206 protein-coding genes and 1 tRNA gene (2 of these 207 cut by a window edge) are annotated in these 230,686 nt (G+C 34.7%); 129 read left to right on the top strand and 78 right to left on the bottom strand.

Going from position 1 to position 230,686, the window contains the following annotated elements; genetic code table 11:
* Positions 1–417: the 3' portion of a sugar-binding protein gene (locus LNP19_RS09415; protein ID WP_230061681.1), read on the top strand. The gene continues 234 nt to the left of window position 1, outside the view; the window shows 417 of its 651 coding nt (coding positions 235–651); its start codon lies off the left edge, out of view; its stop codon occupies positions 415–417.
* A gap of 1 nt (position 418) precedes the next feature.
* On the opposite strand, the gene LNP19_RS09410 is transcribed toward LNP19_RS09415, so the two are convergent.
* Positions 419–1,459 carry a LacI family DNA-binding transcriptional regulator gene (locus LNP19_RS09410; protein ID WP_230061680.1) on the bottom strand — a complete coding sequence of 347 codons (1,041 nt, stop codon included), beginning with the start codon at positions 1,457–1,459 and terminating at the stop codon, positions 419–421.
* 404 nt (positions 1,460–1,863) lie between these two features.
* Here LNP19_RS09410 and LNP19_RS09405 point away from each other — a divergent pair, with 404 nt between their 5' ends.
* The 4 genes from LNP19_RS09405 to nagB all read left to right on the top strand — a co-directional run bounded on the left by LNP19_RS09405 (position 1,864) and on the right by nagB (position 7,368).
* Positions 1,864–2,940, top strand: a complete 1,077-nt coding sequence (locus LNP19_RS09405) for a GHMP family kinase ATP-binding protein (protein WP_230061679.1) — start codon at positions 1,864–1,866, stop codon at positions 2,938–2,940.
* 29 nt (positions 2,941–2,969) lie between these two features.
* On the top strand, positions 2,970–3,845 hold the full coding sequence (locus tag LNP19_RS09400) for a sugar phosphate nucleotidyltransferase (protein WP_230061678.1): 876 nt from the start codon (positions 2,970–2,972) through the stop codon (positions 3,843–3,845).
* A gap of 172 nt (positions 3,846–4,017) precedes the next feature.
* Positions 4,018–5,400 (top strand): sugar MFS transporter, encoded by a 1,383-nt coding sequence (locus LNP19_RS09395; RefSeq protein ID WP_230061677.1) that lies wholly within the window; start codon positions 4,018–4,020, stop codon positions 5,398–5,400.
* A 39-nt stretch (positions 5,401–5,439) separates the two neighbouring features.
* Entirely contained in the window at positions 5,440–7,368 is a 1,929-nt protein-coding gene (nagB, locus tag LNP19_RS09390) for a glucosamine-6-phosphate deaminase (protein WP_230061676.1), read from the top strand.
* Between the two features lie 152 nt (positions 7,369–7,520).
* On the opposite strand, the gene LNP19_RS09385 is transcribed toward nagB, so the two are convergent.
* The 15 genes from LNP19_RS09385 to LNP19_RS09315 form a co-directional block, all read right to left on the bottom strand.
* Complete coding sequence (locus tag LNP19_RS09385) at positions 7,521–8,195, bottom strand: copper homeostasis protein CutC (RefSeq protein WP_230061675.1); 675 nt, start codon at positions 8,193–8,195, stop codon at positions 7,521–7,523.
* 7 nt (positions 8,196–8,202) lie between these two features.
* Positions 8,203–9,198 carry an isoaspartyl peptidase/L-asparaginase family protein gene (locus LNP19_RS09380; protein WP_230061674.1) on the bottom strand — a complete coding sequence of 332 codons (996 nt, stop codon included), beginning with the start codon at positions 9,196–9,198 and terminating at the stop codon, positions 8,203–8,205.
* A gap of 20 nt (positions 9,199–9,218) precedes the next feature.
* Positions 9,219–10,163 carry an ROK family protein gene (locus LNP19_RS09375; RefSeq protein ID WP_230061673.1) on the bottom strand — a complete coding sequence of 315 codons (945 nt, stop codon included), beginning with the start codon at positions 10,161–10,163 and terminating at the stop codon, positions 9,219–9,221.
* 138 nt (positions 10,164–10,301) lie between these two features.
* Entirely contained in the window at positions 10,302–12,611 is a 2,310-nt protein-coding gene (locus LNP19_RS09370; RefSeq protein ID WP_230061672.1) for a glycoside hydrolase family 20 protein, read from the bottom strand.
* A 41-nt stretch (positions 12,612–12,652) separates the two neighbouring features.
* Positions 12,653–13,540: a glycoside hydrolase family 16 protein gene (locus LNP19_RS09365; protein WP_230061671.1), complete on the bottom strand. Its 888-nt coding sequence runs from the start codon at positions 13,538–13,540 to the stop codon at positions 12,653–12,655.
* Positions 13,541–13,604: 64 nt separating this feature from the next.
* Positions 13,605–15,065, bottom strand: a complete 1,461-nt coding sequence (locus LNP19_RS09360) for a glycoside hydrolase family 125 protein (protein ID WP_230061670.1) — start codon at positions 15,063–15,065, stop codon at positions 13,605–13,607.
* A gap of 6 nt (positions 15,066–15,071) precedes the next feature.
* Complete coding sequence (locus LNP19_RS09355; protein WP_230061669.1) at positions 15,072–17,360, bottom strand: GH92 family glycosyl hydrolase; 2,289 nt, start codon at positions 17,358–17,360, stop codon at positions 15,072–15,074.
* Positions 17,361–17,449: 89 nt separating this feature from the next.
* Positions 17,450–18,307 (bottom strand): endonuclease/exonuclease/phosphatase family protein, encoded by an 858-nt coding sequence (locus LNP19_RS09350; protein ID WP_230061668.1) that lies wholly within the window; start codon positions 18,305–18,307, stop codon positions 17,450–17,452.
* A gap of 29 nt (positions 18,308–18,336) precedes the next feature.
* Entirely contained in the window at positions 18,337–20,616 is a 2,280-nt protein-coding gene (locus LNP19_RS09345; RefSeq protein ID WP_230061667.1) for a GH92 family glycosyl hydrolase, read from the bottom strand.
* Between the two features lie 151 nt (positions 20,617–20,767).
* Positions 20,768–22,765, bottom strand: coding sequence for a beta-mannosidase (locus LNP19_RS09340; RefSeq protein WP_230061666.1), 1,998 nt, complete (start codon positions 22,763–22,765; stop codon positions 20,768–20,770).
* A 347-nt stretch (positions 22,766–23,112) separates the two neighbouring features.
* Complete coding sequence (locus tag LNP19_RS09335; protein ID WP_230061665.1) at positions 23,113–25,023, bottom strand: SusD/RagB family nutrient-binding outer membrane lipoprotein; 1,911 nt, start codon at positions 25,021–25,023, stop codon at positions 23,113–23,115.
* A 22-nt stretch (positions 25,024–25,045) separates the two neighbouring features.
* Positions 25,046–28,162 carry a SusC/RagA family TonB-linked outer membrane protein gene (locus LNP19_RS09330; RefSeq protein WP_230061664.1) on the bottom strand — a complete coding sequence of 1,039 codons (3,117 nt, stop codon included), beginning with the start codon at positions 28,160–28,162 and terminating at the stop codon, positions 25,046–25,048.
* Positions 28,163–28,482: 320 nt separating this feature from the next.
* The gene (locus LNP19_RS09325; RefSeq protein ID WP_230061663.1) at positions 28,483–29,493 is read right to left on the bottom strand and encodes a LacI family DNA-binding transcriptional regulator; all 1,011 of its coding nucleotides are present in this window, start codon (positions 29,491–29,493) and stop codon (positions 28,483–28,485) included.
* A 220-nt stretch (positions 29,494–29,713) separates the two neighbouring features.
* Positions 29,714–30,682 carry a type I phosphomannose isomerase catalytic subunit gene (locus LNP19_RS09320; RefSeq protein ID WP_230061662.1) on the bottom strand — a complete coding sequence of 323 codons (969 nt, stop codon included), beginning with the start codon at positions 30,680–30,682 and terminating at the stop codon, positions 29,714–29,716.
* A gap of 195 nt (positions 30,683–30,877) precedes the next feature.
* Complete coding sequence (locus LNP19_RS09315) at positions 30,878–32,041, bottom strand: acyl-CoA dehydrogenase family protein (RefSeq protein ID WP_230061661.1); 1,164 nt, start codon at positions 32,039–32,041, stop codon at positions 30,878–30,880.
* A gap of 291 nt (positions 32,042–32,332) precedes the next feature.
* On the opposite strand from LNP19_RS09315, the gene LNP19_RS09310 reads away from it, so the two are divergent.
* Positions 32,333–33,115, top strand: coding sequence for an RMD1 family protein (locus LNP19_RS09310; protein ID WP_230061660.1), 783 nt, complete (start codon positions 32,333–32,335; stop codon positions 33,113–33,115).
* Positions 33,116–33,151: 36 nt separating this feature from the next.
* Here the strand turns inward: LNP19_RS09310 and LNP19_RS09305 are convergent, their stop codons facing one another.
* Together LNP19_RS09305 and LNP19_RS09300 are read right to left on the bottom strand one after the other, a co-directional pair.
* A complete protein-coding gene (locus LNP19_RS09305) occupies positions 33,152–33,721 on the bottom strand; it encodes a DNA polymerase ligase N-terminal domain-containing protein (RefSeq protein WP_230061659.1) in 570 nt (189 codons plus the stop codon).
* 89 nt (positions 33,722–33,810) lie between these two features.
* The gene (locus LNP19_RS09300) at positions 33,811–34,155 is read right to left on the bottom strand and encodes a hypothetical protein (protein ID WP_230061658.1); all 345 of its coding nucleotides are present in this window, start codon (positions 34,153–34,155) and stop codon (positions 33,811–33,813) included.
* A 239-nt stretch (positions 34,156–34,394) separates the two neighbouring features.
* Here LNP19_RS09300 and LNP19_RS09295 point away from each other — a divergent pair, with 239 nt between their 5' ends.
* The 6 genes from LNP19_RS09295 to LNP19_RS09270 all read left to right on the top strand — a co-directional run bounded on the left by LNP19_RS09295 (position 34,395) and on the right by LNP19_RS09270 (position 37,973).
* Positions 34,395–34,640 (top strand): heavy-metal-associated domain-containing protein, encoded by a 246-nt coding sequence (locus LNP19_RS09295; RefSeq protein ID WP_230061657.1) that lies wholly within the window; start codon positions 34,395–34,397, stop codon positions 34,638–34,640.
* Positions 34,641–34,737: 97 nt separating this feature from the next.
* On the top strand, positions 34,738–35,070 hold the full coding sequence (locus tag LNP19_RS09290) for an ArsR/SmtB family transcription factor (protein WP_230061656.1): 333 nt from the start codon (positions 34,738–34,740) through the stop codon (positions 35,068–35,070).
* A gap of 19 nt (positions 35,071–35,089) precedes the next feature.
* Entirely contained in the window at positions 35,090–35,560 is a 471-nt protein-coding gene (locus LNP19_RS09285) for a DUF6428 family protein (protein WP_230061655.1), read from the top strand.
* 19 nt (positions 35,561–35,579) lie between these two features.
* Positions 35,580–36,212: an arsenate-mycothiol transferase ArsC gene (locus tag LNP19_RS09280; RefSeq protein WP_230061654.1), complete on the top strand. Its 633-nt coding sequence runs from the start codon at positions 35,580–35,582 to the stop codon at positions 36,210–36,212.
* A gap of 43 nt (positions 36,213–36,255) precedes the next feature.
* On the top strand, positions 36,256–37,320 hold the full coding sequence (arsB, locus tag LNP19_RS09275) for an ACR3 family arsenite efflux transporter (RefSeq protein ID WP_230061653.1): 1,065 nt from the start codon (positions 36,256–36,258) through the stop codon (positions 37,318–37,320).
* Positions 37,321–37,421: 101 nt separating this feature from the next.
* On the top strand, positions 37,422–37,973 hold the full coding sequence (locus LNP19_RS09270; RefSeq protein WP_230061652.1) for a DUF1697 domain-containing protein: 552 nt from the start codon (positions 37,422–37,424) through the stop codon (positions 37,971–37,973).
* 76 nt (positions 37,974–38,049) lie between these two features.
* On the opposite strand, the gene LNP19_RS09265 is transcribed toward LNP19_RS09270, so the two are convergent.
* A complete protein-coding gene (locus LNP19_RS09265; RefSeq protein ID WP_230061651.1) occupies positions 38,050–39,042 on the bottom strand; it encodes an arginase in 993 nt (330 codons plus the stop codon).
* A complete protein-coding gene (rocD, locus tag LNP19_RS09260) occupies positions 39,026–40,279 on the bottom strand; it encodes an ornithine--oxo-acid transaminase (protein WP_230061650.1) in 1,254 nt (417 codons plus the stop codon). The genes LNP19_RS09265 and rocD overlap by 17 nt, the downstream gene beginning before the upstream one ends.
* Positions 40,280–40,483: 204 nt before the next feature.
* On the opposite strand from rocD, the gene LNP19_RS09255 reads away from it, so the two are divergent.
* The 4 genes from LNP19_RS09255 (at position 40,484) to LNP19_RS09240 (ending at position 43,849) form a co-directional block, all read left to right on the top strand.
* Entirely contained in the window at positions 40,484–40,936 is a 453-nt protein-coding gene (locus LNP19_RS09255; RefSeq protein WP_230061649.1) for an Lrp/AsnC family transcriptional regulator, read from the top strand.
* A gap of 112 nt (positions 40,937–41,048) precedes the next feature.
* Positions 41,049–41,822, top strand: coding sequence for a dienelactone hydrolase family protein (locus LNP19_RS09250; RefSeq protein WP_230061648.1), 774 nt, complete (start codon positions 41,049–41,051; stop codon positions 41,820–41,822).
* Positions 41,823–41,855: 33 nt separating this feature from the next.
* Positions 41,856–42,815 carry a DUF3667 domain-containing protein gene (locus tag LNP19_RS09245; protein WP_230061647.1) on the top strand — a complete coding sequence of 320 codons (960 nt, stop codon included), beginning with the start codon at positions 41,856–41,858 and terminating at the stop codon, positions 42,813–42,815.
* Between the two features lie 8 nt (positions 42,816–42,823).
* Positions 42,824–43,849 carry a M28 family metallopeptidase gene (locus tag LNP19_RS09240; protein ID WP_230061646.1) on the top strand — a complete coding sequence of 342 codons (1,026 nt, stop codon included), beginning with the start codon at positions 42,824–42,826 and terminating at the stop codon, positions 43,847–43,849.
* Positions 43,850–43,990: 141 nt separating this feature from the next.
* Here the strand turns inward: LNP19_RS09240 and LNP19_RS09235 are convergent.
* The 4 genes from LNP19_RS09235 to LNP19_RS09220 form a co-directional block, all read right to left on the bottom strand.
* Positions 43,991–44,066: transfer RNA gene (locus LNP19_RS09235), tRNA-His, on the bottom strand.
* A gap of 75 nt (positions 44,067–44,141) precedes the next feature.
* A complete protein-coding gene (gene bshB1, locus LNP19_RS09230; protein WP_230061645.1) occupies positions 44,142–44,858 on the bottom strand; it encodes a bacillithiol biosynthesis deacetylase BshB1 in 717 nt (238 codons plus the stop codon).
* 40 nt (positions 44,859–44,898) lie between these two features.
* Positions 44,899–45,963, bottom strand: a complete 1,065-nt coding sequence (locus LNP19_RS09225; protein ID WP_230061644.1) for an isochorismate synthase — start codon at positions 45,961–45,963, stop codon at positions 44,899–44,901.
* A 38-nt stretch (positions 45,964–46,001) separates the two neighbouring features.
* A complete protein-coding gene (locus LNP19_RS09220) occupies positions 46,002–46,439 on the bottom strand; it encodes a PaaI family thioesterase (RefSeq protein ID WP_230061643.1) in 438 nt (145 codons plus the stop codon).
* 138 nt (positions 46,440–46,577) lie between these two features.
* Between LNP19_RS09220 and LNP19_RS09215 the strand changes: the two genes are divergently transcribed.
* The 8 genes from LNP19_RS09215 to LNP19_RS09180 all read left to right on the top strand — a co-directional run bounded on the left by LNP19_RS09215 (position 46,578) and on the right by LNP19_RS09180 (position 60,617).
* Positions 46,578–48,092 carry a hypothetical protein gene (locus LNP19_RS09215; protein WP_230061642.1) on the top strand — a complete coding sequence of 505 codons (1,515 nt, stop codon included), beginning with the start codon at positions 46,578–46,580 and terminating at the stop codon, positions 48,090–48,092.
* 180 nt (positions 48,093–48,272) lie between these two features.
* Positions 48,273–51,926, top strand: coding sequence for a phosphoribosylformylglycinamidine synthase (gene purL / locus LNP19_RS09210; protein WP_230061641.1), 3,654 nt, complete (start codon positions 48,273–48,275; stop codon positions 51,924–51,926).
* Between the two features lie 361 nt (positions 51,927–52,287).
* The gene (locus tag LNP19_RS09205; RefSeq protein WP_230061640.1) at positions 52,288–54,063 is read left to right on the top strand and encodes an AMP-dependent synthetase/ligase; all 1,776 of its coding nucleotides are present in this window, start codon (positions 52,288–52,290) and stop codon (positions 54,061–54,063) included.
* A 191-nt stretch (positions 54,064–54,254) separates the two neighbouring features.
* Positions 54,255–54,713 carry a MarR family winged helix-turn-helix transcriptional regulator gene (locus LNP19_RS09200; RefSeq protein WP_230061639.1) on the top strand — a complete coding sequence of 153 codons (459 nt, stop codon included), beginning with the start codon at positions 54,255–54,257 and terminating at the stop codon, positions 54,711–54,713.
* Positions 54,706–57,096 carry a 3-hydroxyacyl-CoA dehydrogenase/enoyl-CoA hydratase family protein gene (locus tag LNP19_RS09195; protein WP_230061638.1) on the top strand — a complete coding sequence of 797 codons (2,391 nt, stop codon included), beginning with the start codon at positions 54,706–54,708 and terminating at the stop codon, positions 57,094–57,096. The genes LNP19_RS09200 and LNP19_RS09195 overlap by 8 nt, the downstream gene beginning before the upstream one ends.
* Before the next feature lie 97 nt (positions 57,097–57,193).
* Positions 57,194–58,375, top strand: a complete 1,182-nt coding sequence (locus LNP19_RS09190; protein ID WP_230061637.1) for an acetyl-CoA C-acyltransferase — start codon at positions 57,194–57,196, stop codon at positions 58,373–58,375.
* 53 nt (positions 58,376–58,428) lie between these two features.
* Positions 58,429–58,794 carry a four helix bundle protein gene (locus LNP19_RS09185; protein ID WP_230061636.1) on the top strand — a complete coding sequence of 122 codons (366 nt, stop codon included), beginning with the start codon at positions 58,429–58,431 and terminating at the stop codon, positions 58,792–58,794.
* Positions 58,795–58,826: 32 nt separating this feature from the next.
* Positions 58,827–60,617, top strand: a complete 1,791-nt coding sequence (locus LNP19_RS09180; RefSeq protein WP_230061635.1) for an acyl-CoA dehydrogenase family protein — start codon at positions 58,827–58,829, stop codon at positions 60,615–60,617.
* An 87-nt stretch (positions 60,618–60,704) separates the two neighbouring features.
* On the opposite strand, the gene LNP19_RS09175 is transcribed toward LNP19_RS09180, so the two are convergent.
* The 3 genes from LNP19_RS09175 to LNP19_RS09165 form a co-directional block, all read right to left on the bottom strand.
* Positions 60,705–61,082, bottom strand: a complete 378-nt coding sequence (locus LNP19_RS09175) for a copper resistance protein NlpE (RefSeq protein WP_230061634.1) — start codon at positions 61,080–61,082, stop codon at positions 60,705–60,707.
* 103 nt (positions 61,083–61,185) lie between these two features.
* A complete protein-coding gene (locus tag LNP19_RS09170; protein WP_230061633.1) occupies positions 61,186–61,707 on the bottom strand; it encodes a DUF4251 domain-containing protein in 522 nt (173 codons plus the stop codon).
* Between the two features lie 75 nt (positions 61,708–61,782).
* Complete coding sequence (locus tag LNP19_RS09165; protein ID WP_230061632.1) at positions 61,783–62,214, bottom strand: META domain-containing protein; 432 nt, start codon at positions 62,212–62,214, stop codon at positions 61,783–61,785.
* Positions 62,215–62,410: 196 nt separating this feature from the next.
* Here LNP19_RS09165 and LNP19_RS09160 point away from each other — a divergent pair, with 196 nt between their 5' ends.
* Both LNP19_RS09160 and LNP19_RS09155 read left to right on the top strand, forming a co-directional pair.
* Positions 62,411–62,938, top strand: a complete 528-nt coding sequence (locus LNP19_RS09160) for a superoxide dismutase family protein (protein WP_230061631.1) — start codon at positions 62,411–62,413, stop codon at positions 62,936–62,938.
* Positions 62,939–63,040: 102 nt separating this feature from the next.
* Positions 63,041–64,243, top strand: coding sequence for an LETM1-related biofilm-associated protein (locus LNP19_RS09155; RefSeq protein ID WP_230061630.1), 1,203 nt, complete (start codon positions 63,041–63,043; stop codon positions 64,241–64,243).
* A gap of 30 nt (positions 64,244–64,273) precedes the next feature.
* On the opposite strand, the gene can is transcribed toward LNP19_RS09155, so the two are convergent.
* The 4 genes from can to LNP19_RS09135 form a co-directional block, all read right to left on the bottom strand.
* A complete protein-coding gene (gene can, locus LNP19_RS09150; protein WP_230061629.1) occupies positions 64,274–64,909 on the bottom strand; it encodes a carbonate dehydratase in 636 nt (211 codons plus the stop codon).
* 91 nt (positions 64,910–65,000) lie between these two features.
* Complete coding sequence (locus LNP19_RS09145) at positions 65,001–66,656, bottom strand: SulP family inorganic anion transporter (protein ID WP_230061628.1); 1,656 nt, start codon at positions 66,654–66,656, stop codon at positions 65,001–65,003.
* 82 nt (positions 66,657–66,738) lie between these two features.
* The gene (locus LNP19_RS09140; protein WP_230061627.1) at positions 66,739–67,029 is read right to left on the bottom strand and encodes a hypothetical protein; all 291 of its coding nucleotides are present in this window, start codon (positions 67,027–67,029) and stop codon (positions 66,739–66,741) included.
* A 133-nt stretch (positions 67,030–67,162) separates the two neighbouring features.
* The gene (locus LNP19_RS09135) at positions 67,163–67,642 is read right to left on the bottom strand and encodes a Dps family protein (RefSeq protein ID WP_230061626.1); all 480 of its coding nucleotides are present in this window, start codon (positions 67,640–67,642) and stop codon (positions 67,163–67,165) included.
* A gap of 95 nt (positions 67,643–67,737) precedes the next feature.
* Between LNP19_RS09135 and LNP19_RS09130 the strand changes: the two genes are divergently transcribed.
* Entirely contained in the window at positions 67,738–68,679 is a 942-nt protein-coding gene (locus LNP19_RS09130) for a LysR substrate-binding domain-containing protein (RefSeq protein ID WP_230061625.1), read from the top strand.
* A 37-nt stretch (positions 68,680–68,716) separates the two neighbouring features.
* On the opposite strand, the gene LNP19_RS09125 is transcribed toward LNP19_RS09130, so the two are convergent.
* The gene (locus LNP19_RS09125) at positions 68,717–68,914 is read right to left on the bottom strand and encodes a hypothetical protein (RefSeq protein ID WP_230061624.1); all 198 of its coding nucleotides are present in this window, start codon (positions 68,912–68,914) and stop codon (positions 68,717–68,719) included.
* A gap of 158 nt (positions 68,915–69,072) precedes the next feature.
* A complete protein-coding gene (gene mnmC2 / locus LNP19_RS09120; protein ID WP_230061623.1) occupies positions 69,073–69,738 on the bottom strand; it encodes a tRNA (5-methylaminomethyl-2-thiouridine)(34)-methyltransferase MnmC2 in 666 nt (221 codons plus the stop codon).
* A 299-nt stretch (positions 69,739–70,037) separates the two neighbouring features.
* Here mnmC2 and LNP19_RS09115 point away from each other — a divergent pair, with 299 nt between their 5' ends.
* Positions 70,038–71,105 (top strand): branched-chain amino acid aminotransferase, encoded by a 1,068-nt coding sequence (locus LNP19_RS09115; protein WP_230061622.1) that lies wholly within the window; start codon positions 70,038–70,040, stop codon positions 71,103–71,105.
* A gap of 70 nt (positions 71,106–71,175) precedes the next feature.
* Here the strand turns inward: LNP19_RS09115 and LNP19_RS09110 are convergent, their stop codons facing one another.
* The gene (locus tag LNP19_RS09110) at positions 71,176–71,562 is read right to left on the bottom strand and encodes a nucleoside triphosphate pyrophosphohydrolase family protein (protein WP_230061621.1); all 387 of its coding nucleotides are present in this window, start codon (positions 71,560–71,562) and stop codon (positions 71,176–71,178) included.
* 597 nt (positions 71,563–72,159) lie between these two features.
* On the opposite strand from LNP19_RS09110, the gene LNP19_RS09100 reads away from it, so the two are divergent.
* The 4 genes from LNP19_RS09100 (at position 72,160) to LNP19_RS09085 (ending at position 74,927) form a co-directional block, all read left to right on the top strand.
* Positions 72,160–73,359 (top strand): SRPBCC family protein, encoded by a 1,200-nt coding sequence (locus LNP19_RS09100; RefSeq protein ID WP_230061619.1) that lies wholly within the window; start codon positions 72,160–72,162, stop codon positions 73,357–73,359.
* Between the two features lie 63 nt (positions 73,360–73,422).
* Positions 73,423–73,962: an RNA polymerase sigma factor gene (locus LNP19_RS09095; RefSeq protein WP_230064223.1), complete on the top strand. Its 540-nt coding sequence runs from the start codon at positions 73,423–73,425 to the stop codon at positions 73,960–73,962.
* 33 nt (positions 73,963–73,995) lie between these two features.
* A complete protein-coding gene (locus LNP19_RS09090) occupies positions 73,996–74,409 on the top strand; it encodes a hypothetical protein (protein WP_230061618.1) in 414 nt (137 codons plus the stop codon).
* Positions 74,410–74,465: 56 nt separating this feature from the next.
* Positions 74,466–74,927: a sensor of ECF-type sigma factor gene (locus LNP19_RS09085; protein ID WP_230061617.1), complete on the top strand. Its 462-nt coding sequence runs from the start codon at positions 74,466–74,468 to the stop codon at positions 74,925–74,927.
* Positions 74,928–74,982: 55 nt separating this feature from the next.
* Here LNP19_RS09085 and LNP19_RS09080 read toward each other — a convergent pair whose 3' ends face one another.
* Positions 74,983–76,047 (bottom strand): WD40/YVTN/BNR-like repeat-containing protein, encoded by a 1,065-nt coding sequence (locus tag LNP19_RS09080; protein ID WP_230061616.1) that lies wholly within the window; start codon positions 76,045–76,047, stop codon positions 74,983–74,985.
* A 116-nt stretch (positions 76,048–76,163) separates the two neighbouring features.
* Here LNP19_RS09080 and LNP19_RS09075 point away from each other — a divergent pair, with 116 nt between their 5' ends.
* From LNP19_RS09075 to LNP19_RS09065, 3 genes are all read left to right on the top strand, one after another.
* Positions 76,164–77,369 carry a hypothetical protein gene (locus LNP19_RS09075; protein ID WP_230061615.1) on the top strand — a complete coding sequence of 402 codons (1,206 nt, stop codon included), beginning with the start codon at positions 76,164–76,166 and terminating at the stop codon, positions 77,367–77,369.
* Positions 77,370–77,498: 129 nt separating this feature from the next.
* Positions 77,499–79,460 (top strand): KUP/HAK/KT family potassium transporter, encoded by a 1,962-nt coding sequence (locus tag LNP19_RS09070; protein ID WP_230061614.1) that lies wholly within the window; start codon positions 77,499–77,501, stop codon positions 79,458–79,460.
* Positions 79,461–79,589: 129 nt separating this feature from the next.
* Positions 79,590–80,834, top strand: a complete 1,245-nt coding sequence (locus LNP19_RS09065) for an RsmB/NOP family class I SAM-dependent RNA methyltransferase (protein WP_230061613.1) — start codon at positions 79,590–79,592, stop codon at positions 80,832–80,834.
* Between the two features lie 66 nt (positions 80,835–80,900).
* On the opposite strand, the gene rho is transcribed toward LNP19_RS09065, so the two are convergent.
* Positions 80,901–82,706, bottom strand: coding sequence for a transcription termination factor Rho (gene rho / locus LNP19_RS09060; protein WP_230061612.1), 1,806 nt, complete (start codon positions 82,704–82,706; stop codon positions 80,901–80,903).
* Positions 82,707–82,886: 180 nt separating this feature from the next.
* Here rho and LNP19_RS09055 point away from each other — a divergent pair, with 180 nt between their 5' ends.
* The 3 genes from LNP19_RS09055 to LNP19_RS09045 all read left to right on the top strand — a co-directional run bounded on the left by LNP19_RS09055 (position 82,887) and on the right by LNP19_RS09045 (position 85,896).
* Positions 82,887–83,300 carry a DUF4293 domain-containing protein gene (locus LNP19_RS09055; protein WP_230061611.1) on the top strand — a complete coding sequence of 138 codons (414 nt, stop codon included), beginning with the start codon at positions 82,887–82,889 and terminating at the stop codon, positions 83,298–83,300.
* A gap of 158 nt (positions 83,301–83,458) precedes the next feature.
* Positions 83,459–84,121, top strand: coding sequence for a response regulator (locus LNP19_RS09050; protein WP_230061610.1), 663 nt, complete (start codon positions 83,459–83,461; stop codon positions 84,119–84,121).
* 71 nt (positions 84,122–84,192) lie between these two features.
* Entirely contained in the window at positions 84,193–85,896 is a 1,704-nt protein-coding gene (locus LNP19_RS09045; RefSeq protein WP_230061609.1) for a tetratricopeptide repeat-containing sensor histidine kinase, read from the top strand.
* On the opposite strand, the gene LNP19_RS09040 is transcribed toward LNP19_RS09045, so the two are convergent.
* Positions 85,893–86,393 carry a metallophosphoesterase family protein gene (locus LNP19_RS09040; protein WP_230061608.1) on the bottom strand — a complete coding sequence of 167 codons (501 nt, stop codon included), beginning with the start codon at positions 86,391–86,393 and terminating at the stop codon, positions 85,893–85,895. The genes LNP19_RS09045 and LNP19_RS09040 overlap by 4 nt on opposite strands.
* 227 nt (positions 86,394–86,620) lie before the next feature.
* On the opposite strand from LNP19_RS09040, the gene truA reads away from it, so the two are divergent.
* The 11 genes from truA to uraH all read left to right on the top strand — a co-directional run bounded on the left by truA (position 86,621) and on the right by uraH (position 103,170).
* Entirely contained in the window at positions 86,621–87,376 is a 756-nt protein-coding gene (truA, locus tag LNP19_RS09035) for a tRNA pseudouridine(38-40) synthase TruA (protein ID WP_230061607.1), read from the top strand.
* A gap of 109 nt (positions 87,377–87,485) precedes the next feature.
* Positions 87,486–89,240 carry an ABC transporter ATP-binding protein gene (locus LNP19_RS09030; RefSeq protein WP_230061606.1) on the top strand — a complete coding sequence of 585 codons (1,755 nt, stop codon included), beginning with the start codon at positions 87,486–87,488 and terminating at the stop codon, positions 89,238–89,240.
* Positions 89,241–89,313: 73 nt separating this feature from the next.
* Positions 89,314–90,885, top strand: a complete 1,572-nt coding sequence (locus tag LNP19_RS09025; RefSeq protein WP_230061605.1) for a sensor histidine kinase — start codon at positions 89,314–89,316, stop codon at positions 90,883–90,885.
* Between the two features lie 86 nt (positions 90,886–90,971).
* Positions 90,972–93,578, top strand: a complete 2,607-nt coding sequence (locus LNP19_RS09020) for a zinc-dependent metalloprotease (protein ID WP_230061604.1) — start codon at positions 90,972–90,974, stop codon at positions 93,576–93,578.
* A 9-nt stretch (positions 93,579–93,587) separates the two neighbouring features.
* On the top strand, positions 93,588–96,926 hold the full coding sequence (locus LNP19_RS09015; protein ID WP_230061603.1) for a SusC/RagA family TonB-linked outer membrane protein: 3,339 nt from the start codon (positions 93,588–93,590) through the stop codon (positions 96,924–96,926).
* 11 nt (positions 96,927–96,937) lie between these two features.
* Complete coding sequence (locus tag LNP19_RS09010) at positions 96,938–98,257, top strand: RagB/SusD family nutrient uptake outer membrane protein (RefSeq protein WP_230061602.1); 1,320 nt, start codon at positions 96,938–96,940, stop codon at positions 98,255–98,257.
* 61 nt (positions 98,258–98,318) lie between these two features.
* A complete protein-coding gene (locus LNP19_RS09005; protein WP_230061601.1) occupies positions 98,319–99,083 on the top strand; it encodes a LytR/AlgR family response regulator transcription factor in 765 nt (254 codons plus the stop codon).
* Between the two features lie 178 nt (positions 99,084–99,261).
* Complete coding sequence (gene lpdA / locus LNP19_RS09000; protein ID WP_230061600.1) at positions 99,262–100,650, top strand: dihydrolipoyl dehydrogenase; 1,389 nt, start codon at positions 99,262–99,264, stop codon at positions 100,648–100,650.
* Between the two features lie 271 nt (positions 100,651–100,921).
* Complete coding sequence (locus LNP19_RS08995) at positions 100,922–102,001, top strand: acyltransferase family protein (protein WP_230061599.1); 1,080 nt, start codon at positions 100,922–100,924, stop codon at positions 101,999–102,001.
* Positions 102,002–102,214: 213 nt separating this feature from the next.
* Entirely contained in the window at positions 102,215–102,739 is a 525-nt protein-coding gene (locus LNP19_RS08990) for a heme-binding protein (protein WP_230061598.1), read from the top strand.
* A gap of 23 nt (positions 102,740–102,762) precedes the next feature.
* Positions 102,763–103,170: a hydroxyisourate hydrolase gene (uraH, locus tag LNP19_RS08985; RefSeq protein WP_230061597.1), complete on the top strand. Its 408-nt coding sequence runs from the start codon at positions 102,763–102,765 to the stop codon at positions 103,168–103,170.
* Positions 103,171–103,275: 105 nt separating this feature from the next.
* Here the strand turns inward: uraH and LNP19_RS08980 are convergent, their stop codons facing one another.
* The 4 genes from LNP19_RS08980 to LNP19_RS08965 form a co-directional block, all read right to left on the bottom strand.
* The gene (locus LNP19_RS08980; RefSeq protein ID WP_230061596.1) at positions 103,276–103,482 is read right to left on the bottom strand and encodes a hypothetical protein; all 207 of its coding nucleotides are present in this window, start codon (positions 103,480–103,482) and stop codon (positions 103,276–103,278) included.
* A gap of 755 nt (positions 103,483–104,237) precedes the next feature.
* Positions 104,238–104,954 (bottom strand): hypothetical protein, encoded by a 717-nt coding sequence (locus LNP19_RS08975; protein ID WP_230061595.1) that lies wholly within the window; start codon positions 104,952–104,954, stop codon positions 104,238–104,240.
* Positions 104,955–105,080: 126 nt separating this feature from the next.
* Positions 105,081–106,661, bottom strand: coding sequence for an NADP-dependent glyceraldehyde-3-phosphate dehydrogenase (locus LNP19_RS08970; RefSeq protein ID WP_230061594.1), 1,581 nt, complete (start codon positions 106,659–106,661; stop codon positions 105,081–105,083).
* Positions 106,662–106,727: 66 nt separating this feature from the next.
* Positions 106,728–107,039 (bottom strand): rhodanese-like domain-containing protein, encoded by a 312-nt coding sequence (locus tag LNP19_RS08965; RefSeq protein WP_230061593.1) that lies wholly within the window; start codon positions 107,037–107,039, stop codon positions 106,728–106,730.
* A 300-nt stretch (positions 107,040–107,339) separates the two neighbouring features.
* Between LNP19_RS08965 and LNP19_RS08960 the strand changes: the two genes are divergently transcribed.
* From LNP19_RS08960 to trpA, 22 genes are all read left to right on the top strand, one after another.
* Positions 107,340–107,966: a Crp/Fnr family transcriptional regulator gene (locus tag LNP19_RS08960; protein WP_230061592.1), complete on the top strand. Its 627-nt coding sequence runs from the start codon at positions 107,340–107,342 to the stop codon at positions 107,964–107,966.
* Positions 107,967–108,038: 72 nt separating this feature from the next.
* Positions 108,039–108,824, top strand: coding sequence for a sulfite exporter TauE/SafE family protein (locus tag LNP19_RS08955; RefSeq protein ID WP_230061591.1), 786 nt, complete (start codon positions 108,039–108,041; stop codon positions 108,822–108,824).
* An 84-nt stretch (positions 108,825–108,908) separates the two neighbouring features.
* The gene (locus LNP19_RS08950; RefSeq protein WP_230061590.1) at positions 108,909–110,321 is read left to right on the top strand and encodes an MBL fold metallo-hydrolase; all 1,413 of its coding nucleotides are present in this window, start codon (positions 108,909–108,911) and stop codon (positions 110,319–110,321) included.
* A gap of 108 nt (positions 110,322–110,429) precedes the next feature.
* Positions 110,430–110,633 carry a YgaP family membrane protein gene (locus tag LNP19_RS08945; RefSeq protein ID WP_230061589.1) on the top strand — a complete coding sequence of 68 codons (204 nt, stop codon included), beginning with the start codon at positions 110,430–110,432 and terminating at the stop codon, positions 110,631–110,633.
* 5 nt (positions 110,634–110,638) lie between these two features.
* Positions 110,639–111,469 carry a methyltransferase domain-containing protein gene (locus LNP19_RS08940; protein ID WP_230061588.1) on the top strand — a complete coding sequence of 277 codons (831 nt, stop codon included), beginning with the start codon at positions 110,639–110,641 and terminating at the stop codon, positions 111,467–111,469.
* A gap of 3 nt (positions 111,470–111,472) precedes the next feature.
* Positions 111,473–111,664, top strand: coding sequence for a hypothetical protein (locus tag LNP19_RS08935; RefSeq protein WP_230061587.1), 192 nt, complete (start codon positions 111,473–111,475; stop codon positions 111,662–111,664).
* 275 nt (positions 111,665–111,939) lie between these two features.
* On the top strand, positions 111,940–112,245 hold the full coding sequence (gene trxA / locus LNP19_RS08930) for a thioredoxin (protein WP_230061586.1): 306 nt from the start codon (positions 111,940–111,942) through the stop codon (positions 112,243–112,245).
* The gene (locus LNP19_RS08925; RefSeq protein WP_230061585.1) at positions 112,242–112,436 is read left to right on the top strand and encodes a DUF6132 family protein; all 195 of its coding nucleotides are present in this window, start codon (positions 112,242–112,244) and stop codon (positions 112,434–112,436) included. Before trxA ends, LNP19_RS08925 begins: the two co-directional genes overlap by 4 nt.
* A 251-nt stretch (positions 112,437–112,687) precedes the next feature.
* A complete protein-coding gene (locus LNP19_RS08920; RefSeq protein WP_230061584.1) occupies positions 112,688–113,140 on the top strand; it encodes a MarR family winged helix-turn-helix transcriptional regulator in 453 nt (150 codons plus the stop codon).
* 12 nt (positions 113,141–113,152) lie between these two features.
* Positions 113,153–113,785, top strand: a complete 633-nt coding sequence (locus tag LNP19_RS08915) for an NAD(P)H-dependent oxidoreductase (RefSeq protein WP_230061583.1) — start codon at positions 113,153–113,155, stop codon at positions 113,783–113,785.
* Between the two features lie 29 nt (positions 113,786–113,814).
* A complete protein-coding gene (locus LNP19_RS08910) occupies positions 113,815–114,381 on the top strand; it encodes a YceI family protein (RefSeq protein WP_230061582.1) in 567 nt (188 codons plus the stop codon).
* Positions 114,382–114,600: 219 nt separating this feature from the next.
* Entirely contained in the window at positions 114,601–115,167 is a 567-nt protein-coding gene (locus LNP19_RS08905; protein ID WP_230061581.1) for a YceI family protein, read from the top strand.
* A gap of 285 nt (positions 115,168–115,452) precedes the next feature.
* The gene (locus LNP19_RS08900; RefSeq protein WP_230061580.1) at positions 115,453–116,733 is read left to right on the top strand and encodes a hypothetical protein; all 1,281 of its coding nucleotides are present in this window, start codon (positions 115,453–115,455) and stop codon (positions 116,731–116,733) included.
* A gap of 321 nt (positions 116,734–117,054) precedes the next feature.
* On the top strand, positions 117,055–118,455 hold the full coding sequence (locus LNP19_RS08895) for an anthranilate synthase component I family protein (RefSeq protein WP_230061579.1): 1,401 nt from the start codon (positions 117,055–117,057) through the stop codon (positions 118,453–118,455).
* Between the two features lie 20 nt (positions 118,456–118,475).
* Positions 118,476–118,931, top strand: a complete 456-nt coding sequence (locus LNP19_RS08890; protein ID WP_230061578.1) for a hypothetical protein — start codon at positions 118,476–118,478, stop codon at positions 118,929–118,931.
* A 10-nt stretch (positions 118,932–118,941) separates the two neighbouring features.
* Entirely contained in the window at positions 118,942–119,508 is a 567-nt protein-coding gene (locus LNP19_RS08885; RefSeq protein WP_230061577.1) for an anthranilate synthase component II, read from the top strand.
* A gap of 102 nt (positions 119,509–119,610) precedes the next feature.
* Positions 119,611–120,603, top strand: coding sequence for an anthranilate phosphoribosyltransferase (trpD, locus tag LNP19_RS08880; RefSeq protein ID WP_230061576.1), 993 nt, complete (start codon positions 119,611–119,613; stop codon positions 120,601–120,603).
* Between the two features lie 88 nt (positions 120,604–120,691).
* A complete protein-coding gene (trpC, locus tag LNP19_RS08875) occupies positions 120,692–121,474 on the top strand; it encodes an indole-3-glycerol phosphate synthase TrpC (protein ID WP_230061575.1) in 783 nt (260 codons plus the stop codon).
* Between the two features lie 64 nt (positions 121,475–121,538).
* The gene (locus tag LNP19_RS08870; protein WP_230061574.1) at positions 121,539–122,186 is read left to right on the top strand and encodes a phosphoribosylanthranilate isomerase; all 648 of its coding nucleotides are present in this window, start codon (positions 121,539–121,541) and stop codon (positions 122,184–122,186) included.
* 13 nt (positions 122,187–122,199) lie between these two features.
* Positions 122,200–123,381: a tryptophan synthase subunit beta gene (gene trpB, locus LNP19_RS08865; RefSeq protein ID WP_230061573.1), complete on the top strand. Its 1,182-nt coding sequence runs from the start codon at positions 122,200–122,202 to the stop codon at positions 123,379–123,381.
* Between the two features lie 129 nt (positions 123,382–123,510).
* Positions 123,511–123,828 (top strand): gamma-glutamylcyclotransferase family protein, encoded by a 318-nt coding sequence (locus tag LNP19_RS08860; RefSeq protein ID WP_230061572.1) that lies wholly within the window; start codon positions 123,511–123,513, stop codon positions 123,826–123,828.
* 222 nt (positions 123,829–124,050) lie between these two features.
* Positions 124,051–124,812: a tryptophan synthase subunit alpha gene (gene trpA, locus LNP19_RS08855; protein ID WP_230061571.1), complete on the top strand. Its 762-nt coding sequence runs from the start codon at positions 124,051–124,053 to the stop codon at positions 124,810–124,812.
* Positions 124,813–124,923: 111 nt separating this feature from the next.
* Here the strand turns inward: trpA and LNP19_RS08850 are convergent, their stop codons facing one another.
* On the bottom strand, positions 124,924–125,475 hold the full coding sequence (locus LNP19_RS08850) for a DUF4494 domain-containing protein (RefSeq protein WP_230061570.1): 552 nt from the start codon (positions 125,473–125,475) through the stop codon (positions 124,924–124,926).
* Between the two features lie 237 nt (positions 125,476–125,712).
* Here LNP19_RS08850 and LNP19_RS08845 point away from each other — a divergent pair, with 237 nt between their 5' ends.
* Complete coding sequence (locus tag LNP19_RS08845) at positions 125,713–126,684, top strand: bile acid:sodium symporter family protein (protein ID WP_230061569.1); 972 nt, start codon at positions 125,713–125,715, stop codon at positions 126,682–126,684.
* 79 nt (positions 126,685–126,763) lie between these two features.
* Here LNP19_RS08845 and LNP19_RS08840 read toward each other — a convergent pair whose 3' ends face one another.
* Both LNP19_RS08840 and LNP19_RS08835 read right to left on the bottom strand, forming a co-directional pair.
* Positions 126,764–127,396: a nitroreductase family protein gene (locus tag LNP19_RS08840; protein ID WP_230061568.1), complete on the bottom strand. Its 633-nt coding sequence runs from the start codon at positions 127,394–127,396 to the stop codon at positions 126,764–126,766.
* 40 nt (positions 127,397–127,436) lie between these two features.
* Positions 127,437–128,015: a TetR/AcrR family transcriptional regulator gene (locus LNP19_RS08835; protein WP_230061567.1), complete on the bottom strand. Its 579-nt coding sequence runs from the start codon at positions 128,013–128,015 to the stop codon at positions 127,437–127,439.
* A 376-nt stretch (positions 128,016–128,391) separates the two neighbouring features.
* On the opposite strand from LNP19_RS08835, the gene LNP19_RS08830 reads away from it, so the two are divergent.
* The 4 genes from LNP19_RS08830 (at position 128,392) to LNP19_RS08815 (ending at position 133,120) form a co-directional block, all read left to right on the top strand.
* Positions 128,392–129,024 (top strand): TetR/AcrR family transcriptional regulator, encoded by a 633-nt coding sequence (locus LNP19_RS08830; protein ID WP_428979053.1) that lies wholly within the window; start codon positions 128,392–128,394, stop codon positions 129,022–129,024.
* Positions 129,014–130,339 carry a TolC family protein gene (locus LNP19_RS08825; RefSeq protein WP_230061565.1) on the top strand — a complete coding sequence of 442 codons (1,326 nt, stop codon included), beginning with the start codon at positions 129,014–129,016 and terminating at the stop codon, positions 130,337–130,339. The genes LNP19_RS08830 and LNP19_RS08825 overlap by 11 nt, the downstream gene beginning before the upstream one ends.
* Positions 130,340–130,351: 12 nt before the next feature.
* Positions 130,352–131,431, top strand: coding sequence for an HlyD family secretion protein (locus tag LNP19_RS08820; RefSeq protein ID WP_230061564.1), 1,080 nt, complete (start codon positions 130,352–130,354; stop codon positions 131,429–131,431).
* Positions 131,432–131,533: 102 nt separating this feature from the next.
* The gene (locus LNP19_RS08815) at positions 131,534–133,120 is read left to right on the top strand and encodes an MDR family MFS transporter (protein WP_230061563.1); all 1,587 of its coding nucleotides are present in this window, start codon (positions 131,534–131,536) and stop codon (positions 133,118–133,120) included.
* A gap of 88 nt (positions 133,121–133,208) precedes the next feature.
* Here the strand turns inward: LNP19_RS08815 and yaaA are convergent, their stop codons facing one another.
* Positions 133,209–133,967: a peroxide stress protein YaaA gene (yaaA, locus tag LNP19_RS08810; RefSeq protein ID WP_230061562.1), complete on the bottom strand. Its 759-nt coding sequence runs from the start codon at positions 133,965–133,967 to the stop codon at positions 133,209–133,211.
* 423 nt (positions 133,968–134,390) lie between these two features.
* On the opposite strand from yaaA, the gene nhaA reads away from it, so the two are divergent.
* The 3 genes from nhaA (at position 134,391) to LNP19_RS08795 (ending at position 137,848) form a co-directional block, all read left to right on the top strand.
* The gene (nhaA, locus tag LNP19_RS08805; protein ID WP_230061561.1) at positions 134,391–135,569 is read left to right on the top strand and encodes a Na+/H+ antiporter NhaA; all 1,179 of its coding nucleotides are present in this window, start codon (positions 134,391–134,393) and stop codon (positions 135,567–135,569) included.
* Entirely contained in the window at positions 135,550–136,857 is a 1,308-nt protein-coding gene (locus tag LNP19_RS08800) for a TIGR00341 family protein (RefSeq protein ID WP_230061560.1), read from the top strand. The genes nhaA and LNP19_RS08800 overlap by 20 nt, the downstream gene beginning before the upstream one ends.
* A 196-nt stretch (positions 136,858–137,053) precedes the next feature.
* Positions 137,054–137,848, top strand: a complete 795-nt coding sequence (locus tag LNP19_RS08795; protein WP_230061559.1) for a transglutaminase domain-containing protein — start codon at positions 137,054–137,056, stop codon at positions 137,846–137,848.
* Positions 137,849–137,933: 85 nt separating this feature from the next.
* On the opposite strand, the gene LNP19_RS08790 is transcribed toward LNP19_RS08795, so the two are convergent.
* Positions 137,934–140,405: a zinc-dependent metalloprotease gene (locus LNP19_RS08790; protein WP_230061558.1), complete on the bottom strand. Its 2,472-nt coding sequence runs from the start codon at positions 140,403–140,405 to the stop codon at positions 137,934–137,936.
* A gap of 233 nt (positions 140,406–140,638) precedes the next feature.
* On the opposite strand from LNP19_RS08790, the gene mgrA reads away from it, so the two are divergent.
* From mgrA to LNP19_RS08775, 3 genes are all read left to right on the top strand, one after another.
* Positions 140,639–141,592: an L-glyceraldehyde 3-phosphate reductase gene (gene mgrA / locus LNP19_RS08785; RefSeq protein ID WP_305070141.1), complete on the top strand. Its 954-nt coding sequence runs from the start codon at positions 140,639–140,641 to the stop codon at positions 141,590–141,592.
* Between the two features lie 498 nt (positions 141,593–142,090).
* Positions 142,091–145,954 (top strand): TIM-barrel domain-containing protein, encoded by a 3,864-nt coding sequence (locus LNP19_RS08780; RefSeq protein ID WP_230061556.1) that lies wholly within the window; start codon positions 142,091–142,093, stop codon positions 145,952–145,954.
* Between the two features lie 224 nt (positions 145,955–146,178).
* A complete protein-coding gene (locus LNP19_RS08775; protein ID WP_230061555.1) occupies positions 146,179–146,766 on the top strand; it encodes a hypothetical protein in 588 nt (195 codons plus the stop codon).
* Positions 146,767–146,913: 147 nt separating this feature from the next.
* Here LNP19_RS08775 and LNP19_RS08770 read toward each other — a convergent pair whose 3' ends face one another.
* On the bottom strand, positions 146,914–147,957 hold the full coding sequence (locus tag LNP19_RS08770) for an RluA family pseudouridine synthase (protein ID WP_230061554.1): 1,044 nt from the start codon (positions 147,955–147,957) through the stop codon (positions 146,914–146,916).
* A complete protein-coding gene (locus tag LNP19_RS08765) occupies positions 147,947–148,564 on the bottom strand; it encodes a PASTA domain-containing protein (protein ID WP_230061553.1) in 618 nt (205 codons plus the stop codon). The genes LNP19_RS08770 and LNP19_RS08765 overlap by 11 nt, the downstream gene beginning before the upstream one ends.
* 283 nt (positions 148,565–148,847) lie before the next feature.
* Between LNP19_RS08765 and LNP19_RS08760 the strand changes: the two genes are divergently transcribed.
* From LNP19_RS08760 to LNP19_RS08750, 3 genes are all read left to right on the top strand, one after another.
* Entirely contained in the window at positions 148,848–149,819 is a 972-nt protein-coding gene (locus tag LNP19_RS08760) for a D-alanine--D-alanine ligase (protein WP_230061552.1), read from the top strand.
* An 11-nt stretch (positions 149,820–149,830) separates the two neighbouring features.
* Complete coding sequence (gene coaD, locus LNP19_RS08755) at positions 149,831–150,286, top strand: pantetheine-phosphate adenylyltransferase (protein ID WP_230061551.1); 456 nt, start codon at positions 149,831–149,833, stop codon at positions 150,284–150,286.
* A 147-nt stretch (positions 150,287–150,433) separates the two neighbouring features.
* Complete coding sequence (locus LNP19_RS08750; protein ID WP_230061550.1) at positions 150,434–151,012, top strand: PhnA domain-containing protein; 579 nt, start codon at positions 150,434–150,436, stop codon at positions 151,010–151,012.
* Positions 151,013–151,169: 157 nt separating this feature from the next.
* On the opposite strand, the gene LNP19_RS08745 is transcribed toward LNP19_RS08750, so the two are convergent.
* Positions 151,170–152,516 (bottom strand): DEAD/DEAH box helicase, encoded by a 1,347-nt coding sequence (locus LNP19_RS08745; RefSeq protein WP_230061549.1) that lies wholly within the window; start codon positions 152,514–152,516, stop codon positions 151,170–151,172.
* A gap of 147 nt (positions 152,517–152,663) precedes the next feature.
* On the opposite strand from LNP19_RS08745, the gene LNP19_RS08740 reads away from it, so the two are divergent.
* Positions 152,664–154,394, top strand: coding sequence for a M14 family metallopeptidase (locus LNP19_RS08740; protein WP_230061548.1), 1,731 nt, complete (start codon positions 152,664–152,666; stop codon positions 154,392–154,394).
* A gap of 11 nt (positions 154,395–154,405) precedes the next feature.
* Here the strand turns inward: LNP19_RS08740 and LNP19_RS08735 are convergent, their stop codons facing one another.
* Entirely contained in the window at positions 154,406–155,008 is a 603-nt protein-coding gene (locus LNP19_RS08735) for an NUDIX hydrolase (protein WP_230061547.1), read from the bottom strand.
* A gap of 7 nt (positions 155,009–155,015) precedes the next feature.
* On the opposite strand from LNP19_RS08735, the gene pyrE reads away from it, so the two are divergent.
* Both pyrE and LNP19_RS08725 read left to right on the top strand, forming a co-directional pair.
* Positions 155,016–155,660: an orotate phosphoribosyltransferase gene (gene pyrE, locus LNP19_RS08730; protein ID WP_230061546.1), complete on the top strand. Its 645-nt coding sequence runs from the start codon at positions 155,016–155,018 to the stop codon at positions 155,658–155,660.
* A gap of 18 nt (positions 155,661–155,678) precedes the next feature.
* A complete protein-coding gene (locus LNP19_RS08725) occupies positions 155,679–156,071 on the top strand; it encodes an SRPBCC family protein (protein WP_230061545.1) in 393 nt (130 codons plus the stop codon).
* Positions 156,072–156,200: 129 nt separating this feature from the next.
* Here LNP19_RS08725 and LNP19_RS08720 read toward each other — a convergent pair whose 3' ends face one another.
* Entirely contained in the window at positions 156,201–156,929 is a 729-nt protein-coding gene (locus LNP19_RS08720) for a biotin--[acetyl-CoA-carboxylase] ligase (protein ID WP_230061544.1), read from the bottom strand.
* A 95-nt stretch (positions 156,930–157,024) separates the two neighbouring features.
* Here LNP19_RS08720 and rsfS point away from each other — a divergent pair, with 95 nt between their 5' ends.
* From rsfS to LNP19_RS08665, 11 genes are all read left to right on the top strand, one after another.
* Positions 157,025–157,396, top strand: a complete 372-nt coding sequence (gene rsfS / locus LNP19_RS08715; protein WP_072941576.1) for a ribosome silencing factor — start codon at positions 157,025–157,027, stop codon at positions 157,394–157,396.
* Positions 157,397–157,411: 15 nt separating this feature from the next.
* Entirely contained in the window at positions 157,412–159,337 is a 1,926-nt protein-coding gene (gene ftsH / locus LNP19_RS08710) for an ATP-dependent zinc metalloprotease FtsH (protein ID WP_230061543.1), read from the top strand.
* Positions 159,338–159,450: 113 nt separating this feature from the next.
* Positions 159,451–160,053, top strand: coding sequence for a lactate utilization protein (locus LNP19_RS08705; protein ID WP_230061542.1), 603 nt, complete (start codon positions 159,451–159,453; stop codon positions 160,051–160,053).
* A 1-nt stretch (position 160,054) separates the two neighbouring features.
* A complete protein-coding gene (locus tag LNP19_RS08700; protein ID WP_230061541.1) occupies positions 160,055–160,945 on the top strand; it encodes a phosphatidate cytidylyltransferase in 891 nt (296 codons plus the stop codon).
* Positions 160,935–161,588 carry a phosphatidylserine decarboxylase family protein gene (locus LNP19_RS08695; RefSeq protein WP_230061540.1) on the top strand — a complete coding sequence of 218 codons (654 nt, stop codon included), beginning with the start codon at positions 160,935–160,937 and terminating at the stop codon, positions 161,586–161,588. Before LNP19_RS08700 ends, LNP19_RS08695 begins: the two co-directional genes overlap by 11 nt.
* Positions 161,588–161,860 (top strand): acyl-CoA-binding protein, encoded by a 273-nt coding sequence (locus tag LNP19_RS08690; RefSeq protein ID WP_230061539.1) that lies wholly within the window; start codon positions 161,588–161,590, stop codon positions 161,858–161,860. The genes LNP19_RS08695 and LNP19_RS08690 overlap by 1 nt, the downstream gene beginning before the upstream one ends.
* 4 nt (positions 161,861–161,864) lie before the next feature.
* On the top strand, positions 161,865–162,641 hold the full coding sequence (locus LNP19_RS08685; protein ID WP_230061538.1) for a superoxide dismutase: 777 nt from the start codon (positions 161,865–161,867) through the stop codon (positions 162,639–162,641).
* Between the two features lie 235 nt (positions 162,642–162,876).
* On the top strand, positions 162,877–164,508 hold the full coding sequence (locus tag LNP19_RS08680; protein WP_230061537.1) for an OstA-like protein: 1,632 nt from the start codon (positions 162,877–162,879) through the stop codon (positions 164,506–164,508).
* Between the two features lie 89 nt (positions 164,509–164,597).
* Positions 164,598–165,794 (top strand): aspartate aminotransferase family protein, encoded by a 1,197-nt coding sequence (locus LNP19_RS08675; RefSeq protein WP_230061536.1) that lies wholly within the window; start codon positions 164,598–164,600, stop codon positions 165,792–165,794.
* A 128-nt stretch (positions 165,795–165,922) separates the two neighbouring features.
* The gene (locus LNP19_RS08670; protein ID WP_230061535.1) at positions 165,923–167,320 is read left to right on the top strand and encodes a tetratricopeptide repeat protein; all 1,398 of its coding nucleotides are present in this window, start codon (positions 165,923–165,925) and stop codon (positions 167,318–167,320) included.
* Positions 167,320–168,069, top strand: coding sequence for a shikimate dehydrogenase family protein (locus LNP19_RS08665; RefSeq protein WP_230061534.1), 750 nt, complete (start codon positions 167,320–167,322; stop codon positions 168,067–168,069). Before LNP19_RS08670 ends, LNP19_RS08665 begins: the two co-directional genes overlap by 1 nt.
* 145 nt (positions 168,070–168,214) lie before the next feature.
* On the opposite strand, the gene LNP19_RS08660 is transcribed toward LNP19_RS08665, so the two are convergent.
* On the bottom strand, positions 168,215–168,649 hold the full coding sequence (locus tag LNP19_RS08660; RefSeq protein WP_230061533.1) for a WxcM-like domain-containing protein: 435 nt from the start codon (positions 168,647–168,649) through the stop codon (positions 168,215–168,217).
* A 456-nt stretch (positions 168,650–169,105) separates the two neighbouring features.
* On the opposite strand from LNP19_RS08660, the gene LNP19_RS08655 reads away from it, so the two are divergent.
* Together LNP19_RS08655 and hemN are read left to right on the top strand one after the other, a co-directional pair.
* Positions 169,106–171,118 (top strand): DUF349 domain-containing protein, encoded by a 2,013-nt coding sequence (locus LNP19_RS08655; protein ID WP_230061532.1) that lies wholly within the window; start codon positions 169,106–169,108, stop codon positions 171,116–171,118.
* A gap of 136 nt (positions 171,119–171,254) precedes the next feature.
* On the top strand, positions 171,255–172,622 hold the full coding sequence (gene hemN / locus LNP19_RS08650; protein ID WP_230061531.1) for an oxygen-independent coproporphyrinogen III oxidase: 1,368 nt from the start codon (positions 171,255–171,257) through the stop codon (positions 172,620–172,622).
* A gap of 134 nt (positions 172,623–172,756) precedes the next feature.
* Here hemN and LNP19_RS08645 read toward each other — a convergent pair whose 3' ends face one another.
* From LNP19_RS08645 to LNP19_RS08605, 9 genes are all read right to left on the bottom strand, one after another.
* A complete protein-coding gene (locus LNP19_RS08645) occupies positions 172,757–172,990 on the bottom strand; it encodes an HP1242/YdcH family protein (protein ID WP_230061530.1) in 234 nt (77 codons plus the stop codon).
* 38 nt (positions 172,991–173,028) lie between these two features.
* Complete coding sequence (locus LNP19_RS08640; protein ID WP_230061529.1) at positions 173,029–173,730, bottom strand: sulfite exporter TauE/SafE family protein; 702 nt, start codon at positions 173,728–173,730, stop codon at positions 173,029–173,031.
* A gap of 97 nt (positions 173,731–173,827) precedes the next feature.
* Positions 173,828–174,277 carry a FixH family protein gene (locus LNP19_RS08635; protein ID WP_230061528.1) on the bottom strand — a complete coding sequence of 150 codons (450 nt, stop codon included), beginning with the start codon at positions 174,275–174,277 and terminating at the stop codon, positions 173,828–173,830.
* Positions 174,278–174,415: 138 nt separating this feature from the next.
* Positions 174,416–175,834 carry a cytochrome c oxidase accessory protein CcoG gene (gene ccoG, locus LNP19_RS08630; RefSeq protein ID WP_230061527.1) on the bottom strand — a complete coding sequence of 473 codons (1,419 nt, stop codon included), beginning with the start codon at positions 175,832–175,834 and terminating at the stop codon, positions 174,416–174,418.
* A gap of 38 nt (positions 175,835–175,872) precedes the next feature.
* Positions 175,873–176,757 carry a cbb3-type cytochrome c oxidase N-terminal domain-containing protein gene (locus LNP19_RS08625; RefSeq protein WP_230061526.1) on the bottom strand — a complete coding sequence of 295 codons (885 nt, stop codon included), beginning with the start codon at positions 176,755–176,757 and terminating at the stop codon, positions 175,873–175,875.
* A gap of 25 nt (positions 176,758–176,782) precedes the next feature.
* Positions 176,783–176,953, bottom strand: coding sequence for a CcoQ/FixQ family Cbb3-type cytochrome c oxidase assembly chaperone (locus tag LNP19_RS08620; protein WP_230061525.1), 171 nt, complete (start codon positions 176,951–176,953; stop codon positions 176,783–176,785).
* Between the two features lie 12 nt (positions 176,954–176,965).
* Entirely contained in the window at positions 176,966–179,149 is a 2,184-nt protein-coding gene (gene ccoN / locus LNP19_RS08615) for a cytochrome-c oxidase, cbb3-type subunit I (protein ID WP_230061524.1), read from the bottom strand.
* Positions 179,150–179,151: 2 nt separating this feature from the next.
* Positions 179,152–179,343 carry a cbb3-type cytochrome oxidase assembly protein CcoS gene (ccoS, locus tag LNP19_RS08610; RefSeq protein ID WP_230061523.1) on the bottom strand — a complete coding sequence of 64 codons (192 nt, stop codon included), beginning with the start codon at positions 179,341–179,343 and terminating at the stop codon, positions 179,152–179,154.
* 109 nt (positions 179,344–179,452) lie between these two features.
* Positions 179,453–181,840 carry a heavy metal translocating P-type ATPase gene (locus LNP19_RS08605; RefSeq protein WP_230061522.1) on the bottom strand — a complete coding sequence of 796 codons (2,388 nt, stop codon included), beginning with the start codon at positions 181,838–181,840 and terminating at the stop codon, positions 179,453–179,455.
* Between the two features lie 111 nt (positions 181,841–181,951).
* Here LNP19_RS08605 and LNP19_RS08600 point away from each other — a divergent pair, with 111 nt between their 5' ends.
* Complete coding sequence (locus LNP19_RS08600; protein ID WP_230061521.1) at positions 181,952–182,632, top strand: Crp/Fnr family transcriptional regulator; 681 nt, start codon at positions 181,952–181,954, stop codon at positions 182,630–182,632.
* A 1-nt stretch (position 182,633) separates the two neighbouring features.
* On the opposite strand, the gene LNP19_RS08595 is transcribed toward LNP19_RS08600, so the two are convergent.
* The 4 genes from LNP19_RS08595 to def all read right to left on the bottom strand — a co-directional run bounded on the left by LNP19_RS08595 (position 182,634) and on the right by def (position 186,177).
* Complete coding sequence (locus LNP19_RS08595) at positions 182,634–184,082, bottom strand: APC family permease (RefSeq protein ID WP_230061520.1); 1,449 nt, start codon at positions 184,080–184,082, stop codon at positions 182,634–182,636.
* Between the two features lie 77 nt (positions 184,083–184,159).
* Complete coding sequence (gene mazG / locus LNP19_RS08590; RefSeq protein ID WP_230061519.1) at positions 184,160–184,933, bottom strand: nucleoside triphosphate pyrophosphohydrolase; 774 nt, start codon at positions 184,931–184,933, stop codon at positions 184,160–184,162.
* Positions 184,934–185,015: 82 nt separating this feature from the next.
* A complete protein-coding gene (locus LNP19_RS08585) occupies positions 185,016–185,501 on the bottom strand; it encodes a DUF5606 family protein (protein ID WP_230061518.1) in 486 nt (161 codons plus the stop codon).
* Positions 185,502–185,589: 88 nt separating this feature from the next.
* Positions 185,590–186,177, bottom strand: coding sequence for a peptide deformylase (def, locus tag LNP19_RS08580; RefSeq protein ID WP_230061517.1), 588 nt, complete (start codon positions 186,175–186,177; stop codon positions 185,590–185,592).
* A 201-nt stretch (positions 186,178–186,378) separates the two neighbouring features.
* Here def and LNP19_RS08575 point away from each other — a divergent pair, with 201 nt between their 5' ends.
* On the top strand, positions 186,379–188,592 hold the full coding sequence (locus LNP19_RS08575) for an FUSC family protein (RefSeq protein ID WP_230061516.1): 2,214 nt from the start codon (positions 186,379–186,381) through the stop codon (positions 188,590–188,592).
* A 50-nt stretch (positions 188,593–188,642) separates the two neighbouring features.
* Here LNP19_RS08575 and LNP19_RS08570 read toward each other — a convergent pair whose 3' ends face one another.
* Complete coding sequence (locus tag LNP19_RS08570) at positions 188,643–190,139, bottom strand: malate:quinone oxidoreductase (protein WP_230061515.1); 1,497 nt, start codon at positions 190,137–190,139, stop codon at positions 188,643–188,645.
* 120 nt (positions 190,140–190,259) lie between these two features.
* Positions 190,260–190,676 carry a Holliday junction resolvase RuvX gene (gene ruvX, locus LNP19_RS08565; protein WP_230061514.1) on the bottom strand — a complete coding sequence of 139 codons (417 nt, stop codon included), beginning with the start codon at positions 190,674–190,676 and terminating at the stop codon, positions 190,260–190,262.
* A 168-nt stretch (positions 190,677–190,844) separates the two neighbouring features.
* Here ruvX and LNP19_RS08560 point away from each other — a divergent pair, with 168 nt between their 5' ends.
* The 3 genes from LNP19_RS08560 to LNP19_RS08550 are packed head-to-tail and all read left to right on the top strand — an operon-like array spanning position 190,845 to position 194,730.
* Entirely contained in the window at positions 190,845–192,752 is a 1,908-nt protein-coding gene (locus LNP19_RS08560; RefSeq protein ID WP_230061513.1) for an acyltransferase family protein, read from the top strand.
* A 20-nt stretch (positions 192,753–192,772) separates the two neighbouring features.
* The gene (locus LNP19_RS08555) at positions 192,773–193,588 is read left to right on the top strand and encodes a 2,3,4,5-tetrahydropyridine-2,6-dicarboxylate N-succinyltransferase (protein ID WP_230061512.1); all 816 of its coding nucleotides are present in this window, start codon (positions 192,773–192,775) and stop codon (positions 193,586–193,588) included.
* Positions 193,589–193,608: 20 nt separating this feature from the next.
* A complete protein-coding gene (locus LNP19_RS08550) occupies positions 193,609–194,730 on the top strand; it encodes a glycosyltransferase family 4 protein (RefSeq protein ID WP_230061511.1) in 1,122 nt (373 codons plus the stop codon).
* Here the strand turns inward: LNP19_RS08550 and LNP19_RS08545 are convergent.
* The gene (locus LNP19_RS08545; RefSeq protein WP_230061510.1) at positions 194,725–195,483 is read right to left on the bottom strand and encodes a glycosyltransferase family 2 protein; all 759 of its coding nucleotides are present in this window, start codon (positions 195,481–195,483) and stop codon (positions 194,725–194,727) included. The genes LNP19_RS08550 and LNP19_RS08545 overlap by 6 nt on opposite strands.
* 110 nt (positions 195,484–195,593) lie before the next feature.
* Entirely contained in the window at positions 195,594–196,358 is a 765-nt protein-coding gene (locus LNP19_RS08540; RefSeq protein WP_230061509.1) for a glycosyltransferase family 2 protein, read from the bottom strand.
* 121 nt (positions 196,359–196,479) lie between these two features.
* Here LNP19_RS08540 and LNP19_RS08535 point away from each other — a divergent pair, with 121 nt between their 5' ends.
* From LNP19_RS08535 to LNP19_RS08485, 11 genes are all read left to right on the top strand, one after another.
* Positions 196,480–197,478, top strand: a complete 999-nt coding sequence (locus tag LNP19_RS08535; protein ID WP_230061508.1) for a WaaS/CpsH family glycosyltransferase — start codon at positions 196,480–196,482, stop codon at positions 197,476–197,478.
* Positions 197,475–198,728 (top strand): glycosyltransferase family 4 protein, encoded by a 1,254-nt coding sequence (locus LNP19_RS08530; protein WP_230061507.1) that lies wholly within the window; start codon positions 197,475–197,477, stop codon positions 198,726–198,728. The genes LNP19_RS08535 and LNP19_RS08530 overlap by 4 nt, the downstream gene beginning before the upstream one ends.
* Positions 198,729–198,961: 233 nt before the next feature.
* A complete protein-coding gene (locus LNP19_RS08525) occupies positions 198,962–199,780 on the top strand; it encodes a glycosyltransferase family 2 protein (RefSeq protein WP_230061506.1) in 819 nt (272 codons plus the stop codon).
* 121 nt (positions 199,781–199,901) lie between these two features.
* A complete protein-coding gene (locus tag LNP19_RS08520) occupies positions 199,902–201,080 on the top strand; it encodes a hypothetical protein (RefSeq protein WP_230061505.1) in 1,179 nt (392 codons plus the stop codon).
* Entirely contained in the window at positions 201,077–202,150 is a 1,074-nt protein-coding gene (locus tag LNP19_RS08515; RefSeq protein WP_230061504.1) for a DegT/DnrJ/EryC1/StrS family aminotransferase, read from the top strand. The genes LNP19_RS08520 and LNP19_RS08515 overlap by 4 nt, the downstream gene beginning before the upstream one ends.
* Positions 202,147–202,782 carry an acetyltransferase gene (locus LNP19_RS08510; RefSeq protein ID WP_230061503.1) on the top strand — a complete coding sequence of 212 codons (636 nt, stop codon included), beginning with the start codon at positions 202,147–202,149 and terminating at the stop codon, positions 202,780–202,782. Before LNP19_RS08515 ends, LNP19_RS08510 begins: the two co-directional genes overlap by 4 nt.
* A gap of 9 nt (positions 202,783–202,791) precedes the next feature.
* The gene (locus LNP19_RS08505) at positions 202,792–203,364 is read left to right on the top strand and encodes an L-threonylcarbamoyladenylate synthase (protein ID WP_230061502.1); all 573 of its coding nucleotides are present in this window, start codon (positions 202,792–202,794) and stop codon (positions 203,362–203,364) included.
* A gap of 30 nt (positions 203,365–203,394) precedes the next feature.
* Positions 203,395–203,778: a GxxExxY protein gene (locus LNP19_RS08500; RefSeq protein WP_230061501.1), complete on the top strand. Its 384-nt coding sequence runs from the start codon at positions 203,395–203,397 to the stop codon at positions 203,776–203,778.
* Between the two features lie 24 nt (positions 203,779–203,802).
* On the top strand, positions 203,803–205,224 hold the full coding sequence (locus tag LNP19_RS08495; protein ID WP_230061500.1) for a CCA tRNA nucleotidyltransferase: 1,422 nt from the start codon (positions 203,803–203,805) through the stop codon (positions 205,222–205,224).
* A 50-nt stretch (positions 205,225–205,274) separates the two neighbouring features.
* Positions 205,275–206,297, top strand: coding sequence for a COX15/CtaA family protein (locus LNP19_RS08490; RefSeq protein ID WP_230061499.1), 1,023 nt, complete (start codon positions 205,275–205,277; stop codon positions 206,295–206,297).
* A gap of 59 nt (positions 206,298–206,356) precedes the next feature.
* Positions 206,357–207,130, top strand: coding sequence for a CDP-alcohol phosphatidyltransferase family protein (locus LNP19_RS08485; protein WP_230061498.1), 774 nt, complete (start codon positions 206,357–206,359; stop codon positions 207,128–207,130).
* 33 nt (positions 207,131–207,163) lie between these two features.
* Here LNP19_RS08485 and LNP19_RS08480 read toward each other — a convergent pair whose 3' ends face one another.
* From LNP19_RS08480 to LNP19_RS08455, 6 genes are all read right to left on the bottom strand, one after another.
* Positions 207,164–207,919 carry a LytR/AlgR family response regulator transcription factor gene (locus LNP19_RS08480; protein ID WP_230061497.1) on the bottom strand — a complete coding sequence of 252 codons (756 nt, stop codon included), beginning with the start codon at positions 207,917–207,919 and terminating at the stop codon, positions 207,164–207,166.
* 54 nt (positions 207,920–207,973) lie between these two features.
* The gene (locus tag LNP19_RS08475) at positions 207,974–208,327 is read right to left on the bottom strand and encodes a 2TM domain-containing protein (RefSeq protein ID WP_230061496.1); all 354 of its coding nucleotides are present in this window, start codon (positions 208,325–208,327) and stop codon (positions 207,974–207,976) included.
* Between the two features lie 16 nt (positions 208,328–208,343).
* Positions 208,344–208,652: a 2TM domain-containing protein gene (locus LNP19_RS08470; RefSeq protein WP_230061495.1), complete on the bottom strand. Its 309-nt coding sequence runs from the start codon at positions 208,650–208,652 to the stop codon at positions 208,344–208,346.
* Between the two features lie 2 nt (positions 208,653–208,654).
* Positions 208,655–209,989, bottom strand: a complete 1,335-nt coding sequence (locus LNP19_RS08465; RefSeq protein WP_230061494.1) for a histidine kinase — start codon at positions 209,987–209,989, stop codon at positions 208,655–208,657.
* Between the two features lie 67 nt (positions 209,990–210,056).
* Positions 210,057–210,677 (bottom strand): hypothetical protein, encoded by a 621-nt coding sequence (locus LNP19_RS08460; RefSeq protein ID WP_230061493.1) that lies wholly within the window; start codon positions 210,675–210,677, stop codon positions 210,057–210,059.
* Between the two features lie 164 nt (positions 210,678–210,841).
* Positions 210,842–213,001, bottom strand: a complete 2,160-nt coding sequence (locus LNP19_RS08455; protein WP_230061492.1) for a TonB-dependent receptor — start codon at positions 212,999–213,001, stop codon at positions 210,842–210,844.
* Positions 213,002–213,182: 181 nt separating this feature from the next.
* Between LNP19_RS08455 and LNP19_RS08450 the strand changes: the two genes are divergently transcribed.
* The 10 genes from LNP19_RS08450 to LNP19_RS08405 all read left to right on the top strand — a co-directional run bounded on the left by LNP19_RS08450 (position 213,183) and on the right by LNP19_RS08405 (position 221,835).
* Complete coding sequence (locus LNP19_RS08450; RefSeq protein ID WP_230061491.1) at positions 213,183–213,641, top strand: YciI family protein; 459 nt, start codon at positions 213,183–213,185, stop codon at positions 213,639–213,641.
* Between the two features lie 51 nt (positions 213,642–213,692).
* Positions 213,693–214,250, top strand: a complete 558-nt coding sequence (locus tag LNP19_RS08445; protein WP_230061490.1) for a sugar O-acetyltransferase — start codon at positions 213,693–213,695, stop codon at positions 214,248–214,250.
* Between the two features lie 3 nt (positions 214,251–214,253).
* Positions 214,254–214,514 carry a hypothetical protein gene (locus LNP19_RS08440; protein WP_230061489.1) on the top strand — a complete coding sequence of 87 codons (261 nt, stop codon included), beginning with the start codon at positions 214,254–214,256 and terminating at the stop codon, positions 214,512–214,514.
* A 2-nt stretch (positions 214,515–214,516) separates the two neighbouring features.
* A complete protein-coding gene (gene gloA2 / locus LNP19_RS08435; RefSeq protein ID WP_230061488.1) occupies positions 214,517–214,906 on the top strand; it encodes an SMU1112c/YaeR family gloxylase I-like metalloprotein in 390 nt (129 codons plus the stop codon).
* 185 nt (positions 214,907–215,091) lie between these two features.
* Positions 215,092–216,372: a chloride channel protein gene (locus LNP19_RS08430; RefSeq protein ID WP_230061487.1), complete on the top strand. Its 1,281-nt coding sequence runs from the start codon at positions 215,092–215,094 to the stop codon at positions 216,370–216,372.
* Positions 216,373–216,377: 5 nt separating this feature from the next.
* Positions 216,378–216,977 carry an HPP family protein gene (locus LNP19_RS08425; protein WP_230061486.1) on the top strand — a complete coding sequence of 200 codons (600 nt, stop codon included), beginning with the start codon at positions 216,378–216,380 and terminating at the stop codon, positions 216,975–216,977.
* Between the two features lie 215 nt (positions 216,978–217,192).
* Positions 217,193–217,732, top strand: a complete 540-nt coding sequence (locus LNP19_RS08420; protein ID WP_072941435.1) for an IS1096 element passenger TnpR family protein — start codon at positions 217,193–217,195, stop codon at positions 217,730–217,732.
* 88 nt (positions 217,733–217,820) lie between these two features.
* Entirely contained in the window at positions 217,821–218,879 is a 1,059-nt protein-coding gene (locus LNP19_RS08415) for a nucleoid-associated protein (RefSeq protein ID WP_072941432.1), read from the top strand.
* A gap of 203 nt (positions 218,880–219,082) precedes the next feature.
* The gene (locus LNP19_RS08410) at positions 219,083–219,325 is read left to right on the top strand and encodes a DUF1660 family phage protein (RefSeq protein ID WP_230061485.1); all 243 of its coding nucleotides are present in this window, start codon (positions 219,083–219,085) and stop codon (positions 219,323–219,325) included.
* Positions 219,326–219,468: 143 nt separating this feature from the next.
* A complete protein-coding gene (locus tag LNP19_RS08405) occupies positions 219,469–221,835 on the top strand; it encodes a GAF domain-containing protein (protein ID WP_230061484.1) in 2,367 nt (788 codons plus the stop codon).
* Here the strand turns inward: LNP19_RS08405 and LNP19_RS08400 are convergent.
* Entirely contained in the window at positions 221,832–223,004 is a 1,173-nt protein-coding gene (locus tag LNP19_RS08400) for a Pycsar system effector family protein (protein ID WP_230061483.1), read from the bottom strand. The genes LNP19_RS08405 and LNP19_RS08400 overlap by 4 nt on opposite strands.
* Positions 223,005–223,029: 25 nt before the next feature.
* On the opposite strand from LNP19_RS08400, the gene LNP19_RS08395 reads away from it, so the two are divergent.
* On the top strand, positions 223,030–226,761 hold the full coding sequence (locus LNP19_RS08395; protein WP_230061482.1) for a metallophosphoesterase: 3,732 nt from the start codon (positions 223,030–223,032) through the stop codon (positions 226,759–226,761).
* Here LNP19_RS08395 and LNP19_RS08390 read toward each other — a convergent pair.
* Positions 226,744–227,619, bottom strand: a complete 876-nt coding sequence (locus LNP19_RS08390; RefSeq protein WP_230061481.1) for an SdiA-regulated/phytase-like domain-containing protein — start codon at positions 227,617–227,619, stop codon at positions 226,744–226,746. The two genes, LNP19_RS08395 and LNP19_RS08390, sit on opposite strands and share 18 nt — an antisense overlap.
* A 36-nt stretch (positions 227,620–227,655) precedes the next feature.
* Positions 227,656–228,705 (bottom strand): hypothetical protein, encoded by a 1,050-nt coding sequence (locus tag LNP19_RS08385; protein WP_230061480.1) that lies wholly within the window; start codon positions 228,703–228,705, stop codon positions 227,656–227,658.
* A gap of 333 nt (positions 228,706–229,038) precedes the next feature.
* Here LNP19_RS08385 and LNP19_RS08380 point away from each other — a divergent pair, with 333 nt between their 5' ends.
* Positions 229,039–230,686 carry the 5' portion of a PAS domain-containing sensor histidine kinase gene (locus LNP19_RS08380; RefSeq protein ID WP_230061479.1) on the top strand. 182 nt of this gene lie beyond the right edge of the window, so 1,648 of the gene's 1,830 nt are visible here — the first part of the coding sequence; its start codon is at positions 229,039–229,041; its stop codon lies off the right edge, out of view.

Genomic DNA, 230,686 nt, shown 5'->3' with positions numbered 1-230,686 from the left:
AATAGTGTCTATAGCATTGGTAATTCTGACCGAGTAGAACTTTTCTTTAGACCTGACCAAACTTTAAATCCTTATTACTGTCTTGAGATTGATACTCAAGCAAGAATAATGGACTTCATTGCTTACCCAAATAAAAAATTTAACTATAATTGGAATTGGCCAGAAAATGATATTGAAGTAAAAGCATCCAAAGACGAAAATAGCTTCACTGTAGAAGGAGCTATTAGTATCGCTTCGTTAAAAAAGTTTCATTTAATTAAAGAAGATAAAATAGAGACTGGAATTTTTAGAGCAAAGTATAATGCTATTGATAGCAATAACTTCGAGCCTACTTGGATTACCTGGATCAATCCTAAAACCGAAACCCCAAATTTTCATACGCCAACCTCTTTTGGAATATTGCATTTAATGCCTTAAACTATTCCATATAAAAACTGGCATTTTCAGAGTTCACAATATCAATAGGCAAAAGGGTTGTTTTAGGAATTTCTTTGCTAAAAATAAAATGATCCACTAGGCAGGTTATCCCCAGATAAGCTTGCCTTTTTGGATTTTGATGTATCAAAAAATCAATAGTACCTTGTTTCAAATAAGCTACATTTTCATCAATTAAATCATATCCTATTATAGCGACTTTTTTATGTTGGTTTTCCGCAATAATATTTGCTATTTGATAGGCTTTGGATGTGGTAATAAAAACCCCGTTAACCCTAGGATTCGCAGCAAGAAAATCAATCAAATTTGCTTCTATACCAGGATTTTTCAGTTTAAGGGTAATTATACTCGAATCTTGAATCCCATTATCACTAAAAAACTTCCTGAAACCTCTTTCTTTTTCCTGCATGTGTACCGCATTCTTATAACTTTCGTTGATATGGATAATAGCAAATTGTCCCTCAGTCGAAAGCAAATCCAATAGTCGTGCTGCCACTCGCCCACTTTGATACAAATCCTGCCCCACAAAGTTTTTAATATCTTCTGATTGCACCTGATTATTAAAAGTATTAACAATTATACCTTGTTCATGGTACTTTTGAACAACACCCAAAGCTTCTTTATAAAATAAAGGTGCTAACAAAACAGCGTCTGGAGCCAAGGCTAAAACCGTTTCATTTATACTTTTAAAAGATTTTGTACTCTCAGGATTGAAATAATGCTTTTTAATTGACAAATTAAAAGCCTTAAATTCTTTAACCGCCTCTTCTATTCCCTTTACACAAGGAAGCCAATAAGAATCAAATGAGGGATCCGGAATAACGACACTAATCGAATAGACCTTATTATTCTTTAAATTTCTCGCAATCAGATTGGGTTCGTAATCAATCTCATTCAAAATTGCGCTCACACTATCAAAAGCCTTCTTAGAAACCTTTCCTCTCTTATGCAATACTCTATCCACCGTTCCTTTGGAAACTCCGGCCAACTGAGCAATATCTTTAATTGTAAGTTTTTTATCCATGACCGACAAATATATAAAAACTTTGGAATAAATCATTTTGAATTAAAAAATCTCTAATATCTTAACAAAATTTTCTTTTTTATTCCTAAACAATAACTTAACAACCTATTAAAATGCTTTAAAAAACTAATAATTAACAATAAACATCTTAAAACAAACCATTTTAAGCTATTGAACAGTTAAAAACCGGTAGGCACTGGTATTGTTACATTAAAATCTATACTATTTTTGATTTTTTTATGAACATGCGTAAATAAATGTGTTCGAACACATTTTTTATGCTTTTACTTGTTTTATTGATATTATATCTATAGTTTCGTGTTCTCAAACTCAATAAAAAATAAAAATAACAACAAAGATTAACAGCATAAAAAGCTATTTAGTAATATTTTAACACATCTAAAGTGAAGGAAATCATATCATTGGCACCAGGCAGAACCTGTCTTTTTGGAGATCATCAAGATTATCTAGGGCTACCTGTTATCGCCTGTGCAATAAGTAGAAACATCAAATTAACAGCAGTACAAAACAACACTGGTGAATTTAGAATAAACATGGTCGATATTGACCAAATTAGAGTTATAGACATCAATGCAACTTTTACAAAATTAGAACCGCGTGATTACTTTGCCTCTTCTTTAAGAGTTCTCAGAAGACAGGGTTGTATTCCAAATGTTGGCTATGACATCACAGTAAACGGAAATATCCCAATCAATTCAGGAACCTCAAGCTCTTCGGCTTTGTTGTTGGCTTGGATTAATTTTTTGGTGACTGCTTATGGCGTGAATGAAGAAATTACACCTGAATTCATTTCCAGGATGGGCTATTTATCTGAAGTGGTAGAGCATGGAGAACCTGGAGGAATGATGGATCATTACAGCATTGGTGTTGGTAATATTGTACACATTGATACCCGTGATCCTTTTTCATTTACTATTATTGGCACTGAGTTAGGCGGTCTTATCACAGGAGTTTCGGGTGTTCCTAAAGAAACAATCGGTTTGATTGGCGATTTAAAAGGAAATGCCTTGTTAGCAATAGGTACTATCAAACAAAGTTTTCCAAATTTTAATTTACAGCAAACTGAAATAGAAGACCTTGACAAATACCGTAATTATCTACCGGATCGTTTAATTCCTTTCTTCGAAGCAGCCATCAAAAATCATCATTATACCCGAATGGCTTTAATTGAATTTCAAAAACCATCTCTTGATTTAAAAAAGATTGGAGCATTGATGAACCAACATCACGCTGTATTAAGAGATTTATTAAAAATAACTGTTCCAAGGATAGATGCCATGATTAATGCCGCATTAAAAGCCGGTGCTTATGGAGCTAAAATTGTTGGATCAGGAGGCGGTGGAAGCATTGTAGTCATGGCCGAGCCAGGAAATGAAGCTCCTGTTGTCGAAGCTTTACTAGCTGCGGGTGCAGTTGAAGCTTATGCCGTAACTGTTGATCCGGGATCAAGAATACTTTAAAATTACATTAAATCTATAAAGAACTAATTATGCATAATAATTTAATCATTTTAGCCGGTGGCGCTTCTTCAAGAATGAAAAAGCAGGTTGTATTAGACAATTTAAGCGAAGAAGAAATTGCACAAGCTAACGAAAGAAGTAAAGGGCTTATTGGTGTTGGCCCAAATGGCAGACCGTTATTAGACTATCTTTTATTAAATGCTAAAAGAGCTGGGTATAAAAACATTTACATCATCATAGGCGAGCAAGGAGATTTATTCAAAGAATTTTATGGAAGTGAAAACACGAATAATGATTTTCATGGTCTAAACATCTCTTTTGCTACCCAATATATCCCGGAAGGAAGAGTAAAACCATTTGGTACCGCAGATGCTTTACTTCAAGCGGTAGAACAATATCCTGAACTAAATTCTCAATATTATTCGGTTTGTAATAGTGACAATCTGTATTCAACTGCTGCCCTATTAGCACTTAGAGAAACAGAGAGTCCTAATGCATTTATAAGTTATGACAGAGACGCAATGGAATTCCCATTGGAACGAATTTCTCGTTTTGCTATTGCAAAACTTAATGAAAACAACTGTCTTGTGGATATTCTTGAGAAACCTTCAGCTGATGTTTTAGAAGAATACAAAGATTCTGAAGGAAAATTAAGAGTAAGTATGAATGCTTTTAAATTCAAAGGAAAAGTACTATATCCTTATCTAAAAAATTGTCCTGTACACCCAGAAAGAGACGAGAAAGAACTTCCTACCGTACTATTGAATTCATTAAAAGAAGCTGGCAATATTGCTTTGGGAATTCCATTTTCGGAGCATGTTCCTGACTTAACAGCAAAAGAAGATATTGCCGAAGTAAAAGAATATTTAAAAACACACTATCCACAATTAGATTGGAATGTGTAAAAAAAGGAATAAAAAAAAACACTTTTAAAAAAAATACCTCCGAAAAAATAAACAAAAGATAATTCTAAACTGTTTTTCATCTAGTAACTAAACCATATTAGATTTTTAAGGTATTTTTGATTTTTAATACATAAAATAGGCTTATTTAACTACTACTTTAAAACAAATATAGATGTCAAAAATTGAAAGTACAATTAACAAGAATCAGGGCAGTGCGTTGATTCCGATGGTTATTTTAACCGCATTATTTTTTATTTTAGGTTTTGTAACCTGGTTAAACGGACCACTGATCCCGTTTTTTGAATTAGCTTGTGAATTGACTGAATCTCAAGCTTATTTTGTTGCTTTTGCTTTTTACATCGCCTATTTTGTTATGGCAATTCCTTCTTCTTGGGTCATTGAAAAAGTAGGTTATAAAAATGGGGTTTCACTTGGCTTAATTGTCATTGCGCTTGGTGCATTTATGTTTTATCCCGCTGCTGAGAGCCGAACTTTTGTTTTATTTCTAATCGCCTTGTTTGTAATGGGAACTGGTTTGGCTATTTTGCAAACTGCTGCTAATCCTTATGTTGTTGTAATTGGCCCTAGAGAAAGTGCAGCAGCGAGAATTAGTGTATTGGGAATCGCTAATAAATTAGCCGGATTCATCGCTCCTCTAGTATTGACCGCTTTAGTCTTGTCAAATATGCAGGATTATACTGCCGATAAAATTGCAGCTCTTGACAGTGTTGCCCGATCTGCAGCATTAGATACCTTAGCTTTACAACTGCAAACTCCCTATATATACATGGGACTAGTGATCCTAGTTTTGGCTTTATTCGTTAAATTGTCACCTTTGCCTGAAATTGACCTAGATGAAGATGGAAATGTGGCTCACATGAGTATTTTTAAACAAATAAAAAATGCGTTCCAATATCCGCAATTAGTTTTAGGTGTGATCACCTTAATGTTATACCTTGCCGCCGAAGTTTTGGCTGGAGATTCTATAGGTAGTTTTGGTAAGCAATTAGGGGTTTACGGTGAAAATGGTAATTTTTATTTAAAACTAACTTCCTTTACCATGACAGCCATGGTAGTAGGTTATATCTTAGGAATTACATTAATTCCAAAATATGTTTCTCAAGTTCAAGCCTTAAAAGCTTCTGGTATTTTAGGTTTTATTTTAGTAATTTTAATTGTAACTATTTCTCCAAATATTATGGTTCAATTGCCAGGAATTCCTTCTTTACCATTAGTTATTCTATTAGTAGCACTTCTAGGACTTGCAAACGCTCTTTGCTGGCCAGCTATTTGGCCAATGGCTTTACAGGACTTAGGAGGATATACAAAAATAGCCAGTGCTATCTTGATCATGGGAATCATAGGAGGAGCCGTTTTTCCATTAGTTTATGGCTCTTTGGTAGAAACAATCAATTCAGCTAACCAAATAAATGGTGTTGCTGAAACAGCAAAAAGTGGAAATCAAATCGCTTATTCAATGCTATTACCGGCTTATATGATGATCATATTCTTTGCGTTCAAAGGACATAAATACAGAACTTGGTCAAAAAAATAATACCTAATACTAAATACCACAACATAAAATAAACTGACGATGTTAAAAAGTAATATAGACAAAGCGACAGGTTTTGAAAAGAGATTCGAAAATACCGATACGGTAGTTTTTGAAAACTCAACAGCGGCTTCCAAAGCCGTAGCCCAAGAAATTGCGGCCCTTATTAAGTCAAAACAAGAAAATAATGAATCCTGTGTGTTAGGATTAGCAACAGGTTCTTCGCCAAAGGGATTGTATGCCGAGCTAGTGCGTCTGCACAAAGAGGAAGGACTTAGTTTCAAAAATGTAATTACATTCAACTTAGATGAATATTATCCGATGGAACCCGATTCCATAAATAGCTACGTGCGATTTATGAAAGAATTGTTGTTAGACCATGTGGATATTTTACCTGAGAATTACAATATTCCTGATGGAACCTTATCCAAAGAAGAAATTGCTAATTATTGTACCACTTATGAAGAAAAAATCGAAGCCCTGGGTGGTATCGATTTACAAATATTAGGAATTGGAGGAAATGGACACATTGGATTCAATGAGTCGGGTTCTTTGCAAAACTCTAAAACAAGATTAGTAGCATTAGACCACATCACCAGAGTAGCAGCAAGTAAAGATTTCTCAGGTTTAAGCAATACTCCTAGAACAGCAATCACACTAGGGGTAAAGAAAATAATGGAAGCCAAACGAGTTATTTTGATGGCTTGGGGAGAAGGAAAATCGGCCATTATTAAAAAGTCAGTTGAAGGTCAGGTGACCAACCAAATTCCAGCTTCATTTTTGCAAGAGCATAATAATGCCGTTTTTGTTTTAGACAAAGAGGCTTCTTCAAAACTGACTAGAATCAATACTCCTTGGCTAGTTGAAAAAATCGTTTGGACAGACAAATTAACTAGAAAAGCCGTTTTAGGTTTGGCACTTGATTTGAAAAAACCAATCTTGATGCTTACCGATGCCGATTATATTGAGAACGGGATGAGCGATTTATTGGCTGATTCGGGTCCGGCTTACGACATTAACATCAAAATATTCAATAAATTACAAAACACCATCACGGGATGGCCTGGAGGTAAACCGAATGCGGATGATACTAACAGACCAGAAAGAGCAGAGCCTGCAAGAAAAAAAGTATTGATCTTCAGTCCGCATCCAGATGATGACATTATCAGTATGGGTGGTACTTTTATGAGATTGCAACAGCAAGGACACGAAGTTCATGTTGCCTATCAAACTTCAGGGAATATTGCCGTTGCTGATGATGAGGCCATACGATTTGCTCGATTTGTATTGGATTACAACGATAAATTTGGAATAAAAAGCCCAGAAGCAGAAAACATCTATAAAAAATCGATCGAATTCCTTAAAAACAAAAAAAATAGCGAAATAGATATTCCTGAAGTTCGCTATTTGAAAGGCTTAATTCGAAAAGGAGAAGCACGTGCTACGAGCCATTTTGTGGGTCTTCCTGACGAGCAAATTCATTTTATGGAACTTCCTTTCTATGAAACTGGAGCTATCGAGAAAAAGCCTTTAGGTACAGCAGATATCGAATTGACCATGGAACTTATCGAAAAAATAAAACCGCATCAAATCTATGCAGCCGGAGATTTAGCCGATCCACATGGAACGCATAAAGTATGTTTGGATGCTATTTTTGAAGCCGTTAAAAATCTAAAATCGAAAGATTTCATGAATGATTGCTGGGTTTGGTTGTACAGAGGGGCTTGGCAAGAATGGGGAATTGACGAAATCGAAATGGCTGTTCCAATGAGTCCAGACCAAGTATTGGCAAAAAGACATGGAATCTTCAAGCACCAATCTCAAAAAGACGGTGTGGTATTCCAAGGATCTGATGCTAGAGAATTTTGGCAAAGAGCCGAAGATAGAAACAGAGAAACGGCAGTATTGTACGATCAATTAGGAATGTCCTCTTATGCAGCAATGGAAGCTTTTGTAAGATGGGAATTCTAACAAAAAGCCGATAGAGTACTAACATTATTTCAATAAAAAATTCGTCCTAAAAATCTACTTCATTCAAACGAAGTTGATTTTTACGGACGATTTTTTATTTTCGAAGAATCACATTAAAATCGGCTCTTCTATTTTCATTATCACACAAGAGCCTAAAATTGTTCCAAACTCGTTTTCAAAGCCTTTACTTCCTCTCCGTTAGCAGTTTCACCTGGATCAACAATAGCCGAAGAATGGTAAAAAATAGCGTTCGTTTTTTCTTTTAACAAACCAATATTCGACGAGCGCAATCCGCCGCCAGGCATAATAACAATTCGATTATTGGCTTTTCTAACTAATTCTGTCAATACATCAATTCCTTCAAGCACATTTTTTTCTTGTCCAGAGGTCAATATCGTTTTAAAACCGCATTCTATTATTGATTCAAGCGATTCATACACCGTATTTAACACATCAAAAGCACGATGAAAAGTACAAGGAATCGGATTGGCCAAAGCTACTAATTCATTATTTTGCTTTATATTAACGTTACCGTTTTTATCTAAAATCCCAAAAACAAAACCATCGACATTCAGTTTTTTGAACTGTATAATTTCAGATTTCATTTGTTCATATTCGGCTTCCGAATAAACAAAATCTCCACCACGAGGACGAATCATTACATTCAATTTAATCGATAATTTTTTTCGGGCTTGTTCGGTAATTTTAAAATCAGGAGTGGTTCCGCCTTCTTTCATATTGGCACATAATTCGACACAATCTGCTCCGTTTTCTTGGGCTATAATGGCCGATTCTAGATTAAAACACGCAATTTCTAATTTATTCATTTTAAATTTATTTTAAAAAATAATCGGCATCAATCAAACGGTTTCCAGTATCGTCATGAACGGCATAATTAAAACCTCCCTGAATACAATAAGATCCATATTCTCCTTGCTTGTTCAAGGCTATAAAACCTACCTGAATGTCTTTTAATTCCTTGTTTCTGTTCTTGGTTAATTTTATGATTCGGGCAACAGCCTCTTCACATGCTTTTTGTGGCGATTTGCCTTGACGCATCAATTCAACAACCAGATGGCAACCCGAAATTCGAACCACTTCCTCTCCATGACCAGTGGCGGTTGCGGCTCCAATTTCGTTATCGACATACAAACCCGCACCGATAATAGGAGAATCCCCTACTCGTCCATGCATTTTGTATGCCATTCCGCTGGTAGTACAGGCTCCGGAAAGATTTCCACTAGCATCCAAAGCAATCATCCCGATGGTATCGTGATTTTCGATATTAGCAATAGGTTTATATTGGCTTGTTTTCAACCATTCTTTCCATTCTTTTTCAGACTGTTCAACTAATAAGTTTTCTTTTTTAAAACCCTGTGAAAGGGCAAATTGCAATGCTCCATCACCTACTAACATCACATGTGGAGTTTTTTCCATAACTCCTCTCGCCACCGAAATAGGATGTTTAATAAACTCCAAACATGCCACCGAACCAATATTGGCTTGCTCATCCATAATACATGCGTCTAAGGTTACACGTCCGTCCCTGTCCGGTCTTCCACCGTAACCCACACTACGTTCTTTAGGATCACCTTCAGGAATTTTTACACCTGCTTCAACTGCATCCAATGCGCGTCCGTTGCTTTTAAGTACTTCCCAAGCGGCTTCATTGGCTTGAAGTCCAAAATTCCAAGTAGAAAGCACAATAGGTTTTCGTCCTTTTCTTGGCAATTTATCCTCTTCTTCTTCAGGCTTGCTGCCAAAAGAATTCAATGCCACCGCTACAGAAGCAACAGCCGCCGTTTTAATAAAATTCCTACGATTATTCATCTTATTTCTATTTATTGACTCTACTTCTTTAGATCACTAAAAGCAGATTCATCTTGATTAAAATAGTTTTTATATAGTAAACTTGTTGCACCTAATAAGGCTGCTATTTCATTATCGGAAGAAATTAAAATAGGAATATTACAGTCTTCTTCTTTTAATTTTTCTTCAAAAGCGGGCAAGAAAAAGCTACTTGCGTTTGCAATCTTTCCTCCTATGATAAAACATTCCGCTTCAAAAGTTTTTAACCAAGGGGCAACAATTGCAGCTAAATCTTCGCCAAAATTACGAAAAGCTTGCGCTGCAATTTCATCTCCGGCCGTTGCCAAATTAAAAATTTCCAGTCCTGAGCTCCTTTTGGTACCACTTAATTTATAGTAGGACGCAATCAATCCGCGAGCAGAAACATAATCCTCGGCTATGCTGTCTTTGTAAAGAGTATTATACAATTCACCATCTGTTGGCACCTGATTGCCGGCGGTAATCGCTTCTGCTTTGTCTATAAAGCAAGCTCCAAGCCCGGTCCCAAGTGTTACAGCCATCACTTTTTTAGAACGATTCTCAGTGTTTTTAAAAACTTCTCCTTTTCCAAAACAATCGGCATCATTTTCAAAAAGAACAGGAAAATCATCCGACAAATTCAATCTTTCCTGGATTAATTTCCGAACATCCAAACCGTAAAAATGTTCATACTTAGTTTGCCCCTTTATCCAACAAATACCTTTTTTATAATCAAATGGACCAGGCATGCATGCTGAAATACCTTGGAATTCCTCGACTCCGGAATTTTTCCATGAAGTACGGATTACTCTTTCCCAAATATCCATAACTTGATCAGCCTGAAGATTAGAATCAAATGATTCTTTGTACAAGGAGACTTCGATCAATTTCATTTCATTTACAGCAATAACTCCAGCTGTAATGTGACTCCCACCTATATCTAATCCAATAGCGAATATATTTTTCATTTATCTTAATTAATTGTACATGCTCCATTTAAAAACTCAATACCTCGTTTAAGTATTCAATCATCATGGTCACATAACTATTTCTTTATTCAACTTCTTGCTCAAAAGTAAAAGCTATTCTGTTTTTCATACTTTTTTTTACTCTACAATAATCTCATCTACAAACAACCAAGAAGCTTGATTTTCTCCCGCATGTCCAGGAGGACATTTGCCTAAGTTTTTGGCAGTAACACGAACTGCTTTCACTTTTTGACTAGCAAATTGGCTAGAAAAATCCATGATTTGTGTATCTCTTGCATCAACAGGAACTGTATTCATGACCGTCTTTATTTCTTTGAAATTGATCCCGTCTGCCGATATTTCAAATTTTACCCATTGTGGAAAAAACACCCATTGTCCCCAATTTTGAATACAACCTAAGGAAATACTGCTAGCTGTCACAGCAGTGCCAAAATCAATTGTAGCCACCATATCGCTGCCGTTGAAAGCATGCCATTGTTTTCCAATGTCTTTAGTTCCTCTAAAACCGTCTGTCAGCGTATTAGCACCATTAGCTGGATAATAACGACTGTTAGCCGTATCGTATTTTACCGTTTTTCCGGTAGCTTTGTTAAATGTAAATGATTGCTCTGCTGGTTTTAGGTTCATCACTTTACCGTTCAAAGCCATAACCGCTTTTACCGTCATAGAAGTTGTAACCTCAAAAGGTTTCTCATATTTCATACTAGCAATTGTAGGTATACTACCATCAGTTGTGTAATAGATCACTCCGTCAGCATTCTCGGTTTCCAAAGCTATAGAAAGTGAATTGTTAGCTACAATTGGCTTGATATCTACTTTATAATTCCCTTTGGAATAATGAAGTCCTCTTTGTTCATAACCCACCAAATGCGGTTGTAAACGTTGGTTGAAATTTGTCCAATTGCGACTTTCTTTTGAAGACCACAACACTTCTGCTAATGCGGGCATACGAGGTAAGATCATATACTCTACGTGTTCGTAAGTGGGTACGTATTCCGTCCATAGATTCGCTTGAGACCCTAGCACTCTTTTTCCTTCTTCGGCAGTCAATTCTACTGGAATTGGTTCGTAATTATATACTTTTTTCAAGGTATTAAAACCTCCAATTGCCAAAGGCTCTGTTTCTGGATCACCTTGATAATGGTCAAAATAAAGCGGATAGCCCGGCGTCATGATCACATCATGTCCCATTTTAGCTGCTTCAATTCCGCCTGCTTCTCCTTGCCAGCTCATAACGGTAGCTTCAGGAGCTAATCCTCCTTCTAGGATTTCGTCCCAACCAATCATTTTTCTATTCTTCGAAACGATGAATTTTTCCATTCGACGAATGAAATAACTTTGTAATTCCTTTTCATCTTTCAAGTTCTCTTTTTTCATTCTGGCCTGGCATTTAGGACAGTTTTTCCAGCTTTTTTTGTCAACCTCATCACCTCCAACATGAATATATTTCGATGGGAAAATAGCCATAACCTCAACTAAAATATCCTGTAAAAAGTCAAAGGCTTGATCATTTCCTGCGCAATAATTACTTTCTACTTTAGAAGCATAGAAATTTCCTGTTTGAGCAAATGTATTTTTAGGATTACAAGAAAGCTCTGGATAAGCAGCCATTGCAGCCTCAGAGTGACCCGGCATCTCGATTTCTGGAACTACGGTAATATTTCTTGCTTTGGCGTAAGCCACAATATCCTTAGCTTGCTCCTGCGTATAATAACCTCCGTAAGTAGATTGACTTCTGTCGGCGTTAAACTGTACCTCAGCCCAGTTCCAAGATTTCCCCCAATCATCAACACGCCAAGCGGCTTGTTGGGTCAATTTTGGATATTTTTTAATTTCTAAACGCCATCCGGCGCCATCAACTAAATGCCAATGAAAGACATTCATTTTATAGGTTGCCAACAAATCAATGAATTCTTTTACCAAATCAGTCGAAAAGAAGTGACGGCTCACATCCAGCATCATTCCTCTCCATCCAAAACGAGGATAATCCTTGATTTCCATAGATGGAATTTGCACTAAATCATTGGTTCTGATCAAAGGTAAGGTTTGTAGTAAGGACTGAACTCCATAAAACAAGCCTTTAGAAGTATTAGCTTTAACTGAAATTTCATTGGGATTTACTGAAATCAAATAGCCTTCCTCTCCTATTTCTTTATTTTTTTCGATACTAAAAGCTATGGTCTTTCCTTTTCCCGTATTGGTTTTCAATTCGAAACCGCTAACTTTTTTCACATATTCAGTAAAGAAATGAACCACATCAGCGGTGGCTTTATCATTTTTAGGAATCTTTACCGATGTTTTGTTATCAATTATAAAGCTGCCTTCTTTCATTTCCAGACTCAATGGCTGCGGAATGATAGGAACGGCTTGTTGTGCCTGTAGCAACACAGAGAATAGTAAAGCGGTTAATAGAATGGTTTTTCTCATTATCTTCTTATTAAATTGGGGTATATTTTGTACTATCTAAATTATTTTTTCTGGTAAACTCTCACATAATCAACTAAAAATTGTTGTGGCAAGATGGTATCGTCAATCGGACCTGGCCAGTTGGCTCCCATAGCCAGATTCAACAATAAATAAAACGGTTTTCGAAACGGATTATCTACTCCCTCACCCGCAGTATCAATTGAAAAACTATGGTATTTGTTGTCATTAAAATAAATATCAATCGTTTGTTCGTTCCATTCGATGGCATAAACATGAAAATCACTATCGAGATTTTCTGCAATAATCTTATTCCCGTTTGATTTATTTCCTTTAGCAATAGGATCAGGATAATGAATGGTTCCGTAAATATTTTTTGGCTGATTGCCGATAAACTCCATGACATCAATTTCGCCACATTTTGGCCAACCAACTTCTGTTCTATTGGTTCCCATCATCCAAATTGCCGGCCAAATTCCTCCGCCATGAGGAAGCTTGGCTTTGACCTCGATTCTGCCGTATTTCCTCCCGATAGCTATCGGGACCGCTTTACCAAGTGTATTGATACTTGCCGATGTATATTGTGCTGTTGAATCTTTGGTTTTCCAGTCCTCACTTCCTTTTTTAAAGGATTCGTTCGGATAAATTTCTTTTCTACCTGTTATGGAAAGAACTCCATTACTTACCCAGACATTCTCTTTTCGGGCATTGGTATAATATTGTTGTTCGTTATTGCGAATGTGCCCCACTTCATAACCCCATTTTTTAGGATTTGGAAGTCCGGTATAATTGAACTCTTCTTTCCAAACTAATTTCCATTTCTCCTTTTTCTGCGCGTTTAAAGAATTAACAGAAATCAACAGTAGCACAAAAAACAAGTTCGAAATAAGAAAATTTCCTTTGTTGTTCCCAGAATTGCTTTTTTGGTTCATTTTTTACTTTTTATAGTTATAATTTCTCTTTTTAAAGTGCAAAAAAAGAAGTTCTATTTCAAAATTATATGTCCCTATTACTCAAAATTTGAGGATGATTGATACTTGTGTTTACAATCAATTCGCCAAATAATGTATTTGCCCAAGCAAACCATTTGCGGGTAAACTGCATCGCATCATCTTTATGGAAGGATTCGTGCATAAAACCCGTATTGGCATGAGTTTTTATCAAAGTACTGATACAATTTTTTATCTCATTTTCATCTACACTCGTAATGGCTCTGAGAATAATACTCATTGGCCAAATAGTATCGGCTCCAGTATGCGGTCCTCCAATTCCCTCTCCTGCTTTTCCTTTGTAGAAAAACGGATTATTTTCTGAAAGCACCAGTTTTCTGGTATTTAAGTACAATTGATCATCAGCAGCAATAGCTCCCAAATAAGGAAGGGATAATATCGAAGGGACATTGGCATCATCCATCATGTGAAAACTTCCGTAGCCGTTTACTTCAAAAGCAATGATTTTTCCAAATTTTGGATGCTCAATAATCCCTTGCTCTTGCAGTCCTTTTTCTACTTGTTTTCTTAATTCACTGGCTTTACGCACCATTTCAGCATCCTTTAATTTTGCTGAGGAGAACATCTCTTCTAAATAACCCAAAACTTCTATGGCAAACATATTACTCGGAATCAAATAGCCAAATAAGGTACTGTCATCACTTGGTCTAAAAGTTGAAACAATCAATCCGCAAGGTTTTACCGGATAGCCATAACCACTTAATGGAACGCCATCAGTAGCCCAAGCTGTGGTGCGCTGAAAGGTATAAGGTCCTTTGTTTTCCCAACGTTGTTGCTCTTTGAATGTTTGCAAAACCAGTTCCATAGACTTTTTCCAATCGGCATCAAACATGCTGATGTCTCCGGTATTTTTCCAATATTCATGCGCCAATCGAATAGGATAACACAGGCTGTCAATCTCCCATTTTCGCTCGTGAATTCCCGGTTGCATCTTAGTCATGTCATCCTTCCACTCGCTTATATGACTGAAATCTTTATAAAAAGCATTGGCATAAGGATCCAATAAAATACATTTTGTCTGGCGGTTAATTACTCCTTTTATGAGTTCTCTAAGTTTAGGATCTTCTTTAACAAATGGAAGATAAGGCCAAATTTGAGCCGTACTGTCGCGCAACCACATTGCATCAATATCACCCGTAATCACGTAGGTATCCGGTTTTCCGTCGATGATTTCAAAATCGACCGTGGTGTCCAAAGTATTTGGAAAACAATTTTCAAACAACCAAGCCAATTCAGGATTGGCTATTTGTTTTTTGATTCTAACGATAGCCGCTTCGATTGCCTTACTGGTAAATTTTCTCTCGGCCAATGGAGGACGTTTGCTGACAAAATCTTTCATTGGAAAATTAAAAATAGTGGATTCTGAAGCAAAGACTTGTGATTGTAATGCCAATAATCCTGCTGATAAAATTCCCGTGTTTTTTATAAATTTTCTTCTTGATTGCATAGTGTTTTATTTTTTGTGTACTGAATAAGAATAAGGAAAACTCGTCTCCGAAGTTCCTCTTTTTTGGTTAGCTATATCGATCATTTTAAAATTTAAAGTGCCTCCTTTGAGTAAATCAAAATGATTGAGATAATTCTTGTCATAAGTGGTATTGTTCCACTTCAATTCTTCGACATATTTATTTGTGTCAGAATTATTTTCAGCCTTTATGATGAGTTGCTTACCATTTTCTAAATTTAAAGTCACTTTCTTGAACAAAGGCGCACCCAAAACATATTCATCCGTTGCGGGACAAACCGGATAAAAACCCATAGCCGAGAAAACATACCAAGCCGAAGTTTGTCCGTTATCTTCATCACCACAATAGCCATCGGCCTCCGGTTTATACAAACGATTCATTACTTCTCTGGCCCAATACTGCGTTTTCCAAGGTTGGCCTGCATAATTGTATAAATAAATCATGTGCTGAATCGGTTGATTTCCGTGGGCATATTGTCCCATGTTCATAATTTGCATTTCACGAATTTCATGAATAACCGATCCATAATAACTTTCGTCAAAAATGGGTGGCATGCTAAATACCGAATCTAATTTGTCAGTGAATTTGCTTGCACCGCCCATTAAATCGATCAATCCCTGAACATCGTGAAAAACGCTCCAACTGTAATGCCAGCTATTCCCTTCGGTAAAAGCATCTCCCCATTTGAATGGATTGAAATTAGCGGGGAAACTTCCATCTTTATTTCTTCCGCTCATAAGTCCGATTTTTGGATCAAAAACATTCTTATAATTCATCATTCGTTTTTCGAACAAATTGATTTCTTTCTTCGGACGTTTTAGGGCTTTCGCTAATTTCCAAATGGCAAAATCATCGTAAGCGTATTCCAAAGTTCGAGCCGCGTTTTCATTGATTTTTACATCATAAGGCACATAGCCCAAAGTATTGTAATAGCCCACTCCTTTTCGGCCTACGGCATCCATTGGCCCTTCATTATTGGCTCCGTGTAACAAAGCTTGATACAAGGTATTAATGTCATAGCCACGTAAGCCTTTCATATAAGCATCAGAAACTACCGATGCCGAATTGTTCCCCACCATTACATTTCTAAAACCCGGACTGGACCATTCCGGTAAAAAACCGCCTTCCTTATAATCGTTAATCAAAGCTTCCTGCATTTCTTTATTAATCGAAGGATAAACTAAATTTAACAATGGATACAAAGCACGAAAAGTATCCCAAAAACCGGTTCCAGCATACATATAACCCGGTAACACTTGGCCATTATAAGGGCTGTAATGCATTATTTTTCCGCTAGCATCTATTTCATAATGTTTCTGAGGAAAACAAACCGTACGGTACAAGCAGGAATAGAAGGTTTTTAATTGTTCATCTGTCCCGCCCTCAACGCTAACTTTTTCAAGCACTTTGTTCCATTCTTTTTTAGAGTCTGCAACGGTTTCTTCAAAAGAAGCCTTCCCTAGTTCAGAAGCTAAATTCAGTTCCGCTTGTTCAAAACTAATAAAGGAAGAAGCCACTCGCACATTCACTTTTTCTCCTTTTCTGGTTTTAAAACTAACTACCGCGCCTACATGATTATCTGTCAATTCTAACTTATTATTCTCTAAAACCTTGTCATGCCAAGTATAATTCGATGCAAATGGTTTATCGAATACCAACACAAAATAGTTTTTGAAATTAGATGGAACCCCGCCGCTATTTCTGGTAGTATAACCCATAATTTTATTTTCGGATGGGATTATTTTTATGTAAGATCCTTTGTCAAAAGCATCAATAACCACAGAAGATTGCTCATTTTCAGGAAAAGTAATCTGAAAATGTGCTGCACGTTCCGTAGCTGTTATCTCAGTGGTCACATCATAATCGGCCAGATAAACGCTGTAATAATGAGGTTTTACGATCTCTGATTTATGACTGAACCAACTTGCTCTTTCGTCTTCGGTAAAAACTATTTTTCCTGTTACCGGCATGATCGAAAACTGTCCGTAATCGTTCATCCATGGCGATGGTTGGTGGGTTTGTTTAAATCCGCGAATTTTTTCGGCTGTATAGGTATAAATCCAACCGTCTCCCATTTTACCGGTTTGTGGCGTCCAGAAATTCATTCCCCAAGGTCGGGCAATGGCAGGATAGGTATTCCCGTTAGAAAGACTGTGAACCGATTGGGTTCCCATCAAAGGATTTACATATCCAACTGGATCGAAAGTTTTATTTTGTGCCTTGGAGACCAAACATAAAAATACTAATCCGAAAAAAAATAAATTCTTTTTTCTCATTATTATCATTTTAATGGAGTGTTATAAATTAAACTCTTCTAATTATTCTTTAAATTTCAGTTTTCTAAAAAACGAATCCGCATCTCTTCTTACAGAGAAACTTTAACCAATACGGGCGTATGATCTGATAAAAAATACTCATTTACCGTTTCGGCCAATACACCATATTTAAGTACTTTTATATTTTTACTTATAAAGATATAATCGATTAAAGGTCTTTCTGCAAAAGGGATTCTTCCAAAATCATGAAAAGACCAATCTGGACCATAAACTAATGAAGCTCTTTTTTTAGAGTCAAAAAGGGCAATCAAATTTGTAGGACGAATTATTCCTTGAACCACACTTGATTCGGGATTAGCATTAAAATCTCCCATTACAATTTGTGGCAAGCCTTCACTTAATTCGGCCGTTTTGCGTTGTATCAATTTGACGCTTTCTTCTCTTGCAACTGTACCAATATGATCAAAATGCGTATTGAGCACAAAAAACTTCATCCCTGTGGCTTTGTCTCTCAACTGTGCCCAAGTTGCAATACGCTCACAGGCGGCATCCCAGCCTTTTGAAGGTTTTTCCGGAGTTTCACTCAACCAAAAATAACCCGACTTAATCAGTGCGAACTTATCCTTTTTGTACAAAATTGGACTGTATTCTCCTTTTTCTTTCCCATCTTCACGCCCTACGCCAATAGCAACATATTCCTGTAATTGAGTAGACATATCTTTTAATTGATTCGAAAGCACTTCCTGTGCTCCCAGTACATCAACTTCCTGAAAACGAATTAATTTTATTGCGCTTTCTTTCCTAAATTTCCAATTATTTAAACCATCATCTGGATTGTCATAACGAATATTGAAAGTCATTATATTCAAATCCGTATGAGTTTTAGTTTGTGCAACTGCTGTTACAAAACCGAAAAGCAAACCCGTAATAATCACTATTTTTCTCATACCTTATAAAATCGTCAGCTTTCTTAAATCTACAATGGTCTGTCTTCTTTTTTTACACCCCAAGTTGTTGAAGGGGTACTTCCCATATACAATTTCAACTCTCCTCCTTTTACAATCATTTCTTGAGTGATATACGATTTTGTGTATGGTTTTCCTTTGTATTCCGCTTTTTGAATGTAGATGTTTTCTTTGTTATAATTAATCGCAGTCATTTTGAAAGACAATCCATTTTTATGGTTGATAGTCGCGGTTTCAACCAAGGGACTTCCCAAAACATAAATACCATTGGCCGGATTAACCGAATAGAATCCCATGGAAGAAAGAATGTACCAAGCCGACATTTGTCCCAAATCTTCGTTTCCACAAAGACCGTCCGGTTTTGAGGTATAAAATTTATCGGCAATTTCGTGTATTAATTTGGCCGTTTTCCAAGGTTGACCCACATAAGCATACAAATACGGAATATGATGATTCGGTTCATTTCCTTGTGCATATTGCCCTATAAAACCGCTAATATCCGGTGAAGCATTATCGCCTACCACTCCTTCTTGTTGGGTAAACAAAGAATCCAGTTTTTTAGTAAATTTTTCTTCGCTACCAAATAATTTTATCAAACCATATGGATCTTGGGGAACTAACCAAGTGTATTGCCAGGCATTTCCTTCAACATAATCATCCTCACGATGCGAAGACGCTAGCGGATTGAACGGCTCGCGCCATTGTCCGTTTTTTAATTTCCCTCTCATGAACTCAGTTTTCGAGTCGAAGTAAAGTTCATATAATTTAGCTCTTTTGGAAAAATACTCATAATCGTCTTGCTTGTTCATGGCCTTTGCCATTTGAGCAACGCACCAATCGTCAATAGCATATTCCAAAGCATTACCAACGCTCTCAAGTTCTACATCAGCAGGAATATATTCCAATTTTTGAGCATAATTCATACCGGCGCGGGTTTGCATCGAGGTTTTTTTGATCGCTTCATAAGCAAGATTAACATCATAATCTCTAAATCCTTTCATATAGGCATCTACAATAACGGCTATCGAATGGTTTCCATTCATGGTATTGGTTTCGTTCCCCATCAAATGCCAAACTGGCAATCTGCCTTGTTGCTGATAAATAGCCAAAAAAGATTTTACAATATCATTGATTTTATCCGGCTGTGTTATCGTGTATAATGGATGCAAAGCGCGGTAGGTATCCCAAAGTGAAAAAGTGGTGTAATTTGTAAAACCTGCTTTTTCATATACTTTTTTATCCGTTCCTCTGTAATCGCCATTGACATCGTTAAAAATTGATGGCGCAAACATCGTATGGTACAAGCCTGTGTAAAAAACCTTCTTTGTTTCTTCGTCAGCCTTAATCTGAATCTTGTTTAATTCTGCATTCCATTTTGTTTTGGCTTGTTGGACCGTTTTTGCAAAATCCCAATGTGGAATTTCGGTTTTTATATTGGCTAAAGCATTTTCATAACTTACCGGAGAAATTCCTACTTTAACCAGAATGGTTTTTCCTTTTTTTAAATTAAAATCGAGAACCGCTTTCATTCGAACGGCTTCACCTTCATTGCCTTTTACACTCGAAATACTGTCATATAAAGCCATATTTACAATAGGTTCTGAAAATTCGATTGCAAAAAACACTCTTTGATCATCGGCCCATCCTTTTGAAAGGCGATATCCTACTAAGCTATTTTTTCCCGTTTTTTTGATAAATGTTTTCATTGGTTTATCCCAACCAAGACCATCGGCCAGATCCAGTAAAATATGAGAATCATCCGCTGAGTCGAAAGAATATTTATGGAATCCCACTCTTTCAGATGCGGTTAATTCGGCTTTAATTTTATATTTATCCAACAAAACACTGTAATAACCCGCTTTGCTTATTTCGTTTTTATGCGAAAAGTAAGAACCGTAACCCTGTTCCATGTTTTCTTTGGTTCCCTTGGTAAGTGGTACTTTTCCTGTAACCGGCAACAAAAGAATATCATTTAAATCACCAATTCCAGTCCCGCTCAAATGCGTATGGGTAAAACCCAATATAGTATTACTGGCATAATTATAACCGCTACACCAATCCCAACCTTCAAAAACGTTGGCTGGTCCTAGTTGAACCGCACCAAAAGGTACATTGGCACCAACAAAAACATGGCCGTGTCCGGCTGAACCAATTAAGGGATCAACATATTGACTGTAATCTAAAGTAGCTTGTTTTTTGATTTTCGCTTGCGCAAATACCGGTTGGGTAAACAATAGGCCAAGCACGGCAATTCCCGAGTAAGCTATCTTGCTGTATTTTGTAAACATCATTTTTTATTTTATTATTAATAGCATTTTGAATTTACTGAAAAGATCTTCTTTGAAAATATACCTACAAGGTTCAAAAAAAACCTTGCAGAAATAAAAACCGCTTTTTAATTTGGAGCTGTTCTCACTGAAAACTGACCACTGACCACTCCCTCTATTTGCATCTGTTGAGGACTTCGTACAAAGACATAACGGTAATAAGTGGTTTGTTTATTTTGCCTTCAAATGAAATTTTCACTTCTTTTCCGGCCTTCAAATCCATATAATTATCACTCAATTTCCCTGAATAACCTTCAATTTCTACATAGACGTATTTGGCATCTTTGGTAGCTGTTAGGATAATCTCATTTCCTTTTACTTTCCAGCTAATTTTCGGATCCTCTAAGTTCATATTAATTGGACGACTAAAGTCAACCACTGGTCTCACATCGTCTCTGTATGCTTCTTTCACGGCATACCAAGCGGCTTTGGGCTGACGATTGTAATAATCTGTAATACTCCAGCTGGCTACTGGCCAACAATCATTCAATTGCCACAACAAGGTTCCCATATTATAAGGTTCCTTTGAGCGGTGAACTCCAATGATATTCTTGAACGAATAATGCTGTAAACACTGTGTCAAATAAGTATAATCTTTCACTGACCAAGTCTTTACATTTGTAGTGTCTTTAAAATAACGATGCAAATAGGAATTCAACTTAGTAAATCCATTTCCTGCTTTTTGATGCGCTTTCAATACATCCGAATACAAATGACGGTCTTCTTCTAAGGTAATTTTCTTTGTCGTTGAATAATTTGGCATGGCTTGCATACCATATTCGCTGACAAAACGGCCGGTTTTATTTTGAACAACTTCAATATCTTCTAATCCCCACCAGGTTCCCCAATAATGGCTGTCTCCTTCGGTTATACTTTGTTTTCGACCCCATCCAAATAAAGGAGAGCTACTTGTATAAGGTCTTGTAGGATCTACTTCCTTTACCCATTTCGGAATACTATCTTGGAACAAACGAACATAGTCTTTCCACAAACGAGTGGAATCTTGTTTGGACATTTTCATCGATTTTTGCCAACCCCAATTTTTGAATGCCTCATCTATTTCATTATTACCACACCATAAAACAATACTCTTGTGATGGCGTAAACGTTTTACCTGGTATTTAACTTCTTCCCTAACATTGTCAAAAAAGGCTTTGTCCCCTGGAACCATTGCTCCAGCAAACATAAAATCCTGCCAAACATTGATTCCGTATTTATCGCATAAATCATAAAAATAGTCGTCTTCATAAATCCCGCCTCCCCAAATACGAAGCATGTTCATATTGGCATCCTTAGCCATTTTTATCACTTTCTCGTATTCTTTTTTGGTCATGCGCGAAAGCAGTGCATCCGATGGGATATAATTAGCCCCTTTCATATAAACCGGCTTACCATCTATTTTAAAATAAAAGGATTTCCCGATGCTATCCGGTTGCTGTACCAATTCTATTTTGCGGCTTGGAACATATTCTTTCTCCTTGGCCTTTTGATTATAGGTTTCCAATCTTATTTCTTTCCAAACGCCGCAAGTGGTTAATTTTGGTCCCCAATCCCAACCAAAATGATATTGTGCTTTGCGTACATAAGCGCGAGGATTATCCGGTATTACAAATGGCAGGTCTTTCTTAGCCAATGAATCAACAACATTTTGTGCTGATTGAAATACAATTCTTAATTGATTATCCCCCGAACGCAAAATTGATTTTACATCCGCTTTCCATTGGCGAAACATATTATCGGCTTTCAGTATCAATTTGCCATTAAGATAAACACTTGCGTAAGTATCCAGTCCGTCAAAAACCAATTCTGCGTGCTTTTGCTTTAGGCTTGCCTGACTTACTGAAAAAGAAGTTTCATATTCCCAATTTTCTTTTTCAATCCATTGCAGTTTTTTCTCGTTGTCACGGTAATACGGATCCGGAATTAATTTGTTATTCAACAAATCAGTATGAACCTCCCCAGGTACCGTCGCAGCATTCCATTTTGTGGTTCCCAGCTGGCGAAATTGCCAACCGTTTTTTAAAACGACCGTATTATTTTGGGCATTAACCACCAAAGACAAATTTGTCAAGCAAATGACAATTAACCAATAAAAGCCTTTTTTACATTTCATTATTATGGCATTTTAATATTCATATATAATCTCAAGCTGTCTTTTTCTCCAAATTTACTAAAGACAAGCTTAGATAAGTATAAAAGCATTCGTAAATAAACCTAAATGGCTTTTTCGGTTTGTTATTTAAAAGCGACTCGCTTAAAAATTCTATTTTGTTTGCAGGAAACATTTTTAGTTTTTATGCAAAAAGAAGAGAATTAAAAACATTTTCTATCACTTTTTGAATAACCAGACCTATATCAGCCCTTCAATCATCGAAATACTACTTTTATTATTAAAAATAAGCCGGGCAGATTTACTACCCGACTCATTTTATAACTAACTCAAAATTTTAAACTAAATCATTAGTGCTTAGCCCACCAAAGTGGTGTAAATACACTATCATCACCTCCTAAAAATTCAACAGCTTGGGTATAACCTTTCGGGTTTGAATTTTTCAATCCTGAAATATATCTCAATCTTTGTGGAAAAAAACTAACTTGATTACCCATGTAATTACTTTGAGTCAGAGCTGGTAAATTAGGCAAAGGCAATTCTACAGCAGGGTTCTCAAAGAAAGGTAGCCCTAATCTTCTATGATCGTTCCATCCTTCCAAAGGTAACCAAGGAGTTTGCGCTATGAATTTTTGAGTTATAATTTTAGTCAATAAATCATTTTTAACAGCGCCATTTTTATACAAATCATTTTTAGGATAAAGAATTGTAGCCACTCCAGGCGTATTTGTATATCCGTCAACAAAATTCATAGTGTGACTTGCAGCAGGTTCAGTAGTATGGTTCCAACTTACAGAAGTACCCGCTCTATTGTAATCCTCAGAAGCTAAATAAGTACTTAGATGAGAAGAAACTCCCCAATAAGCAAAATTCGCTTTAATACCTTCTTCATAAGCTTCTTTCCCGCTCATTGGTACGGCCCAACCTTTAACAGCTGCTTCAGCCAACAAGAAATAAGTTTCCCATGAGGCAAAGAAGATACGTTGACTACCACTCCCTCTAAAAACTTGAGACAAACGAGGCATAGTACCATTGAAAGCTCTTACCTGATTTTTACTCCCCATGGCTCCCCAATTCCCTACAGCAAATGCATTCCAAGTATTTTTTGCTTCAATTGTTTTAATCACAGCACCATTATTATCTAATAAGTCTGCAGTTGTTGTTTCTGCACTATTATCCCAAGAAGGATAACCCGAAAAAATAGGACTATTAAAGTCTCCCGGAATATTAAATGTTTTGTAAGCACGAGGGTCTATCCTGTTTGGCAAACCATCCAACCAATAGCCCGCAGCTGGTTCATTCGTCTTCATGGTAAAATGATCTGCAAATTTTTGACCAATATAATCTGCTGGTTTAACACTAGCATGAAAAGAAGGAGCCAATTGGTCTGTAGATTTTATACCACCTAAACCAATGTAAAGATTATTCAATGTTACAGACATTATCTGAGCATTCCATTCACGACTCATTACACCTGTCAAATCATCCCAACCCGGTTTTTCTTGTACCTGAAAATTATCTCCGGCATCTGTAATCAAATTACCGTTGGCAGCAGCTTCAAATTCAGATTTAGCCTTAGCTGGATCCACTTCAGACAAACGCATTGCCAAACGAAGACGCATTGAATTAGCATATTTTCTCCACTTAACATAATCGTAACCATAAGCAGGATCTTTCTCTTTTAATTTATCATTACTGCTATTAGATACTGAAATATCTATTTTCTCTGAAGCATCTTTAAGTTCAGCCAGCATGAAATAATAAACATCTTTCACGTTGTTAAACTCCGGGTTTTTTGCCTGAAAAGCCTCAATAGCTATCGGACCAAAATTATCTGCCAGTTCACTCATCAAATAGGCTCTCCAAATTCTTGCTATTTGTTTTAGATTTCCTGAATACGGCTTCACAATCCCTTTAGCTTCTTTTTCATCAGCTATCTGAATAGCAGTGTTTATGGAATTTAACCAACCTGCAGAACTATTGTAATAAGCTGTTGACCAACCATCATCATAACTACCGCCTGAAATACCCGTGCTTAGCATTTGATGCCCTGCTGTTTTCCAATAGAGTACAAAAGATCTTTCGGCAACATCTGGATTCATTTGGGCCCCAATTATAGAGCTATTTATAAAATATTCTACCTGTACCTGCTCTGCATTAGCGGCAGTAGGATCAATATTAATTTCTTCAAAATTATCACAAGAGGCTAGTGTAGCTATCATTGCTAAAACTAAACCTGATTTTTTTACTATATTTTTCATCCTATAAATTTTATTATTGATATTAGAAGCTTAAAGCCAAGTTCACCAAAAAGGTACGAGTCGTTGGTCCTGAACCATTTTCAAATCCAGTGGCATTAGTACCAGTAGCAAAAACAGACTCAGGATCAAGTCCATTCATGTGACTTTTAATCATCCATACATTATTACAAGAAAGCCCAACGCTTAATTTTTGTAATGCCGTTTTTGTCAAGAACTTAGTAGGGAAATCATAATTCAATTGTACATTTCTTAAACGAACATTCGTTGCATCATATATATTAGCTTCGGTTATACCTAAGTTTCCAGAGCCTGCTACTCTAGCCCAATACGTTTCAGGATTAACTGCTATTGTATTTTTGTCGTAAGCTCCACCATTGTCAATAACACCATTAGCTACAATATTTTCTCTTAATCCATTCACAACTGTTACGGAGGAAGCGCCACTTGCCTGCATATCTGCCAAAGTTCCTGAGAATATTTCTCCTCCAATTCTAGCATCAATTAAGAAAGACAAAGACACACCATTATAAGCGAAGGTATTTGTCAAACCAAGCATGGCTTTTGCTTGTTGATTTCCTAAACTTACTAATGCCCCTTGAGTTGCTTGAGGCAATCCTTGAGCGTCAAGTAATAGCTCCCCAAATGATGGACTTGCTGGATCAGTAACTCTTAAAAATGCAGTACCATATATTTCGCCATAAGCCTTTCCAACCTCTGCTACGACAGATACATTATCAAATGAACGTATAGGGTAAATACTAATATCCTCATAAAGGGACACTATCTTACTTTTATTAGTAGAGAAATTGGCAGAAACATTCCATAATAATGAATTTGGATTAGATAATATTTTTCCATCAACTACTAACTCAACCCCTTTATTTTGAATATTACCAGCATTGATTTTTTTCCATTTATAGCCACTTAATGGATCCATTGGAAGATCTAATAACTGATTAGTAGCATTGGATTTGTAAACCGATACATCAATACCAAATCTACTTTTGAAAAAACGCATTTCTGCACCAAATTCAGTTGACTTAATTAGTTCACTTTTCACGTTTGGATCTAACAAAACATCATTTCTCGAAGCTGTCGTATGACCATTAGGATCCTTACCTATTTTATAAGAATTTATTAACTTATAAGGATCCAGATCATTACCTACTGAAGCATAACTCGCTCTTAATTTACCATAAGAAAACCAATCTGGTAACTCCTTATTCATAGCTGTAAACATATCAGTGAATACATAAGAGAGACTTACTGAAGGATAAAAGAATGAACGATTTTCTTTGCTTAGTGTTGAAGACCAATCGTTTCTAAAAGTAGCATCCAAGTATAAATAGCCATCATAACTCAACTGAGCAGATCCAAAAAGAGAATTTATTGATTTATTACTAAACGACTCATCAATTCTTGGGTTGCCTATCGCATTATTTATCGAAAACAAATTAGGTACTTCCAGTAGGCTAGCATTTGCTCCTAAAAAAGATGATTTACGTGACATCAAGTTGCCCCCAAGGGTTGCCATCCCTCCAAATTTACCAAAAAGGTCATCTTTTTTAGCAACTAATAAAGCTTGATAATTTGTTTCAGTAAACGTGCTTTTTCCAACAGTATAACTACCTGTAGTTGCCAAAGGACTTCCAGCATATGTTTTTGCATTAGAGTTGTTAGTATACATATCAGCACCAGCCTTAATCTCAGCATTCAACCAATCAGTAACTTCATATTTTAACGAGGCATTCATCATAAAACGATCTCTAATATCTTCATTAAGATTGTTTTTATTAGCCCAATAAGGATTAATCCCGCTTCCACTTCCATACCAAAGCATATTTCCATCAGCATTTGTAGCACCTTTGAATTGTGTTATATCAAGTGATCTTGGGAAATTGTTCAACAAGAAAAAAGCATTAGATCCATTAGGCCCTCCAACTGACCTGTTATTTGCTTTCGCATTGGTATACTGAACCTTAGTATCTATTGTCCAACGATCTCTTTCTCCAAACTTAGAAACAGCTCTTGCTAATAAATTTGTTCTACCCAATTTAGCACCAGGAATCATACTCTGATCCTCCATACGACTAAAAGAGGTATAAATAGATGTTTTTTGAATTGATTGCTGAAACGAAATACTATTGTTTTTAGTTATTCCGCTTTTGTTAAAATAGTTACCCACATTATCATAGGACGCTAAATTTTCGTTTTTCCCATCCCAATTCACAATACTTTGTCCTTCTATTTTAGGTCCCCAACTAGAACCTGAAAGAGGACCGAATGATCCACCTTCGCCTTGTCCAAAATCATTCTGCTGTTTCGGTTTGGTGAAAATAGTTTCAAACCCAATAGAAGAAGTAACCGTAATTCCCAATCCTTTTTGTTTTCTACCTGTTTTGGTCGTAATTAAAATTACTCCATTCCCAGCTCTCGAACCATAAAGAGCAGCCGCTGAAGGTCCTTTTAAGACTGAAAGACTTTCTATATCTTCAGGATTAATATCGGCAATACCATTACCCATGTCAAGGCTCGGATTCCAATAGTCGTTAATAGAGGCTCCAGTAAAGTTGTCCATTGGCACTCCATCCACAACGATAAGTGGCTGGTTATCTCCTGTCAATGAGTTAAAACCTCTTAAAACTAATTTTGAAGAACCTCCAGGACCTGTACTAGAACGAACCACTTGCAATCCTGCTACTTTTCCCGTTAAGGCATTAGCCAAATTAGGTTCTCTGGCTTCTACAAGACTTGTTCCTTTGATTTCCTGAACTGCGTAACCTAGTGATTTTTTTTGCTTTTTGATCCCTAAAGCAGTAACTACCACTTCGCCCAACTCCTGCGTACTTTCAGCTAAAACGATAGTAATGTTGTTTTCATTTGCAGCAACATCAACTGATTTTGAAATAAAACCTATAGATGACACTGCCAAAGTAGCTTTACCTGAGGGGACACTCACGGTAAATTTCCCGTCAAAATCTGTTACCGTACTAATGGATATTCCTTTTACCTTTATGGTAGCGGAAACAATACCCTTGTTATCCGCATCTGCGACTACGCCTGTTATAGATCTATTTTGCGCCACTGCACCAAGGCAGCTAAACACAACTAATCCTAACACTGCTAAAATTCGTTTCATAAGCATTTGTTTTTTTTGGTTTTGGTTTGTAAAAAATATTAATAAGTAAAATTTAATTTTAATCTATATTTATTGCTTTGTGCATGTTTAAAATCACACAATATTTACTCAAAACTTACATTGAATCGATTTAATAATCTGAAAAAGAAAAAAACATAAGCTATTCTCCTCTTAAATTCATGATTTGTGTTTTAAAATCATCAAAAAATGCAATCTTACTGATCAAATTCAGAATTCATTAAATTCCACTAAATCGATTTAGTAAAAAACTAAAAAAAAGCAAATTCTTTATAGCAAAGACTCTAAATAGCAAATTCCACTCATACCGATTCCCTAACCACAAGCGCTCCCTTTAGCAGCACTTTTTCTACAACAAAATCCTCTTCATGAAGCATTTGATCCATAAGTAAGCCAACAGCTTTCGTCCCAATTGCACCTAATGGCTGTTCAACAACAGAAATGGATGGAGAATGCAATCTAAAACTATAATGATCATCAAAACTGATAACAGCCAGTTCTTCCGGTATTTTCAAACCAATTTCACGAATAGCCTGAAGTCCAGCAAGTCCCAAATAGTTTGCTAAAAAAAATGTTCCGTCTATGGCTTTATTTTTTCGAAAGAAACGGATCATCTCTTCAATTTTACGCTCTTCACTACTGTGATAATCTAAATGTAAAATCAGTTCTTCATTATAAATACCTGCTTTTTTCATAGCATCAACATAACCTTTTTCTCTCAATTGCATTTGAATCATCGCCGAATTATTATTGATTAAAGCAATATTATGACGGCCTTTATCAATCAAAAATTCAGTTGCTGCATAGGCTCCTTCGTAATTGTCCATCACCACATGACTAACTTCTTGTCCTGGAAAATACCTGTCAATTAACACTACAGGCTTTTTCATTTTGAGAAGCTGATCAATACTCTTATCCAATTTTTCTGTGGGAGTAACAATAAAGCCATCTACATTTGCCTGAAGCAGACTTTGAACCAACTCAGCCGACCTCTCATCATCATTACCGGTACTGCAATAAAAAACTCTATATCCTAACTTCTTTGCCTCTTCTTCTATTACTCGGGCGAGAACAGAAAAAAATTGATTCGAAATATTCTCAACTATAAGCCCTATGGACCGAGTCTTTCCTGTTCTAAGACTTGTCGCAATCATATTTGGTCTGTACTGTAGCCTTTCAGCAACGTCTTGCACTCTCTTTATGACCGCCTTACTTATACCCATTTTCTCACCTTTATCATTAAGTACAAAAGATACTGTAGAAATAGAAACCTGTGCTTCTAAGGCAATATCTTTAATGGTGATTTTTTTCATCTAAGGGTTTATTTTTTCTTAATGTTATCACAAATATATATAAAAACATTTACAAAAACGTTTTAGCAAAACTTTTTTTTAAAATAAGTGTTTTTTTATTGTTAATAAAATATCATAATCTCTAAAATATCTCGCTTTCACAATAGTATCACTAAAGCAAAATTATTACTAAGTCGAGAAAAACCATGTTTTAAATATGAGTATTTTACTATAAAAAAAATTACGAAATAACTACTTCCAAAATTGAAGCCTTACCTTTGAGTAGGTAATTATCCATTGCTGCAGCTAACAAAACAGTATCTCCTTTCTTATATTGATATTTAGAACCTTTATATTCAATTTCAAAATCACCTTCTATACACATGAGAACCGTAAATGTTTTCCCTTCTTTTTTTACCTCAATTTCACCATCTAATGGAACAAAATTTGTAGTGAAATACGGGCAATCTACGATAGAGTTGGATTGATTTACTACTTTAGTGTATTCCTTAAAAGTATCTACTTTACTGTAATTAATAGCATCCAAAGCTAAGTCAACATGCAATTCTCTTGTATTTCCTTGAGCATCTTTCCTGTCAAAATCATACAGACGGTAGGTAATATCCGAAGTTTGCTGAATCTCAGCCACAACCATGCCAGCTCCAATAGCATGAACTGTTCCTGTTTCCAGAAAGAAAACATCACCTGCTTTTACTTTTACATCATCCAACAAAGTCAACAGGGTTTTATTTTCTAAACTTTCTACATATTCTTTTGCATTCGAATTTTCTTTGAAGCCTACAATTATTCGAGCGTCCTCGTCTGCTTGCATGATATACCACATTTCAGTTTTACCAAAAGAATTGTGGCGTTTTTTAGCCAATTCATCATTTGGATGCACCTGTATCGATAAGTCTTCCCGAGCATCTAAAAACTTAAAAAGTAGAGGAAATTGCTTTCCAAATCTCGCATAAACTTCTGTACCTAGAACCTCATTAGGCCATTGTTCGATAATTTCCGTTAATGATTTTCCTTTCAAGTCTCCATTTGCAATGATACTCACATCTCCTTCCACGGTTGATATTTCCCAACTCTCACCAGTGATTTTTGATTCAATGGGCTTATTGAGAACCGTTTTTAATTTTTCACCGCCCCAAATTCTCTCTTTCAAAATTGGATAAAATTGTAAAGGATAAAATTCCGCTTTCATACTGTTTCTATTTTTAATGGTTACTGACTTTTGCGAATCTAACTAATTATCTAAAAAATAAGGATTTTATTTTTTACTAAATCGTTTTAGCAAATGTAATAAAAAATTACTATCCTTAAAACATAATATACTACTCAAAATTCGAGATTGAGATTAGAAACGAAGACCAAAACCATTGCTCTAAAACTACTCTATTCAATCTTTAAGTAGTCTTCGGGAAATGAGCAATTTCATAATCTCATTTGTCCCAGCATATATCCGAGCGACACGATTATCGGCATACATTCGGGCAATTGGATAATCCCACATATAACCATAACCTCCAAATAATTGCAAACATTCATCGACAACAGTACAGCACATATCCGTTGCTGAATACTTGATGATTGAAGCGCTTTCTGAGGATAATTTATGATCCACTAACAACTCTATGCAACGATCTAAAAAAGCTTGGTGAATTTGTAATTGAGAAGCACATTCTGCTAACTTAAATTGGGTATTTTGAAATCCGGCAATTGGAGTTTTAAAAGCGCTTCTTTCCTTTGTATATTTGATTGTGTTTTCAATGGCTCCTTCAGCACAACCTACCGCATTAATAGCCACGGTGAGCCTTTCTCGAGCCAGCTCTTCCATCATGATTTTGAATCCCATCTTTTCATCACCAAGTCGATTTTCTTTAGGAACTTTTACATTATCAAAAAATAATTCGGCGGTATCTTGGGACTTCATCCCAATTTTTTTTAACGGATTCCCTTTGGTAAAACCTTCCATTTCCGCTTCAAGAATAAGCAAAGTAATACCTTCATCTTCGGTTTTGACCTTCGTTTTTACAGCAACAATTACCATGTCACACATATAACCATTAGTAATAAAAGTTTTTTGTCCGTTTACTAAATAGTGATCACCTTTATCATCGGCAGTTGTTAGAATAGCCTGCAAATCACTGCCACAATTAGGCTCAGTCATCCCTATAGCTGTAATAATAGTTCCTTTGGACATTTGCGGTAAATATTTCTCTTTTTGCAATTCCGTTCCATATTTTAATAAATAAGGAGCAACAATATCCGAATGCAAAGAAAATCCAGGTCCATTAATTCCTTTTTTTCCCAATTCTTCAATTAGCAACGCATTGAAACTGAAATCCAATCCAGCACCACCATATTTTTCAGGCATATCCAAGCACAATAATCCCAACTCTCCCGCTCTTTTCCAAATTCCTCGGCTTACCATTCCATTTTTCTCCCATTCCTCAATATGATCCAAAACTTCATTGACAATGAACTCTTGAATCATTTTTTGCATCATCTTATGTTCTTCAGATGCATATATTTTTCGTTCAACTAAAATATCTTGTAACATAAAATTTGGCTTTTATAGTTTTCAAAAGAATAAAATAAAAAAAGTTCTTCTAATCTAAAAATCTATTTTTCTTTCATTCTATTTTGTAATGACAGTATATGGTAAAATCATCCGCAATTTACAAGATTTTCCGTATTAAACTACTATTCAACACCTTAACATTGCTTTAACTTTATCTATTACATTGCATCTTTTTTTTACAGAATAGACTTTTATCAAATTCTAAAAACAAAATATAACTCAGAATGTATTAACGAAATTTTTCCGTAATTTTATATAAATCATTTGATTATGGAAATTCAAATCGAAGCAATCCAAATTGCAGAATCCTTCAATATCAAAAAATTTCGCGCTGAATTTCGCACTGAAATCCATTCAGGTTCGACTTCTGAAGTCTTTTATGCCATTGAAGACAAACAACGTTATTTGTATATTTTTGATTATGGCGTAGTCGTATTTGCCAATTATGATGCCGTTGCCAAAAGCGAGTTTATGCTTTTCATTAAACAGTATGCCACTAATTTTGTAGACCTGGATTTGAGTGAAGAATACAGAATTGAAATAGACGAAAAATTACATAAAATTACGGTCAAAAACAATTTCACCACTCTTCCTGCAATAGATTCTTCTATTTTACGAATCGTGATGCTCAATATTGGTCAGTCGGTGGCATTAGAATACTATGAAGCATTGACTGATGAGCTCATTTCTTCCTCTAAAATATACATTCAACAACTGGAATTAGACGGAAAAATAAGCATTTCAAAAACAAATTTACTCAAATACATCGGAAAGGTACTGAATATAAAAAACAGCATTGTCGACAATTTATATATTCTCGATGATCCAAATTTAGTTTGGGACAACGAAGAACTTAATGTACTAAATCGTCGTTTAAAGACTAATTTTGACATCAACACTCGTTTCAAAGATTTGGACTATCGACTGCAAATTGTAGAGAATAATCTGACCCTTTTTACTGATGTTTTAAATGTACGGGAAAGCTCTCGACTGGAATGGATTATCATTATTTTGATTGCCTTAGAAATCATAATGGCTATTTTTTATCATTAAAAAAAAAGTCCGATTTGAAAACACTCTAATTCATATCTAAAAACCTTCCAAAGTAACATTAGAAATCACAGATTTATCTTCTGCCAAAATATCTTTTTCAATAGCAAATTGATCTTCTTTTTTGATCAAAAGCCAAGCATTTTTCTGTTTAATCTTTAGCTTTACTAGTGCAAATTCCCCTTTTAATTTTTTGCCATTTAAAATAAAACTAAGATGCCCCTTGTCTAAATTAAATTTAAAAATAGACACAACTGCCTCTTTTTCTAGATTCTCATCCGTTAAGGTATATATTCCTTGATCCCAAACAATTACTTTACCAGCACCATAATTCCCTTTAGGAATAATTCCCTCGAAATCTTTGTAACTATAGGGATGGTCCTCAACCATAATTGCCAGCCTTTTATCCTCAGGATTCATAGACGGACCTTTAGGTATGACCCAACTTTTTAAAACTCCACTCATTTCTAATCTAAAATCATAATGCAAATTAGAGGCGGCGTGTTTTTGGACTACAAAAATAAGTTCGCTTTTAGGTTTTTCAATTTTACCTTCAGGCTCGTTTGTAGAACTAAAATTACGCTTTTTATTGTATTTATCTAATGACATAATGAAACAGAATTAGAAGCAAATTAGACACTACAAATGAGTGCTTTACATCATAGTCCTAAATTTAAAAATCGGTATTTTCAAAAAAATTAAATTTTTTCTCCATCGTTCTCTTCTAAATCGTTGTGATTATCCCCACCAATGCTATAATGATTATTTTCCTCATCCTCACTACCCACCTGCTCTTGTTCATCATCTAATTCTGAACCAGGCACATCCAAATCATCTCCGGAAACATCTTCTTCAAAATCCTTTTCATTCCATTTCGTTTTATTGTTTATTTCAACCGGAACTTTCTTTTTACTTATATCTTCTGGGTTGATATCACTTTCTTTGTGAAACTTATTGTAAATATCTTCACTCGGCGGATACAATAACGAATCTGGCACTTTGTTTTCATCGCTTTTTTTTGAATTATCGTCTTTCTTTTCCATTTTAAACAAGCTTTAAATTACTGTATTACATCACACTAAGTTAATCATTTTTAAGCAAAAAGCCATTTATTCGTCAATTCAATAGTTTAAAACGACATTTGTCATTCCAATCTGCATGAAAAACCATGCTAGCTAAATTAAGCAAAAAAAATTCACTCTACTCTCTTCAATTTCACCCTAAACAACTAACTTTAAGACAATTAAATAAAACCAATTCTATAATCTTAAAAAATAAAATCATGAGCTTATTATCAAAAAATGTAATCCCAGGAAATCATGGCCGAATTTTTGGGACAAATGCCAAGGAAAACCAAGACTTATTAGACATTAAAAACAAACTGCTAGAATTAGACGGTATCAAAGATGTCGTTCTAGACACCGCAATTTTCCCCCGAGAATTTACGGTATATACGACGAAAATACTTTCCATTGATACTATTGAAAAGATGGTAAAATCAGTTGGCTTTCATGCTATTCCAAAGTAGAATTCAAAAAGAATATGTAAATTAAATTTAAAAAAAAATAAAGACATGTGTCATTTTACATATTTATATCGTAATATTGCAATATAAATATATCACAATGGGAATTACTAAAACAGCATATTTCACAGAACAACAAAATGAATTGGCCATTCTAGCCAAAGCCATTGGTCATCCGGCACGAATTGCCATAATTGAACACCTAATAAAAGTGGACAGTTGTATTTGTGGAGACATTGTAAATGAACTGCCTCTTGCACAACCTACTGTTTCACAACATTTGAAAGAACTTAAAAATGCAGGATTAATTAAAGGAAATATTGAAGGAAATGCTATTTGTTATTGCCTGAACGAAGAAGGTTTTAATAAAATAAGCTCTTTTTTTCAACAATTAAACTACTATTTTGAAAACCAAAAAAACCAATGTTGCTAATTTTTAAAATATATAAAAAATGAAACTATCAGAAATTAAAAAACAGCTCCTCACAGTAGAAAATGTCGCTTTTATTTTACCAAACGGAAGCCCTGTTCCGGAACACTTTCATGTAACCGAAGTAGGTTTGATTACCAAGAACTTTATCGATTGTGGAGGAACAGTGAGAAAAGAAACCGTTGTGAACTTCCAATTATGGGATGCCAATGATTTTGAACACCGCCTAAAACCACAAAAACTATTAAATATCATCGCACTTTCTGAAAAAGTACTTGGAATTGAAGATTATGAAATTGAAGTAGAATATCAGGCCGAAACCATCGGGAAATATGATTTAAACTTCAACGGCAAAGAGTTTCTCCTACTAAACAAACAAACAGCTTGTTTAGCTGAAGACCAATGTGGCATTCCTGCAGAAAAACAAAAAGTAAAATTATCCGAAATTACATCCGCCGCCAACAGCTGCACTCCTGGAGGCGGTTGTTGCTAAATATAAAGTTTCTCTAACTATGATTTCAAACAAAACCATTCTTTTCAAAACAATCGAAAACCAAATCAGTGCTTTTGAATTAATAAATATAACTCCAGAGCGCAAAATCATCTTACAACCGCTGATTGATTTTATACAAGAAAAACTAAGCCATCAGCAGCAAATAAGACTTAATTTTATTTGTACCCACAATTCTCGAAGAAGCCATTTGTCCCAAATTTGGGCACAAACTGCGGCGGCTTATTTTAACATAGAAAATGTGTTTTGCTATTCGGGCGGCACAGAAGCCACTGATCTATTTCCAATGGTTGCCAAAACCATAGAACAAAACGGATTTCAAATAAAAAGGCTTTCAACAGAAAGCAACTCAGTTTATGCTATAAAATACAGCGATAATGAACATCCTATTATTGGTTTTTCTAAAACTTTTGATGATGATTTTAATCCCAAATCCGGATTTGCAGCAATTTTAACTTGTTCGCAAGCCGATGGAGACTGTCCGTTTATAGCCGGTGCCGAAAAACGCATTCCGATTCCTTTTGAAGATCCCAAAGTATTTGACAATACAGCCCAACAAACTGAAAAATACCTGGAACGCAGTATTGAAATTGCAACTGAACTATTTTATGTTTTTTCTCAAATAAAAAAATAAATAAAATTTTGACCATTAAGAAATAAATAGCAAAAATTAAATTATGTCAGTAACTAATTGTACGCCAGTAGCAGAAAGAAAAAAATTAAGCTTTCTGGATCGGAATCTAACCCTTTGGATATTTCTCGCTATGGCAATTGGGGTCAGCATTGGACACTTCATTCCTTCCACCGGCGATTTCATTAACTCTTTTTCGAGCGGAACCACTAATATTCCTTTGGCCATTGGATTAATTCTGATGATGTATCCGCCTTTGGCAAAAGTAAAATACGAACAAATGGGCGAAGTATTCAAAAACACCAAAGTACTGGCCGCTTCTCTATTCCTAAACTGGATCATCGGCCCTATACTGATGTTTTTCTTAGCCTTATTTTTTTTAAATGGCTATCCTGAATACATGATTGGCGTTATCCTGATTGGTCTGGCGCGTTGCATTGCTATGGTCGTTGTTTGGAATGATCTCGCCGATGGAAACCGAGAATATGCTGCAGGACTTATTGCTCTCAACAGTATTTTTCAGGTATTGCTATACAGCGTTTATGCTTATATTTTCATTACCGTACTTCCTCCTTATTTTGGTTATACTGGATTCAACGTCAACATCAGTATCGGTCAAATTGCGGAAAGTGTGGGAATCTATCTAGGAATTCCTTTTGCACTAGGAATTATCAGTCGTTATGGCTTAATCCATTTAAAAGGAACCGAATGGTTTGAAACCAAATATATTCCATTTATTTCGCCCATAACCTTGATAGCTTTACTATTTACAATTGTGCTTATGTTCAGTTTAAAAGGCGAATTAATCGTACAAATCCCAATGGATGTCGTACGAATTGCCATTCCGCTAGTGATTTATTTTACACTGATGTTCATTATCAGTTTTTTTACCGGAAAATATTTTGGCGCCGATTATTCTAAAAGTACCGCCATTGCTTTTACAGCTACCGGAAACAACTTTGAACTGGCCATTGCCGTTGCCATAGGTGTATTTGGCATCAACAGCGGACAAGCTTTTGCCGGTGTCATAGGTCCTCTGGTAGAAGTTCCGGCATTAATCGCTTTAGTGAATGTTGCTTTTTGGTTTCGAAAAAAATACTTTTCCAATTAAAATCCAATTTCCGCAAAAGCAAAATATTCCCAAATGTTTCTTCGCTATATTTGCCCAGACAAATTAGGTAGCTGCACATCTCACAAAAGCATTCTAAATATATGAAAACACATCTTGCCCTTCTTCGCGGCATCAACGTTTCAGGACACAATATGATCAAAATGGATGCTTTGCAAAAAGCATTAGAAAAAAGCGGTTATCAGGACGTCAGAACTTACATTCAAAGCGGAAATGTATTTGTAAACACCGCCGAAGAAAATCCCGCGGCAGTAGGTTTTCACATTAAGCAGGAAATTTTCAAAGTTTTTGGGCATGATGTTCCCGTAGTGGTCATTGCCAAAGAAGATTTGTTAGCCTGTTTTCAAAACAATCCTTTTTTGAAAGAATCTGAAGTCGATACTAAAAAACTCTATGTCGCTTTTATCTCGACTATTTTAAATAATCAAAGCATTCATGATCTCAAGATGAGTTCCGTAAAACCCGATGAAGTTCATATTGACTCCAGTCGAATTTTTATAAAATATGCCGTTTCTGCTGGAAAAACCAGATTAGATCAAAAATACATTGAAAAAAAACTCAATGTTACCGCTACAATACGAAATTGGAATACTGTGACTAATTTATTGAAAATGTACGAGGAAACGGAACAATAACAATCGATATCTAAAACATAAAAAACCAAAATCTGTTGTCAGATTTTGGTTTTTTTTATTGGAATAACAGCAATAATTATAACTCTTCTCTAGGTAATATTATTGAAGGTGTTATTTGTTCTAGAACCTCAAATGCGGTTTCGGCCATCTTATTTCCTTTGGTATCCAAAAGAGGATTTATTTCAACAAATTCAATACAAACCACCTTTTTACTTGCAATAATCTGGTTGATGATCTCAATTATCTCATATTGATCAAATCCTTTTGGAACCGGTGTTCCCGTTCCATAAGAAATCATGTCACAATCCATGGAATCCACATCAAACGAAATGTAAATCATATCGCACTTTGATAATCTTGCCAAAGCCTCCTCAACACAGGTTTTAAGACCGCGATAACGCACCTCCTCTACCTTATAGTTTTTGATTTTAAACTTTTCAATTTGCTTATTTTCTGCCTCTTCGGTATCACGGACTCCAAAATAGATTAAATCCTCTGGAACCAATTTAGCACCTGGATAACCAATGTTTTTCATTTCTTCCCAATGCTGCTTGGTTTCAGGAATAATTTTGTTGACTTGACAATCCAAATTATCTTCTCCTAAAGCCGCCGCCAAAGGCATTCCATGAATATTTCCCGAAGGAGAAGTATAAGGCGAATGCAAATCGGCATGAGCGTCAATCCATACCACGCCGAGCCTTTTATCAGGATAAACTGCTTTGATGCCGCTAATAGTTCCTAAAGCCGAAGAATGATCCCCAGACAAAACAATTGGAAAAAAATTCTCTTTTAGATTGTTCCTTACACTATAACAAACTCGGGTACATTGCTCCAAAACATGTTCGATTCTTTTGGCAAATGCATTTCGGTTTTTGTCGTATATCGACTCATTATGCGATTTTACATCATCAAACTCAAATTGATTAAAGTAATCACTGTCTTTATTGATTGCTGCAATTTCTATCGCATCAACCCCTAGATCAGAACCTCTTGTCCCCGCTCCTATATCTGACCGGTTTTTTATCAACTTAATAAATCGTTCCATGCTTTTGCTATTGTTTGAAATCATTTAATGCTTTTTCTATGATGGCAAGACAGTCTTGAATTTGTGCTTCGGTAATAACTAATGGCGGAGCCAATCGTATTTTATTTCCATGGGTTGGCTTTGCCAATAAACCATAATCTCTAAATTTCAAACAAATTTCCCAAGCTAAATCAGACTCTTCATCACACTCAATCACAATCGCATTAAGCAATCCTTTTCCTCTCACCAAAGAAATCAACGGATTTCTCGAGGCAATTTCATTCAATCCTTTTCTTAAAACAATCCCTAAACGTTCAGCATTTTCAGATAAATTTTCATCTTTCACTACTTCAAGAGCAGCCATAGCAACTGCAGCAGCTACAGGATTCCCTCCAAAGGTAGATCCGTGTTGTCCTGGCTTGATGACATTCATAATTTCATTATTGGCCAAAACTGCCGAGACCGGATAAACTCCTCCAGAGATTGCTTTTCCTAAAATTAAAATATCGGGTTGCACATTCTCATGATTTACCGCCAATAATTTCCCGGTACGTGCAATTCCCGTTTGAACCTCATCAGCTATAAACAATACATTATGAGCTTCACAAAGTGCTTTGGCTTTCGCCAAATAGCCTTCGGTAGGAACATAAACGCCTGCTTCTCCTTGAATAGGCTCTACCAAGAATCCGGCTATATTTGTCGTTGATTTTAAGACTTCTTCTAAAGCCGAAGTATCATCATAAGGAATCTTGATAAATCCTGCGGTAAAAGGACCAAAACTCTTGCGCGCACCTTCATCGTTTGAAAACGAAATAATAGTGGTCGTTCTTCCGTGAAAATTATTCTCGCAAACAATAATTTGCGCTTGATTCTCCGGAATTCCTTTTACTTCATAAGCCCATTTTCTGCATAATTTCAATGCCGTCTCAACTGCTTCGGCTCCGGTATTCATAGGTAAGACTTTATCAAAGCCAAAATACTTGGTTACATATTCCTCATAAACCCCAAGTTGATCGTTATGAAATGCACGCGAAGTCAAGGTCAGAGTTTGGGCTTGTTTCACCATTGCTCCAACAATCTTTGGATGACAATGTCCTTGATTTACGGCAGAATAAGCAGATAAGAAATCATAATATTTTTTTCCGTCTACATCCCAAACAAATACACCTTCTCCTTTGTCAAGCACCACAGGTAAGGGATGATAATTATGGGCGCCATACTTATTCTCTTTTTCTATTAACACTTCAGACTTTGAAGAAAGTGTTGCGTGTGTTTGTTCCATGATATATTCTTTTTAAAAAAATTGAACACAAAAATAACAATATTTTTTTATTTTACAATAAAAACAAGTAATTTTGACTTGTTTATACTTTTACAAAAGTTAATTTACCTAATTAAAAGAAATTAATAAGTCATTTTAATCTCTAAGTTAGTCCCGTAAAAATGCATTGAACTTATAAAATTACGACTATTTAAAACAATTATCATGGATGTATTAGATGAATTCGACACTAAGATTATCAAGGAATTGGAAAAAGACGGGAGAATGGCTTTCTCTGCTATTGCTGCCAATTTAAAAATCTCCAACACCATGGTACATCAACGCATCAATCGCTTAATTGAGCAGGGAATCATTACAGGAATAAAGCCTATTATAGACGAAAAAAAAATAGGATACGACTGGGGTGCTTTCACCGGACTCACGCTAAACAAAGATGCCGATTCGAGCAGAATTATCGAAGAATTAAAAAAAATTCCTGAAATAACCGAATGTTATTACGTAACCGGTTCCTTCACGCTGTACATCAAAATGATTGCCCAAAATCACGAACACATGAGAAAACTCTTGTACGAAAAGATTGACAATATCCCCGGAATTGCAAAAACAGATTCCATGATTGAATTAGGTTGTGCCTTCAAAAGGAACATCACATTGTAATTTCATACCATTTTCTGCTATAAAAATCAAAACAACATAGCCATAATATATTCCGGCTAAGAAAGTTAAATATTTATATATAATTCAGATATTTGTATAAAAACACAATATTATGAAAAATTATATCTTTTTAATTTTAGCAATTTTTTTATTTTCAAATGGCACTTTGGCCCAGCTAAAAGCGGTAAAATACAAAGACGGGAACCAGGTTTTGAATGGATTTAAAATTCTGCCATCTAAGAAAAAGAACGCGAATCCAGGAATTCTAATCCTTCCTGCCTGGAAAGGAATTGATAAAGTATCCAAAGACATTGCCACTGACTTAGCCCATCTAGGATATCATGCCTTTATTGCCGATATTTATGGCGAAGGCAATTATCCCCAAAATAATACTGAAGCAGGTCAAAAAGCAGGCTATTACAAAACCAATTACAAAGAGTATCAAAATAGAATTACTCTAGCCTTAAAACAATTGATTACGGCTGGCGCAGATCCAGACAATATTGTAGTGATTGGTTATTGTTTTGGTGGCACAGGCGCACTTGAAGCCGCTCGTGGACATCTCAACGTAAAAGGAGTTGTTTCCTTTCACGGCGGACTGGCAAAAGACCCATCAAGAGCTGTCGAACCGATTACTGCGAAAGTATTGATTTGTCACGGTGCCGATGATCCCATTGAATCCAAAGAAGAAATCGCAGCTTTTCAACAAGAAATGCAGGACACCAAAGCCGATTGGCAGATGATCTATTATTCCAATGCTGTCCATTCTTTTACTAATCCAGAATCAGGAAATGACAACTCCAAAGGCGCCGCTTATAATCCAACAGCCGCCAAACGAGCTTTTGAACATTTAAAATTATTTTTGAATGAAGTCTTAAGAAAGTAACAAACACCCTTTACTGATTTAAAACCTTAATCTATGAGCAAAAGTCCTTTAAGAAAAGACAAAACCTGCTTGAATTGCAGATATGTAGTAGAAAATCGATTCTGTTCTAATTGTGGACAAGAAAATACAGATACCCGAAAAACTTTCTACCATTTGTTCATTCATTTCATAGAAGACTTGACACATTATGAAAATGCTTTTTGGAAAACCATAAAAAATCTTTTGTTCAAGCCCTCAGCATTGACAAAAGAATATCTTTCCGGGAAAAGACTTTCCTATCTTGCTCCTGTACGTCTCTATATTTTTATCAGTTTCATCACTTTTTTTTTAATTACCGTTTTTCCAAATAAAGATTCAGAAGCATTAAAAATACAAGAAACAAAAGTTCCTACAAATACAAAACAGGAAACTAAGGACGAGGAAGATCTATTCAACTTTGGTTACGGTTCGGTCACAGAATTGGACTCCATTCAAAAAAATGCCCCCGAATCTAAAAAACTGTCTGAATTTAATTATTGGATTAACAAAAAGATTCAAACCATCAAAGATCACAATACTAACAAAGAAATTTTAGAAAAATTTGTTGAATCATTTCTTCACAACCTACCCAAGGTTTTATTTGTATTCATGCCTTTTTTCGCCTTCTTCCTATGGCTTTTTCACAATAAAAAACGATGGTACTATTTTGATCATGGGATTTTCACCTTGCATTATTTTTCGTTCTTGCTATTACTCTTTTTAATCCTCTTTTTGACCAATAAATTCCTATCTTCATTTGAAAAATCAGGTCTAATCAGTTTCATTCTTGGATTATTTAATTTTATTGGGTTTAGCTGGATGATTTACTATTTCTACCCAGCGCATCATCGTTTTTATGGTGAAACCCGATTTGTATCATTCTTGAAGAGCAGCTTACTTTTTATCATCAACTTCATAATAGTTATCCTAATTATTGCCATATTTGCCGTGTATACCTTTATCAATTTAAAATAAACTCAATAATGAAAAAAATCCTGTCTCTTTTTGTGATAGCAGTTACATTCTCTTGTGCTAGCTCAAAAAATACTACAACTGATACTGTTTCAAAAGTTTCAGATCCTACAAAATACATGAATACCATAACTGCAAAGGAGCTAAAAACACACCTTTATATCGTGGCTTCTGATGAAATGGAAGGCCGAGAAACTGGTTCTCCAGGTCAAAAAAAAGCCGGTCAATACCTCATTAGCCAATATCAAAAAAACGGAATCCCTTTCCCAAAAGGAGCCACAAACTTCTACCAACCCATTCCGGCAGCTTACTTGAATGCTAAGCGCAATGAAAATCTATCCGACTCTGAAAATATTTGGGCTTACATCGAAGGTTCCGAAAAGCCAAATGAAATCATTGTTATTTCAGCACATTATGACCATGTAGGCATTAATGGAGGAGAAATCTATAACGGCGCCGATGATGACGGATCAGGTACTGTAGCCTTACTCGAAATTGCAGAAGCATTTGAAATAGCTAAAAAAGAAGGAAAAGGCCCTAAACGTTCTATCTTATTTCTTCATGTAACTGGCGAAGAGCACGGTTTGCATGGCTCTCGTTTTTATTCTGAAAACCCATTATTTCCGTTGGCTAATACCATCACCGACATCAACATCGATATGATAGGACGCCGTGATGAAGCACATGCCGACTCAAATAATTATGTATACCTGATAGGTGCTGATCGTCTTTCTTCAGATTTAGACAATATCTGCACTACCGTAAACGAAAAATACACCAATCTGAAATTAGATTATAAATACAATGATCCAATGGATCCGAATCGTTTTTACGAACGTTCTGACCATTACAATTTTTCGAAACATGGTATTCCGTCCGTATTTCTTTTTAATGGGGTGCACGCAGATTACCACAAAAAAACCGATACTCCTGATAAAATTGAATATGACGCCCTAACTAAAAGAGCTCAATTTGCCTTTGTAACAGCTTGGGAATTGGCTAATAGAGAAAATCGTCCTGTAGTCGATAAAAAATAGTTTTTAAAGCATACAAAAAGAGCCTTGAAGAAATTCAAGGCTCTTTTTATTTTAAATCATCTATGAATCAACTTTGCTCAAAAAAAAAAAAACTTAAACGCGCAAAAAAAGCCTTGAATTTCTTCAAGGCTTTTGCTTTCTGGGTGGAAGACGGGGCTCGAACCCGCGACCCTCGGTACCACAAACCGATGCTCTAACCAACTGAGCTACAACCACCATGTTGCTTAGCGGTGGCAAAGATACAACATAAGTTTACTTTTGCAAATATTTTTATCAAAAAAAATCACTAAAACTACAACAAATTTCCTAAACTATTGACTGCCAAATACCTTTCAACTGTAAAACCTTCGGCATGTTCTACCCCCACAAGCCTTCCTAAATCCCTTGATCTATAATTTAAGCTTTCTAAGAAGTTTTTAGAGCTTATAGGTGACTCCGACTCCTTAGAATTTGGATCATAAAACTGCGAACCATAAGCTAAAATAGACTCAATCTTTTTATCAGTAAAACCAGTTATATCAACCACAAAGTCTGGCTGTATATTTTTCCATTGAATATAATGATAAACTAGTTTAGGTCTCCAGGCTTCTTGTTTCTCCCCATCAAGTACCGTTTCTATTTTCATCAAGCCTGACAAGAAACAAGCATCCGAAACCAATTTACTCCCTTTTCCGTGATCAATATGACGGTCGTCAATGGCATTACACAAAACAATTTCAGGTTTATACTTGCGTATCATTTTGATTATTTCCAATTGATGTTTTTCGTCATTTACAAAAAAACCATCGCGCATACCCAGATTTTCACGAACCGTAACACCTAAGATTTCAGCTGCTGCATTCGCTTCCTGATCTCTAATTTCAGCAGAACCTCTGGTTCCTAACTCTCCGCGTGTTAAATCGACAATTCCTACGGTTTTCCCTAATGAGATCTCTTTTAAAATGGTACCCGCACAACCTAATTCCACATCATCGGGATGGGCACCAAAAGCTAATATATCCAGTTTCATTTTACAATTCTTTATTACTTATTGCTATTATTACTTTCTTCTACAAAACCCTTTTCATTGTCATCGCTTTATTGCGGCTTTCCTCCCACTCTTTCTCGGGAACGCTATCTTTGGTTATTCCGCATCCAATATATAAATGTACTTCTTTACCTTTTATTTGCATGCATCGCAAATTGACAAACAAATCGGTTTTAGTTTTTTCTTTATTGGTAGACTCACAATTCAATTCCCCAAAAAAACCGGTATAATATTGTCTTTCGTAGCCTTCGTTTTTCAAAATAAAATCTTTGGCAACCGCCTTAGGTAATCCACAGACCGCCGGCGTAGGATGTAAAACAGAAACCACTTCTTTCAAATTGGAATCGTTGTTTATAATTCCTTCGATATCCGTTTTAATATGCAAGATATTACCTGCTTTTAAAGTATAAGGGCTTGACACCGCCACTTCTGAGGTTACCTCTTTTATTGAGTCCAAAATATAATCAGTCACGTGCTGCTGCTCTTCTTTCTCTTTATCTCCCCAACTAACGTTTAAAGAATTCTTATTAAAAGTTTGCGTTCCTGCCAGAGCCATCGTGTAAAACTTATTCTGCTTAGCTTTAAGCAATCGTTCCGGTGTAGCTCCCATCCACAAACCAATCTTTGGATGAAACCAACAGTAAACATAAGCCGTAGGATAGGCGCGTACTAATTTTTCAAAAACGGTAACCAAATCAAAACTAGGGACCGAAAGGACTTCTTCTCTTGACAAAACAACCTTTTTAAACTGACCTTCCTCTATCGCCTCAATTCCTTTTTGAACTAATGCCTCAAAATCTTCTTTCCCTTGATCATTTTCAACCGACGGAAAATAAAAAGAATCTTTCTCCTCAAAAACATCAAGTTCAGTAACCCACTTTACAGATTCCTTCCTAGGGATCAAAATCATCTGATTGCCATCAAAAGGAGCAAAAACAAATCCTATTTCATTGAAATCCTCTGCAAAATACAAATGATCGTTCTTTTGAAAAAAACCAATTAACTTTTTTTTATCTGGCTTGCTATAAATCACAAAAGGTAAGTTTTGTGCTAGCTGCTGCTTTACTTTTATAAAAAAATCAATCATATTTAGCTGGTATTTAAAGTCTGAATTTTAATAAAAATCTATGCCTGTTGTTTTTTCCTTTTTGGCAAAATCATATTGGTGAGCTTACAAAGGGAAATCAATTTCTTATTTTCATCCGTAATGCGAATTTCCCACAGATGGATGCTACTGCCCTGATGAATAATCTTTGCCGTTGCAGTCACTTCCCCGTTGCGTTTTGCCTTCAAATGATTGGCCGAAATCTCAATTCCGCGTACTTCGCTAAGCTCCGGATTGATAAATAAAAAAGAAGCCGCACTACCCACACTTTCGGCCAAAGCCACCGAAGCACCACCATGAAGCAATCCCATAGGCTGATGAACAGTAGGATTTACAGGCATTTTGGCTACCAAAAAACCTTCGCCTGCATCAATATATTCTATATTTAAGGTCTCCATCAAAGTGTTTTTAGAAATACGATTGCAGTATTCCAGTATTTTTTCTTTATCGAATGTCATGCTATTTATTTTAATCGATTGTAAAAATAAATAAAAGATAAGACACAAAAAGTAAATCCCATACTTATTCTACATTCTAATTCAAAATCCTTACACTTAAGAATGGGTTTTTTCCTATTTTTACAAAAACAAAACAAAATGCGTGCTGTCACTTTACTCCTTTTTATCGGGATATTCTACTCCATTTACTCCTGTCGCTCCGATTTTGAAACCGTAGCCAACACTGGCGATTTGGTTTTTTCAAAAGACACCATTTATTTGGACACCGTTTTTACCAATATCGGATCGAGCACTTATCATTTAAAAGTATACAATAAAAGCAAAAATGACATTCGTATTCCAACTATCCAATTAGCCAAAGGATTGAATTCTAAATACCGCATGACCGTTGACGGGATGCAGGGAACCAACGGCAAAATTTTCAACAATGTAGATTTATTGGCCAAAGACAGCCTGTATATTTTCATAGAAACCACAGCCAATATTGCCGATGCCAATCCGACCGATTTCCTGTACACCGACCAGATTCAGTTTGACAGTGGTGAAAATCTTCAAAAAGTAGAATTGGTAACCCTGATTCAGGATGCTGTTTTTCTATACCCAAAACGTTTTGCTGACGGAACTACCGAAACACTAACAATTGACGACAAAAAAATAGACGGTTTTTATCTGGACGAAAATGATCCCATAAACGGAAATGAGCTTCATTTTACCAATACCAAACCCTATGTAATTTACGGTTATGCAGCTGTTCCCGAAGGAAAAACAGCTGTTTTTGATGCCGGTGCCAGAGTCCATTTTCATGCTAATTCAGGATTAATTGTAAGCAATAACGCTTCTTTAAACATAAACGGAACTACATCAACCACAAGCCAATTAGAAAACGAAGTTGTTTTTGAAGGCGATCGATTGGAACCCGAATATTCTAATATACCTGGCCAATGGGGAACCATTTGGCTCGCAAGCAGAAGCACGAACAACTCCATAAATCATTTAACCATCAAAAATGCCACAATCGGGCTATTGATTCAAAACAATGACGGGACTACGGTTTCCATCAAAAACACCCAAATTTACAATTCAGCTAATTATGGAATTCTGGCCCAAACGGCAAAAATTAACGGGGAAAATATCGTGATCAACAATGCGGGTCTGGCAAGTTTAAACTGTTCCTATGGCGGCAACTATAGTTTTAGCCATTGCACTTTCAATAACAACTGGAACAGTTCCAAACAAGTCGCTGTTTCAGTAAGCAATTATAGTTTAGGCGCAAGACCTGAAGCAAAAGACCTGACTCAAGCCACTTTCAATAATTGCATTATCTATGGTTCTTATTCGAATGCCTTGTCTTTGAGCAAAAAGAGCACAGCCGCATTCAATTATAAATTCAACAGCTGTCTTTTAAAATTCAATACTACATCAAGTGATCCTGATTATCAGTTTGAAACCGATGCGGCACATTACAATGGGATTATTTTAAACAAAGATCCCAAATTTTATAATACATCCCGAAACAAGCTCAATATTGACAACAGTTCTGCCGCTTTCGCAAAAGGGAATCCGGCTTATCTGATTCCGCTAGATATTAATGGCAAAACGAGAACTTCGCCTCCTGATTTGGGTGCTTACCAGAGTATGCCTTTTCCGAAATAAGTTTGAGTTTAAAAACTACCGCAGATTTGCTAATTTTTCGTGCTATCTAAATGAATCTAATTTGTGAATTTGCGGTAGTTTTTTAATTCTTTGAATTTATCAAATAGTTTATACTTCGTATTTGCTCGTACTATTTATTTAAACTAAATTTGCAGCGTAAATACAACAAACTACACAACAATGATCCATTTCTTTGAAAACCAAAGCAAGACTGTTTTTGCAGTACAAACGCAAAACGAAATTTCGGCTCAAGACATTTCAAAACTTAACTGGCTTTTTGCCAACTCAAATAAAATAGAAAAATCCGTATTGACGGATTTTTTTGTTGGACCTCGCGCCACCATGGTGACGCCTTGGAGTACTAATGCCGTTGAAATCACCCAAAACATGGGAATTTCAGGGATCATTCGAATAGAGGAATTTCAAAAAGTAACTCAAGATTTCACGGATTTTGACCCGATGCTTTCGCAAAAATATACCGAATTAAATCAGGATATTTTTACCATAAATGTGCAACCGGAACCGATCCTGGACATTGAAGATATTGATGGCTACAACAAAAAAGAAGGTTTAGCTTTAAGCTTAGAAGAAGTGGAATACTTGGATAATTTATCGACCAAATTAGGTAGAAAATTAACCGATTCTGAGATTTTTGCCTTCTCACAAGCCAATTCAGAGCACTGTCGTCACAAAATTTTCAACGGAACTTTTGTAATTGACGGTGAAGAAAAAGAAACTTCTCTTTTTAAATTAATCAAGAAAACATCTCAGGAAAACCCGAACGATATCGTTTCGGCATACAAAGACAACGTGGCTTTTGTAAAAGGGCCAAAAGTGCAGCAATTTGCACCAAAAACCGCTGACAAACCTGATTTTTACGAAGTAAAAGAATTTGATTCGGTTATTTCGTTAAAAGCAGAAACACACAATTTTCCAACCACCGTAGAGCCTTTCAACGGAGCTGCAACGGGTTCAGGAGGAGAAATTCGCGACCGTCTGGCTGGTGGGCAAGGTTCATTGCCATTGGCAGGAACGGCTGTTTATATGACTTCTTATTCTCGTTTGGAAGAAAATCGTCCTTGGGAAGATGCGGTAGCAGAAAGAAAATGGTTGTACCAAACTCCAATGGATATTTTGATCAAAGCCTCAAACGGTGCTTCTGATTTTGGAAACAAATTCGGGCAACCGCTAATCACCGGTTCTGTCCTTACTTTTGAACATCAGGAAAATGACCGCAAAATTGGTTATGATAAAGTAATCATGCAAGCAGGCGGAATTGGTTACGGAAAATTAGATCAAGCAATAAAACACAAACCACAAGAAGGCGATAAAATCGTTATTTTGGGTGGAGAAAATTATAGAATCGGGATGGGCGGTGCTGCGGTTTCCTCTGCAGACACAGGAGCTTTCGGTTCAGGAATCGAGTTGAACGCCATACAACGTTCGAACCCGGAAATGCAAAAACGTGCTGCCAATGCCATTCGTGGTTTGGTGGAAAGCGACAACAATCCAATTGTTTCCATTCACGATCACGGAGCGGGTGGACACTTAAACTGTCTTTCGGAATTAGTCGAAGAAACAGGAGGATTAATCGATTTGGATAAATTGCCTGTGGGCGATCCTACGCTTTCGGCAAAAGAAATCATCGGTAACGAATCGCAAGAAAGAATGGGATTGGTTATTGGTAAAAAAGACATCGACATTTTACAAAGAATTGCTGATAGAGAGCGTTCTCCAATGTATCAGGTGGGAGATGTAACCGGAGACCACCGTTTTACTTTTGAATCAAAAACTACTGGTGCTAAACCGATGGATTATGCTTTGGAAGATTTCTTTGGAAGTTCACCAAAAACGGTGATGACTGACAAAACGGTTGATTACAATTATACGGAATTAGAATACTCAGTAAAAAATATTTCGACTTATTTAGAGCAAGTTTTACAATTAGAAGCGGTTGCCTGTAAAGACTGGTTGACCAATAAAGTAGACCGTTGTGTAGGTGGAAAAGTAGCCAAACAACAAACGGCCGGACCATTGCAATTGCCATTGAATAACTGCGGTGTAATGGCTTTGGATTATTTAGGAAAAGAAGGAATCGCAACTTCTATAGGTCACGCTCCTATTTCGGCTTTGATTGATCCGGTTGCAGGAAGTAGAAATGCGATTGCCGAATCTTTGTCGAATATTGTTTGGGCACCGATTAAAGACGGATTGAAAGGAATTTCCCTTTCGGCTAACTGGATGTGGGCTTGTAAAAACGAAGGCGAAGATGCTCGTTTGTACGCTGCTGTCCAAGGTTGTTCGGATTTTGCAATTGAATTGGGAATCAATATTCCAACCGGAAAAGATTCGCTTTCTATGAAGCAAAAATATCCAAATGACGAAGTGATTGCACCGGGAACGGTAATTATTTCGGCAGCGGGTAACTGTACTGATATCAAAAAAGTAGTGGAACCCGTTTTACAAAAAGACGGTGGTTCTATTTATTATATCAATTTGTCGCAAGACGAATTTAAATTAGGTGGTTCGTCATTCGCACAAACCCTGAACGCAATTGGAAATGAAACGCCAACGATAAAAGACGCGGCTTTCTTTAAAAATGCATTCAACACCATTCAGGAATTAATCTTGGAAGACAATATCCTTGCCGGACACGATATCGGAAGCGGTGGTTTGATCACTACTTTATTAGAAATGTGTTTTGCCGATGTGAATTTGGGTGCGAAAATCGATTTCTCTGTTTTTGAAGAAAAAGACATCATTAAATATTTATTTGCTGAGAATATTGGAATTGTTTTCCAAGCGAAAGACGATGCAAGTTTAGAAAGCAAATTAAACGCAAATGGAGTTGCCTTCTACAAATTAGGAACAGCAACTACAGAAGCTACTTTAGATTTTGGTCCTTGTAAATTAGACATCGCTAAATACAGAGATGTTTGGTTTAAAACTTCGTTTTTATTAGACCAAAAACAATCTAAAAACGGAATGGCGCAAGCGCGTTTTGACAATTACAAAAACCAACCGTTAAATTATACTTTCCCCGCTCATTTTACGGGTAAAGCTCCTATTATTGACCATTCGAAGCCAAGACCAAAAGCGGCAATTATCCGTGAAAAAGGTAGTAATTCCGAACGTGAAATGGCAAATGCGATGTATTTGGCCGGTTTTGACGTAAAAGACGTTCACATGACCGATTTGATTTCGGGGCGTGAAACTTTGGAAGATATTCAATTCATTGGTGCTGTTGGAGGATTCTCTAACTCTGATGTTTTAGGATCTGCCAAAGGTTGGGCTGGAGCTTTTTTATACAACGAAAAAGCAAAAACCGCTTTAGATAATTTCTTCAAACGTGAAGACACTTTATCTGTTGGAATCTGTAACGGTTGTCAGTTATTCGTTGAATTGGAATTAATCCATTCAGAGCATGAAAAAATGCCAAAAATGTTACACAATGACAGCAACAAGCACGAGAGTATTTTTACTTCGGTAACAGTACAGGAAAACAAGTCGGTGATGTTATCTACTTTGGCTAGAGCGACATTGGGAGTTTGGGTTTCGCACGGAGAAGGTAAATTTGAATTGCCTCTGGGTGAAGAAAACTACAACATCGTTGGTAAATATGCGTACGAAGGTTATCCTGCAAATCCTAACGGTTCTCATTATGATGTTGCCATGCTTTGCGACACTACAGGACGCCACTTGGTAATGATGCCGCACATTGAGCGTTCTACGTTCCAATGGAACTGGGCACATTATCCAAAAGACAGAAACGACGAAGTTTCACCTTGGCATGAAGCCTTTGTCAATGCCAGAAAATGGATCGATAAAAACTAAATTTTTATTTTAAAATACTAAAAGCGTTCTCGAAAGAGAGCGCTTTTTTAATACAGTCTAGTTTCAATTTAAACTAGAAAATAGAAAAGTACAATTAACAAAGCGGTTCTACAAAAAAATAAAACACAACAAAAAAAAACCACATACCACTAGCAACCAACCAATTGCAACAGCTGTGTTTTATAAACATAAAGTGCAAAAAAAATAAACAGATCAGAAAGAACATTGAAAATAAGAATTACATAAAAATCGATTTCGTAAAATACAACTGTAGCAATTTAATTTTTCTATTTAAAATTTAAAAAAGCAATCTTTATTATTAAATTTTAATTAATTTGCAATAAAATTCAATCTTTTTATAATGATTTCAGTAACCAGACTTTTTGATTTTCCGTATTACCAGCAAGATAAATACAATTCGATTCCAGATGCGCTGGTAACTAAACAAAACGGTATTTGGGAGAAAACTTCTACCCAAGAATACATCGCTAAATCCAATACAATTTCCAGAGCACTCTTGCGATTGGAAGTTCAAAAAGACGATAAAATTGCCATAATTTCTACTAACAATAGAACGGAATGGCATATTATGGATATTGGTATCTTACAAACAGGGGCACAAACCGTACCCATATATCCTACGATATCTGAAGACGACTATGAATACATCTTAAATCATTCAGGAGCGATATATTGCTTTGTTTCGGACGAAGAAGTACTGCGAAAAGTAAACTTAATTAGAGATAAAGTCCCTAATTTGAAAGAAGTATATTGTTTCAATACCATTGAAGGTTGCAAAAACTGGAAAGAATTATTGGCTCTGGGTGAAGATCAAAGCAATCAACAAGAAGTTGAAAACAGAAAAAACAATGTCAAAACTGACGATTTAGCTACCATTATTTATACCTCAGGAACAACAGGAAGACCTAAAGGTGTAATGCTTTCACATAAAAACATTGTTTCAGATGTATTAAGCAGCTCCTCAAGAATTCCGTTCGAAGCCGGTTCTAGTCGCGCCTTAAGCTTTCTTCCTATTTGTCACATTTTTGAAAGAATGATTTTGTATCTATACCAATATTATGGTGTTTCGGTTTATTTTGGTGAAGCGATCGATAAAATCAGTGACAACTTAAAAGAAGTACAACCTACTGTAATGACAGCAGTTCCCAGATTACTCGAAAAAGTATATGATAAAATTTATGCTAAAGGAACAGAACTAACAGGCATCAAAAAGAAACTCTTCTTTTGGGCAATCGATTTAGGATTGCGTTATGAACCTTATGGCGCCAATGGTTCATGGTATGAATTTCAACTTAAAATTGCCCGAAAATTAATTTTCAGCAAATGGCAAGAAGGTCTCGGTGGGAACTTGGATTTATTGGTTTCTGGTAGTGCCGCTTTACAACCTAGATTAACCAGAATCTTTGCCGCAGCTGGTATTCCTGTCATGGAAGGTTATGGTTTAACCGAAACTTCTCCTGTTATATCTGTAAATGACATGAGAAACAAAGGATTCAAAGTAGGAACCGTAGGTAAAGTAATCGATAATGTAGAAGTAAAAATTGCCGAAGACGGGGAAATCCTTTGCAAAGGCCCTAATGTTATGATGGGTTATTACAAAGACGAAGAAAAAACAGCTGAAGCTTTACAAGGCGGTTATTTTCACACAGGCGACATAGGAAATATTGACGAAGAAGGATTTCTCAAAATCACCGATCGTAAAAAAGAAATGTTTAAAACCTCTGGAGGAAAATACATCGCGCCGCAAATTATTGAAAACACCATGAAGCAATCGCGTTTCATCGATCAAATTATGGTCATTGGCGATGGACAAAAAATGCCTGCAGCATTCATTCAACCTAATTTTGATTTCATAAAAGAGTGGGCAAACATTCACAAGTTCAACATAGGAGATAGCAACGAAGAAATTGTTTCCAATGAAAAAGTGATTGCAAGAATTCAAGAAGAAATCGATCACTCAAACGAAAAATTCGGAAATTGGGAAAAAATAAAGCGTTTTGAACTTACACCAGAAGTTTGGTCTATCGAAGGTGGAGAATTGACTCCTACATTGAAACTAAAACGAAAAATAATAATGGATAAGTATAAAGATTTATTCCAAAAAATATACGCTTAAGCTATTTTTTCATTCATTTTTCAAAAATTAAATAAGCAGCAAAAAAGATTTATATAGTATTTTTTCAAAACCGAACTCCTCTTTTCACGAGGAGTTTTTTTATATTTATATTTTTTAACATAAAAATAATTTTAATTTATTATGCATGCATAGTATTTTTTCATTATATTTGAATTCTATATTTTTTAGAGATGAAAGACAAAACGATTGATTATGCGTTAAGAGCAACCTGGCAAGCCGTGTCCAGGATGTACAATGAAGAGGCTTCTAAATATGGAGCAACGATGGCAACAGGCTTTGCCTTGTTAAGCATGGATAAAAGTAAAGGAACTCCTTCGACTTCATTAGGCCCAAAAATGGGCATGGAAGCAACAAGCCTGACTAGAACCTTAAAATCTATGGAAGAAAAAGGGCTAATCATCAGAAAAAAAAATCCAGATGACGGTCGTGGTGTTTTAATTTACCTGACAGATTTTGGTAAAGAAAAAAGAGAGCTTTCTAAAAGTACCGTTTTAAAATTTAATGAAACGATCAGACAGCACGTTTCAGAAGAAAAATTAGAACATTTCATGGAAGTCGCTGAAATAATCAACGAATTAATTCAAGATAAAAATATATTTAATCAAACCGAAAAAGTAGAAAATGAATAGATCTATTAAAAAAGTTGCCGTAGTCGGATCCGGAATTATGGGTTCGGGAATTGCATGTCATTTTGCTAACATTGGTCTCGAAGTATTACTTCTCGATATCGTTCCTAGAGAACTCACCGAAGCAGAAACAAAAAAAGGATTAACACTAGAAAGTAAAGTTGTACGCAATCGTTTAGTAAACGAACATCTGGCAAATGCTTTAAAATCGAAACCTTCCCCTATTTACAGTCAAAAATTCGCAAGTCGAATCACGACTGGAAATACAACAGATGACATGGCAAAAATTGCCAATGTAGATTGGATTATCGAGGTGGTCGTAGAGCGTTTGGATATTAAAAAAATGGTTTTTGAACAAATTGAAAAATTCAGAAAACCGGGAACCTTGGTTACTTCCAACACATCGGGAATTCCAATTCACTTTATGAGTGAAGGACGTAGCGAGGATTTTCAAAAGCACTTTTGTGGAACTCACTTTTTTAACCCTGCGCGTTACTTAAAATTATTCGAAATCATTCCTGGTCCACAAACTTCAACAGAAGTTTTAGACTTCCTTACTACATACGGAGAGAAATTCTTGGGTAAAACCTCGGTTGTTGCCAAAGATACTCCGGCGTTTATCGGAAACCGTATCGGTATTTACGGGATTCAAAGTTTGTTCCATTTGGTTAAAGAAATGGGCTTGACAATTGAAGAAGTGGATAAATTGACCGGACCGGTTATTGGAAGACCAAAATCGGCTACTTTTAGAACCGTTGATGTTGTTGGATTAGATACTTTAGTACATGTGGCTAACGGAATCTATGAAAACTGTCCAAACGACGAACAACACGATTTGTTCAAACTTCCTGAATTCGTCAACAAAATGATGGAGAACAAATGGCTAGGAAGCAAAACGGGTCAAGGATTCTATAAAAAAGAAGGAAAAGAAATCCTGACTTTGGATTTAGATACTTTAGAATACAGAGCGGCTAAAAAAGCCTCTTTTGCTACTTTAGAATTGACAAAAACAATTGATAAACCCATCAACCGTTTTAAAGTTTTGGTAAAAGGGAAAGACAAAGCAGGTGAATTCTACCGTAAGAGTTTCGCCGGAATGTTTGCTTATGTTTCGAACAGAATTCCTGAAATCTCAGATGAATTATACAAAATAGATGATGCTATGAAAGCTGGTTTCGGTTGGGAAAATGGTCCATTCGAAATTTGGGATGCTATTGGAGTTGAAAAAGGAATTGAAATCATGAAAGCCGAAGGACTTACTCCCGCAGCTTGGGTCAATGAGATGATCGCTTCTGGAAGCAAAAGCTTCTATTCTGTAAAAGAAGGTGCTACTTATTTCTACAATATCCCGACAAAATCACAAACAAAAGTTCCAGGACAAGATGCTTTTATCATCCTAAACAACATTCGCGAAAGCAAAAAAGTGTGGAGCAATAGCGGTGCTATCATCCAAGACTTAGGAGACGGAATCTTGAACTTAGAATTCCAATCTAAAATGAATACTATTGGAGGCGATGTCCTTCAAGCTATCAATAAAGCAATCGATTTATCGGAAAAAGAATACCAAGGTTTAGTAATTGGTAACCAAGCAGCAAATTTCTCTGTAGGTGCTAATATTGGAATGATTTTCATGATGGCAGTGGAACAAGAATACGATGAGCTGAATATGGCCATAAAAATGTTCCAAGATACGATGATGCGCGTGCGTTATTCCGGAATCCCAGTGGTAGTTGCTCCTCACGGAATGACTTTTGGTGGCGGTTGTGAAATGAGTTTACACGCCGATAAAGTGGTTGCTGCTGCAGAAACCTATATGGGATTAGTGGAATTTGGTGTTGGTGTGATTCCTGGTGGTGGTGGATCAAAAGAGATGGCCTTAAGAGCTTCTGATTTGTTCCATAAAAATGACGTAGAGCTGAATGTGTTGCAAGAATATTTCTTGACTATTGCTATGGCAAAAGTATCTACTTCTGGTTACGAAGCGTTTGACACGGGATTATTACAGCAAGGAAAAGACCTTATCGTAGTAAATAAAGACCGTCAGATTGCCGAAGCAAAGAAACATGCCTTGATAATGGCCGAAGCGGGTTATACACAACCAATCAGAAGAACGGATGTAAAAGTCCTTGGAAAACAAGCCTTAGGAATGTTTTTAGTAGGAACAGACCAAATGGAAGCAGGTAAATACATCTCAGAACACGATCAAAAAATCGCTAACAAACTGGCTTATGTAATGGCCGGTGGAGATTTATCAGAGCCAACATTAGTGAGTGAGCAATATTTATTGGATTTAGAACGTGAAGCTTTCTTGTCATTGTGTACTGAAAGAAAAACATTGGAAAGAATTCAATTCATGTTAACCAAAGGGAAACCACTTCGTAATTAATTATTTTAAATTATAAATGTTGAATTTTAAATGATTTCGTATCGCTACAAATTCAACTTAATTTAAAATTTATAATTCAAAATTTAAAATAGAAAAGATGAAAACAGCCTATATAGTTAAAGCATACAGAACCGCCGTTGGTAAAGCGCCAAAAGGAGTTTTTAGATTTAAAAGACCTGATGAGTTGGCAGCCGAAACCATTCAATATATGATGAATGAGTTGCCTGACTTTGACAAAACGCGTATTGATGACGTGATGGTGGGAAATGCCATGCCGGAAGCAGAACAAGGTTTGAACGTAGCTCGTTTGATCTCTTTGATGGGATTAAAAATCGAGGACGTTCCTGGGGTAACCGTAAACCGTTACTGTGCGTCTGGTATAGAAACAATTGGGATGGCTACAGCCAAAATCCAATCAGGAATGGCACATTGTATTATTGCAGGTGGAGCCGAAAGTATGAGTTTTATTCCAATGGGCGGCTACAAACCCACTCCGGATTATGCTGTTGCAAAAGCTGGAAACGAAGACTACTACTGGGGAATGGGATTAACAGCCGAAGCCGTTGCGAAACAATACAATGTTTCCAGAGAAGATCAAGATGAGTTTGCTTATCATTCGCACATGAAAGCCTTGAAAGCACAAGCAGAAGGTAAATTTGACAAACAAATCGTTCCAATTACCGTTGAGCAAACGTTCATCAACGAAAATGGAAAAAAGGAAACTAAATCCTATGTGGTTAACAAAGACGAAGGTCCAAGAGCAGGAACATCTAAAGAAGCCTTAGCGGGTCTTAGAGCCGTATTTGCAGCCGATGGAAGTGTCACTGCTGGAAACTCTTCGCAAATGAGTGACGGCGCTGCCTTTGTCCTTGTAATGAGCGAAGAAATGGTAAAAGAATTGAATTTAGAACCAATCGCAAGATTAGTCAACTTTGCTTCGGCGGGTGTTGAACCTAGAATTATGGGAATTGGACCGGTAAAAGCGATTCCAAAAGCCTTAAAACAAGCTGGATTACAATTAAAAGACATTGATTTAATAGAATTAAACGAAGCATTTGCATCTCAATCCTTGGCCGTAATTCGCGAATTGGACTTAAATCCTGATATCGTCAATGTAAACGGTGGAGCAATCGCCTTAGGTCACCCATTGGGATGTACTGGAGCCAAATTGTCTGTTCAATTATTCGATGAAATGAAACGAAGAGATAGCAAATACGGAATCGTTACCATGTGTGTAGGAACCGGACAAGGGACTGCAGGGATTTATGAGCTTCTTTAAGCTTTCGAAGAAAGAGACAAGAAGCAAGACGTTTTTCATGAAAGGATTGACTTATGAAACACAATTTTAAGAATCTAAAAATTTGGGTTTTATCAATGGAAATAACATCAGACATACACAAATTATGTTTGACATTTCCAAAGAGCGAAATGTATGGGTTAACAAGTCAAATGAATAGATGTTCAGTATCAATGCCTTCAAATATAGCAGAAGGTTCTAATAGAGGAAATAAACACTTTCAACAATATTTGAATATTAGCTTAGGTTCTTCATTCGAATTACAGACACAGTTATTGATAGCCAGTCAAAACGATTATCTATCAAAGGAAAAAACAGAAGAAATAGAAAACAAAATAATTGAATTTCAAAAGATGACAACTGGGTTCATAAGTAAGCTAAACACTAGTCTTTCTTCTTGAATCTTTCATCTTTTATCTAAAAAAAAAGTAAAATGAGCGACGTAACCAGAGGAGGTCAATTCCTTGTAAAAGAAACTAAGTGCGAAAACATCTTCACTCCAGAAGATTTCAATGAAGAACAATTAATGATGCGCGACTCTGTAAAAGAGTTTGTCGATAAAGAATTGTGGCCTAACAAAGATCGTTTTGAGAAAAAGGACTACGCTTTTACCGAAGAGTCTATGAAAAAAGCTGGAGATCTAGGCTTTTTAAGCGTAGCTGTTCCTGAGGCTTACGGCGGAATGGGAATGGGCTTTGTAAACACCGTTTTAGTTTGCGATTATATTTCTGGAGCTACAGGTTCGTTTTCAACAGCTTTTGGAGCACACACCGGAATTGGAACTATGCCAATCACCTTATACGGAACGGAAGAACAAAAACAAAAATACGTACCTAAATTAGCTACTGGCGAATGGTTTGGTGCTTATTGTTTGACAGAACCGGGTGCCGGATCTGATGCAAATTCCGGAAAAACGAAAGCGGTTTTATCTGAAGACGGAAAATATTATTCGATTACAGGTCAAAAAATGTGGATTTCGAATGCAGGATTCTGTTCTCTATTTATTGTTTTTGCCCGAATTGGGGATGATAAAAATATCACGGGATTCATTGTAGAAAATACCGCTGATAACGGAATTTCTATGAATGAAGAAGAACACAAACTAGGTATCCGTGCTTCTTCTACTCGTCAGGTTTTCTTTAATGAAACCAAAGTTCCGGTTGAAAACATGCTTTCTGAAAGAGGAAATGGATTTAAAATTGCCATGAATGCGTTGAACGTAGGCCGCATCAAATTAGCCGCAGCTTGTTTAGATGCACAACGCAGAGTGATTTCCGGTTCAGCTAAATATGCCAATGAAAGAATCCAATTTAACACTCCTATTGCTCAATTTGGAGCCATTCGTTACAAACTAGCCGAAATGGCAACGAGTTGTTATGCGGGAGAAAGTGCTACTTATCGTGCTGCAAAAGATATAGAAGATCGAATTATTGCCCGCGAAGCTGAAGGCTCTACACATCAGGAAGCAGAATTGAAAGGGGTTGAAGAATATGCTATTGAATGTTCTATTCTAAAAGTAGCTGTTTCTGAAGACATTCAAAACTGTGCTGATGAAGGAATCCAAATCTTTGGAGGAATGGGATTCTCAGAAGACACACCAATGGAAAGTGCTTGGAGAGATGCCAGAATTGCCCGTATTTACGAAGGAACAAACGAAATCAACAGAATGCTATCTGTTGGTATGCTTATCAAAAAAGCCATGAAAGGCCATGTTGATTTGCTAGGACCAGCTTCTAAAGTTCAAGAAGAATTGATGGGAATTCCTTCATTTGACACTCCTGATTATTCTGAATTATTTGCAGAAGAGAAAGAAATGATTGGAAAACTGAAAAAAGCATTCTTAATGGTTGCCGGAGGTGCTGTACAAAAATACGGTCCAGATTTAGAAGGACACCAACAATTATTAATGGCGGCTTCGGATATATTAATTGAAATTTATATGGCTGAAAGTACCATCCTTAGAACGGAAAAACTAGCCAAGAAAGAAGGCGAAGACAAAGTACAAGAACAAATTGCTATGGCTAAACTTTATTTATACAAAGCTGTGGACATTGTGACTCAAAAAGGAAAGGAAAGTGTCATTTCATTTGCCGAAGGCGACGAACAACGCATGATGCTAATGGGCTTGAGACGTTTCACAAAATACACCAACATGCCAAATATTGTTGGATTAAGAGAAATTATTACGACTAAAATAGTCGCCGAAAACGAATATTGCTTTTAATAGCAAAAACCGATACTAATTCAAAATGCTGAAAAACCGTCAAGTTTTAAATAACGAGACGGTTTTTTTTAGCTACAGTCAACAATATTATTTTGTCAAAATATAATTATCGGCTAAGGAGCCACTAATTGTATTTCCTTCCATATCTAATTGTATCAATTTGTTTTCAGCAACTTTATATTGAATAGGTGTTTCGTTAATTCCTTTTAAGGAAACAATTGAACCTGTTTTGTCCCAAACAAAAGTTCCTTTTTCTTCAAATATTTTTTGGTCACCCTTACCTAGATATTTTGTTCTCATGACAAAAGTCATGTCTTGATTAAGAATTACCTCCGTTTCAATTCCCACACAATCAGCACAAGGAATAACACCTTTATAAATCCCTGACCAATCTAAAGCAATTTGCGAATTGTGCATATCCACTACCGTCGTATCAGTTGAAACAGCTTGAACTTCATTTTTCACTTTCTCCTTTTTACAACTAAAAAGAACTAAAGACAAACAAAAAATTATAAAAATAACATACTTCATAATTGTAATTTAATTAAGGTTATACTATTGGAACAAACTACTTGTCCCCTTTCTTTTCTATCTTGGCTATTTCACCGTTATAAGAAATTGTGCTGCGATTATTAGAACTAATAGTAAGACTAGCATTCCCATCAAAAAAAACAGAAAGCAAAATCTTAAAAACATCTTGTTTCCCTCTTACCATGGCTTTTATTTCATAAGTCTTTTTACCTTTCTCTATTGTGAATTCACTTGGCTTACCCTCAAATTTTAATCCTGTGTCTCCTCCATAACCGATGCCGCTATAACCTCTTCCAAAAAAAGGCATTTCGCTCCTAATAAAATCTGGTTTAAACTCTATAAAATTAGGATTTGTTGTTAAATCGATGTCTCTAAATCCCAATGGAAAAGCTTTATTAGCAACAAAAACAAACTCATTGGAATCTATCAAAATAGAAGTTTGTCTTGCTTTTTCAATTTGCTTTTCTTTTCTTAATTGTTTTCTAGTTTTTTCTTGAGCAAAGCTAAAAGTAACTGCCAGTAAAAGGAACACTACTAGAATTATTTTTTTTGATTTCATAGCTGCAATTTCTTAATTCAGTAATAGTAGACTATAAACAAAAAATGCCCCTTACAGGGCATCAATTTGTTTGTTTTATTTCTTAGTAAAACGCATCATTGCGATATCTCCCATAATAAAATTCAGTGTTTTTCCATCTTCAGAAATGGCATAAGAATCAATTTTATCAAGGGTTGACATATACAAATCCCCACCTTGACCCTCACAAGCCATCATGGTCATGGCCATTTTGGCATCTTTAAAATCAATTTTTTGTCCTTTTACATTCAATGCTCCCATGTAACTATTACAGCTATTATTGCCTGACACACGGTTTTCTTTCAAATTGAAGACAATCGTTGGTTTTTTCTCTGGATACAAACCTTCAAAAGCAATCCTTGGACCTGTGATATAATTCAACTCCCAAGTTCCTTCTAGTGAAGCTTCTTTGTTAACTGTAGATTTAGTTGAATTGCAAGACACAATAGCAAGACATAAAATGGTTAGAGATAAAAATACCTTTTTCATACTTAATAATATTAAATGATTTTGAGTAAAAACTCGTTAAAAACTGGTACAAAATTAAGGGTTAATTCTATCAACTTGTACTATAGAATTGTTAAATAGAGATCATCATTAAATTATTTTTTCCAAGCCATACAAGGATTTCCATCAAATTTAAAGTAACTTTACGATTAATTATAATTTTTTTAAAATAGCTCAAATGAAAAAACTAATCTTATCGACCGCACTAATTCTAACCATTCTGATCGGTTGTAAAACCAGTAACAGTTCAAATGATACCAAAAAACTAAGCATTAGCTTTGAAGCAAAAAGTAACAGTACCGTTTCAGGCACGGCAACTTTTGTAGAAAAAAACGGCAAAGTAACTTTTGTGGCCAAATTAACCGGTTTAACTCCCGGACTTCATGCCATTCACATTCATGAAAAATCAGATTGTTCTGCTGCCGATGGAAGTTCAGCAGGAGGACATTGGAATCCTACCTTTAAGAACCATGGAAAATGGGGTGTAGGAGAATACCATAGAGGTGACATCGGAAATTTCACAGCTGATGCTAATGGAAACGGAACAATTTCCATGACTACAGATGAATGGAGTATTGGTGGTGAAGATCCTACCAAAGATATTCTGGGTAAGGGATTAATTGTTCATCAAGGTAGTGATGATTTTGTTTCTCAACCTGCTGGAAACGCAGGTGCCAGAGTAGCTTGTTCTGCAATCATCAAATAAAACAATTCAAACAACCATCCTATTTATTTTATGATAAGATGGTTGTTTTAGTTTAATAAGCTAATCAAAAAAAACATAGCTTTGCAGCTTTAAAAATGAGAAATGATTAACCCTTCTGCATCAGGTTGGATAGACAAATATTTTACTAAGCAAAAAACAGTCCCTTTAACTGTTTATAGCAATCCTAATTTATTTTATCAAAATATCAGAAATACTGGATTCATTTATGGTCATATTGTCTCTTTTGAAACAGCAGTTCCAATAGAAACTAAGGGCTGGATGCAAAATGAAATTCCAAAAGTGGCTTTATTAAACACCCTTTATTCCATTTATGGTTTAACAACCCAAGAAAACAATCCAGAAATTTTTATTGCCAAAGCATTAGATTTTTACAACTCAATGAATCCGCAGGGATTTAATTTATTTAAAAAAGTATTACCCAATAGCCCCGCTTCTTTAAATTTAGAAAAGATAATTGACAATAGGGTTCAAACCAATATAGACATTATCAGTAAAAATTTTTCTCACATTGTAACCAATGCGTTATTGTTTATTGACGTATTGGCATTCCGTCAATATTTAATTCATGGAATCATCCCTGAGAAATATTTAAAAAAAATTGAAGAGGCCGTTATCAGCTTAGTTTCTCTGGCTTTGAAAACCAAGTCTCATAAATCCTATTATGATGATTTATTGATTAAACTTTTTGAAGCTTCTGTCCGCTATAGTAAATTCTCGCGTGTGAGTGTCCAAAATTTGGAAGGTCTTAATTTAGACTATTTCAGTTCTGAATTAGAAAAATACTATTTGATCGATATGGCCGGAATGGCACTATGGAGTGACGGAAAAATTGAAAATGAAGAAACCTATTTCTTGCATAAATTAGCAGAGCTTATTGAGATTCCCGATGCTTTTGTAAGCGAAAGTATTAAAAGCACAGACGAATTTATAATGAACCATAAAAATGAGATTCCTTATTTTAATTACTCCAATCCGGTTAAACATTTCTATGATCAAACAACGCAAAGTGTAATTACATTAATTACACGCAATAAAAACAGACTGATAAAAGAAATCATTCAAAGTAAAGAATTGATGCTATTACTAGCCTATTCCACTAGAAGAGATTTAGACGAAAAAGAAAAGAAAAAGGTAAAAAAGCAATTGTTAGATATTTGCAAAACAATTCCTTCTCTAACTATTTTCCTGCTTCCCGGTGGCAGCTTACTACTCCCTATTTTAATTAAGTTTATCCCTAAACTACTGCCCTCGGCTTTCAATGAAAATCTTGACGAAAACGAATAAAAAAAATCGCCCGAAGGCGATTTTTTATTTTTATAAATTTAATTGGTAAACTTCGTCCAATTCATGGTTTGAGCTGATGTTGACATTTAAATCCGTAACAAAACCGGAATTCAAACCATAAACCCAACCGTGTATGGTTAAATCCTGACCGTTTTTCCAAGCGTTTTGAACGATTGATGTTTTTGATAAATCAAAAACTTGTTCTTTTGCATTTATCTCAACAAAGGCATTAAAACGCTCATTTTCATCAGTAATCGAATCCAAATAAACATTATGCAAACGATACACATTCTTAATGTGTCTGATCCAGTTGTCAATAATACCTATAGAATCATTTCCCATTGCGGCTTTTATTCCACCACAACCATAGTGTCCACATACAATAACATGCTTTACTTTTAAAACATTTACCGCATAATCTAAAACACTTAGCATGTTCATATCAGAATGTACAACCATATTGGCAATATTTCTATGTACAAATACCTCACCTGGTTTAGCTCCGATAATTTCATTAGCAGGAACACGACTATCAGAACATCCTATCCATAACAATGGTGGTGTTTGACCTTTGGCTAAATCTGCAAAATAGTTCGCGTCTTTTGATAATGCCTCTTCAACCCATTTTTTATTATTGTCTAATATTTTTTTATAAAAATCACTCATCTTATTTATTTTTTTAATTTTAATTAGCTTTAAAACATTTGTAAATGTAAATCAATTTTAAAATCCGAATTACATTGATCTTTTATTTGTATTAATTTTGAAAAATTTCATTAACTTTTTCTTTCTTAACCATTACTCTTTTGGCAACATCGTAATAATGTTCAAAGGTAACGTGATTCGGCGAATCTGGCGTATTCTCCAGGTCGTAAGCCTTTTTAAAGCCTTTCAATTTTACCTTAATATTCTCATCAATTGCTCTTGTCGTTTTGAATTCTCGTATTAAATCCAAGATATCGTGAGCAATATAGACAGTATCATGTGCATTGATAATTACTTTAGAATTTTCAGGTATTTCATTCAGCGTCAATTTTATGGCCGCTTTATTCAAGAAAGAGACTTCTTGGGCTAAATCGATATGAATAATATCTCCATCTATATACTCTTCTTTTTTGAAACTGTAGGCGCGTTTTAAGTTTCCTCTCAAGATAAAAATAACACTGATAACAATTCCTAACAAGACTCCTTTAAGCAAATCTGTAGCAACCACAGCAATCAAAGTAGCAATAAAAGGGACAAACTGATACTTGCCTTTCTGCCAAAAATGAATAAACGTAGCTGGTTTTGCCAATTTGTAACCAACTAAAATTAGTATTGTTGCCAAAGTTGCCAATGGTATCTTATTTAAAATCATAGGAATACTAAGCACACTTATCAATAATAATAAGCCGTGAATAATAGTAGACATTTTAGATTTTGCCCCAGCATTATTATTCGCCGAAGATCTTACAACCACTGATGTCATAGGCAATCCTCCTAAAAGAGAACTCACCATATTTCCAATTCCTTGTGCTTTAAGCTCAATATTAGTATTAGTATATCTCTTTTGCGCATCCATTCTATCAGCAGCTTCAATGCATAACAAGGTTTCAATAGAAGCAACAATAGCAATAGTTAAACCTACAACCCAAACTTGGGGATTCATAATTCCAGCAAAATTTGGAGTGACAATAATTGCCTTAAACTCTTCAAAAGACTGAGGAATAGGTAAGTTCACTAAATGTTCTTGCGAAATAGCAAAAGAACTTCCTGATTGGATAAACCATTCGTTTAAAATAATCCCTAGAATTACCGCCACCAAGGCACCTGGAATTAACTTCAATTTCTTCAAGAAAGAAACCTTATCCCAAGAAATAAGGATAACTAAAGAAACAGCTGTAATTACAACCGCTCCTAATTGAATATGATTAAAAACTTCAAATAAAGCAGTAAAAGAATTGTTCCCATCATTCTGTACAAAAGACTGGTCTCCTTCAAAATCAGCATCATATCCAAAAGCATGTGGGATTTGTTTTAAAATAATAATGACTCCAATACCTGCTAACATTCCTTCAATTACATTGGTTGGGAAATAATTAGAAATACTTCCTGCTTTTAAAAACCCCAAACCTAATTGGATTAATCCTGCAATAAAAACTGCAGTTAAAAAAACATCGAAAGCACCAAGATCTGTAATTGCGGTCAATATAATTGCTGTTAATCCCGCAGCCGGACCCGTAACACTAATGTGAGACTGACTCAAATAGCCCACAACAATACCTCCAATTATTCCTGAAATAATTCCCGAAAATAAGGGCGCCCCTGAGGCCATTGCAATTCCTAAACATAAGGGAAGTGCAACTAAAAAAACTACCAAACCTGAAGCAAAATCAGATTTTAAATTGGCAAAAAGATTTATTTTTTTTGACATAATATTACTATAAATTGTATGTAAATATGCTGCATATCAAAAAGATTGCAGAAATTTAATTTTTAAAATTTAATCGAAAATATTATGCGAAATTGGGCGGAGGTGAAAAAATGGATGCCGAAACATTATCGTGTTTCGATAAGTTCTCAGAATGAATTAAACTAGACTTGTTTATTTTTCCATCGTTAAAACCGATGTAAGAAGAATTGTTGTCGTAAACAAAATTCTTAATCTCTTTATGGGTATGATGTTCTTCTTCGGATAAACTAAAAAACATAGAAGTGTCGCAAGACTTTTCTATCACAGTCACAATTGCTGGCGTAGATAAAAAGGCTAGAAATAAGAATAAAAAAAGACTTGCTATTAATTTCATTGGGGCAAAAATAGGTGTAAATGCATAAAATCAAAAAAAAGTTGTGAAAATTTTAAAAAAAATTAACATAGCTAAAATGAAACAGAACGCTAAATATCTATCATTCTGTCCCCTATGTTTTCCTTTAGAAATTTCAAATCCCTTCTTCTAACCACGATTGCATCATCCAAATAGTTTTTTCTTGTTCGCTAATAAAATCGCCTAACATCGAGCTTGTTCCTTCATCATTTATCGCTGTAGCCGAATCAAAAACTTTCCTTTCAATAATTAAAAGATGTGACAATGAACTTACAATTAACTGAATTGCCTTCTCATCCTTGAAAATATTTTTCCCTACGCTGATGGTACTTTTTTCTAAATAATCTTCAAAAGTATGCAATGGAATTCCTCCTAAAGTAAGAACTCGCTCCGCAATCAAATCTATTTTCAATTGGGAATCATTATACAATTCCTCAAACTTAACATGTAAATCAAAGAATCGCTTACCCTTAATATTCCAATGAATCCCTCTCAAATTTTGATAATATACCTGATAATTTGACAACAACACATTCAATTCATTTACAATTGATTGTGACGCCTCTACTGGTAATCCTAAAATATTTTTCTCCATAATTTTTACTTTTTTTCAAAAATACCAAAGAAAAACAGCTTTTAAACTATAAGTTAAATTGATTGTTTTTATATTTACATCATAAAATATTATATATGACCATTACACAATTAAAATACGTGCTGGCTGTAGCAGAGCACAAAAATTTTACCCTTGCTGCCGAAAAATGTTTTGTCACTCAACCCACGTTGAGCATGCAAATTCAAAAAATAGAAGAAGAATTAAGTATCTTAATATTTGACCGATCTAAAAAACCAATCCAACTTACTGAAATTGGTCAAAAGATCGTGAATCAAGCCAAAAACATAGTTAATGAAGCCGATAGAATACAAGACATAGTAGAACAACAAAAAGGATTCATAGGAGGCGAATTTAGACTAGGTATTATTCCAACAGTCATGCCTACTCTATTACCGATGTTCTTGAATAATTTTATTAAAAAATACCCTAAAGTAAAACTCATTATCGAAGAGTTAAATACTGAGGAAATTATTACAAGGCTTAACAACGGTCATCTGGATGCAGCGATAGCAGCAACTCCATTGATGGAAGAGAAGATAAAAGAAATTGTTTTATATTTTGAACCGTTTGTAGCCTATATTCCCGAAGAACATCAACATTTCAAAAAAGAAGAAATCGAAATTGAGGATTTAAATTTAGACGAAATATTATTGTTACAGGACGGACATTGCTTTAGAGAGGGTATCCTTAATTTGTGCAAACAAAACACTACAAAAGATTTCAATCATTTTCGAATAGAAAGCGGAAGCTTTGAAACCTTAATAAAACTAGCCGACGAAGGACTCGGAACAACGCTCTTACCCTACTTGCACACTTTGGATTTAAAAGAATCTGATAAAAGAAAACTTCGCCATTTTAAGGAACCTAAACCGGCTCGCGAAATAAGCCTTCTTTTTCCAAAAAATGAATTAAAAATACAAATTATTGACGCCCTAAGAAGTACCATTGCCGGTGTTATAAAAGGAGCCATTGTCTTTCAAAATGTACAAATTATAAGTCCAATCCAAAAGAAATAAAAAAAAAGGAACCGAGAGGTTCCTTTTTCTTAATTATTTATACTTTAACCAGTAACAAACACTGCTTTAATTCCGGTTTTTCGATTATAAAGGTAGACAACCATTCCTTCAACTGTTCCATTTCGTAAGGCAACAAGGTTTTAATGGCTTTTTCTAATTCCTTACAAAAAAGTGTCGGATCGAAACTTACTCTTTCCAGTATTGATTTAGTGTAATCAAACATAATTTTCGACATAATAAAATAAGAGATTTAGGTTAGTATTTTATTTAAACTTTCTGTAAATATACATTTTTCAAAACATAATAATACATATTTAACGTTCAATTATGAATTCTATTTCATACAAAAATAAAGATTTTTCACTTCACACTGTATAATAACTTAATAGTAAATCACATAGATTTTGTAGCCCGAAACATTTCCCTTTTTCCTGGTGGTCCAGCCATCTTTTCAACTGTGAACCCCGCCTCAATCATACTGCGTTTAATCACACCTCTGGCTGCATAAGTGACTAAAATTCCTTTATCTTTTAAGGATGCAAACATTTTAGAAAAAATCGCCGTACTCCACAACTCGGGTTGTACGCGATAGCCAAAAGCATCAAAATAGATCAAATCATATTGGCCTGTATCCTCAATTTCTTGAAAGAATTGTTTTCGTTTTTCCAATGAAAAATGATCACTCAACTCTACTTTTTCATCCCAATTGGATTGGTGCATCTTTTCAAAAATTTCCTTTTCCCCATTGGCATCCAATTCTTCTACATAATTCATCGAAACCAACTCTTCTGTCGAAATTGGATACGCTTCTACCCCAATATAATGGATTGATTGGTTCATCTTCCTTGCTTCCAAAAAAGTAATAAATGCATTTAACCCAGTTCCAAATCCGATTTCCAAGATAGAAACTTCTTTATTTTGAAATAAGGAAAGTCCGTTTTTGATAAAAACATGCTGTGCCTCTTGGATCGCTCCATGTTTAGAATGGTAACATTCATCCCATTCTTTTATATGAATTGTGGTCGAACCATCGTGAGTTTGTATAATTTCTCTTTGCAAAATGCTTGTTTTGAGGGTATTTATGAATAAGACTAATTTAAAGTTGTCAAAATTAGACAAAAAAACATATAATTAATTTAAAAAGAACTCTAATTTATTACACATCCTATAGAAATTATCTCGATTTTATTCATTTTTTAATATATAAATAAAAGATGTTCTATAACAACAATTAATGTTGTTTTATCAAAGATTGAATAAGTTTTTATTTAATTTTGCATCAATTAAACTTCATTTAATAAAAAAAATGATTATTTAGTTTTTTTCTAATCCAAAAAAAGTAAAAACAATACCTTATTATGAGTGCAACTCAAACCAACAAAATTGACATCACGAAAGCAGCTACTTCAAAAATAAATGAAGTAGATTTTGACAGCTTAAGCTTTGGAGCTGTATTTACAGATCATATGTTAGAATGTGATTTCACCAATGGAGAATGGCAAACCCCGGTCATCAAACCATACGCTCCTTTCCTAGCCGATCCGTCAATGAGAGTTTTCCATTATGGTCAAGCCATTTTTGAAGGTATGAAAGCTTACAAAGATGACAATAGCGATATTTGGCTTTTTAGACCAGATGAAAACTACAATCGCTTCAATAAATCAGCAGTGAGAATGGCTATGCCTGAAGTTCCGGAAACTGTATTTATGGATGGATTGAGTCAATTATTGAAAATTGATCAAGAATGGGTAAAAAAAGGAAAAGGAAATGCCATGTACATCAGACCATTTATGATTGCAACCGGTACCGGTGTAATTGCAAATCCATCTGATGATTATAAATTCATGATTATCTTATCACCTGTTACTTCTTATTATTCAGGCGATGTAAAAGTAGTGATTGCTGAACACTTTAGCAGAGCCGCAAATGGCGGAATTGGAGCTGCAAAAGCCGCTGGAAATTATGCTGCTCAATTTTACCCAACAACTTTAGCTAATAAAGAAGGTTTCCAACAAGTAATCTGGACGGATGATGCAACTCACACAAAACTGGAAGAAGCGGGAACAATGAACGTATTCTTTAGAATTAACGACACTTTACTTACTGCTCCTACCAGCGAAAGAATTCTTGATGGTGTAACCCGAAAAACACTTATTGACTTAGCAAAAAGCGAAGGTATTAATGTGGAAGTTCGTTCAGTTCTAGTATCTGAATTAGTTGAAGCTGCTGAAAACGGAAGTTTGAAAGAAATCTTTGGTGCAGGAACAGCTGCCGTTATAAGCCCTATCTCCGGTTTTTCATATAAAGAGACATACCATGAATTGCCAAAAATAGAAAATGCAATGGCAACACAACTTAAAGACAAGTTAACAAATATTCAAAATAAGTTAGCCGAAGATACTTTTGGTTGGACCGTTAAAATATAAGTTACTGACTATAACTATTCTTCAAAAAATCCCATTTTTAATTAAATGGGATTTTTTTATTAGAACAAGTTTACTCTCCTAATATCTTTGAAAAATCAGGCTTAAAATAATTAGGCCCTTTCATTACTTTACCGTCCTCACGATATATGGGATTGCCATCTTCACCCAACTTACTCATATTACTACGTTGAATTTCGTCAAAAACGGCTTCAATTTTATGCTGCAATCCATGCTCGATAATAGTTCCACAAAGAATGTACATCATATCGCCCAATGCATCAGCAATTTCTACTAAATCATTGTTTTGAACCGCTTCTAGATATTCTTCATTTTCTTCTTTCATCAAATGATAACGAAGGGTCTTTTTAGTCACACCCAAATCAGCAATTGGGGTTTCACTATGTCCTATTTTAAATGCAGTATGAAATTCCTTAACTGAATCGATTTGTTTTTGCATGATTATTATTTGTTAAATGAAAAGGCAAATTAGTAACTATTCTTAAACAATTGTCTATTTTTGTGAAAAAAAAATTTAGACTATGTTTAGCCAAGGACAATTGATATTTACACTCTGTTTTTTTATTGCTTTTGTTATCGCGATCATTTTTTCCTACCGAAAAGACATCAAAATACACCGAGTTTTCTACAAAGGAAACCAAAAGGTATTACTAGGTTTCATTATTTTTATCGGGATTTTATTTTTGATAAAAATATTTTTCAAACGCTAGTTTTTTTATTCCATAATTAAAGAATTTAATATTCCTTTTTAAAAACAGTTACAAATTTTCTTTTTTTTAATTCAAAAAAAGCTAAAACAAAGGCATTGACACTATCTTAAAAGCTACAATTCAAACAATTATAGCTCCAATTGATTTTTTATTACTTTTATCCTAAATAATCCAATAGCAGTTGTTTTCATTGCTATCGTTTATATCAATTATTTCCCAGAATATAATCGTCGATGAAGTAGCGCAAACTTTAGCATATTTTTTTATGATTCGTCCTACATATTAATAAAAATTCTAACTTTACGACAGAAAATAACGAATGCATTATGAGGATTTTAAAATATATATTTCTTTTACTATTATTAAGTTTAGTAGCACTAACCATCTTTATTGCTACCCAAAAAGGAGATTATACAATCGAAAGAAGCAAAATAATAAATTCTCCCAAATCTGCTGTATTCAATTATGTAAATGATTATAGAAACTGGGCCGACTTCATTTCTTGGACAATCGAAGACCCTGAAGCTAAAATAAATTATTCCGAAAATACGATTGGAAAAGGAGCTTCCTTCTCTTGGGAAGGCAAAGAAAGTAACGGTGAAATGCGTACCCTTAGCGTGAAAGAAAACGAAGATATTTCACAAAAAATGGATTCTGAAGGCACTACCTCTTCAATCAATTGGACATTTAAAGACACCCTAGGCGGCACAAAAGTAACTTGGAAAACAAAAGGAAAAATGAGCTTTTTCTTAAAAGTATACACCGCTTTAAATGGTGGAGCGGACAAAGTTATTGGTACTATTTATGAAAAAACACTCATCAATTTAGACAAGGCGCTCGTTTATGAAATAAACACCTTTTCTATTAAAGAAAACGGAATAGTTACAAAACCATTAAGTTTTTATTTATGTCAAACTTTCACCAGTGAAATAGCCAAAATTAACAAGAATTTTAAAATTGTCATCCCTAAAATCACTGATTTTTGCAAGGACAACAATATCGCAATTGCAGGAAAACCTTTTATCCTTTACCATACTTATGACACCCAAAAAGGATTAGCAAAAATTTCTATAGGTGTTCCTATTCAAAGTGAAATTTTCATCACTGCAGGAAGCGACATTGAATCTGGAAAACTAGAAGCCTTTGAAGCGGTCAAAACCACTCTTAGCGGCGATTATTCACATCTAAAAAAAGCCTTAAACAAATCGGTTGATTATCTTCAAAAGAACCAAATTACTCGCAATCCTTTGTTTTCGCACCTTGAGATATATACCAATGGCAAAGACGACACAAAGAAACCTTCTGAATGGCTTACTGAAATTTTCGTACCAATAATACCTAAAATCACCCCAATAAAAGTGATAAACCAAGGAGTTCCTTCTTACAACGAAATCAACGAAGATCCAACAACTACTGATCCAAACGCAGTAGAAGCGGTAAAAAAAACCAAACCGGTTCAAAAAAGTAGTGAGCCTAAAAAAACAGCAACTCCAAAAATTAAAGAAGAAGGACAATCCGAATTTTAATACTTTTTAAAGCTTGGATTAAACCTATTGAAAGAATTCCATTCTAATTACAAAATAATAGCTTTGCCAGAAGAAGAATTTATTCAACTGTTATTGAATCCAAAAACGCAAAACGAAGCGTTTCAAAAGCTCTTGTTTACCTATCAGAAACCGCTCTACAATCACATCCGTAACATTGTCCTGAACCACGATGATACTAATGATGTCTTGCAAAATACCTTTATTAAGGTATTCCAACATCTAAAAAACTTTAAAGGAGAAAGTAAATTATTCTCTTGGATGTATCGCATTGCCACAAATGAAGCGCTGAGCTTTTTAAATCAAAAGGCCAAAAAAAACGGAATATCATCCGAGACATTGCAAAACAAAGCCATAGATAATCTAAAATCAGATCCGTATTTTGATGGAAATGAAATTCAAATAAAATTGCACAAAGCAATTATAGCCCTGCCCGAAAAACAACAGCTGATCTTTAAAATGAAATATTTTGAAGAGCTGAAGTATGAGGAAATATCAGAAATACTAGGAACCTCAGTCGGAGCCTTGAAAGCATCTTACCATATTGCCGTAAAAAAAATAGAAGCCTTTGTAACGACAGATTAAACCTTTTGTCCATAATTAAGTCTAACATACGTTATGAAAACATTTAAATTAGAAAACGAGCCCAAAATTGAATCTGGATTTAGCACTCCAGAGCATTATTTTGAAAATTTTTTAGAAAGAATGATGCAACAATTACCCGAAGAAAAACCAAAGGTAATTTCGTTTTTTCAAAAAAGAAAAAGAACATTAATGATGGCGGCCGCAGTTTTAGTTATTGCACTTTTAATTCCTCAAATAAATCGTTCTTTAAGAGCTTCAAAAGAATTAGACGCAACAACTATCGAAAATTATTTGAGCTATCAATCGAACATGAATCAATATGACTTGATCAATGCTTTGGATACTGAAGACATAAACAATATGCAAGCTACAGTTGTACTAGAAGACAAAACCATTGAAGATATTCTAGCTACTAATGCTAATCTAGAGCACCTTTTATTAGAATAATTCACAACAAAGTATTTTTTTTTACTTTGAATCTAAAACAACAAATACAATTAAAAATGAACTTAAAAAAAATTCTGCCCATACTCTTACTATTGACTTCTTTTAATTTTTATGCCCAAAGCGAAAAGATGAAAGAAAAGAAAGAACAGGTTAGAGCCTTAAAAATAGCTTTTTTAACCACTGAATTAGAAATGACTACTACTGAGTCTGAAAAATTTTGGCCTATTTACAATCGTTTTGATGATAAACAATTTGAAATAAGACATCAAAAAATGAGAGCATACATGAGCCGAATGGGTGATGATGCCCTAAACAGCATGAGCGATAAAGATGCTCGCTTATTATTAACTCAAATAGAGACTACAGATGAGGAATTGTTTTTATTGCGAAAAAAATTCGTGCGAGATATAAAACCTGTACTTCCTGCGGTAAAAATTTTAAAACTAAAAAAAGCTGAAGAAGATTTTAATCGAAAATTGCTACATCAATACAGAAACCGAACTCCCAAAAAAGAGTAATTAGTATTCAAAATACCCAAAGAACCCAACCCGATACAAGCTATTGCGTTGGGTTTTATTTTAAAAACCGGATTCGAATCATTTTATCTTTCCCTGCGGCAATTGCCGTGTGATTGTTTATAAATCGAATTGTAAAAATATTTGGATCAACAACTAATTGTTTCCAAGATTCTCCACTATCATAGGAATAATAAAGTCCACTGGCTCCTACACTTACCAAGGATTTTCCATCGCTACCCGGAATATATTGCACACAAGAAGCATAGCCAAAACCTTCATTCTCTGCTATCAATTTCCATGTTTTCCCACCATCTGAAGTAATGGCTTTGTTGCCAAAATTTTGATTTGGCAATTCATAATCTCCGCCCGCAACAAATCCATTTTTGGCATCATAAAAATCCGAGGTGAAAATCCCGGTCATCGTTTTTCCTTGCATTATAGGTGTTGCAAATACTTCCCAGTTATTTCCTTTATCAGCTGAATGAAAAACTCTAGATTTTTTTCCTCCTGAAACAACCCAAACCTTATTTCCTTTTAATACAATATTAGTGTTGCTTGCCGCAAAAGCTGCTTCGCCTTCAATAATTTTAGGAAGCTTACTGGACGGAACTTTATTCCACGTATTTCCACCGTCTCTTGTTATAATTATTGATAAACAATCTTCAACTGGATCACCTATAGCAATCCCTTCTTTTTCATTCCAAAATTGCATACTATCATAGAATACTTTTTCATTATTCTCCTGATATACTAAAGTTGTAGTCCAATTCTCTTTAGACACCTTATACAACAAAGCCGGATTAGCGACACTTAACATAAAAACATTTTTAGGCGTTTGAGCTACACTCCTAAACTCTAACTTCAAGCTATCATTTGCAATATGCCTTTCATTTCTGACTTTCTTTTGCAAATCATAAAAACCGAATCGGGATCCATTTGCTGCGTACCAAATTTTATTTCCATCAATTGCGATAGCTCTAATACTGATATTATCCTGAAAAAGCGTATCAATCTGTACCGATTTAAAAATAGTCTTATTCTTATTTTCGTTTTCATTTCTAATTGTTTTACAAGATTTTAAAAAAAACACAGTTAGAAATAGCAAAATAAAAGTTCTCATTGTTGTCAATTTATTCGGGGCTAATTTACAATTAAATACAAGAAAACCGTTTGAACTTAAAATTTATTGGCACAGTAATTGAATATTCGAAATTATCATACTTAAATACACCTATTATGAAAACTAAAATACTATTCCTAAGCCTTGTAACCTCCATTTTTGCGAGTCAGGCACAAGCACAAAATAGCACCAGAGTAAATGCTATGAGCGATGAAATTAGCGATAATTTAGATCTTAGAGCCGTTGCCGATATTTTTGGAGACTCTAGGGATCTGCAAGATTTTGAGAGACGCCTAAACGATCCAAAACTCCAAATTTCTAATTTAGATTTGAATGACGACGACGAGGTAGACTATCTTCGTGTTATTGAAACGGTAGAAAAAAACACCCATGTTATCATTGTTCAATCTGTTCTTGACCGTGATGTATACCAAGACGTAGCGACAATAGAAGTAGAAAAAGATCGCAACAATAGAATTCAGATCCAGATTGTAGGTAATGAATACATGTATGGTTCTAATTACATATACGAACCCGTATATTATAGCACTCCTGTAATTTACGCTTCTTTTTGGTCTTACAATTACCGTCCCTATGTTTCAAACTGGTATTGGAATTACTACCCATCGTACTATTATGCATGGAACCCATATCCTGTTTACAGATACAGATCTAACATCAGTATTTCTTTAAACATAAACAATCACTATAATTATGTAAACTATAGAAGAAGTAATCGTGCTCCGATTTTATACAGTTCCCGTCGATCTAATGGATACGAAAGACAACGTCCTGAATACAGTTTTTCTAGAAGAAACAACAACATTACTAATCGTTATGAGCTAGATCAAAGAAGAACTACAAGATACAGTAGCACAAGAAACAATGCAGATTATTCTAGAAACAGAACTTATTCTAACAGAGAGGCTGGAAACAAAAGAACCGAAAATCAAAGAGACTATTCTCAAAATAAAGTAAACTCTTCTAGAGAATCTGTTCCGCAAAGAACAGAAACTCAAAGAAACTATTCTCAAAACAGAGTTAATCCCTCTAGAGAATCCACTCCGCAAAGAGCAGATAATCAAAGAAACTACGCTCAGAACAGAGTGAATCCTTCCCGAGAAGCCGCTCCGCAAAGAGCAGAAACACCAAGAGACTATTCGCAAAACAGAGTCAATCCTTCCAGAGAAGCAGCTCCGCAAAGAGCAGCAACTCCAAGAGATTTTTCTCAAAACAGAGCTACACCTTCGAAACAATCAGCTCCCCCAAGAGCCGAATCAAGAAGAGGAAATCAGTCTACAGAGAATAACAGAAGATCTTAAAAATTATATAAATCTAATGATTTTAAGCACGGCCAATTGGCCGTGTTTTTATTTAATTCTCTTTTTCTAAATAAAAAGCACATGTTTCATTAAAAAGACTAAATTTGACGAGTTTTTTAAAAATATTACATGAGCACCGCGCATAAAAACCTGCATACCAAATTAACTTTAGGTGGTTTATTAATTACATTAGGTATAATTTACGGGGATATAGGAACTTCTCCTTTATACGTTATGAAAGCCATTTTGGGAGATCATACCATTAATGCCGATATTGTTCTAGGAGGAATATCCTGCGTTTTTTGGACTCTTACCTTACAAACCACCATTAAATACGTAATCATTACACTCAGTGCTGATAATCATGGCGAAGGTGGAATCTTTGCCTTGTATGCTCTAGTTAAGAAAACAAAAATAAAATGGCTTATTGTCCCCGCCATTATTGGAGGAAGTGCCTTACTCGCCGATGGAATTATCACACCTCCCATTTCAGTTTCATCTGCTGTGGAAGGAATTAAAACCTATTATCCGCAAATAAACACCATCCCTATTGTAATTGGAATTTTGTTTGTTCTTTTTACTATTCAACAGTTCGGAACAAAATTAGTTGGTAAATTTTTTGCACCCATGATGCTTATTTGGTTTAGCATGCTAGGAATTTTGGGACTTTTACAAATTATAAAACACCCCGAAGTTTTCAAGGCTTTTAATCCATACTACGCCTACCATTTATTATCGATTCATCCGGACGGATTCTTCGTATTAGGTTTTGTATTTCTATGTACCACCGGAGCCGAAGCCTTGTATTCAGACATGGGACATTGTGGTCGAAAAAACATTAGAATTAGCTGGATTTTTGTAAAAACGACTTTAGTACTTAATTATTTTGGTCAAGCGGCTTATTTAATTCATCACGAAGGAGCTACCTTAAAAAGTCTAGGAGGATCTAATGGTAACCCTTTTTATCTCATCATGGCCGATTGGTTCCAACCAATTGGAATTGTAATTGCTACCCTAGCGGCCGTTATTGCTTCTCAAGCCCTTATCAGTGGTTCCTTTACTTTAATAAATGAAGCGATGCGATTGAATTTCTGGCCAAAAGTTAAAATCAAATACCCTACAGAATTAAAAGGTCAGCTCTATATCCCTTCGATAAACTGGTTGCTTTTCTTTGGCTGTGTTGGAATTGTTTTGCACTTTGAAGAATCTGGAAATATGGAACACGCCTATGGATTAGCCATTATTTTATGTATGATTATGACCACTATTTTACTCAATTTCTACTTGATTATGAAAAGGGTCAAATTATACTTTATTGTTCCTTTAATCACCATTTACCTAGCGATTGAATTCAGCTTTTTAGCAGCGAATATCACTAAATTTTCAGAAGGAGGTTATGTAACCTTGATAATTGCCATTATTTTAATTTCAGTAATGACTACTTGGTATTTAGCTAAGAAAATCAGTAAGAGTTACACCAAAATTGTAAAAATACAAGACTACAAAAAAGTATTGATGGAACTAAGCGCCGACTTAAGCATACCAAAATACGCCACCCACCTGGTTTACATGACCAATGCCAATCGCATAGATGAAATTGAAGAAAAAGTAATGTATTCTATTTTACAAAAAAGACCAAAAAGAGCTGATTTGTACTGGTTTGTACATGTTAATATCTTAAGCGAACCTTATAAAACAGAATACAAAGTAACCGAAATTATCAAAGACGACTTGTATCGTGTGGATTTTAATTTAGGATTTAGAGAGCCTACTAAAATAAGTTTGATGTTTAGAGAAGTAATCAAGGACATGGTAAAAAAAGGAGAAGTTGATGTCACTAGCCGTTATGAATCTTTAAATAAAAACAATATAATAGGCGATTTCAAATTTGTACTATCTGAAAAATTCCTTTCCAACGATAGTGATTTAAGATGGCACGAAAAAATAATCATGAATTCGTATTTCTTTATTAAGAAATTAAGCTTGTCAGAAGAAGGAGCTTTTGGTCTGGACAGCAGTTCGGTGAAAATAGAGAAATTCCCAATGGTACTTCATCCACCGGAAAACATTGGTTTAACCCGAATTAAATAAGCTATAAATAAAAGAAAAACACTGTTTTAAGCAGTGTTTTTTTTATGGATAAAATATAAAACTAACATTCATTATTAAAAATTTAACTTTCAACCAATTAATAGTACCTTTGCACCTCAATTATTTAAAATGAGATTACACAGAAATTTAGTTTATACCACCATTGACTCTTTAAATGCGATATTTAACGAAGGAGAATATGCCGATAAAGTGGTTGCAAGAGCCTTAAAAAAAGACAAACGTTGGGGAAGTTCAGACCGAAAGTTTGTAGCCGAAACAATCTATGAAATTGTAAGATGGAAAAGATTATATGCCGAAATTGCCGAAGTAAGAGAACCTTTTGATAGAGACAATCTTTGGAGAATGTTTGCCGTATGGGCAGTTTTAAGAGGTTATCCAATTCCGGATTGGCGCCAACTCGAAGGAACTCCAGAAAGAAAAATAAAAGGTCGTTTTGATGAACTTTCAAAAACCAGAGCCATCAAAGAATCTATTCCAGACTGGATGGACGAATTAGGAGTAAAAGAACTAGGAGAAAAAGTTTGGTCGACTGAAATTGCCGCTCAAAACCAACCCGCTAAAGTAATTCTTAGAGTAAACACCTTAAAAACAACTAAAGAAACATTAAGAGCAATCTTAATGGATTTAGACATCGAAACTGACTATTTAAAAAATCAGCCTGATGCTTTAGTATTAAAAGAAAGAGCTAATGTTTTCATGACTGATGCTTTCAAACAAGGTTTCTTTGAAGTACAGGATGCCAACTCACAACTAGTAGCTGCCTTTCTTGACGTGAAGCCAGGGATGCGTGTAGTGGATACTTGTGCCGGTGCTGGTGGAAAAACCTTGCATATCGCCGCTTTGATGGAAAACAAAGGTCAGCTGATTGCAATGGATTTATATGAAAGTAAATTAAAGCAATTAAAATTGAGAGCCAAAAGAGATGGTGCCTTTAATATTGAATATCGAATTATTGATACCACAAAGGTGATTAAAAAACTGCATGAAAAAGCTGATCGTGTACTGATTGATGCTCCATGTAGCGGTTTAGGTGTTCTTAAAAGAAACCCTGATGCCAAATGGAAATTGAAACCTGAATTTATTGATAATATCCGTAAAGTACAATCTGAGGTTTTAGAAAGCTATTCCAAAATTGTAAAACCAGGAGGTAAACTAGTTTACGCTACCTGCTCTGTTTTGCCTTCGGAAAACCAAGAACAGGTTGCCCGTTTTTTAACTACTGATATTGGAAAACAATTCAACTTTATAAAAGACCAAAAGATATTGGCTTCAGAATCTGGTTTTGATGGTTTTTACATGGCCTTGTTAGAACGAAAAGTGCAAGCTAAGGAAATCAAAGAAGTTAAGGCTTAAATCGCTTTCTCATAAAATAAAAAAGTCTTCCAAAACGGAAGACTTTTTTATTTTGAAAAAGAAAATTTAATCATTCATAGAGATCAAAAACTCATCATTATTTCTTGTTTTCTTAAAACGATCATTGATGAAATCCATCGCCTCTACTGGATTCATATCCGAAAGGTATTTTCTCATAATCCACATGCGTTGCAATGTTTTTTGATCCAATAACATATCGTCACGTCTGGTGCTAGAAGAAGTTAAATCTATTGCAGGGAAAATACGTTTATTAGCGATTTTTCGATCTAATTGCAATTCCATATTACCAGTACCTTTAAATTCTTCAAAAATAACTTCGTCCATTTTAGAACCAGTTTCAGTCAATGCTGTTGCAATAATACTCAATGAACCACCATTTTCTACATTACGGGCGGCTCCAAAGAAACGTTTTGGTTTCTGCAAAGCATTGGCATCAACACCACCACTCAATACCTTTCCTGAAGCAGGCTGTACGGTGTTATAAGCTCTTGCTAAACGCGTAATGGAATCTAGAAGAATCACCACATCATGACCACATTCTACTAATCGTTTTGCTTTTTCAAGCACGATATTAGCAATTTTAACGTGTTCTTGAGGTTCTCTATCAAATGTAGAAGCAATTACCTCACCACGCACAGAACGTTGCATATCAGTCACCTCTTCAGGTCTCTCATCAATCAATAAAACAATAAGATAAACTTCAGGATGATTGGCAGCAATAGCATTGGCTATTTCTTTCAGCAACATCGTTTTACCCGTTTTAGGTTGAGCTACAATCATTCCACGTTGCCCTTTACCTATTGGAGAAAATAAATCAATAATTCGCGTTGAAATGGTGCTTTGCTTTTCAGCCAATTTAAATTTTTCAGAAGGAAAAACAGGAGTTAAATGTTCGAATGAAACTCGGTCACGGACTACTTGTGGATCATGTCCGTTTATTTTTAAAACTCGTACCAAAGGGAAGAACTTCTCCCCTTCTTTTGGAGGTCTTACCACTCCTTTTACCGTATCTCCGGTTTTTAGACCAAATAATCTAATTTGTGACGTCGATAAATAAATATCATCGGGTGAAGCTAAATAATTATAATCCGATGAACGCAAGAAACCATAACCATCGGGCATCATTTCAAGAACACCTTCGCTTTCTATTATTCCGTCAAATTCAAAATCGGAATCTCTAAAATTATTCTTTTTATTTTTAAAATTGGGGTTTTGATTTGGATTCTGCTTATTCAACTGGTTAGCATCATCCGTTCTCTTTCGATCGTGTGGATTTATTTTTTTACTAGGCACAATGGCTTCTGTAGTTGAAACAATTGTACTCTCTACAACTATCTCTTTATCTGCTACTGCATCATTATCTGCAACCGTTACCGTTACCTTTTCTTTTTCCTTCTCTTTATCTTTTTTTAAGGCAATTTTCTTTTCGTAAGCTGACTTATTAAATTTGATAACTTTAGTCCCTTTTTTCTCAACTGGAATTATTGTTTTGGGTGCTGTTTCATCTAGGACTGCATCTGAGGTTGTTTCCACTGCCGAAAAATCCAACTCTTGGGAAACACCACTACTTTCAAGTGACTTCTCTTCATTTACAACAACTGGAGCGATTTTGTTTTTTTGGATAACCGCTTTTTTAACCGGTACAATTCGAGCTCTTTTAGGTTTCGATTCCTCAGTATCAGCTTCGGGTTTAGTTTCTGGTTTAGCTGCTATATGATTAGCTTGATGCTCTAAAATCTGACCTATTAAGGTTTCTTTTTTTACACCGTTAAATTTTATGGTTTTTGCAGCCTTAGCTATTTCTTGGAGCTCAGCAAGCTTCATTTCTTTTAATGCAGAAATATCAAACATGAATGTTCTTGAGTTAAATTAATTTGGAAATACTCTAAAAGATAGGTAGTAAATAATAATTATGAATTGACCGCAGTATGAAGTGCTTACGGTATTGTGTTGCAATAATACGAATAAAATTTAACGATACAATAGTATTTTTAAAAAAGAAAATATATTTTTGTGTATCAAATAGAAAAAATGATACAAAGAATTCAAACCATATATTTACTGCTAGCATTTATAGTTACTGGGATATTGCCCTTTTTATTTCCTTTATGGACAATGAACAACGGTATCGATTATTTCTTTGCTCAAAACCCGCTTTATGTTATTTTACTGGGTTTAAGCACCACGCTAGCTTTAGTGAGTATTATTTCATTTAAAAAAAGACAACTTCAATTTGTATTAGGCAGATTGAATATCATATTAAATTTAATTTTATTAGGCTTATTTGTATATCGTTCGCTAAACTTATCTGGAGAGACAGTAGTTGTCTCTGAGAAAGGTATTGGGATGTTTCTACCTATCTTGGCTATCGTATTATTAGTTTTAGCTAATAAGGCCATCAAGAAGGATGAAGATCTTGTAAAATCTGTGGACAGGTTGAGGTAAACCTATAAACATTAGTTTATTAGTGCGAAGAAAACCCGAACCTAACCGTTCGGGTTTTTTTGTGAGCAAAAACCAAAAATCTTCTAGAAAATAAAAAAAATCCTATAAATGAATTGTTAGTATATTTTTTTATAAATTTGGACAAAGCACAATAAAGAATGACACCAAAAATACGAATACATCTTGCTGATGACCACCAAGTGCTTATTGACGGAATGAAGACGCTATTGCAAACTATTTCTAACTTTGAGATTGTAGGCTTCTCCTTAGACGGCAGCACTCTTTTTGAAGAAGTTACAAACAATAAAGCAGACATTCTCATTCTGGATATCAGCATGCCAAAAAAAGACGGCATCGAAGTGATTAAAGAATTTTCTAAGAACGGTTTTCCCTGCAAAGTCATTATTCTTTCCAGCTATGATGATTTAAAAATCATAAAGGAAGTCATGAAACTGGGCGCCAGTGCTTACTTGACAAAGCAATGTGCAGGCGAAAACATAGTAGAGGCCATTCAGGCCGTTGCGAATGGGGAAGAATATTTCAGTAATTTAGTTCGAGAAAAAATATTTAACACCGCAACCAAAGACAACCTCAAATTAAACAAGCAAAAGCCTACTATTAATTCCTTATTAACAGAAAGAGAACTTGAAATCATTACCTTAATTGCCTTAGAATATAGCGGTAAAGAAATAAGCGAACAGTTATTTATCAGTACTAATACAGTTGAAACGCACCGTAAAAACATCATAAAAAAATTAAATGCAAAGAATACCATTAGCCTAGTTAAATTTGCCATTAAAAATAATTTGATTAAATCCTAAATCAAAAAATAGCAAAAAAAGCATCATATAAAACCACCGTTTTTCTTTTCTAACAGTCTACTTATATTATTATGTTTCAAAAAAAAAGAATTTTATGTCTTTTGCTATTACTGGGCATTTTTAGTAGCAATGCCTTTTCCCAGAGTAAAACGCCACCCAAAAAAGCAATTATCAAACTTGCCCAGGACGCCACTACTCTCATGCATAAGGAAAATTATGAGAAGTCTTTAGTAAAATCAAGACTAGCCTTAAAATATGCCATCGCCATCAAAGACAATGTTTTAATCGCTACTTGCTACAACACTATTGCTGCTAATTTTGATGGCATTTCCGAATCAGAAAAAGCGGTTTTCTATTATAAAAAAGCGCTACTTTACGCCCAAAGAACCAACAGCGATAATCTAAAAAATTGGATAAACAACAACTTGGGAAATATTTATTTTTTTGATAAAAAAGAATATGAAAAAGGAATCTATTACTACAAAAAATCATTAGAATTTAGCACGAAAACAAAAGATTCTGCCCAAATTTATTTCACAAAACTCAATATAGCTTGGGCCTATTTTGATATTGGAGACTTCGACAAAGGACTAGTTTACCTCAATTATATTAATAAACACCATTCTAGATCAGGAGACGCATCGACCATTGTAGCCCTAAATATGCTTAACGGCATGTATTATTCACACTCAGGCGAGGCTAAAAAAGCGACTATTTTTTTTGAAGAGGCTATTAAACAAGGAATTATGGGTGAAGAAAAATCAGATTTATCCTTTAGCCATGAAGAATACGCCAAATTCCTTATGAAAAAAGGCAATTATAAAAAAGCGTATGAAAACTTAGTATTATTTAACAAAATAACAAAGGAACTTAACGATGAAGAAAAGCTAAAAAAAGCTAATGTTGCCGGAATCAACTTGGAATTAGACGAATACAAAAGAGAAATTGACAATATAGAAACAAAGTACAAATCAGAACAACAATTGCTTTTAGAAAAACAGTCTAAGAACAAACAAATCAGTATTATAATTATTTCTATATTACTTCTAATTATCATTCTCTTTTACTTTTTCTTTCAAAATACAAGACTAAAACAAAAAAACGATCTTAAAGATGTAGAAAGCAAAATTCAGTTGAAAATCTTAGATGCCTCGATAAGCGGACAAGAGATGGAACGAAAAAAAATTGCTGCTTTTTTACATGACAATATCAGCGCCTTATTATCTTCGGCTGGATTGCATTTAAGTGTATTTTGCGCACAAAACCAAATAACCGATTGTGAGGAAATAAAAAAAACAAAAACTATTCTCAGCGATGCACACGATAACGTTCGGGACTTATCTCATCGACTGCTGCCTTCCTTACTGGTTCGGTTCGGGCTATTTTATGCTCTGAATGATCTTTGCGAAAAAAATTCAAATTCAAATATCCAATTCGAATATTCGAGCTCAATAGCAACAAAAATCCGCTATAGAGAAGAATTTGAATTAAAAATATACTTTATCGTAACCGAACTTTTTAACAACATCATAAAACACAGTCAGGCTACGAATGCAAAATTAACGATTGAGCAAGAAAACAACCAATTACTTATTGAAGTCAAAGACAATGGAAAAGGATTTGACACTACTGAATCTCATATTATAGAAGGTTTTGGGTTAAATAGAATAAGAGCTCGTCTCAACAATATTGAGGGTGAAATCACTATTGAATCTGTACTCTATCAAGGAACAAATATCTACATAAAAGCACCTTTTTTACAAAATGAATCCTAAACCCGTTTCTCAATTTCAATAATTTCCAAGTCTTTAATTTTGTCTCCTTCAATAACAAACCGCAGCATAGTGCGTACCTGATGAAAACCACTTTTACCACAAGCGCCCGGATTCATATGCAGTAAATTATGTTTCTTATCAAACATTACTTTTAAAATATGGGAATGCCCGCAAATAAATAGCTTGGGCGGATTCGCCTCCATTTCGGTCTTAATATTCGGATTGTATTTCCCGGGATAACCTCCTATATGCGTTATCCAAACATCGACACCTTCGCACATAAAACGATTGTGCAAAGGAAACTCTAAGCGGGCTTGGGCGTCATCAATATTCCCATAAACTGCACGCAGCGGTTTTAGTTTTTTTATGCTGTCCGTTACTGACAAATCACCTATGTCACCAGCATGCCAGACTTCATCAGCCTGGGCAACATATTTTAAAATCACATCATCAATATGGCTATGGGTATCCGAAAGTAAGAGAATTTTTGTACTCACAATTTTATGTTTTTTCAGGAGCTATTTCCAGCTATCCGCTCGTATCTTTTTATTTTTTTAAAAGAAAAATAAAAAGGATACCGCTACTATCTGGGCTAAGAATTTTGGTAAAATTAGACATTCCGCTACCAAATAAAAAATCCAAATGAAACTTAACAAACTTTGCTCCTTAGCACCTTCGTGGCAAAAAAATTAATAAGTATCTTTGTAGCTTCAAAAAAAATCACTTGAGATATTTTATACAATTAGCATATAACGGAACCCTGTATCATGGTTGGCAATACCAACCCAATGCTTCCTCAGTACAAGAAACTCTAAACAAAGCTTTTTCAGTAATACTAAACGCTGATATCAATCTTATGGGTGCCGGTCGCACGGACACAGGTGTACACGCCAAAAAAATGTATGCCCATTTTGATTTTGAACCTTCTTTTGACATTGAAAAATTAATACATAAACTCAACTCCTTTTTACCAAAAGACATTGTTGTTTATGATATCATACCCGTTGCCAATGATGCGCACGCTCGCTTTGATGCCACCAAAAGAACTTATGAATACCACATCAATACCTTTAAAGATGCTTTTTTACAAGAGCAAAGTTGGTACTTTCATCAAAAACTGGATGTAGATTTGATGAATGAGGCAGCAAAGTTATTATTCAATCATACGGATTTTCAATGTTTTTCAAAAGTAAATACAGATGTTAATACATTTGATTGTACTATTTTTGAAGCCTATTGGACTCGAGCCGGAGCTGAACAAGAAAACAACAAACTGGTTTTTACCATTTCAGCCAATCGATTTTTGAGAAACATGGTTCGCGCTATCGTGGGAACCTTAGTAAATGTTGGAATTCACAAAATAACTTTGGACGATTTCAACGATATTATTGAGAGTAAAAACAGAGATAAAGCCGGATTTTCCGTTCCTGCTCATGGGTTGTATCTCACCGAAATTGATTACGATTACATAAAAAATTAGCCCTGAGAACAGTAAGAATCTTTTATATTTTTTCGCTTTAAAACAGAAAGATCCTAGCGATAACAGGACATAAAAAAATGAATTGACGCAGTAAATAGCTCCAAAAAAAATGAAAGCAAAAGCATTTGATACTCGTTTATTTAAACGAATCTTACAATATACCAAACCTTACCAATGGCGTTTTAACGGCGTTATTGTCTTTGCCGTTTCCTTATCCGCTTTTGCGGCATTACGACCTTATTTATTGAAACAAACTGTAGATGGTTACATCCAAACAGAAGATGCAAATGGACTTTTATTCTACATTAGTTTAATGGGAATTGTGCTGTTATGCGAAGTATTTTCACAATTTTACTTTGTCTATTGGGCCAATTGGCTCGGTCAGGATATTGTAAAAGACATTCGAATTAAATTGTTCCGACACATCTTGAGTTTCAGAATGAAATATTTTGACATGGTACCCGTAGGTCAACTAGTAACCCGCTCCGTATCTGATATCGAATCGATTGCACGCATTTTTAGTCAAGGACTATTTATGATTATCAGTGACTTGATGAAGATGGTTGTAGTATTGATTTTTATGTTCTACATGAACTGGAAACTCACTTGGATTGTGATTGTCGCTATGCCCATTTTAGTATTTGTCACCCGAATATTTCAACGCAAAATGCAGGTCGCTTTTGAGGAAGTACGAAACCAAATTTCGAATATGAATTCCTTTGTTCAGGAACGCGTTACCGGAATGAAGATTGTACAATTATTCAATCGCGAAGAAATTGAAGCCGAAAAATTCAAAGAAATCAATGACAAACACAAAAAAGCATGGATAAAAACCATTCTTTACAACTCGATTTTCTTTCCTATTGCCGATATTATTTCCTCTTTAACCTTAGGTTTTATTGTTCTCTATGGTGGGATTAAGATTTTGAACGGAGATAATTTCACCACTTTTGGAGATTTATTTTCCTACACCATGTTTATAGGAATGTTGTTTAACCCATTGCGTCAGATTGCAGATAAGTTCAATGAAATGCAATTGGGAATGATTGCTGCAAACCGTGTTTTTGCCATTATTGATACCCAAGACCAAATTCAGGATAACGGAAAAATAGAAGCCGACGTATTTCTTGGAAATATTCAATTCAAAGAGGTGCGTTTCAGTTATATTCCTGAAGAAGAAGTCATAAAAGGAATCAATCTCGATGTAAAAGCAGGCGAAACCGTTGCTATTGTAGGATCTACAGGTGCCGGAAAATCGACTATAATCAACTTATTGAATCGTTTTTATGAGATCAATAGTGGAACCATTTGTATTGACAACCAAAATATAGAAGACTATACTTTGGGTTCTTTGCGCAAGCAAATTGCAGTAGTACTGCAGGATGTTTTTCTTTTTGCTGATACCATTTTCAATAATATAACGCTGAATAATCCTGAAATAACCCGTGAGGATGTTTTGGCTGCCGCCAAAGAAATTGGGGTTCATGACTTTATTATGAGCTTGCCTGATAATTACGATTTTGATGTCAAAGAACGTGGTGTAATGTTGTCATCGGGACAGCGCCAATTAATCGCTTTTTTGAGAGCATATGTCAGCAATCCTAGTATTCTTATTCTCGACGAGGCAACTTCATCAATTGATACCTATTCCGAAGAATTAATACAGCGCGCCACCGAAACCATTACACAAGGAAGAACTTCAATTGTCATTGCACACCGACTGGCGACCATTGTCAATGCCGATAAAATTGTAGTAATGGACAAAGGTTTAATAGTAGAACAAGGAACACATCAGGAATTAATCAATCGGGAAACTGGGTATTACAAAAACTTGTACGATTCACAGTTTTCAGTATCACAATAAACAGTAATCATATTGCTGAATTTATTTTTTTTAGTAAACGATCTTAATCTTAGCTAATTCTAAAAAAACGTCTTTGAAATTTACACTAAAAAATACGGTATCCAGACGAACGCTCTTAGTTTATGGCATCATCTCCATATTACTTACTGGAATTTCCGTATTTATACTGAGTAATTTGATAACCCAAATTACCCAAAAGTCAAATGAAGAGATCGCTCAACGCAATTTCATCAAAAAACAAGAACTTGTATCTCAGGAATTATCCAAATTTTTAGTTCAGGAAAAACAAATAAACGAGCTTTTAAAAATTAGCCAACCCAAAGAATTGTTTTCTAATTTAATGGTTTTGAGTTCAATTCAAGCTACCGATTCCTTAGTGACAAACAATTGGTTCCAAATAGATGAAGGCAAAATCCAATTGGTAAAAAACAAGTATTCCAACACTTTACAAAATAACATTGATACTTTTTTAGTAAAAAACGGCCATTTAGACCAGCTCAGTATTATAACCTTAGAAGGAAAAGAATGGGTTTGGCGCAATTATTTTAAATTGGTTTCTAAGAATAAAACCAGCATTCGTTACGGTTATGATGTTAATTTAAAGTCTTTGCACAATTATTTCTCTACAATAGATGAAAAAACCCTTAATTATGTGTTTTTATTTGACAAAAATGGAACTTGTATTTTTCATCCTGAAATTTCTTTTATAGGTAAAAATATATTCGAAATTTCCAGTCTCAATGCCTCAGACACCATTTTTAGCAAAGAAAAAGACTATGTAAAAAGAATCTCCCTGTCCGAATATTTAAAATTGGACGTCATCCGATTCACGAAAAAACTTGAAATAGCAAAAAACCAATGGTACATTAGCGTGAATTTTCCTAAAATTTACACTGATGAGAATGTCAATCTGGTAAAAAAATATGCTACCTTGATTTACTTGATTACCACGGTAATGCTTCTTTTTATTTTCTATTTATTTGCAAGGGCAAACCGCAGCGCTTATCTTGAAAAAGAAGAACTCACCAAAGAAAAAAACTCCTTATATCTTGAAAACGAAAAAATAATCAAGGAAAAAGCATTAATACAGCTGCAACAACTAAAAGAACAAATAAACCCTCACTTTTTATTTAATTCCCTAAACTCCCTTTATATGCTGATTGGGAATAACGGAAAAACTGCTCAAAAATTCACCTTGAATTTATCCCGAATTTACCGTTATTTAATTGATCCACCCGAAGGAAACATTGTTCCCCTGAAAGACGAATTATTGTTTATAGAGAAGTACATCTTTTTGCAACAAACCCGCTTTAAGGACGAATTATTTTTTACCATTGAAATTGAGGACGAAGCAGCATTAAACAAAAACATTCCCTATTTGTCTTTTCAGATTGTGGTTGAGAATGCCATTAAACACAATTTGGCCACCCACGAAAAACCGTTGCATACCCAAATCATAATCAAAGAAAAACAGGTAATGTTTATAAACAACCTTCAAAAAAAGACAAATACTGAACCCAGTACCAAGTTTGGTATAAACTACTTACAAAGTATTTACAACTATTACTCCAAGAATGATTTTGAAGCCTCAGAAAAAGAGGATACTTTTATTTGCATTTTGCCATTAATAGACATCCACTCCTAAAAAAAAGCCACTCACTCCCATTTATTTTTTTTAAGAGCCCAAAATTAATAGTTTTCAGCAAAAATTAACCTAAACTTAACATCATAATGAGGGAAAAGGCAATGCTGCGGAACTTAAAAACAATCTGCTTACTATTTTTATTTTTACTGGGATCTTCGGCTTCCATTTTTTCACAAAAGAAAAAGAGAAACAAAAAAGAAAATACCACTGAAATCTCAAAAGACAGTTCTGCTTCAAAAAAAGGAAAAAAATACAATGACCTTATAAAAGAAGGAACGCTAAAAAAAGGATTATTCAATATTATCCAAGTCAAAACCGATGTCTATTTTGAAATCCAAGACAGCTTATTCGACAGGGAATTTCTGGTTGTAAATAAATTATCCCAAGTTCCATTTCAGGTTAATGATGCGGGATTGAATAAAGGAATGAATTATGAAAACAAAATAATCAGTTTTTATAAAGACGACGTAGCCAAGAAAGTATGGGTAAAATCATATGTTCCTAAGGTTTCTTCTCCAAAAGAAGATGCGATAACAGCCTCAGTACAAAATAATTTCGCCGAATCGATTATTGAGTTTTTTGATATTGAAACTAAAAATAACGATTCGACTTCAGTTGTTGTCAAGGTCAATAAAATTTTCGATGGAAAACAAAAAAGTTTTAATGATGTACTGAGTAGCATCGGATTTGGAGGTTCTGTAAAATCGGAGTTATCATACATCGAAAGCTTAAAATCTTTTCCTAAAAATATTGTTGTAAAATCACAACTGACTACTTCAGTTGCCGAAGGCGGTCCAGCCTTATCGGTTACCCTTGGAGTGACGAGCAACATTATTCTATTGGATAAAATTCCTATGAAACCGCGTTTCTCTGATAATCGTATCGGTTATTTCACTGAAAAACACTGGTATTTCAATGATGCTCAACATGCTATGATGGCTAAAGAATTAATTACCCGCTGGCGTTTAGAACCTAAAAAGGAAGATCAGGAAAAATACCTTAGAGGAGAATTGGTTGAACCAAAAAAGCCAATCGTATATTACATTGATCCATCAACACCAAAACAATGGAGACAATACATCATTGATGGAGTTCATGACTGGCAAGTTGCTTTTGAAAAAGCCGGATTTAAAAATGCCATCATCGCCAAAGAACCTACTGAAGCCGATTTGGATTTTGACGTTGACGATGTTCGCTATTCCGTTATCACTTATGCTGCTTCGCAAAAATCAAATGCGATGGGACCTTCTGTAGTGGATCCTAGAAGCGGTGAAATCATAGAAGCCGATATCATTTGGTGGCACAATGTTATGACTTCATTGCACAGTTGGATGCGTATACAAACCGGTCCAATTGACCCGAAGGCCAGAGGAAATAAATTTAGCGACCAACACATGGGAGAAGCCATTCGATTTGTATCCTCACATGAGGTGGGACACACTTTTGGTCTAAAACACAACATGGGCTCCTCTTTTGCTTATGATGTAGAATCTTTGCGTTCTAAAGATTTCTCGGCAAAAATGGGAGGAACTGCTCCTTCGATCATGGATTATGCCCGTTACAATTATGTAGCGCAACCCGAAGATAATGTCACAGCCATTACTCCAAAAATTGGGGAGTACGACAAATACGCCATTGAATGGGGTTACAGATGGTATCCAAATGAGGAAAACGAAACCTCAAAATTGAATGCTTTAATTGGTAAACATCAAAACGATCCGATTTATTTTTACGGGGAGCAACAAGATGGTGCAAAAACAATTGACCCGCGTTCACAATCGGAAGATTTAGGAAATGATGCTGTTAAAGCAAGTGAATATGGTTTAAAAAATTTAAAACGTGTGGTAAACAACATTTTAGATTGGACCTATGAAAAAGATGAAACATACTATGAAACGGGTAAATTATATATTGGTACCATTGGCCAATGGCAATTATACAACCGCCATGTACTAAACAACATTGGAGGTGTTTATCTTAACGTTACAGTTCATGGAGACAACAAACAAAGTTATATTCCCGTTTCCTCTTTAATGCAAAAAAAGGCAGTTGATTATTTAGCCAAAAACGTGCTTACAATTCCGGAGTGGTTGTTTTTCAATCCTATTCTAGACAAAACAAATCCGCTGAAAGATTCTCCTGTAGGGCCTTATGAGTACACCCCATACACCTTGTCAAGAGAATTACAATACAGCCTTTTATACGATTTATTCAGTGATGATCGTTTGCTAAGAATGACTGAAAATGAATTGCACCAACGAAATGGAAGCAAAGAAAAAGCTTTTACCGTAAATGATTTATTTGAAAAAGTACATCAAGCCGTATTTGCGCCAACTAAACTGAACAAATCACTATCGATTTTGGAGCGCATGACTCAAAAGAATTATATAGATGTTCTAATCGTATCGACAAACAAATTGTTTGAAAAAACAGATGCAAAAAAAATAATTGACATCCAACAGACGCTGAGCATGCCTAATTTATGCAATCATCTGAACCATGATCAAATGGCGAGAAATATCAATCAGTCCTCTTTAAAAAGAGTGACGGAAGTTACTTCTGATAAAAAAGGAGAACTTTCTAAGGTGCTTCAATTATTAGAAATCAAAAAGAATACAGGAGATCAATCTACTAGAAATCATTATTTAGACCTTATTCAACGCATCAAAAAAGCATTAAATACCACTTTATAAAACCATTAAATGAGAAAATTACTAAACGCCTTATTACTGCTGCTCACTATAGCAGGATATGCGCAAGAAACAAGAACCATTACCGGAAAAGTTATTGATTCTCAAGATAAATTACCTATACCCGGCGCAACAATCTATGCTGAAAACACTTCTGTTTCTAATAGCACCAAACAAGAAGGTGTTATTGAAAGCGCCAGCATTGGAACTATTAGCGACATCGATGGAAATTTTGAATTAAAAATAAACAAAGAAATCACAAGTCTTAGAGTGAGCTTCATTGGATACAAACCATTCACATTACAAATAACCGCTCAAAAAAACTACACTATTTCTTTAAAGTCGGATATTGACCAGCTTCAAGAAGTGGTAGTAACGGGTTATCAAAAAATTGAAAAAAGAAAGTTGACCTCTGCCGTGGCTAATGTGTCTATGGCCGACATTCAACAAGTGGGTGTTGCAAGCCTAGATCAGCTACTTGTAGGTCAAGTGAGCGGTGTTGCCGTAAGTCCGGGAACAGGAGCCCCTGGAGCGGCCGCCAAAATAAGAATTCGTGGTACGGCTTCGCTTTCTGGTTCACAAGATCCATTATGGGTATTGGATGGTTTGCCATTAGAAAGCAATGATGTTCCAAAAAATTACGACAAGGATAACATTGATCTATTGACAAATTATTCTATTGCAGGACTAAATCCAGATGACATCAAGGACATCACTATCTTGAAAGATGCTGCTGCTACCGCAATTTATGGTGCAAGAGCTGCAAATGGAGTGATTGTTATTACCACAAAAAAAGGGCGAAAAGGGAATATGAAAATTAATTTCAATACCAATACCTTTATCACTCAAAAACCAGATTTCTCAAAATTGAATTTGATGAACAGTTCTCAAAAAGTAGATTTTGAACTGGCTATGGCGAGTCGTTCTGATTTGACTTACAGAGATAACGGCGGAGAAATCGCTCGAATTTTAAATGGTTCAAATGAATTGGAGGCTTTTAGAACAGGAGGCTTTTCAGCATTGAATCCCAATACGCAACAATCTATCAATGCCTTAAGAAACAATAATACTAATTGGGGCAATCTACTTTATCAAACAGCGGTGAATACGCAGCATGGTTTGAGCCTTTCGGGTGGTGGAGAAAAATCAGATTACTATTTCTCTTTGGGTGTTTATGATGAAGAAGGCGCTACTATAGGAACTGGTTTCAATAGATACAACCTGACCTTAAAAAACAACTACGAATTGACCGATAAATTAAGCGTTGGCGTAGGATTTTTTGGTGCTCAAAGCAATACTAAATCGTATATTACCGATACGGACGGATTTACCAATCCGCCAAATTATACCAGAACCGTTAATCCCTATTTGACTCCTTTGAATGCTGACGGAAGTTACAACTATGATAAAGACATCAGCGGTTATTCTGATCGCTATGTTCCTTTTAACATCTTGGAAGAAAGAGAAAACACCTCTTATGAATTGAAAAACAGAGCTTTTAAAGCTATTTTTGATTTAGATTATAAAATTACCCATGATTTAAAAGTAAGCTCACAAATTGGTTTGCAATTAGACAATACCTCAAGTGAAAAATTTGCTGACAAGGAAACTTACTTTACTCGAAAAGAAAGAGAAAAAACACGCCGTTACAGCAATGGTGGCTACAACTACTTCCTTCCTGAGGGCGGAATTATTCAAAACACTAATGCTGATTTTTTCCAATACAACTGGAAAACGATGGTAAACTACTCTACAATTTTCAATGAAAAACATGAATTAGACATCATGGCAGGAAATGAATTGAGAAGAAGTTACAGCACCACTATTGCAACAAAAGGTTTTGGTTTTGATCCAAAAACATTAACAACAACCCAAATCATCTTCCCAAACCAAGATTACGCAAACCAAGCGGCATATCAAACTTATAAAAAGAATCAAAACGAAAATGCCTATGCTTCGTTTTATGCCACTGCAGCTTATACCTTTGATAAAAAATACACCCTTTTTGGAAGTGTGCGCTATGATGGATCTGACCTATTTGGCGTAGACCCAAAATACAAGTACCTACCACTTTGGGCTGCCTCAGGTTCTTGGTTAGTATCCGAAGAAGAGTTCTTAAAGGATAATCCTTTTATATCTAACCTAAGATTGCGCGCCTCTTATGGTTTACAAGGAAATATAGACAAGGGAACCTCTCCTTTTGTTGTCGGAGAACATGACAATGCAACGATTTTACCAGGTCAAACAGAAGGTACAATTGTAATATTAAGTCCACCAAACGACAAATTGCGTTGGGAAAAAACGGAAAACACCAATCTAGGTATGGATTTGGGTTTATTCAACAATCGAATCAACATCATAACAGATGTATACGGAAGAAAAAGTAGCGATTTAATTGGACTGAGATCCCTTCCCGTAGAAAACGGATTTGAATTTACTACCCTAAACTGGGCACAAGTAACCAATAAAGGTTTTGAAATTGCTGTGGCGACTAAAAACATAGATCGTCCTAATTTTAAATGGAACACTAATTTTAACTTCTCTCACAACAAAAGTAATGTAGACCGCATTGAGGTAAGATCCAACAGCTATTTACCATCTAAAGAAGGCTATCCTGTTAATGCCGTTTTTGCCCTAAAAACAGCGGGAATCGATGAAAATGGCTATCCTTTATTTGTCAATAAAAAAGGAGAAACAGTAAATGCACAAACCTTTTTTGGCTTATACGATCCTTTTGCAGACTTCTTCCCGGGAGAGTTCTCTCAATCAAAACTTGATGCCGAAGCAACCAGAGACTTATTTACCTATGCTGGAGATTTAGATCCTAAATTTACCGGCGGTTTTACCAATACATTTAAAATCCATGATTTCGATCTTTCTGCGGCCACTACTTTCAATATCAAACAAACTGTTGTTCAAAGACCATCTTATAATGGTACAACAGTAGATCGCAGTCAAAACTATACAACGGATATCTTAAATGCTTGGTCACCTACTAATACAGGTTCTAATCTACCTGGTATAACAAGTAAAACTTCGGGAACTGGAGATTCATGGATGGCGTACCAATGGTTTTCTGGTGGAAGCCCAATAGACATGTATAATTTATTGGATACTTGGGTTAGAGAAATGAGTTATATGAGATTGAGCAGTGTGCGTTTGGGTTACACTTTACCTAAAAAAACCAGCGAAAAAATATTTGTAGAAAGCATTCGTTTTAGTGCCGAAGCCAGAAACCTTTTTGTTATCAGCTCTGATTACAAAGGATATTTTGACCCGGAAACTTTTGGAAACATCTACGCACAACCTATTCCAAGATCATTCTCTTTAGGATGTAACATAACTTTTTAAACTGATTTAAGATGAAAAAAATATCAAAATACATACTCTTATTTATTGCAGCTATAGCTATTACAAGCTGTGATAATTATCTAGACGTAGAACCGATAGGGAAAGTAATTCCAGAAACATTAACTGATTTTAGAGCCGTATTGACCAAAGGTTACGAAGCCTATCCAAAACATAAATCCTTAACTACTTTGAGAGGTGATGAACTGGTTCTAAATGAATACAGTGATGATCTAATCTATTTTAAGGATATTTATACTTGGAAAGATGCAAATCCGGATCGAATTACTACAGAATTTCAATACCAAGACTTATACAATGTCATCTTTTATGCTAACGTAATTATCAATGAAGCGGGTAAAAAAATTGCCGACTCAGAGGATAAAAACCAATTGATTGGTGAAGCTCATGCACTTAGAGCAATGGCTTATTTTGACCTGATTAACCTATTTGCAAAGCCATACAATTCAGCTACAGCAAGTACAGATAGAGGAGTTCCTATAGCCTTAAAAATAGATTTAGAACAAGCTTATGTTCCGGAAAGTGTAGCCACTGTTTACAACCAGATTCTTTTTGACAAAGAGGAAGCCAAAAATTTGCTAAACAAAGACACCCAAATTAAAGGAATCAACTATCGTTTCTCCAAAGCAGCTCTTTATGCTCTTGAATCGCGTATTTATTTGTATCAAAAAGAATGGAAAAAAGCAGCCGCAGCAGCCACAACTGCTCTTACCTATAACAGTACGCTAGTGGATTTAAATACCAACGCTATTTTGCCAAACAATTATGATGCAACAGAATCGATAATGGCTCTAGAAGATGTTTTTGACAATAAGGTAAAAAGTGCTTCCTATGCCACTCCAGCACTTACTGGAGTTTATGATCGTACTAATGACTTGCGTTTCGCCTTGTATTTCCAAGCCAGCGGAAGTCGATTCCGATTCAAAAAAGGAGGAGAACAAAATCAGAAATGTTCTTTTAGAACTGCTGAATTGTATCTAACAAAAGCCGAAACCTTAGCGCAATTGAATAATTTGGATGAAGCCAAAACGACTCTTTTGACTTTTATCAAAAACAGATATACTCAGCTTGGATTCGATCAATTGACAATTGACATCAACGCTATGGATCAAGCTGCGCTGACCGATTTCATTTATCAAGAAAGACAAAGAGAGTTTGCTGCAGAAGGACACCGCTGGTTTGATTTGAGAAGAACCACTCAAAAACAAATTACCCATAGCCTTGAGGGCAATGATTACAATTTAATTCAAAACGATCCGCGATATACCCTGCCCTTCCCAGTAAGTGCACGATTGAATAATCCCAATCTATAAATTTAAAAAAGTCCAGTTTTTCAAAGCTGGACTTTTTTTTTACCTTTACATCAAAAAGCAAATGAAAATTGCCATTATTGAGGATGAGTATCTCGCTTCGAGTTATCTAAAATCAATTTTAGAGCAGCAAGAAATCATTCTGATAACACAAATCACCATTCTAAAATCCGTAAAAGAAGCCGTGGTTTTCTTCGCTGAAAACAATGCAGATTTGGCTTTTATGGATATTCATTTGGGCGATGGAAAAAGCCTTGAAATTTTCGAAAAAACCACTGTTTCCTGCCCCGTAATTTTTATTACCGCCTATGATTTGTATGCGATAAAAGTTTTCAAACACTTCACCATAGACTACCTTTTAAAACCCTTTGAAGAACAGGAATTACTAGAAGCGCTAATAAAATTCAAAAAAATAAAAGACAGTTTCAACAGCGACTCCAGTCTACAATCCCTTGTAGCCATTGAAAATAAAGAAGAAACTAAGATACAGCGCCACTTCCTGGTCAATCACGGCTACAAACTTATTTCGATAAACGAAACTGACATTACCTTTTTCGTGGCATCGGGCAAGCATCTTTTTATTTACGTAAATTCAGGAAACAGCTACTTGTACAACAACACCCTTAAAGACCTGATTCATAATCTAGATCCCGCTCTTTTTTTTAAAGTAAACCGAAAATACATCGTCCACAGAAACACCATCAAAGAAGTGATTAAGCTTTCGAACCAGAAAATAGAATTGATCCTTAGCGTTAGAGCAGTCGAGAATGACTCCATAATCGTGAGTAAAAAAGAAATTGCCCATTTCAAAAGCTGGCTCGATCATTAACTTTTTTATATCTCAAAATTGGTTCGGCTCAAAAGTTTACAATGCTCTAAAATACTAAGTTCAATTTTAAAAATAAATCCTTAAATTCGCAATCTCAAATAATTTATAAAATCTTATATAAAATGAAATGAGCCTTTGCTGATTCCATTTTATATTTAAAATAATAAATACAAAAAAAATGAAATACGATATCATTGTTTTAGGAAGTGGTCCAGGCGGATATGTAACTGCCATTAGAGCGTCACAATTGGGCTTTAAAGTAGCCGTAATTGAAAAAGAAAACTTAGGTGGCGTATGCCTAAACTGGGGATGTATCCCAACTAAAGCTTTACTAAAATCAGCTCAAGTTTTTGATTATCTAAAGCACGCCTCTGATTATGGTTTGACTGTTTCTTCTTTTGATAAAGATTTCCCTGCCGTGGTACAACGCAGCCGTGGTGTTGCTGAAGGAATGAGCAAAGGAGTTCAATTCTTGATGAAAAAAAATAAAATCGACGTAATTGAAGGTTTTGGAAAACTAAAACCTGGAAAAAAAGTTGATGTTACTGACAAAGACAATAAAGTGACTGAATACAGTGCAGATCATATTATTGTTGCCACTGGAGCCCGTTCTCGTGAGTTGCCAAACTTGCCACAAGACGGTGTAAAAGTAATTGGTTACCGTCAAGCAATGACTTTACCAACACAACCAAAATCGATGATCATCGTTGGTTCTGGAGCTATTGGAGTAGAATTTGCTCATTTCTATAACTCAATGGGAACTGATGTAACTATCGTTGAATTTATGCCAAATGTTGTTCCTGTTGAGGACGAAGACATCTCAAAACAATTTGAGCGTTCTTTGAAAAAAGCAGGTATCAAAGTAATGACTAATTCTTCTGTAGAGAGAATTGACACTGCAGGTGCCGGAGTAAAAGCATTTGTAAAAACAGCCAAAGGAGAAGTAGAATTAGAGGCTGATATCTTGTTATCGGCTGTTGGTATCAAAACCAATATTGAAAACATCGGTCTGGAAGAAGTAGGAATTGCCACTGACAGAGATAAAATTTTGGTAAATGCCTATAACCAAACTAATGTTCCAGGTTATTATGCTATTGGAGACGTAACACCTGGGCAAGCATTGGCACACGTAGCTTCTGCCGAAGGAATCAACTGTGTAGAGAAAATTGCAGGAATGCACGTAGAGCCTATCGATTACGGAAACGTACCAGGTTGTACTTATGCGACTCCTGAAATCGCTTCTGTTGGTTTGACAGAAAAGCAAGCCAAAGAAAAAGGATACGAATTAAAAATTGGAAAATTCCCATTCTCAGCATCAGGAAAAGCAAAAGCGGCTGGAACTCCAGACGGATTTGTAAAAGTAATTTTTGATGCTAAATATGGCGAATGGTTAGGATGTCACATGATTGGTGCCGGAGTTACAGATATGATTGCTGAGGCAGTTGTAGCCCGTAAACTGGAAACTACAGGACATGAAATCCTAAAAGCCATTCACCCGCACCCAACAATGAGCGAAGCCGTTATGGAAGCCGTTGCTGATGCTTATGGCGAGGTGATCCATTTGTAAATTCACCCATTATAAAATATAGAAAATCCGATTTGCAAATGCAGATCGGATTTTTTTATGGCACAAACCTTTTTTCCGTTTCATCAAGAATTACTTTTAATTTTTACCTTCCAGCATTCCTTCGGCACACTTCTCCTAATAGGTAATCATTTTTTGTTTTCGAATACACATTTTTAGATACTTTTGAATAATGTAGTCTTTTTTATCTATTTTTGGAAACTACAAAAAGATATAAAACCAAAAGAACCCCAAAAAACAAACCTTTATTGACATGCAAAATAATAGCTCTGCCATTTTAAAGACCAAACAACATTTTCAAATTCTTGATGGATTAAGAGGAATTGCCGCCTTGGCCATTGTACTTTTTCATTTTATGGAAATCGTTTATGAGCCCAGCAAAAATTTTATCGCGCATGGTTTTCTTGCGGTTGATTTTTTCTTTTGTCTATCCGGTTTTGTTATTGCTTATGCATATCATGACCGAATGGGTAAAATGGGAACTATTGAGTTCTTTAAATCAAGACTTATCCGATTGCATCCTTTGGTTATTTTTGGTTCCGTATTAGGCTTATTGACTTTTTTATTTGATCCTTTTAGCAACCATACTGAAACTTATGAAACTAGTAAATTGATTCTGATATTCCTGGCTTCCCTATTTTTAATTCCTTTTGCGGGAATGCCCGACCGTTATTTTAACTTGTTTGGTCTAAATGCACCCGCTTGGTCTTTATTTTGGGAATATGTTGCTAATATCTTTTATGCGCTTTTCCTTCACAAATTAAGCCGTCGTTCCCTTTTATTATTGACTGTCATTGCTGGGGCAGGACTCTGTTTTGCAAGTCATCGCGCAGGTGGTTCTCTGTTGGGCGGATGGAATGACACTACTTTTTGGGATGGCGGTGCCCGTGTTTCCTATTCCTTTTTAGCCGGTATGTTGATTTATCGTTCCAATTGGATTATTAAATCAAAACTAGGTTTTGCCGGTCTATCTGTATTGCTACTCCTAGCCTTCTTAATTCCTTTTTCGGATTGGAATTGGCTCACAGAACCACTCATTGTATTGTTCTATTTTCCCCTACTAATTGCCATAGGAGCAGGAGCCACACTAAATCAAAGCTTCGAAAAATCATGTCTCTTCCTCGGAAAAATATCCTATCCTTTATACATGACGCATTATGCCGTGATGTGGATGTTTGCAAGCTATTACACCATCTACAAACCGGGGACAAGCCAGCTTACTTTTATCATCATAAGCGGAACGCTTCTTTTAGTTGGCCTCGCCTATTTAACCATGAAATTCTATGATATTCCGGTTCGAAAGTATTTAACCGAAAGAAGAAAAAAATTCTAATCTCAAAATCCGATTGGCGAAAGTCAATCGGATTTTTTTTATCAGTCTTAGCTGAAAAATTAATCTGTAAAAAGACTAATATCTATTTTCTTCAAAAAGTCTCGATCACTTCGCATTACTATTTACTTAAAAAAAATACTTTTTCAAAAACGTTGATATAGATCAATGTTTTCAGTCTATAACTTGTTTAACTTTGTAAAAAAAACATTAAACATGAAAAATTCACTGCTTTTATTGCTCTTTGTTACAGCTACTTGTATTGGACAAGTAAATACAGGGAAAAAAATCCAGAAAAGTCCTGTAGAAAAATACATTAAGTCAATCGATAATCTGACGTTAGAAGCCGCTTACGAATTAACGAAACGGGCCAACGAAACGGCAACTTCATTAGATAAGAAAGTTACCATTACAATTTTAGATGTTTCAGGAAACATTCTGATGACAACCAGAGGCGAAAATGTAGGTCCTCACAATACGGAAGCCTCAAGAAGAAAAGCCTTCACGGCCTTATCTACCAAAACGGCAACTCTAGCCTTACTAAGAAATGCCAAATCAAATCCGGATACCCAAAATTTAAACACATTACCCGAATTATTACTATTGAGCGGAGGAGCTCCTGTCTGGTATAACGGGAATGTAATAGGAAGCATTGGTATTGCAGGCGGAGGAAGTGCAGAAAATGATGATTTAATTGCTAAATCAGCATCGATCTCAGAAATAGGAATCACTATAAAATAATTAATACTTAAATATAAAACAAAATGAAAAATTCAATCTTAACACTAGTTTTCGCTTTCATCACTATGACAAGTTTCGCGCAAAAAAGTACGTACCAACTATCAAGTCATATTTTAGATGTTAGCAAGGGAACTCCTGCAGCAGGAGTAAGCATCAAATTGGAAAAGCAAAATGAGCAAACCAAAACATGGCAGTTTGTAGACGAAAAAATTACGGACAAAAATGGAAGAATTACAGATTTCTTAAATTCTGAAAAAGCAAACCTTGGGATTTATAAACTGACTTATTTTGTTAGTGATTATTTCAAAAAAAATAATACGGAGAGCTTTTATCCCTTTATTGAGGTTGTTTTTCAAATAAAAGACAACAACCATTACCATGTACCAATAACACTTTCGGCTTATGGTTATTCAACTTATAGAGGAAATTAAATATAAAGCAACAACAGCTCGTCTAAAAAATTAAACGAGCTGTTTTGTTATTTTATTAAATTTTGATATTAATAATAATAATAATAATAATAAGGCTATTTGTTATTAATTACTATATTCAAGTTCTTCGTTTTCAACCTCACTACAATCCATGAAAATTTCTGGTTCTCTTACTGAATGCCAATAGTCTACCAGTATGCTTAACACTACGTCTTTTAAACCACTCAAAGAGGTTTCATTTTGATTTTCTTCATCCTTAATCACTTCAATCAATAATTCATTAACCTTCCTAATTTTTTCTGAATTTGTCATAATTATTATTATTATTCAATTGTTAAACCCCTTTTTTGTCTTTGAGATATATTTCTTACATATACAAAGTATGCTATTAAAGTCTTTTCTAATAAAAAGAAACCTCAGCATATTCTATATTCATATTCCAAAAATACACGGATTGGCCATTGCTAACAATACCCACTTTTAGTGATATTTCAATTAAAAAAGAAGCTAATATTATAAAGAATACTACTACATATAATTAATAACAATATGTAAATCAAATATTTACAGCAGATTTAAATAAAATAAGTAGGAAAAGGGAAAACACAAAAATGAACTTTTGTCTTAAGATCTATTTTTATAAGAGTAAAAAACAAGACCTTCAAACATTTCTTAGTCTAAGTGATAAAACTTCTTAATCAAATAGCTCAATATTAAATAAAGTACACTCAAAACGATTCCAAAAGAAAGTAAAAAACTAAGCAAGTTAATTACAATATTTGGCACAAACTTCAATCTGGGATGACTATAATAAGGCTCACGATGCAATCGCTCGTGAATATTTTGTCTTACTCTTTTAATTTTCTTTTTGATAATTTCTATTTTTTACTCTATTATTAGGATGAGACTATTCATCTAATTCTAAAAAAGAGGGATTATTCTTGATTGTTTATAATTTTCACAAACTAATTTAAGCATTTAAATTCACATAGAGACTTAATTAGTCTAATAAAAAAACCGCTTTGCCTAAATCAGCAATGCGGTTCTTATCCAATCAAAATATTTTATTAATCCACTAACTTATAAAAAAATAACTGCGGTTCTCCTTCTACTCCTGCTTCCATCATTAGCTTTTTCATTGCTTCAGAATTGATTCTAGCCTTAGCCTTCTCCAAATCTGAAATGGCAAATACTAAACTCACAACATTTGGATCATCAATACTTCTGGCCATTCCACGGTCAATAAGTCCGTCCTCCATTCTCTTGTTGATTCCCTCGGCATCATAAACTTTGAGCCAAGTATCAAAATCCTTCACCCGATGCGTCACCATCAAACGGTCCTTTAGATTAATCTTACTATCATCATTGCGTATCACATCATAAAAAGAGAACTCAGGCGCACTCACTACCCCGGCTTTTTTCATGAGCGCTTTGAGGTCAGGCATGGCACTAAATTCCTTAGCCTTCATCACATCATCCATTTTATCGATTATGATAATGGTATTAGGATCATCCATTCCTCTTCCCATAACAAAATGGGTTATACCATACATTTTTCTTATGGAATCATGTGCATCATACGCCATTCTCCATTTAGCATAATCGGCTACTTTATGCTTGATAGCTATAATTTTAAAAGGCATAAATGGCAGGCTCGTGCTATCCATTTCTTCCATTTCAGTGACTTCCTCTTTTTGTTCTGATTTATTGTTCTTGCAAGAGAAAACGGCAACCATAAAAAAAACGATCAAAATGGGATTCAAAATTTTTCTTAAGTTTTCCATAGTATTCTACTTTAAGTTATTTTTATTCGTAAATATACTAAAAATCAACAACTTAGATGTTTTTCTAGCATAAAAAAACCGTCTCATGTACTAAACGAGACGGTTCCTAATATGCTGAAAAATAATTTACAAAATATAATCAGTTGTGATAAAATTAGATTTATCGCTATTCAACAACGCCTGTAAAATCTCATTGTTGTACTCATTGTCTTTTGAGGCTACAAAAGTACGTATTGAAAACGAACGCAGTGCATCATGAATACTCAAAGTCCCCACCGCAGAATCTTTTCTTCCTGTAAACGGATAAATATCCGGTCCTCTCTGGCAAGAACTGTTTAAATTTACACGACAAACTAAATTCACTAAGGTATCAATCAGTGGCGCAATGGTTGTAATGTCTTTTCCAAACAAACTTACCTGTTGCCCATAATTGGACTCGGCCATATCGTTCAAAGGCTCTTGGATATCCTTGAAAGAGATAATAGGCACAACTGGACCAAATTGTTCTTCGTGATACACACGCATTTCCTTATTGACCGGAAACAAAACCGCAGGGAAAATATAATTAGGTGTTTGTTCGCCTCCTTTTTCGTTAATAATTTGAGCTCCTTTGTTCTTAGCATCATCAATCAAATCTTGTATATAAGCTGGCTTATCTTTTTCAGGCAATGGCGTCAGCATTACTGCCTTGTCCCAAGGATTTCCAAAAGAAAGCGCATCCACCTTAGCGGCAAAACGTCTGTTGAATTCTTCGGCAATTGTTTCATGAACATACAAAACCTTCAAGGCTGTGCAACGCTGTCCGTTGAAAGATAAAGAACCAACAATACATTCTTGGATAGCCAAATCTAAATCGGCATCCGCCAAAATTATCGCAGGATTTTTAGCTTCCAATCCCAAAATCAAACGCAATCTGTTTTTATTAGGATGCAAATCTTGCAAGGCAATCGCCGATTTACTGTTTCCAATTAAAGCCAAAACATCTATTTTACCCGAAGCCATAATAGGCGAAGCCACTTCACGCCCTCTACCATAAATTACATTGATAACTCCCTTTGGAAAACTATTTCTAAAGGCTTCTAATAAAGGTGATAATAATAAAACCCCATGTTTTGCCGGTTTAAAAATAACCGTATTTCCCATTATCAATGCCGGTATAAGCAAGGAGAAGGTTTCATTTAGAGGATAATTATAAGGACCTAAACACAAAACCACTCCTAAAGGTCCACGACGTATCATGGCATTTATTCCTTGGCTTTTGGTAAAACGGGCACTATTGCGATCTAATTGTTTGTAATCCTCAATCGTATCATAAATGTATTCTACGGTTCTGTCAAATTCTTTTTGGGAATCAGGCAGAGATTTACCAATTTCCCACATTAAATACTTCACAACTTCGGCGCGCTTTTCTTTCATCTGTGTTACAAAATTTGTCATACACTTAATACGATCAGCTACTTTCATCGTAGGCCATTGTCCTTGACCGTTATTGTAAGCACCCGCGGCGGCATTTACGGCTTCAAGCCCTTCTTTTTCTCTCATAAAAGGAATAGATCCTAACAACGTAGGTGCGTATGCTGTGGTTGATGATATAGTTGAGAAAACGCCTGATGTTTGCCCTTCCCATTTTTTTAATTCTCCATTTACTAAATAGGAATCTTGGTTAAGTAAAGCATTAATCTGAAACTCTTCTGGAATTAAATTCATTTTTTGGTTATTTTGGTTGTTCTAAATTATTTACATAAAAAAAGAGGCGTTGGCCTCATTTTAGTTTTATGGTGAAACGATATCTCCATTCCACTCTAAAATTCCTCCAATTAGATTGTAAGCATTTTCAAAGCCCAGTTCATTCATGACTTCACATGCTTTCGCACTTCTGGCTCCAGAACGGCAATACACATAATAATTTTTATTCTTATCTAAAGTTTCTAATTCTGAAATAAAACCCTGACCTTTATGAATATCAATATTTATAGCATTGGATATAATTCCATCATTATACTCATCTTCAGTTCTTACATCTAATATCACTGAATTCCCATCCTTTTCAAGTTGAGAAATCCAATCTTCTTGTGTTAAATTCATAGTGTGCTTTTTTTTTGTAAAAATACAATGTTTTTATCAAAGACAGTACTGCCACTTTATGAATTAGAGAATAATTCGAAGAAAACGTTTTCGTTAAGCCTTATTAATCAATCAACTATAAAATCAGCTGTTAAATCCATAATATTTAACCCATTAAATCTATAGACAATGAATAAAAAATAATTATCAATTTTTTATTTCCATTTTCATTTTTGGTTTCAAAAAGTTCCTATGCCATGTTCAATTTTTAACTTACTTTTACAGTATCTCCAACAAAAAATCTTTCTAAAAAAACATCAAATGCAGCATTCTTTAAAGAAAATATTCCCTTCCTTTTCGGACGATCTTATCCATGAAATTGAATCAAATGCAATTTGGCAATCCTATAAAGCCGGCGATGTAATTATGCGTACTGGTCAATACATCAACCATACCCTTTTAATTAGCAAAGGACAAGTAAAAATTTACCGCGAAGGAGAAAATGGTGGAGAGTTCTTTATGTATTATTTACAACCGGGTCAAGCCTGTGCTGTTTCTATGATTTGTGCAACCAAAAGTCAGACCAGCCAAATCATGGCAAAAGTAGTTGAAGATGTCGAGCTGATCATGATTCCGCTATCGCTCATGGAAAAATGGATGATGCAGTACCGCAGTTGGTATGAATTTGTAATAATGACCTATCGCTCCCGATTTGAAGAAATTCTCGAAGTAGTAGATAATATCGCATTTAGAGCCATGGACGAGCGTCTGGAATTTTACCTAAAACGCCATGCCAAAGCGTGTGACTGTAAAGAATTAAAATTATCCCACCAAGAAATTGCTATTGAACTCAATACTTCCAGAGAGGTAATTTCGCGTTTACTCAAGAAAATGGAGCAACGTGGTTTAGTAAGATTGTATCGCAATAACATCGAGCTTTTGACATAAAAAGACGCAATGTGACAAATGTTACTGTTTATGCACTAAATACAAACAACCTTTGTAAGAAAATAAAAATAAATGGAACTTTTAGGATATTTTGCTTCAATCATCATTGGTCTTTCTTTGGGTTTAATAGGAGGAGGAGGATCTATACTCACCATTCCTATTCTGGTTTATCTCTTTAAAATAGATCCCGAAAACGCCACCAGTTATTCACTTTTTATAGTGGGAATCACTTCCTTTTTTGGATGTATTAGTCATTATAAATTGGGGAATCTTAAAATCAAATCGGCAATGTATTTTGCCATTCCATCGATTGTTTCCATCCTGATTATTCGAGAAGTCATTTTTCCAAAAATTGCCTCGACCATTTTCTCCATTGCATCCTATGAAGTATCCAAAAACTTTCTGATTATGATTGTTTTTTCGGTACTGATGATGGCTGCCGCCATATCGATGATACGCAAAACAAAAACAGTCGTAAATCCTCCAAAAACGAATTATATTCAGCTGGGAATAATTGGGTTTTTAGTTGGAATTGTAACCGGATTTTTAGGCGCCGGTGGTGGGTTTTTAATCATTCCCGCTTTATTGTTTTTTGCTAATTTACCCATGAAACAAGCTGTTGGCACTTCCTTATTAATCATTTTTATCAATTCCAGTATTGGTTTTGCTGGTGACTTGTACATTGGCATGCCTATAGACTACCCCTTTTTGATTATGATTTCAAGTATTGCCCTTATAGGAATGCTTATTGGAATCAAGCTTTCTAAAAAAATAGATGGAGCTAAACTAAAACCCCTCTTTGGGTGGTTTATATTAATAATGGGAATCTACATCATTACGAAAGAAATCTTCTTTTAAATAAAACCATATTGTGTAACAATAGTCACTTTAAAATTGAAACACAAGAATTACCTTTGTATAAGAATCTAAAATTAAAAAATCATGCAAATAGAACAAATATATACCGGATGTTTAGCACAAGGTGCTTATTATATCACTTCAAATGGCGAAGCAGCAATTATAGATCCGCTAAGAGAAGTCCAGCCTTATTTGGACCGATTAGAACGTGACAACGTAAAGCTGAAATACATTTTTGAAACGCATTTTCATGCTGATTTTGTTTCAGGTCATGTCGATTTGAGTAAAAAAACAACAGCTCCAATTGTTTATGGCCCTACTGCCAATCCTGAATTTGAAGCTATCATAGCTACTGACGGTAAGGAATTCAACATTGGAAAAATCAAAATAAAAGCATTGCACACTCCCGGACATACCATGGAAAGCACTACTTATTTATTGATCGACGAAAACGGAAAAGAACATGCTATATTCTCAGGAGACACCTTATTCATTGGTGATGTAGGAAGACCTGATCTGGCTCAAAAAGCTGCTTCAATGACACAAGAGCAATTAGCCGGAATATTATTTCACTCTCTAAGAACAAAAATAATGACTTTGGCGGATGATGTTATTGTATACCCTGCACACGGCGCTGGTAGTGCCTGCGGTAAAAACATGAGTAAAGAAACCGTCTCAACTATAGGGCAACAAAAAGCGACAAATTATGCTTTGAGAGCCAATATGACCGAGGATGAATTCATCAAGGAAGTTACCGATGGTTTATTGCCTCCTCCTGCATATTTTGGTATGAATGTGGCCATGAACAAACAAGGTTATGAAAGCTTTGAAACCGTTTTAAACCATGGTATGAGAGCGATTAAAGCCAACGATTTTGAAGCCGTTGTAGAAGATTCCGGAGCCTTAATTTTGGACACTAGAAAAAATGGGGTATTTGCCAAAGGATTTATTCCGCAATCTATCAACATAGGAATCGAAGGTGATTTTGCCCCTTGGGTAGGCGCTTTAATTGCCGATGTAAAACAACCGATTATTCTGGTAACAGAAATTGGACAGGAAGAAGAATCTGTAACTCGCTTAAGCCGTGTGGGATTTGATAATCTAATAGGTCATCTGGAAGGTGGTTTTGAAGCTTGGTTAAAAACTGGAAAAGACATCGATACCGTGAATAGAATCACTGCCGATGAATTTTCGAAAGAACTAAAAATTGGCGAAAGCAAAGTAATTGACATTCGAAAAGAAAGTGAATACAGTGCTGAACATATCGATGAAGCTTATAGCAGGCCATTAGCAAACATAAACAATTGGCTGAAAGACATTGACCCAAAAGAACCCTTTTTTCTTCATTGTGCCGGTGGTTATCGCAGCATGATTGCCGCTTCTATTCTACAGGCTCGCGGATTTAGAAATTTCAAAGAAATTGAAGGTGGTTTTAATGCTATTGCAAAAACCGAAGTACCCAAAACTGATTTTGTATGTCAAAGTAAAGTACTTTAAAATTCAAAATAAACCCTAAAATAACTCATTATTAATACATTATTAATACATTATAAATTAAATTTACTATAGAATTACAAACTATTTTAATCATTTAAATTTTATATCATGAAAAAAAATATGGGTCAAACTGACAAGATCATTAGGGTTTTAATAGCTGTAGTTATAGGAATATTGTATTTCACTAATACAATCAGTGGCACACTGGCTTTGATTTTAGGCGTATTTGCAATCATATTTTTGATTACAAGCTTCGTAAGCTTTTGTCCTTTATACAGCCCTTTTAATATCAATACACGCAAAAAAAATTAAGTAAAATGAATAAGGAACAATGCTGTGTGGTATCCTGCGAAAGACCATTAGATCAAGAATATTGGGAAAACCAATACAAAGCTAAGGCCACTGGCTGGGATCTTGGAGAGGTATCGCCACCCATTAAAGCTTATATTGACAGCTTAGAGAATAAAAATACTGCCATTCTGATTCCCGGATGTGGTAATACTTATGAAGCAGATTATCTTTTAGAAAAAGGCTTCACCAATGTTAGTGTTATTGATATAGCGCCAACCTTAGTTGAGAATTTAAAACAAAAGTTTGCAAACAATCCCAACATACAAATCATATTAGGGGATTTCTTCGAGCATCAAGGAAAATACGATTTGATCATCGAGCAAACTTTTTTCTGCGCGTTGCCTCCAACGATGCGTCAAAAATATGCGTGGAAAATGCATCAGCTTTTGGCCGACAATGGTATTTTGGCAGGCTTGTTATTCAATAGAACTTTTGAAGTGAGTCCACCATTTGGCGGAAGCAAACAAGAATACGAAGCTCTTTTTAAAAATGCCTTTGTTTTTTTAAAAATGGAAAAAGCCGAAAATTCTGTTACACCAAGAGCCAATACGGAATTATTTTTTGAATTAAAGAAAAACAATACCGTACAAGTTAACCTTTATGAATTCAAAGGAATTACTTGCAGCGGTTGTATGACTACGGTAACCCAAAAATTTGCCGCGATAAATGAGGTTCTTAACGTAAGTATGAGCACTGATTTTGCCGAAGTTTTGATTGTAAGCAAAAAAGAAATTCCATTAGAAGAACTACAAACAATTGTGTCTTATGATGAAAAATATAAAATAAAGAAAATATAAAATATGAAACAATTACTCTTTACAAATTGGCACGCCATGCGATTGTTTCGTTTAGCTTTTGCAGGCTTCCTTTTTTATCAGGCTTATGTGAGCAAGGAATGGTTTTTTATTGCATCTGGCATATTCTTCCTGTTCCAAGCACTATTTAATTTTGGTTGCGGCCCCAATGGTTGTAGTATTCCAAATAAAAAATAAATTAAAAAAGTGTGTAACATAGAATTCAAATTCTTTTACACACTTTTTTTCTCCTCTTCTATTCGTAAAATAGATTCTGGGGATTCAGTTCTTGTTTTTCCTTATTTTCCTGTTTTATAAAACATTGCAATGATAAAAAAAACCATTTTTAAGATACATAACTTCTAAAAAAGTTAAATCCTTTTTAACGAATCAAGCCTCATCAGTAAGTCATAAATTTTGTAATTTTAAAACTCGCATCAGTTTACTAAAGCTTATCACTAAAAAAAAACACCATGAATTCTAGTTTCAACACAATCATAAATTCAGAAAAACCCGTGCTGGTTGATTTTTTCGCCACTTGGTGCGGTCCATGCAAGATGCTAGGTCCAATTTTGAAAGAAGTAAAAGACAACTTGGGTGATCGAATCTCCATCATCAAAATAGACGTGGATAAAAACCAACAATTGGCTTCGGTATACCAAGTTCGAGGTGTGCCAACGATGATTTTATTCCAAAACGGAAAACAATTGTGGAGACAATCTGGGGTTGTAGAAAAAGACAACCTCATTAAAATTATCTTAGAGAAAAGCAATCAATGAATAAAAAAGCAATCATCATCACAGGATTAGGAATAATCATTGGCGCCATCGGTGGCTACCTATATTATCATTACGTGGGCTGTCTTTCCGGTAGTTGTGCCATAACTTCAAAGCCTTTAAATTCTACTTTATACGGAAGCCTTTTAGGTGGTTTATTCTTCAATTTATTTACCAAGAAAGAGAAAAAATAACTCCTTTTGGCTAATTATATACAATTGACCAAATTGTAGAATAGCAAACTTTTTATCTAAATGCTGCCATAGCAATCAATGTTTCAGAAAAACACTTAAAAAAATAATAGCCTCTAAAACCCTTTACAGCAAAGGTTTTCTTTTCAATTCTACTGTCAAAAATATTTTTTTTTAAAAAAAACACTCTTTTATTTGTATATACAAATAAAAAAAGTGTTACATTTGTGCCAACAAATTACATATGCACAAATATGAAAATTGAAGACGAAATAAAAAGCACAGTTCCATTAGACATTTCAAAAAAAATAATACTGAACGTTTTGTATACCCAAAATGTTATTACAGAAAATTTTAATGAAATTTTGAAACCTTATGAAATATCCGGAGAACAATATAATGTTTTACGCATCTTAAGAGGACAAAAAGGAAATCCTGCCAATATGTGTATGATTCAGGAGCGAATGTTAGCCAAAACGAGTAACACCACACGACTTGTAGATAAATTACTATTAAAAAATCTGGTTACACGAAATGTTTGCCCGGAAAACCGCCGAAAAATTGAAGTTCTAATTACTCAGAAAGGGCTGGATATTCTGACTGAAATAGATCCTAAAGTAGTTGAACACGAAAGTCTTTTTTCAAACAAATTAGACTCTGAAGAACTGGAACAATTGAATTTCCTATTAGAAAAATACAGAAATTAATACCTATAAACCATGAGCACTTTTATAAAAAATCAAAATTGGAGATACGCAACAAAGAAATTTGATGCCACCAAAAAAATAGCTACTGAAGACCTTAATACACTAAAAGAAGCAATTCGTCTAAGTACTTCATCATACGGATTACAACCGTATAAAGTCCTTATAGTTGAAAATCCGGAATTGAGATCACAATTGCAACAAGCCGCCTGGGGGCAATCCCAAGTAGTAGATGCTTCTCACCTTATTATTTTTGCAAATGAAACTAACTTTGGAGAAGAAGGTATCAACAATTACTTCCAAAACGTAAGTGAAACAAGAGAAGTTTCAGTGGAAAGCATGAAAGCTTATATGGATTTCATGAAATCCGCCATCACTTCACTTCCTGAAGAAGCCAGAAATATTTGGACAGCAAAACAAACTTATTTAGCTTTGGGCAACTTACTAAATGCCGCTGCCGAATTAAAAATTGACGTTACGCCGATGGAAGGATTCGCTCCTGACAAAGTAAATGAAATACTGGGATTAGAAGCATTAGGTCTTAACGCCTCAGTAATGGCAACCATAGGATACCGCCATGAAGAAGACGCAACCCAACATTACAAAAAAGTTAGAAAATCAAACAACGAATTATTTCTTACACTATAATTATTAATATTAAATCAAATTTAAAACAAATGAAAAATTTAAAATCAATTGCATTAGCATTAGTAGTAGTTTTATCAACTGCATCAGTAACAGCACAAACTAAAAAAGTAGATGCTTCAGCAAGTACCATCAACTGGGTTGGAAAAAAAGTAACAGGACAACACAACGGAACTGTTAACCTAAAAGACGGTGCTTTAGTTTTTAAAGGAAAAAAATTAACTGGAGGAACTTTTACAGTTGATATGACTTCATTAACAGCAACAGACTTAAAAGGAGAATACCAAGGAAAACTAAATGGACACTTGAAAGCGGACGATTTTTTTGGAACAGATAAATTTCCAACTTCAACCTTAGTATTCAAAACAATTAAAACGACTGCCAAAGATACATACGCTGTGACTGCTGATTTAACAATCAAAGGAATCACAAAACCAGTAAACTTTAATATTAAAGTTAACGGTAATACTGCCGCTACAACTTTCAATGTAGACAGAACAAAATACGATATCAAATACGGATCAAAAAGTTTCTTTGACAGCTTAGGAGATAAAGCTATTTCTGATGAATTTGAATTAGCTGTTTCTTTGAAAATGTAATTTTCGAAAACTTAAATACACCAAACCTCAATAAGAAATTATTGAGGTTTTTTTTTTCATAACCAAAAAAACAAGACACAGCAAACCTCATTAAAATACTAATAATCATTATTTTACAAAAAAAATTAATCCTTTTTATTTAACTTTGATACAACAGATGTAATTAAGATAATTATTCTCAAACGAAATCTATCTTTAACCTTTTAAATGTGTATCAAAATGAAAAAATTAAAAATTATTGGAATCCTTGTGACCGTTCTTCTTACTTATGGAAACATCCAATCCCAAACCAAAAAAATTGATCTTACAAAAAGTAAAATTACTTGGACTGGTAAAAAAATAACAGGAGAGCATCAAGGCACTATCGATTTTAAAGAAGGTTATCTTATTATGAAAGATAATACGATTACTGGCGGAAGATTTGTCGCTGACATGACCACCTTAAACAACACAGACCAAACAGGTAAACCAAAACTAAATCTCGAAGGTCATTTAAAATCGGATGATTTTTTTGGAACCCAAAATTTCCCTACTGCCACTTTAGTCTTCAAAACAATCCAGAACAAAGGAAAAGACAACTACGGCATCACCGCTGATTTGACCATCAAAGGCGTCACAAAACCAACCAAATTTGATTTGACCCTAAAAGACGACTCCGCAACAGCTAAACTAACTGTAGACCGTACCAAATATGATATTAAATACGGCTCCGGAAGTTATTTTGAAGACCTTGGAGATAAAACCATCTACAATGATTTTGAATTAGAAGTATTTCTAAAAATGTAGTTTACAGCTTTAAAAGTTCAAAAAAAAAAATAAGCCTCAATAAGAAATTATTGGGGCTTTTTCATTCTGCTTATCCTCGATTATACACACTACTTTGAACCTTAAAAAACTAAAATTTCTAAAACAGTATTTAAAATCTTCATTAACCTTATAGTAACAAATACTTAATACTCAATGATTATCCAATTCATAAAAGGCAGTTAATTTTGAAAAAAATAAATCATTAAATAAATGCAACAGAAGTTTTTCTGTGTATATGATAAATATTTAAAACAAAATTGAATCATGAAAAAATTGCTTTTTATTCTGATTAGCTGTCTTTTATTAAGTGCCCAATCAATCTATTCTCAGCAAACAAAAGGAATTATTGGCCAAAACAATTGGTTAAACAATTGGACCAATTTCAAACCGGCAACCGAAGAATATCCCGAAGCCACAACCATTTTGACAGGAAAAATAGACAAAAACCTTACACTTCACAAGAAGCAAACGTACCGATTGATAGGCGTAGTTTATGTAACCAATAATGCCGTGCTTACCATAGAACCTGGAACAGTTATAAGAGGTGATGTAGAAACATGCGGTACGCTCGTCATAACAAAAGGAGCCAAAATAATGGCCGAAGGAAAAGACACTGACCCCATCATTTTCACATCGGATAAGGAAGCTTACGCAAGAAAACCGGGCGATTGGGGAGGCATAATCATCTTGGGGGATGCCCCTATCAACAAAATTGGCGGAGTCAGTTTCTTAGATTTTAATCTGGATCACATGATTAGTCAATATGGCGGACAAAATCCCGATAGTGATTCCGGTATATTAAAATATGTTCGAATTGAATTTTCGGGAAGAAAACTCAATACTTTAAAAGAACTTAATGGCCTATCATTGGCCGGAGTTGGTCGCCAATCCAAGTTTAGCTTTATACAAATCAGTTATTCTAATGACGATTCCTTCGAATGCTATGGAGGTGACGTCAATTTTGACAATCTCATTTCTTTTAGAGCCACCGATGATGATTTCGATTTTACCCAAGGAGCCCAATGCAACATAAACAACAGTATTGCCATTCGTTACCCTTATTCATCCGATATCTCAGGTTCGAGATGCTTCGAAATAGATTCTTTTGACAAAATCGAAAATTTAGACCCAACCAAAAAGTTGACCAAAATAACAGCTACCAATATTACTTTGGCTAATTTAGAAGAAAACAATCAGGGCTTAGTTCGAGAAGCGATTTACATCAAAGACAAAAGCTATTTCAGCCTTAGCAACAGTGTCGTTTCCGGATTTAAACTTTGTGTTTTATTGGACGATAAAATTGCCAATATTTCAGCAAATTTGGCAAAAATAAATCTGCAAAGCCTACTTGTCAATAACTGTGAAGGTGGAGTCCAAAGCGAAATTATTGAAAACGACCCAGAAATAAAAAACTGGTATAGCAATGAATCTTTTTCCATAGAATATTCTAAACTGACTAAGGAAGCGCTTTTTCTACAACCTAATAATAAAAGGATACCTGATTTTAGATTAAAAACAAACACCATATTAGTCAAAGGATATTAATCCCTGACAATCACTTCATAGCCAATGGAGTAAAACTCTAAACTATAATTAAAGAGTATTATTTTTTTAAACAAAAAAATGGCATAATGTTTTATTTTTTATTTAATAAGTTTGTCCTAATCAAATTTCATTTATATATTTGTCATCAATAAAAACAACATGAACACAATTTTAAACAATACTTGGTGGTGGAATAATTTACGTCAATGGTCGTGAACAAAGCTCCTATAGTATTATTTAAACTATAAATATAAAAAGGCTTGTCATCACGACAGGCCTTTTTTTTATGCCGAAATTTAACTTAACTAAAATAAAAACAAATTGAAATCTTATATCTTAAATACAAAATACAAGCAAATCCTTGCTGATACGATGACACCGGTAAGTGTATATTTCAAAATACGCGATAAGTTCCCAAACAGTTTATTACTTGAAAGTAGTGATTACCATGGGAACGACAACAGTTTTTCCTATATCTGTTGTAATCCTATTGCATCGATAAAGATAGAAAACGAAACCATCTTTAAAAGCTATCCTGATGGCACATCTGAGAAAATAGCAATTAATTCTGATACCGATATTCCAAAAGTAATTCAAGCTTTTTCCCATCAATTCAAGTCCACAAAAAACGATTTCAAATTCATCAATAATGGTTTGTTTGGTTACATTTCCTATGATGCTGTTCGTTATTTCGAAAAAGTAACCATTGCCAAAAAAGACAATAGTAATACCATTCCCGATGTGTACTATGCCGTATACCAAAACATAATTGCCATTAATCATTTTAAAAATGAAGCTTATATTTTTTGCCATAGCCTAGACGACACAAACAACATTTCGGAAATCGAACAATTATTGCAATCCAGAAACATAGCTTCGTATAAGTTTACCAAAGAAGGTGAAGGTTTTTCAAATCTAACCGATGAAGAATTCAAGCACAATGTGGCTTTGGCCAAAAAGCATTGTTTCCGTGGAGATGTTTTCCAATTGGTTTTATCCAGACGTTTCACCCAAGGCTTCAAAGGCGATGAATTTAATGTCTACAGAGCCTTAAGAAGCATTAATCCTTCGCCCTATTTGTTCTTTTTTGATTATGGAAATTTCAAAATATTTGGTTCTTCACCCGAAGCCCAAATTATTGTAAAAAACAGAAAAGCCGAAATTCATCCCATAGCCGGAACCTTCAAGAGAACCGGAAATGACGAGCAAGACGCCATTCTTGCCAAAGAATTATCCGAAGACAAAAAAGAGAACAGCGAACATGTAATGTTAGTCGATTTAGCCAGAAATGATTTGAGCCGAAATGGTCATGACGTAAATGTCGAAAAATACAGAGAAGTACAGTTTTTCTCCCATGTTATTCATTTGGTTTCCAAAGTAACGGGACATTTACATGACAAAGCCACAACCATGCAAGTCGTTGCCGATACTTTTCCAGCAGGAACATTAAGCGGGGCTCCTAAACACCGAGCGATGCAACTGATTGAGGAATATGAGAAAACCAACCGCAACTTTTATGGCGGTGCAATAGGCTTCATGGATTTTGAAGGCAATTTCAATCACGCCATCATGATCAGAACTTTCCTTAGCAAAAACCATCAGTTGCATTCGCAAGCCGGAGCGGGAATCGTAGCCAGTTCAGACGAAGAGAGTGAAATGCAGGAAGTATACAACAAATTAAAGGCGCTAAATAAAGCACTGGATCTAGCAGAAACGATTTAACCAATTTAAACTTTTAAAAGATGAAAACAACAATTAGCAGCTTACTAATCATTGTTCTTTTTGCAGCTTGCAATCTAAAACAAGAAAATTCTAAGAAAGACAAAAATAATATTGCAGGAACTTGGCGACTCATATCGGCCATTACTACTGAAAAAGACAGTACTTTTTCGACATTCAATCCTAATACTAAAATGATCAAAATAATTAATGACACTCATTTTTCATTTTTCAACCATGATTTAAATAACGGAAAAGACAGTACCGCCCTTTATTTTGCTGGCGGAGGAAAATACACTTTAAAAGACAGCCTTTATACTGAAAATCTAGAATACTTTTCGGTTAGAGAATGGGAAAATAACAAATTTGACTTTGTCGTAAAAATACAAAATGACACTTTGATTCAAAAGGGAACGGAGAAAATTGAAAAACTGGGAATAAATCGAATAATAATCGAAAAATACGTTCGAGAAAAATAATACAAACACGATGAAAAAAATAGTAGTCATAGACAATTACGATAGCTTTACTTACAATTTAGTGCATTATCTGGAAGATTTAAATTGTGAAGTTAGCGTATACAGAAACGATGAATTTGATATTGAGGAAATTGAACGTTTCGATAAAATATTACTTTCTCCAGGTCCCGGAATTCCGGATGAAGCCGGATTATTGAAAGATGTTATCCGAAAATATGCCCCTACCAAAAGTATTCTCGGAGTCTGCTTGGGACAGCAAGCCATAGGAGAAGTTTTTGGCGGAAGCCTTTCTAATTTGGACAAAGTATATCACGGCGTAGCCACAAAGGTCAAAACGGTAGTTGATAACGAAATACTATTTGAAGGAATCGGAAACGAGTTTGAAGTGGGACGCTACCATTCTTGGGTGGTAGAGGCTAACTTACCCGATGTTCTCGAAGCCACCTCATTTGACGAAAACGGACAAGTAATGTCTTTGAGACACCGAACCTTTGATGTGCGCGGAGTACAATTTCATCCGGAAAGTGTACTGACTCCAAACGGAAAAAAGATGCTGGAAAATTGGGTAAAATCATAGTATTCAGTGTTCAGTCGCAGTAATCAGTTGACTGAATTTAAATAACAATATTCATTACTAAACTTTGCGTCTTTGAGCCTTAGCGGCAAAAAATAAAATAAAATGAAAAACATATTAAACAGACTGATCAATCACGAAATACTCTCCAAAGAAGAGGCTAAAAACGTATTAATCAATATCTCCAACGGAAGTTACAATTCGAGTCAAATCTCAGCTTTCCTTACCGTATATATGATGCGCAGTGTCAGTATCGACGAACTTGCGGGTTTTCGGGAAGCCTTATTAGATTTATGTATTCGTGCGGATTTATCGGCTTACAACACCATCGATTTGTGTGGTACCGGTGGTGATGGCAAAGACACTTTCAATATCTCTACTTTGGCCTCATTTGTGGCAGCGGGTGCAGGAATAAAAGTCGCCAAACACGGGAATTATGGTGTTTCTTCTATTTCTGGCTCAAGTAATGTCATGGAAAAAATGGGCATCAAATTTAGTAACGACGCTGATTTCTTGGAACGCTGCATCGACAAAGCAGGGATTTGTGTCTTGCATGCCCCTTTATTTCACCCTGCTATGAAAAACGTAGGTCCTATTCGAAAGGAATTAGCGGTAAAAACCTTTTTTAATATGCTGGGTCCCATGGTGAATCCTTCCTTCCCAAACAATCAATTGGTAGGCGTTTTCAATTTAGAACTGGCCAGAATGTATGCGTATTTATATCAAAATACGGATACCAACTTTACCATTCTTCATTCGCTTGACGGTTATGATGAAGTTTCATTGACTGGACCTACAAAAACAATTACCCGTTCGATGGAAGGAATGTTAAACCCTGAGGATTTTGGTGTTTCTCTTTTGGCGCAAAGCGAAATTGAAGGTGGAAAAACAATCGAAGAATCTGCTCAAATGTTTATTGATATTATTTCCGGTAAAGGAAGCGAAGCTCAAAATAATGTGGTTTGTGCCAATGCTGCTATGGCAATTGCAACGGTTACAAAATGCTCTGCTTTAGAAGGATTTCAAATAGCAAAAGAAAGTTTACTATCCGGAAAAGGACTTTTATCTTTGAAAACATTACAAGAATTAAGCAAATAAAATAGTTTAAAGTTTAAGGTTTAAAGTTGTTGGAATTTCGAACAACTTGAAACTTTAAACAAAGAAAACTTTAAACAAACAATTAAGAATGAATATTTTAGATAAAATCATAATTGACAAAAAACAAGAAGTCATTCTCAAGAAATCGATTATTCCTGTTTCACAATTGGAAGCTTCGGTTTTCTTCGAAAAAAAGACTATTTCTTTGAGTGATAATTTGCAAAACAGCACGTCAGGAATTATTGCCGAACACAAACGTCGCTCGCCTTCTAAAGCAGAAATAAATTATAGCTTTACCGTGGAAGAAGTAACAAAAGGCTATGAAAATGCCGGTGCTTGTGGAATTTCGGTATTAACGGATGGAAAATATTTTGGTGGTTCCTTAGACGATTTACTTTTGGCTAGAGCCACAGTAAATATTCCGCTATTGCGAAAAGAATTCATTGTGGATGAATACCAAATCTTAGAAGCCAAAGCACACGGAGCCGATTTAATTTTGCTCATCGCCGCAGTTTTAACCAGAGACGAAATCAAAAAATTATCTGAATTTGCTAAAAGTTTAGGACTCGAAGTTTTACTGGAAGTGCACAATCAGGAAGAGCTGGAAAAATCGATAATGCCTACATTGGACATGATTGGTGTAAACAACCGCAACCTGAAAACATTTGAAGTAAGTTTGGATTTCAGCAAACAACTGGCAGCTCAAATTCCGAATGATTTTGTAAAAATTTCCGAAAGCGGCATTTCATCAATAGAAGCCATTAACGAACTAAAACCTTACGGCTACAAAGGTTTCCTTATTGGTGAAAACTTTATGAAAACCGACAATGCGGGTAAAGCAGCAACAGAATTTATTTCAAAACTAATTTAATAGATAATAAAAACTTTGTGAACTTTGCGCATGCTTTGTGAACTTTGTGGTTAAAAAAAATACGATGAAACTCAAAATCTGCGGCATGAAATATCCCGAAAACATTCTCGAAGTAGGCGCGCTCCTACCCGATTATATGGGATTTATATTCTGGGAAAAATCAGCTCGATATTTTGATGGTATAATTCCTGATTTACCAAAATCAATTAAGAAAGTTGGAGTTTTTGTGAACGAAAGCAGCAGCCTAATTTTGGAAAAAGTCGAAAAATATAATTTACAAGCCATACAATTACACGGCCACGAATCAGTTGAATTTTGTTTAGATTTGAAAAATGAAATCAAGAATCTGAAACAAGTTCAGATTGAAATCATAAAAGTATTTTCGGTAGCTGATGATTTTGATTTTGAAGTACTGAAACCGTTTGAAACTGTTTGTGATTATTTTCTTTTTGATACCAAAGGAAAATTACCCGGTGGCAACGGAACCCCTTTTGACTGGAAAGTATTAGAAAAATATCCATCAAACAAACCATTTTTCCTAAGCGGAGGAATTGGAATTGCTGAAATGGGCGCTGTAAATGAAATTTCGAAAACCAATTTACCGCTTTACGCCATTGATGTCAACAGTAAATTTGAAATCGAACCCGGATTAAAAAATATACAATTATGTAAAGACGCACTGCAGTGTGTATCTACAGTTATAAAAAAATAAAAAAAATAAAATCATGTCATACCACGTCAACGAAAAAGGCTATTACGGAGAATTTGGAGGAGCCTACATTCCTGAAATGTTATATCCAAATGTAGAAGAATTACGCCAAAACTATCTAAAAATAACGGCAGATCCCTCTTTCCAAGCTGAATTTGATGCCTTGCTACAAGATTATGTGGGGCGCCCTACACCACTTTATTTTGCAGAGCGTTTGTCCCAAAAATACAATACCAAAATCTACTTAAAAAGAGAAGATTTATGTCATACTGGAGCGCACAAAGTCAATAATACCATTGGACAAATACTATTAGCCAAACGTTTGGGTAAAAAACGTATCATCGCCGAGACAGGCGCGGGTCAGCATGGCGTGGCTACAGCAACCGTTTGTGCCTTGATGGGACTGGAATGCATCGTTTATATGGGCGAAATTGACATCCGCCGTCAGGCGCCAAACGTAGCGCGTATGAAAATGTTAGGCGCCGAAGTGCGTCCGGCACTTTCGGGCTCAAAAACCCTGAAAGACGCCACAAATGAAGCTATTCGCGACTGGATCAACAATCCTGTTGACACCTATTACATCATCGGATCGGTGGTGGGACCACATCCTTATCCGGACATGGTAGCGCGTTTTCAGTCTGTTATTTCAAAGGAAATCAAAGGCCAATTATTGGAAAAAGAAGGCCGTGAAAACCCGGATTATGTGATTGCCTGTGTGGGTGGAGGAAGCAATGCCGCCGGAGCTTATTATCACTTTTTGGACGAAAAAGACGTCAACATTATCGCTGTCGAAGCCGCCGGTTTGGGTGTTGATTCTGGCGAAAGTGCCGCCACCTCAGCCTTGGGAAAAGTGGGTATCATTCACGGAAGTAAAACCTTGTTGATGCAGACTCCTGATGGGCAAATTACAGAGCCCTACTCGATTTCGGCTGGCTTGGATTATCCGGGTGTTGGGCCTTTGCACGCACATTTATTCGCTTCGGGAAGAGCACAGTTCATCTCAATAACCGATGCACAAGCAATGAATTGGGGATTAGAATTGTCCAAAATGGAAGGAATTATTCCCGCTATCGAAAGCGCTCATGCCTTTGCCGTTCTGGACGAAATGAAGTTCAAACCAGAGGATATTGTGGTCATTAACCTTTCCGGTCGTGGCGACAAAGATTTGAATACTTATATTGATTATTTTAAATTATAACAAAAGTATAATTGGGGCGTTCCCCAAGGATTGAGCTGTATATTACCTCATTTTCATGGCAGATAAAGCCATAAAAAAGGATAGCGCTTCTATCCCTAACGCAAACAAATAACTAGAAAAAAACTATTTATGGAACAGCTATTCTCTTACGGTACATTGCAGTCAAAAGAAATTCAAATGCAGGTTTTCAACAAACTGTTGATTGGAACACCAGAGCAGCTTTTAGGATACAAACTAAAAGATTTACAAATAGAAGAAGAATTTGGAATGGAAGATTACTTTGTAGCCATTCCCAGTGAAAATCCTTCGGATGCAATAAAGGGTATTGCTTTTAGTATTTCCAGTGAAGATCTTATAAAAGCAGATCAATTTGAATCTAATGCTTATAAAAGAACTCAAATAACATTGGAATCTGGAATAACGGCTTGGATTTATATTGAGAGTTAATAATCTAGAAAAAGAGTTACCATTTAAGCAGGCTGCGAGATTTCTAAAACCAAATTTTGAATACAAAACTAATTCCCCGATCCGCAAAGCATCTGACTTTGAGAAGGTTTTAAACGGTCTCCGACCGCATTAATAAAAAAAAGTCTGAAACCTTCAAAAAAAAACCTCATAGTCAGATGCTTTGCGGAGCTAAAAAGATAAAAAAATTACACAGAATAGAAAATGAACAGAATACATCAAAAATTACAAGAGACTAAAAAAATACTTTCCATCTATTTTTCAGCGGGCTATCCTAGCCTCAACGATACGGTGCAAATCATTCAGGATTTGGAAAAAAACGGTATTGACATGATCGAAATCGGCTTACCTTTTAGTGACCCCTTAGCCGATGGACCAACCATTCAGGCAAGTTCAACCCAAGCCTTACACAACGGAATGACAACCCAAGTTTTGTTTGACCAATTAAAAGACATTCGCAAAACAGTATCTATTCCTCTGGTGATCATGGGCTATTTCAACCCAATGTTGCAATACGGAATTGAGAATTTCTGCCAAAAATGTGCCGAAATTGGTATCGACGGACTAATTATTCCCGATCTTCCGGTGGATGTGTATGCGGACGAATACAAAGCTACTTTCGAAAAATACGGCTTGAAGAATATATTCTTAATTACACCACAAACTTCTGAGGAACGCATCTGTTTTATAGACAGCGTATCGGATGGATTTATTTATATGGTGAGTTCCGCCAGTGTTACGGGTTCACAAACCGGTTTTGGGAGCACACAGGAAGCCTACTTTAAACGCATAGCCGACATGAATTTGAAAAACCCTCAAGTAATAGGCTTCGGAATCAACAACAAAGAAACTTTTGAGCAAGCCACACAATTCGCCAAAGGAGCGATTATAGGAAGTGCTTTTATCACGCATCTTACCGAAAATGGAACTGGAAAAATCGCAGAATTTGTAAAAGCGATTCGATAAATTCTTTAAACAACCATTTTTAAATTATAAACCGCAAATTCGCAAATTATAGATTCCGTTTGGGACTTTCTAATTTGCAAATTTGCGGTAATTTTTTTTAAATGAGAATTATTAGGAAACAGTTTCTTCCTCTACAGCAAATTCCATGTGATCCACTATTTCTGCTGCTACTTCCGGTTTAGAAGCTTTAAGCGCATTGAACCGTTCTAATTTTTCCAAATCTCCTTCTTCGCCACTAAAATAGGGAAAAACATCCATAATAGGCGATTCTGAAATGGCAGGAATAGAATAGTCGCCCATCGTATTTTTCATCACATGAATGGTATTGTCATAGGCTTCTTTTACATCATTGGCCTGGATCAATAAATACATATTGGTCTTGCGTTCCTTACCGCTTTCTTCGTCATAAGCCACTAGAGAAACCTTCGATTTAAACCAGCGATCTGCGTTTTCAAAAGGGTGAATTTCGGCATAATTAGCCACTTTGATATTGGTGATTTTAAATTCTTCACTAACATAAGCTGCCATTTCTTCATTGATTCTCTTTTCGGCTTCGGTATAGGAAATCGCGTCTACCAAATAAGGTTCAGTAGTCACTTTTTGTCCTCCCGTTTCATCGGTTTTTCTATATTTTACTTTGCATTCGTACCAAATTGCGCTCATCTCTATGTTTTTTTTAAGGATGGCAAAGATAGATTTTAACGGAAAATAAATCTATAATTGCTAAAATAGATATTCACAATTTCAAATGAATATTAGCCTCTTTTTCTATCGCTTCGGCATTTGAAAAATGCAAAACCAAAATTAAAATCAAAAACCCGCAATCTTTTATCCTTGTTCCATAAGTTAGTATCTTTGCGCCTCACTGAAGTATTCTATACCACTTAACCGTCCCCAATATTGAAAATAAAAATTGATCCATTCGTTCTTTCGATACTTATTGTCGTGCTGCTGGCCTATCTTTTTCCAAAATTTGGCGGCGAGTCCGGTCCACTTCCTCTGGGTGCTATTGGAAGCATTGGAATCTCATTGATCTTCTTTTTCTATGGTCTTAAATTGAGTCCCGAAAAAATGAAAGCCGGATTGAAAAACTGGAAATTACACCTGCTGGTTCAAACTTGTACTTTTCTGGTCTTTCCGCTGATTGTATTGTGTTTTTATCCCTTGATTTCTACTGAGGACGACCGAAAAATATGGCTAGCTTTTTTGTTCTTGGCATCGCTCCCTTCTACCGTTTCCTCTTCGGTAGTTATGGTTTCTATTGCCCGAGGAAATATTCCATCGGCTATTTTCAACGCCAGTATTTCCGGCTTATTAGGCATTATTATCACCCCGCTTTGGTTGGGTTTGTTTCTCAATGCTGCGGCAACCAATTACGATTTGGGGGATATTTATGCCAAATTGCTTTTAGAAGTTTTGGCACCGGTAATCCTAGGGCTTCTTTTGCACCGTTATTGGGGGAAAATGGCACAAGAATACAACCGTTATCTTACTTTATTTGACAAAACAATTATCCTGTTAATCATCTATAAAAGCTTTTGTACTTCCTTTGAAGAAAAGGTCTTCAACAGTATAAACGGCGGCGATTTGCTTGTTATAAGCACAGCTATTCTAGCACTATTTTATTTGGTTTATTTCCTTACGGGCTTTTTAAGCCAGCTACTCGGTTTTAGCACCGAAGATAAAATTACGGCTCAATTTTGTGGTACCAAAAAGTCATTGGTTCACGGAACGGTATTTGCCAAAATCCTGTTTCAAGCTTCGGCCTCGATGGGCATCATTCTATTGCCGCTGATGCTTTTTCATTCGTTCCAGATTTTCGCCATTAGCTTTATCGCCACTCGACTGGCTCGTAGAAAAGAAGATTCATAATCCTGAAAACATTGGAATAAAAAAAACAGCCATTTCAATAAGAAAGGCTGTTCATGGGGTTTAATTTATACAATTGGAATTAGTCAATAAGGGTAACCAAATCCTCTTTGCTTTTTCTGACTTTTTTTAAATTCACTAACCAGTCTTTATCAGCATCTCTATAGCCTAACGAAAGAATCACACAACTTCTAAGTCCTTTTTCTCTTAGATTTAAAATTTCGTCCAGCGCATCAGCATCAAAACCTTCTATTGGCGTGCTATCAACTCCTTCAAAAGCGGCAGCGGCAATCGCTTGCGAAAAGGCAATATAAGCCTGTCTAGCTGCATGCTGAAAGTTTACTTCGGCATCTTTTTGAGGATAATTGTTTAACAACATTTGACGGTAATTTTCCCAGCCTTCATTTTTAAAACCACGAACTTCATTGGTAAGGTCAAACATTTTATTGATTCGTTCAGCCGTATAAGTATCCCAAGCGGCAAATACCAATAAATGCGAACAATCAGTAATCACAGATTGATTCCAACCGATAGCTCTAATTTTCTCTTTGATCTCCTGATTGGTGATCACCATTATTTCAAAAGGTTGCAAGCCGCTTGAAGTTGGAGCCAATGAAGCTGCCTCAATGATCGAATCAATTTTTTCTTGGCTTACTTTCTCACCATTCATCGCCTTAGCGGCATAACGCCATCTCAATTTATCTAATAATTCCATTTTATTTGTGTTTATCTATTATTATTTATTCTAAAATTCATCAAACTTTTATACTGTCCCAAGCCGCTTGAAATGCTTTTTGCTGTAGCTTTTCATCTAAATGACAAAGTCCCTTGCAATTCATATTCATCAAAAAAGCCATAGGATAGATCGTAAAGGCATACAGCAAATAAGGGGACAGGTTTTTTATTACGCCTTGCTCTATTCCTTGAGTCCATAAATCAAAAAGAGGCGTCAAGTGTTGCAATCCTTGCTGTCTGGTTTCCTCATCGATCATAGGTGTATTATCACATTGCGACAAGAAAGAAGCTTCCTCTTTTTGGTCCAATTTAAATTTGGCCATATTGAACCATATTTGCTCAAAATTTACTTTTACGGGCTGGCTTGGGTTGTATTCCTTAAAAGCCGCTTGCGCAAAAGAAGCTTTGACATCCAAATACAATTGATTCACTAAATCCTGCTTATTTTCAAAAAATAAATAGATAGTCGCCGGAGAGACATTGGCCATTTTGGCCACCTTAGCCATAGAAGCACCTTGAATCCCCCCATTGTTCACTAAACTCAAAGTAGCTTTTAACAAGGCAGTCCGTTTATCAATACTTTTTTGAAGTTGAGCCATATTCTATTAATTGAGATTGCAAAGGTAAATCAAAAAAGAATGAACGTTCATAAATTTTATACAATTAGGATTTATTTAATAAAAATCAGCCCTCTTCAAAAAATCAAATTCATCTTAAATTAACAGAAAAGCAGCAAGTTCGATCCGAAGACTATCGTACGCAATAATATATTAAACTATGAGTTATAACAACAAAGCCTTCAATATCCGAGAGGAATAAAAAAATTACAACAGATAGAATCACAAGTACATAGACTCTATTTAGAAGAATTAATTTTAAATCAGAAGTAGATTTATAAAAGTTAAAAATATGTTAAAAATAAATTAAACAGCTGTTTAATTTAAACACTTGTTTAATTTTGTTTTAACAAAAAGTATTCCCTTGAAAACTCTTTTTAACGATAAGCAAATCAAAATTCTCGAAGTGGCTGAAACGCTGTTTTCGGAAAAAGGTTTTGACGGTACCTCGATACGAAACATCTCCAAAGAAGCGAAAATAAATATCGCGATGGTCTCTTACTATTTTGGCTCAAAAGAGCGTCTATTAGAATCCCTTATTGTCTACAGAACATCGGATTTAAAAATGCAATTAGATCATCTTATACAGGAAGATCTGGAACCTATCGAGAAGGTAAATAAACTGATTGAACTCTATATCAATCGAATCAACTGCAATAAAGGAATCTACAGAATCATCCATTTCGAATTTACTTCAAAAAAAAGAAGTTTGAACCATCAGGTTTTTTCAGAACTCAAAAAAGGAAATCTGAAATCTCTGGAAGCCATAATTGTCGAAGGGCAAACCAAAGGTGTTTTTAGAAAAGACATTATTATTCCCCTAATCACCCCCACTATTTTGGGTACTTTCTTTCATTTTCACATGAATAAAAGTTTTTACGAAAACTTATTAAACCTGAAAACGGAAGATTTATACAATAATTACATCAAAACAAATCTTACAAAACACATTCAACAAACAATAAAAGCACTTCTGATATATGAAAGTTAGTCAAATACTGTTCTTTGGGATCTTCTTCATAGGAATTTCTTCCACTGAAGCACAAGAAAGAACCAGTTTTTCTTTGGAAGAAGCCATCCAAATGGCTTGGACCAAAAGCAATGAAGTCTCCTTGGCAAACACCAAAGTGAACACCAAGAAATACGAATTACAGTCGGTAAAAAACAATCAGTATCCTGATCTGAAAATTGCCGGCCAATACCAACGCTTGGCCAAAGCCTCCATCGATTTAAAATTGAACAAAGGCACTAATACTGATGCGCTTCCCGTGGTAGATCAACTAATGATTGGACAAGTCAATGCCAATCTTCCTATTTTTGCCGGTTTTAAAATACAAAACAGCATCAAGGTTCACGACAATCTCTATCAGGCCGAAACAGCCCAATCGTTGCAAACCAAAGAAGATGTTGCGCTGAAAGTGGTTCATTATTACGCCAGCTTGTATAAGTCCCAAAAAACGATAGAACTCCTAAAAGAAAATCAAAAAAGTGCCCAACAACGGGTTACTGATTTCATTGAACTAGAGAAAAACGGGATTATCCCTCGAAACGATTTACTCAAATCCCAGTTACAGCTGTCTAAAATACAATTATCACTTGACGAGGCTAATAACAATTTAAACACTGTCAATTTTTATCTAACCACGCTGCTGAAATTACCTGCTGAAACAAAATTAGAAGTTCGCGAAAGTGATTTTATCGATTTTAGAATGGATAATATCCCCACAGACGAGCAACCAGCACTTCAAAACCGTAAGGATCTTGAAGCCATCCGATTCCAAGAAAAAGCAAGCCTTGCCAACATAAAAATAGCCCGAAGCGCCTACTATCCTTCAATAGCACTCATTGGCGGTTATACAGCCCTAGACTTGAAAAATGTAATAACGGTGGAAAACGCCATGAATTTTGGAGTAGGTATTTCTTATGATTTGAGTTCTATATTAAAAAACGGAACCATGGTCAAAATGGCTCAAAGTAAAGCATTAGAAGTTCACAACTCTCAAGAAATGCTTACAGACTATATCAAAATACAGGTTCAAAAAGCCATTGAAGATTATGAATTGGCGTTGAAACAAAGTACTGTTTACGGTCAGGCAGTTGAACAATCGACGGAGAATTACAGAATCGTAAAAGACAAATACGAAAATGGCTTATCAGATACCAATGATTTACTAGAAGCCGATGTGGAACAATTGAACGCTACGATCAATAAAGCATTGGCAAAAGCCAATGTAATCCAAAAATACTACGAGTTGCTTTCGGTAACGGGACAATTATCACAATCTTTCAATCTTTCAAAAATATAATCATTATTTCAGATGGCAAATAAACAAACCAATACCAAATTTATTATTATCCTATCCGCATTGGTCCTTTTAGGAGTTGCATACGGTAGCTATAAATACATTCATTCTTTATCTCATGAAGAAACGGATGATGCTCAAATTGAGAAAAACATGAACCCTATTATTCCAAGAGTTTCCGGTTATGTGAGCAAAGTGTATATAAAAGACAATGATTATGTAAAAAAAGGGGATACCTTATTTACGATCGAAAAGAAAGATTACCAATTAAAAATTGCCGAAGCAACTGCCGCTGTGGCTGCTGCCGAAGGAAACTTCGAAGTATCAAAAGCAGACATCAGCAGTGTATTGGCAAGCATCTCTGCTTCGGATGCTAATGTGCAATCAGCCAGCGGAAATATCGAAACCGCAAAAATCAGATTGGGCCGTATAACTAGTGATTACAACCGTTACAACAATTTGTACAAGACGCATACCATTACAAAACAACAATACGAACAAGCTTTGGCTGCTAAACAAGAAGCCGAAAGTCAGGTTCGCATCTTGCAACAACAGCAAAAAGCAAGCGCTTACCAAAAGTCGGTTATAGTAGCCAAATCTAAAGCTTCGGATAAAATGACCGAAGTGGCTGCTGCCAATATTAAAAAAGCACAAGCTTTACTGGATGCGGCAAAACTAAATTTATCTTATACCGTTATCACTGCCGCTATTGATGGTCAGGTTTCGAAAATAGACATTCAACCGGGTCAATTGGTACAATCAGGACAATCTCTTTTTTATATCATAAACAATAACGAAGCTTGGGTTATAGCCAATTTCAAGGAAACCCAACTCAACAAAATGGTTATGGGACAAAAAGTAAGCATTAAAGTAGATGCCTACCCTGATCACAAATTTGAAGGAACAATCACCTCCTTTTCTCCGGCAACTGGAGCCAAATTCTCTTTATTGCCACCAGATAATGCAACAGGAAACTTTGTAAAAACCATCCAAAGATTACCGGTAAAAATAAGTTTAGATGCCTCTAATGATGCCGAAAAAATAAAATTGCTTCGTCCGGGAATGAATGTTTATGTAGATGTCCATTTAAATTAAAATTGGAAGAGTATAGATTAATGATTTTGATCAAACAAAATCCGGCTCTCGCTTATCCATCTGCAATTGGCAACAGCTAATCTGGAATCTAAATTAATTAAAATGACAACACAAACAGGAGAAGACGATTTAGTTGAATACGGCTTCAGAAGAGTGATCATCACAATTACAGCGGTGCTTTGTGCCATGCTGGAAATTGTAGATACCACTATTGTAAACGTAGCGCTTAACAACATGCGAGGTAGCCTTGGCGCCTCATTGACCGATGTTGCTTGGGTAATTACCGCTTATGCCATAGCAAACGTAATTATAATCCCCATGACAAGCTGGTTGTCACAGCAATTTGGAAGGCGCAATTATTTTGCCGCATCCATTATTATTTTTACCGTAGCTTCTTTCCTTTGCGGAAACGCAACGAATATATGGGAATTAGTAGCCTTTCGTTTTATCCAAGGATTGGGCGGTGGTGCTTTATTAGTTACCGCGCAAACCATTATAACAGAAAGTTATCCTGTGGCCAAAAGAGGAATGGCACAAGCCATTTACGGAATGGGTGTTATCGTGGGACCTACCCTCGGGCCGCCATTAGGAGGTTATATTGTGGATCATTTTTCATGGCCTTATATTTTTTATATCAATATTCCACTTGGTATTATTGCTACTATCTTAACCCTTGGTTTTGTAAAAAGTCCTAAATACGGTGAAAAACTGAAAGTGAATCAAGTGGACTGGTGGGGAATTATTTTCCTGACTGCCTTTATTGGTTCCTTGCAATTTGTACTCGAACATGGGCAACAGGACGACTGGTTCAACAATGATTTAATTGTGTTTTTATCGGTTGTTTCTTTATTTGGATTACTTTTCTTCATTTGGAGAGAACTCACCTACAAATATCCTATAGTTAACTTAAGAGTATTAAAAGACAGCAATCTACGAGTAGGGACCATTATGTGTTTCATATTGGGTTTTGGACTTTACGGCTCGACATTCTTAATTCCTATTTATACTCAATCCATTTTGGGATGGAGCGCCCTGGATGCCGGATTATTACTAATTCCAAGTTCGATTACCACCGGATTGATGATGCCCTTCATTGGTAAAGCGATACAAAAAGGAATTCCGCAAGCATATATGGTTGCAACAGGATTTTTGGTGTTTTTCATTTTCACTTTCTGGATGCGCAATATCATTACCCCGGATACTGGAACTGAACACATGTTCTGGCCATTGATCTGGAGAGGAATTGGTTTAGGATTACTATTTGTCCCTATTACCACCCTTTCTCTATCAACCCTCAAGGGAAAAAGCATCGGAGAAGGTGCTGCCTTTACGGGAATGATGCGTCAATTGGGAGGCTCTTTTGGTATTGCTATTATCACAACTTTTATTGCTCGTTTCAATCAGGAACATCGAGTAAATTTGATTTCTCATCTTGATAAAACTTCTTTTGAATTACAGCAAACCGTAAAACAATTGCAAATGGGATTCATGTCCAAAGGTTTTAGTGCCAATGAATCCTTAGACAAAGCTCATAAAGCGATAGAATACAAAGTAATTGTTCAAGGAAATGTGTTGTCTTACATGGACATATTCATGTATCTGGGCATTTTATTTTTGTTGTGCATTCCTTTTATCCTTTTGATAAAAAAAGGAAAAAACAAAATCGACTTATCGGATGCGATGCATTAGACAAAATAAATCAAGACATAATTGTTATAAAAAAACTCCGAATACAAATTTGTATTCGGAGTTTTTTTATAACAATATTTAAATTCTGCTATCTGGTAAACACTAAATGGTTTCCTTTGGACAAATTAGCGTCAAATTGATATCCACCATAATTAAAAGCTTTTAAATCATCAATCGTTTCGGCATTGGTATCTAGGATGTAACGCACCATCATTCCTCTGGCTTTCTTGGCGAAAAAACTGATAATCTTCAATTTCCCATCCTTGTAATCCTTAAAATCGGGGGTAATAACCGGTACCTTCAAAGCTTTGACATCAATGGCCGAGAAATATTCATTGCTTGCCAAATTAATAAACAACTCCCCTTCTTTCAATTCCTTGTTTAAGGATTTCGTGATTGTTGGCTTCCAAAAATCATATAAATTTTTATGCGCTTCAATTGGCATTTTGGTACCCATTTCCAATCGATACCCTTGAATCAAATCCAAGGGTTTCAACAAGCCATACAAGCCCGATAAAATCCTTAGTCGTTCTTGCAAAACCTCAATTTTTTCATTTGGGATTGAATACGCATCTAAACCGGCATAGACATCACCGTCAAAAGTATAGACTGCCGGACGGGCATTTTCTGGGGTAAAAGGTGTTTTCCATTGCTGATTACGTTGCCAATTCAACTCGGCTAATTTATCTGAAATAGACATCAATTCTGATAATTCAGCCGGTGATTTTTGTTTTAAAACTTTCTGAACTATTCTTGATTCTTTCAAAAATGAAGAATCCGTATATTGAGTGGTAGGTAATTCTTTTTCGAAGTTTAAGGACTTGGCCGGAGAGATAACAATTTTCATTTTTTACTTTTTGGTAAGGATTCAAAAGTACAAATTGAAAACAATAAATAAGAAAATGCAAATTGATTTATTTAATAGTAAGATCAATAATACAAATCAGAGTATTAAATTTATGCTATTCTAGATTCAAATTATACTATATCAAAATAAATTTTCTTTATGCTATATAAAATTGAATCCTAATAGGTTAACCTATAAAATTTAGCATAGTTACAAGAAATCAACAACAAGCTTTCTGAACAAATTACAGAAGTATTTACTTAAAAATAACGAAACAAATTAAAAACAAATACACTTTCCTCTAATGAAATTTCTAAGTATTTCGCTATTTTTGTGAATTCAATAAAATTTCCTGTTAACTAAAAAATCGCATCAATAGTTATTTTTAGATACTAATAATAATTATTGATCAAAGAAACAAGTATGAGAAAAGCAATAAAAAGAATTTACAAATCAGATTTATTCAAAGAATTTTTTGACAACGAAAAATCCAGTGGACTTGTACTAATTGGCTGCACTTTAATCTCTTTAATTTTGGCAAATTCAATTTTTGGAGAACAATACCAACATACTTGGCATAGTTTGTTTGCGGGACAAAGTATTGAATATTGGATCAACGATGGTTTGATGACTATTTTCTTTTTGTTAATTGGCCTTGAACTGGAAAGAGAAATTTATCAGGGTGAATTATCCAATATAAAAGATGCATTGTTACCTATTTTTGCTGCTTTGGGAGGAATGCTGGTGCCTGCAGGATTGTATTTATTGCTGAATTACGGCACTGTCGCACATTCTGGAGCAGGGATTCCTATGGCTACAGATATTGCTTTTGCCTTGGGAATTCTATCCTTATTAGGTAATCGCGTGCCACTTTCGTTAAAAATATTTTTAACTGCTTTGGCAGTAATTGACGATTTAGGTGCCATTATGGTTATCGCTATTTTTTATACCAAAACGATATTATGGACAAATTTAGCTATCGCTTTGGCTGTTATGTTGTTCCTATTTATCCTTAATCGTATGAAAGTAAAAAGCTTGATTCCTTACCTTATCGGTGGGGTTGTTATGTGGTACTTCATGCTTCACTCTGGAATTCATGCCACCGTAACAGGAGTTTTATTAGCCTTTGTAATTCCTTTTGGAAATGGAAGTAAAACATCTACTTCTTACAAGCTCCAACATTTTTTACATAAACCTGTTGGCTTTTTCATCTTACCGTTATTTGCTTTGGCGAATACTGCCATTGTCATCAGTTCAGACATAGGAGAAACTTTGGCGCAACATTATAGTTTAGGTATTGCTCTAGGATTGATCATAGGAAAACCATTAGGAATATTTCTATTTAGCTTTTTTGCCGTTTCAGCCGGCTTCTGTAAACTACCTACCGATATGACTTGGAAAACATTGATAGGAGTTGGTTTTCTAGGAGGAATTGGATTTACCATGTCTATTTTCATCACCATACTTGCCTTTGATGACCAAACCATTATAAGTAATGCTAAATTTGTAATTTTACTTTCTTCACTAGTTGCTGGATTATGTGGATTCTTTTTCTTAAAATATAACTTATCTCAGAAAGTAAATGAGAGTATTAGTAAATAAATTATTCACTTATGTCAATCTACACAAAGGAGAGGAAGACAAGAACAAAGTATTAGAATCCGTAATTTCTAATATTTCGTTTAGAGGGTCTAATTTATGGATTTTAGCCTGTGCCATAGTTGTTGCTTCAGTAGGCTTAAATGTAAACTCTACAGCGGTAATTATTGGGGCCATGCTTATTTCCCCTTTGATGGGTCCTATTATAGGTGCCGGTTTTGGGTTGGGTATCTATGATTTTAATTTACTCAAAAGATCGCTTAAAAATCTTCTGGTGGCCACCTTGGCAAGTTTGGCGGTTTCTACCGTCTATTTTTACATTAGTCCTTTCAAAGAGGCCATGCCGGAATTATTATCCAGAACATCGCCTAATTTTTATGATATTCTTATTGCCTTTGCTGGTGGTTTAGTAGGCGTTATTGCTACGACCAGAGTCGAAAAAGGGAATCCAATACCTGGAGTGGCTATTGCAACAGCTCTTATGCCCCCGCTTTGCACAGCGGGATATGGCCTGGCGCTTGGCAATATGAAATTCTTTTTTGGAGCCTTATATCTATACTCCATAAACTGCGTTTTTATTTGTCTTGCCACTTTTTTAATTGTCAAATATCTACAGTATCCCATCACAAAACAACTCGATGAGAAACACCAAAAACAAGTAAGATACATCATCACCACTTTAATACTAATATTAATTCTTCCGAGTATTTATTTTGCCTATCAATTATTTCAAGAAAAAAAATACCAGCATCAGATTAATGTTTTTATGGAAACTGAATTTACTGATAAAGGAATTGCCATTTTGTATAAAAAAACGAAATTCAATGAAAACCCAAAAAAATTGGAACTGGGATTTCTGACCAAGAGATTCAATGAGGAAGAGATTAAATCCTTGAACGAAAAATTAAAATCTTACGACCTCAACAATACCAAATTATTGATTATACAGGACACAACCGACCTTAAAAGCGACATTCTTAACGAAATCAATTACAATAAATCTGTTTTGAGTCAAAAGGACGTTACCATATTGAATCTCAAAAACGAAATTGCTTCTAACAAGTACGAAAACAAAGCTTTATTGGCAGAAATAAAAATATTATTCCCTGAAATAGAAAATATTTCAATAGCCAACCACACTTTTAATGAAGATACGGCCAATACTAAAACCATTCCTGTTTTACTCTACAAAAGTAAAACGGAGTTAGACGAAGCTTCAAAACAGAAACTGACGCTCTGGCTACAACAACGATTGAAGAAAAAGCAAATTGAAATTTATAGTCAAAAATAAAAATAGTTGCATTTTAATTTTCAATTAAATAAAATGCGTTTCTATTAAAAAACGGAAATACAATAGCCCTTTCTCACTGTAAGCAAACTGCTAAAAATTAATTTATCGTATTTAATCGATTTTAATCGTTTAATTATCAGATAATTAACTTATTTGTTTTATATTTAGGGAATAAGAAAACCTTAAATTATAAAAAATGAGCAAACCTTTAAATTGGTATTTAAGGAGACATTCTTTATTGTATAAGATAAGGTTTAAGTTGGTTTCAAAAAACGTTTCTCCAATGCGTATTGAAAATTTTTGCTATAACTCCATTAATCACAAAAAAGACATTCCTCTTATATATTTTGAACTGAACCAATCCATATTTCCTAAAGAAAAATCAAATCTCAGTGATTTTAAAAAAGCCCTTAAAATAGCCCAATGGTTGCGAAACCACGTGAAAGGAGGCCCCGGTTTAGGAAAACCTTCAGGAATAACATTGCTGAAAATGATGAATGGCGAAGGAGGCGTTTGCAGTGATTTCTCTCAAGTCTACAACAATTTCTGTGTTATTAACGACATCAAAGTAAAAGAATGGGGATTAAAAATTGTATCCAAAGATCCAAGTATCTCCGGAGGTCACTCTTTTAATGAAGTCTACTCCCATGAACTTAAAAAGTGGTTTATCATAGATGTAGCCAAATCAATCTACTTTTATCACTTGGACTCAAATGTACCTCTTTCTGTATTTGAACTACTTGATTTAAAAAAAGAAAACAAAGAAATACAATTCACTAATTTTAATAAAAAAATCATTCCAGATGATCAAAGAATCCAAAATTTATACCTGGTTTCTAATTCCTTTCCGTTTGTAATCACCAATTATTGTAACAAAACTTATGATTTTTTCTTAAATAAAATGGCTTATTTTCCTGAATCCATTATCCATGGCGCCGTATTTCTCATTGGCAAAAGTTATGCTTTTGAATTCCCAACCAACAATCAATAATCAAATAAAATATTTTACTTTTTATATCCATAAAAAAATCCGCTTTATAGCGGATTTTTTTCAAGACAAACCAGATGATTTTAGATTATTTAGGATCTAAAATCTTTTCAATTCTCTTAATGCAATCTTGATAATGGAATTTTGTTTCCGCATTTACGGCTCCGTTTTTGGCTACTGACAAGCTTGTTTTTAACAAATTCAATTCGCCTCTAACTAATGCCCTAACATCCGATTGGGACACATTATAATAATCTTTTGTTCCACCGGCCTTTAGTTCTTCACTCATCAAGAAACTCATTCTTTCAATATAAGCACGTTGCAAATTCCTTCTGTAAATACTCACGTTCGATGCCGCATTTGACTCTTTCCAGATTCCTTTACGCATATCTTGAAATAAGTCCAAAGCAGTGTAATTATTAGTCCCCATTATTTCGGCATCCATCAATCTACCAATGCGGTCAAAACTCAATACATTATTCAAATGTCTAACCTGCAAGCTTCTAAAACGCTCGGTATATCCTGAATAGTCAATGTTTTTTAAAGTCCCAACATTGACCAACCAAGATGGCGAAGCAAAAGCATTGTTTTGCAGCCACTGCATGGCTTCCTGTTGTTTTACTTTTGGCACAACATCATAAACACTGCCTTTTTGGTTCGGTTTTTTAGTGTTTTCATATACGCCGCCTACATTGGTCACCACATGTCCAACATACCTGCTCCAAACATCCAACATTTCTTTATACAACTCATCTAAATCCTCGTAATTATTGGTGACATCACTCGTCCATTCCGATAAATGTGCCGCCACATATTGCAAGTTTTTCATTCCATAAGTACTCGCTTTCATCGAATTATTTCCTATATCTTCGGTTTGTGAAGTTGGGTCAAAGCTGCTGCTTTGTTTTCCAAACTTATATACCGGATCTCCCGCTTTTTCCAATATCCATTTGTCCAATGTAGGAACTTCTGACTCAGGTGAAGTAGAATTTGGAATCACACGATAGCCCCAATTTAAGGCATAATGATCGTAAGGTCCCATTTGGCGGATGAAACGAACGCCTTTATCTCCGGCTTGGGCAATATAATTAAAACGGGCATAATCCATCAAACTCGCAGCAATTCCATTTTTTTGTGTGAATGCACCATTTCTATAATCTTCGGTCTCATAAGCACAACTCGCTCCCATATTATGCGGAAAACCGAGCGCATGCCCTACTTCATGTGCAATCACAAAACGCATCATCTCGCCCATTTCTTCATCGCTGGTATTTAAAGTACGGGCCGAAGGATTTGCCGCTCCCGTTTCCAATAAATAACGATTTCTATAGGAACGCAGGTGGTTGTGATACCAAATCACGTCACTCTCAATAATTTCTCCCGTTCTTGGATCAGTAACACTAGGTCCAACGGCATTACGGGTCGTGCTCGCCACATAACGAATTACAGAATAACGGATATCTTCCGGGCTAAAATCAGGATCTTCCTCTTTAGTTGGTGCATCTTTGGCGATAATCGCATTTTTAAATCCGGCTGTTTCAAAAGGCTTCTGCCATTCTTCAATTCCTTGTTTGATGTATTTGCGCAATTTTTCAGGCGTGGCGGGATCCAAATAATAAACAATTGGTTTTATCGGTTCTACCAGTTCCCCTTTTGCGTAAGCGACAGGATCTTTAGGTTCTAATTTCCAACGGCGGATATAGGTTTTACTGTCTGATTTCAGCTCGTTGCTTCCGTAATCAATTTGGTTCATCGTAAACCAGCCCACTCTTGGGTCGGCCAAGCGGGGCTTCATAGGCACCTCCGGCAACAAAATCATCGATTGGTTCATCTGAATGCTTATCGTTTCGGCATCTTTCATCACCGGCGGATTGGATGCATTATAGGTAAAATCCTGAATCACTTCAATATTCATCGGAAAACTTTTCATTGACGTGATAAAACTGCGGGAATCATCCATTCCTTTCACCTTGTAGGTCTCTCTCATCGAAGCCGACAAACCGCTTATTGCCTTAACATCGCTGTTATAAAACTTAGTGACATCAATAACGGTATTTGCAGAATCTTTGCTAAAAGCAACAATGTCAAAAGCAAATAAAACAGGCTCGTAATTATTGTTTTTCACCGAAATACTGATCGGTAAACTTGCATCGGCCACGGAACTAAATGATTTTACTTTGATGAGAATCTTATCCTGAAAACGGGTCCAAACCACCAATTGTTCATTCGTTTCAGAACCTGCATTGACGTATCCGCCACCCAAATCAGAAGGCAACTTTGACAAACGACTTACCAAAAGCATGTCTTTGTCCAAGAGTTTATTGGGAATTTCAAAAAAGTATTTCTTATCTACCTTGTGGACGCTAAACAATCCTTCATCCGAGATAGCGTCTTTTGTGATTATCTTACCGTATTCCTTGATGGTGGATTCCGGTTTCTTTTCGGGAACGGTTAAGGCAATGTCAGCTTTTTTGTTTTTATCTTTTTTAGATTGGGCAAAATGGGTTGCGGGCACTAATAAAAGTGAACTGGCAGCGGTTAAAATGAAAAACTTCTTCATTTATTCTATTTTAATGGTTATATCCAGCCAAAAATAATTTTTAGTGTCTCAAATCCAGTTATTTGCCAATGTTTTAACTAATAATTAACAAATTAAAAATCATTGTTGGAAAAAGTTAAAAACGCATCAACTTCGTTCGAAATACTTAATTTTGATTTTTCGTCATTCAAAAAATGCAACACTTAAATTAAAGTCTTATGAAATATACCTCAAATACAAATCGTTACAAACAAATGCAATACCGCCGTTGCGGCAATAGTGGCATCCAGCTTCCCGCAATATCCTTAGGTCTATGGCATAATTTTGGCCAACTGGATGAATTTGAGAACAGTCGCGCGATTCTTCAAACGGCTTTTGACAGCGGAATCACCCATTTTGACCTTGCCAATAATTACGGACCACCTCCGGGTAGTGCCGAAAAAGTTTTTGGAAAAATACTCCAAGAAGATTTTAAAGACTATCGGGATGAAATGATTATTAGCACAAAAGCAGGTTATACCATGTGGGATGGTCCTTATGGCGATTGGGGCAGCAAAAAATACTTGGTTGCCAGTCTAGATCAAAGTCTTAGAAGGATGGATCTGGATTATGTAGATATTTTTTACCACCACCGTCCCGACCCAAATACGCCTTTGGAAGAAACCATGGGAGCACTGGATCTTATCGTAAAACAAGGAAAAGCACTTTATGTTGGTTTATCTAATTATCCTGCCGCCGAAGCCGAAAAAGCCATTGATATTCTTAAGCAATTGGGAACTCCTTGCCTGATTCATCAACCCAAATACTCGATGTTTGTGCGCTGGGTCGAAGAAGAGCTGCTGGATGTACTCGAAAAAGAAAAAGTGGGCTGCATCCCTTTTTCTCCGTTGGCGCAAGGACTATTAACCAATAAATATCTGGACGGAATTCCTGCCGATTCCAGAGCAGCCAAAGCCCACGGTTTTTTACAACAAACGGATGTAACCGACAGTCGTCTACAGCAAATCAGGGAATTGAACCAAATAGCAATACAACGCAATCAGTCTTTAGCACAAATGGCGCTGGCTTGGCTTTTGAAAGATCCTCGCGTGAGTTCGGTTCTGGTGGGAGCCAGTAAACCGGAACAATTGGCGGATTCTCTTATGTGCTTAAACAATATCGCTTTTAGCGAAGACGAACTACGCCGAATTGAAAAAATCTTGCAATAAAATAACAATATTAGCTGCAAACAGAATAGACAATCTCCAAAAAACTTAAATTATCAAAACGCATCATTAAAAATTGTTCACTTCTCAATTTTAAATGCTAACAATCATAGTGTCTCAAAAAAGAGCATTGTTCAATAATTATTTTTCAAAAACAATGTGTTCGAACACATTGTTTTTGAATTTACTTGTTTTATTAAAATTATAGCTCTAGTTTCGTAGTTTATATTTCACTTAAAATCAAAAAAAATTAACATAAAACCGATGATTCCAAAGTCAATTTCATTTGATTTTCAACAAATTCAGAAGCGCTGAAATTCATATTAATGGCTTAAATAGAAATTGTCATCGATTGCTACAATCACTTAGAATATAAAATTAATATAATATAAAAAAGCGGTGTATTTTAACTAAAAAAGGGAGATTGATCCGCTTAGAATCACATATATAAACTAAAATATTTTTAACCAGGACTAAAGACTTGAATAAATTAAACTAATTATGAAAAATAATTTCAGGAAAATAAAACCGATCGCCGGCGTTTTATTTGCTGTTGCTTCGAGCGTTTCAATAAACAATCTTCAAGCGCAACAACCCAACAACAATCCCACAGTTAAAACAATATCGCAATCCAATTTAAAAATTATTGGAGCAAAGAAAATCAATCCCACTACGATTGCCGTTTCTTTTTCTAACAACCAAAAGATGCTTTTCGATTTTTATGGCGAAAATATTTTCAGATTGTTTCAAGATAATTCCGGTAAAGGAATGCGTGCCCCCGAGGCAAAACCAGAAGCTCAAATTTTAGTTGACAATACGAGAAAACCTGTTTCTACTTTAAACATTAATGAGCAACAAAGTGAATTGTCTATTGCTACGGCTACAATCAATATTGTTTTCGACAAAAACACTTCTTTATTCAAAATCATAAATTCGAAAACAAATGCTGTAATAGTAGAAGAAACAGCTCTTCCTGTTTTTGAAGAAAAACAAGTTATTTTAACTTTAAAGGAGAACCCAAACGAATATTTCTACGGCGGTGGCGTTCAAAACGGCCGCTTTTCTCATAAAGGAAAAGTGATTTCCATTGAAAACCAAAACAGCTGGACCGATGGCGGCGTGGCTTCGCCAACCCCTTATTATTGGTCTTCCAATGGATATGGAATGATGTGGTACACCTTCAAAAAAGGAAAGTATGATTTTGGCGCTAAAGCAAAAGGCAGCGTACAGCTTTCGCATGACACCGATTATTTGGATGTCTTTTTTATGGTCAATGAACCAATAACAGGATTATTGAATGATTTTTACCAATTGACAGGAAATCCGGTATTGTTACCAAAATTTGGATTTTACGAAGGCCATTTGAATGCTTACAATAGAGATTATTGGAAAGAATCCCCAAAAGGAATTTTATTTGAAGATGGTAAAACTTATGTTGAAAGTCAAAAAGATGATTCCGGCATCAAAGAATCTTTGAACGGCGAAAAAAACAACTATCAATTTTCGGCACGTGGCGTTATTGATCGCTATAAAAATCACGATATGCCTTTGGGATGGATTTTGCCAAATGACGGATACGGTGCCGGATACGGTCAAACAGAAACTTTAGACGGTAATATTCAAAATTTAAAAAGCTTAGGCGATTATGCCCGAAAAAACGGAGTAGAAATTGGTCTTTGGACCCAATCTGATCTTCACCCAAAAGAAGGAATCAGTGCGTTATTGCAAAGAGATATCATAAAGGAGGTAAAAGATGCCGGCGTTCGTGTATTGAAAACCGATGTGGCTTGGGTTGGAGAAGGCTATTCTTTTGGACTTAATGGCGTAGCCGATGCAGGAATTATTATGCCTAAATACGGTAATAATGCAAGACCTTTTATCATTTCGCTAGACGGTTGGGCCGGAACACAACGTTACGCAACTATTTGGTCAGGAGATCAAACAGGTGGTGTTTGGGAATACATTCGTTTTCACATACCAACCTATTTAGGTTCAGGATTATCAGGTCAACCTAATATTTCTTCGGATGTTGATGGAATTTTTGGCGGTAAAAACCCAATTGTAAACACCCGAGATTTCCAATGGAAAACCTTCACTCCAATGCAATTGAATATGGACGGATGGGGTTCTAACCCAAAATACCCACATGTACTGGGCGAGCCTGTAACTTCTATTAATAGACATTATCTGAAATTAAAATCGGAGCTTATGCCATACACTTATAGTATTGCTAAAGAAGCCCTAACCGGTTTACCAATGATCAGAGCAATGTTTTTGGAATCGAAAAATGCCTATACCCAAGGCAAATCAACCCAATACCAATTTTTGTATGGCCCAAATTTCTTAATAGCGCCAATATATCAGGCAACAAAATCCGATGATAAAGGAAACGATATCCGCAACGGTATCTATTTACCGGAAGGAACTTGGGTGGACTATTTTAGCGGCGAGAAATACGAAGGAAACCGCATCATCAATGAATTTGATAGCCCTATTTGGAAATTGCCTGTTTTTGTAAAAAGCGGCGCCATTATTCCGATGACAAATCCAAATAACAATGTGGCTGAAATCAATAAAAATTTACGCATTTACGAAATCTATCCTGAAGGAAAATCTTCGTTCACAGAATATGATGATGACGGAATTTCGGAAGCCTATAAAGCCGGAAAAGGCGCTTTTACTTTAATCGAATCTGAAGTAAAAAAAGATAATGCTGTAGTGACTATTCAGCCTACAACAGGCGATTTTGATGGTTTTGTAAAAGAAAAAGTAACCGAATTTAAAATTAATGTGACCCAAGAGCCTAAAAAAATAACGGCTAAAATGGGCAACAGCAAAATCAAATTAACTAAAGCTGCTTCGTTAGCTGATTTTCAAAATAAGGAGAATGTGTATTTTTACGACGCTGCACCAAATTTGAATCAGTTTTCGACAAAAGGAAGCGAATTTGAAAACGTAAAAATTACAAAAAACCCTCAGATTTTAGTAAAATTGGCTGCGACCAATATTACTGAAAACAGCCTAAGTCTTGAAATCAAAGGATTCCGTTTTGCACCAGCTGATACTTATAAAATAACTAATGGAACTTTAAGCGCTCCACAAAACGCACAGGTTTCTGAGGCAAATACCGAAGCTTATACCTTAAACCCTACTTGGGAGAAAGTAACTAATGCCGATTTCTACGAAGTGGAATTCAATGGAATGCTCTATACAACCATCAAAGGAACTGAATTGCTATTTGATGGCTTAAACGCCGAAACTGACTATACTTTTAAAGTTCGTGCGGTAAACAAAAGCGGAAATTCGACTTGGACTACATTCAACGCTAAAACTAAAAACAATCCTTTGGAATTTGCTGTTACAGGAATAACGGCTCAATTGAATGTGGCAGATCAGGAAGGCGCAGGAATTGAACAATTATTTGATTATGATGAGGCTAATATGTGGCATACCAAATGGGATGCCAAAGCGGTTCCTTTTGAAATGATTATCGACCTAAACAGCATCAACCAATTGGATCGTTTCGACTATTTGCCAAGAACAAGCGGCGCTAACGGTAATTTACTCAAAGGAAAAGTATTTTACAGCCATGACAAACAGGATTGGACTGAGGCAGCTGCATTTGATTGGAAAAATAACGCAGAGGTAAAAAGCTTTAAATTCAGCAACCAACCAACTGCTCGTTTTATAAAAATTGCTGTTAGTGAAGCTATTGGTAATTTTGGCACTGGCCGTGAATTGTATGTTTTCAAAGTTCCTGGAACAGAAAGTTACCGTCCGGGCGATATCAACAACGACCGTTTGGTTGACTACAATGATTTTACATCTTACATCAATTACATGGGATTAAGAAAAGGCGATGCCGATTTTGAAGGTTATGTAAGCAATGGAGATATAAACAAAAACAACTTGATTGATGCTTATGATGTTTCGGTAGTAGCTACTCGTTTGGAAGGCGGAGTAAATGATGCTAAAATAGCGCAACTTACCGGAAAACTTGCCTTGACAACAGCGAAACAAAGTTACAATAAAGACGAAATCATCGAAGTGAAAGTTTCCGGTAAAAACCTGAAATCAGTAAACGCCTTGAGTTTTGCACTTCCTTACAACACGGCAGACTATGAATTTGTTGGAATCCAATCTTTCAACACTAAGAAAATGGAGAACTTAACCAATGACAGACTGCACTCTAACGGTGAAAAAGTATTGTATCCTACTTTTGTAAATACCGGAAACAAGGAAACTCTGGAAGGCAGTTCAGATTTGTTTATCATCAAACTAAAAGCCAAACAAAAACTGAACTTTAACTTGAAGCCATTGCAAATGATACTGGTAGATAAAAACTTAAATACGCTAAAACTATAGCAATAACTCTTGCTTTTTAAAGCATTGTATTAAATCACAAAGCCCTTTTCCGTATTTGCGGGAAAGGGCTTTTTATTTTATTAAATTCTTACAAAATATTTTGTGAGAATATTTTTAATATTTAGTAGTCATAATATGGAATATTATTAATTTAGCCTCAAAATTCAAGTAAGGCCTGAACCTTATGGATTTCAATTTTAACAATATCCAAAACCAATTTATAAATGAGAAAAACAATAGCTTTTGCAATTTTATTACTTTCACTAGGTGTAAACGCACAAAATAATTCCGTTGAAAAATCAATATTTGGAATTCAAACTGGATTTGCCGGAATCTGGCTTAATAATGAAAGTAAATTATCCAATAGTATTGCTTTAAGAAGCGAAATAGGAATTGAACATGATTTTACAGTAGGTGATCATTATGATGGAGCTGGATTAATCTTACAACCGGTACTAACATTAGAACCAAGATATTATTACAATTTAGAAAAAAGAAATACGAAAGGCCTTATAACAACTAAAAATAGTGGAAATTATATTTCGATTAAAACTAGTTACCATCCAGATTGGTTTGTAGTAAATTTAAATGACAACATAACTAAAACTGCTGATTTAGCTATTATTCCTACTTGGGGTATAAAACGCCAAATAGGTAATCACTTTACTTATGAAACTGCAATTGGATTAGGTTACCGCGTAGTATATCTTAAAGACAACTATAACAATGGTAATTACCAGAACGTAGATGGAGCCGGAAAAAGAAACCAATACACCCCACATTTACATCTAAGAATTGGTTATACTTTATAAAAAAACAACCAAGTCTTCTGATGTTTGGGTTAATTTGTTTTTTGCATTCTTTCATTTAATAAAAAATCCCTCTTGATTTCCATCAAGAGGGATTTTTTATTTATTTCAAAAGAGTTGGTTACAAACGCCTCTTCCTTTAAGACACAATTACTCCTCTTCTTCCGTCGAATGCGATTTAGAATATCCTCTCCATTTCTCAATACAATCTTTGAAATCCTGAGGCAGTTCCGTGTCAAAACGCATCATTTCGCCAGTCGTAGGATGCACAAATCCTAATGTTTTGGCGTGCAAAGCTTGTCTTGGCAAAGCTTTAAAACAATTGTCTATAAACTGTTTGTATTTGGTAAAAGTAGTTCCTTTCAGAATCAAATGACCACCATAACGCTCGTCGTTAAACAACGGATGTCCTATGTGTTTCATGTGCGCACGAATTTGGTGGGTTCTACCCGTTTCCAGTTGGCAGGAAATCAAAGTTACATAACCAAAACGCTCCAAAACTTTATAATGGGTCACGGCCGGTTTTCCTATTTCGGGATCGGCAAAAACAGCCATTTGCATGCGGTCTTTCAGGTGACGTGCCAAGTTGCCTTCGATGGTTCCTTGCTCTTCGGCTACATTACCCCAAACCAAAGCGATATATTCCCTTTCGGAAGTTTTGGCTTCAAATTGTTTGGCAAGATGCGTCATTGCTGCTTCGGTTTTGGCAATCACCAATAAACCCGAAGTGTCTTTGTCAATTCTATGAACCAATCCGGGACGCTCGCTGCTGTTCATTGGCAAATTATCAAAATGATGTGCCAAAGCATGAACTAAAGTCCCTGTGTAATTCCCGTGGCCGGGATGTACCACCATTCCGGGCTGTTTATTGATCAACAACAAAGCATCGTCTTCATAAACAATATCCAACGGAATATCCTCCGGTATAATATGATTTTCATAAGGCGGATGCGTGAGCATCACACGTACTACGTCAAAAGCTTTTACTTTGTAATTCGACTTTACAATGGCGTCGTTTACAAAAATATTTCCTTCGGTAGCGGCATTTTGAATTTTATTTCGGGTTGCATTTTGAATCAAGCCCATCAAATATTTGTCAATTCGCAAAGGCGCTTGCCCTTTAGGAACCTCAAATTTAAAATGTTCGTATAATTCTTCTTCTTCTAAGTCAATCGACTCTACATTATTGTTCATTTGGTAATTCTTGTGTTGGATTTGCAATGCTATCCGTTGGTAATTCCTCTTCATAACTCGCTTTTCCGTCGCCTAAAACCAAATCGATCTTAGAAGATTTCAAAACTTTATCTCCAGGTTTTATGTTTCTTCCTTTGAAACGCATTTCCAGAACCATATCTTTTCCCAGATTAGGAATATAAGTAATCGTGCCTTCTTCCAGTCCCAAAGCTCTAAGTGTTGGGCCAGCTTCACGGTAGGTTTTCTCAATTAAATCAGGCACTTTCACCGATGAAAATCCGGAACTGTTAATTTTTATATAGACTTTTCTTCCTACTTTCACTTTCGCTCCCGGCAAAGGATCCTGCTGTACAACAGAATATTTAGGATAATCATTTCTATAATCCACACTATCTAACAGCACATAAGAAAGATCTAAAGCATCTAATTTTTCTTCTACTTGTTCCTCAGTCAGCTTACTCAAATTAGGGACTGAAATCTCATTCCCATGATCCGTCGTAAAAGTTAACCAATGCATAAAAAGGTATCCCAATACGGCAATAATCAAAACGGCAAGAAATACTTGCAACAGAAACACACGGCTAGTAAGATAATTACGTAAACTCATAAATTTATTTTTATAATCGGACAAAGATATAGCTAATTCGTTTCAAAAAAAATGATAATTTTGTTTAAGCAAAAAAATCGCTTTTTTTGATTGGGAGCTATTTCCAGCTATCCGCTATATCTTTTCTTGTCCTCGTCAAAAAAACGAGCACAAGAAAAGGATGTCGCTGCTATCGGGGCTAAAAAAGCAGTTCTTTTCAAAACAACCTTTTTTTAATAATTACAGTCCATCAATTGGAGTTTAAACCTAAAAACTTTAAACCTGAAACCTTAAACAAAAAAGAATGAAAAACATTGCCATTATCATGGGCGGCTATTCCAGCGAATATAAAATATCTCTTATTAGCGGAAACGTAGTATATCAATATTTGGACAAAACAAAATACAACGGCTTTCGCATTCATATTTTCAAAGAAAAATGGGTTTATGTAGACGATGCGGATGCTGAGTTTCCCATTGACAAAAATGATTTTTCGGTAATGGTAAACGGCAACAAAATTAGTTTCGACTGTGTTTTCAACGCCATTCACGGAACTCCGGGCGAAGACGGACTCATGCAAGCCTATTTCCAATTATTGGAAATCCCACAAACCTCCTGCGATTATTACCAATCGGCACTGACTTTCAATAAAAGAGACTTTCTTTCGGTTTTAAAACCTTATGGCATCAAAAGCGCTACTTCTTATTATTTAAACAAAGGCGATGAAATCAATGCTGACGAAATCATTAAAAAAGTAGGATTGCCTTGCTTTGTAAAACCCAATAAGGCGGGTTCCAGCTTTGGAATTTCAAAAGTAAAAACTGCATCCGAATTGCCTATTGCCATCGAAGTCGCTTACAAAGAAGACAACGAAATCATCATAGAAAGTTTCCTAGACGGTACCGAAGTGACCGTGGGAGTCATTAATTACAAAGGAAAAATTACTGTCTTACCCATCACCGAAATCGTTTCGGACAATGATTTTTTTGATTATGAAGCCAAATACCAAGGAAAATCACAGGAAATAACGCCTGCGAGAATTTCTGACGAAATGACCCAAAAAGTAGGCGCTATCGCCAAACGTGCTTATGAGTTACTAAAAATGAAAGGCTTCTCCAGAACTGAATTCATCATCGTAAATGACGAACCATACATGCTGGAGATGAACACCATTCCGGGATTAACCTCCGAAAGTTTGATTCCGCAACAAGCTGCCGCAGCAGGCATTACATTGGAAGATTTATTCACTAATGCTATTGAACTTGCCTTGGCATAAATAAACACCAAATGAGAAAAGCCATATTTCCCGGATCTTTTGATCCCATTACCTTAGGTCATGAAGACATCATCAAAAGAGGCGTTTCTCTATTTGATGAAATTGTAATTGCCATTGGTGTCAATGCCGAAAAAAAGTACATGTTTCCTCTCGAAGAGCGAAAAAGATTCATCGAAGAAACTTTCAAGAACGAACCTAAAGTGAGCGTAATTACTTATGAAGGTTTGACGATCGACTTATGTCACAAAATGAAAGCCGATTTCATTTTGCGTGGTTTGCGTAATCCCGCCGACTTTGAATTCGAAAAAGCCATCGCACACACCAACAGGCATTTATCTAAAATAGAAACCGTATTCTTGTTAACCGCAGCAAGAACCTCATACATCAGTTCGAGTATTGTAAGAGACGTAATCCGAAATGGCGGAGAATATGAAATGCTAGTTCCTAAAGCGGTGAGAATTAAATAGTGTTCAGTTAAGAGTGTACAGTATTCAGAAGGCAGAAAGAATAAGACAGCAAAAAAGAACTAAGCTTTTTTAAAACCTAAATAAGAACCATAAATTTGCAATGAGTGCCGAATAAGCGTATTTTCGCAAAAAAAATAAATTTCAATAATGAGTATCGATAGAGAATTAAACAAGCGCAGTGGAGCAAAATGTGAATTATGTGGCGCTACCGAGAACCTAAAAGTGTATCAAGTTTTACCTACACAAAAAGGCGGAATTGACGAAGCAATAATGGCTTGTAGTACCTGTATAGACCAAATTGAAAATCCGGGTCACGAAGATCTAAACCATTGGAGATGTTTAAATGACAGTATGTGGAGCGAACATACGGCAGTGCAAGTAGTTTCTTGGAGAATGTTAAGCCGTTTGCGTGCTGCAGGTTGGCCTCAAGAATTAATTGATCAAATGTATTTTGACGAAGACACCTTGGCATGGGCTCAGGCAACTGGTGAAGGCGAAGACGACGAAAATAAAATCATTCACAGAGACAGTAACGGCGTAATCCTAGAACATGGAGATTCAGTTGTTTTAATCAAAGACCTGAAAGTAAAAGGATCGAGCATGGTGGCCAAACAGGGAACTGCAGTGCGTAACATCCGTTTAGACCATGAAAATGCCGAATATATAGAAGGAAAAGTTGACGGACAAACTATTGTAATTATTACACAATACGTTAAGAAATTATAATTTAGTTTGCAGTGATCAGTGTTAAGTGGTCAGTGAATCATTTTTACAAAAAAACGTTAGCAAAAAATATACTGCTAACGTTTTTTTATGCTGATTTTCGATAGCATTCATTTAATCACAACCCAAAACTGAATACTGATTACCGAACACTAAAAAATTACTCCTCTTCCTTTTTAATCACTTTTCGAGCAACTTCTATTTTAAACTTTTTGCCTTTCATTTTTTCGTCCCTTACATTGTGAAGCAAGTCTTTCACTTTATTGAATTTTACGGCGGCAAAGGAAATAAAATCTTTCACTTCAATTAATCCCAAATCGCCTTTTTCCAGTTTCCCTTTTTGGGAAAAGAAACCTACGATATCAATTTTATTCAATTTATTTTTCTTTCCACCACTGATGTAAATTGTTTGAAATTGTGGTGGTTTTGGCAATGAAATGGCGTTTTCCACATTGAAAACCTCCATCCCATAATCAATATAATCTAACTTTTTCTCGCTCTCGTGAGCAATGATATAAGCCGTTCCCGAAGCCGTCATACGAGCCGTACGTCCGTTTCTATGAGTAAATTCATCTTCCTTTAATGGCAAATGATAATGGATAACGTGGTTCATTTCAGGAATATCCAATCCACGGGCTGCTAAATCGGTGGTAATCAAATAGCTCATGCTTCCGTTACGAAATTGGATCAAAGCGCGTTCGCGCTCTTCCTGATCCATGCCGCCATGATAATAGGTCGCATAAATTCCTTTTTCGTTCAAAATGTCGCTGATACGTTCGGCGGCATCACGATGATTGCAAAAAACAATAGCCGATTCTGATTTCAGAGAGCATATCAAATTAAACAGGCTTCCCATCTTGTCTTTTTCTTTCGAAACGACCATTTTCGTCGAAAGATTCGTTTCTTCTTGCTGTTCCGGAATAAAATCCAAAACAGTTGGATTCACCACTCTTGTATATTTTGGAATTTCAATATCGGAAGTCGCCGAAACCAAAACACGTTTGTTCAACTTGGTTAATTTTCCAATGATAAAAGACATTTGCTCATGAAAACCCAATTGCAAAGATTTGTCAAATTCATCTAAAATTAAGGTTTGAATTTTGTCCAAACGAAAAGTTCCTCTATCAATATGGTCTGCAATTCTTCCCGGAGTTCCTATTAAAACGGCTGGTGGATTGCTCAAATTCTTGATTTCGGTATCGATCGAATGACCGCCATAGCAGACGTTTACTTTGTAATCTGTCCCCATTTTTTTCCAAACCTGTTCAATCTGCAATCCCAATTCCCTTGAAGGAACCAAAATTAAACATTGAACCGACTGGATTTCCGGTTGTAACATTTCTAAAACAGGCAGTAAAAAAGCCAAAGTTTTACCTGAACCCGTTGGGGAAAGCAATAAAACATTATTATCATTTAAAATAGCATCTTGGGCCACTTCTTGCATTTCGTTTAGGCTTTCGATGCCTAAATTCAAAAGTATATTATTGGAATGGTGTTTCTTATTCATTTTGCAAAAGTACTCAAAAAAAGTCGTCACTGTTCAGTTTTTAGAATTCAGGCCTAATTTCAGTTCTTAAAATACATTCGTACAATTTTCGTCTGAAAATTCAATTAAAAAAATATTACATTTGACTTACACTACAAAAAATTGAATATGAGATTCCTTACTTTTAGTTTCCTGCTGTTTTCAATGACTATTATTGCTCAAAAAAACAACAAATACGCCACTTTTTTCGAAAAAGGAAATGGAAACCAAACCGCAACTTATCAGGAAACCATTGCTTATTATTCTTTGCTGGCCAAAGATTTTCCTTCGATAAAAATGGAGAAAAAAGGAACAAATGACAGCGGAGAACCCTTACACATTATCACTTTCAACCCCGAAAAGAATTTTAATTTTGAAGAAATTCAAAAAAATAAAGCCATCCTTCTAATCAATAATGGCATACATGCCGGAGAGCCGGACGGAATCGACGCCACCATGCAATTGTTTCGCGACTTGGCTCTAGGCAAAATTAAAACTCCTAAAAACACCGTTTTAGTAACTATTCCGGTATATAATATTGGAGGCGCCTTAAACAGAAATTCAACTTCAAGAGCCAATCAGGACGGACCGGAAATCTATAGATTTAGAGGCAACGGACGAAATTATGATTTGAACCGGGATTTCATCAAATCGGACACCCGAAATATGAGAAGCTTCACAGAAATATTTCACCAGTTGAATCCTGATGTTTTTATTGACAATCATGTAAGCAATGGCGCCGATTACCAATACAAATTGACCTATATCATGACCCAACAAAATAAATTAGGCACCGTTTTAGGCGATTATATGAGTACCGAAATGATGCCATCGCTGGTTCTTAATTTACAACAAAAAAACATAGAAACCACTCCATACGTAAATGCTTTTAGCGAAACTCCTGATAATGGTTTTGCACAGTTTTTTGACAGTCCGCGCTATTCTACGGGCTACACTTCCCTATTCAATACGATAGGTTTTGTCGTGGAAACTCACATGCTAAAAAAATATGCCGATCGCGTAAAAGTAACCTACGAATACATGAGCACAACACTTGATTTTATGGATCGCAATTATCAAAAAATCAAACAAATGCGTTTGAAAAACGAAGAACAATATGCTCCAAAAAAATCCTATACTATCAAATGGGGAATTGACACGACCAAAGTGAGTTCATTTTCGTTCTTAGGTTTTGAAGCCCGACATAAAAAAAGTGAGGCCACCACAGGAAACAGACTCTATTACGACAGAAACAAACCCTACAAAAAAGACATTCCTTATTTAAAGGAATTCAAATCGCTAAAAGAAATTCAAATTCCCGAAGCTTATATTATTCCAAAGGCATTTTGGAATGTTATCGACATACTAAAAAACAATAACATCGCTTATACTCAGCTAGAAAAAGACAGTCTTATTGAAGTAGAGAGCTATCGAATTGTGGATTTCAAAACGGCGAATTCCGCTTATGAAGGACATTATTTGCATCGAGAAACTCAAATTGCCTCTGAAAAGAAAAAACTGGCTTTCGCCAAAGGGGATTATGTTTTTTCAACCAAACAAAAAGGCGTGAAATTTTTATTGGAAACATTAGAACCGGAAGGAATTGACTCTTTCTTTAATTGGAATTTTTTTGACACCATGCTCCAACAAAAAGAAGGCTACTCCGATTATATTTTTGAGGACACGGCCGCCCAAATTTTAAAAGACAACCCGAAACTCAAAACAGAATTAGAACAGAAAAAAACATCCGATGCTACTTTTGCCAAAAATCCCGAAGCACAACTGGACTGGATTTACAAACATTCTGTCTATTATGAAAAAGCACATTTACAATATCCGGTTTACCGCATTTTAAACTAAAAAGAAAACTCCTATTTCGGGAGTTTTTCTTCTTCAAACAATAATTTGATATTTTCATAAGAATTTTTCAATGCACTGGGAATTTCTTCTGGTTTCAACCAAGCTACTTTTTCGATTCCTTCTTCTAATTGACCTTGCGGTATACCTTCAAAATTAGATTGCATTTCGAACCAATGGGTAATTTTTAATTTGTATTTACCATTGCGCTTAAAAACATGATATGTTTTTTGTAATTTTTTGGTAACTCTTAATCCATTGACTCCTGTTTCCTCTTCTACCTCACGCATCGCGGTATCTTCGATGTCTTCCCCTTTTTCTATTCCGCCTTTGGGTAAATCCCATTTTCCGTTTCTAAAAATGAATAAAACCTCTCCCTTTTTATTATAAACATAGCCACCTCCTGCCTTGCATACGGGAATTTTTGTCTTTAAAGTCTTTAAAATTTCTTTTTCATCGGGATGATAGAGATAGGCTTTTTGAATTTTATTTTGAAAAATTTTAATTATAAGCTGAACTATATCAACGCTTTCTAATAAAAACAATTGAAAATCGGTTTCTTTTGATATTTTATTTGTCAAAAAAAGTGGTTTGTCGTTCACAAAAACTTTATACATTTGTACTATGATTTTTAATAAAGATACAGCCGAAAAAACAGCCGAATTGCTTTTACAAATAAATGCAATTAAATTGAATCCAGGAAATCCTTTTACATGGGCTTCCGGATGGAAATCACCTATTTATTGTGACAATAGGTTAATCCTTTCATTTCCAGCCATAAGAAATTATGTGCGTGATGAATTTTCTAAAAACATTGAAAAACAATTTGGCAAGCCAGATGTTATTGCTGGTGTAGCAACCGGAGCAATAGGAATTGGTATGCTGGTTGCCGAGAGCATGGGGCTTCCTTTTGTATATGTTCGCCCAGAAGCCAAAAAACACGGTCGACAAAACCAAGTAGAAGGCTTTCTTCAAAAAGGACAGAATGTTGTTGTTGTTGAAGATTTAATTAGTACCGGAAACAGCAGCCTGATGGCCGTTGAGGCTTTGCGTGCCGCCGGAGCCAACATAAAAGGGATGGCCGCCATATTTACTTATGGATTTGATGTTGCCGAACAAAACTTTAAGAACGCTAAACTGGATTTATACACTTTGAGCAATTATCAAAATTTACTAAATTTAGCTGTTGCCAAAAGTTATATTACTGAAAAAGAAGAACAAACATTAAGAGAATGGAGCGTTACTCCTTCTACTTGGGACGTAATTTAGAAATAAAAAAAAGAAAATATGAATTTAGAAAGTCCTAAAGTTAATGTAGGTAAATCGGCTCAAGAATTATTTGAGCTGTTAACTGACGTCAAAAATTTCGAAAGATTGATGCCTGAAAACATTGCCAAGTTTGAAGTCATTGGAGATGATGCTTTTATTTTTGGATTAAAAGGCATGCCAGAAATAAAACTAAAGATGAAAGAAAAAGTAGCTCCAAACAAAGTGGTTCTGGGCGCTGCAAGCGACAAGCTTCCGTTTACCTTAGTGGCTAACATAGATTCAGTATCCGAGAATTCAAGCGCTGTGAAACTTGATTTTGAAGGTGATTTCAATCCTATGATGGCCATGATGATCAAAGGACCTATTGGAAAGTTTATCGAAACTTTGGCTACCAACATGACAAAATTGTAGCTTTTAAAAAGAATACAGAAAATAGAGAATTGGATTAATCAATTCTCTATTTTTTTTCCTCAAATTTTCTTTACTCTTTATTCTTTATTCTTTACTCTTTACTCTGTATTCTTTGCTTTATTTTCTAAGCTAATACAACATTTGAATTTCCTTGATATTATATTCGACAATAGAATCATCTTCCAAGAGTAGCTGAAGTTTTCCATACGGAGAAACGCCTTGAATGATTCCCATAAAATTTTGATCCTTCTTGTCTTTAAAAGGCATTGGAACAGCTTTCTTAAAAAGCCTGTTTCTATAATCCATCCATAACAAATCTGGCTGTTTCTTCAGTATTTCAATATTATTTTTCATTTTTTCTACAATTCGAAAGAGAATTTCTTCTTTGTCAAATGAAGTACCGCAAACAACTCTCAAAGAAGAAGCTTTGGGCAAATTATCAAAATTGATTTGATTCACATTCAAGCCCAAACCAATAATTGAAGATACCTGACCTTCACTTTTTATACTGTTTTCAATTAAAATGCCACCAACTTTCTTATTGTATGACATAATGTCGTTAGGCCACTTAATACTTAATCCCGGTATGCAAAACGATTCCAAAGACTGAATTACAGCTACTGCAATCGCCACATTAAGATTGTATATTTGATCTATATTTGACAACGAGTCTTTAACAAAAACACTCATTATCAAATTCTTACCTAATTCAGAATCCCAAACAGAACCCATTTGCCCCTTACCTTTAGTTTGATTTTCGGCCGTAACAACAGTAAAGTTTAGGAGTTCCTGCTTATTCGATAGTCCTTTAAGAAACTCGTTTGTTGAATCTATGGCATCGAGTTTGATTAGTTTCATTAGCTATTATTTGTGCAACAGAATTTAATATTATGTTAAGGTTCAAAAATAATCACAAAAAATGGTAACTTTACAAACTTATATAAAAACATTTCATGACAAAAAAAACTATAAATAATGATGCTTTACTAGCCAACATTATAGCGGGAATCGAAGAAGTAAAAGGAAGTGACATTGAGATTCTCGATCTGAGAGAGATTGATAGCGCAGTTTGTGACTATTTTGTTATCTGCAATGGTAATTCAAATACGCAGGTAAATGCAATTGTTAGCTCTATTCAAAAAGTAGTTTCAAAAGAACTAAAAGATAAACCTTGGCACGTTGAAGGTTCTGGTAATGCGGAATGGGTACTTATGGATTATGTACACATCGTAGTACATGTATTTCAAAAACAAATTAGAGAATATTACAATATCGAAAGTTTGTGGGGAGATGCAAAAATAACTACAATAGCTAATAAATATTAAAGAAAGACATTCAGAATGGCAAAAGAAAATAATCCTAATCCTAATAAATTTAAAATAAGTCCTTGGTTAGTTTACACTGCCATTTTGCTTATTTTCCTTTTTATCAGCTTTATTACCGGCAGTTCCAGCTTACAAGAACCGGCACAATTAACTTCTTCAAAATTCAACGCCTATTTAGAAAAAGGGCAAATTGAAAAAGTAATTGTCTACAATAAAACCGAAGCTGAAGTTTTCTTGAAAACGGAAGCTTTAAAAGACAAAGAACACCAAAAAGTAGCAAAAGATATTTTTGACAGACCTAACAAAGGTCCTCAATATACTTTTGAAATTGGTAACGATCAAATATTTCAAACCAAGCTAGAAAAAGCGGTAGCCGAAGGAAAATTAAAAGACTTTAATTTCTTAGCTAAAAGCAATTGGTCTGACATTCTTATTAGTTTACTTCCTATCATCATTATTATAGGTGTTTGGATTTTTATTATGAGAAAAATGTCTGGTGGTGGCGCTGGAGGCGGTGGCCAAATATTTAATATCGGAAAATCAAAAGCCAAACTTTTTGACGAAAAAACAGATATCAAAACCACTTTTAAAGATGTTGCAGGACTAGAAGGTGCCAAAGAAGAAATACAAGAAATTGTTGAATTCTTAAAAAATCCTGAAAAGTACACTAATCTTGGTGGTAAAATTCCAAAAGGAGCCCTACTTGTAGGACCTCCTGGAACTGGTAAAACTTTATTAGCCAAAGCCGTTGCCGGTGAAGCACAAGTTCCTTTTTTCTCCTTGTCAGGTTCTGACTTTGTTGAAATGTTTGTAGGTGTAGGTGCCTCACGTGTGCGTGACTTATTTAAACAAGCCAAGGAAAAATCTCCAGCTATCATTTTCATTGATGAAATTGACGCTGTAGGTAGAGCCAGAGGCAAAAGTAATATGTCAGGAGGGAACGACGAAAGAGAAAATACCTTAAACCAATTACTTACTGAGATGGACGGTTTTGGGACCAACTCAAACGTAATTGTATTAGCAGCAACAAACAGAGCCGATGTATTAGACAAAGCTTTAATGCGTGCCGGTCGTTTTGACAGACAAATTTTTGTTGACTTACCAGACATTCGCGAACGCGCCGAAATCTTTCAAGTACACCTTGCTCCTTTGAAAAAAGTAGAAGGCCTTGACTTGGATTTCCTTGCTAAACAAACTCCTGGTTTTTCAGGTGCTGATATTGCTAATGTATGTAACGAAGCCGCTCTAATCGCTGCCAGATACAATAAAACAGCCGTTGACAAACAGGATTTCTTGGATGCTGTAGATAGAATTGTTGGTGGTTTAGAAAAGAAAAATAAAATTATTACTCCAGAGGAGAAAAAAGCCATTGCTATTCACGAAGCGGGACATGCTACTGTGAGCTGGATGTTAGAACACGCCGCACCATTAATAAAAGTAACTATTGTTCCTCGTGGACAAAGTTTAGGTGCCGCTTGGTATTTACCCGAAGAACGTCAAATAGTTCGTCCAGATCAAATGCTAGACGAAATGTGTGCTACTATGGGCGGAAGAGCTGCTGAAAAAGTTACTTTTAACCGAATTTCAACTGGCGCTTTAAGTGATTTAGAAAAAGTGACCAAACAAGCTCGTGCGATGGTTACTATCTATGGATTGAATGAAAAAATAGGAAATGTCACCTATTATGATTCATCAGGACAAAGTGAATACAGTTTTTCTAAACCTTATTCAGACGAAACTGCTAAAGTCATAGACAATGAAATTTCAGCACTTATTGAAGGTCAATATCAAAGAGCAATTGAAATCTTAGAAGAAAACAAAGACAAGTTAAATCAGCTTGCTGATATCTTAATCGAAAAAGAAGTTATATTTAAAGATGACCTAGAAGCAATTTTCGGAAAAAGAACCTTTGACAAAAACCTTGATGAAGTAGTCTCTTAAAACATCTTATTTTTAATAGTTTTTAAAATCTTAATTCAAAAGCCACTTTTGAATTAAGATTTTTTTATCTTTGGACGTTATTCAAACAATACATAAAGCACCTTAATAAAAATATGAGTCTTTTTAGAAAATTTTTTGGTTCTATTAATCCGGCTTCAGAAGAAGAAACTGAAAACGAATATAACAAATCACCAATTGACAATTCCATGTCAATTGACGAGCAGTTTATCTTTAATTTTAAAAAAAATGGAGGTAAGTTTTTATACTGTGAAAATTTGGATGAAGTAAAAGAACAGTTTGAAAATATTCTAGAAGAAAATGATTGGTATGAAAAAGAAGTGCTTTGTTATGACCCACAACTTCATAAACTATTAGAAGAAAATAAACTTAGTTACGATAAACCTACAAATCCAAAATTCCTTTTTGCGAGCTGCGAAAATTTAATTGCCGAAGAAGGATCAATACTATTCTCTTCAAAACAAATCAAGCAACACAAACCGCACGAACTTCCTGTTGACATCATTGTTCTAGCTAGAACGAGTCAAATTCTTGCCATGAAAAGTGATAGCCTTAGCGCTATAAAAAGGAAATACGAAAGAGATTATCCAACGAACATTACCGCTATAAAATATTTTGAAAAAGCAAAAGAAGAAGACTTTACTCAATATGGCAGTTCTGCCAAAAATCTTTATTTATTGCTTTTAGAAGATCTTTAAGATGAATGAAACACTTAAGAGAGCCCTATCTGGTGCCGTCTATATTCTATTATTATTAGCCTCTATCCTATTTTCTACTGAAAGTTTTATTAGCTTATTTGGTGTTTTCCTAATTATTGCAATTTATGAATTCTGTAATTTAGTTCAAATTAATAAAGTTTTACCTCTTATTTTTGGTTCCCTCTTTTATACCACAATCGCTTTGATCAGCTTTTATAAAACAGAAACCGAAAACTACATCAATGGAATCCTAGAACACGACATTAAACTTATCGTTAATATCTCCCAGCTGAATACCATTTTACTTGTCATCACCTTATTAATATCAATAAAGTGCATCGACTTTTTATTCAATGATACCATTCAATCCTTGAGCAAACTCTCCAAATACATTTATTTATTAGGATATATTGTACTTCCTTTTGTTTTTATAGTCAAAATTTCATTCGGAATAAATGATTATAATCCTAAAATCATTATTGGATTGTTCATCCTTATATGGACTAATGATACCTTTGCATACCTAGTAGGAAAATCCATTGGAAAGCATAAGCTACTGGAGCGTATCTCTCCAAAAAAAACCATTGAAGGCTTTGTTGGCGGAGTGGCTTTTGCCGTTTTTGCAGGCTTTTTAATTTCAAAATTATACATCAAACCGAATCCTAATTTCAGCGAAAAATCTATTTTAATCTGGACTATGATTGCTTTGATAGCTGGTATTTTCGGGACTATCGGTGATTTAATCGAATCCAAATTCAAACGTATTGCTGGGGTAAAAGACAGCGGAAAAATAATGCCCGGCCACGGAGGCGTTCTAGATCGACTAGATAGTGTTATATTTGTAGCACCAATTGTATTTTTATTTTATCAAATTTTAAATTATGTTTCATAAAGAAGGAACCAAGACTATTTTACTAGGTATTATTTTTACAGCTATTGTACTATTATTATCTGACAATTTTATTGACACAATTTGGCTAAAAAAACTAATTCAGATTAGTGCTTTCCTATTATTGGTAATTATTTTACAATTTTTCAGAAATCCAAAAAGAACCGTTATTTTAAACGAGAACCAAATTTTGGCTCCTGTTGACGGAAAAGTAGTTGTGATTGAAGAGGTTTATGAGGGAGAATATTTTAAAGATAAACGCATACAAGTATCCATCTTCATGTCGCCAATAAATGTGCATGTAACGCGCTACGGGCTTAGTGGCATCGTAAAATTCAGCAAATACCATCCAGGAAAATTCCTTGTAGCATGGCACCCAAAAGCGAGTGAAGAAAACGAAAGAACAACTGTAGTTATTGAAAACAATACTTTCGGAGCAGTTCTTTACCGTCAGATTGCAGGAGCATTAGCCAGACGAATTGTGAATTATGCCCAAGAAGGAATGCAGGTTGTACAAGGAACAGATGCTGGTTTCATTAAATTTGGATCCAGAGTAGATGTATTCTTACCTTTAGGCACGCCTATAAACGTTGTATTAAATCAAACAGCAACAGGAGGAAAAACTGTTATTGCAACCAAAGGATAATGATCGAAAAAGATTTAGATACTCGATTTCAGGAAGCTGTGGAAACAGCTTCCAAAATGACTCAAGCGTCTTTACCGCAAGATGTGCAGTTGCGTCTCTATGCCTATTACAAACAGGCGACTTTTGGAACAGTAGAACCAAAACAAACAGCTTCCTTTCACTTGAGAGATGCTTTCAAAATCAATGCTTGGATGCAAATTAGTCATCTTTCGGCCGAAGAAGCAAAAGAACAATATATAGAAACCATCAATTCTCTTTCGAAAAAACAGTAGTAAAATGAAAAAATTAAACTTTATACTTACAGTCTTATTATTGCTAAGTTTTTTAGTTTCATGTAACGACAAAAAATTCACTGAAGTTGTAGAAGTCCCATTACCTACCGCCCAAGAAAAAATATCAATTGGATTTCCTGATGATGTCAGGGCCAGTGAAGGCTCTTTTCAACTGGAAAAATTGCCTTATCCTTACGATGCTTTGGCACCAACAATCTCCCCTTTAACGTTGGAAATGCATTACTCAAAACATTACTTAACCTACACCAACAATCTTAATAATGTATTAGCAGGAACTGCTTTAGAGAATGAAACTATAGAAAATATCTTAGCAAAAATGGATCTTAACAATGCCGATTTAAGAAACAATGCTGGAGGATACTACAATCACACTCTATACTGGAAATCTATGGCTCCTAATGCTGGTGGCACTCCCAAAGACACTTTGGCAACCGCAATCACCAGAGATTTTGGATCTTATGAAAATTTCGTTTCCGCTTTCAAGGCCGAATCAACTAAACAATTTGGTTCAGCTTGGGTTTGGCTAGTTGTTGACAAATCGAAAAAACTTCAGATTACCAGCACACAAAATCAAGACAATCCCTTAATGAGAAACGCAGTCGTTCCGGGAACACCTATTTTAGCTCTGGATCTCTGGGAACATGCCTATTATTTAGGATACCAATACAGACGAAAAAACTACATTGACTCATTTTTTAATGTAATCAATTGGAAAAAAGTAGGCGAAAATTACGAAGCCGCCCTAAGAAGGAAATACTAACAGATTCCAATTATAATAAAATAATGCTGATGCCGATAACCTTGTTATAGCATCAGCATTATTTTATTAAAAATTAAAGTTTACATTCCTTTAGAAATGTCTGTTTGAAGCCGTAAAAATCTTCTTTTCATCATTCTAAAAACAAAAAGTTCTTCGCTTTTCCTATTTTATAAATAAATGCTAATATGAATTGGGTTTGTTTCCTTTTTCATAAATTTGACGAAAAATAAATCCATTGAATAAATCACTATTTTTCATCTGTTACAGTTTACTGATACTTTGTTCAAAAAGTATTTGGGCTCAAAGTCCAAAAAAAATTATCATTGAACATTCTGATTATGCAGATGTAAATCAGATCGAAATTCCCGATGCTTTTTTACTTACAGGAAACGTAATTGTAAATCATGACGGAATTGTACTAACCTGCAATAAAGCGTATTATTTCCAAAAAGAAAATTACATCAAAGCTTTCGGAAACGTACAATTAGTTCAAGGTGACACCCTTTATCTCAACAGTAGATATGCTGAATACAACGGTAACTTAAAGCAAGCCTTTGCCACCGGAGACGCCGTTATGAGCTCGCCCGATGCTACTTTGGCCACAGATACCATCAACTTTAACCGAAACACACAAGAAGTATATTACAATACTAAGGGAGTCATTAACAATAAAGAAAACACCTTAACTTCTAAGTCCGGAAAATACTATGTCGAACAAAAAAAGTTCCAATTCCTGACGGCCGTTACCATTACAAATCCAACCTATGTGATTAAATCCAATCATTTGGATTACTTTAGCAATTCAGGCCATTCTTATCTTTTTGGTCCCTCGACCATTACAAGCAAGAAAAATTATATCTATACCGAAAAAGGATTTTACGACACCAAAAAAAATCTAGGGCATTTTCTTCGAAAATCTTATATCAAATATGAAGATCGATTAATTGAAGGCGACAGTTTATATTATGATCGAGGACGGGAATTTGCTTCAGCCACACGCAATGTAAAAATAACCGATTCCATCAATCGTGGAGTTGTAAAAGGGCATTATGCAGAGCTTTATAAGAAAGTAGATTCGATGTATGTTACCAAAAGAGCCGTAGCCATCAATTTTGTCCAAAACGACTCGGTTTACATTCATGGAAAGAAATTGATGGTTACCGGTAAAGAAGGAAACCGCATTATTCGAGCTTTCAACAATGTTCGCTTTTTCAAAACCGATATGAGCGGCAAATGCGATTCTATTCATTCGAGTTCAAAAACAGCCTTGACCAAATTGATAGGAAACCCTATATTATGGAATGGCGAAAACCAGATTACGGGAGACATCATGCATCTTATAGGCAACAATACGACACAGCAACTCGATTCCCTAAAAGTCCTCAACAATACTTTTCTAGTCTCGAAAGATACTCTGGGAACCGGCTATAATCAAGTAAAAGGACTCAATCTCTATGGAAAATTCAAAGAAGGAAAACTCCATGATGTAGACATCGTAAAAAACGCCGAAGTCGTTTATTATATGCGAAATGATGCACAGGAGCTCATTGGTATCAACAAAAATGTAAGCAGCAAAATCAATCTAATTATAGAGAATAATGCTGTTGAAACAATTACTTTTTTTAATCAAGTTGATGGCGATATCTTCCCAGAAGAAGAGTTACCTGAAAACGGTAGAAAATTAAAAGGACTCCTCTGGCGTGGCGACGAAAGGATTAAATCCAAAGAGGATATTTTTCCGCTAGAAGAAAACGAACTTAATGATAAATTAATTAAAGAAGGAAAAGCCGAAGATGCCAAAGAAAATGTTCCGATGAAAATACGAAAGGAAACATTGAACTATGACAAAAAGAAGAAGAAAAAGTAGGCAGTTATCAATCGGCAGTATTCAGTTTTAATCAATACCTGAAAATTTCGAGAACTTTGCAAAAATCTTTTCGGTTAAAAAAAACAAACATGAACAACGATTTCATTAAATACCAAGCACAAACTTCCCCTCATCCATTGGGTATGGAAGTATCCTACGCAAAAGGCTCTTATATTTACGATTCTAACAATAAAAAATACTTGGATTTTGTAGCGGGCGTTTCCGCCTGCACACTAGGACACCAACCGGAAAGAGTAAACCAAGCCATCAAAGAGCAATTGGACAAATATTCTCATGTTATGGTTTATGGGGAATATTCTCAAAGCCCAGCAGTAGAGTTTTGCAAACTCATGGCCTCGCTCCTCCCCGAACCTTTGGACAAAACTTATTTAGTAAATTCAGGTACGGAGGCGATTGAAGGTGCTCTAAAACTAGCGAGACGCGTTACCGGCAGAAGCCAATTAATTTCTTGCCACAATGCCTATCACGGTAATACTATGGGATCAATGAGTATCATGGGATTTGAGGAACGCAAACAAATTTTCCGCCCATTAATTCCCGATGTTGATTTCATCACTTTTAACAATGAAGCCGATCTAGAAAAAATAACAACCAAAACAGCTGGAATAGTATTAGAAACCATTCAAGGTGGCGCCGGATTTATTCAGCCGCATAATGATTTTCTAAAAAAAGTACGAAAACGTTGCACCGAAATGGGCGCTTTGATGATCCTGGATGAAATACAACCAGGCTTTGGGAGAACAGGAAAACTTTTTGGCTTTCAAAATTACGATGTAGTTCCTGATGTAGTTGTAATGGGAAAAGGAATGGGATCCGGGATGCCCGTAGGAGCATTTACCGCTTCAACGGCAATGATGGATTTGTTGAGTGATAATCCAAAACTAGGACATATCACCACTTTTGGTGGTCATCCTGTCATTGCGGCAGCCTGCTTAGCCACCTTGAAAGAAATGACCGAAACTAATCTGATGCCCGAGACCTTAGATAAAGAAAAACTATTTAAATCACTTTTGGTACATCCTTTGATAGAAGAAGTTAGAGGAAAAGGGTTAATGCTTGCGGCTATGACAAAAAGCGCTGCAATAACAAATGAAGTGATATTAAAATGTCAAGACAAAGGACTTATTTTATTCTGGTTACTATTTGAAGGATGTGCGATTCGAATTACGCCGCCGCTTACGATTTCTGAACAGGAAATACGGGAAGGTTGCGCAATAATGTTAGAAGTAATGGATGAAGTTCAATTGTCAAATAAAATTGATTAACATAAAACTGTAATTACAAATCTGTATTTCATTTGTTAATTAAATTGTTCACAACAATTCTCCTTTTTCTTCATAACAACAGCAAGGATGCCTAATTTTAAATAGGCCAAATTCTAAAAAAACAAAGTATGCAATTAAGCAACGAAGAAGAAGATTATAGCTTATCTCTGTCAAAATTTGAGTCAATGTTAAAAACAAACAAAGTGCTCTTTTTTGACTCTGAAGAATTTGAAGAAATCATACTTCATTATCTAGATATGGGTAAGCCCGCTTTGGCAAAAAAAGCATTAAAACTAGCACTGGATCAACACCCAAAATCGACGGGATTGAAGTTGGTTCAAGTAGAAATGCTTGTATTTGACGACAAACTGGATATAGCGGAGAAATTACTCAACGAGCTATATGCCTTTGAACCTACTAATGAAGAAATTTACATTCAAAAAGCCAATATTTGCTCTAAACGTGACCAGCATGAAAAAGCGGTTGCCTACTTAGAAACGGCTTTAGAGTACACCGATGATTATGCCGATGTCTATAACTTAATTGGTATGGAATATCTGTTTATGGATAATCTGGAACTGGCAAAAGAAAGCTTTATTAAATGTCTTGAAGAAGATCTCGAAGACCAATCTGCATTGTACAATGTGGTATATTGCTTCGAATTTTTAGATCAAAATCTTGACGCGATTGCCTATCTAAATAAGTACATCGACAAAAATCCGTATAGCGAAATTGCATGGCATCAGATGGGGCGTTTGTACTATGGCGTAAAAGACTATGAAAATGCCATCCGTGCCTTTGATTATGCCACGCTGATTGATGACGAATTCTTAGGTGCTTTCATGGAAAGAGCCAAAGCTTACGAAAGATTAGAAAAATACGAAGAAGCAATTGAAAGTTACAACCGTACCATCGAGTTAGATGACGCGACTTCTTATGCTTTACTTCGAATAGGGAAATGCCACGAAAAATTAGGCAATACTGCATTAGCATTAAAATATTACAACGAAACTGTACATGAAGATCCTCTTTTAGACAAAGGTTGGGTTGCTATTACCGATTTCTATGTACGTCAAAAAAACTTTGAGAAAGCTTTATTTTATGTTAACAAAGCTTTAGCTATAGACAATCAAAACCGTTTGTACTGGAAACGATATGCCACAATAAACAAACAAATAAACTTCTTTGAAGAAGCTGAATTTGGCTATAGAAAAGCAGTAGAATTTGGTGATACAGGATTAGACACTTGGCTATTTTGGGTAGATATCCTTCAATTTTTAGGCGAATTTGAAAGCGCTATTCAAACTTTATTACAAGCCTCAGAATATTATCCCGAAGAAAACGAAGTGGAATACCGTTTGGCCGGATTGTACTTTATGATTCAAGACAATACCAAAGCAAAATTCCATTTAAGCAATGCTTTGCGATTGAATTTTGACAATTATATTCTTCTTGAAGATTTGTTCCCTGTGGTTTGGACTAAAAAAATGGTGCAAAATTATATTGCGAAACACAATAAAGAATAATGGTTGACATAGAAAAAAAACGCTTTGGCTTATTAGGACGCAACATTAGCTATTCTTTTTCAAAAGGATATTTTACTGAAAAATTTAAAAAAGAAAACGCCGAAGATTGTTCTTACGAAAACTTCGACATACCAGAAATCAATGCTTTTACCGAACTAATAAAGAGCAATCCCAATTTAAAAGGAATGAATGTAACTATCCCTTATAAAGAATCAGTTCTTCCTTTTTTAGATAAATTGTCAAAAAAAGCAGCTCAAATAGGCGCTGTAAACACGATTAAAATCACCAAAAAAGGCAAATTAAAAGGCTACAATACGGATTATTATGGTTTTCAAAAATCGCTTGAACCCTTATTGCAAGCCCATCATAAAAAGGCCTTAATTCTAGGGACAGGAGGCGCTTCAAAAGGAGTTGCTTTTGCTTTAGAGGAATTGGGGATTTCTTATGTTTTTGTATCCAGGGCTCCTTCAGAAAATGCGATTGACTACAGTCAAATTAACGATGAAACTTTCAATGAATATCAAATAATCATCAACTCGACGCCAGTGGGAACAAGCCCTAATATTGATGCTTTTCCGTTGATTCCTTACGAATTTTTTACTCAAAAGCACATTGCGTATGACTTGATATACAATCCTGAAGAAACCCAATTTCTTAAAAAAGCGAAAGAAAAAGGAGCGAAAATCAAAAATGGACTTGATATGCTTATTTTTCAAGCAGAGAAAGCTTGGTCCATTTGGAATAAATAAATCACATAAAACGGAAAGCCTTACAGCTTTGGATAATAAATTTTCACCGCAGATTCGCAAATTAAAAATCTTTTTAAAATTTGCGAATCTGCGGTGAAAATCTTTTAGAACTAAAGCTAACGCACTAAAAGCGCATCCTTTTAAACTATATTTGGGACCAATCAACCCAATTATTGGCATCATAGCGCCAAGAATCCTCATAAGCTTCCGGAATTCTTTTACCTGAAAAAACCATCAAAACGCTGTCTTTATCGTGTGCTTTTATACAATTAGCATATCCCATAGGCAAACAAATAACTTCACTTGTTTCTTCTGAAATTTCAAAAATTTCAGCCTTTAAATCTTTTGAAGGCGCATCCCAATCATCAATTTTAACAAAAGCAATCGTAAATGATCCTTTGACACATTGAAACCATTTTTTTTCAAATTGATGTGCATGCCAACCTCTTATAACCTTTGGATCTGGATGATGAATAAAATAATAACGCTCCACTTCTCCAAATTTAAAACTGTTCAAGGAGGAAATCTGACCGCGATGATCATTAAAAATCTCCCCTTTAATCACTTCTATTTCACTCATAATCTAAAATTATATTCTAAAAAAAACTCGATTAATAACCTCTAATATCCCCAAAAATGGGCTTCTGGACAAAAATAGAGCTTTGAACTAAAATCCCCTTCTCTCTTATAAAAATATTAAGAAATTAAACATTCTGTTTCAATACAAACCCAATAAAAACAATAAAATGTAACATAAAAACCTTTATTTGTTCAAAAAACAAAACTCAAACAAAAGACTCTTACAACTTTTAAAAACCAATTATATAGAACTAAACTAAATCTTAAATACAGTAAAATCTTATTTTTATTTTCCTTTTCGAATAGCAAAGCAATCAAACCTAATAGCAAGAAATTGCTTCGAAATGAAAAAAAAATTAACATAATACAACTATAAATAAAGGATTTATTTTGAATTTCAATGCGCCTTTACTATCTTTCGCATTCGATTTTAGTAAAAACCTTAAACATTGAAAAAATGTTAGAAGAAAAGAATGATAACCTGCTAAAAGCAGATGGAAATTTAGCCCAAGATTCAAATGAATCAAATCAGTCCAATACTGAAACATTGGAAACAGCCGCATTTGCAGAGCAAAATGACACTGTAGCTGCTGAGGATAACAATGTTTCGCCTCCGGATGAAGTGGCAAATAATGAGAAAACAACACCTTCAGACAAGCAAACAGCACTTGATGCTATAGCTGATACTAACGCAGAAGAAAGTGAAGACGAGACTTTAAAAGACCGTCATGAAATTCCAATGCAAGACTACGAGACCTTGTCTATGGAAATATTAGTAGATGAACTGAAAAAATTAGTTTCTACTGAAAAGGTAATGTCTGTAAAAGATCATATTGAAGAATTAAAAAAAGCCTTTTTAGCAAAATACAATCACTTTATTGAAGAGAAAAAAGAAGAATTTCACACTGAAAACCCTGATTCTACAGAGGAATTTCAATATCATTTTCCTCTAAAAGTAAAATTTGACCAATATTACTCTCTTTACAGAGACAACAAAAACAATCATTTTAAGAGTCTCCAGACCAACTTAAAATCCAATTTAGAAAACAGATTGGCCATCGTTGAGGAATTGAAAGAATTGATCAATCCGCAAGAAAACATCAAGGATACCTTAAAACATTTTAATGAATTAAGGGAGCGATGGAAAAATGCGGGACCGATACCTAAAGACAAATACAATCACGTATGGAATAATTATCATTTTCATGTGGAGAATTTCTACGATTATTTGCATCTTGACCGAGAAGCAAGAGATTTAGATTTCAAACACAATTTAGAACAAAAACAAAAAATTGTTAGCCGTGTAGAAGAATTGCTTCATGAAGTTGATGTTAACAAAGCCTTCAGAGAATTACAAGATTTACATAGAATTTGGAAGGAAGACATTGGTCCCGTTTCTAGAGAACATCGTGATGAAATATGGAATCAATTTAGTGATTTGACAAAAAAAATGCACGATAAACGTGAAGTTTTATTTGAAAAGCTTAGAGGTAGCGAACTTGAAAATTTAGAAAAGAAAAAACAAATAATCGCTGAAATTGAAGTTTTGGCAACCATTAGAGTCAATTCACACTCACAATGGCTGGTGCAGATTGAAAAAGTAGAAGCTTTAAGAACTGCTTTTTTCTCAACAGGAAAAGTACCTTCGGAAGTGAATGAAGAAACTTGGGCCGGCTTTAAAACGGCAGTCAGAAACTTTAATTCTTTTAAAAATTCGTTTTACAAAGACATCAAAAAAGACCAAAACGAAAATTTAAACAAAAAGAATGCACTCGTTGCCAAAGCACAAGAATTAAAAGACAGTGATGATTTTGAGGCAACTACACCAATCATGAAACAAATTCAAGAGGAGTGGAAAAAAATAGGGCATGTTCCAAGAAAATATTCTGATAAAATTTGGAAAGAATTTAAAGAAGCCTGTAATCATTATTTTGATAAATTAAAAGAGCAAAAGCATGATGAAAACAGTGAAGAGATGCAAGCTTTTGACAAAAAGAAAGCTTATCTGGAAACTCTAAGGGAATTTCAACTGACTGGTGACCACAAAACTGATTTGGATGCCATAAAATTGCATATTGAAAACTGGAAAACTTTTGGAAAAGTTCCTTTCCCAAGGAGACATATCGAAGGTAAGTTTAATAAAATCTTAGACGCCCTTTTTGACAAATTAAGTTTGAGTAAAAAAGATTCGGACATGATTCGTTTTGCCAATAGAATGGACAACTTATCAGAAAGCAATGATACTCGAAAACTGGAAAGCGAAAAGATTTTTATCATGCGTAAAATTGATGAAGTTCAAAACGAAATCTTTCAATTAGAAAATAACATTCAATTTTTTGCAAATACAAGAAATGCAAAAAAAGAAAATTCAATTGTTTTAGAAGTTCGCAAGAATATAGCGATTCATAAAGAAAACCTAGATACTTGGAAAGAAAAACTGAAACAACTAAGAAACCTCAACCAAGAATAAAACCATTTTTTTCTAAAAGAATTAACCTCATCCTAGCAATAGCATGAGGTTTTTTTTAGAAACCAATTGGCATGATAATTATCATTTTAATTATTCCAAAATCAAATTAATTTTGAACATAGAAAATTTCTTAGCTATGAAAAATTCAATGATTCAAAAATACAATGTTCCTGGTCCAAGATATACTAGTTATCCCACAGTTCCGTACTGGAATGAAGAAGCTTTTTTATATCAGAACTGGATTGACACCTTAAAAAAATCATTTGCAGAAAGCAATTCTAAAGAAGGTGGCATCAGTCTTTACATACACCTCCCTTTTTGCGAAAGCTTATGTACTTTTTGTGGGTGCAATAAACGCATTACAAAGAACCACGAGGTAGAAAACCCGTATATCGAAGCTGTTCTAAAGGAATGGACGTTGTATTGCGAGATATTGACCGAAAAACCCATGATAAAAGAGATCCATCTGGGTGGAGGAACTCCCACTTTTTTTTCGCCCAAAAACCTAGAACATCTGATCAATGGTATTTTTTCTAAGGCAGATCGTGCCGATGACTATGAGTTCAGCTTTGAAGGGCACCCCAACAATACTACTAAAGAGCATTTACAAAAGCTATATGATTTAGGTTTTAGAAGAGTGAGCTTTGGCGTGCAAGACTATTCTGAAAAAGTTCAAAAAGCCATTCATAGAGAACAACCCTTTCATAATGTTGCCAAAGTTACTTTTTGGGCTAGAGAAATTGGCTACACTTCAATTGGTCACGACATTATTTTTGGATTGCCATTTCAGGAAGTAGAAGATGTGGTAGACACCATTGAAAAAACTAAATCATTACAACCGGATCGACTGGCGTTTTACAGCTATGCACACGTTCCTTGGATCAAAGGGAACGGACAGCGCGGTTTTAAGGATAAAGACATTCCAAAAGACGAGAAAAAGCGAATGTTATACGAAATAGGGAAGAAACTATTATTCAAAAATGATTATCATGAAATTGGGATGGATCACTTTGCCCTAAAGACAGACAGCCTGTATGAATCCTTTAAAAATGGAGAACTACATCGCAACTTTATGGGTTATAGTTCTTCAAAAACACAACTGATGATTGGTTTAGGTGTATCTTCCATAAGCGACAGCTGGTATAGTTTTGCCCAAAATGTAAAAAAAATAGAAGACTATTACCAATTGCTAGAAGCTAATAAACTTCCCATATTTAGAGGGCATTTATTGACTACTGAAGACCTCATTATCCGCAAACACATTCTCAATCTAATGTGTCAATTTGAAACTTCCTGGAAAGACGAATCTATCTATTTTGAAGAAATTCCGGAAATTTTAACTCAATTGAAAGAAATGGAAAATGATAAACTCCTTATTATCGAAAAAGATAAAATTAGAGTTACAGAAGCTGGAAAACCTTATGTGCGCAATATCTGTATGGCTTTTGATTTACTTTTAAAAAGAAAAGCTCCCGCAACTAAATTATTCTCTATGACAATTTAAAACTGATATAGAACTTTTAAAACAGCAAAGCACACTATTAAGTGTGCTTTGCTGTTTTATCTAAAATAAAAAAAATACTAAAACTATTCATAAACTTTTAAGCTCAAAGAGAGCAAATCTCATAAAAAATCTCACTAATCTTTCTCCAACATCGCCACTAATTCATCTTTCATAAAAAGAAATCTGGCTTTTAATTCATGGGCATATTCATCAATAACAACTTCTTCGCCATCATTTATTCGATGAATTTTATGTTCTAATTCATGATATTCATCAAATAATTCTCTAAAATGAGGATTACTAACTTTCAGTTGATGAATTTTCTCCTGATATTCAGGAAATTCGTGCAATAAATCGTGTCTTTCCATCGCTCTTAAAATTTAAGTTAAATATAAGAAAAATTAATCTAATGACAATCAGGAGTTTGCTGAACAAACAAACTCATATTGGATGGAGAAATATAAGGAATCCCCAATCCTAAGCCTCTTAAAATGAATAAAACTCCAATAATCACAGCAACATAAGGAATTGCCTTTTGAATTTTATTACGGGTTGTAAGGGTTATGAAAGAATTCAAATAAACTATACTACTCATCATAGGTATTGTTCCTAATCCAAAAAGAATCATATACAACACACCAAAACCGACACTTTGCATCGCTATAGCTCCAAATAAAGCAACGTAAACCATACCACAAGGCAAATAACCGTTGAGTAAGCCTATAATGAACAATGATTTATAACTCTTGTTCTTAAACTGGCTCCCTAAACTTTGTTTAATTTTAGCGATAAGCTTAAAAACGGGTTTTGAAAAATTATATCTTGCAAAGATCTTCTCAGGAATTAAAACAATTAAAATCATGGCTACACCAATAAAAATTGACAATTTTTGCTGCATTCCAGCCATGAAAAAGCCTTTACCTACTAATCCAAAAATGAGTCCAATAGAGCCATAAGCGGTTAATCTTCCCAGATGATAAGTAAGAATCTGACTTACTTTCTTGGCAGGATTAGTCCTGTCTACTGGTAACATCATGGCTATTGGACCACACATTCCAATACAATGAAAACTACTGATTAAGCCGAATATAAAAGCGGTATAAAGCATGACCATTTTGGATTTTAGAATACCTATTTTAGAGCGAACATGATTAAAAATCAATTTTCAGTTTGAACTCTTTCTCTATTCTCTCTTAATTTTATGCCTATTTAATATAAATTGTTTTCTTAGTCAGGTATTGTTTCCCTTCATATTCCCATTCCATATTAAGGTCCCATTGACCGCCTACCAAATTTGATTTAGGTATGAGCAAAGATGGATTAGAAATCGAAATTGGGATTTCGAAATCAAATTTTTTATTAGACGGTCTATAAAGGGACACTTTTCCTTTAATTTTACTAGGTACAAAAACAGCTGGAAACACGATAGTAACTCCGTTTTCAGCGTTAGTTATAGTGGGTTTTTCAACTAAATCTTGCGCATTTTGTGCGCGTATCATTTCTTCATCAAAACGAGCATCGTGTTTGTAATATTCTTCGACAACCAAATCATTATCGTATTTTGAATCTGATTGCACTTTAATGACAAAATATAAAATAAAACCCATGAACAACGCTATAGCAATGGCAATTCCTTTTCCCCAATTGATTTTCATATATGTGAAATTTATTTGTTAGTGGTCATATATGGTCTCGACTCTTTATTTATTGATGTTTGCTTTCGCAAACATGACGTTAGTGGCGATTTCATAATTTTAGTTTAAAGTTTGAAGAAAGTTCTTCAAAATCTTTTTTTAGTCAAAACTTCGTGGACTTAAAAAAGTGGTGGTACTGGTTTCAATTTTCTCATCACCATTATAAACCTCAATTCTCAACTTTGTTTTATCACTTTCTAATAAATACTGCGGAATTTCAATAAACAAAGTGCCACTTTTCATCCCTTGTTTTGGTACGCTAAGCGTCTGACTTCCTACCACCTTTAATGTTCCTTTCAATTCTGTCAATTTGAAATGAATCTCTTTGAAATCATTATTGGTCTTATTAATAATTTTATAGGTAAAAACATTGCTAATATTATCCCCTTTATGTTGAAAAAGCTGCCCAGGTAATCTTAAGATAGTTGCTTCAACATCTGTTCGCAAAAACAACAATCCTATCAAAACCCCCACTAAGATGGCCAAGATTGCGGTATAACCCTTCATTCTTGGTGTGAATTTAAATGCTGCTTTTTTCTCAATTTCATCTTCCGAAGCATAGCGTATAAGGCCTTTAGGCAATCCTACACTTTCCATTATCACATCGCATTCGTCAATACAAGCGGTACAGTTCACACACTCCAACTGAGTTCCGTTTCGAATATCTATACCCGTTGGACAAACATTGACGCATTGTTTGCAATCAATACAATCTCCTTTTCCAGTTGTAGCCCTGTCTTCTTGTTTATTGAATTTGGCTCGACCAGCTTCTTTTTCGCCACGAACAAAATCGTAGGCTACATTTATGGATTTATTATCTAAGAGTACACCTTGTAATCTGCCATAAGGACAGGCAATAATGCAAACTTGTTCTCTAAACCACACAAAAACAAAATAGAAAACACCTGTAAAGATTGACAAGGCAATCAATGTACTCCAATGGCTTGCAGGACCTTCTTCTATCATTTCTATCAAAGTATCGCTACCGATAAGATAAGCCAAAAAAACATTAGCTATTCCAAAAGAAATCAATAAGAAAATAGTCCACTTAATACCTTTTTTTCTAATTTTTTCGGCATTCCATTCTTGTTTTGATAATCGAATTTGTGCTCCTCTGTCACCTTCAATCCAGTACTCAATTCGGCGAAAAACCATTTCTAGAAAGATCGTTTGGGGGCAGATCCAACCGCAAAATATTCTACCAAAAATCACCGTAAAAAGGATGACAAAAACCACACCCACAATCATAAAAAGAACAAAAATATAGAAATCCTGCGGCCAGAATGGAAAACCAAAAATATTAAAACGACGCTCCAAAATGTTAAACATCATGAATTGATTGCCGTTAATTTTTATAAAAGGATTGGCAATTAAAACAATCAACAGAAAATAACTAACCCACTTTCTGTATTCATAAAATTTCCCCGAAGGTTTTTTAGGAAAAATAAATTTCCTTTTTCCTTCACCATCAATTGTACCAATGGTATCTCTAAATGCTTGATCTGGTAATTTTGACATTTTTGAATGTTTTAACTTCTATTAAGCAATTTTGTATGCTATTTATTTTCTTCAACCCAAAGCTCTCCTTCGGCCTCTTTGGCATCTTTTGGATTACTTCCTTTCAATGACAATATATAACTGGAAACCGCCTGAATTTCTTTTGGTTTTAAAGTCCCTTTCCAGGCAATCATCCCTTTACCGTCACGTCCTCCATTTGAAATGGTATGGAAAATATCTTTAATTCCGCCTCCTAAAATCCAATTCTCATCAGTTAGATTTGGACCAATTTGTCCTCCTCCATCTGCTCTGTGGCAAGCTGCACAATTAGTTGTGAACAATGTCTCCCCTTTTGCTAAATCTGCAGGATCTGTCAATAGAGTAACTGTTTTTTCATCCATTAAGTCTGGCGCGTTTTTCATGTACTCAGCCACGTCAATCTTGGCCTGAGCCAATTCTTTTTTAAGCTCCATTTCCTGATTATCACCATCTAATATTTCAAATTTAACCAGATAAACTGCCGAAAACACGATACAAGCATAGAACAAATAAACCCACCATGGCGGCAAATTATTGTCTAATTCCTTGATGCCATCATAATCATGATTCAATAACAGACCTGCTTCGTTTTCAATAGGTTCGGTTTTGGTAAGGCTTTGCATTAGTTTTTTATACCATTGCTTTTCCCTGAAACTCTTACTATTTTCTTTTTCCAATTTCAACTTTTGGTCATCAGTAAGCAACTGATAAGTCACATTATCGATAGCACTTATTGTGATTTCTATCGCTATTAAAAGGAAAAGAAATACAAATAAAAACAATGAAACCATTGGGTATTTTATAAACGCCGGACGATCGCCTGAGTCAACAAAATATTCCGTTACGCCAAATATGACAAAGAAAATTATTAGTACTCTTAGATATGCTGGAATTAATTTTTTCATTTTAATTATTTTGAAATTATACTAATTAATTATCGTTCAATGGAATTTGACTCAACTCATTGATTTTTTCTTTTTTATAGGACACAACCCACAGAGCAAGTCCTACGAAGAAAAAAAAGAAAATTAATAATGACAGTATCGGATAAATCGCAACTCCTGCGATTGTTTCCATGTTATGTTTTATTTGTTCGAACATGACTTTTATTTTTTACTTGTTGTCTTTTACTTTGATATCAGTCCCTAAACGTTGTATGTAAGCGATTAATGCAACAATTTCTCTTTCATGCATTGGCACAAATTTTTCACCTTTTGCTTGCGCTTTCTTCTTGCTGTCTTCATAACTTTTCACAAAATCAGGGTCTGCATGAAGATTTTCTTCAATCTTTTGAGATTGCTGTTTAATTGCTGTTTTAGCATTAGCGATTTCAGCCTCAGTATAAGGCACACCAAGAGTTTTCATCACTTTCATCTTAGCCTCAATATCCGAAATATCTAAAGCGCTATTATCAAACAACCATTTGTAACCTGGCATAATAGATCCTGAAGAAGTACTTTGTGGATTCCACATATGATTAAAATGCCAGTTGTCATTATACTTCCCACCCACTCTCAATAAATCCGGTCCAGTACGTTTTGATCCCCAAAGGAATGGATGATCGTAAACAAACTCACCCGCTTTTGATTGTGGTCCGTAACGTTCTACTTCACTTCTAAATGGACGTACCATTTGAGAGTGGCAACCCACACAACCTTCTCGGATGTATAAATCACGACCTTCTAATTCTAAAGGAGAATAGGGTTTCACGCTCGCGATAGTAGGAATGTTCGATTTTACCATGATTGTAGGAACAATTTGAATAATTCCTCCAATCAAGATAGCCACAGTAGCCAGAATGGTTAATTGAATTGGTTTTCTTTCTAACCAAGGATGAAACTTTTCTCCTTTAATTCGTCCACTGCTAATTTTTTGTAATTCAGGAGCTTCAGCCAGTTCGTCTTCAATTGTAGCATTGGCTCTGATTGTTTTAGTGATATTATACACTAATACAAACATCCCGATAATATATAAAGTTCCTCCAATGGCACGCATCCAGTACATTGGCATAATTTGCGTTACCGTTTCCAAGAAATTACCATAAGTTAATGTTCCGTCAGGATTAAATTGTTTCCACATAGAAGCCTGTAAAAATCCGGCAACATACATTGGAAGCGTATAAAGTATAATTCCTAAAGTTCCAATCCAGAAGTGAAAATTTGCCAATTTAATAGAGAACAAAGGTCCTTTAGACATTCTTGGAACCAACCAATAAATCATACCAAAAGCCATAAATCCATTCCAAGCTAACGCACCTACGTGAACGTGAGCAATAATCCAATCCGTAAAGTGCGCTATTGCGTTTACGTTTTTCAAAGACAACATCGGTCCTTCAAATGTAGCCATACCATAACCAGTAATTGCTACCACAAAAAACTTCAATACTGGATCAACACGAACTTTATCCCAAGCACCACGCAAAGTCAACAAACCATTAATCATACCTCCCCAAGACGGAGCAATCAACATCACTGAGAAAACAACACCTAAATTCTGAGCCCAGTTTGGCAAAGCAGAATACAACAAATGGTGAGGACCTGCCCAGATATATAAAAATATTAATGACCAGAAGTGAACAATGGATAAACGGTAAGAATATACCGGACGATTAGCCGCTTTTGGAATAAAATAATACATTAATCCTAAAAACGGAGTCGTCAAGAAAAATGCCACTGCATTATGTCCATACCACCATTGTACCAAGGCATCCTGAACCCCTGCATAAACAGAATAACTTTTCATCCCAGAAACAGGTATAGCCAAACTATTGAAAATATGCAATACAGCTACCGTTACAAAAGTGGCCAAGTAAAACCAAATGGCAACGTATAAATGACGTTCTCTTCTTTTTAAAATCGTTCCTATCATATTGATACCAAAAACAACCCAGATTAAAGCAATAGCAATATCTATAGGCCATTCTAATTCAGCATACTCTTTTGACGAACTGTATCCCATGGGAAGCGAAATTGCCGCAGCAACAATTATTAATTGCCATCCCCAAAAGTTAAGATTACTTAGAAAATCACTAAACATCCTGGCTTTGAGCAATCGTTGCAATGAATAATAAATACCTGCAAACATTGCATTTCCTACAAAGGCAAAAATTACCGCATTCGTATGCAATGGTCTTAATCTACCAAAACTCAACCAAGAGATTCCATCGGTAAGATTGGGGAATAAAAAAAGTGTGGCCAATAAAAGTCCAACGACCATGCCCACTACCCCAAAAACAATGGTAGCGTAAATAAACTTTTTTACAATTTTGTTGTCATAATAAAACTGCTGCATTTCCATAATTAATTTTGTTTTTCTTCTGTTGTTTGTTTTTCTTTTTTAGATGTGATCTTGATTTCGTCGTCAAAAAGCATTCTGACCGATGGTGTATAATCATCGTCATATTGACCACTTTTAACAGCTGTTATAAAAGCAATAAAAAATGCGACAGCTACAAATATGCTGATGGAGATTAATAAATAAATGACACTCATACCTAATTTTGTTTTACAAAGTTAATCTGCTTGTTTTTTAAAAAATATGACAATTGTCATACTTATACTTTTAAACTAAATTAACGAGAAAATTAATAATAATCATAATTTAATTGCAATTCTTATTTTTTCTCGCATAATAATTACTCATAACCGTCACAAAGCTGACAATAGTAATGGTACTTAAAGGCATAATAATAGCCGCTACCAATGGTTTTAAATTCCCCGTAATAGCAAATGACAAGCCTACAACATTATAAAGTAGCGACAGGACAAAACTCATTTTAATGGTTGTTATGGCCTTTTTGGACAACTTTAAAAAATAATTCAATTTTTGAAATTCGTTAGCTTCCAAAATGGCATCGCAAGCCGGTGAAAAAACATTGACATTTTCAGAAATTGAGATCCCAACATTACTTTGAGCCAAGGCTCCGGCATCATTCAGTCCGTCACCTACCATCATTACATTTTTGCCTTCTTCCTGTAATTTCTTGATAAATTCCAGTTTCTGCTCCGGTTTTTGATCAAAAATCAATTCGGTTCCTTCAGGCAAAAGTTTTTCTAAAGAAGCCCGTTCGCCTTCATTATCTCCAGAGAGAACCTTGATTTGATAATTCTCCTTTAAACTTTTGAAAAGAACTTCTAAACCTTCCCTATATTGATTATTAAAAACATATTTTCCATAGTAAACTTCTCCTATTTGAATATGAACAGCGGTTTGTAAAATGGTATTCCCTTCTTTTTTTCCAACAAAAAAAGCCGAACCAACTTTGACCTCATTCCCATCTATTAAAGCCTGAATTCCTTGCCCTGTAATTTCCTTAAAATCTGCGGTTTGCGCTTTTCTGCCTTCTAGTAAAAAGTCATACAACATTCTACTCAAAGGATGATTAGAGGCTCGGAGTAAATTTTTAACTAATATTACATTTTCATCTGTAAGCGTTTTACCTTCATAAGAAATATTCGATTTTTTATTAGTGGTAATCGTTCCTGTTTTATCAAAAACTATTGTATCTACCTTGGCAAGCTGCTCGATAACCAAAGCATTTTTTAGATAAAATTTCTGTTTCCCCAAAATTCTCAATACATTTCCCATCGTAAAAGGAGCAGTCAACGCCAAAGCACAAGGACAAGCCACTATTAATATTGCCGTAAAGACATTAAAAGCGGTATTGGTATCGATAAAAATCCAATATCCAAAAGAAACAAAGGCAATCAATAATAAAATAGGGGTAAAATAGCGGCTTATGGTATCCGTGATACTTTTGTGTTTTTGTTCTACTTTTTTCTGAAAAACATCATTACTCCATAACTGCGTAAGATAACTCTGTGAAACCGAATGCAACACTTCCATTTCAATCACTTTCCCGATTAACTTTCCTCCAGCAAATATTTTGTCCCCTGATTTCTTTGTAATTGGAATTGCTTCACCCGTTACAAAACTATAATCAACTGATGCTTTTTCGCTGATTAAAATACCATCAACAGGAATCAACTCTTGGTTCCGGATAAGCAATCTGTTTCCTTTTTCAACATCGTACACAGGAATACTTTCTTCCGAAGTATCGCTGTTAATTCGAGTAATTGCGATAGGAAAATAGGATTTAAAATCTCTTTCAAAACTCAAAAAACTATAGGTTTTAATTTGGAACATTTTTCCCAATAACATGAAAAAAATCAAGCCTGTTAAACTGTCAAAAAATCCGGAACCATAGTCAAATACAATATCTACCGTACTTCGTATAAACATGATTATAATTCCCAAAGCAATTGGGATATCAATATTCAGCATTCCTGACTTCATACTTTTATAAGCAGAAACGTAATATCCACTTCCCGAATAGATGAAAGAAGGCAAGGCCAATGCAAAAATTAACCAGCGAAAAAAGGGTTTGTAATTATCTAACCAAAACTCTTTGACTTCAAAATATTCCGGAAATGACAACAACATGATATTTCCAAAACAAAAGAAAGCAACTCCCAATTTATAAGTCAAACTTCGGTCGATATTCGTTTTTCCCGTTTCGTAATTCTCTAAGCTGATGTACGGCTCATAGCCAATAGAACTTAGCAAATAAACAATTTCCTTTAGAGAAACTGTTTCAGAATTATACGTAATACGAACTTTCTTTTCAGGAAAATTCACCTGAGAAGTACTGATACCGTTCTGCAAACGCTGTAAATTTTCCAATATCCAAATGCAGGAACTGCAATGAATATGCGGAATACTAAGTGACACAATTGCTGTTGTATCCTCTTGAAATTCCAACAATTTGGAAACAATAGTCTCGTTGTCCAAAAAATCGTACTTCCCTTTAATTTCTTGTGGTGTTGCCCCTGGAGATTTTTCAAAATCATAATAGCAGACCAAATCATTCAAACTAAAAATTTCGTATACGGTTTTACAGCCGTTGCAACAAAATTTCTTCGCATCAAAAACAATTTCTTCCTGCTTTACAATATCTAATCCACAATGGAAACAGTTCTGTGTATCCATAATTATTTTGCTCATTATACCTTGCACAAAGGTTACTCATTTAAAGATCTTAAAAAATGACATTTATCATGTATTTTTTTATTAATTTTGGAGTAAATTATATCTGTGATAATGAGTAAGTGCGAACAATGTATTGTTAGAGAATTCAGCTCACTGAAAGCTCTAAATAAAGAAGAACTCCTGAAAGTAGCCAACTGTAAAACTTCCTATACGATTAAAAAAGGAGATGCTATTTTTGGCGAAGGCGAAAGCATCAATGGAATTTATTGCATTAAGGAGGGGGTTTGCAAATTATCTAAATTGAGTGCAAATGGAAAAGACCATATTGTCAAGTTAGTTAAATCAGGTGAATTGCTAGGTCAACGTTCAATGATAAGCGACGAACCCGCTAATTTGAGCGCTATTGCTCTTGAAGATATGGAAGTTTGTTTTATTCCAAAGACAGAAATAATGGGGTTTTTCGACAAGAACAACCAATTCTCAATGAGTGTAATGAAAAACATTTGTGGAGATTTAAAAGAATCTGATGATCATATGGTCTCTATGGCTCAAAAAACAGTAAAAGAGCGCTTAGCCCAAACTTTAATTTATCTGGGAGAGAATTTTGGCAAAAATGAAGACGGTTCTTTACATATTCAATTATCAAGAGAAGAATTAGCCGGAATGATAGGTACAGCTACCGAAAGCTGTATCCGTTTATTGTCTGATTTCAACAAGTTAGGGTTAATTGAATTAACGGGTAAAAAAATCACCCTTAAAGAGATTAACAAACTAAAAAAACTAGCCGAATAACTTAATCTTTCTTGTTCATTACAAAATAATAAACCGGAATCCCTAAAGCCACAATACTCAATCCCAATCCCGTATTGAACGTATCATAAATCAATAAAGTCATACAAATTGCCGAGGTGACCACAATATATAGTGCTGGTACAAACGGGTAACCAAATGCTTTATAGGGTCTATCAGCATTGGGCTCTTTTTTTCTAAGAATAAAAACACCCAAAATCGTCAAAATATAAAACAATAAGGACGCAAAAGTAGCATAGGTCAATAAATCCCCAAATTTCCCCGAAATACAAAGCACGCAAGCCCAAATGCATTGTACACATAAAGCTTTCGCAGGCACTTGATTACTATTCAACTCCGTTGCTTGTCTAAAAAACAAGCCGTCTTTTGCCATTGCAAAAAACAATCTTCCCCCCGATAGAATCAATCCGCTGTTGCACCCAAAGGTCGAAACCATAATTAACCCAGCCATTACAAAAACACTAACATTACCCATAATCATACTTGCTGCCGCTGCTCCTACTCTATCATTACTAGCAAACATGATTCCGTTACTAGCAATATCAACCGCATTTGGTGTTCCATGCATGGGTAACAAAGCTAAATAAGCCAGATTTGCCAAAACATAAACTACGGTAACAATCAGCGTTCCTAGAAACAAACTACGAGGAATATTCTTTTTGGGCTCTTTGATTTCTCCAGCAATAAAAGTAACATTATTCCAAGCATCACTAGAAAACAATGAATTAATTATTGTAGCTCCTGCAGCACCTAAAAGTGCCATTCCGGCTAATTTAGTAACCGTAATTGAACCATCAGGATGCACAACCGTTTTACTTGCTTCCCACATGTTTGTGAAATTATCTGCCAAAACATTCGTTTGTAAACCGACATACAGACCTAAAACAATCAAAGCAAATAGCGCTATTAATTTAGCCGAAGTTAGAACCAGTTGAACCGTTTTTCCACTTTCAACCCCTTTAGTATTGATATACGTTAGGAGTACAATACTAAAAATGGCTAAAACCTTTTGATACGAAAAAACAAAACCAGTACCTATTGTAAAAAGCGTTTGATCTAAAACTGGAAAGAAAATAGCGGCATAATTAGCAAAAGTAACAGCAATAGCAGCAATAACTCCCGTTTGAATTACAGTAAAAACAGTCCAGCCGTAAAGGAAAGAAACTAACCGTCCGTAGGCACGTTGGATATAAACAAATTGTCCGCCTGCATTAGGCATCATTCCTGCCAATTCACCATAACTCAATGCCGCCGCAACGGTTATAACACCTGTAACTAACCATATAATTAACAACCAGGCTGCAGATCCAATATCTCTGGCCATAGCTGATGTTACAATAAATATCCCGGATCCTATCATGGAACCGGCAACTAAACTGGTAGCATCTATTAAACCTAAAGAACGCTTTAACTCGGTTTTATCTTCTGGCATTATATTTATTTAATTTCAATAATAGGTTGGGTTCTCGACTTCTAATCACGCAAAAACGATTCATTAAATACTGAATACTAAATTTTCTTAGCTTCTTCCCAAAAAACATCCATTTCTGCCAAAGTCATATCCATTAAAGGTTTGCCTAATTCCCCAGCTTTACTTTCTAAATACTGAAAGCGTTTTATAAATTTTTTATTGGTTCGTTCCAAAGCATCTTCTGGATTTACATTCAAAAATCTTGCATAATTAATCATCGAGAAAAGGACATCGCCAAACTCAGCTTCAATCGCATCTTGATCACCGGCTTGCACCTCATCTTGCAGTTCTTGCAATTCTTCCTGAACCTTATCCCAAACCTGATGCGATTCTTCCCAGTCAAAGCCAACACCTTTCACCTTATCCTGAATCCTGCTCGCCTTTACTAATGCCGGTAAACTCCTTGGCACTCCTTCAAGAACCGATTTTTTTCCTTCCTTAAGCTTTAGTTTTTCCCAGTTTTGTTTCACTTCTTCTTCATCTTTCACAACCGTATCACTGTAAATATGAGGGTGACGGTGAATCAATTTATCACAAATTTCGTTGCAAACGTCGGCAATATCAAAATCATTTGTTTCGCTCCCTATCTTAGCATAGAAAACAATGTGCAATAACAAATCACCCAACTCTTTTTTAACTTCATTCAAATCATTATCTAGGATAGCGTCACCTAATTCATAGGTTTCTTCAATAGTCAAATGACGCAATGTTTGCATGGTTTGCTTTTTATCCCAAGGACATTTTTCGCGCAAATCATCCATAATATCTAGTAATCTCTCGAAAGCCTTAAGCTGAGTTTGTCTTGCGTTCATTGCATTTGGTTTTGTGTAAAAATAAGAAATCCTGCAGTCCAATAATATAGAATGCAGGATTTATTTATTAAAAAAGGAAAAACTATTCCTTAACTTTTTTAGCTTTTTTTGGTTTCTCAGCCACAACTTCTGTTGTTTCTGTTGTTTCTGTTGTTGCTTCAACCGTTTCAGTTGCTTCTGGAGCTTCATCAACAACTAATCCTTTAGCTTGGATGGTATTGTACCAATTTAAAATTTTCTTGATGTCTGAAGGATAGACTCTTTCTTCATCATAATTAGGTAAAATTTCTTTAAAATAAGCTGCTAGCGTTGCATTATCTTCTTTATGAGAAATTGCAGGGCCATTGTTTTCTTTGGCAGCAATACTTTTCATAATTTCTGCTAATGGTTTTTCGCCTTCATAAGTATAAATAGAAATTTCAGACAATAAACTTACATTACTTTTTAAATTTACTGTAATTTTCTTTCCATCAGCTAGTGATTCTGCTACAAATCCAGTACGTGTTTGTACTTTTAATATGTATAAACCTGGTTTTCCCGAAATGGATAATATTTTTTCTAAATTCATTTTTTTTTAATTATTATTAAGAAATCAATTCGTATTATTTTTTTGTTAAAAATCAAAAACTATACCAAGGCAAACAGATAAGAATAAATTACCTTCCTTTTTTACCAAAGAATTTCATGCGATATTCTTGGAATGTTTTTCCCTCCATAATATTTTTCAACTTCTTTTGAATCAATCGTTTTTTGAGAGATGATATTTTATCTGTAAACAAAATCCCTTCAATATGGTCGTATTCATGCTGAATCACTCTAGCGATTAATCCGTCAAAAACTTCTGTTTTCATCACGAAATCTTCTTCACAGTATTCTACAGTAATGCGTTCTTTTCGGGATACGTCTTCACGAACATCCGGAATACTCAAACAGCCTTCGTTAAAAACCCATTCTTCGCCTTCCTCTTTTACGATTTTAGCATTAATAAAAGTACGTTTAAATCCTTTTAACTCTTTTACTTCAGCATCTTCCAGATCCTCATCTTCGCTAAAAGGAGTCGTGTCGATTACAAATAAACGAATCGCCATTCCAACTTGGGGAGCCGCAAGGCCTACACCACAAGCATTATACATTGTTTCGTACATATTGGCAATCGTTTCTTTTAGGTTTGGAGTATCAGATGCTAATTCCTCACCTACTTTTCTCAAAACCGGATCACCATATCCTATAATTGGTAAAATCATTGTTGTTATATTAAGTATTATCCACCACAAATCAAGGGTTTCAAACCTCTAAAATTTGGATTGGCAAAAATAGTAAAAATTTAGACAATGGTTAATCCCAAATTGATAAATAGTCCTTTTTTATAATTTAATTATAAATCGGAGCTATTTTCACTATAGATAAATCGTACAATTCATACCTTTGTAAGTAACACACGAATTATGGTTTCTACTATCCAGAAATTTACAGACAGTACCTATTTTACCAATGCCTTAAAAATAACGATCTCAGCAGTTATTCCGGTATTGGTATTTTCTTATTTAGGTTATTTCGACATTGGCTTCACCTTAGCTCTTGGTGCTTTTTTTACTTACCCGAGTGATATTCCCAGCAATCTGAAACATAAAGTCAATGGAATACTCGTTACCGTATTTATTGTTTCTGGAGTCAATTTAATAATCAATCTTATTCATCCTTATCCTTGGTTTTTTTATCCACTGTTAACAGTGCTGATTTTTATATTATCGATGATTTCTGTTTATGGTCAAAGAGCAAACATGGTTTCCTTTTCGGCCTTACTCTCCATCTCACTGGCTTTTGCACACTTACATACCGGCTGGGAAATGCTAGAATATTCAGGACTTATACTCGCGGGAGGATTATTTTATTTATTGGTTTCTCTTATCTTTTTCTACATCAGACCTAACCGTTATATTGAATTACAAATAGCCGAATCCATCCAACTAACCTCTAAATATTTAAAACTTAGAGGCGATCTATGGGAACTAAACTCTAACAGAAAAAACATTACCAAAAAACAACTGGAACTACAAGTAGAGCTAAATACCATTCATGAAAACATAAGAGAGATTCTCATAAGAAACCGAACAAATTCGGGATCTTCCAATCAAAACAGAAAGATGCTTATTGTTTTTATTTCCCTTGTTGAAATATTAGAATTAGCGATATCGACCTCATTTGATCACAATAAATTACATCAAAAATTTGATGATCATCCAAAAGTGTTAAAAACCTATCAAAACTTGGCATACAATCTGGCTTCAACTCTTAAAAAAATATCAAAAAGCATAGAAGAAAGAAGTCAGTACATTCCAAAACACAACCTGATCAATGACCTGCAAAAACTAGAACTTGCTATAAGTCATTACGAAAATGATTTAGGAAAAACGGAAGCTTCCGAAGGGGTTTTGATGCTAACAACGATGCTGCACTATGCAGAGAAACAAGTAGAAAAAATCAAAATTCTGGAGCGTGCTTTTACATCAACTATCAATTTACAAGACTTTAAAGGAAAAGACAAAGATTTAGAAAAATTTATAAGTCCACAATATTATCCTTTAAGCACTCTAATCGAAAACCTTAGTTTTTCCTCGACCGTTTTCAGGCATTCCATCCGATTAACAATTACTCTTTTGGCAGGATTGCTCATTGGGCAAATGCTTCCATTTCAAAACTCCTATTGGATCGTACTCACCATTGTGGTAATCTTACGTCAAGGATACGGCCTGACAAAACAGCGAACTTATGAAAGGATTTTTGGAACCTTTCTAGGGATACTAATTGCCTTTGGAATCTTAACCATAATCCACAACACTACCATAATTGGTTGTCTTGCGGTGATCTCTATGCTTTTAGGTTTTTCATTTACCCCTACCAATTATAAAGTTGGAACTACTTTTGTGACTTTATATGTCATCTTTATATATGGCATTCTAACGCCCAATATTCAAGACGTTATTCAATATCGAATTATAGACACCTTAGTTGGAGCTACTTTGTCTTTTCTGGCAAACCATTTTCTATGGCCTTCTTGGGAATTTTTAAACATTCCGCAACATTTAAAAAAATCAATTGAAGCCAATAAAAACTATTTAAAACAAATTTCTATTTTCTACAATAAAAAGGGAGACGTATCCACCTCATACCGTCTCGCTAGAAAACACGCCTTTATTGAAATTGGCAACCTGATGGCTTCTTTTCAAAGAATGGTTCAAGAACCAAAGTCAAAACAGAATAAATTACCACAAGTGTACAAACTGACGGTTCTCAATCATTCCTTATTATCATCCGCAGCTTCATTAGGCACTTACATCCAATCTCATAAAACCACCGAAGCTTCGGAAGCCTTCAATATGGTTTTTGATAAAGTGATAGAAAACCTAGAGAGCGCTATTATTCTTCTAAAAGAAGACGGAACAGAATTAGCGGAACAAACAGTCAGCGAAGAATTAAGCAAACGATTTACAGAGTTGAAAAATATCCGTTCAGAAGAGCTAAAAAAATCCAATAGCATGAACGACGAAATGTATCAAACGAAAATGCAGGAAGCCCAAATGGTCATTGAACAACTCATTTGGCTCACTAATTTATCCGAAAATATCCTGAAAACAACCCCGCTTCTATTGAAATCTTAAACAAAAAAAATCCCAACACAATGTTGGGATTTTCTGTAGAAACTTAATCTTTATTTTAGCTTTAAAACCGAAGCGGTCTTATTTCTAATTTCGTCCAAGAGTTCCGGCTTATCATTTAATGTTTGACCATAAGAAGGAATCATCTCTTTTATTTTCTCTTGCCATTCTGGCGTATCCAGTTTTTCTTTAAAACATCTTCCTACCAAATCCACCATTATCGAAACAGCAGTAGAAGCACCTGGAGAAGCACCCAGCAATACTGCCAGAGAGCCATCGGCTGTGGTGATCACCTCAGTACCAAACTCTAATACACCACCTTCTTTTTCATCTTTCTTAATCACCTGAACCCTTTGTCCCGCTCTTTCTATAACCCAGTCTTTAGATCTGGCAGAAGGAACGTATTCTCGTAGTGCATTGATTCGATCTTTTGGCGATTGTCTCACTTGTTCTATCAAATATTTTGTCAAAGGAATATTTTTTATTCCGGCAGCAATCATCGGAATAATGTTATCTGTTTTAATCGATAAAGGCAAATCAGAATAAGAGCCATTTTTCAAAAAACGGGTAGAAAAACCAGCAAAAGGCCCAAACAAAAGTTGTTTTTCTCCGTTAATCATTCTTGAATCGATATGAGGAACTGACATTGGCGGAGCTCCTACACTTGCCTTACCATAAACCTTCGCTTTGTGTTTTGCAATTACTTCCGGATTGATACATTTTAACCATTGTCCGCTTACCGGGAAACCTCCATATCCTTTTCCTTCAGGAACATCTGCTTTCTCCAATAAAGGTAACGAACCTCCTCCTGCTCCAATAAAAACGAACTTGGTATTTATTTTTTTCTTTTCACCTGAAGCTAAATCAGTAATTTTTATTCTCCAAGATTTATCATCCTGCTTTTTTAATTTCTTAACTTCATGATTAAAATGAAGACTAACACCATCCAGTGTACCCAAATAATTAAAAATACTTCTGGTCAATTCACCAAAATTAACATCAGTACCAATAGGCATTGTCGTTGCTGCAAAACTATCCGATTCTTTTCTGCCTTCCATAACCAGAGGCATCCATTCTTTCATTTGGGAGTAATCAGTAGTAAACACCATCTCCTTGAAAAGATTATTTTGCTGTAAAGTTTCAAATCTTTTCTTAAGATAAGCCACATTTTTATCTCCCCAAACAAAACTCAAATGAGGAACCCTTTTAATAAAATTTTCAGGAGAAGGAACCTTTTTCTGTTCCACTAAATAAGCCCAAAATTGACGGGAAACTTCAAAAGATTCAGCAATACTGATTGCTTTTTTCGGATCTATGCTACCATCTTCTTTCTCAGGAGTATAATTCAATTCACAAAAAGCAGAATGTCCCGTACCGGCATTATTCCAGGCATCAGAACTCTCAGCAGCTGCGATATCTAATCTTTCGAAAATTTGAATTTTTATATCCGGTTGCAATTCTTTCAGAATTAAGCCAAGAGTAGCGCTCATTATTCCGGCTCCAATAAGAACTACATCAGTATTTGTTTGGGTTGTTGTTGTATCAGGCATAGCAATAATTTAAAGTGCAAAGGTACTTCATAAAATTGCAAAAAAAAACATAAAAAGGTCTCTAAAAAGTTAGAAATCACGAAAACGTTTAAGCTGTTTTACTTGATTAAATATCAAAGTCTAAAACTGTTTTCGGTTCAAATAATCTTGTAGCATTATTGTGGCCGAAATCTCATCGATAAGCGCTTTATTTTGACGCTGTTTTTTATTAAGTCCGCTATCGATCATCGTTTGAAAAGCCATTTTTGAAGTAAAACGCTCATCAACCCGAATCACTTTCATATCTGGAAAATGATTCGTAAAATGAGTCACAAAACCTTTTATAATGGAAGCACTTTCAGAAGGTTCTCCGTTCATCTGTTTGGGCTCTCCAATTAAAACCGCTTCGACTTTTTCTTTAGCAAAATAATCTTTTAAAAAAGCAATAGCGCTTGCGCTGGGAATGGTTGTCAATCCAGAGGCGATAATTTGCATTTCGTCAGTAACGGCTATTCCGGTGCGTTTTTGTCCGTAATCTATTGATAGAATTCTAGGCATGTATTCCTTGATTTTTTTACAAAGATAGAAAGAAGCATTCTAAATGAACGCTGTGCTTCTTTTAAAAAAAACAAACCAATACTAAAACGGAATCAACAAATAGAATAGTAATGGGAAACAAATTAGTTTTCAAAAAAAATCAGATTATATTTGCCGAAAATATTTTTCATGAAATCAAACTTTTCATATCGTCCAGATATTGACGGAATGCGAGCAATAGCAGTTTTACTAGTGGTTTTATACCACGCCGACTTTCCCTTTATTACTGGAGGATATATAGGAGTTGATGTTTTTTTTGTTCTTTCAGGTTTTTTAATTACTCTTGGAATTGATAAAGAAATGCAGCACAATTCTTTTTCCTTTGGAGAGTTTTATTTAAGACGAATTAGACGTATTATACCCGTGTTGGTTTTCATAATGCTTGTTGTAACAATTCCGGCTTACTTCATTTTATTTTCAGATGACTTAGAATCTTATGCCAGAACACTCATACACACCATTCTATCTACAAACAACATTCATTTATGGATAAACAATGGAGATTATTTTGCAGGTAACTCAGATTTAAAGCCTTTTCTACATACTTGGTCATTATCCGTTGAAGAACAGTTTTATTTTTTATGGCCTTTCCTTTTACTATTTCTACATCGAAAATTAAGTTTGCAAAAGAGGCTTATTTTTATAGTTCTTTTTTTAATCTCAGGAATCATCCTTTCCGTTTACTTAACAAATACAAATCCAAATTTTGCCTATTTTTTATTACCGGCTAGAATATTTGAACTTACCATTGGAGCTTGTTTAGCAATGTTTTGGAGAAAATTACCAGTAGTTAGTACAAAAACAAACAACATCTTATCTATACTCGGAATAGTTATCATTTTAGTTCCTGCAGTACTGCTAAACAAGTCAAGCATATTTCCTGGCTTTAACGCAATCTTACCTTGTATCGGAACTGCTTTGATTATTTTTACAGGAAAAGAGGACGAGAATAAAGGAATTATCAATAAAGTACTATTAAACAAGGGCTTGGTCTTAATTGGACTAATCTCTTACTCTATGTATTTATGGCATTGGCCAATATTTGTATTTATCAAATATTTAGGCATGAATCTGGATGGATTTGTCAGGATTTTTTCTTTAATTTTGCTTTTTGTTCTTTCCTATTTCTCCTGGCGCTTTATAGAACAGCCCTTTAGAAAAAAATACAAATATAATTTAAGAAAAACCCTTCTGTATATTTTCTTACCCTCATTAGCCGTTATTGCTTTGACCTACGTCATCTTAGACTCAAAAGATGGATTTCCTGAGCGATTCCCGCAATTAAGTGAATTCACTCCAAAGACAAATTACCCCAATAAGGTAAGAAAACAATGTTTTGATAAATTTAAAATTGGAAATTGCGAGGAATGTTTTTTAGGAATCAAAAAAGACACCCTTGATGGTATGTTAATAGGAGATTCCTTTGCAAATCATACCGCGGCTTTTTTAGATGTTTTAGCAAAAGACGCTAAATTATATATTCATGATAGCGCAGCTGGTGGATACCCACTTATGAATGGATTGAATAGAGATGGTTCGGCAAATTTTCCAGAACAATATGCTATAGATCGTTTAAATTATGCCAAAAAGTTTAAAAATATTTATATCGCAGCCAACTGGGAAAGTCTTTCTGATTCAAAAAACGAAGCTACTTATCGTTCGACAATAAAGACTTTGGGCGAGTTAGTGAAAACTGGAAAAAAAATAATTATTTTTGAAGCTTTAAGAACGACAACCGAAATGAATTTACACAGGGCTAAATTAATCAAAGCAAAAATCCCTGTTTATTTTTCCGAAAGGAATTTCTCGTTCCCTGAATACAAAAGACCAAACAATTATATTATAGATGAAATAAAAAGAAAATATCCTTCTATAATCATAATCAATCTCAATGATGTGATGTGCGAAAATGGAAATTGCGAAATCGAAATAAGCAATACAATAGTATATAGAAACCCAGACCATCTCAATACTAGTGGAGCAAGATTATTAGGAGAAACCTATTTAAAAAAATACAACAATCCTTTAAAAAAATAAATTTAAAACTAAATAATTAAATGAACAATCTACAAACAATTATAGAGCAAGCCTGGGAAAACAGAGCCTTACTACAAGAAGAAACAACCACTACTGCCATTAGAGAAGTCATCGAATTACTGGACTCAGGAAAACTTCGCGTTGCAGAACCAGTTGGTGAAGGATGGCAAGTAAACGAATGGGTAAAGAAAGCCGTAGTGATGTATTTCCCTATTCAAAAAATGGAAACTTGGGAATCTGGCATTTTTGAATATCATGATAAAATGCTACTGAAAAGAAATTATGCCGAAAAAGGAATACGCGTAGTACCTAACGCTGTAGCTCGTTACGGAGCATATATTTCTAGTGGCGTTATTTTGATGCCAAGTTATGTAAACATTGGTGCTTATGTAGATGAAGGAACTATGGTAGACACTTGGGCAACGGTAGGAAGCTGTGCTCAAATTGGCAAAAACGTTCACTTGAGTGGTGGTGTTGGTATTGGCGGAGTTCTCGAACCCTTACAAGCAGCTCCGGTAATCATTGAAGATGGTGCTTTTATAGGTTCTCGTTGTATTGTTGTTGAAGGTGTTCATGTGGGTAAAGAAGCCGTTCTTGGAGCTAATGTATGTTTGACTGCTTCAACTAAAATTATCGATGTAACTGGTGATGAGCCTGTAGAAATGAAAGGATACGTTCCTGCTCGTTCAGTAGTAATCCCTGGAAGCTATACTAAAAAATTCGCTGCCGGTGAATTCCAAGTACCTTGCGCATTAATCATTGGTACTCGTAAACCATCTACTGATTTAAAAACATCATTGAACAATGCGTTAAGAGAATACGACGTAGCAGTTTAATACTAAATAGAATAGACAAGATGAATATTGGCTTTGAAGCAAAAAGAGTTTTTCACAATAAAACAGGACTGGGTAATTACAGTCGTGATTTGATTCGGCTTCTGAGCCAATATTTTCCAGAAAACAATTACTATTTATACAATCCCAAAGATTCAAAAGAGGTTTTATTTACAGCTAATAGCAAAAACGTTTTCGAAAAAAAACCATCTACCTCTTTTTACTCCAAATTTTATAATTTATGGAGACAAAAAGGAGTGGTAAATGATCTAACTAAAGACAGCGTGAAAATTTATCATGGTCTTTCTGGTGAACTCCCTTCAGGTTTAAGATCTAAAAACATCAAAAGTATAGTCACCATTCACGATTTAATATTTGTTAGATATCCGCATTTATATTCTTTTTTTGATCGAAAAATACATTTTTATAAATTTAAAAAAGCAGCTCAACAAGCTGATTTAGTGATTGCAATTAGCGAGCAAACAAAAAATGACATTATTGAATTCTTGAAAATTGACCCTTCGAAAATAAAAGTAATCTATCAAGGGTGTCATGCGGCTTTTAAAGAAGATTATTCTGAAAAAGAACAAAAAGAAGTTAGCAAAAAATTCAATTTACCTGAAAATTTTATTCTAAACGTAGGTACAATCGAGACCCGAAAAAACATTCTCTTAGCGGTAAAAGCAATAAAAAAAACAGATAGCACTTTAGTTATCGTTGGCGGTGAAACCCCTTATACTGTCGAAGTTAAAAATTACATCAAAGAAAATAATCTAGAACACAAGGTTGTATTCCTAAAAGGATTGAGTATTAATGAGCTAGCCATTTTATACAGACTCGCCAAAGTATTTGTATACCCATCCTTATACGAAGGTTTTGGAATCCCTATCATTGAAGCCTTATATTCAAAAACTCCCGTCATAACAACCCATAGCGGTGTTTTCCCTGAAGCTGGGGGACCTGATTCTATTTATATTGATCCCACAAGCGTAAGTCAAATGGAAGAAGCAATCAACCATTTATTAAAAAATACTGAATTAAGAACAGAAATCGCTCGCAAAGGTTTTGAATTTGTGCAAAAATTCAATGATGAATTTGTAGTAAAACAACTAATCACTAACTACAATAATCTTATAAGATTATAGTATCTTCTTATTTATCTTATGCAACTGTATAAGATTAGCATATTTTACATAAGAAAAATATCCTTGAGTCAAAGAAATAGTTAGTCCATCTATTCCATTAAAAATACCTTTTTTAAAAAAATAACATCTAATAAAAGATATTAAACCATTTAAAACTGGCTTAAACGAACTTACTTTTTTTCCTTGATCAAATAATTGTTGCGCATTCCAATCTGCGTATTGATTTTTTTTGGCAATAATTTGAAAAAAAGAATGACTCCCATAATGAAGTATATGAGTTTTAAGTTTTTTAGGATTGCTGGCTATAATTTTTTGATGCACCTTATCATTTGATGGATGCGCTGAGATTTTATTAAAAAAGCGAATTTTATGATCAGGATACCATCCTGCAAAATCAATTATTTTATCTTGAAGAAAATTTTTAACTCTAAAACTAAATGCGTCATGTTCAGTATTTAGATATTTTTTTGCTACAACAAAATCAATGGAATCTTGATCTAAAAACTCGTCCGCATCAAGATTTAGAATCCAATCATTCTTACAATATGGCAAACCAAATGTTCGTTGCGGACCATCTCCTAAGAAACTCTGCTGAACAACCAAAGCTCCTTTGTCCTTAGCTATTTGAACAGTCCCATCGGTACTGAATGAATCTACGATTATAACCTCATCACAAACTTTCAAAAGAGCATCTATGCATGCTCCAATCATTTTTTCTTCATTAAATGTTATAACCAAACCACTAATCCCCATAATAAAACTTTTCAAATTATAACACGCAAATATATAACAATATAAATAATACAAAACTGAAAACAAAAGATTGAATTAAGCCAAATCACACAAAAAAAAAAACACTTTCATTATTCAGGTTTGATTATGGACATCTTTTGAAGCTCTAATAATTTCGCATACTTCAAAAAACTTCCAAAAGCACAAAAAACACTCCAAACAAAACCTTGATAACCATTTAAAAAATTAAATTGAATCAAATACACACGAAAAAAATCGTATGGAAATTTAATTATAGGTTTTAACAAACCTGTCGTTTTCCCGCTGTCATATAGAAATTCACCACTTAATATAGCATAATTAACCATTTTACGAACTGCAATGGAAATTTCAAAAACAGTATAGTGGAGCATTTCATTTTTTAAACTCCCTATTTCGCCGTCAACAACTATTTTCTCATGTACTTTATTCTCTTCAAAAGAACCTTTCTCTTTGTCAAAAAGTCTCAGAATTGGCTTTTTATTTTCACTGCCATATTTAAAAATTTTATCTAAAAAAACATGAGTTCTAGGTATTTTATATCCAGAAAATTGTTCTGTAAAAACCGTTTTTTTGATTTCATCTATCAAGTCATCTGATAAAACTTCATCAGCGTCAAGCGACAAAACCCATCTATTGCTCGTTTGTAATAAAGCAAACTGTTTTTGCTTACCAAAATTTTCAAACTTATTGTAAATAACCTTTGCTCCAAATTGTTTGCAAATAACAACAGTCGAATCAGTACTCCCTGAATCAACCACAATAATTTCATCTGCCCAAGATAATCTATCTAGACATTTATCAATAATATTTTCCTCATTATAGGCAATTATAAAAACTGAAATTTTCTGATTCATTTTAAAATTAATTTTCACAAAGGTAAGATTATTATTCCCAAAGGAAACATATTAATGTAGACTATACTTTTGGATTTGAATAAATAAAATTACATTTGTATTTCGTAAAACAAAGTACACAATGTCTAAACAAAAAATATGTGTAATCAGTTTTGATCACTGGAACTATGACAATCATATTGTTAAAACTTTACAAAAAAAAGGAATAAAATCCTTACATATAAATATTGGTGCTTTTAAACATCGTAATTTTTGGGAACAAGCAAAAAACGCTTTTTCAAAAGTTTTTTTAAATAAAAACAATAAAACTATTAAGAGGCAACAATATCTTCTTGATACCTTACTACATATTGGCAAACAAGATCAGATATTAGTCATAAATCCAGAACTTATTTCTAAAGAATGTCATTTAGAAATCAAGAAATACACCTCAAAATACATAGCTTATCTCTATGACAGTGTTGCCAGATGTCCTGTTGAGCATTTGCTAAATGGTGTATTTGATTCTATTTACTCCTTTGATAGTGATGATGTTGACAAATATAATTTTATTAAAACTTCAAATTACATCTATACTCCAAAAAAAGAGTTTTCCTTAACTGAAAAAACAAAATACCAAGCTTTTTATTTAGCTTCTTATGACAATCGATTGGCTTTTTTATACCAAATAAAAAAGAAACTTGACGAAATTGATGTTTCTTATCTTTTTATTGTTGTTGGAAAAAAAGGAATATTTAAGAAATTACAATCTCTTTTTCTATTCTCTAAAAAATCTTCTCTTTTAAAGTTCCAAAAAAAAAGAATAAAGCAAGAGAATATAGAAAAATACTATGTAAAAACTAATGTAATTTTTGACCTCATTAGAAACAATCAAACTGGGCTGAGCTTTAGAGTATTTGAAGCAATGGCCCATCAAAAAAAGCTAATTACAAACAATGAAACGATTGTTAATTATGATTTTTACAATCCAAACAACATTCTTGTTATAAACGAAAAGAATATAAATTTTGAAAAAGCCTTTTTTTCAACTCCGTATCAGCCGATACCCGAAACCATTTACAATAAATATACATTAGATAGCTGGGTTGATACTGTTTTTGAACTAAAAAATAAAGAATGAATATCCTTATACTAACTAGAGAATACAAACACGAAATGTTACCCACTTGTGGCGGCACAGGGACATTCAATGCGACTTTAGCAAAAGAGCTTGTAAAAAGAGGCCACAACGTATACTTATTTGGTATTTCAAAAACCAAAATTGAATTTGAAGATCAGGGTGTAAAGGTAAAATTTGAGAAAAATTTATTTAAAAGAAACCACTTTATTAATTTAGCACGATCTATTTCTGGAAAAATTCGTTTTTTAGAAAAAGTACATTTTTACATTCATGAGCTAGAAAAAAAAGAAATTGCAAAAAAATTACATCAATACATCAATAAAAATAACTTATCGATTGATATTATTGAGACTCATGATTTCGAAGGCGTTTCATTATACCTAAACGATAACATCCCTTACGTCATAAGATGCCATGGTTCCTATTCTGTATTAGGGAAATATTTTGGTTACAAAGTTGAAAAAGGTCGCCTTCATTGTGAAAAAGAAGCATTTAAAAAAGCTAAAAACATCATTTCCATTTCGAAGTTTTCCGAAAAAGTAAACTATGAATTATTTGGAATAACAAAATTCAAACTAATTTACAATGGCATTGACACATCGCTTTTTAAGAATGATGCAAAAAGTGATATAATACCCAAATCAATTTTTTACTTTGGAAATACTTCTGTAGAAAAAGGTGCAGATGTTGCTATTCGTTCTTTTTTAGAAATTAATAAATCAAACCCAGAAACAAGTCTCCATTTTTTAGGAAAAAAAACTGCTTATAAAAATGAAATTCTTAAAATAATTAGCGACAACAATATAACAAACAAAGTCCATTTTTATGGGATACAACAAACTGAAAAAGTAATAGAAATTTTATCAAAAGCAAATACTGTTATTTTTCCATCGAAAGGAGAAAATTTCAGTTTAGCCCTATTAGAAGCTATGTCACTATCCAAAACAATTATCTGTTCTGATTTAGACGCGTATAAAGAAGTTGTCGAAAATGACTGCAATGGATATATTGCCCAGACTGAAAAAGACTTTGTTGAAAAAATAAAATTTAATTTCACCCACCCAAACAAAGCATTAGAAATAGGAACTAAAGCTCGAAAAACGATTATTGATAATTTTAGTATCGAAAAAATGATAAATGAAACGTTAGATTATTATGAAGTTGTTATTGCAAATCACAAAAAACAAAACATGAACAATGACCGTGATTTACTTATTACTTTACAAAAAAAATTCATTTACAACACATAACATCTTTAACTTACAAATTTATTAAAAAGTACACTATAACAGTCTGGAAGAACTATGCAAGACTTAAAAAGAACAGTCACTTGATATGCTTTGGTTTAGTTACAATTTTCTAAATCGAGAAAAAATCATCAATATAAAAAAGTGAGAAAAATTTCAAATAAATCCCCCTCTTCTTATCTATTTTTATTGAAATCTAATTAAAACGATTTATCAAATAATAAAATAAAATGAAAATGATCCTAAGCATAATAATGATCACATATAATCATTCAAAATATATTAAACAAGCCATAGAAAGTATCCTGATGCAGGAGACTACTTTTGATTTTGAATTAATTATTACAAACGATTTTTCCCCTGACAATACCGAGGAAATAATCAACACAATTATTACTGAACACCCTAAAGGAAATAAAATAAAATACATCAGTCATCCAAAAAACTTAGGTATGATGCCCAATTTTATTTTTTCATTAAAACAAGGTTCTGGAAAATACATAGCACTTTGTGAAGGTGATGATTATTGGACTGATCCCTTAAAACTTCAAAAACAAGTAGATTTTCTGGAAAAAAACGAAGATTTTTCTATTTGTTTTCATAACGTAAACACATTATGTGCAGGTGTTTTAAAAGAAGAAAACATAAAAAAAACAATTCCTGAAATTTCTGGAATTAAAGAACTTGCTAAGACTAATTTCATACACAATCTCAGCGTAGTTTACAGAAATGGATTGATTCCTAAATTTCCTGAATATTTCAAAAAAGCTCCCATAGGCGATTATTTCCTTCACATGCTCAATGCGAGACATGGAAAGATAAAATATATTGATGAAGTAATGGGAGTTTATCGTATCCATGAAACCTCATATTGGTCATCAAAAAAACAAATTGAACAAGAATTAATTTTGGTCAATTTTATTACGAATATAAAAGAAAATTTCACAGTTGAAATTAAAAAAAAACTTACAAAACAAGTTTTGAAAATAAAATATAAAAATCAAAAAGGATTAAAAAGGATTCTAGCCAAACTAAAATATAATCTATATTTTTAACGTTCCTTTTATTAAAAACCTACTTCCTTTTTTACAAAACAAAAAAGCTTCAATCACAACTGCTTGAAAAAATTGTTTCAACACCAACCCTGAATTTATGTACTAAATAAAAACGATCTTAATGAAATTGAAAAAAAAAATTATAGAACATTTAAAGCACTATAAAAGAGGTACTAAAATAGACTTAACAATACTTGATGATATTTTACCATCAACCCTTTCACCATGGAGGAGTTATGAATACGCTGAACTAAGTAAAAACTTCCCAAATACAAGAATTCTTACCGATCAAACAACATTTAAACATTTTAATCAAGGAAAAAGTTATCAAGAAAATTTAAATTTACTCCTTAAAAATTATCCATCACTTACTAATAAAATTAAAAAATTAACGATCACCAGCAATTTGAATGGAGAGATAGTTTATCTACTATTTTATAACAATATCAAAAAACATTTTGAAGCATTAAACAAGAAAAACAATCCGTTTACCTTCACTTTATATCCAGGAGGAGGATTTGTCTTTAATGATACAACAACCGATGAAAATCTGAAAAAATATTTTAATTCAGCAAACTTTAAAGGTGTGATTGTTAACCAAAATATTACAAAAAAATATCTCATTGAAAATCAAATCTGTGACCCTTCTTTAATAAATTTAATCCCGGGTGTTCCTCTTAATTTAAACTCAACAAACATAATTGGCTATGTTTATGATAAAGATTTAAGCAATACAAACATTTTATTTTTTGCTAATAAATACACTACTGATGGAAGCGACAAAGGCTTTGATATATTTCAAAATATAGTTTCCCAATTATATCATCTGAAACATGAAATAAACTTTATAGTAATAGGGGGATTTTCTGAAAAAGACATAACTATAAATAAAATTAAAAATGTTATTGTTTTCAAAGGCGTTATGAATGAATTTGAATTTGAAACTATATTGAAAGAAACCCATATTATGATTTCACCTAATAAACCTTTTATTTTAAACAAAGGCGCTTTTGATGGGTTCCCATTAGCCACAAGTGTTACAGCTTCTTTATTTGGCAATGTAAATTTTATGACTGATTATTTTAATGAAAGTGAACATTTAGATATCATCGACGGTATGGATTTCGTCAAATTAAATAATGATATCAACGAAACAACTCAAAAAATAATTACTCTTCATTATGATAAAGAGCTACTTAAAACAATAGCAATCAATGGAAGAAATAAAATATTACATTTGTATAGTTATGACAAGCAAATAACTCCTAGAATAAATCATTTTAAAAAATTAATACATTGATTAACGTAACGCAAACATTTCTTCCGCCTCAAGAAGAATACAACAAAATAGTTAAAAGAGCTTGGGACAAAATTTGGTTAACAAATCGAGGTGAACTTACTTTAGAACTAGAATCCAAACTTAAAAAATATCTAAACACAAACTCCATTATTATAACTAATAATGGTACAATTCCTTTGCAAATTGCTTTAAAATTACTAGGAAAAAATGGAGAAATAATTACAACCCCATTTTCTTATGTAGCTACATCTGCAGCGATTGTCTGGGAAAACTGCACTCCCGTATTTGTAGATATACATTCTGAATACTTAACCATTGATGAAACAAAAATAGAAGCCGCAATAACCCTAAAGACAACTGCTATTTTAGCAACTCATGTTTTTGGAAATCCTTGTAATATAGAAGCTATTGAAAACATTGCCAAAAAACACAATCTAAAAGTCATTTATGATGCGGCTCACTCTTTTGGTGTAAACTATAACGAGAAATCTCTTTTCAATTTTGGCGATGTTAGTACTTGCAGTTTTCATGCCACAAAATTGTTTCATACGGGTGAAGGTGGAGCTATGTTTTGCAACGATGAAGAATTGAATGAAAAATTATTTTATAGCCACAATTTTGGTCATAACGGACCATTAGATTTTCATGGCTTAGGTATAAATGCAAAAATATCTGAATTACAAGCCGCAATGGGCTTAACCGTATTTCCACATATAAATCATATCATTACTGAACGTAAAACAGTAGTTGATTATTATAATGCTAATTTGAGTTTTAAAAATTTTAACGGGCTAAAAATAAGAGCAAATACTACTTGGAATTATAGCTATTTCCCAGTCGTTTTCGAATCAGAACAAGTACTTTTAAAAATTCAAAAAGCGTTAAATGAAAAAAAAATTTTCCCAAGACGCTACTTCTATCCTTCATTAAATACGATAAATTATATTAATGGAGAAAAGATGTCTATATCAGAATCTATAGCATCCCGAATATTATGTTTACCTCTTTATGTGGGATTAACTACAAGTGAGCTTGAGCAGATTGTATCAATTATAAATAATAACATATGATTATAATAGGCGCTAAAGGTCACGCAAAAGAAATATATGATCTTTTAGCTTTAGAAAAACATCCTTCACTCTTTTTTTTTGATAACGTCAATAAAGACATAGGCTCTCATCTATATAAAATTGAAATTTTAAAATCCTTGGAAGCTGTTGAGTTAGAATTATCTAAAGACTCTGAATTTATATTGGGATTAGGTGGAGCCCTTCACCGCTATAATTTATATAAGACTTTTACAAAACTTAAAGGAAAGCCAAGATCTATAATCGCTAAAAATTCACAAATCAGTACCTGCTGTGAATTAGGAGAAGGACTTAATATCATGTCATTTTCAACTCTAAATGCAGGTTCTATAATTGGGAATGGATCTTTGATCAATTCTCATGTTAGTATACATCATGATTGTAAAATTGGTAAGTTTGTAGAACTATCCCCAGGATGTAGAATTTTAGGAAATAGCAAAATTGGCGATTTCACAACAATAGGCTCAAACGCTACAATTCTGCCAAAGGTAACCATTGGTTCTAATGTCATTGTTGCAGCAGGAGCTGTAGTTACAAGAGATGTTCCAGACAACTGTATGGTGGCAGGCATCCCTGCTGTAATTAAAAAAAAAATTGTGTCTACTTATCAATAAAATGAGATTATGATTCAAGATATCAACACCGAAATACACAACGCCTACGAAATCATAAAAGAAGGCGGCATTATTCTATATCCTACTGACACTGTTTGGGGAATTGGTTGTGATGCGACCAATCCGGAAGCCGTAGCCAAAATATATAAACTTAAAAAAAGAGCCGAAACCCAAAGCATGATTGTCTTGATGAACGGCGAAAAAATGATGTACAATGTTTTCAAAGAAATTCCTGAAGTCGCTTGGCAAATTATGGATCTTTCCGAAAACCCAACTACATTAGTACTGGACAAACCACGTAATGTAGCTCCAAACTTAATCGCAACAGATAATACTTTAGGAATCCGATTAGTAAAAGAACCCTTTTGTTTTAAATTACTGGAGCGCATGAAAAAACCGCTGGTTTCAACCTCGGCTAATATCTCGGGACAACCCACTCCAAAAAGTTTCAAAGAAATTAGCCCCGAAATTATAAAAGGCGTTGACTATGTTGTAAATTTGCAACGCGATAAAATTGCCGGAAAACCGTCTACAATCATAAAATTGACAAGTGATTCTCAGGTAAAGCTGATTCGTAAATAATTTTAATTTACCGCAAATTTACACAGAAAAATGGATGAGTACATTTACAAAGATGAAAACTATAAAATAGTCGGAATACTTTACGAAATACATAAACATCTAGGCAAAGGTTTCTCCGAAATTGTTTATAAAGATGCTTTAGAATTTGAGCTGCAAAATTCAAACATTCCCTATGAAAGAGAAAAAGAGTTTTCTGTAAATTACAAAAACACTATTTTGAAACATAAATTTTATGCTGACTTTGTAGTTTATGATAAAATTATTCTAGAAATTAAAACCGTAGCCTGTTTTGACAACAGTCATTATAACCAATGTTTAAATTATTTAAAAGTATCAGGTAATAAATTAGCAATTCTAGCAAATTTCAATTTAACATCATTAGAATACAAACGCATTATAGATTCAAAAAAATAATTTGTGAATTTGCGGTAAAATATTATGAATTACAAAGAAGCATTAAACAATAAAATATTCGAAGTCATCGCTCAAGCCTCTCAAGAACTACATATTGACAGCTATGTTATTGGTGGTTTTGTGAGAGATTTGATTTTGAAACGAGACTTCAAAAAAGACATCGATATCGTAGCCGTAGGTAGCGGCATCGAATTGGCTTTAAAAGTTTCGGACTTACTTCCAAAAAAACCAAAAGTCCAGGTTTTTAAAAACTACGGAACGGCAATGCTCCGTTTTGAGGATACCGAAATCGAATTTGTAGGCGCTCGAAAAGAGTCTTACACCCAAGACAGCAGAAATCCTATCGTTGAAAATGGCAGCTTAGAAGACGATCAACGCCGTCGTGACTTTACCATTAATGCGCTGGCTTTATCTTTGAATACCAAAAATTTTGGAGAACTCTTAGATCCATTTAACGGATTAGAAGACCTCGAAAACAAAACTTTAAGAACACCTCTTGATCCCGATATTACCTATTCTGACGATCCGTTGCGCATGTTGAGAGGCATTCGTTTTGCCAATCAATTGGGCTTTACTATTGAAGAAAAATCATTAGAATCTATTAAGAAAAATGCTGAGCGAATTAAAATCATTTCCGGCGAACGCATTGTTGATGAATTAAACAAGATGCTTTCGACTGATAAACCATCTGTTGGATTTTTATTGTTATTCAAAACAGGTCTTCTAGAGATCATTCTTCCTGAATTGACTGCTTTGAATCAGGTGGAAGAGATTGAAGGGCATACCCATAAAAATAATTTCTATCACACACTGGAAGTTGTTGATAATATTTGCCCAAACACAGATGATGTCTGGCTACGCTGGGCTGCCTTGTTGCACGATATTGGAAAAGCACCAACGAAACGTTTCAACAAAAAACAAGGTTGGACTTTCCACGGACATGAATTTTTAGGCGGAAAAATGGTCAAAAAAATCTTCGAAAGATTGCACATGCCGTTGAACCAAAAAATGAAATTTGTTCAAAAAATGGTTATGATGAGTTCTCGTCCCATCGTTTTGTCACAGGATACTGTAACGGATTCAGCCGTACGTCGTTTAGTTTTTGATGCAGGTGAAGATGTAGAGAATTTAATGACTTTATGCGAAGCGGATATTACCACTAAAAACCCAAGCAAGTTCAAAAAATACCATAATAATTTTGAAATTGTCCGCAAGAAAATCGTGGAAGTGGAAGAACGCGACCATGTTCGCAATTTTCAACCACCCATTTCAGGAGAAGAAATTATGGAAATTTTTAATTTAAAACCATCCCGAGAAATCGGAATTCTCAAAGAAGCAATAAAAGAGGCAATTCTTGAAGGCGAAATCCCAAACGACTATAAAGCCGCCTATGATTTTATGCTAAAAAGAGCTAAAAAATTAGGGTTAAAAATTAACGCTTGTTGAATTAAGAAATAATTGTTTTTAAAATATCTTTACAAAATTACTTTCAAACAATGAAAAAGGAAAATAAATCAGTTGTCTTTTGGCTATTATCAGGTTGTGTACTTTTATTTGTAATGGTTGTCGTAGGGGGAATCACCCGATTGACTAATTCAGGACTATCCATGACGGATTGGCATTTGGTTACCGATACTTTTCCTCCGCTTACCGAAGCAAAATGGGAGGAAACTTTTGAGCGTTACAAACAATTTCCCGAATACCAAAAAATCAACATTCATAATGATTTCACCCTTTCTGATTATAAATTCATTTATTTTTGGGAATGGTTCCACCGTTTCATAGGAAGGATAATTGGCCTAGTTTTTATCATTCCGTTTGTCTATTTTTTGATTAAAAAAAGACTTTCAAGCGAGACCATAAAAAAATGTATTGTCCTATTATTCATGGGAGGTTTCCAAGGATTTCTGGGCTGGTTCATGGTAAAAAGCGGTTTGATTGACAATCCAGATGTAAGCCATTTCAGACTTTCTCTGCATTTAACTTTTGCTTTTATCACCTTTGCTTATACCCTTTGGGTTGCTTTGGACTTGATTTACCCAAATAAAACCCAAATCCATTTTTCTTTAAGAAAATTGGCTCGTATAGCTTTGGTTTTTCTGCTGTTGCAAATTATCTACGGAGGATTTGTTGCAGGTCTAAATGCTGGTTTGATACACAATCACTGGCCTTTAATGAGTGATGGCCAACTGATTCACGATAGCGTTTTTATAGAACAAAAAACACTTTTCCTGAACCTTGTTGAAGGAAAAAGTGGTGTTCAGTTTGTTCACAGAACCATGGCCTATGTTGTAGTGGGATTAATCCTTGCCTTATATTTCAAAAGTAAAAAATACACGCTTTCACTGCCACAGAAAAAAGGAATCAACACCTTGGTAGTGGTTGTTTTTTTACAATTTGCTTTAGGTGTTTTCACCTTGCTTTACCACGTACCGTTATGGTTGGGTTTAGCACACCAAATAATGGCGTTTTTTTTACTGACAGCGATGACGTTCACCCTACATCGTTTCTCAAAATAATGATAAAGCATACCTAAATACCTGACTATATTGTCGCATTTCTTTGTTCAAAATTTTAAATGTCTAAACTTGCTGCTCAGGATAAATTTCTGGATCTGTCCGATTATGGCAGACCATTGGCCAAACTGTTTGCCAACCAATTAAAAAATACTCCAATCACTCCCATCCACGTCACTTTGCTTTTTGGGGTTTCTGGAGCTATTGCCATTTTCTTTATCCTGCAAGGTCATTACATTTTGGCGGGCTTTTTTATTGTTTTAAAATCAATTATTGATGCCGCCGACGGTGAACTGGCAAGAATAAAAAAAACACCCTCCTATACCGGAAGATATCTCGACAGCGTGTTCGATATTGTTCTTAATTTTCTCTTTCTAATGACCGTTTGTTACGTTTCGCAAACTACAATTTGGCTGGCTTTTTTGGCTTTTTTTTGCATCCAATTACAAGGAACTTTGTACAATTACTACTATGTTATCCTGAGAAACAAATCAGAAGGAGGCGACAAAACCAGTAAAATATTCGAGAACAAATCGCCAAAAGCTTTACCGGGAGAAAGTCAAAAATCAGTAGATATTTTGTTCCAAATTTACACTATTGTTTATGGAATTTTTGACAAAATAATTCATGCCATGGACAAAGAAGCTTACAAGGTAAAAACCTTTCCTAACTGGTTTATGACCTTTGTCTCTATTTATGGCCTCGGCTTTCAATTACTTATTATTGCCCTGATGTTACCTCTGGGATTTATTGACTGTATTGTCCCGTTTTTTATCTTTTATACGTTATTTATTTTTGTTTTAATTGGCATTCGAAAAAACTGGCTAAAAGCATAAATTCTACTAATTCATTCGTTTAAAAGTATCGAATTAACCAATCCAAGTTTTAAAGTCCGACACTTTTTCCCTACTAACAATGATCTCATCTTCAGCATAAGAAGGCAAAATCACTTTTAGACGCGAGTTACTGTGGATTAAAATTTCCTTAATTGACCTTAATGCAATGATAAATTTCCGACTTACGCGAAAGAACTTTTCAGGATCTAATTCCTGTTCTAAAACTTCTAAAGTACTTTCAATCAAATAATTTCTATTGTCGAAAGTGTGAATATAGGTTCCTTTATTTTCGCTAAAAAAACATTCAATTTCATCAATAGCAATTACTTTCAAATGCTGTCCAATTTTCACAGTAAACCGTTTTTTGTGATTTTTATCAAATGGATTAGAAAGCATTCTCTTGATTTGATCAAAATCCATTTGAACCATATTCTGTTTTGGTAAACGTGCCTTAAATTTGGCCACCGAAACTTCTAAATCTTCTTCGTCAATGGGTTTCAAAAGATAATCGATACTGTTCAGTTTGAAAGCGCGCAAAGCATATTCATCGTAAGCCGTCGTAAAAATTACCGCGCTTCTAATTTCGATTTTCTCAAATATTTCAAATGACAAGCCATCAGACAGCTGAATGTCCAGAAATATCAAATCAGGGTGTGCATTATTAGAAAACCAAGCAATAGATTCTTCTACGGAATGAAGCATCACTCCTACCTCAACATTTAGTTTTTGGAGTTTTCGTTGTAACAATCTAGCTGCCGGTTTTTCGTCTTCGATAATTATTGTTGTCATTTAATGTTGAATCGTTTATTTGATAATTGCTTTAAACTAAAATACACTTTTCTTTTATTCCCATTTCTCCCTTTGCTCCTTTTCCATTAGTTTTTGGATTTTGTTTTGCTCCCAATTAGTCCCAAAAAACAAATTCCCACCAAAAACCGATAATCCATGAGCCAATACACCTATTCCCCAAAAGAAGACCGTATTCCAATTTTGCCATTCCCAAAAATTAGCATCACCGATAGAATCCTCATTATATCTTGACAAAATAATAAAACTATTTACCAAAAAATAAATCAATAAATGAACATAAAACCCTTTAATTCGCTTGACTCTTTTATAGGCTAATTCATATCTTACATCAGGATTATCCCTCCCTGCTTCAGCTCTATTATAACTATTTTCTTTAAAATTTTCCATATTCATAGGTATTTGATTATTCCCAATTTTCATTTTTTCTTTTTTCCTTTTCCATAAACTCTTTTATTTTTTGCTCTTCCCAATCTTTACCAAAGAAAGGCATGCAATCAAAAACTTTCATCCCATGAAAAAGGACTCCAATTCCCCAACCCAACATAGGCCAATAAAACCATAAATGTCCTGGTGAAGTCAGCAGATTGATTGCCAAAAAACCCAAATTCACCACGATATAAGAAATTAAATTCCCATAAAATCCCTTGATTTCATTTACTCTTTTTTGGGCTTTCTGATAGCGCTCTTCATCTCTATAATTAGTATTTTCCATGATTATTTCCAACTTTGTTTATGATCTTCTTTCTGTAAAATCTCTTTAATTTTTCTTTCCTCCCAATTGGAACTGTAACCAAAAACTTTAAAAGCATGCATAATTAATCCAAAACCCCAACCGGCTGCCGAAAACCAAAACCACTGAAATTGCGGGGAATATTTAAGATTAATAAAAATTAAAATTGGGATGACAAAGCAATAAGAAATCAAACTCATATAAAATTTTTTCAATTCTTCTACTCTTTTTTGAGCTCTATAATAAGCGTTTTTCTCTTTATAATTGACTGTTTCCATAACTGCAATTTGTTTGGTCAAAATAGGGATTCTGACTGTAAAAGTATTTTCGTTTTGTGCTATCAATACTTTTCGATTCGTAATGATACCATAACGATTGATGATGTTTTGAAGACCAACGCCTTGACGGTCTTGCAGGACTTCTTTCTTTTGAAAATCATTCTCAACAACCAGATAGCCTTCTTTTATAAAAATTCTAATATGCAAAGGCCTTTGTTCGCTAACTACGTTATGCTTGACGGTGTTTTCTAACAAAAGCTGTAATGATAACGACACCACCTTGGCTTCAGGATTTAGAATTTGATCCGGAAGTTCATAAAACAAGCTGTTTTCAAAACGCATTTTTAATAAATTCATATAGGTTTTGGCGAAAGCCAATTCTTCTTCAACCGAAACTAATTCCTTGTCTTTTTGTTCTAATACGTAGCGATAAATCTTAGATAATGAAGTGGTAAATTTTTGTGCATTATCAGGGTTTTCTTCAATTAAGGAACTCAGCACGTTCAAACTATTGAAAAGAAAATGAGGATCAATCTGGTTTTTTAAACTTTCAAACTTTGCCGAAGCCGTTCCCGCAATAATTTTTTGCTCTTTGACCTTGTTTTCATTGTACGCCTTATAGAAAAACAGCGCATGAATTCCTAATAAAACTACAAAGCTAACAATTGACGGAACAAGATAATTGGCCGGTTTTTCGTCTCTTAAAAAAGCCTCCAAAGTGTTTTTTTCTATTAGTACATCTTCAAAAATTCTAAGCAAAAAAATTGTAAATAAAGAAAGCACAAATGAACTAAAAAAACCAATCACCAGTCTATTGAGCACATAGCGGTTATTTTTAAATATTGAATCTAAAAACATAAAAAGTGCTGCATTTACATAATACAATAACAAACTGTACAGCATGGTGTAGGCAAAATTTACCTTTAAATGATTGTCAAAAGTTATTTGTCCTCCATTGATAACGTGAATTATTGTTAAAGCGATGAATATCGCCAGCGAAATAAACAAAGCTCTTGGAAATTCTTTTATCAGTTTATTCATTTTATTTCTTTTAGATTGACTTGAAGATTAGGTAAAGACTTTCTACAATCTTGCTTTTTTTCTAGTTTTACTTACAGTTTTTTAATGCTGCCGTTGCTCTGTCTAATCCCCATTTTGGAGAAAAAGCATTTTCTGGTTTAAAAGTAGCAAAAAGTCCAATAGCTTTCTCCAGTTGCGCGCATAAAGGTTTAGTATCTGCTCCAGTCCACTTGGCCCCATTGATTTGGAAATCGGCTTTAGAGAAAACAACCCTGGGATTATCCGGGGCAAGCGCTTCGGCTTTGGTATACAATTCCATTACTTTTCCAGATAATTTCATTCCGTTTACCATGGGATCAGCAACAATCCAGGCTGTATTTATCATGGCTTGCATAACATACAATTCGGCATTATTGGTGTCTTTTAGCAATTCCACATCCAAGGCATTTTGTGCTTTGGAAAGCAATAAACTGATTTTTTCTTTGTCAGAAGTTCCAAAAGCAGTCGTTGTATTTACTAATGCCACATAATAATTGGGTAGCCAACTGCTTTTTTCGGCCGCTGCAATTCTTTCGAATAAATCAGAGGCTTCAGTTGTTTTTCCTTCTTTCCAAAGTCCGAAAGCTTTTCCCATTCCTTGTTCAAATTGTCCTTGAGCTGATAATAAGCTGCACACAAATAATGCAATTGAGGTGATCATTTTTGTCATAATAATTAGTTTTAATAGTTGATGATTGTTTTGATGATTGAAACTGTTTAATTACAATTCAAAAGTATTTCAGTTTACTCTCTTTTAAAATTTATAGTTACCCAACTGTCGTTTTTAAAGGATGAATTGTTATTTATTCGAAAATTATAAAATTGAACGTTGCATTAAAGATTCTTAAGTTGATTGTCCTTCTTGTCATTACTAATCGTCCAAAAGAAACCTACGAAGAAAAACCGATCCGCTGTAGGCGTCACTTCTTTTCTGTTATAAAAACCACTGCTATTTGGATTTTTGGCATAATCATATCCAAAAACATTTTGACTTCCTAAAACATTGGATACTGAGAAATACAGAATCTTTTGGGTACTTAGTAAATAGGCCCAGTTAAAACTCAAATTATGGTATGATTTTGTCTTTCCATTCATGAATTGGCTTTCATTTGGATTGTTGTACGGACGCCCAGAACTATAAGTATTGGTAAAACCCAATTGCGATTTCCAATCGTTTATCCAATATTTAGCAACGATAGACAGGCTATGATCTGCAACAAAATTAGGCGTCGCCTGATTTGGAAAATTTTTATAATTTCTTTCGGTGTCGATGTAAGAATAAGAAATCCAATATTCTAAATTCTTAAATGATTTTCCGTCTCGCCAAAACAAATCCAGTCCTTTAGCATAACCCGATCCTTCATTATCAAATATCGAATTGTATTGCACCATTGGCGTATCGTATTTTACCAAATTTCTGTACTCTTTAAAATAGGTTTCCGCTCTAAAAGTCTTACCGTTTTTATTGAATTGGTAATTCAGGATATAATGAGAAGCTCTCTCGCTTTCAAATTGATGGTATTTTGAATATTTAATATAATCTGCACTTGGCGTTTGGGAAAAATCTCCGTAAGCTGCCGAAAACTGGCTGTTCTTAGCCATTTTATAAGCCAATGATATTCTGGGAGAAATGGCGGTTTCTTTCAACAATTCATTATTTGAAACCTGCAAACCAATTTTGGCTGCAAACTTTTTTGAAAAGAAAACATCCGCTTCTGAATAAACCGCTGCAATTCTGGAATTATATGTATTTACATATTTTGCCCCTGAATTTTCATTAAATTTTTCATCAAAAACAGTGACGAAATAATCCCCGCCAAAAGACAACTTAAACCTATTGGAGAAGTTTTTCTTCAATTTCAGCTTGAAATGCGCAGCATTTTCATCATTATTCAAATGATCTAAATCCAGTCCAATCTGGTTTTTTCCATAACCATAACTCATACCGCTCGCAATTTGCCAACTCTCTCCAAAATTTCCATTATAAGAAGTATTCAAATAGAAATTATTGTTGTTTAAATTGACTCTGATTTTTTCAGGTCCGTTTATATTTTCTTGATTAATATCGAATTTTGAAGCATCAAAAGCTGCGTAAACTTTAAAGATTCCGTTATTAAAATGATAGCGGTACACTGTTTCTCCAGATAAAGATTGAAACGGACTGTTCCAATCTACATTCTGCTTGACAGCAGCCTGATAAGGCGCCAAATTAATATAAGCTGCGTTTACACTGAGGGAACTTTTATTCCATTTTTGAGTGTTTCCTAAACCTAAACCAACGGTCATAAGGGAAATTTCGGTTTTATTTTGATCGGGTTCATCCTGCGTATTTAATAGCAAAACACTCGATAAGGCTTCTCCATATTCGGCAGAATAACCCCCTGTTGAAAAAGCGATTCCGCTAAAAAGAAAAGGAGAAAATCGACCACGGGTAGGTAAATTATTGGTACTCGCGCCATAAGGTTGCGCCACCCGAATACCGTCTACAAAAGTCTGGGTTTCATTGGCCTCGCCACCACGAACAAAAAGTCTCCCGTCTTCGGCTACATTTTGCGTTCCTGGAAGTGTTTGCAAAGCTGCGATAATATTACCGGCCGAACCCGCCGTGGTTACAATATCTAGTGGTTTCAGTACTGAAACTCTAGCTTTATCACCGGATTCCATTGTGCCGGCGGTTATCACAACTGCGTCCAGCGCGTTGACATTGTCTTTTAAAGTAATTATTTTACCCTGACAATTAGCCACATCAATTTGGATTTTAGTAGTTTCATAAATAAGGAAACTCGCTACCAAGATCTGATTTCCGGTGCTGCTAGTCGTAAAAGCAAAATCTCCTTTATCATTAGAAGAAATTCCGTCATAGGTTCCTTCGATAAAAATATTAGCTCCCACAATTGGGTTCCCTTTTTGGTCAACCACTTTTCCAGAAACGGTTGATTGAGAAAAAGTAAAATTGGCAAACAAAAGAAAGCTAAAAATAAAAATGGTTTTCATAATATTGATTTTGATGCAGCAAATATCTTAGACAATACAAGCTTGTCAAAAAAGTTCTGACTCAACCGTAGAAATTACAGGATGAACTGTACCAAAGAGTTAAAAAAATAACAAACAATATTGTTTAGAACGATTAGTCCTTTGGTATAAAAACATTAATTTTGTTCCAAAATAACAAAAGATGAAAAAAAGTATTTCAATTCTAATCCTTTCACTTTGTTTTTCCATTGGTTTTTCTCAAGAAACCAAAACCTCTTTTGACGAAAAACTGGCTAAATCATTAGACGCTGATGCATATGGAATGAAGCAATATGTTTTTTGTATTCTAAAAACCGGAAGCAACACCACTGCAACTAAAGAAGAACGAAAAAAATTATTCGAAGGCCATATGGCTAATATTAACAAACTTGCGGCTGAAGGAAAATTAGTTATTGCGGGACCATTCCTTGAAAACGATAAAAACTACAGAGGCATTTTTGTTTTTAATGTAAAAACCGTCGAGGAAGCTCAAAAACTTGTTGCGACAGATCCTGCCGTTCAAGCAAAATTATTCGATGTCGAATTAACGCCTTGGTACAGTAGTGCTGCTTTACAGCAAATTTCTAAACTACACGCCCAAATTGCCAAAGAAAAATTTTAGAACTCAATAAAAATCCTTTTTTATTACATAGATACTTGATACTCGCTCTTTATGAAAACCGAAAAAGAAAAAATGATTGCCGGAGAATATTATCTAGCTGGAGATCCTGTTTTAGTAAAAGAAAGACGAAAATCTAAAAACCTACTCCACCGATTAAATGTTACCGAGTATCGGATTACCAAAAAAGCAAGAGAAATCATTAAAGAATTAATTCCTAATGCGGGAGCCAATCTCTATATTGAACCACCTTTTTTTTGCGATTATGGTTACAACATCTACTGTGGCGAAAATGTATATTTCAATGTAAATTGTGTCGTTCTAGACTCTACCAAAGTAACTATTGGTTCCAATGTCTTTTTTGCACCAGGAGTTCAGTTGTATACCGCAACCCATCCTCTTGATGCCGAATTGAGAAAAACACTCGAAAATGCTTTACCTATTACCATTGGCGACGATTGTTGGATTGGTGGCAATTCGGTCATTTGTCCTGGAGTTAGCATAGGCAATGGCTGTGTTATAGGCGCCGGTTCTGTTGTTACAAAAGACATACCGGCCAATTCGCTGGCTGTAGGAAATCCGGCAAAAGTGATTCGAAAATTAAATCAATAAATTATGCCACACCTACTAGCAAAACTCCATAATGTTCCATTAGAAACCATCAAAGAGGTTTTAAAAAAGGACAAATTGTTTCATGCTTCGCAAGGAATGCATTTAGAAAACATTTGGCAAAATGCCGATGCTAAAAATGAAGTTCAATTTCTTTTTAAAATTGACAACATCGACGAAACCAAAAAGTTAATAAACCAGCTACATTCCGATGCTTTGGCAAATGACCCAAACGCCAATCTCCCTGAAATGACTTATTTAAAATAACCATGATTTCTATAAACAAAGTACACCATATTGCCATTATTTGTTCTGATTATAAAAAATCGAAAACTTTTTATACTGATGTTTTAGGATTGACCATTATTCAAGAAATCTATCGTGAGGAAAGAGAATCTTATAAACTGGATTTGGCTTTAAATGGTGTGTACACCCTAGAACTTTTTTCGTTTGCAAATCCGCCACAACGTGCCTCCAGACCGGAAGCTACAGGATTACGCCATTTGGCTTTTGAAGTCGATAATTTAGACCAAACAATAAATTATTTAACTTCCAAAAACATTCAATCAGAGCCTATCCGAATAGATGAAACGACTCATAAACGTTTTACTTTTATCACTGATCCGGATGCACTTCCTATAGAATTTTACGAAAAATAAATCCTTTTTTAATTGGCAAAACAGAATTCACAAAGGTTTTTCAAAAACACCAGATTATAACGCAATTTTGAATCTCAATCCGATTTTCTTTCTTTAAATTTGTGATGCTCTAAAAAACACCTGTATTTTGAATAAACAATTCTTGTTTTTATTTGAAAATAAATACATCCTAAAATATTTTTTAAATGAACAATACCAGCCGCATTAAAAAAAATTACCAGTTTATAAAATTTCAAAAACTAGTCATTGTTTCTGTTCTAATTGGTTTCCTGTCTGCTTTTTTAGGAGTTGCTTTAAAAAAAATAACCGAATATTACGAGGAAATATTTTTTCATAAAGCAACTGTAAACCCCGTATTCTTTGTGATTTTTCCAATTTTTGGACTTTCGGTCATTTACTTTCTTCGGGAATATCTTTTTAGAAAAAAAGAAAATAAAGGCATTAAAGAAATTTTTGAAAGCACCAATTCCAAATCCAAAAACCTGCCCAACTACAAGATACCATCGCATTTTATCAACGGATTATTGACCGTTATTTTTGGAGGATCAACAGGGATTGAGGTTTCAACCGTAGTTGCTTCGGCGACGATTGGTTCTGTTGCCCAAAGAAAGCAAAACGTTTTTAAACAATACAAAACCGAATTGATCTGCGCTGGTGTTGCAGCGGGAATTACTGCTTTATTCAGCAGCCCTGTAGCTGGGATATTTTTTGCATTGGAAGTTATTTCCAGAAAAGTAACCCGAGCTTTTTTAATCAGTAATTTGATTGCTGTCACAATTGCATTTGGCCTTATTTCTCTCTTAGATGAAAAACCTTTGTTTGCGCTAACCATTACGACTTGGCATCTAAAAGCCATTCCTTATTTTATCCTTTTAGGAATTTTGGCGGGACTAAATTCGGTTTATCTTACGCATTGTGTTTTGTTTTTTAAATCACAATTTTCAAAAATTGAAACCCATTATTACAAAATAATTATTGGTTCAGTCATTCTGACTGTTTCTTTATTGCTGTTTCCACAACTTTATGGAGAAGGCTATCATGCCCTAAAAACTATTTTCAATCCTACGAATGAAATACCGCTGACACTGTCATTAGCCCTTACTTATGTCGGAATTATAGTTTTAAAACCCATTGTAACTTCAGCCACTTTGGCTTCTGGCGGAGATGGCGGTGTTTTTGCGCCAAGCCTTTTTATTGGTGCTTTTTTAGGATTACTAGTTGCATCGACTTTAAATACTTTTTTTAATGTCAATGTGATTCCGCTAAATTTTATGGTCATAGGAATGGCTGCCGTTCTCAGTGCCAGTATCCATGCGCCTTTTACCGCGATTTTCTTAGTTTGCGGCCTAACAAATGATTATACCTTATTTCTACCTATTTTAGTGGTTTGCCTCATCTCAAAATATACTGCCAAAATAATTTATCCTTATAACGTTTATAACTATACTCCAAGTTTAACAAAATAACATCCATGGCCATTCAAAAAATTAAAAGAAGCTACCGCAAAACCAAATACATTCTATACAAAGAAACCCTAGTCGATTTTAAAGAACATTTTTGGGCATTTATAGGCTCATTTATAGGAATTGGAACTATCGCCTACATGCAATCCAAAACATTACCGGATTCTGATGTGGTCTATCTTATAGGTTCCTTTGGAGCATCATGTGTACTTATTTATGGGGTGATTCAAAGTCCATTAGCACAGCCTCGAAACTTGGTTGGCGGTCATGTCATTTCGGCAATTGTAGGGGTAACCGTTGCTACTTTTGTGCCAGATATCATGTGGCTCACTTCTGCCTTATCCGTTTCAATTTCTATTGTTTTAATGCAACTCACCAAAACATTGCATCCGCCTGGTGGAGCCACTGCTTTGATAGCAGTAACTGGATCAGCTGAAATTAAAAATCTTGGTTATTGGTATGTCATTACACCTGTTCTAAGTGGCGTTCTTATTTTACTTATTGTTGCTTTAATTTTTAATAACACGACAGCTAACAGGTATTATCCAAGTCATAAAAAATACCATAAAATCAGGAAAAGGATCCATAAATCACTTCAAAACCAGTAATCTAAATTCATTCAAATTAGTAGCCTTTTGTTTCGAACTAAAAGATTAAAATCAAGCAGCTGTACTCTTTTTTATTTTTTAAATCAATTTCCTGATAAATAATTGATTCAGTCTTGATAAATGTATCGGCAAAAATCTTATCAACAAATCAAGAATCTGAAATCTGAAATCTAAAATTAAATTTTACCTTTGACCATTCAATAAAAACAAAGATTATGGTTTACAAATTCAGAGTAATTCTAGATGCCGAGGAAGATATATTCAGAGATATTGCAATACTTGCAGAAGACACTTTAGAGGATTTACACAATGCCATCTTCAATTCCTTTGGGTTTGACGGCATGGAAGTCGCTTCGTTCTATACTTGTGATGAAACTTGGAATCAGGAGGATGAAATTTCACTTTTTGATACTGGAGATGTCCCTGGAGAACAAAAAATAATGAGTGATTATAAACTCTCTGATATCCTTGATGACGAAAACACTAAAATTCTATATGTTTATGATTTCATCAATATGTGGACTTTTTTAGTTGAATTGGCCGCTATTGAAGAGCAAACCGCTGGAAATATCTATCCCGAAACACTATTCTCACATGGAGAAATGCCAGATGAGGCAATGGAGAAAAGTTTTGAAGCAGACAATGCTGATGACTACGCCAGTGAATTTGAAGACGATTTAGATCAAGATGATTTAGATATGTTTGAAGGAGATGATAGCTTTGAGGATTATGGATTTGAGGAAAATTGGAACTAGAGTAGTAGAAAACTAAGAATCAAGAGCCAAGATCAAAGACCTATCTACCGTCTTTCATCTTGGCTCTTTCATCTAATAAACATAAAAAATGATCAACTTATTTAACACGCACATCGAAACGCTTTCCATCCATCGTGTTGGAAATAAAAGCCGTAATGAAGCTATTTTTTTATCAGAGCAACCTTTCAATCTTCAAGATGAAATTGTACCTCTTATCAAAGAATTTTTCTTAAAACCTTTTAGAGAAAAAGAGGAAAACTACTTTCAGTTTGCGCATGAAGTCGATTTAGATTACAATGATATGTTTAAATTCGCCAGTGAAATTTTTGAAAATCCGGCTAATTTACACGAATGTTCCAAAAAAATTACCAAACATCTATTTGAGCAATCCAATCATCCGCACATTAAAAATGGAGAAGTTTATGTTGCTTATTTGACTAATGTAAATATTGACAATAATGTCGTTGATGCTATTGGGATTTTTAAAAGTGAATTACAAGCTGATTTCTTGCAATTTGAAGAAAAAGGAACCCATCTGGAAATGATTTTACAACAGGGAATAAACTTAAACAAACTGGATAAAGGTTGTTTGATTTTTAATCATAAAAAAGAGGAAGGATATAAAATCCTAACTGTAGACAGCAACCGTTATGATGCTAGATATTGGTTAGAGCATTTCCTTTCGGTAGATGCTTTTGAGGATGAAAATTTTATCACAAAAAAATACCTTAAATTTTGTCAAAACTTTGCCAAAGATGTTGTTTTTCCTGCCGAAGACAAGAAAGAAGAAGTGATGTTTATGAACCGATCTGTGAATTATTTTGCCAAAAATGATGAATTTGAAGAAACTGAATTTTTGAATGAAGTCTTGGATAACCCTGATTTGATTCCTGAATTTAAAAATTATAAAGTAGACAAAGGCGAAAAATACAGCATTGAAGATGTTACTTCATTCCCTATTGCCAATGCAGCGGTTTCTGATGCCCGAAAATCAATCAAAAATGTCATTAATCTGGATACTCATATCCAAATTAAAATGGATTTCATCAACCCGGAAAGTGCCGAAAAATTTGTTGAAAAAGGTTGGGACGAAGAAAAACAAATGTACTACTACTTAGTTTATTTCAATAAAGAAGAGAAATCTTAAAAGAAAATCACAAAATCACCAACCCTCAATTGTAAAATCAATTGAGGGTTTTTTCTTGGCTAATAACAATAAAAAGAAAATTTCGTATATCTATTTGTAAGTTTTTATTTAAATAAATTTAAAATTATTGTCTTTTAACGATTAAATTTTACTTTTCAACTGATTTTTTTTTTAAATTTAAACACCTCAAAATCAGAAGTAAAATGATAACGACTATTGAAATCAAGGAAAAAATACTTCATCGCAAAATTTTATGTTCGCTACTGGGACATAAATTTATTGTTACTAGAAATATCACAAATCATTTCAAGGAATTTGAATGTACCGTTTGTCATTTAGAATTAACAAATGATGACAAAGGTCGAAAAATGTTTCTTACTCCAGAACTAAAAGAAATTAATGAAACATTAATTCGTTTCAATAAAAAAAAGTTTCATATTATTTGACTTGATTGACTCCAAAATCTAGAATCATTTTAACTAATTTGTTATATTGTCCTATTCTTCCTGAAGAACTATGAACTATTCGTGGGGATCTCTCAGATTACTCATTTATTTCGTAAATTTGCTTTTCCGGTAAAGCAAAAAAGATGACAACCAATTTTTTTAAAGAAAGTCCATTTAAAACCTTGATTTCGTTTCACAAACTAATTGAAACATTAGAGCAAATCGCAGGGACTGATGTGGATTACAGATCTAATTATGCCAAAGCTTTACTGGCAGAAATAGCCCCTTTTCCCGAATTCAGAACTGGTATTGAAAACCTAAATTTGATTCAGGAAAACGAAACTTTAATCAAGCACCTCTTAGCTGATTTATTCCCTACTGCTTTAACAAATAATGAGATAAAAGCCGTTACGATACCTTTTCAAAATTTTACTTTTAATTATAGCGATCGATTCAAAAAAATAATAAACAATGCGGGCTCTCAATTTGACATGGCTATCCGAGATTTTGATGAGCATCACTTTTATATAATGAGTTGCACGCTAATTCTTAATGAATTTTATGGTCAAAAAATTGATTTCAGCAAGCCTTTATTTTACGATATCCCAAATAAAGAGGGCATAATGAATCAATACCGCATTTTGTATAATGGGGATTTTATAGAAATCATACCTACTAAAAAAGCTCCCGAAATCTCTCAAGACGACATCGATTTATTGATGGATAATTATGATAACATAGCGCTCTGGAAAGAAAAATTCCCTGTAGAAAGTTGGATTTTAAAAGGTTTTGGCATCCTTATTCTTTTCGATTCTACTACTGAAAGCGCAATTTCTAAACTAAAAGGTAATCTTTTAAAACCTGATAAAGAACCGATAACCTTTTATGAGAATTTCGAATCTATTTTTCGTTCCATCTTTAAAATAGCTGATTTAAGGATTGGTCTGGTTTTCTACAATGAAGAAGAAGAAAAATTTGTAAAACCAAGTTTTAGCGACCACAGTATCAATAGCTTTATTCTTCCTATTGAAGAAGAAGTTGATTGTAAAAACACTTTGCTGGGTTGTTTTATTGAGAATATTTTGAAAAACCAAAAACCATTAATTATTTCAAATGTTGAAAAATTTGCCTTAATAGCTGGAAATGAAAAATTTGCAAAACATTTATTAGAACAAAACGTACACAGTTGTATCTTTGCTCCCATCATAAGTAACGGTAGCATCTTAGGCGTATTAGAATTAGTTTCCTCGAGCCCTAGAGAACTTAACAGCATCAATGCCAGCAAGCTTGATTTAGTGCTTCCTTTTTTAATTGATACTACTGAACGCTATAACACGGACATGCAAAACAAAGTGGAAGCAGTGATCCAAAGGGAATATACCTCCATTCATCCCAGTGTATATTGGAAATTTAAAAAAGAAGCTTTAAAATATTTTCAAACCAGTAATCCGATTAAAGATTACATTTTCAAAGAAATCGTCTTCAAAGAAGTCTATCCTTTATATGGACAAATAGACATCAAAGGTTCCTCTGATCTTAGAAATGAAACCGTAAAAGAAGATCTAAAAAATCAGTTGAATGCGCTATTACAAATTTTTAAAAACCAAAATTCAAATGCGAATCTTGTGTTATTAGAACAACGAAAATTTGAATTACAATCGCTATACAAACAATTAGAATCCCCATTGAAAGCAGATACAGAACAACAAATACAACTGTACATCGAAAATGAAATTCATCCAATATTAAAAAATACCCAGACAAATTCTGATGGTGAAGTATTAGAAAAGAAATATTTTGAGAGTCTCGATGAAAAAACAGGAATGTTTTACCAATCTAGAAAAAAGTTCGATAATGCCTTATCGATAATCAATAAAAAATTGGCTGCCGTTCTCGACAAAAAACAAATAGAAGCTCAAAATATTTATCCCCATTATTTTGAAAGATTCAAGACAGATGGTGTGGAACACAACCTCTATATTGGAGCTTCCATAACTCCAGCAAAAACTTTTGACACTATGTATCTTCACAATTTGAGGCTGTGGCAATTACAAACACTGTGTGAAATGGAATTGAAACACCATCAACTCAAATCATCTTTGCCTTACGAATTAGATGTCACTTCTTTAATTCTAGTATTTAGCTCCCCTATTTCCATCCGCTTCAGAATGGATGAAAAACGTTTTGACGTAGACGGAACCTACAATGCTCGCTACGAAGTGGTTAAAAAAAGAATTGATAAAGCGAATATCAAAGAAACAAAAGAGCGCATTACGGAAAAAGAGAAAATCACTATCGTCTATTCCCATAATGCCGAAAAAACAGAATATTTGAATTATATCAAATTTCTACAATTTAAAAAAATATTGGAACCTACAATAGAACAATTTGAAGTCGAAGAATTACAGGGTGTTTCTGGTTTAAATGCCATAAGAGTAAAAGTTAAAAATGATGATCGGATAAACCTTAAAAACTATTCCTATCAGGATTTGCTGGACGAATTAAATTAAGTTCCAATCATTTTGAAAGCAATAACAAAAGCCACAACCGATAATACGATTCCGATCATAAATAAATTATAAGCAATTCGCAGTAATCTGTATTTTTTTTCCAAAACTAATCCTAAAAAATACAGGTCTTTTATCATTGAATTATAAAGGTATTCTCTGTCTTTCATCATCTCATTCATAGCCCATTGGTATTCATTCAACGGCATTTTATAGAAATTTCCAAAGAAAAGTAAATTTACTTTTCTTTCTTCAATATCCTGACGGTCAAAAACACCTTTGGTAACTTTTGGTCGTGTCGATAGGATTGCAAAAATTATAGTAACCACACTCGAAATCAGCATAATAAAAGTAGGAATCATCAGATGACTGTTTCTAGGACTGTCTAATTTTGGAATTAAAGTGGATAGCGCGATTGAAATAATAATTGCATTTACCGAAAGTAAAATATTAGCCTTACTATCCGCAATTCCGCTCAAACGGGTATGATTTCCTAAAGTAACTCTAAATAAAGTTTCTATCCCACGATCCGGTTTTTCTCCTCGCTCCCTTTTCTTATTTTCCTTTTCTTTTTTAACTTCCATCTTTATTAGCTTCTTTTGAATACTTTCTATGTTTTTTTCTTTTATCGATTGCCAATGCTGCAAGGCAAAATCCGTGTAAAAACGATGTCTATTAATTAGAAAATCCGAATTTTCAACGACCCAATCGTTATCTGAAAAGCATTTTTGATCTAGATTTTTCCATTCTATTCTCAAAGATTCACAGGAAGATAAATATTCTTCACTTCCCAAATGAAAATAATCAGCATCCTTTATAATTTTTTCAAAAAGTGTCTGAGGTTCATAACCGTATCGGGTAGCATTTATCAAACTACAAACCTTGGCAATATAATCTGATGACTTCTCTTTATCTTTTAAAAAAGTAGAAACAATATTAATACTGGAATCTTCATGATTAGTGCAGCCCTGAATATAACCCGTATCGTGAAACCAAGCGGCAATCAATAAAATCTCTTTATCGAGAAGATTAATATTTTCGGCCTCAGTAATTTGATTAACTGCTGCTACAACACCAAGGGTATGGTTAAAATTATGGTAGGTAAATAAAGTAGAAAGCTTATCTTTGAATAATTTACTAACAAATTCTTCGGCTTCATTTAAAAGGGTCATAAACATATTTTTACACTACTAAATTATGAAATTGTTTTTGGATAATCGTTTTATTCTTTGGAATAAAACTTCATTACTTTTAATTCTACTAGGCATTCTTATTCAATCCTGTGCCACCCATGCAACACAATTTGGTAAGAATATCAAAAATCCGATAGCTCAAAACGCTGTTGATACCTCTAAAATTGTACATACTTTTTTTTTAATTGGTGATGCCGGTAATGCTAACGAGATTAAGCCCCTGCAAACCATGAATTTACTTCACGAACAACTAAAAAAAGCAGATAAAAACAGTACTCTTTTATTTCTAGGTGATAACATTTATCCCAAAGGTTTTCCCAGCACCGATGATCCAGACAAATTACTATTAGCCGAAAAAAAATTAACGAATCAACTCAAACTATCCGAAAATTACAAAGGTAAAACCATTTTTATTCCTGGCAATCATGATTGGTACAACGGTATTATAGGTTTAGAACGACAAGCTAAATTTGTATCGGATTATCTAGGGGATAAAAAAGCCTTTTTACCTCGAAAAAATTGTGGGATAGACGATTTAAAAATAGATGAAAACACCTGCTTAATCACCATTGACAGTCAATGGTTTTTAGAAGATTGGGATAAGAACCCCACCATAAATGACAATTGTGACATCAAGAGCAGAGCCGCTTTCTTTGATGAATTAGAAAGTCTTTTAAATAAAAACCAAGACAAAACTATTATTTTGGCAGTTCATCATCCATTAATGAGTAACGGGACACATGGAGGCCAATTTTCATTAGAAAAACAGCTTTTCCCTTTAGAACAAAAAATCCCACTTCCTGTATTGGGTTCTTTTATCAATTTACTTCGAAAAACATCAGGTATAAGTCCACAAGACCTACAAAACAAGCAATATACTCTTTTCACAAAACGACTAAAAACGCTTTTACAAAGTCATGACAATGTTCTTGTGGTTTCAGGTCATGACCATAACTTACAATACATTGAAAAAGACAACATCAAACAAATTATCAGCGGTGCTGGTTCAAAATCTGAAGCAGCAAGAGCCCTATTTCCAAATGACTTCTCCTATGGAAAAAATGGATATGCTAAGTTGACTATTTACGAAAATGGTAGTGCAAAGCTATTTTTTTACGGCAATGAAAACAACAGCGAAAAACTGCTATTTGAACATACGATATTGAATACAAAAAAGAGTAACACGGATGCACTTCCAAATTCGTTTGCTAAAACTACCACAACATCAATTTACTCAAAAAAGCAAACGGACAAAAACTGGTTTTATAACTTTTTATTCGGAAAACATTATAGAAAATATTACAGCCTACCAATAGAAGTACAAACGGTAACTATTGACACCCTTTTTGGCGGATTGCAACCAAAACGGGCTGGTGGAGGTCATCAAACTAAATCATTAAGAACCATTGACAAAAACGGTCAGGAATATGTCATGCGTGCCATGAAAAAAAGTGCTTCTAATTTTCTGCAAGCCGTTGCTTTCAAAGATCAGTTTATTGCAAACGAATTTAAAAACACCGTTGCCGAAAATTTTTTATTTGATTTCTACACCACTTCGCATCCTTACACGCCTTTTGCTGTAGGAAATCTTGCCGAAAAAATTGGCGTTTCACATACCAATCCTAAATTGTACTACATCCCAAAACACAAAGCATTAAATGACTTCAATGCCGATTTTGGTGATGAATTATACATGATTGAGGAGCGACCTTCTGATAGCCAAAAGGATTTGAAAAACTTTGGAAAACCCAATACAATTATTAGCACAACAGATTTATTAAAAAACCTACAAAAAGACGAGAAATATACTATTGATGAAAATTCCTATATTAAAGCCCGATTATTTGATATGCTCATTGGTGATTGGGACCGACATCAAGATCAGTGGCGATGGGGCGAATATGAAGAAGCCGGAAAAATAATTTACAAACCAATTCCTCGCGATAGAGATCAGGCATTTACAAAATACGATGGAGCTTTACTTTCGCTTTTGATGAAAATGCCGGCCTTACGCCACATGCAAACTTTTAAGGAAAACATAAAAAATGTCAAATGGCTCAATCGCGAACCTTTCTCGTTAGACCTTGCCTTTCTTAAAACGGCTACTGAGAAAGAATGGATAACGCAAGCTAAATACATTCAAGAAAATCTTTCAGATGATGCCATAGATAGTGCATTTGACAATTTACCCAAAGAAGTACTAGATGAGACAATCGATAGCATTAAACACAAATTAAAAACGAGGAGAGAACAGCTTCAAAAATATGCCTCCGAATACTATGCTGTTTTACAAAAAACAGTTCTTATAGTTGGTACCGATAAAAAAGACAAATTTATAATCAACCATAAAGCTAAAAACCAGCTTGAAGTCGAAGTTTATCGGTTAAAAAAAGAAGGTGAAGAACTACTTTACACCAAAGAATTCTCTGCTACTAAAACCAAAAACATTTGGATTTACGGCCTAGATGATGAGGATGTTTTCGAAGTGAAAGGAAACGGAAAATCAACAACTAGAATTCGATTAATTGGCGGACAAAATAAAGATTCGTACACGGTAGAAAACGGCAAAAATCTAAAAATTTACGATTTTAAATCCAAAGTAAATTCTTATGCATTAGACAAAAAAACCAACGCTGTTTTGACTGATGACTATGAAACGAACCTTTACAATTATGAAAAACCAAAATACAATGCTTTTTCAGGCTTGCCATCCGGTGGCTATAATCCTGATGATGGTGTAAAATTAGGTTTCACCGCGAGCTATAACATTAATAAATTCAATCAAAATCCATACACTCAAAAGCATCTTTTAGGTGCCAATTATTTTTTTGCAACAAGCGGCTACGAATTTATATACAATGCGCATTTACCTAAATTAATTGAGAAATGGGATTTGGATTTAGAAACACGAATTACCAGTCCTAATTTCACTATTAATTATTTTGGTTCGGGCAATGAAACTATCAATAATGATGAACTTGAGGGTATGGATTACAATCGAGTGCGCATCCAAATGTTAAAAGTGGCTCCATCAATTAAAAAAGTGGGGGCAGCTGGAAGTGAAATTCACATTACAACCGCTTTTGAGAACATAAAAGTAGAAGCTACTGAGAATCGCTTTATAAGCCTTCCCTCAACTATCAACCAAGCTATTTTTCAAAACCGTCAATTTGCTGGTGCAACAGTAAAATATAGTTTCGAAAATTATGATGTTGCCTCCCTTCCCACCATGGGAATGGGGTTTTCTATTGCCGGAAGTTGGAAAATGGACCTACATGACAGCAAAAGAAATTTTCCTTCATTAGAAGGTAAACTTAATTTTAATCATAAAATTGATCCAGCCGGCAAAGTAGTCTTGGCTACTATTATAAAAGCAAAAACATTGTTAAACAACAATTTTGAATTTTATCAAGGAGCCACTTTAGGGGGGGATTATGATTTACGAGGATATAGAAACGAACGCTTTTTAGGTAATCAATCCTTTTATCAAAGTAGTGATTTGCGATGGAATTTGGGGAAAATAAAACGTAGTTTACTACCTATGTCCTATGGCGTTTTAGGCGGTTTTGACTATGGGAGGGTTTGGCTTCAAGGCGAAAATTCTAACAAATGGCATCAATCCGTTGGAGGCGGAATCTGGCTCAACGGATTGAATGTGATTACAGCCCGACTCACCTATTTCAAAAGCGTTGATGAAGAGGCCAGAATTACTTTTGGGCTAGGATTTGGATTTTAGTTTTTTGATACTAACTTCATAAACCTTCCCTCCTATTTTTTTAGTTTTTTCATCGGCAATAAGCACTATATCATTGTTTTTAAAGCAAATGGCTTCTTTTTGAGAAAAATGGTTCAAATCGAATGTTGTTTTTGTTCCACTCAAGAAATTGTCGCGTTTAAAATTTTCGAACAACCAAATTTTGTCATGACTCAAGATTACTACTTTCAATCCATCAGGACTTATGGCAGCGCTTGTAATCACACAATGATTGTAGTCCCCACATGTTTTAAACTTTCCTATTAGCTGCGCTTGATGAAAACCATTAATATTAGGAACTTTGTATAGAAAAGTGGTGCCATCAAATCCTTTGCTTCTGTTTTTGGTAAACAAATAAAAATTGTTTTTGAACTCAAAAAAACCTTCAACGTCATAAAACAATTCTTTCTTTTTAGGTGGGAAATCTTTTTGTTCCGGATAGGCAAAAGAGATTTTAGAGGTCGAAGCAGTACTGTTATTTTTCAATCCTTTTTTATCGATTTTATAAATACACAAATCCGTTCTCGTATTTTCATTATTTCCAAAATCCCCTAGATATAAATTTCCTTCTTTGTCATGGGTAATATCTTCCCAATCTATATTTGTAGCATTTGTAATAGTTATGGTTTGGGCAAGAACGCCATTAGCATCCAATCCATAAATTACATTCGGATTTCCGCTATCTTCTAAAGCCCATATAAAACCTAGCTGTTGTGAAGATGTGATTCCCGAAACTTCTTTCAACTTTTTAGGTAAAACATACAGTTCCTTTATGGGACTAGAATTGTGTTGGCAGGCTAATAAAAAAAATACTGCTATTAGAGAAATATAGTTTTTCATAATTCAAATAATCATTAAATAAATATAAAATGCTGTTTAATAATTAACTTTTTTAAAGTTTCTGATAATAAATTCAAATGCGGCTTTCAATATATAACCCATCGATTTTGCATTTTTAAAATTCATATCGTTTGTATAGCGATATAATTCCATTTGTAATTTCATTTGATTCTCTTTTGGGGCTATAGTGTCATCACTCATAATTTGCAATAGTCGTTTGATTTTATTTTCAGCTGAATGAATTCTTTTAGCCAAAGCTGATCTTTCCTCGTCTTTGTATTGGTCAATCGAACTGTCTTGGAGTTTATCTTTGACTAATTTTACCATTGGATAATTTTCTTTAAAAAATTGAGGTCGATAGATCTTAAAATTCCCCTCATAACATTGCTGATCAAAATCGATGGCGCGTATTTTATAAACAACTTGGTCAAAATCATGAGTTGGTACCACCACATAATTATACGAGCGCATATCGCCTAGCAAACGAATCATACAACGTTCGTTGAATTTTACAAATTCTTTGGCTATTTGCGCTTTTTCAGTCTCGGTACAACTGCTTAGAAGCGTTTTTATAAATACATCACCAGGAATTCCCATGATGTGCTCTTCTATCAGAGTATCTTTATAAACCAAAAAGTTAATTTTATCAGGAGACAGAATATGCTCTAATTCTAAGCCGTAAACCCTTGAAGCATCAGCCTTCTTGATATAAAAATGGGTATAGTTATCATTTAGAATATTTCGCACTTTTACTCTAAAGGGTTTAGAATTTCCAAAAGTGCAATAATCGATAGAATCGACATTTAAAAATTTTAGAATTCCTAAATTTCCATCGGATAGTAAAAGGGAATAGATTTTCTTTAATGTCAAATCAATTTCAGTCCTTTCAAATTCATTGTAATATACACGAATCCATAATGTGTCCTGATCATTTTTATCATAGACATTAATAGAACCCGAAAAACGCAATAAATCATCGTAACTGATTGCAACCTTGGAGACACGATCATACCGTTCCAAATAATCAGAAAGCGCTTGATTTATAGGATAACTGGGTTTTTTAAACAGGATTGAAGAGTCTTCCATTACTAGTTATTTAATACAAATTTACATTAAATTATAATCGCAAAACAGCGTTTGACCAACTACTTCATGCCTTGTAAAATTATACGCACTTCTACACTACTATTTAATACTAAAAAGCACAAAACCTAATTAAATAACATTCAAACGTTTATAAAGATAATAGCATTATGTTTTTTTTTTAGACAAAAACTTAAATCTCTAGTATGAAGAGATTTAAAAAAAAGCCGCTACAATGTTCTTTTTTTCGATCGAACCCCCCCGAACCTTATTAATTTAAATTAAATTTGCCCACCCCTATAAAATTAAAATTTAAATACTAAGTAACCTACTGTTATGAAAAATAAGCTTAAGCTGTATTTCAATGCTGCCCAATCGGCAAAAATTGGAATATGGGAGCTCAATCTAAAAAAAAGCTCCGTATACTGGGATGCTGTGACTAGATGCATCCTTGAAGTACCCGAAGATTTCATACCTGTACTGGGCAGTGCAATTCCTTTCTATACTGAAGGAGAGAACAGAGATCGAATTAAATTCTTTCTCGATCAAGCCATCAATGAAGGAATTCCATTTAGTGACAAATTTCAAATTACAACCGCTAAAAATAACATTAAATATGTGGAATGTAATTGCCAGATAGTATTTAAGAACGGAAAACCCAGACGTTTATTAGGTACTTTTCAAGACATTACCAAAGAACAAAACCTAATTAATGAGCTTCAATTAAATGTTGAAAAATTTTCATCTATTTTTTCGAGTGCTAATGATGCTATTTTTATAATTGACACTTCTGATGGTTTCATTACCCAATATAATCCTAGAGCTGTGGTGCTTTCTGGATATAATAATTCTGAACTAATCGGTTTACACATTTCTGAATTATTCCCTGATAAATACAATAAGAAAGTTGCTATTTTCATGAAGTATCATTTGGCAAAGGATGATTACATTGTAAATGAGGCTTATCTAAAAACTAAATCGGGAGAAGCTGTTCCAGTCGAAATAGCTTCGGGAAAAAAATTTCAAGTAGGAGAAAAAAACTATTTAGTATGCTTTATTAGAGATATTTCCGAGCGAAAAAGTGCAGAAAGCAATATGAATATGCTTTCTCTAGCCGTATCTGAAACTACTGATACTATCATTATTGCAGATGCAATGGGAAAAACGGTCTGGGCAAACAAGGCTTATCTGGAACTCACAGGCTTTAGTCTTAATGAAATAGTGGGCTACACACCAGGCTTCTTATCCAAAGGTCCTGAAACAGATCAGCATACAACTGACATAATGAAACAAGCGATTCAGCAAAAGAAAAGCATCAAAGTCACCATCCTCAATTACAAAAAAAATAAAGAAAAATATTGGTTTGACTTAAACATTAATCCCGTATTTAACAAACAAAATACCTTAATCAACTACATAGGAGTAGGAAGAGATGTGAGTATTAGACAAGCTAAAGAATTAGAATTAAATAAATTATTAGAAGTAACTACTGATCAGAATAACAAACTATTTAATTTTGCTCATATAATTTCGCATAATATTCGTTCGCATACCAGTAATCTATCGATGATACTAGAAGTAATGAATGACACAGAAGACGTAGAAGAAAAATTATCTTATATTGATCTTTTCAAAGAAGCGACAGAAAAACTCTCTGAAACCATCGAATATTTAAACGAAACCATCACCATTCAAAAAAGCACTAATCTAGAGAAAACAAAAATTTGTCTAAAAGATGAGATCGAAAAAACGAAAAACATCTTAAACCTAACCATCAAAGAAAATCAAATTACAGTACTTGATACCATACCTGATGATTTAACCATATTCGCCGTTCCGGCATATCTGGAAAGTATCTTACTGAATCTATTTACAAATGCCATAAGATACAAATCTCCTGATAGAGCAACTACTTTAGAGATAAACTATGAACTTAATGATCAGCATACTATCATAAATTTCAAAGACAATGGTTTGGGAATAG

The sequence above is a fragment of the Flavobacterium acetivorans genome (genome assembly GCF_020911885.1).
Taxonomy (GTDB): Bacteria; Bacteroidota; Bacteroidia; order Flavobacteriales; family Flavobacteriaceae; genus Flavobacterium; species Flavobacterium acetivorans.
The sequence above is the reverse complement of the archived record's forward strand: the minus strand, read 5'-3'. Positions and strand labels throughout refer to the sequence as shown.

Bases quoted from the DNA above. Each gene is read 5' to 3' on its own strand.
- LNP19_RS08960 (WP_230061592.1), top strand. From the start codon at position 107,340: ATGCAGCATTCTTTAAAGAAAATATTCCCTTCCTTTTCGGACGATCTT.
- LNP19_RS09195 (WP_230061638.1), top strand. From the start codon at position 54,706: ATGAATAGATCTATTAAAAAAGTTGCCGTAGTCGGATCCGGAATTATG.
- LNP19_RS09395 (WP_230061677.1), top strand. From the start codon at position 4,018: ATGTCAAAAATTGAAAGTACAATTAACAAGAATCAGGGCAGTGCGTTG.
- LNP19_RS08535 (WP_230061508.1), top strand. From the start codon at position 196,480: ATGTCTAAACAAAAAATATGTGTAATCAGTTTTGATCACTGGAACTAT.
- LNP19_RS08495 (WP_230061500.1), top strand. From the start codon at position 203,803: ATGAATTACAAAGAAGCATTAAACAATAAAATATTCGAAGTCATCGCT.
- LNP19_RS08450 (WP_230061491.1), top strand. From the start codon at position 213,183: ATGAAAAAAAGTATTTCAATTCTAATCCTTTCACTTTGTTTTTCCATT.
- LNP19_RS08390 (WP_230061481.1), bottom strand. From the start codon at position 227,619: ATGAAAAACTATATTTCTCTAATAGCAGTATTTTTTTTATTAGCCTGC.
- LNP19_RS09380 (WP_230061674.1), bottom strand. From the start codon at position 9,198: ATGAATAATCGTAGGAATTTTATTAAAACGGCGGCTGTTGCTTCTGTA.
- yaaA (WP_230061562.1), bottom strand. From the start codon at position 133,967: ATGAAAATTGTTATCTCTCCGGCCAAGTCCTTAAACTTCGAAAAAGAA.
- LNP19_RS08400 (WP_230061483.1), bottom strand. From the start codon at position 223,004: ATGACCCTTTTAAATGAAGCCGAAGAATTTGTTAGTAAATTATTCAAA.
- LNP19_RS09050 (WP_230061610.1), top strand. From the start codon at position 83,459: ATGACACCAAAAATACGAATACATCTTGCTGATGACCACCAAGTGCTT.
- LNP19_RS08890 (WP_230061578.1), top strand. From the start codon at position 118,476: ATGAAAACAACAATTAGCAGCTTACTAATCATTGTTCTTTTTGCAGCT.
- ruvX (WP_230061514.1), bottom strand. From the start codon at position 190,676: ATGCCTAGAATTCTATCAATAGATTACGGACAAAAACGCACCGGAATA.
- gloA2 (WP_230061488.1), top strand. From the start codon at position 214,517: ATGATTTCTATAAACAAAGTACACCATATTGCCATTATTTGTTCTGAT.
- LNP19_RS08490 (WP_230061499.1), top strand. From the start codon at position 205,275: ATGAAAAAGGAAAATAAATCAGTTGTCTTTTGGCTATTATCAGGTTGT.
- LNP19_RS08460 (WP_230061493.1), bottom strand. From the start codon at position 210,677: ATGACAAAAATGATCACCTCAATTGCATTATTTGTGTGCAGCTTATTA.
- LNP19_RS09360 (WP_230061670.1), bottom strand. From the start codon at position 15,065: ATGCAATCAAGAAGAAAATTTATAAAAAACACGGGAATTTTATCAGCA.
- LNP19_RS09350 (WP_230061668.1), bottom strand. From the start codon at position 18,307: ATGAGAAAAATAGTGATTATTACGGGTTTGCTTTTCGGTTTTGTAACA.
- LNP19_RS09315 (WP_230061661.1), bottom strand. From the start codon at position 32,041: ATGTTACAAGATATTTTAGTTGAACGAAAAATATATGCATCTGAAGAA.
- LNP19_RS08660 (WP_230061533.1), bottom strand. From the start codon at position 168,649: ATGAGTGAAATAGAAGTGATTAAAGGGGAGATTTTTAATGATCATCGC.
- LNP19_RS09245 (WP_230061647.1), top strand. From the start codon at position 41,856: ATGAGCAAAAGTCCTTTAAGAAAAGACAAAACCTGCTTGAATTGCAGA.
- LNP19_RS08915 (WP_230061583.1), top strand. From the start codon at position 113,153: ATGAGCACTTTTATAAAAAATCAAAATTGGAGATACGCAACAAAGAAA.
- LNP19_RS08675 (WP_230061536.1), top strand. From the start codon at position 164,598: ATGAACAACGATTTCATTAAATACCAAGCACAAACTTCCCCTCATCCA.
- LNP19_RS09320 (WP_230061662.1), bottom strand. From the start codon at position 30,682: ATGAAAGCGGAATTTTATCCTTTACAATTTTATCCAATTTTGAAAGAG.
- LNP19_RS09180 (WP_230061635.1), top strand. From the start codon at position 58,827: ATGAGCGACGTAACCAGAGGAGGTCAATTCCTTGTAAAAGAAACTAAG.
- LNP19_RS08475 (WP_230061496.1), bottom strand. From the start codon at position 208,327: ATGGAAAATTTTAAAGAAAATAGTTATAATAGAGCTGAAGCAGGGAGG.
- LNP19_RS08750 (WP_230061550.1), top strand. From the start codon at position 150,434: ATGAGTATCGATAGAGAATTAAACAAGCGCAGTGGAGCAAAATGTGAA.
- LNP19_RS08430 (WP_230061487.1), top strand. From the start codon at position 215,092: ATGAACAATACCAGCCGCATTAAAAAAAATTACCAGTTTATAAAATTT.
- mazG (WP_230061519.1), bottom strand. From the start codon at position 184,933: ATGAACGCAAGACAAACTCAGCTTAAGGCTTTCGAGAGATTACTAGAT.
- LNP19_RS09185 (WP_230061636.1), top strand. From the start codon at position 58,429: ATGAAACACAATTTTAAGAATCTAAAAATTTGGGTTTTATCAATGGAA.
- LNP19_RS09265 (WP_230061651.1), bottom strand. From the start codon at position 39,042: ATGATTTCAAACAATAGCAAAAGCATGGAACGATTTATTAAGTTGATA.
- LNP19_RS08425 (WP_230061486.1), top strand. From the start codon at position 216,378: ATGGCCATTCAAAAAATTAAAAGAAGCTACCGCAAAACCAAATACATT.
- LNP19_RS09055 (WP_230061611.1), top strand. From the start codon at position 82,887: ATGATACAAAGAATTCAAACCATATATTTACTGCTAGCATTTATAGTT.
- LNP19_RS08990 (WP_230061598.1), top strand. From the start codon at position 102,215: ATGAAAAATTCACTGCTTTTATTGCTCTTTGTTACAGCTACTTGTATT.
- LNP19_RS09075 (WP_230061615.1), top strand. From the start codon at position 76,164: ATGAAAACTAAAATACTATTCCTAAGCCTTGTAACCTCCATTTTTGCG.
- LNP19_RS08850 (WP_230061570.1), bottom strand. From the start codon at position 125,475: ATGAGCGCAATTTGGTACGAATGCAAAGTAAAATATAGAAAAACCGAT.
- LNP19_RS09325 (WP_230061663.1), bottom strand. From the start codon at position 29,493: ATGAAAAAAATCACCATTAAAGATATTGCCTTAGAAGCACAGGTTTCT.
- LNP19_RS08870 (WP_230061574.1), top strand. From the start codon at position 121,539: ATGAAACTCAAAATCTGCGGCATGAAATATCCCGAAAACATTCTCGAA.
- LNP19_RS08575 (WP_230061516.1), top strand. From the start codon at position 186,379: ATGGTTTCTACTATCCAGAAATTTACAGACAGTACCTATTTTACCAAT.
- hemN (WP_230061531.1), top strand. From the start codon at position 171,255: ATGAAAAATTCAATGATTCAAAAATACAATGTTCCTGGTCCAAGATAT.
- LNP19_RS09335 (WP_230061665.1), bottom strand. From the start codon at position 25,023: ATGAAAAATATAGTAAAAAAATCAGGTTTAGTTTTAGCAATGATAGCT.
- LNP19_RS08625 (WP_230061526.1), bottom strand. From the start codon at position 176,757: ATGAAAAAATTAATTCCAGCATATCTAAGAGTACTAATAATTTTCTTT.
- LNP19_RS08455 (WP_230061492.1), bottom strand. From the start codon at position 213,001: ATGAAAACCATTTTTATTTTTAGCTTTCTTTTGTTTGCCAATTTTACT.
- LNP19_RS09220 (WP_230061643.1), bottom strand. From the start codon at position 46,439: ATGACATTCGATAAAGAAAAAATACTGGAATACTGCAATCGTATTTCT.
- ftsH (WP_230061543.1), top strand. From the start codon at position 157,412: ATGGCAAAAGAAAATAATCCTAATCCTAATAAATTTAAAATAAGTCCT.
- lpdA (WP_230061600.1), top strand. From the start codon at position 99,262: ATGAAATACGATATCATTGTTTTAGGAAGTGGTCCAGGCGGATATGTA.
- LNP19_RS08465 (WP_230061494.1), bottom strand. From the start codon at position 209,989: ATGAATAAACTGATAAAAGAATTTCCAAGAGCTTTGTTTATTTCGCTG.
- LNP19_RS08825 (WP_230061565.1), top strand. From the start codon at position 129,014: ATGAAAGTTAGTCAAATACTGTTCTTTGGGATCTTCTTCATAGGAATT.
- LNP19_RS08645 (WP_230061530.1), bottom strand. From the start codon at position 172,990: ATGGAAAGACACGATTTATTGCACGAATTTCCTGAATATCAGGAGAAA.
- LNP19_RS08485 (WP_230061498.1), top strand. From the start codon at position 206,357: ATGTCTAAACTTGCTGCTCAGGATAAATTTCTGGATCTGTCCGATTAT.
- LNP19_RS09090 (WP_230061618.1), top strand. From the start codon at position 73,996: ATGAAAACATTTAAATTAGAAAACGAGCCCAAAATTGAATCTGGATTT.
- LNP19_RS08620 (WP_230061525.1), bottom strand. From the start codon at position 176,953: ATGTTCGAACAAATAAAACATAACATGGAAACAATCGCAGGAGTTGCG.
- LNP19_RS09345 (WP_230061667.1), bottom strand. From the start codon at position 20,616: ATGATGTTTACAAAATACAGCAAGATAGCTTACTCGGGAATTGCCGTG.
- trpC (WP_230061575.1), top strand. From the start codon at position 120,692: ATGAATATTTTAGATAAAATCATAATTGACAAAAAACAAGAAGTCATT.
- LNP19_RS08940 (WP_230061588.1), top strand. From the start codon at position 110,639: ATGAATAAGGAACAATGCTGTGTGGTATCCTGCGAAAGACCATTAGAT.
- LNP19_RS09200 (WP_230061639.1), top strand. From the start codon at position 54,255: ATGAAAGACAAAACGATTGATTATGCGTTAAGAGCAACCTGGCAAGCC.
- LNP19_RS09080 (WP_230061616.1), bottom strand. From the start codon at position 76,047: ATGAGAACTTTTATTTTGCTATTTCTAACTGTGTTTTTTTTAAAATCT.
- LNP19_RS08740 (WP_230061548.1), top strand. From the start codon at position 152,664: ATGAGATTCCTTACTTTTAGTTTCCTGCTGTTTTCAATGACTATTATT.
- LNP19_RS08550 (WP_230061511.1), top strand. From the start codon at position 193,609: ATGAATATTGGCTTTGAAGCAAAAAGAGTTTTTCACAATAAAACAGGA.
- ccoG (WP_230061527.1), bottom strand. From the start codon at position 175,834: ATGTCAAAATTACCAGATCAAGCATTTAGAGATACCATTGGTACAATT.
- LNP19_RS09135 (WP_230061626.1), bottom strand. From the start codon at position 67,642: ATGGAGAAAAATATTTTAGGATTACCAGTAGAGGCGTCACAATCAATT.
- LNP19_RS08440 (WP_230061489.1), top strand. From the start codon at position 214,254: ATGCCACACCTACTAGCAAAACTCCATAATGTTCCATTAGAAACCATC.
- LNP19_RS08820 (WP_230061564.1), top strand. From the start codon at position 130,352: ATGGCAAATAAACAAACCAATACCAAATTTATTATTATCCTATCCGCA.
- LNP19_RS09065 (WP_230061613.1), top strand. From the start codon at position 79,590: ATGAGATTACACAGAAATTTAGTTTATACCACCATTGACTCTTTAAAT.
- LNP19_RS08800 (WP_230061560.1), top strand. From the start codon at position 135,550: ATGAGAGTATTAGTAAATAAATTATTCACTTATGTCAATCTACACAAA.
- LNP19_RS09160 (WP_230061631.1), top strand. From the start codon at position 62,411: ATGAAAAAACTAATCTTATCGACCGCACTAATTCTAACCATTCTGATC.
- LNP19_RS09110 (WP_230061621.1), bottom strand. From the start codon at position 71,562: ATGCAAAAACAAATCGATTCAGTTAAGGAATTTCATACTGCATTTAAA.
- LNP19_RS08725 (WP_230061545.1), top strand. From the start codon at position 155,679: ATGAATTTAGAAAGTCCTAAAGTTAATGTAGGTAAATCGGCTCAAGAA.
- ccoS (WP_230061523.1), bottom strand. From the start codon at position 179,343: ATGAGTGTCATTTATTTATTAATCTCCATCAGCATATTTGTAGCTGTC.
- LNP19_RS09270 (WP_230061652.1), top strand. From the start codon at position 37,422: ATGAAAACACATCTTGCCCTTCTTCGCGGCATCAACGTTTCAGGACAC.
- LNP19_RS08520 (WP_230061505.1), top strand. From the start codon at position 199,902: ATGAAATTGAAAAAAAAAATTATAGAACATTTAAAGCACTATAAAAGA.
- rho (WP_230061612.1), bottom strand. From the start codon at position 82,706: ATGTTTGATATTTCTGCATTAAAAGAAATGAAGCTTGCTGAGCTCCAA.
- LNP19_RS09070 (WP_230061614.1), top strand. From the start codon at position 77,499: ATGAGCACCGCGCATAAAAACCTGCATACCAAATTAACTTTAGGTGGT.
- LNP19_RS09045 (WP_230061609.1), top strand. From the start codon at position 84,193: ATGTTTCAAAAAAAAAGAATTTTATGTCTTTTGCTATTACTGGGCATT.
- ccoN (WP_230061524.1), bottom strand. From the start codon at position 179,149: ATGGAAATGCAGCAGTTTTATTATGACAACAAAATTGTAAAAAAGTTT.
- LNP19_RS08735 (WP_230061547.1), bottom strand. From the start codon at position 155,008: ATGTATAAAGTTTTTGTGAACGACAAACCACTTTTTTTGACAAATAAA.
- LNP19_RS09010 (WP_230061602.1), top strand. From the start codon at position 96,938: ATGAAAAAAATATCAAAATACATACTCTTATTTATTGCAGCTATAGCT.
- LNP19_RS08525 (WP_230061506.1), top strand. From the start codon at position 198,962: ATGATCCTAAGCATAATAATGATCACATATAATCATTCAAAATATATT.
- uraH (WP_230061597.1), top strand. From the start codon at position 102,763: ATGAAAAATTCAATCTTAACACTAGTTTTCGCTTTCATCACTATGACA.
- LNP19_RS08605 (WP_230061522.1), bottom strand. From the start codon at position 181,840: ATGGATACACAGAACTGTTTCCATTGTGGATTAGATATTGTAAAGCAG.
- LNP19_RS09255 (WP_230061649.1), top strand. From the start codon at position 40,484: ATGGATGTATTAGATGAATTCGACACTAAGATTATCAAGGAATTGGAA.
- LNP19_RS08840 (WP_230061568.1), bottom strand. From the start codon at position 127,396: ATGGAATTATTAGATAAATTGAGATGGCGTTATGCCGCTAAGGCGATG.
- trpA (WP_230061571.1), top strand. From the start codon at position 124,051: ATGAACAGAATACATCAAAAATTACAAGAGACTAAAAAAATACTTTCC.
- LNP19_RS09145 (WP_230061628.1), bottom strand. From the start codon at position 66,656: ATGTCAAAAAAAATAAATCTTTTTGCCAATTTAAAATCTGATTTTGCT.
- mgrA (WP_305070141.1), top strand. From the start codon at position 140,639: ATGCAATACCGCCGTTGCGGCAATAGTGGCATCCAGCTTCCCGCAATA.
- LNP19_RS08910 (WP_230061582.1), top strand. From the start codon at position 113,815: ATGAAAAATTTAAAATCAATTGCATTAGCATTAGTAGTAGTTTTATCA.
- LNP19_RS08635 (WP_230061528.1), bottom strand. From the start codon at position 174,277: ATGAAAATCAATTGGGGAAAAGGAATTGCCATTGCTATAGCGTTGTTC.
- LNP19_RS09280 (WP_230061654.1), top strand. From the start codon at position 35,580: ATGATTTCAAACAAAACCATTCTTTTCAAAACAATCGAAAACCAAATC.
- LNP19_RS08480 (WP_230061497.1), bottom strand. From the start codon at position 207,919: ATGACAACAATAATTATCGAAGACGAAAAACCGGCAGCTAGATTGTTA.
- LNP19_RS08445 (WP_230061490.1), top strand. From the start codon at position 213,693: ATGAAAACCGAAAAAGAAAAAATGATTGCCGGAGAATATTATCTAGCT.
- LNP19_RS09285 (WP_230061655.1), top strand. From the start codon at position 35,090: ATGAAACTATCAGAAATTAAAAAACAGCTCCTCACAGTAGAAAATGTC.
- LNP19_RS08695 (WP_230061540.1), top strand. From the start codon at position 160,935: ATGTTTCATAAAGAAGGAACCAAGACTATTTTACTAGGTATTATTTTT.
- LNP19_RS08655 (WP_230061532.1), top strand. From the start codon at position 169,106: ATGTTAGAAGAAAAGAATGATAACCTGCTAAAAGCAGATGGAAATTTA.
- LNP19_RS09365 (WP_230061671.1), bottom strand. From the start codon at position 13,540: ATGAACCAAAAAAGCAATTCTGGGAACAACAAAGGAAATTTTCTTATT.
- LNP19_RS09215 (WP_230061642.1), top strand. From the start codon at position 46,578: ATGCGTGCTGTCACTTTACTCCTTTTTATCGGGATATTCTACTCCATT.
- LNP19_RS08415 (WP_072941432.1), top strand. From the start codon at position 217,821: ATGATCAACTTATTTAACACGCACATCGAAACGCTTTCCATCCATCGT.
- LNP19_RS08950 (WP_230061590.1), top strand. From the start codon at position 108,909: ATGCAAATAGAACAAATATATACCGGATGTTTAGCACAAGGTGCTTAT.
- LNP19_RS09400 (WP_230061678.1), top strand. From the start codon at position 2,970: ATGCATAATAATTTAATCATTTTAGCCGGTGGCGCTTCTTCAAGAATG.
- LNP19_RS09005 (WP_230061601.1), top strand. From the start codon at position 98,319: ATGAAAATTGCCATTATTGAGGATGAGTATCTCGCTTCGAGTTATCTA.
- LNP19_RS09190 (WP_230061637.1), top strand. From the start codon at position 57,194: ATGAAAACAGCCTATATAGTTAAAGCATACAGAACCGCCGTTGGTAAA.
- LNP19_RS08670 (WP_230061535.1), top strand. From the start codon at position 165,923: ATGCAATTAAGCAACGAAGAAGAAGATTATAGCTTATCTCTGTCAAAA.
- LNP19_RS09375 (WP_230061673.1), bottom strand. From the start codon at position 10,163: ATGAAAAATATATTCGCTATTGGATTAGATATAGGTGGGAGTCACATT.
- LNP19_RS08795 (WP_230061559.1), top strand. From the start codon at position 137,054: ATGAGCAAACCTTTAAATTGGTATTTAAGGAGACATTCTTTATTGTAT.
- LNP19_RS08760 (WP_230061552.1), top strand. From the start codon at position 148,848: ATGAAAAACATTGCCATTATCATGGGCGGCTATTCCAGCGAATATAAA.
- LNP19_RS08780 (WP_230061556.1), top strand. From the start codon at position 142,091: ATGAAAAATAATTTCAGGAAAATAAAACCGATCGCCGGCGTTTTATTT.
- LNP19_RS08405 (WP_230061484.1), top strand. From the start codon at position 219,469: ATGACAACCAATTTTTTTAAAGAAAGTCCATTTAAAACCTTGATTTCG.
- LNP19_RS08685 (WP_230061538.1), top strand. From the start codon at position 161,865: ATGAAAAAATTAAACTTTATACTTACAGTCTTATTATTGCTAAGTTTT.
- LNP19_RS08385 (WP_230061480.1), bottom strand. From the start codon at position 228,705: ATGGAAGACTCTTCAATCCTGTTTAAAAAACCCAGTTATCCTATAAAT.
- LNP19_RS08905 (WP_230061581.1), top strand. From the start codon at position 114,601: ATGAAAAAATTAAAAATTATTGGAATCCTTGTGACCGTTCTTCTTACT.
- LNP19_RS08410 (WP_230061485.1), top strand. From the start codon at position 219,083: ATGATAACGACTATTGAAATCAAGGAAAAAATACTTCATCGCAAAATT.
- LNP19_RS08815 (WP_230061563.1), top strand. From the start codon at position 131,534: ATGACAACACAAACAGGAGAAGACGATTTAGTTGAATACGGCTTCAGA.
- LNP19_RS08885 (WP_230061577.1), top strand. From the start codon at position 118,942: ATGAAAAAAATAGTAGTCATAGACAATTACGATAGCTTTACTTACAAT.
- LNP19_RS08945 (WP_230061589.1), top strand. From the start codon at position 110,430: ATGAAAAAAAATATGGGTCAAACTGACAAGATCATTAGGGTTTTAATA.
- LNP19_RS08975 (WP_230061595.1), bottom strand. From the start codon at position 104,954: ATGGAAAACTTAAGAAAAATTTTGAATCCCATTTTGATCGTTTTTTTT.
- LNP19_RS08775 (WP_230061555.1), top strand. From the start codon at position 146,179: ATGAGAAAAACAATAGCTTTTGCAATTTTATTACTTTCACTAGGTGTA.
- LNP19_RS08665 (WP_230061534.1), top strand. From the start codon at position 167,320: ATGGTTGACATAGAAAAAAAACGCTTTGGCTTATTAGGACGCAACATT.
- LNP19_RS08570 (WP_230061515.1), bottom strand. From the start codon at position 190,139: ATGCCTGATACAACAACAACCCAAACAAATACTGATGTAGTTCTTATT.
- LNP19_RS09125 (WP_230061624.1), bottom strand. From the start codon at position 68,914: ATGTCGAAAATTATGTTTGATTACACTAAATCAATACTGGAAAGAGTA.
- LNP19_RS08705 (WP_230061542.1), top strand. From the start codon at position 159,451: ATGAGTCTTTTTAGAAAATTTTTTGGTTCTATTAATCCGGCTTCAGAA.
- LNP19_RS09205 (WP_230061640.1), top strand. From the start codon at position 52,288: ATGATTTCAGTAACCAGACTTTTTGATTTTCCGTATTACCAGCAAGAT.
- LNP19_RS09020 (WP_230061604.1), top strand. From the start codon at position 90,972: ATGAGGGAAAAGGCAATGCTGCGGAACTTAAAAACAATCTGCTTACTA.
- LNP19_RS08935 (WP_230061587.1), top strand. From the start codon at position 111,473: ATGAAACAATTACTCTTTACAAATTGGCACGCCATGCGATTGTTTCGT.
- LNP19_RS09155 (WP_230061630.1), top strand. From the start codon at position 63,041: ATGATTAACCCTTCTGCATCAGGTTGGATAGACAAATATTTTACTAAG.
- LNP19_RS09410 (WP_230061680.1), bottom strand. From the start codon at position 1,459: ATGGATAAAAAACTTACAATTAAAGATATTGCTCAGTTGGCCGGAGTT.
- LNP19_RS08505 (WP_230061502.1), top strand. From the start codon at position 202,792: ATGATTCAAGATATCAACACCGAAATACACAACGCCTACGAAATCATA.
- pyrE (WP_230061546.1), top strand. From the start codon at position 155,016: ATGATTTTTAATAAAGATACAGCCGAAAAAACAGCCGAATTGCTTTTA.
- LNP19_RS09225 (WP_230061644.1), bottom strand. From the start codon at position 45,963: ATGATTGATTTTTTTATAAAAGTAAAGCAGCAGCTAGCACAAAACTTA.
- LNP19_RS08555 (WP_230061512.1), top strand. From the start codon at position 192,773: ATGAACAATCTACAAACAATTATAGAGCAAGCCTGGGAAAACAGAGCC.
- LNP19_RS09310 (WP_230061660.1), top strand. From the start codon at position 32,333: ATGGAAATTCAAATCGAAGCAATCCAAATTGCAGAATCCTTCAATATC.
- LNP19_RS09300 (WP_230061658.1), bottom strand. From the start codon at position 34,155: ATGGAAAAGAAAGACGATAATTCAAAAAAAAGCGATGAAAACAAAGTG.
- trpD (WP_230061576.1), top strand. From the start codon at position 119,611: ATGAAAAACATATTAAACAGACTGATCAATCACGAAATACTCTCCAAA.
- nhaA (WP_230061561.1), top strand. From the start codon at position 134,391: ATGAGAAAAGCAATAAAAAGAATTTACAAATCAGATTTATTCAAAGAA.
- LNP19_RS08540 (WP_230061509.1), bottom strand. From the start codon at position 196,358: ATGAATCAGAAAATTTCAGTTTTTATAATTGCCTATAATGAGGAAAAT.
- rocD (WP_230061650.1), bottom strand. From the start codon at position 40,279: ATGGAACAAACACACGCAACACTTTCTTCAAAGTCTGAAGTGTTAATA.
- coaD (WP_230061551.1), top strand. From the start codon at position 149,831: ATGAGAAAAGCCATATTTCCCGGATCTTTTGATCCCATTACCTTAGGT.
- LNP19_RS08500 (WP_230061501.1), top strand. From the start codon at position 203,395: ATGGATGAGTACATTTACAAAGATGAAAACTATAAAATAGTCGGAATA.
- LNP19_RS08965 (WP_230061593.1), bottom strand. From the start codon at position 107,039: ATGAATTTAACACAAGAAGATTGGATTTCTCAACTTGAAAAGGATGGG.
- LNP19_RS09115 (WP_230061622.1), top strand. From the start codon at position 70,038: ATGAGTGCAACTCAAACCAACAAAATTGACATCACGAAAGCAGCTACT.
- LNP19_RS08765 (WP_230061553.1), bottom strand. From the start codon at position 148,564: ATGAGTTTACGTAATTATCTTACTAGCCGTGTGTTTCTGTTGCAAGTA.
- LNP19_RS08720 (WP_230061544.1), bottom strand. From the start codon at position 156,929: ATGAAACTAATCAAACTCGATGCCATAGATTCAACAAACGAGTTTCTT.
- LNP19_RS09030 (WP_230061606.1), top strand. From the start codon at position 87,486: ATGAAAGCAAAAGCATTTGATACTCGTTTATTTAAACGAATCTTACAA.
- LNP19_RS08470 (WP_230061495.1), bottom strand. From the start codon at position 208,652: ATGGAAAATACTAATTATAGAGATGAAGAGCGCTATCAGAAAGCCCAA.
- LNP19_RS08970 (WP_230061594.1), bottom strand. From the start codon at position 106,661: ATGAATTTAATTCCAGAAGAGTTTCAGATTAATGCTTTACTTAACCAA.
- LNP19_RS09370 (WP_230061672.1), bottom strand. From the start codon at position 12,611: ATGAGAAAAACCATTCTATTAACCGCTTTACTATTCTCTGTGTTGCTA.
- LNP19_RS08980 (WP_230061596.1), bottom strand. From the start codon at position 103,482: ATGACAAATTCAGAAAAAATTAGGAAGGTTAATGAATTATTGATTGAA.
- LNP19_RS08860 (WP_230061572.1), top strand. From the start codon at position 123,511: ATGGAACAGCTATTCTCTTACGGTACATTGCAGTCAAAAGAAATTCAA.
- LNP19_RS09330 (WP_230061664.1), bottom strand. From the start codon at position 28,162: ATGAAACGAATTTTAGCAGTGTTAGGATTAGTTGTGTTTAGCTGCCTT.
- LNP19_RS08995 (WP_230061599.1), top strand. From the start codon at position 100,922: ATGCAAAATAATAGCTCTGCCATTTTAAAGACCAAACAACATTTTCAA.
- LNP19_RS08600 (WP_230061521.1), top strand. From the start codon at position 181,952: ATGAGTAAGTGCGAACAATGTATTGTTAGAGAATTCAGCTCACTGAAA.
- LNP19_RS09130 (WP_230061625.1), top strand. From the start codon at position 67,738: ATGACCATTACACAATTAAAATACGTGCTGGCTGTAGCAGAGCACAAA.
- LNP19_RS08395 (WP_230061482.1), top strand. From the start codon at position 223,030: ATGAAATTGTTTTTGGATAATCGTTTTATTCTTTGGAATAAAACTTCA.
- LNP19_RS09305 (WP_230061659.1), bottom strand. From the start codon at position 33,721: ATGTCATTAGATAAATACAATAAAAAGCGTAATTTTAGTTCTACAAAC.
- LNP19_RS09250 (WP_230061648.1), top strand. From the start codon at position 41,049: ATGAAAAATTATATCTTTTTAATTTTAGCAATTTTTTTATTTTCAAAT.
- LNP19_RS08420 (WP_072941435.1), top strand. From the start codon at position 217,193: ATGGTTTACAAATTCAGAGTAATTCTAGATGCCGAGGAAGATATATTC.
- LNP19_RS09340 (WP_230061666.1), bottom strand. From the start codon at position 22,765: ATGAAATGTAAAAAAGGCTTTTATTGGTTAATTGTCATTTGCTTGACA.
- LNP19_RS09385 (WP_230061675.1), bottom strand. From the start codon at position 8,195: ATGAATAAATTAGAAATTGCGTGTTTTAATCTAGAATCGGCCATTATA.
- LNP19_RS08510 (WP_230061503.1), top strand. From the start codon at position 202,147: ATGATTATAATAGGCGCTAAAGGTCACGCAAAAGAAATATATGATCTT.
- LNP19_RS08835 (WP_230061567.1), bottom strand. From the start codon at position 128,015: ATGGCTCAACTTCAAAAAAGTATTGATAAACGGACTGCCTTGTTAAAA.
- LNP19_RS09290 (WP_230061656.1), top strand. From the start codon at position 34,738: ATGGGAATTACTAAAACAGCATATTTCACAGAACAACAAAATGAATTG.
- LNP19_RS09140 (WP_230061627.1), bottom strand. From the start codon at position 67,029: ATGAAATTAATAGCAAGTCTTTTTTTATTCTTATTTCTAGCCTTTTTA.
- LNP19_RS08920 (WP_230061584.1), top strand. From the start codon at position 112,688: ATGAAAATTGAAGACGAAATAAAAAGCACAGTTCCATTAGACATTTCA.
- LNP19_RS08925 (WP_230061585.1), top strand. From the start codon at position 112,242: ATGAATAAAAAAGCAATCATCATCACAGGATTAGGAATAATCATTGGC.
- LNP19_RS09240 (WP_230061646.1), top strand. From the start codon at position 42,824: ATGAAAAAAATCCTGTCTCTTTTTGTGATAGCAGTTACATTCTCTTGT.
- LNP19_RS09100 (WP_230061619.1), top strand. From the start codon at position 72,160: ATGAGGATTTTAAAATATATATTTCTTTTACTATTATTAAGTTTAGTA.
- trxA (WP_230061586.1), top strand. From the start codon at position 111,940: ATGAATTCTAGTTTCAACACAATCATAAATTCAGAAAAACCCGTGCTG.
- LNP19_RS09165 (WP_230061632.1), bottom strand. From the start codon at position 62,214: ATGAAAAAGGTATTTTTATCTCTAACCATTTTATGTCTTGCTATTGTG.
- LNP19_RS08530 (WP_230061507.1), top strand. From the start codon at position 197,475: ATGAATATCCTTATACTAACTAGAGAATACAAACACGAAATGTTACCC.
- trpB (WP_230061573.1), top strand. From the start codon at position 122,200: ATGTCATACCACGTCAACGAAAAAGGCTATTACGGAGAATTTGGAGGA.
- def (WP_230061517.1), bottom strand. From the start codon at position 186,177: ATGATTTTACCAATTATAGGATATGGTGATCCGGTTTTGAGAAAAGTA.
- LNP19_RS09015 (WP_230061603.1), top strand. From the start codon at position 93,588: ATGAGAAAATTACTAAACGCCTTATTACTGCTGCTCACTATAGCAGGA.
- LNP19_RS09085 (WP_230061617.1), top strand. From the start codon at position 74,466: ATGAACTTAAAAAAAATTCTGCCCATACTCTTACTATTGACTTCTTTT.
- LNP19_RS08560 (WP_230061513.1), top strand. From the start codon at position 190,845: ATGAAATCAAACTTTTCATATCGTCCAGATATTGACGGAATGCGAGCA.
- arsB (WP_230061653.1), top strand. From the start codon at position 36,256: ATGTCAGTAACTAATTGTACGCCAGTAGCAGAAAGAAAAAAATTAAGC.
- LNP19_RS08790 (WP_230061558.1), bottom strand. From the start codon at position 140,405: ATGAAGAAGTTTTTCATTTTAACCGCTGCCAGTTCACTTTTATTAGTG.
- LNP19_RS08595 (WP_230061520.1), bottom strand. From the start codon at position 184,082: ATGCCAGAAGATAAAACCGAGTTAAAGCGTTCTTTAGGTTTAATAGAT.
- purL (WP_230061641.1), top strand. From the start codon at position 48,273: ATGATCCATTTCTTTGAAAACCAAAGCAAGACTGTTTTTGCAGTACAA.
- LNP19_RS08640 (WP_230061529.1), bottom strand. From the start codon at position 173,730: ATGCTTTATACCGCTTTTATATTCGGCTTAATCAGTAGTTTTCATTGT.
- can (WP_230061629.1), bottom strand. From the start codon at position 64,909: ATGAGTGATTTTTATAAAAAAATATTAGACAATAATAAAAAATGGGTT.
- LNP19_RS09355 (WP_230061669.1), bottom strand. From the start codon at position 17,360: ATGAGAAAAAAGAATTTATTTTTTTTCGGATTAGTATTTTTATGTTTG.
- LNP19_RS09295 (WP_230061657.1), top strand. From the start codon at position 34,395: ATGAGCTTATTATCAAAAAATGTAATCCCAGGAAATCATGGCCGAATT.
- LNP19_RS08900 (WP_230061580.1), top strand. From the start codon at position 115,453: ATGAAAAAATTGCTTTTTATTCTGATTAGCTGTCTTTTATTAAGTGCC.
- LNP19_RS08770 (WP_230061554.1), bottom strand. From the start codon at position 147,957: ATGAACAATAATGTAGAGTCGATTGACTTAGAAGAAGAAGAATTATAC.
- LNP19_RS08955 (WP_230061591.1), top strand. From the start codon at position 108,039: ATGGAACTTTTAGGATATTTTGCTTCAATCATCATTGGTCTTTCTTTG.
- rsfS (WP_072941576.1), top strand. From the start codon at position 157,025: ATGACAAAAAAAACTATAAATAATGATGCTTTACTAGCCAACATTATA.
- LNP19_RS08585 (WP_230061518.1), bottom strand. From the start codon at position 185,501: ATGAATTTAGAAAAAATATTATCCATTTCGGGAAAACCAGGTTTATAC.
- LNP19_RS08690 (WP_230061539.1), top strand. From the start codon at position 161,588: ATGATCGAAAAAGATTTAGATACTCGATTTCAGGAAGCTGTGGAAACA.
- nagB (WP_230061676.1), top strand. From the start codon at position 5,440: ATGTTAAAAAGTAATATAGACAAAGCGACAGGTTTTGAAAAGAGATTC.
- LNP19_RS08545 (WP_230061510.1), bottom strand. From the start codon at position 195,483: ATGGGGATTAGTGGTTTGGTTATAACATTTAATGAAGAAAAAATGATT.
- LNP19_RS08745 (WP_230061549.1), bottom strand. From the start codon at position 152,516: ATGAATAAGAAACACCATTCCAATAATATACTTTTGAATTTAGGCATC.
- bshB1 (WP_230061645.1), bottom strand. From the start codon at position 44,858: ATGAAACTGGATATATTAGCTTTTGGTGCCCATCCCGATGATGTGGAA.
- LNP19_RS09170 (WP_230061633.1), bottom strand. From the start codon at position 61,707: ATGAAATCAAAAAAAATAATTCTAGTAGTGTTCCTTTTACTGGCAGTT.
- LNP19_RS08700 (WP_230061541.1), top strand. From the start codon at position 160,055: ATGAATGAAACACTTAAGAGAGCCCTATCTGGTGCCGTCTATATTCTA.